This is a genomic window from Arsukibacterium ikkense, from assembly GCF_000987775.1.
GTDB classification, from domain to species: Bacteria; Pseudomonadota; Gammaproteobacteria; order Enterobacterales; family Alteromonadaceae; genus Alishewanella; species Alishewanella ikkense.
Window position 1 is genome coordinate 1 of the sequence record NZ_LAHO01000002.1, and the last position, 230,686, is coordinate 230,686.

The following is a 230,686-nucleotide window of genomic DNA, read 5'->3' on the forward strand; positions in this document are numbered from 1 at the left end:
CCGCAAGACACACTTACCGGTCTTTAACCTGAAGTCCGGGTAGAGTCATGCCTGAAAATGCCGTAAAAACACATCAGGCGTATTCCTTTACCGCATTAGCGCCGTTTGCAGCCTTTTTGTGCAGCTTTAACCTGCATATACGCTGATATAACGGTCGATTACTCATAATTTTTTGATGTGCCTGTCCATGGTTTTTCTTCATCCTATTCTGTAATAGCAGACATAATGACGCTCTGGGCGCAAAATGCGCCCCTACCACCCGGCAGGCAGTGTCGGCCTTGAACCGTTCGATACACCAGACTGTTGTAAGGGCGCATATTTACGCCCCACTTTATCTGGTAATAACAGCAGCCGCTTAGCTACCATACAAGGCCTGGGCACGGCGGTTGAGTTCCTGCTCAGGTACATCCTCAATATGGGTTGAGAACATCCAATTGTGGCCGAAAGGATCCTGCAGGCAAGCCATACGATCGCCATAAAACTGATCGGTTGGCGGCATGGTTAAACTGGCGCCTGCGGCCACGGCTTGTTGCACCAGCGCATCAACATCCTTGACATAGATCATCACCCCAACCGGGGTGCCCTGTAACATCGCTGGGCTTTTAGTACCCCATTCGTCGCTTTGCTCGCTCAGCATAAACAACGCTTGCCCCAGCCGCATTTCAGCGTGCATTACCGCGCCCGTTGGCGTATCCATCTTCAGAATAAGCTCAGCAGCAAAGGCCTTTTGGTAAAAGCCAATGGCATCGGCGGCATTAGAAATGGTGAGATAAGGAATGGCTCCGCTGTAGCCTTCCGGTATAGGTTGAACCTGTGACATTATAGTGCTCCTTGTTGCTCAGGCCCGATTTATCTAACCGGGCGTGCCATCTTAACCAGAACAGCAACCCACTCTGGCATAGACACTATAGTATAGAATGGCAGAGGTGTAGCTCGAGAGTGTATACATGTCAATAAAGATAACGCCAGTTAGCAACTTACAGTGTTTTACCAACATATCAGTTATTTGCTGTAGCCTTTTCACAGGCGAACCAGAGTTAAGCCGAGCTACAGTAGTCTTACTGCAGCTCAATACAATCTATCGGGCAGACGGCTATACAAGTCGGTTTATCGTAATAGCCTACACACTCGGTACATAGCTCAGGGTCTACCTGGTAGTGTTTAACGCCCATACTAATGGCGTCGTTCGGGCACTCGGGTACGCACATGTCGCAATTGATACAGCTGATTTCAATTACGGCTGGCATGCTTGCCCCACCACTGCAGCATCAATTGCTGAGTGTTGCTGTGGTAGCTGCTTTAGCAACATGGCAAAATTAAAGCTTTGTTGCAATGGCAGCTTCACCTTCAACTGATAACACGCACCTGGTGCCAGCAAGATAGCGTTATTTTGCTTATCGCGCAGTCCCTGTAACGTAAAACACTGATTACCGTTTGGCGACATTAAGATCAGGCTATCGCCCACGGCAAACTGATTTTTCACTTCAACCAGCGCAAAACCTTCACTGTCCTGCTCGCCAATAAACTCACCGACCAATAGCTGCTCGCCGACACTGTGGCTGGTGGCGTAGTTTTGGGTATCCTGTGGTTTATGCCGGCGTAAAAAACCTTCGGTAAAACCGCGATTGGCCATACCGTCCAACTCACCAAGTAAATTGGGATTAAAGGCGTTACCGGCCACTGCATCATCAATGGCCTGGCGGTACACCTGGGCAGTGCGCGCGACATAATAGGGTGATTTGGTGCGGCCTTCTATTTTCAGCGAATGCACGCCCATCGCGGTTAACGCCGCCACATGCTCAATGGCACGTAAATCTTTTGAATTAAGAATGTAGGTGCCATGCAAATCTTCATCAATGGCCATCAGCTCACCGGGGCGGCCTTGTTCTTCCAACAGCGCAGGGGTGCTTATTGGTTTAAACTGCCCTACCTCATCTTCCACCGCAGCATGCACCTGATAAGGCCAGCGGCAACTGTTGGTGCAAGCGCCCTGATTAGGGTCACGTTTATTGATATAACCCGATAACAGACAGCGACCGGAATAGGCCATACAAAGTGCGCCATGCACAAAGACTTCCAGTTGCATATCCGGTACTTCCCGGCGAATTTCAGCGATTTCATCAACCGCCAGCTCGCGCGATAAAATCACCCGCTCGACACCCTGCGCCTGCCAGAACTTCACCGCGGCCCAGTTCACCGTATTGGCCTGCACTGACAGGTGCAGAGGCACCTGTGGGAAATGCTGTTTTAGCAAGTAAATGACTCCGGGATCAGACACAATCAACGCATCGGGCTTAAGTGCCACTACCGGTGCCATATCGGCAATAAAGCTGTGCAGCTTGCTGTTATGCGGCGCAATATTGACCACCACATAAAACTTTTTGCCCAATGCATGGGCCTCTGCAATGCCAGTTTGCAGCGTGGCCAGATCAAATTCATTATTGCGCACCCGCAGGCTGTAGCGCGGCTGGCCGGCATAGACGGCATCAGCGCCATAGGCAAAGGCCAGCCGCATCGCTTTTAAACTGCCGGCGGGTGACAGTAATTCAGGTATTAACATAGAGTCTGCTCGCGCTGTTGCAAAATGGCGGCTATTTTAGCGCTCAGGCGGCTACAGGTTTTGATCTGCCGCAACATCCTGACCTTTAGCATGACGTCAGCCCTGCCCCGGCTGCCGCTTTAAAACCCGCGGCAAAGTTATTCAACCGCTCAGTACGGCTGCCCTCAGGCAGCATTACTTCAATCAGGCTAAAGCGCTTACAGTTGTTCAGTGCCAGGCTCAAAGCCTCGCTAAAATCGGTCAGGTTGCTCACCTGCATACCCTGGCCACCCATACCGCGCGCCAATTCTGCATAATGCCAATGCTGCAGATCAGTGCAGTTAAGCCCCGGTGCAAAGGCATCAATCATGTCCCAGCGCTGGTTATTAAACACAATGATCACCGGTGCAAAGCCATAGCGGGCGCAATGTCCCAACTCCAGCCCGGTCATTAAAAAGGCACCATCACCCACTAAAACCACTGGCCGCAGCCCGGTGACGGCCTGCACGCCAAAAGCCGCCGGCACCGCATAGCCCATAGAAGCATAAAAGGCCGGCGCCAGCATTAAGCTGGGGTTAGCATGCAAAGAAGCAAACAGACAATCGCCAATATCGGAGATCAGCGGCACGGTTTCATTGCGTCTGGTTAAGATGCGATCTAACGCCTGCACCAAACTGGTGGCGCTAAACTGCTGCTCAGCAGCCGCTATTGGCAGCGGCGGCCAAGCTCTATCCGCAAAGGGCGCTATCTGTTGCTGCGAAAGCGCCGCCAACAGCGGTTTTAACGCCTGCTCTGCCTGCTCAACTAACAGTACTTTTTCTGCCGTAAATAGCCCGGCATGGGCGGCAAAATTACTGTCGGTTTTAATCACACCAATTTGCAAAATAAGGTCGGCATCACGCAACAGCTGTGCCGGGCGCAAGTCAGATTTATCCAGAAAAATGCCACCATACAGCCGGTGCTGCTGGTTAAAGCTGGCGCGGCCCATTAAGGTGCTGACAAAGGGGATATTAAGCGCATCGGCTAAGGCTTCCAGCTCCGCCACCGCAGCAAAACGGCGCACGTCAACGCCGGCGATAATCACCGGCTGCTTCGCCTGCTGCAGCCGGGCCCTTATCTTGGCGACGGCCAGCGCCAGTTCATCCGCTGTAACTGTTGGCGGCAAGTAAAGCCCTGCCACTGTGGTGCTAAATTGCACCGCATCGCGCGGAATTTCCAGCAATACCGGCCGGCTTTGCTGCTTGGCTACTGTGAGCGCGGCACGGATATCGGCACCTGCCCTTGCCGGCTGATCTAGCCGGAACTGCGCGGCGGTAATTTCACGGTAAATATCACGCTGTGAGTCGACCGTTTTCGCCTGATGATGAATTTGCAGGCCGCGGTCAATCTCAGTCTGGCTCGGAAAACCGGCAATCACCAGCAGCGGCACATGCTCAACATAGGCCTGCGCCACCGCATTAACCGCATTTAAGGCGCCGGCACCGTAAGTCAGGATCACCACTTCCGGGTTATTGCTGATGCGCGCCGCCGCATCAGCGGCGAATACCGCTGAGGGCTCATGACTTAAATAGTACAGCGGTAGCTTACTGCGCTGCTGCAGCTGTTCAAACAGCGGCAACACAAAATCGCCTGGAATACCAAATAACTGCTTTACCTCAAACACCTCAAGCTCATGCAGTAGCGCATCAACCAATAACATAACTCACTCCGGTTTTGCGTTGTTGTAACGCCTAGTGTGGTGATTATTAAGCTAATTGAAGTTGATACAGATCAAAACTGCGCCGGCTTGTGCCGGCACAAAGGTGGTAGCTGGCATCCAAAGGCGCCCGTTTTCATAAAAAGAAGACGCCCTACTGGTCTTAACGCAGCATAGAAGAAAACGGCAGTATAAACACCTGCTCACCTGCCGGCACACTGCCACTGTCGCGTTCCAGCACGATATAGCAGTTGGCGTGGGCAATGGAACTGAGCATGCCAGAACTCTGGCTGCCGAGGGTTTTGACATTCAAGCCATCTTCGCCCTGCCAGTACCAGCCGCGCTGATAGTCCATCCGGCCGGGCTGCTTTTTCAACGGCACGCTGCATATCGCCTGCAGCAAAGCTGGCGTATAATCGGCTGCCTCGCCGCTGAGTTTACGCAGTACCGGCTGCACTAACTGCTCTAAGGTCACTACTGCCGCCACCGGATTACCGGGCAGGCCAAAGAACCAGCAATGATTCAGTTTACCAAAAGCGAACGGCTTGCCCGGCTTTATCGCTACCTGCCAGAAGTTGATCTGGCCAAGCTTTTGCAAAATTTGCCGGGTAAAATCGGCTTCACCTACTGACACGCCGGCACTGGTAATCAGCACATCCGCTTCGGTCATCGCCTGTATAAATGCCTGTTCTATAGCGTCCACATTGTCAGGTAACAGGCCTAAATCTAACACTTCGACGCCCAGGCGCTGCAACATGGCCGCCATCACGTAGCGATTACTGTCATAGATATGGCCGGGCAGCAACGGCTGACCGGGTGGCAATAACTCATCACCAGTGGAAAATATCGCGACGTTAAGCTTGCGCTTAACATTAACACTGGCAAAGCCTAATGACGCCAGTAACCCCAGATCGGCAGGGCGCAATTTATGCCCTATTGCAAACACCTGCTGGCCTTTGCAGATATCTTCTCCGGCACGACGAACATGCTCAGCCGTTGTAGGCTGCAACTGACACAGAATGCTCTGCTGTTGGTTAGTTGCACTAAGCGTTACCTGCTCTTGCATCACAACCGTATCTAAGCCTGCGGGTAGCACAGCACCAGTGGTTATCCGCACACAACTGCCTGCAGGCACGCTGTCAGTAAATGCATGGCCGGCCAACGCTACACCAACTACCAGCAACGGTTGACCCGGTTTTACCTCAGCAGCGCGCAATGCGTAACCGTCCATAGCGGCATTATCATAGCCAGGTACATCAATTGTTGATAACAACGGCTGGGCTAATACCCTGTCTAACGCCTCGCTTATCGGCACGGCTTCCTGCCCGCCCAGCGGCAGCACCTGAGCTAACATCTGCGCCAGCGCCTGTTCAGCGCTTAACATTGGCTTGGGTATTGCTGCTTTTTCCATCAGGCTTTAGCTCCCTGCTGATTCACCATCCACACCGCCGCTTCAACTCGCGAGCGCAAACCGAGCTTTTTCAGTAAATGTTTCACATGCACTTTTACCGTACCATCTGAAATACTCAGCTCACGGGCAATCAGTTTATTGCTTAATCCCTTGGCAATAAAACTGAGAATTTCATGTTCACGGTTGGTCAGGCTGTTTAGTTCAGCCGAGGTTTTTACTGCCGGACGGCGTAATGCGGTAGCCAGCACCTGCGTAATCGCCTCACTTAGCACCATTTTACCGGTAAGAGCGCGTTTAATCTGCTCCAGCAACATTTCCGGATCGCTGTCTTTTAACAGGTAACCATCAGCGCCATTACTAATGGCGTTGACCACATCTTCATCGGCATCCGACACCGTCAGCATCACAATGCGGGAGGTGACGCCCTCGTCCCGCATCTTTTTCAAGGTGGCAATGCCGTCCATCCCCTGCATATTTAAATCCAGAATAATTAAATCCGGATCCAATTCTGTTGCCAGCGGGATAGCCTCTGCACCACTGCTGGCTTCGGCGATAACTTCCAGTTCATCCTCCAGTGCTAATAACTGCTTTAGCCCTTTGCGTAATAAGGGGTGGTCATCCACTAACATAATGCTGGATTTTTGCTCTGACATTGCTGGCTCCAAGACGAGATAAAGTATCTATGTGCTATTAGCTTATAACAAGCTGGGAAGAACTTTGATATAAATCAGTAAAATGGCACATCACTGGCTATTGCAAATTGCAATGTTCAGCATTTTTGCCGTTTGAAACGCATGAATAAAGCACTGTTTTAAAACAAATATATTTACTTTTCGTCCAAAAACTACCACTTAGTAAGTACCTCCAACTAACCCTCTGGCTTTGCTGGCTAACTCCGAAGATACATTGTGACAGCAGGCCATGCCCTGCATAGTTGCCATAGCTTAATTTGCTGTTCTCAACAGGAGTGAACTATGTCAGATCTGAAACAGTGGCAACCGGAAGATGAACACTTCTGGCAAACAACCGGCAAGCGTATTGCTAACCGCAATCTGTGGATTTCTATTCCCAGCTTGCTTTGCGGCTTTGCCGTGTGGATGATGTGGAGCATTATCAGCGTCCAAATGCTCAATCTGGGGTTTCCTTACTCGGCATCAGAATTGTTCACTCTGGCCGCTATTGCCGGTTTAAGTGGCGCGACGCTGCGTATTCCGGCCAGCTTTTTTGTCCGGCTTTGTGGTGGCCGCTATACCATTTTCCTCACTACCAGTCTGTTGATGATCCCAGCACTGGGTACCGGCCTGGCGTTGCAGGATCAGAACACGCCATTTTGGGTGTTTCAGGTTTTGGCGCTGCTATCCGGTATCGGTGGCGGTAACTTCGCGGCCTCAATGTCAAACATCAGTTTCTTTTTCCCGAAAAAGCAGCAAGGACTGGCGCTGGGCTTAAATGCTGGCCTGGGCAACTTTGGCGTCACCAGTATGCAAATTCTGGTACCACTGTTTATGACTTTTGGCGCCTTTAGCATGCTGGGTGGCGGTGAGCCAATGGTTCTGCAAAAAGCCAGTGGCACCCTGATCGGCAGCATTGCCGCCGGCAGCGATACCTGGATCCAAAACGCGGGCTTTCTGTGGCTGCTATTGCTGATCCCACTGGCCTTTGCCATCTGGTTTGGCATGAACAACATTCATACCGAAGAAGTCACGCCGAAACTGCCCAGCGCCGTGGGCTCGTTTTCGATTATTCTGCTGATGTACGCTATTGGCTTTATCACCTCGATTATCGGTTTGTGGTTAATCCTGCCTGAAGCCGCCAATGGCTCTGGCTTTAGCATACCCAAAGAGCTGGTACTGGTGTTGATCCTGTTTGCTACGGTAATGGCACTGAAAATTCTGCCCGGGGCGATTCGCACCAGTCTGGAGCGGCAATACAAGATATTTAACAACAAACATACCTGGGTAATGAGTGTGCTCTATATCATGACCTTTGGCTCCTTTATTGGCTTTGCCGCTGCCTTTCCGTTGTCGATACAGGTTATTTTTGGCTACAGCCATATTATGGTCGATGGGGTAATGACCCACACCACCGCCAACCCTAACGGCCCAAGCGCCTTAACCTACGCCTGGATAGCGCCCTTTATTGGCGCCTTAATTCGCCCGGTCGGTGGCTGGTTATCCGATAAATGGGGCGGTGCTTTCGTCACCCAAATCTGCGCGGTAGTGATGATCAGCTGTGCGCTGGGTGCGGCTTACTTTATGCAACTGGCTTATCAGTCGGCAACACCTGAGCAGTATTTTATGCCGTTTTTCCTGATCTTCTTAGGCTTGTTTGCCGCCAGTGGTGTCGGTAATGGCTCTACCTTTAAAACCATCGCTGTGGTGTTCCCCAAAGAGCAAGCAGGCCCGGTATTGGGCTGGACCTCAGCGGTCGCCGCTTACGGTGCCTTTTATATTCCCCAGGTGTTTGGTGAGCAAATTAAAGCCGCCACACCAGAATATGCGATGGTGGGTTTTGCGGTGTTCTATGCGTTATGTTTGCTGATTAACTGGTTCTTTTATCTGCGGAAAAATGGCGAGTTTTATAATCCGTAGATAGAAGCGTAAATGGGGGCGCATATTTGCGCCCCTACCTACAATCAGGCCATTTGCTGCTGTAACAAATACTCAGGCGTAAAACTGAAATAGACCCCGGTGCCGCCTTCTGACCGGCGTTTGATGCTGATGCTACCGCCCAAATGCTTACTGCGCTCCTGCATAATGGCCAGGCCGTAGTGGTTTAGCTTTTCTGCTGACTGCGGTATACCAACGCCATTATCTTCAATCGCCAGTACTATGGTGGCGCCGTGTTGCAGCTGTAAGCTTATATTAATCTCCGTACCTGCGCTGTGGTGCACTGCATTCTGGCTGGCTTCACGAATAATCTGCAGTAAATGAATTTCCTCATGCGGTGCCAGTGGTATATTGATTAACTGATAATCGAGTTTAATTTGCATGCCCGATTGCTCGCTGAGCTGTTTCACAGTTGCCTGCAGCGCGCTAAGCAAGCCATTGCCATCTACTTTCAGCCTAAAGGTGGTGAGTAACTCACGTAGCTGCCGGTAGGCAGCGTCTAAGCCTTGTTTTAACTCTGCCGACACATCAGCAATAGTGACCTTGTCTTCTTTCTGGGTGGCTTTGTTTAAGCGGGTAACCTGAATTTTCAGATAAGATAGCGCCTGTGCCAGCGAATCATGCAGTTCACGGGCGATCACGGTACGCTCCTGCATCAGCGCCAGCCGGCGTACCTGCTGCTCCTCCGATTTTAAACTAAGCGCCAATGCCAGTTGATCCGCCACCGCCGCCAGTAACTGTTGCTGCCAAAGTTGCAGCGCTTGCCCGTCATCAATGCGCGCCACCAGCACGCCATATTTTTTACGATCACGATGCAAAACATAGTTATAGTTGCTGCTGTTACAGCCCTCGGCCACCGGTTGGCTCAGGCAATCGCCACAATTTTGCTGAGCACAGGGATCAGCACTGCCATCCCCGGGTAATACCTGCAGATAGGGTTTATCGCCCTCTTCGGTAAACAGGCACAGCTCCAGATTATCTACTTTAACCACAGTTTTTAACTCTGCGACGATCAGGTTAAAATCGACAAACTCAGGTGCATGCTCGCTGATCCGCTGCGCGGTGTTATATAAAAAACGCAAGGTGGTATTGCTGTGCTGCAGCGCTTCGGTTTGCTGCTCTACCCGTTTTTCCAGGTTGCCATACATATAGGCGATGGAGTCGCTCATTTTATTAAAGCTATGCGCCAGGGTGCCAAGTTCATCGTTGCTTTCAACCGTCAGCCGCTGGGTAAAATCGCCCATCGCCACCTGTTTCGCGCCACGGGTCAGCTGTTCTAACGGCTGTTGTACTATCACTTTTAACCAGTAAATGACGATGGCCGATAACAGCACAGTGGCAAGCAGCGCCAGCAGTTGCAGAGTGCGAAAACTGCGCACTTTTTGCTCGGCGTCCTGCTGAATATAAAACACCAGCTGCTCCAGCAAGGCAATTTGTTGCTGCAACTGTTGTTCTAACAGTAACACGTCAACCGGCTGCTGTTGGAAGCTGGGTGCAATCTGCTGCCAGTGCTGCCGCGCAGCAGCGAATTGCGCCATTATATGCTGATCTTGCAGAAAACGATTAAATACCGGATGTTGCCAGCTGGTGGCGAACTGCTTGCCAGCTTGCTGTAAGGCGGTTGTATCCTGTTGCTGGGTCAGCCAGGCCATGCGGTAGCTTTGCATCCTGAGCGAGCCTGCCACATTCACCGCCAGTGCATCATTGCCGCTTTTATCCGATAGCCAGTAAGACGCCAGCATAGTGCCAATGGCCAGCGTGACAATGCAGGCCAACGCAATATTAATCCGGGTAACAATTGAAAACTGTCGCATAACCTCTCCGCCTGCTGTTATCGCTCAAGCATAACTGTATTTGAGTAACTTTGTTTAGATCCCGCAAAAAAACCAGACGCAAATGAGCTACCCCCTTTTTCCTGCAGGGGCAGCGGCTTGCTCAGCCATTCAGCCACTGGTGGTATAAGGGCCGCTATTGTCGGCTGCACTACGCCATTACGCACTACCCATTTGTGGGTATTTTTGTTTTTTATCATATGTTTAGCGCTATAGCCGCCTTGATCCAAATCAAGCATCATCGCCCTGTTGTTTCTATAGTGTGCATACCAAAAGCAAAAAACGTCTGTTCATGCCGGACAAGACCAGGAGTCAATTATGAGTCATCTTCTCGACAAGCTGCGGTTTTTTAAAACACGTAAAGTGCCCTTTGCTGACGGCCATGGTGTTACCACCAATGAAGACCGTAGCTGGGAGCAGGGTTACCGCCAGCGCTGGCAGCACGATAAAGTCGTGCGCTCTACCCATGGCGTTAACTGTACCGGCTCCTGTAGCTGGAAAATTTATGTCAAAGACGGCCTGGTAACCTGGGAAACCCAGCAAACCGACTACCCGCGCACCCGGCCGGATTTACCCAACCACGAGCCGCGCGGCTGCCCCCGAGGCGCCAGCTATTCCTGGTATATTTACAGCGCCAACCGCTTAAAGTACCCCAAGGTACGCCAGCAGCTAATGAAGCTGTGGCGCGAAGCCAAGGCACAGCACCCGGATCCGGTTGCCGCCTGGGAGTCGATTGTTAAAGACCCGGTCAAAGCGAAAAGCTACAAAGAGCGTCGCGGTTTAGGCGGTTTTATCCGCGCCAGCTGGGATGAAGTAAACGAGCTGATTGCTGCCTCTAATGTCTATACCACCAAAACCTATGGCCCGGACCGGGTTACCGGCTTCTCGCCCATCCCGGCGATGTCGATGGTGTCTTACGCCGCCGGTGCCCGCTATTTATCGCTAATTGGTGGTAACTGCTTAAGTTTCTACGACTGGTACTGCGACTTACCACCCGCCTCACCACAGGTATGGGGCGAGCAAACCGATGTGCCGGAATCGGCCGACTGGTATAACTCGAATTACATTATTGTCTGGGGCTCGAACGTACCGCAGACCCGCACGCCCGACGCCCACTTTTTAACCGAAGTACGCTACAAGGGCACCAAAACCTGTGTTATCACCTCAGATTACTCGGAAGCCTCCAAGTTTGGTGATACCTGGCTGGCACCACGTCAGGGCACTGATGCGGCGCTGGCGATGGCCTTTGGCCATGTTATTTTACAAGAGTTCTACGTTAACAACCCCAGCAGCTACTTTATCGACTATGTACGTCGTACTACCGACATGCCCATGCTGGTGATGCTGGAACAAGGTGAAAAACATCTGAGCCAGGGTCGCTTTCTGCGCGCCGCCGATTTAGTCAATAACCTGGGTGAAGCAAACAATCCGGATTGGAAAACCATCGCCATTAACCATGATGGCCGGCTAACCAGTCCGAATGGCTCTATCGGCTATCGTTGGGGGCAAAGCGGTAAGTGGAACCTGGAGCAAAAAGACAAAGACGGTGAGCTGGAGCTGCAATTAACCTTAAAAGATAACCGTGATGAACTGGTCGACGTTGCTTTCCCCTATTTTGGTGGCGCGCCGCACGAATATCAGTATTTCCAACATACTGATCACGCAGATATCCAGATCCGCAAAATTCCGGCGAAAAGAGTCGAACTGGCCGATGGCAGTACGGCACTGGTAGCAACGGTATTCGATTTAATGCTGGCGCAGTATGGTGTTGATAATGGCGTTGGCGATGACAGCCGCGCTAAGTCTTATACTGACAACATTCCCTATACCCCAGCCTGGCAGGAAGCTATTACCGGCGTAAAACCTGATGATGTGATCCGGGTAGCGACCGAGTTTGCCCGCAATGCCGATAAAACCCGCGGTCGCTCTATGGTGATAGTGGGTGCTGCGCTAAACCACTGGTACCACATGGACATGAACTACCGTGGTCTGATTAATATGCTGATGATGTGCGGCTGTATCGGTCAGAGCGGTGGCGGCTGGGCCCACTATGTCGGCCAGGAAAAACTGCGGCCACAAACCGGCTGGACGCCACTGGCCTTTGGTCTGGACTGGCAGCGGCCACCTCGCCATATGAACGGTACTTCATTCTTTTATAATCACTCCAGCCAATGGCGCTATGAAAAGCTGGATATGACCGAAGTGATCTCACCGCTGGCTAATCAGGAAAAATGGAGCGGCAGCATTATCGACTTTAATGCCCGCGCCGAACGCATGGGTTGGTTACCCTCGGCACCGCAGCTGGGCATTAACCCATTGGGGCTGGCCGCAAAAGCCAAAGCCGCCGGCGTTGAGCTGAAAGACTATGTGCTGCAGCAGCTAAAAGATCGCAAGATTAAATTTGCCTGTGAACAGCCGGAAAGCCCGCAAAACTTCCCGCGCAATATGTTTATCTGGCGCTCTAACCTGCTGGGTTCCAGCGGCAAGGGCCATGAATATATGCTGCGGCATTTACTGGGTACCAAACACGGTTTACTCGGTAAAGACTTAGGCGATTTCGGCGGCAAAAAACCGCAAGATATCGAATGGACCGACGATGGCGCCGAAGGCAAAGTCGATTTATGGGTAACGCTGGATTTTCGGATGTCCACCACCTGCCTGTATTCCGACATCGTGCTGCCAACCGCCACCTGGTATGAAAAAGACGACATGAATACCTCGGATATGCATCCGTTTATTCACCCGTTAACCGCAGCGATTGACCCGGTGTGGGAAGCGCGCAGCGACTGGGAAATATTTAAAGGCATTGCCAAGGCCTTCTCGAAAGCGTCTGTGGGCCACTTAGGCGTAGAAACTGACGTGGTCACCACGCCAATGCACCACGACACCCCGGCCGAACTGGCACAACCCTATGGCGTAAAAGCCTGGTGGAAAGGTGAATGTGAAGCCATTCCGGGCATGACTATGCCGCATATCAATATTGTGGAGCGGGATTACCCCAATACCTATGCCCGCTTTACCTCTATTGGCCCTTTGCTGGAAAAAATCGGCAATGGCGGCAAAGGCATCGGTTGGGATACCAAGGACGAAGTGGGCTTCCTGAAAAAACTCAACCGGGTGCACACGGATGAGGGCATTAACAAAGGCATGGCGAAAATTGACAGCGCCATCGACGCCTGCGAGATGATTTTATCCTTAGCACCAGAAACCAATGGTCAGGTAGCCGTTAAAGCCTGGGCGGCACTGAGTAAAATGACCGGCCGCGACCATACCCATCTGGCGCTGCCCAAGCAGGATGAGAAAATCCGCTTTGCCGATATTGTGGCCCAGCCGCGGAAAATTATCAGCTCGCCTACCTGGTCTGGCTTAGAAGATGAACATGTGTCCTACAACGCCGGTTACACCAATGTGCACGAGTTGATCCCCTGGCGCACCATTACCGGCCGCCAGCAGTTTTATCAGGATCACGAGTGGATGCGCGACTTTGGCGAGCAGCTGTGCAGCTATAAGCCACCGATTAACTTAAAAACCGTGCAACCGGTGCTGAATAAAACCCCGAACGGCAATAAGGAAATCGTGCTGAATTTTATTACCCCACACCAAAAATGGGGCATTCACAGCACGTATTCCGACAACCTGTTAATGCTGACACTGTCGCGTGGTGGCCCTATTGTCTGGATCAGTGAAATCGACGCTGCTGCCGCGGGTATTGAAGATAACGACTGGATTGACATCTTTAACGTTAACGGCGCCATCGCCGCCCGCGCGGTGGTATCACAACGAGTGCCCGAGGGCATGAGCATGATGTACCACGCCCAGGAGCGCATTGTAAACGTGCCTGGCAGTGAGTTAACCGGCACCCGTGGCGGTATTCATAACTCGGTGACCCGCGCGGTAATGAAACCGACCCATATGATCGGCGGCTATGCCCAGCAGGCCTACGGCTTTAATTACTATGGCACCGTTGGCTGTAACCGTGACGAATTTGTGATCATCCGCAAGATGGGCAAAGTCGACTGGTTAGACACTAAATAAGGTTGGAGTAAGCAATATGAAAGTTAGAGCCCAAATTGGCATGGTGCTAAATTTAGACAAGTGCATAGGTTGCCACACTTGCTCCATCACCTGCAAAAACGTCTGGACGTCGCGTGAAGGGGTGGAATACGCCTGGTTTAACAATGTTGAAACCAAGCCCGGCATTGGTTTTCCGAAAGAATGGGAAAACCAGCAAAAATGGAACGGCGGCTGGGTACGCAATAAAAGTGGCAAGCTGGAACTGAAAATCGGCGGTAAGCGGCGTATTCTGGCGAATATTTTCGCCAACCCGGACTTGCCGGAAATTGACGATTACTACGAGCCGTTCGATTTTGACTACCAGCATTTGCATACCGTTGGCGATACCAAGCACCAGCCGGTAGCGCGGCCGCGCTCGCTGATCAGTGGCCAGCGCATGGAAAAAATTGAATGGGGTCCGAACTGGGAGGAAATTCTGGGTACTGAGTTTGCTAAACGCAAAATCGACCAGAACTTCGACGAGGTAGTGCAAAAGGACATCTACGGTCAGTTTGAAAAGACTTTTATGATGTACCTGCCCAGGTTATGCGAACACTGCCTCAATCCGGCCTGTGTGGCAGCCTGCCCTTCTGGTGCCATTTATAAGCGCGAAGAAGATGGCATAGTACTGATTGACCAGGACAAATGCCGTGGCTGGCGCATGTGTGTCTCGGCCTGCCCGTACAAAAAAATCTACTACAACTGGAAAAGTGGTAAATCAGAAAAATGTACTTTCTGCTTCCCACGGATTGAAGCCGGCCAGCCTACGGTCTGCTCGGAAACCTGTGTTGGCCGTATTCGTTATTTAGGCGTGTTGTTGTATGACGCCGATAGAATTGAAGCCGCCGCCAATACCCCGAACGAAAAGGATTTGTATCAGGCGCAGCTGGATATCTTCCTCGATCCGAATGACCCGGCGGTTATCGCCGCGGCCAAAGCCGAAGGCATTGGCGATAACTGGATTGCCGCTGCCCAGCGCTCACCGGTGTATATGATGGCAATGGACTGGAAAGTGGCGCTGCCACTGCACCCGGAATACCGCACCCTGCCAATGGTCTGGTATGTGCCGCCACTGTCACCTATTCAGGGGGCGATTCAGGCCGGTCATGTTGGCATGAATGGCGAAATCCCGGATCTGAAATCGCTGCGCATTCCACTTAGGTATCTGGCCAATATGCTGACCGCCGGGGATGAAGCGCCGGTAGTACGGGCGCTGGAGCGGATGATAGCGATGCGCGCTTTTAAACGCTCGCAGCAGGTCGATGGTGTCGAAGATGCAGAAGTTTTACAGCAAGTGGGCTTAACCCCGCTGCAGGTCGAGGAAATGTATCGCTATATGGCGCTGGCAAATTACGAAGATCGTTTCGTTATCCCCACCAGCCACCGCGCCTATGCCGAAAATGCCTATGACTTAAAAAGCAGCTGTGGTTTCAGCTTTGGTAATGGCTGTGGCGATGGCAATAACGGCGTTAACCTGTTTGGCACTAAAGCCAAGGGCGTGCGTCAGGTTATCCCGGTTGAGATTAAGGATTAACAAAAAATGCAAATATTACAACTGTTGTCGTTGCTACTGGATTACCCGAAGCAGCCAATTCAAGACGCCAAAGACGATTTGCTGGCAGTAGTGGCCAGCGCCACTATAGCGCCGGCGCATAAAACCGCCTTAAGTGACTTTATCAACTCGCGCTGCAACGGCGATTTAATGGACTGGCAAGCCGAATACGATGGTTTGTACGAGCGCGGCCGCTCCTTGTCGTTGCTGATTTTCGAGCATATCCACGGCGAATCACGCGACCGTGGCCAGGCTATGGTTAACCTGATGGCGCAATACCGCGAAGCCGGGCTGGATATTGGCGTTAAAGAGCTGCCGGATTACCTGCCGCTTTATTTAGAGTTTTTATCCACTCAGGGCGAACACAACGCCCAAATCGGCCTGGAAGAAATTGCGCCAGTGTTAGCGGTGCTGCTGTGCCGCTTACAACAACGGGAATCAAATTACGCCAGTATCTTCGATACCCTGGTGGCGCTGTCTGCCGCTGAGGTGGATTTGGATGATATTAAGGCGCAAATTGCCAGTGAAAAACGCGATGATACACCAAAAGAACTGGATAAAGTCTGGGAGGAAGAAATGGTCAGCTTTATGGGCAACGACCAGACTGACTCGGCTTGTGGCAGCGGCAATAAGCCGAGTGCCGGGCAAAGACGCGACCAGTTTATTCCGTTGAATGCTGATTCACTGAGCAGTGATTTGCTGGGGGCTGATCCCTTAAGTAAAGAACTTTATAAAGAGGCCGCGGCAAAGCGCGCTTAAAGGAGCACCACTATGGCACACTTAAACCTGTTTGCCTTTGGCATTTATCCCTACATTGCCATCGCCATTATGGTGATTGGCAGCTGGATCCGTTATGACAGAGAGCAATACACCTGGAAAACCAGTTCCAGCCAGCTGTTAGAGAGTAAACAACTACGCAAAGGCAGTATCGCCTTTCATATCGGTATACTTGGCATTTTCTTGGGCCATTTTGCTGGTTTACTGATGCCAAAAGAGTTGTGGTACCTGGTAGGTATTACCACTGAAATGAAGCAAATGATCGCCATTGTCGCCGGTGGACTTTTTGGCTTAATTTGCTTTTACGGCCTGACCATCCTGATTATGCGCCGCTTGTATAACCCACGGATCCGCGCCACCAGCAATACCATGGACATTGCCATTTTGTTTTTACTTTATGCGCAATTAATTCTTGGTTTACTGTCAATTTTTGTCTCAATGGGCCATTTAGATGGTACCGAGATGCTAAAACTGATGGCCTGGGCCCAACATACGGTCACCTTTAACTCTGTGGCTGCTGCAGAAGCGATTAGCGGCGTACACTGGATTTTTAAAGCCCATGTGTTTTTAGGCCTGACGCTCTTTGTGGTGTTCCCGTTTAGTCGCTTAGTACATATGCTCAGTGTGCCGGTGCAGTTTATCCGCCGCCAGCACCAGATAGTACGCCAGCGGTTTGTACGGTAAGCAAGGTTGAATCCAACCTGAAGTCAGCAGGGCCCTGACGGTTGCAACACTCGCTGTGCTCGCCACAGCAACTCGCTGCGCTCAGACACTCTGTGGCTGTGCTATCGAGGTTCCAACCCGGGCCTGGCAAGATCGATTGACCAGCCAGACTGCGAGCCGATATTGCTAAACAAAGCGTCTCCGGCATGGATGCCGGAGAGGAGCCTCCAGGGACGGATTTACGGCGTCTTTGTGTGCAATACCGGCTGAAAGCAGTCTGGCGATACGCTAAATGGCACCGATAACAGAGGTTTAATATGATTCAAGTAAACAACGCCACTATCAGCGAATCGGCCTTAATGGCCGAAGTACAGTACCACCCGGCCGACAGCAAACGCGCCGCCACCTTAAAAGCCGCCGAATCGTTGATTATCGGTGAGCTGTTACGCCAGCGTGCCAAAGCCCTGGGCCTGACGGTAAAAAGTGAGCTAAACAGCGCCAGCGATGATGATTTTCTCGATGCACTGATTAGCCAGGAGCTGCCGATCCCCACCGCTGGCGATGAAGAATGTCAGCAATATTACAAACTAAACCCACACCGCTTTGCCAGCTCACCGCTGCTGGAAGTCAGCCATATTCTGCTGGCCGCCGCCCCCGAAGATGACAAGGCGCGGGTAGAAGCAAAAATATTGTCTGAGCAACTCATTAGTCAATTACAGCAAGGTGAAAGCCTGGCAACGCTGGCCAAACACTACTCGGCCTGCCCGTCGAAAGAAACCGGCGGTAGTTTAGGCCAAATCAGCCGCGGTCAAACAGTGCCGGAGTTTGAAAGGCAAATATTCAGCGCCGAACCCGGCTTGCTGCCACAGGGGATTGAGAGCCGCTACGGTTTTCATATCGTGTTTATTGCCCGCAAGGTACCCGGTAAGTTACTGCCCTTTAGCGCGGTACAGCAGAAAATTGCCGAATACCTGAATGAAAAAGTACGGCGTAAAGCCGTGGCGCAATATATTCATACCTTGATAGTCAATGCTGAGATTGATGGCTACGATTTTAAGTTGTCGGACTCGCCATTAATGCAATAAATATGTAGGGGCGCCCGTGAGTATATAACATCATGGCGCCCTACCAATAACTAGGTAACCCCTTAACCTAATTATAAAAAAACCTGTTTCAGGCTAGGATCGCTTTGCCACCATTAGCCAGGAAACCTATCATGAAAACTACCGTTGCGGTTTTACCTCTTGCCATCAGTTTAGCCTTAATCGCTGCAGCAACATCTACCCCGTTGCAAGCCGCTGATATCAGCGAACAGCTTAACCAAGCTTTGCAGCAAAGCAGCGTATCAGCCCATTTTCGCTACCGTTTAGAATATGTCGATCAGGACAACGTATTAGAGGATGCCATCGCCTCAACCCTGCGCAGCCGCATCACCATTAATACTGGCAAGGTGTCTGGCTTTAGCGCCTTATTGCAAGTTGATAACGTAAGCCTGCTGGGCAATGATAATTACCACAGTACCGTCAATGGTAAAACCCGGTTCAGTGTGGTGGCCGATCCTAAGGGGTCTGACATTAATCAGGCCCTACTGCGCTACCAGAACGACAATGGCAGCACCTTCAGTGCGGGCCGCCAGCTGGTAAACCATGCCAATCAACGCTTTTTAGGCGGGGTAGCCTGGCGCCAGAATGAACAAACACTGGATGGCTACCGGCTGCAGCATAATTTCAGCACCAGCCTGAATACCGAACTGGGCCATTTTTATAATGTGAACCGGGTATTTGGCCCCAAGGGCCCGGCCGCCGATCAGCGTGGCAACTTTAATACTGCCTTAGTGCAATGGCAGCTAAATCCGGCTCATCAGTTGGCCGCTTTTGGCTACGACTTTGATTTTAACGACTGGGCAGTACGCAGCAGCCGCACAGTAGGTATTGATTATCAGGGCAAACTAGCAACAGGCCCGAAATTAAGTTGGCATCTGGCACTGGCCAAACAGGACGATGCCCATAACGCGCCGCTGAGTTTCAGCCACCACTATCACCGGCTGAGCTTAAGCTGGGCGCTGGACGGCGTCACCCTGCAAGCAGGACAAGAGCGTTTAGCCGGCGATGGCCAAAGCGCTTTTCAAACGCCGCTGGCCACCTTACATGCCTTTTCCGGTTTTGCCGATATGTTTCTGAACACCCCCAATGGCGGCTTGCGTGATAACTGGTTACAAGCCAGCGGCAAGGTTAATAAGGTTGCCGTTACCCTGGCCTACCATCGCTTTGACAGCGATGCCGGCAACAGCAACTACGGCAACGAATGGAATGCCAGCGCCAGCTATGCCCTGAACAAACAGTTATCAGGCCTGCTGAAACTGGCCCATTACAATGCCAATGCGCTGGCTGTAGATACCAGCAAAGTCTGGCTAGTCTTGAACTACCAACTTTAGCCAGCAACTGTAACAGCAACACTTCCCAGCTCCACCAGCCAACCCTGCGCTGCCCCAAAGCAGCATAAAAGCAGCGTTGGTTCCTTTGCCGCCCCTCCATTTTGGAAAGGGCGGTTTTTTTATTGTGCAAACTAAAGCCGCTTTACCCCTAATGGGGTAATAACCCCAGTAAAACTGCCGCCTGGCGTGCTGTCGTCCAGCTGACAACCGCTAAAGCTTGATCCAGATCAAGTTTTGCACCGCGGTAAAGGCTAAGCTAAACCACAACATCTAGTGTCAATTAAAAATAACAACACTACATACGGGGTTTTATGCTTAGGTTCAGTGAGGAACAAATTGTCTTTCAGGAAGTACCGGGCGAGGTATCCCTGGCGTTTACTATCGCGGGCTGCCCGTTGGGATGCAAGGGCTGCCATAGCAGTTATAGCTGGCGCCCTGAGATTGGTAACCTGCTCACCCCCGACTACTTTAGCCACCGCCTGCAAAGCTACCGGGGCTTAATCAGCTGCGTGCTGTTTTTAGGCGGTGAATGGCAGGCCGCTGCTTTGCTGCCGCTGTTAGTGCAGGCGCGCCATGCTGGCCTTAACACTTGTTTATATACCGGCCTGGATGATGTCAGCCTTGATTTGAAGCAACAGCTGACCTACCTGAAAACTGGCCGCTGGCTGGAACAACGCGGCGGCCTGAACAGCCGCAATACCAACCAGAAGTTTACTGATTTACGCACAGGCCAATGCCTGAACCATCTTTTTATTCGTTAACCACCTGCTGAGGGATATGCTATGCAAGCGCTAAATTTTACCCAACTACAACAAAAACTAAGCTTTATCGACAACTATCTGCACGCCACTAACGCTGCGGATGGCTCGAAACTGGATGCAAATGCCAATGTTACCCAGAAAAATATCGCCACCTTAGAAGCCGAACTGATGAAAGATCATTTTATTCAGGTTAACCGGGCATTGATCAGCAATAAAATAAGTAGCCTGTTCGGCGCTGAGCTGGCGGCGGAGTATCTGAGACAAATCGCCGACCACGAAATCTATGTGCACGATGAAACCAGCTTAAAGCCTTACTGTGTGTCGGTGACTATGTATCCGTTTTTACGCGATGGCTTAACCAAGCTGGGCGGCGAGTCACAGGCACCGAAACACCTGGAGTCGTTCTGCGGCTGCTTTGTTAACTTTGTGTTTGCTGTGTCCAGCCAGTTTGCCGGTGCTGTGGCCACTGTAGAATTTTTGACCTACTTTGATTACTTCGCCCGTAAAGACTATGGTGATAACTACCTACACACCCACCCCAGGCAAATTGCCAACCATTTGCAGCATGTGGTGTATGCGCTAAACCAGCCAGCCGCTGCGCGCGGCTATCAAAGTGTGTTCTGGAATATCTCCATCTATGATCAGCATTACTTCGACAGTATGTTTGGTAACTTTGTGTTTCCGGATTTTGTGAAACCAGAGTGGCAGTCGGTATCAGCGCTGCAGCAGTTCTTTTTAAGCTGGTTTAATAAAGAACGCGAGAAAACCGTACTGACCTTCCCGGTCGTCACTGTCGCCATGCTCACTGACAATGGTCAGTGTAAAGATCAGGCTTTTGCCGCTGACATGGCGCAGCAACTAGCTGAGGGCAATGCATTTTTTGTTTATCAGTCAGAAAATGCCGATTCCTTAGCCAGCTGCTGCCGGCTGCGCAGTGAAATCAGCGATAATACCTTTTCTTACTCGCTGGGCGCAGGCGGTGTCGCCACCGGCTCTATCAATGTTATTACCATTAATATGAACCGGCTGGTGCAGGATAGCCGTGATTTAGCTACAGAAATCAGTAAAATCCATAAATATCAGGTAGCCTATCGCAAAGTGATGGAAGAGTATCAGGCAGCCGGGCTACTGACGGTGTATGACGCCGGCTTTATCAGCCTGGATAAACAATTTTTAACCATTGGCATAAATGGCATGGTAGAAGCGGCTGAATCGCAAGGCCTGGTAGCCAGCAACAACCCCGACTATATCCGCTTTGTGCAACAGCAGTTAAAAGTAATTTTCGATGCCAATAAACTGGCTAAAATCGAATATGGTTATATGTTTAACACCGAATTTGTACCGGCAGAAAACTTAGGCGTTAAAAATGCAAAATGGGACCGCGAAGACGGCTATCTGGTGCCGCGCGATTGCTATAACTCGTATTTTTATGTGGTAGAGGATGAACAGAGCAATACTCTGGATAAGTTTCAGCTGCACGGCCGTGAGCTGCTGGATTATCTGGATGGTGGCTCAGCGCTGCATTTAAACCTGGAAGAAAAACTGGACCCGGCCGGCTACCTTAACTTACTCAATATTGCCGCCAAAACCGGCTGCAACTACTTTTGCATCAATGTAAAAATTACCATCTGCAATAGCTGCGAAACCATAGACAAACGTACCTTGTGTGCCTGTCCTAATTGCGGCAGTAACGATATTGACTATGGTACCCGGGTTATCGGTTATTTAAAGCGGGTATCGGCCTTTAGCAGTGGCCGCCGCCAGGAGCATAAACTACGGCACTATGAGAGAGTAAACAACAGCGGTTTAATGCGCGCCAGATAAAAAATACCTGCCAACTGAGCCAGTGCCAGCAAAGCGCAAGCCGTTCGCGCTGGCACGGCTAAACGTTGTTTTAACGCCCCGATGCCAAACCCAATATACCCCAGCAGCAACAGAATTTTAAAACCCAGCCACTGGTGAGCAAAAGGCTGCCAGGGGCCGATGGCGACTAAGGTAAAAGCCAGTGTCAGTAACAAGGTATCGTTAACATGAGGCACATAACGCAGCGGGCTCTGGCGCCAGCCTGGTTTAGCTGCCATATCCAGCAACAGACGGGCGACAAACAGCAATGCACTTAAATAAGCGCAAAACATATGTAAGGTTTTTACCGGTAAATAATATTCCATCTGGTATCGTCTCTTATCCGCTGTCAGGCCCCACGATAAAACAAGCTAGCTTAAGTGCCTATATCGCTGAATAGGTAGAAAACACGCTAAACCGCCTCATATGGGTCATTTTCACCCTGCGGGTAACTTTAACCCGAGCGTCGGCAGGTTAAAACCACCCTCCACATCGCACAAAACATTAAAACACCATATATAACAAAACCTTAAACATTGGCTTATTTCTTGTAATAGCCGTATTGGCAGGTTTTGCCTGACCAATGATGACCATAACAGGAGTGAAATATGACACTTGAGCGCTATAAAAAAGAGTTGTTAAGGGGGCTGTATGGCCGGATATCGTAAACTCTGGTGGCTGTTGATCAGTATTTTAGCCATTACTTTTGGGGTATTGGGCTATTTTGGTGCTGAGGTATATCGCTCGGCACCGCCTATTCCGGCAAAGGTCATTGATCAGCAAGGGCAGGTGCTGATGACCCAGGAAACTATCCTTAACGGCCAGACTGCCTGGCAATCGGTTGGGGGTATGCAACTGGGATCGATCTGGGGCCATGGTGCTTATCAGGCACCGGACTGGACTGCCGACTGGCTGCACCGTGAACTGCTCGCCTGGCTGGAACTGGCGGCTCAGGATGAACATGGACAGAGCTATGCGCAGCTTAACGCCACACAGCAACATGCGCTTAAATTCATGTTAAAGCAGGCCTACCGCACTAACAGTTACCATAAAGCCACCGACACTCTGCAACTCAGCGATCGCCGGGCACAAGCAATTGCCCAAACCGCTGAGCATTATATTGCCTTGTTTGGTGATGATATTGAACTGAGCCAGACCCGTGCTAACTATGCCATGAAAAACAATACACTGCCGTCTTTAAGCCGGCGTCAGGAAATGACTCAGTTTTTCTTCTGGACCGCCTGGGCCGCCAGTACTGAACGTGCGCCGGATAGCGCAACCTACACCAACAACTGGCCGCACGAACCGCTGATTGACAACCGTCCGACGGCGGAGAACCTGATTTGGTCGCTGGTTAGTATTATTTTACTGATAGCCGGTGTCGGTGGCCTGATTTGGGGTTGGGCTTTTTTACGTAACCACGACGAAGAAGAACCCGAAGTGCCTAAACAAGATCCGATTGCCCGGCTTAAACTTACCCCGTCGCAAAAATCGCTGGGCAAATACATCCTGCTGGTGGTAGCGCTATTTACGCTGCAGGTACTGTTAGGTGGCGTTACTGCCCACTACACAGTTGAAGGCGATGGCTTTTATGGCCTGAATACCACCGAATGGCTGCCGTACAGCCTGTCCCGCACCTGGCATATTCAGGCCGCCATGTTCTGGATCGCCACTGGCTTTCTGGCCGCCGGGCTGTTTTTAGCGCCGATAATCAACGGTGGTAAAGATCCAAAATATCAGAAACTGGGCGTTGATATCTTATTCTGGGCTTTAGTGGTGCTGGTTGCCGGATCTTTTGCCGGCAACTATTTTGCCATCATGCAAATTATGCCTGAGCAATACAGTTTCTGGTTTGGCCATCAGGGTTATGAGTATATTGATATAGGGCGTTTTTGGCAGATCATTAAATATATCGGCGTGCTGTTCTGGTTGCTGCTGATGCTACGGGCTGTGGTACCGGCCTTTAAAGCGCCTGGCGATAAAAACCTGCTGGCACTGTTTGCCGCTTCAGTGGTATGCGTTGGTTTATTCTATGGTGCCGGCTTATTTTACGGCGAACGCACCCATTTATCGGTAATGGAATACTGGCGCTGGTGGGTGGTTCACTTGTGGGTAGAGGGCTTCTTTGAAGTATTTGCTACGGTATCGCTGGCATTTATCTTCCATAGCATGGGGCTGGTGTCACGCAATATCGCCACCACCGCCAGTTTAGCCTCGGCCTCGTTATTTATGCTCGGCGGCATACCTGGTACTTTCCACCACCTGTATTTCTCTGGTACCACCACACCGGTAATGGCGGTAGGCGCAACCTTTAGTGCGCTGGAAGTGGTGCCATTGGTCGTGCTGGGTTATGAAGCCTGGGAAAACTGGCGCTTAAAAAATAAGGCGCCGTGGATGGCCGATATTAAATGGCCATTAATGTTTTTCGTTGCGGTAGCATTCTGGAATATGCTGGGTGCCGGGGTGTTTGGTTTTATGATCAACCCACCTATTGCTTTATATTACCTGCAAGGCTTAAACACGACACCAACCCATGCCCATGCGGCGTTGTTTGGGGTGTATGGCTTCCTGGCGCTGGGGTTTTGCTTATTGATCCTGCGTTACATCCGCCCCCAGCTGGTGTTTGATGAAAAGTTGATGAAAACGGCTTTCTGGTGGATGAATGGCGGCCTGGTGCTGATGTTGTTTACCAGCTTGTTACCCATCGGCTTTATTCAGTTCTACGCCAGCGCCACTGAAGGCTTATGGTATGCCCGCAGTGAAGCCTTTATGCAAAGCGATATACTGCAGACATTGCGCTGGGTGCGTACCATCGGCGATATTATCTTTATCGTCGGCGCCCTGGCAGTAAGCTGGCAGGTGGTTAAAGGCGTGTTCGACAGCAAAGCTGCTCATCAACCATTGCACCAGCAAGGCTGATACCTCATAAGGGGTACTGCGGTACCCCTTAATTCAGCAGTATTCAAGGCTGGCAGTTGCTACACTGCGCCAAAGATTTAGGCAGAGGCTGTTATGAATATTGAATCCTATACCGACTTAATCCGCGCCGCCGGCCAGCAAAGCGAGCCACAACGTTTATTGTTTGTGTTTGCCAAAGCAGAGCTGCCCAATGGCTTTACCGACACCCAGAAAAACAACTTTGAGCAGGGCCACGGCGGTGCCTTAGCGCCGGTGCTTTGCGTAGATAAACTGCCCGAGGAAGTAACCGACTTCAGCACGTTGGTGACAGAGTCGATAAGTACCGGCGTTGACTGGGATATCGCCTTTGTCTCAGCCATTGGTGGGCGTGGTGGCTTCGCCCCTAATAACGATGAAGCGGCGCAGCCGCTGAAAATGATGACCGAGAAAATTCAGGGCGGCATGATTGCCGATTTTCTGACCTTTAATAAAGCCGGTGAGTTAGTGGCGCTGTATTAACGAATATTGGGGCGCCCGTTTATTAATGAACGGGCGCCCCAACAGGGTTACACCACCTTGGAATAGCGCTGCTGGCCCTGGGTCAGGTAAGCATCAAAACAGGCGCAGATACTGCGCACCCAGAGCCGGCCGCTGTCAGTCACTTTAATCCGCTCTGCATATACCTCCACCAGGCTATCTTCCATAAACGGCTGCAGCCGCTCTAACGCCTCGGCAAAGTATTGCCAGAAACCTGCCAGCTGCCATTGCTGGCAGAACGCGGCAATGTCTAATTCGAAATGGCAAATTAACTGACTGATTAGCGCAGCGCGGATTTTATCGTCGCTATTTAAGCTAAAGCCGCGTTCAACCGGCAGTTTGCCGGCATTTATGGCAGTGTAATAGCCTGGCAACTCTTTGCTGTTTTGCCACAGTACACCGCTTACCTGGCTGATACTGGATACGCCAAGGCCAAGCAAGGCATCCTGCCCTGCGGTGGTATAACCCTGAAAATTGCGCTGCAATTTGCCCGCCTGCTGCGCTTTGGCTAAGGCATCATCCGGCCTGGCAAAGTGGTCCATGCCAATAAACTGATAACCGGCAGCGACCAAGCGCTCAATCGCCAGTTGCATTAACGCCAGCTTGGCGGGTGCATCTGGCAGGCTGCTGTTGTCAATTTTACGCTGCGCAGCGAAACGCTCGGGAATATGGGCATAACTGAACAGCGAAATACGGTGCGGGTTCAGCCGGATAATTTCATCAACCGTTTCACTAAAACTGGCCGGCTGTTGAAATGGCAGGCCGTAGATTAAATCCAGATTAATCGAGCTGAAACCGAGCTCACGGCTAAGCTGCAGCTGGTGGCGAATTAAATCGGTATCCTGCACCCGGTTAATGGCAATTTGCACTTTTTCATCTAAGTCCTGCACGCCGAAGCTGACCCGGTTAAAACCCAGGCTGCGCAAATGGCGCAGTTTGTTATCGCTGCAGCTGCGCGGGTCTATTTCAATACTGATTTCGGCATCGCTGTTAATCACAAAGTGCTGATGCAATTGCGCCATTAGCCGGCTTAGCTGCTGTTCAGTTAAAAAGGTGGGCGTACCGCCGCCTAAATGCAGCTGATTAATCCGCTTATTGCTGAGCAAGGGAGCATACAGCGCCATCTCCTGCGCTAAGGCATCCAGATAAGTATCGGCTTTATGCTGATGGCGGGTAATCACCTTATTGCAACCACAGTAGTAGCACAGCTTATGGCAAAACGGGATATGCAGATACAGGCTTAGCTCAGCCGGGCTTTGGCCAAGCGCCAGCTGAATGTGTGTCTGATCAAAATCAGTACTCAGTGCCAGCGCCGTCGGATACGAGGTATAACGCGGGCCGTTAATATTGTACTTGCTGATTAACTTCGGGTCCCATTTTATGCTTTGCATTGCTACCTCTGATATTGCGCTGTTATTGCTGTGTTATTACAACACCCTTACTGGCGGCCAGTATAAAAGCGACAGAAAAAACTAAGCTTGATCTATCGCAGGCTTAGCGGATTTTAACGCGCTTTGTTGCTGAGCCAGCCAGTTCAGGCCAACCGATACCGCTGCAGGCAAACGTGCCGGCCCTATGCTGTCGAGCAGGTTTTTGCAGTACAAGCCCAGCTCAGTATCGCCCAGCATCTGCAACCGGCGACGGAAAAATAACGTATCCGGATCGGTGTTATTGCTGATCATCGCCACAAAGTCGGCCAGCTCTGCTTTTAACAAAAGATGCTGTTGCGCTGGCTTAAGCTGCACCTGTAGCTGCTTGCCGTGCAGGCTGATGCCAAACTCAAGGTTAAGATCAGTTACGCTGATCAGCACCGTCTTACCCTGCAAAAAGCTCAGCTCACCGCCAGCCAGCTCAGGCTGAAAAAACCGGTTTAATGCCAACTGTAACAGGCTGCGCTGCATAAGCGCTGGCGCACAGCAGGTAAGCTGGCGCAGCATTAGAGGTAGTGCAGCTACCAATTTAGAGTTAACTCTTTTAATATCAAACATATATAAGCAATTCCCTCGTTTCAGACCCTATAATGAAACCACAGCACTCCCGCCTTCGCTATTCCCTGTCGGAGGTAGTTGGGGTAACTAAGTCATTATGATTAGCTAACTTAAGAGGCGACATATGGAACTGCTCTGCCCCGCTGGCAGTTTGCCGGCGTTAAAGGCGGCCATCGAACATGGCGCCGACGCCGTTTATATCGGCTTAAAAGATGATACCAACGCCCGTCATTTTGCCGGGCTGAATTTTGACGAAAGCCGGCTGAAAGAAGCAGCCTGCTTTGTGCACCAGCATGGCAAAAAATTGCATGTGGCCATTAATACCTTTGCCCACCCGGATAACTACCAGCGCTGGCAGCAGGCGGTGGATATTGCCGCTAATGCCGGGGCTGATGTCCTGATCCTGGCCGACATTGCTGTGCTGGCCTATGCTGCCGAGCGTTACCCTAAGCTGGAGCGGCATTTGTCAGTGCAGGCCTCGGCCACCAATGCCGCCGCCATTGATTTTTACCGCCAGTTTGGTATTAGCCGGGTGGTGTTACCAAGGGTGTTGTCGATGCAGCAGGTGCGGGCGCTGGCTAAAAGCTGCGATATTGACCTGGAAGTATTCGCCTTTGGCAGCCTGTGTATTATGGCCGAAGGCCGCTGTTATTTAAGCTCTTATATGACCAGCCAATCACCTAACACCGCTGGCGCCTGCTCTCCGGCTGCTTTTGTAGAGTGGCAGGACAATAACGGCACCCTGGAATCACGCTTAAATGGCATTTTAATCGACCGCTTCGCCCCCAATGAAATCGCCGGTTACCCGACACTGTGCAAAGGCCGTTTTACCGTGGGCAGCGATACCTACCATGCGCTGGAAGAACCCACCAGCTTAAACACTCTGGATTTACTGCCACAGCTGTATGCCGAGGGCATTAAGTCGCTGAAAATTGAAGGCCGGCAGCGCAGCCCGGCTTATGTGGCACAAATTACTCAGGTGTGGCGCGCGGCCATAGATGCCGTGATGGCGAACCCTGAGCAGTTCAGGGTACAGGCACAATGGCAACAGGTGCTGGCTGGCCTGGCTGAAGGTAGCCAGACCACACTGGGTGCTTATCATCGAAAATGGAAATAAAGTTATGCAATTCTCATTAGGCCCGGTGCTGTATTTCTGGCCCAAAGCACAAATGCTGCAGTTTTACCGCGAGGTGGCAGACAGCGACTTTGATATTGTTTACCTCGGCGAAACCGTCTGCAGCAAAAGGCGCGAGTTAACCTTTGCCGATTATTTTGCGCTGGCGCAGATGCTGCGCGAGGCCGGCAAACAAGTTTGCTTATCATCGATGACGTTATATGAGGCGCCGGGTGAGTTGCGCGAACTGCGAAAATATATTGATAACGGCGAGTTTTTAGTTGAAGCCAATGATGTTGGCGCCATTAGCATGCTGCAGCAACACGCCCTGCCCTTTGTGGCCGGTGCCGCAATCAACTGTTATAACCAGCACAGTTTGCGCCGCCTGATCAGTATGGGGCTGACGCGCTGGGTATTGCCGGTAGAACTTTCCGGCCAATGGCTCAGCGATGTGCTGCAGCAAGGTATTATCGCCGATATCCGCCACTGCTTCAGCACTGAGGTATTCAGTTTTGGCCATTTACCGCTGGCCTGGAGTGGCCGCTGTTTTACCGCCCGCTCAGAGAACCGCAGTAAAGATCAGTGCGAACTTTGCTGTATTAACTATCCGCAGGGGCGTGAGGTAACAAGCCAGGATGGTACTCAGGTTTTTGTGTTAAATGGCATTCAAACCCAATCGGGTTATCGCTACAACCTGATAAACCAGCTAAGCACTATGCAAGGCACAGTGGATATAGTACGGTTAAGCCCACAACAAACCGGCACCTTTGCCTGGCTGGCGAAATTTAAAGCTAACCTTGATGGCAGCGCGCCGCAGCAACTCAGCGCCACCGACAGTAACGGCTACTGGCTAAACCTGGCCGGGATGGCGACGGGGTGAAAACCGCATACATAACACACGGTCGCTACACACCTTGTGCTCGCCGCAGCAACTATACTGGGCATCCTGCCCAGTACCTGCGGCCAGCAGATGCTGTTCAAATTCGTTCCTGACGAATTTGTCACCGCATCCATGGCGGCTCAGACACTCTGCGGCTGTGCGCAACGTGGTAGCAACCGCTGTGATATACAGGAACCACTATGACCAACCACACGGCCAAAATTGGCATTGTTACAGTAAGCGACCGCGCAAGTGCCGGTATTTACGAGGATTTATCCGGTAAGGCGATTATCGCTACCTTAACAGACTATTTAAGCAGCGACTGGCAAGCCGAATACCGGCTCATTCCGGATGAGCAGCCGTTAATCGAGCAAACGCTGCGTGAGCTGGCCGACCAGCAAGGCTGCTGCTTTATTGTTACTACCGGCGGCACCGGCCCGGCCAAACGTGATGTCACGCCTGAGGCAACCGAAGCGGTGTGCGATAGGATGATGCCCGGCTTTGGCGAGTTGATGCGCACTGAGTCATTAAAGTATGTGCCAACCGCCATTTTATCGCGCCAAACTGCCGGCCTGCTCGGAAGCAGTTTAATTATTAACCTGCCTGGCAAGCCCAAAGCTATTCGCCAGTGTTTAGATGCGGTATTTCCGGCGGTGCCCTACTGCATTGATTTAATGGACGGGCCCTATCTTGAGTGTAATGAGCAGGTGATGAAGCCTTTTCGGCCTAAAAGCTGACTGACGGTTAACCCAAACGACTGAGCAGGAATCGGATTGCTCTAAGTCAACCGTTGAAGCCCTGGACGGGCGGAAACGAGCCCCCAGGGATGGGTTCACGGCGTGTTGACGTGAGTAAACCGGTTTCTGCCAACACCACACTTAGCGCCTGAGCAAAAACAACCACACCACCAGCAGTAAAGTAATAAACCAAAAACCGGACAACAGCTGCCAGAACAGCAAGGGGTTGGTTTTATGCTGCTGTTTTACTTCTTCGTGCAAAAATTCCGGGTTGGGTTGCTGTAAGTCGGTCAGTAGCTGATTAATACTCTGATAACGCTGCGATAAATCCAGACTCACCCCTTTTTGTAAGGCGCGGTCGAACCAGGTTGGGATCACCGGGTTAAACTGATGGCTACTGCGATAACGCAGTTTGTCGTAATCAGCCGCGGTACGGCACTCTTCCACCGCCTCACCGTAGGGTAAATGGCCGCCACTGAATAGCTCATACGCGATAGTAGCCAGGGCATAAATATCGCCCTGCACGCCGGAGTTATGCCCCAGCAAATAATGCGGATCGGAATAAGCCGCAGTACCCAGTGCCGCTTCATGCTGCAGCGGGCTGGCTATTTCCGCCAGGCCAGCCACATACACCGAGCCAAAATCGACAATTTTTAAACTGCCATCATGCTGGTAAATAATATTGCCGGGTTTTAAATCCTGATGAATCGCCCCCATCCGGTGAAACGCTTTTAAGCCTTCGGCAATTTGTTTCACCAACTTAATGGCCAATGCCGGCTTTAATGGCTTGGGCTGGCGCTCAAACCATTGCTCTAACGTCTGGCCTGGCAGATATTCCAGCAGGTAGTACAGAAAGGTGCGTGGCCGGCATTGCCGCACTACCCTGACCACATAATCCGACTCAATGCGCAGGCCTATCCACTCTTCACGGATAAAACGGTCGATATACAAGGCATCATCGTCGTAATTCAACGACGGGCATTTCAGTACCAGCTGCCGGGCTGTACCTTTAATAGCACTACCGTCAATAGCACTGCCGTCAACAGCAGTGCTTTCAGTAACAGTGCTCTCATCCTCCACCAGATATAAATGGCTGCGACTACTGGCAAACAACTCGCTTAGCACTCTATAGCCATCCAGTTTCATGCCCGGGCTCAGTGCCGGTGGAAACGGCAGCCGGGTAAGATGCTGATTTAAATCATCCAGACTTTGCTCTGGCAACCCCATTATTTCCAGCAAAATAAGGCTGATATTATCATCGCTACCCTGCGCCAATGCCTGCTGCTTTAGCTGCTGCGCCGTTACCCCTAAATCGGTAGCCGCCGACAGCTGGCGCTGCAATTCATCGGCACTGACAAAATCGGAAATACCATCTGAGCACAGTAAAAATTTATCCCCCGGGCGCACGCTTAAGCTGCCCTGGTGTAGCTCAACCCGCGCATCCATGCCCAGCGCCCGCCCCAGAAACTGGCGCTGCTCTGATAATACCGTAGTATGATCCAGACTTAACTGCAGCAGAACGCCATCGCGCCAGTGATACAAGCGGCTATCGCCAATATGAAAAAAATGGGCAGTTTGCGATTTGATAATCAGCGCGGTAAAGGTAGTCAGATAGCCCTTCTGGTTATGCACAAACTGATGACTCAGCTCATACAATTCGTTATTAATGGTGGCCAGCAGCTGCGTGGCACTGTGGGCCACCGACCAGCTATCCGGCGTTTGGCTGTATTCGTGGCAAAAACGGCTGACCGCCCGCTCACTGGCCTGCCGGCCGGCCTCAGCGGTGCTGACACCATCGGCCAGTGTGAAGCAGGCCCCTTTGTAGGTTAACAGGTGGCTATCGTCTGGCAAATTAACCGCTATGGCGTCTTCATTAGCCGCTTTAATGCCAGCCTCGCAGACACTGCTATAGTTAAGCTGCAGCTCGGATATGCTCACCTGTCACTCCTTTTTGGCAACACCTTAATTAACCGACATTAATCCGATGCACAGTGCCATCTTCGCCTACTTCGGTAATATGGCCTTTGGGGTCATCTAAAAACATCACGGCAACCAAACCAACCAGCGCTGAAGCAGCAATCACATAGAAAAACATACTGTAGCTGACATAACTGAGCACGGTTAAGTACACCACTGCGCCAACATTACCATAAGCGCCAGCCATACCGGCAATCTGGCCGGTCATGCTGCGTTTAATTAACGGCACTATGGCAAATACCGCGCCCTCACCAGCCTGAACAAAGAAGCTACAGGCCATGGTGGCCAGCACCGCCATTGGGATCCACCAGTGACTGTCCATCAAACCCATCAGAAAATAGCCTGCTGCCAGACCACCAATTAAAATCAGCATGCTTTTGCGCCGGCCAAATTTATCAGAAAACCAGCCGCCCATCGGCCGCGATACCAGGTTCATAAAAGCAAAACCCGATGCCAGCATACCGGCTTTTACCGCACTGATGCCCTCGAAGGTTTCCAGAAAATACAACGGCAACATCGATACCACCGCCAGCTCAGAGCCAAAAGTGGCAAAGTAGGCAATATTTAAAATACCCACCTGCTTAAAGCTGTACTTGTCGACCTCGGGCACGCCGGCCCGTAAATGCTCAACATTAACCCGCCAGGTTTGTTGGGTTTGCACCATAAACAATAGCAGCAACACGCCCCATAACACGTACATCATATTGGTAGAGAATAGCTCTACCCCGGCAGGTGATAAACGCCAAGCCAGCATTCCCAGCGCCAGATGCATAGGAATATTCATCAGAATAAGACCCCACATTGCCCCCCAGCTTGATACCACCATAGCACCGGTTTTTTTCGGTTTAAAATACATTGAGCCTTTGGGGGTATTGCGGGCATATTTGTAAAACACCAGTGCATATACCGCACTGATTACGCCAACGGTACCAATGGCATAACGCCAGCCGTCCGGGCCACCAAAGGCCAGCGCCAGTAGTGGTAAGGTCATTGCCGCCGCGGCCGAACCAAAGTTGCCCCAGCCACCGTAAATGCCTTCGGCGGTGCCTACCTGATGATGCGGAAACCACTCACCTACCAGACGAATGCCTACCACAAAGCCAGCGCCGACAAAGCCCAGCAAAAACCGGAACAGCGCCAGCGCATCATAAGTCTGGGCAAAGGCAAAACCAATACATAGCAGCGCTGAGATAAACAACAGCAAAGAGTACATAATGCGCGGGCCGTAGCGATCTACCAGCATGCCCACCACAATCCGTGCCGGTATGGTCATAGCCACATTCAAAATCAGCAGGGCTTTAACCTGAGCATCAGTTAGCGCCAGCGCTTCTTTAATATGAATAAGCAAGGGTGCGTGCGCAAACCAGATAACGAAGGTCAGAAAAAAGGCAAACCAGGTCAGGTGCAGCATTTTTATTTTTTTTTCAGCGAAATTCAGCAGGTTCAACCCACTGCCGCTTTGCGTTGCTAAAGCAGGGCCAGCCATAACATCCTCCACAGGATTAACAATAAACTGCGCCCAGTGTAGAGAGCCTTGGCCATAAAATCATTGATACAAAACAAAGCAAAACAAGTCATTTTACTTTCAAAAACAAGCAGATACCAATTTATAGGTAGCGCCTGGCATGCCGCCGCCACGCCATAATTCAGCGCCAGATACCCACTTAGGGTTAGTCTGCGAGTAAGCGCGGCGCTCACCGGCGCGTCAGAGGTACGCCCTCTTTGCTGCGGCAGAGCCTTGCTTTGGCGTTACACTAACCATAATGATCTGAAGCGGATATTTTGCTATGGCGCACTATGCTCCCACCACACTGGCGCAGGCCACGCTGCCTGGTGCCAATCGTGCTTTATTGCTGGCAACGCTGGCTTTTGCCGCTTGTTTTTCGGTCTGGACCTTATATGCCGTAATGGGCATCCCGTTGCAGCAACAACTTAACTTCAGTGCTACCGAGTATGGCATTTTGCTGGCCGCGCCTATTTTCAGTGGCGCCCTGCTGCGGATCCCTTTTGGCATATTGGCAGATCGGATCAGCAGCCGCCGTTTATGGCTGTATCAGATGCTGGCGGTGATCCCGGCACTGTTATTGTTACCCCTGGTCAGCAGCTACAGTGGTTATTTATGGCTGGGCCTGTGGTTTGGCATCAGTGGCGTATCTTTTACCTTTGGCGTGCGCTATGTCAGTAGCTGGTTTGCTTCCAGCCGTCAGGGCCGGGCACTGGGGCTATTTGGCGTGGGCAATGCCGGGGTGGCTATTACCTTTGTGCTGGTGCCACTGGCCATCCACTATCTTGGCTGGCAGTGGGTCGGCCCCTTGTATGCAGCAGGTATGTTGCTGATCACCGTGCTGTTTGCGCTGTTATCACCGGCCGAGCCGCCGCAGGCTTATACTAACACCGCTGCGCTGAGCCTGCGCCAACTGGCCGGCGATGCCCGGATTTGGCGCTTTTCACTGTATTACTACTTTGTGTTTGGCAGCTTTTTAGCGCTGTTGTTGTGGCTGCCACAATACTATATGCAAGCCTACGAAATGAACGCGCAACAAGCGATGGCCTTTACCTTGTTTTTTGTTGCAACCTCCAGCATGGTGCGGGCGCTGGGAGGCTGGTTTGCCGACCGCTACGGCGGGCGGGCGGTTAACTGGAGTGTGTTCTGGGTCTGTATTATTTGTTTGTTTTTTCTCAGTTACCCGCCCACTACCCTGATTATTCATGGTCTGGAAAAAGATGTGCAGCTGGAAATCGGCTTAAACGTCTGGTGGTTTACCTTGCTGATTTTTGTAATAGGCGTCGCCCAGGGCTTTGGCCGGGCCAGTGTGTATAAGGTGATTCACGACTACTACCCGCACCATATGGGTAGCGCCGGTGGCTTTGTAGCAGCCATTGGTGCGCTGGGGGGTTGTACCCTGCCTATTTTATTTGGTTTGGCGCAGGACGCACTTGGCATCGTCACCGGCTGTTTTATGATTTTATACGGCGTATTGGCGCTATGTATGATCACCATGTTTTTTGCCAATCAGGCCGCGCAATACCAGCAAAAGCTGGCAGTAGCCCGAAGCAACAATTTTTTATTGGATGAGAACGATACTTTTAACCACGAGGATAAAGCATGCAAATAACTGATCTGGCAACCGAGCAAAAGCTGTTGCCGCTGTTACGCCAGGCGTTTCGGCCAATGTTTTTATTTGGGGCGGCGTTCAGTGCCATTGCCATGCTGTTGTGGGGCCTGGCGCTATCTGGCCATATTCAGCTTAAACCCTTTGCCAATGTGTTGTTCTGGCATAGCCATGAAATGCTGTTTGGTTTTGTCTGTGCCATTATCATCGGTTTTTTACTGACGGCGGTACAGAACTGGACCGGCTTGCGCGCGCCACATGGTAAAAGCCTGTTGTTGATTAGCTTATTATGGCTAAGTGGCCGCTTGGTGTTACTGTTTGGCCAGGGACTACCACTGTATCTGGTCGCCGCCATCGACTTAAGCTTTTTACCGGTTTGCGCCTGGTTGCTGGCCAAACCTTTGTTGCAGACTGGCCAGCAGCGCAACCTGTTTTTTGTGCCAGTGTTGCTGTTACTTACTGCCTGTAATGCACTGATGTATATCGGCGTTGCCACTAACCGCTATGAGCTGATCCAGCTCGGTAGCCAGAATGCAGTGTGGCTGATTACCTTACTGATGGCGATAGTCGGCGGCCGGGTACTGCCAATGTTTACCGCCAATGGCACTCAAACCAGGAAAGTTGACGCCTGGCTGTGGCTTGACCGCGCCGCTTTGGGTTCATTATGGCTGATATTTGTGCTGCACTTTTTTGCGCTGAGCAAATACCTGCCACCACTGGCAATGAGTGCTTTATTTGCCGTTAGCGCGGCGCTTACCGCCCTGCGCTGCCTGCGCTGGAAAATCTGGATAACCTTAAAAGTGCCGCTGTTATGGTCGCTGCATCTGGCCTACTGGTGCATTCCCATTGGCCTGGCGCTTTATAGTGCACGTTATGCTGGTTTTAACATCAGTAATAGTATTGCACTGCATGCGCTGACTGCAGGCGCCATGGGCGCTATGATATTAAGCATGATGGCCCGGGTATCCTTAGGCCACAGTGGCCGGGTGCTGCAGCCAAAAGCCATTATGTCACTGGCATTTTTGCTGGTGCTGGCTGCGGCAGTTAGCCGCACACTATTGATTTGGCTGTGGCCAGCACAAACCATGCAATGGTTGTGGCTGGGTGTCGGCGGCTGGGTGCTGGCGTATTTACTCTATGTTGTAGTGTATTTTCCGGTGTTAACTACACCAAGACCAGATGGTCGGCCAGGTTAACAGGTGATTGCTAAAGCTTATTATCAAAGCTAGGTTGGAATCACGATAGCGCAGCCACAGAGTGTCTGAGCCCTGCCGCAGGCAAGAGGGCGAGTTGCTGTGGCGAGCATAGCGGGAGTTGCAACCGGCGTTATACAGCCCTCACTCAAACCTACTTCGCCTTTACCAACATTACCTCTGAAGGGGTAAGCGTACAGCAGCTTTGATTTGTATCAAGTCGCGTATTGCCAGGGCCTCTACACTGAATAAATAGTCTGACCACGTTATTTAACAGGAGAGCCCGGTATGAACACCGAATCTAACAACAAGCCTTTAGTCTATTCCTGCTCTGGCTGCTCCAACGTGGCGCAACTGGCCAATGATTTAGCCGTGGTACTTGACCGTGAAGGCTCAGCGCAAATGTCTTGTATTGCTGGCGTTGGTGGCAAGGTTAAACAACTGGTAAAGATAGCCCAATCCGGCCGGGCTATTCTGGCGGTAGATGGCTGTGCGCTGAATTGTGTAAAACAAACCCTGGCAACGGTAGACGTAGTACCCACCTGGCATATAGAGCTTACGTCCCTGGGCTACAAAAAACGCGACCACGAAAACTGCGATTTAGGCGATGCCTATAAACTGCTGCAGATGGTGCACAGCGATATCCTGCCGCCAACTGCAAGTTAAGTGTCACACAACTTAAGGGCTCAAAGCATGCTACCGGTTTTAATAGCCAAAGCTGTGGGCACTTATTTGCCAATATCTTCAAACCACAGCTCTGGCTTAGCGGCAATAAAATCCTGCATCAGCGCAATGCACTCAGCATTATGCTGGTTCTCCAGGATAACGCCACGGCTTTGCACGTAAGCCTCCGGCCCCTGAAAGGTTTGGTTCTCACCAATCACTACCTTTGGAATGCCATAAAGCAATACCGTGCCGCTGCACATATCGCAGGGTGACAAGGTAGAGTACAACGTCGCCCGGCGATAATCGGCGGCAGTTAAGCGGCCGGCATTTTCCAGGCAATCCATTTCGGCGTGCAGTACACAACTGCCCTGCTGCACCCGCTGGTTATGACCGGCGCCAACAATCTTGCCATCGATAACCAGCACCGAGCCAATAGGAATACCGCCCTGGGCTAAACTTTTTCTGGCCTGGGCTATGGCCGCCTGCATATAGATATCTGTCATATTTGAACCTCTGCCAACTATAGCGATAACCGAAAAGACACTGAATTTACTTTTCGGCCATTGTCAGGCTTAACACTAACAGTTCATGTTAAAAGCGCATAGCGCTGCTTAGTAACAGCAGCATATTATCAAAGTAGCAACGCCTTCAGGCGCGCCTTTGTGCCTAAGTTTCTGCTGCCCCCCAATGCCTATCGGCAGCGGGTTCGCTGATTGCGGCAAGTTCACATTTGCCAGGTAATTTTCCCTATTTTAGTGCAAAATAAAGGTTGATTAAGCGTTGCATACGTATTCATGTTGTATCCCTGCACCAGCTTGGCCATAACAATAGCGCTTTGCGCAAATTTGAAGCAAAGCACGTGAGGTCTGTTTCGTATCACTTGTCGCGTCTGGATACGCATGAGGTAACAACACGGAAATCGTCGTGGGACGGCATGGCAAGATGCCGGGGTAGTACAACTACAGGCCGAAAATACACTTCTTATTTTCAGGTATCACCATGCAAATTACAGTTAACCCTTTATTGTTGAAATGCTGGCGCCAAAGCGCCGTGGCGTTATCGGCACTGACGTTATCGCTGGGTCTATATGCCAGCGACCTGCCAGAAATTCCGGCGCAGCAAGTGAATAACACTATGTACCAGGCTTTTTACTGGGACGCCTACCCGGGCTTATGGGCAGACTTACCCGCTATGGCCGCGCCGCTGGCCGAGCGTGGCATTACCTCAATGTGGTTGCCCCCGGCGGCAAAAGCGATGAACGGCAGCAACAGTGTCGGCTACGATGTGTACGATTTCTGGGATCTGGGCGAATTTAATCAAAAAGGCACCACAGCAACCCGTTACGGCAGTCGCCAGCAGTTGCAGCAGGCGCTTGGCGCCTTGGATCAGCTGGGCATTCAGGCTTATTTTGACGTAGTATTTAACCACCGGATGGGGGCTGATGCACAGGAAGATATCCCCGGTTTTGGCATGGCCTGGACCCAATATTATCTGCAGGGCCGACAGGCACATTACACTGAACAAAACTGGGACTACCTGTGGCACGATTTTAACTGGGACTGGACCACCTTTAACGGTTCAGACAACACCTTGTACCCAGGCAAATGGTGGGGTAATACTTACCACTTCCCTTACCTGATGGGGGAAGACGTCGATTACAACCGCTTTGAAGTACAGCAGGAAATGAAAGCCTGGGGTGAGTGGATTATCAATGATGTTGGCTTTAGCGGCTTTCGGATGGATGCTATCGCCCATGTAGATACCGATTTTACCCGCAACTGGATTAATCATGTGCAATGGGCCACCGCTGAGGATATTTTTTTCGTGGCAGAAGCCTGGGTCAGTGATATCAGCGGTTATCTCGATGCGGTCAATAGCCCGCATTTGCGCGCCTTCGATTTTAATTTGCGTGATGAGTTTGTGTTACTAAGCAGTGGCAACAAAGATATGCGCTGGTGGGGTGGCCTGGTTAACAGCCACCATCGTGAGCGGGCGGTTACTTTTGTCGACAACCACGACACCAGCCGCGCCGGTAATCCGTATGGTATGCCACAGGTTATTAATTACAAAAATCAGGCGTATGCCTATATTCTGCTGCGCGAGCACGGCATACCCGCCGTATTTGCCCGTGACTACGACGAGTTTGGCATGGCCCCTACCCTGGATAAACTGATTGAAGCCCGCCGCTACTTTGCTTATGGCCCAGGCCACGAATACGCTGGCAATACCGAAGCCGTGTATGCTTACGTGCGGGCCGGGCTAAATGATGTGCCAGGCACTGGACTGGTGATGCTGATCTCAGGCCGCAACTGGGGGGTGCAGCAATCTTTCTGGATGAACAGCCACCAGCCCAACACCACCTTCTACGACTACACAGGTAATGTTACGGGCACCGTCACCACAGATGCCCAGGGCTACGCCAACTTCCCGCTAAATGTCAGCGAAAGTAGCGGCTGGTCGGTGTGGGTACCCCAGCCAGGCGTCCAGCAGCCGGCAAGCATTACGTTAAGAATGACCAAAGATGTCGGCTATGGCTTTTCGCTGTTTTTCACCGGTAGCAGCCCAGAGCTAAGCAACTGGAGCGGTGGTATTGAAGCGACCTGGACAAGCGGCAATGTGTGGGAACTAACTATTCCGGATCCGGGTAACTTTGAATGGAAAACCCGTAAAGGGCCAACAGGCGGCAGTGGTCAAACCTGGGAAAGCGGCAGCAACCACAACCAAAGCAACCTGCACCCCAACTTTAATGGTGGCTTTTAACGGCAGATCAGCCGGATAGATAAAAGCCAAGATGGGCCACCCGGCAGTCGCTGCGGGGCCCACCTGCACCACGTATTTCTACTATTTCCTGTTTATGACACATAGGCAACAAAATCAGTAACGCCAGCATCGTATCCCAGCTGGTGCAACAAGGTGGTGATCTGGCCACGGTGATGGGTTTGGTGATTAAACATATGCGCCACTGCAACCCAGGTCGGGTGTTCTCGCGATTGCCCCTGCGAATTGCTGTAGCGCATAGTACTGGCAAGTTGCTCATCGGTTAACTCTGCCGCCCAGCTGACAATTACCTGATCAGTCACCCTTCTTTGGGCGCTAAGCTCGGCAAAGTCTGGGCATAGCTCATCGCGTAATGACGAGAACTGATAAACCAACGTCGCGGTTTGCAATGCTGCCATATCAGGAAAAGCCCTGGCAAAACGGCCAAGCCAAATGCGGTCTGCCAGCAGGATATGATTCAGCGTGCCGTGAATTGAGCCAAAAAAGGCCCCCAGATCTTTTTTACGCTCGTTGTCAGTTAAGCCAGCCACCAGAGCGAACAACCGGCCATTAAATTCAAGATTATATTTGGCAAAGCCCTGCATTTGCGTCTGATGTGCTGCCATTTATCCTCCCGCACCAATATTGTTATGCAACTGGCAAAGTAGCATTGCTTCCCCAGTCAGCCCATGAGCCATCGTATAAGGTTACGTTCTGGTAGCCAGCCATTACTGCAGCCAGCAAAATAATGCAGGCGGTAATGCCTGAGCCACAGGAAAATACCAGCGGCTGAGTTTTGCTACCGATCAGCTTTGAAAATATCTGCGCTAATTGCTCAGGATTTTTAAAGCAATGCCCATCCAACACCTCAGCAAACGGCAGATTTAACGAATAAGGAATATGGCCACTGCGCACCCCTGCCCTTGGCTCTGGCTTTAAACCCAGAAATCTTTCGTGAGAGCGCGCATCAAGAATAGCTAGCTGACCACTGGCCAGATGCGCAAAGATATAATCTGAGTTACATACCAAGCCTGCTTGCAACGCCCCCTGAATATCGCCAGCTGCAGCTGCGGGGCCAGCCAGCGTTGCTACCACGGCTCTTTTTTCAGACAACCACTGCGCTAAGCCGCCATCCAGCACAAACGCATTTTTAACGCCCATCGCCTGGAAAATCCACCAGGCCCGCGGCGCGGCATAAGTGCCCTGATTATCGTACAGCACCACGATACTATCGGAGTTTATACCCAGGCGCTGTGCAGCCCCGGTGAACTGCGCCTCGGTAGGAAAGGCATTAGCTTGCGATGAATTTACATCACACAAGGTAGTTTCTAAATCAAGCCGTTTGCTACCCGGTATAAACAATGGTGTCGGGTATACAATGGCTTCTTTGCCAACGATCTTGCGCATACTGACATCGATAAGCACAAGTTCGGCAGCATTTAAATTAGCGTCAAGCCAACGGGTCGTAACCAGAGGAAGTTGCATTTTTTCTCCCTAATCGCGTTAACCAGCGCCACAAACAGCGCACGCCGGGTCTTTATTTAAACTAAACTGCTGCCACTGGCCTGTTAGCGCATCAAACAACTGCAATTTGCCATACAGCGGTGTGCCAACGCCAGCAAGAATTTTCACCGCTGCCAGCGCCTGCATAGTGCCGATAACGCCCACTACCGGGCTTAAAATACCGGCTTCCATACAAGTGAGTTGCTGCTCACCAAACAGCTGGCTCAGACAGTGATAACAGGCGCCCTCGCCCTGCATGCTGAAACTGGCTACCTGGCCTTCAAAGCGGATAGCGGCACCAGAGACTAATGGCACTTTAGCCTGAACGCATGCCGCATTAATAGCATTTCGGGTAGCTAGGTTGTCAGTGCAATCGAGCACCAGAGAGAATTGCGGTACCAATGCAGCCAAATCCTCAGCAGTTAACCGCTGCTGCAACGCATTGATTGCAATTTCAGAGTTTAACTGCCGTAAGCTGGCGACAGCTTGTTGTACTTTACTTTCCCCGATGTCGGCCTCGCGATACAGGATTTGCCGTTGTAAATTGCTACTATCAATGTTGTCATCATCCACCAGCGTCAGCTGCCCTACCCCACTGGCCACCAGATAAGGCGCAGCAGCGCAGCCAAGGCCACCCATGCCCACCAGCAGCACTTTGCTTGCCAGCAGCGCTTCCTGGCCACGAAAATCCAGTGCCGGCAACATTAACTGGCGGCTGTAGCGCAGGGCCTGCTGCCTGTTTAACGCTGGCGGGTTAGTCGGCTTTGTCATCGTCATGTTCCTGAATAGCCTGTTCGGGGCGGCGCCATAACCAAAGCGCCACCAGTAATAAAAAGCACGGTAACACTAGTTTTAACAGTAGCGGTGCCTGAGATAGCTGCAACAGCACAAGGCTTAGCAACATCATGCCAGTGGCCAGATATTTGGCGCGCCGTGGTACTACGCCATGCTGGCGCCAAGCCAGGATCGATGGGCCCAATTGCGGATGTGCCAGCAAACGTTGCTCCAGAGCAGGCCAACCTTTACCAGCCGACCAGGCACTGAGTATAATAAAAGGTACCGTGGGCAGACCTGGCAACGGAATACCGATAAGCCCAAGCGCTAAACTGCCGAGTGCCAGCAGCCGCCATAGCAACATTTTACCTAAAGCCCACATTTGTTTCCTTATCTGTCTGGCCCCATTTATTTCAAACCCAGCCGCTGTGCCAGTTTATGCAGGTTGCTCGGGTCCAGTTCAAGCTGACGGGCGGCTTGCGACCAGCTGCCAGCATGCTGACTGATCGCTTGCTGGATCATCTGGCGTTGCAATTGATTGACAGCTTGCTTCAGGGGTATGCCGTCAAGTTGCAGCACAGCATGTGATTCATTATGCTCAATAGCGGCAGGCACAGTATCCAGATCAAGCCATACCGCCTCAAGAGTAACAATATCGGTACGCAATGCGCCATGACTTAAGGCTTTAATCGCCGCCCGGCTGATTACATGCTCCAGCTCACGCACATTGCCCGGCCAGTCATAGCTTAACAACGCCAGTTCCGCATCACTGGATAATCTCAGCGCCCGCAGCCCCAGCCGGCTGCGGTTCAGCTCCAGAAAATGGCCCGCCAGCAGCGGAATATCGTCTGGTCGTTCACGCAGCGGCGGGATCGGCAATGGATATACCGATAAACGATGATATAAATCAGCACGAAACTCGCCAATTTTAACTTGTTGTTTTAAATCACGATTAGTTGCCGCTACCAACCGCACATTAACCTGGCGGGTTTTGTCTGAACCCAGGCGCTGGATTTCACCGTCTTGTAGTACCCGCAGCAATTTCGCTTGCACGGAAAGTGGTAACTCGCCTACTTCATCTAAAAACAAGGTACCGCCATCTGCCGCTTCAAAACGGCCGGCACGCTCGCTGTGCGCACCGGAAAAAGCGCCTTTATTGTGGCCAAACAGCTCGCTTTCAGCCAGACTTTCAGGCAGTGCCGCGCAATTTACATAAATCATCGGCTTAGCAGCACGGCCTGAGCTACGATGCAAATGACGGGCAAATAACTCTTTACCCACACCGGTTTCACCAAGCAACAACACAGGCAGATCGGAGCTGGCTACTACCGTTAGCTCCTGCAAAATTTGCTGTAATATTTTACTCTGGCCGATCAGCTCATAACGTTGTTTAGCGGCCGGTTCAAATTGCTGCTCACCGGCCTGATGATTAACACGCAGAGCCCGGTTGGCTTGCTCCAGCTCGGTGATCCGCACGGCGGCTTCTACCAGCAAGCTATAGCGCTGCAGTTCATAGATCGCTGCCTGAGAAAAACTGCCTGGTTGCAACGCATCCAGGGTAAGCACACCCCAGCAGCGCCCTTCAATATAGAGCGCAATCCCCATACAATCATGCACCGGCAGTGCCTGTCCGGGTTGCCCGGCTAATAAACCATCGTAGGGGTCGGGTAATTCAGACTCAGGTTCAAACCTTACCGGCTGGCGGCTGGCCAGAATAGCGGCCAGCCTCGGGTGCTGAGCCACCACAAAACGCCGGCCCTGCGCTTCACGCACCAAACCATGCAATGCCACCGGTTTCAGTACATCATGCTCCAGCCTGAGCAAGCCTACTGCACCGCAGCTAAAATGGCTGCGCAGGGTGCTAACCAGCCGCTGCAAGCGCACAGCAGCGGGTAAATCGGTTACTAAATCAGCAATTAAACTTTCTTGCAGCATGGTAGTTTTTACCCTCGGGTAGATATTACCCTGAATTAACTGGGTGTAATTTACCACAGCCCCAAATAAAGCTATATAAATCAAAGGTGGTAGTTTTGGCCTGACTCTTGCTCTTTAAGCCTAACCGCGTTGTTAACGCGCCCGTTAATTTGCACCAGCAGGAGTTACTATGTCTTTCACACCTATATCATTTTTAGATCAGTCTTTAGGGCAGATAGCCACTACCCTTGCCGGCGCCACCGCGGTATTTCATCAGCACAAACTGGATTTTTGTTGTGGTGGCCAACATAGCCTGCGTGACGCTCTGGCCAAAAAACAGCTGGATGCCACGCCAATTCTCAGTGCATTGCAGCAATTACAACAACAAGACGCCAAGTTAACCGACTGGCGCAGCAAACCGGTGAAGGAACTGATTGAGCATATTCTGCTGCGCTTTCACCAGCGTCACCGCCTGCAACTGCCTGAGGTTATCCGCCTGGCCCGGCGGGTTGAGCATGTGCATGCGGATGATCCGAACTGCCCGAGCGGGCTGACTCAGCACCTGGAAGACATGTATCAGGAGCTGGAAAGCCACATGGTAAAAGAAGAGCAAATTTTGTTCCCTATGTTAGCCGGCGGAATTTATCCGGCAGGACCAATTAGCGTAATGGAGGAAGAACACCTGCAACATGGTGATGCGCTGGAAACCCTGGATAAGCTGACCAATAACATCAGGTTACCAGATGGTGCCTGCAATACCTGGACAGCACTCTATCTGGCATTACAGGAGCTGAAAGAAGATTTAATGCAGCATATTTTGCTGGAAAATCAGATTTTGTTTGTGCAGCCGGCCGCTGCCAGTCACGGCGTCGATGGCCAAAGTTGTTGTGGTAGTTGCCAGTAACAGACGTAGTCAAATACGCTGCGGCAGGAAACTGCCGCGCTATAACCCGGGGTTGAGTCGTTTTTCTGGTTCTTCACAATCATCAGTATCACCTCTGGGACGCACCCGGTTGCGTCCCTCTGATTTGGCGGCATAAAGACACTTGTCCGAGCGATTAATCAACTGTTCCGGACTCGCGTCACTATCGCAAAGCGTCGCCACACCGATACTGACAGTCACCCCGAATGCACCCTGCGGGCTGTCAAATGTCAGGGCAGCAACGGCCTGGCATAACCGCTGCGCAAACTGACGGGCTGAACCCAAGCGGCTTTCTGGCAGCAGGATGGCAAACTCTTCACCGCCTAAGCGCGCAAAACAATCACTGGCACGAATTTCTGGTGTTATAACCCGCACAAATTCTCTGAGGACAGTATCGCCGGTGGCGTGACCATTCCGGTCGTTAACCTGTTTGAAGTGGTCGAGATCGAGCATTAACACGCTGAGGTTATGCTTATAACGCTGCGCCCGGCGATATTCCTCGTGCAGCCGCTCCATAAATACCCGCCGGTTAGCAATGCCGGTAAGCGGATCGGTTTGCGACATATGCAGTAGCTGTTCAGTCATGCGCTGCAGCTCAGTAACATCACGATAAAACCAGATACGCCCCCAGTAATGGCCTTCTGGTGCATGCAGACCTCGCGAATAGCGCTCCAAGATCCGGCCATCCTTCATCTGGATCCGAACCCCTTGCTCCTCTTCATTCAGCGAGACATACAATTCTTTGATCCGCCTGACAAAACTGTCGGGCTCGGCCAGCTGCTCAACCACAGCACCAAGTGCCGCTTCGCCATCGCCTGCAGCCATTATCGCCTCGGAAATATGCCATATTTCCAGAAAACGACGGTTCCAGGTTTTAATCCGATTATTGGCATCGACCACCAGAATGCCGTCAGGTGACTCATCCAGATACACGCTCATCACGGTAGACTGATAACGTGCTTCCAGCTCAAGATGCACCTGATCACTGATTTCGTAAGCAGTACCCAGCAAGCGGGTTACTTTGCCGGCTTGATCAAAGAAAGGCACCAAACTGGTCTGCCAGTAGGTGCGGCCTATAGGTAAATCAAGCGTTTCCTGATAGTCAGTGGCCGCTTTCTCCTGAACACAGCGGCGATAATTGGCCTTCAGCAGTGCTACCGTCCCGGGTGACAGCAACACATCGACACTGCGCCCGGCAACCTCATCGTGTTTCATACCACTTAGCTGCTCGTGCCGGGCATTAATCGCCGCCAGCCGGAACTCGTTAGCAGAGATCACATCAATCACGAAAGCCGCGACCCCAAGATAGTCCAGCATTTGTCTCAGTTCAGCGGGGTTGCTATTAACATTTATCTCTTTCATCTGATTTACCATGCTGACACCGGATAGTCACAGGCCCCCGGTTAACTGCAACCTTAGTTAAGCACATTATCAAAGTAAAGCAGCTGAAACCTGCAACTAACAAATATTGCGACTGGGCTCATTTAACCAACTGTCCAGGCCGTATTTCTCTATGCACTGCAGTATGCGCTCTGGCCGGCCCCAGTCATCCCAGTCAATGTCTGTCATCGGCATTACCCAGCATTGCTGTGTAACGTTTTGCAGTAAGTCTTTAGAGAAGTCCAGTTCTGGCATATGCTGAAAAGTATTAACGATAGCCTTGTCGGCAGCTTCTCTGAGCCTATTGCCATAGCGGGTTTCCAAGCACAAACGATGCAGATATAAGAAACACAGAAAAAATCTTGGCTGCAGCGCCTCAGCAAGTTGCCATAACAGTTGGCCCTTAGTGGCGATGATCATGGTGCTCCATAGGGCGTTGTTACTATACAGACGTCGCGCTTGCTGATTATCGGGTTTTTCAACAAAGGCCAAAACCGGCTGCAACATTGCGCCGGGCATTAACTCGTTGCTTGAACGCGCGGTAGTAGCTTCAATCCAGCCAAAGTCGGTATTAGGCCAGCGCGCTTCAGCGCCCAGCAGAACCAGATGCTCAGGATCAGCAGCGGCATAACTCAGCGCCGCGCAGCCCAGCGCCACAAAGCGCGCTTCAGGAAAAATAAAATGATCTGAGGGCATAATGATCACACTGGCATCCGGGTCCAATGCCAGAATATGGGCTAACGCCAGGTAAACAGCCGCAGCGGTGCCATTATGTTCCGGCTGATACAACACCGTACCGGGTATCGTATCAGGATCCAACTCCTCAAAATATACCGCCTGATCAGCGACCGATACCGTGACAATATTAGCGCTGCCGACAATTTGCCGGGCCCTGTCCCAGGTATATTCCAGCATGGTATGCTCGCCGGTAAAACGGCAGAATTGTTTAGGCCGGTTGCTGCCTAACCACTGGCTGATCGCCTCACGCATGCGTTCACCCCTGCCGCCAGCCAGCACGATGGCCCAGCAATGTAACCCAGCCTGGTTCGACTGACGGTGCTTTGCTGTTGCATCCGACACCGTATTATTGCCATCCTGAGCGGACATATAAAATCTGCTGGACCCCATGTTTCCTCCTGCGTAACAATTGAGTGTGGAATAGTCATAAACGACGTTGATACAGCGCGACATCGCATTTGATTAGCTACATAAATGAGCTTAAGTAGTGACTTTAACGCAGGTATCAGGTGTTACTGATGGGGGCAAGGCGGAATGCCTGCTAGGTAAATCTCCGATATAGCGGGTAATTCAGCAGTTAGCGCCACCAGGGATGACACTGATGACAAAAAAATATCAGTATAAAAAGGACAACTGCAGCTTGCTGGCACTGTTATTCTGATTTAAGCACACCGATACGATACGCCTCCGCCATCGCCCAGGCCGCCGGGCTATGGTCGTTGCCATAACCTTTGGTTTTCATGCCTTGTGTTGCTTCTTTACCACACCAGGCCACCATAGTTGCCGCTGGCGCCGGATGTTTAGGTATAAATTGGCTGAAATCATAAACCTGCCCGGCAATAGCCATCCAGCAATCATCCACACTGTGGTGCCGGGCTATGTCTTGCAAAGTATAGCGCCGATCAGCCGGCTCAACCGAACGCGGAGCTGGCACCAATAAAGATAAGACAAACAGCGTGCCCGCCACTGACCAAAAGCTGATAAAAGCAGCAAAACTCAGTTGTTTCATATCGCAAGCTCCTGGACGAGGTTACAACAGGGTGAACGCTTCGGTGACGATATCCCCGGTTGCGACACCCGCACGGCGCAGTATAGCCCGACTGCGACAAAGCAAGGGCGCCGGGCCGCAAATCCACACCTTCCGGGCGCTGACATCCGGACAATGCTCAGCAACAAAGCGGCTGTCCAGCGGCCCATCGCGGTTGAAAAAGTGCACCGTCAGCCGGCAACCGTCTATTGTTGCCGCCAACTGCGACAACTCATCCGCAAACAGCAGATGAGCCTTATCTTCCACACAATAAATCAGCTGCACATCTAGCGCGTTATGCTGGCTGGCACTGTGCCTCAGATAACTGAGAAACGGCACTATGCCAATGCCACCAGCTATCCACAAACTGCGGCCCGGCGCCATGCTTAACGGCAAAAAATTACCGTATGGCCCTTCTACCGTTACACAAGAGCCAACGGCAATATGCTGCAAGGCACGGCTGGCATCACCCAGCGCCTTAATGCAAATGCGTAGTACCGGTGCAGACGGCGCAGAAGACAGGGTAAAAGGATGTTCTTCGCCATTGCCGGCGCTAAGTTCCAACGCATCGGGTCTCAGGTAGACAAATTGCCCCGGCCGGTAACGCAGCGGCTTAGTCAGAGGCTGTAAACTTAACTCAACCACGCTATCAGCCAGAGGTGATACCTTACTGATCCGATACGAATAGCGGCCATAATAACGCGAAAATACCCAGCGATAAGCCATAGCACTTAGTGCCAGCAGGCCTGAGCTACCCCACAGCAAAGCATGCCAGCTGGCAGGAAAAGTGCGGCCTAGCGCCATGGTATGGCTTAATCCAAACAGCACCGTAATACCCGCAAGCCGGTGCAACTTTTTCCAACGCTGATAATCCGGCTCACCCAACAGATGAAAGGTTGGCAGCATAAACACCATTAAAGCCAGCAGTGCCGCCCAGCCAGCCAGCAGCGCTAGCCTGGTTGAAAATAAGCTGGCTACGGCAGCCGTCAGAGACTCTTCAGCCGCGCCAAACGCCAGTAGCAGCGGATGAGCCAGTAGCAAGATAAAACCGCTTAGCCCTAACTTATGATGCAGCTGCCATAACTTGGTCAGCCCACCGAAGGGCTGATCAAAGCCGGGTACCCGGCAGCTCAGCATGGCGGCAACTAACAGACAGCTCAGCCCCCAAATGCCGCTTAGCCGGCCCAGCATATTAAGTACAGTGCCGCTGGAGGCATAATCTGCCGGCGTAACAAACAGCAGCGCCAGTGCTGCCGGTAAGGCAGCCAGCAGCCAAATCGCCAGCTGAATTACATGGGGTTTGGTGGCCAATCAACGTTCCTTTACATAAGGTCGCAATAATTATTGCACTGCCAGCTAACGGATACTGCGATGCGGCTGATTAAACCAACTATCCAGGCCGTATCTTTCTAAAGATTGCAATATGCGCTCTGGCCGCCCCCAGTCATCCCAGTCGATATCAGTCATCGGCAGTACCCGGCATTGCCTGGTAATGTGTTGCAATATGTCGTTAGAGAAGTCCAGTGCTGGCATATGCTGAAAGGTCTTGCCGATGGCTGTATCCATTGATTCTCTCAATGAATTGCCAAAGCGCGCTTCCATGCATAAACGGTGCAGATATAAAAAACACAGATAAAATTTTGGCTGCAATGCCCTGGCAAGTTGCCATAGCAATTCACCCTTAACGGCGATGATCATGGTGCTCCACAAGGCGTGATTGCTAAACAGACGTTGTACTTGCAGCGTATCGGGCTTTTCAACAAAGGCCAGAACCGGCTGTAAGCTGGCGCCGGCTCGACCGGTTGTGGTCTCAATCCAGCCAAAGTCTTGATTAGGCCAGCGAGATTCGGCGCCAAGCAAGACCACACGCTCAGGATCGGTAGACGTATAAGCCAACGCCTCACTGGCCAGCGCCACAAAGCGGGCCTCAGGGAAAATATAATGATCCGAGGGCATAATAAGCACACTGGCATCCGGGTCTAACGCCAGAATATGGGCTAAGGCCAGATAAACAGCCGCAGCGGTGCCGTTATGTTCCGGCTGGTACAGCACAGTGCCGGGAATAGTATTCTCGCCCATTTCTTCAAAATACAGAACCTGCTCAGTCACCGACACCGTAACAATATTAGCGCTAGCCACAATTTGCCGGGCCCTGCCCCAGGTATATTGCAGCATGGAAAGCGCGCCGGATAAGCGGCAAAATTGTTTTGGCCGGTAACGCCCCGGGCCCTCGCTGCCAGCCGCGTTCATGTTTTCGCCACGCCCGCCAGCCAGCACTATGGCCCAGTATTCCCCCCTGGTGTTAGCCTGGCCTGCTGTAGCCTCTGCAGCAACATCGCTTGTTAATCGCTCAGATTGAGTATTTAGGCCATTGTTGCCCGCTGTCATATATCCTCCGGATAATCATTAATAATAACTTGCCTGAGCAGACTGAAGGTCAAACCTGAACTACTTGCCGCAATGCTTATCAGATGAGCAATACAGGTATTGTATGTAAAGTGACCACGGTTCTATATCAGGCGCAGTCGGATCAGCGTTTAGGAAAATACCCTACAAATAAGCAGCACAAAATTAGCAACCATGCATATAATGGCTATAATTAATTGCATTAATAATAAGCAAGAGGAACTTGCATGCATAGCGGGTTGAATATCGACGGGCAAGCGCTGCAGACCATTCTGAATACCGTTACCGACGTTGTTATTATGACCGATCACCATGGCAATGTTATGCAGGTAAATCAGGCGCTTGAGCAACTTTTTGGTTATCAGCCTGCCGAGCTGATTGGCCAGAATGTCTCATTGCTGATGCCGGCCTCGTATGCTGGCGCGCACCAGCATTACATGGCGAATTATCTGCAAACTGGCGTACCCAGAATCATTGGCGTAGGCCGAGAACTGGCAGCAAAACACAAAGCAGGCCATTTGCTGCCTATTCATATATCGGTAACAAAAGTTGAGCATTCTGCCCTTTTTGTTGGGGTTATCCGTGACATGTCAGAGCTGGTTAAATTAGAAAACGAAGCCTTACTGGCCAGCGAGATGGAGCGCAATAAGATCAGTCGGGAATTGGTTGACATAGAGAACCAGGCCATACTCGTGAGCGAAGCGGAGCGCAATCGTATCAGCCGGGAATTGCATGATGAGCTGGGCCAGAACCTGATGGGCTTAAGTATGCAATTGCAGGGCATCACCCGGCAGTTAACGGGCAGCGATACCCTGCTACAGCAACAACTACAGCAGCTGGGTAATGCATTGCTGCACAATGTTCGTAATATCAGAGCTATTATTAATGAGCTCGCCACTGTTGAGTTAGAAGATCAGGGTCTGCAGGAAGCCTTAACCACCTTTGTAAACAGCTGTAACACCTTTAGTAATGGGGTTAAGGTTAATTTCAATTGTGAAGGGCTATGGCAGGCCGAGGCCTATAGTGTTGAAGTGCAATTATACCGGATTGCCCGCGAGGCTATTTATAATGCCCTGAAACATGCCGATGCCAGCCGGATTGATGTCAACCTGCTGCAGCAGGATAATACGATACAACTAAGTATTCAGGACAATGGCAAAGGCTTACCAGCCGACTTGAAAGTCCGTGATAACCGGCTGATTAATGTTGGCAATGGCCTGCGCAATATTCATTTTCGCGCCCACGTTATCGGGGCGCATCTGACGATCAGCTCCTCTGCCACCACCGGTACCCTCATTGAATGCCTGTATACCAAGCCTGCCGCTAACACCAGATTACAAAGGACTGAGATATGAGCAAGCTATTGTTAATTGATGATCATCCGGTTTTTCGTTGCGGCCTAGCTGCGTTAATCGAGGCAGAAGCCGACCTTAAAATCTGTGGTGAAGCTGAATCTGTCAGCACCGCACTGCAACTGATCCCGAAACTTAAGCCTGATATGCTGGTGTTGGATCTGCTGCTTGCTGAAGGTGATGGTTTGCAATTGCTCAAACACTTGCGGGCTCAGGGCAGTAAATTGCCCATCCTGGTAATGTCAATGTACGATGAGCAGCTATTTGCCGAGCGGGTTATTAAGGCCGGCGCCAACGGCTATATCAATAAAACCGATACCATCAGCCATATTGTCCCGGCTATTCGCCGGGTATTACAGGGCCGGATTTATGTTAGCGATGCTATGGCTGACACCTTACTTCAATCTAATTTTAATCACAAATCACCTCAACACCTGTCTGGCGAAGCAAAGCTGACTGACCGCGAGCTGGAAGTTTATATGATGTTAGGTAAAGGCTACTCGACCAAGCGGATTGCCAGCGAATTAAACCTTAGCAGTAAAACCATTGACTCGCATAAAGAACATATCAAGGAAAAGCTGGCCATTACCGATAACAACAGCCTTATTCACCATGCCGTTACCTGGATGATGACAAAATAGCCGCCCTTTGCCACAGCATGCCTAACAGCAGGCTTTAGGTAATCCCCCTACTCTAAAACATGGTTTTTTCCTAAACCCGTTGTGCGTTGCAGCGGCTATTCTTCAATCAGTATTAACTGCATGGAAGAACAACATGAAAATTAAAAGCTGTATGAACCCCGATATCAAATGTATCCACGCTGATGAAACCCTGCAGCAGGCTGCAAAAATAATGTGGGAAGCCGACTGCGGTGCCCTGCCTGTGCTAAACAACGACCAACAGGCGATCGGCATGATCACAGACCGCGATATCGCCATGGCCGGCTTTATTCAGGGCCTGCCATTAAGTGATATTCCGGTTAAAGATGTTATGTCTAAAACCCTGATCAGTATTGGTCCGGAGCAGGATTTGGCCGAGGCAGAGCAGCTGATGCAGACTAAACAGCTCCGACGTTTGCCGGTAATTAATAACAAAAAACAGCTGGTAGGCATATTGTCGCTGAATGACATTGCTGCCGCATATAAACGGGACAGCGGTAAGCAGGTAAAAGCCAATGAAGTGGCTGATACGCTGGCCTCTATTTGTACCCACAGAACCCTGGCAAAAACCGCGGCTGTGGCCTGACACTTTACCCCTCAATAAGGAGATAAATGATGAGCTTAATACCAATCGGCGGCCCGCTGGCACAATGGGACCCCTTCAACCAATTCGGCAGTCTGTATGACAAATTTAATGCACTGTTTAATGGCGGTAATGGCTTGCCGTTAGAAGCGCAATGGACACCGGCCATGGATATAGTTGAAAAGGACCATGAAATAATGGTGCGCTTAGACACACCCGGCATGGAGCGAAAAGATCTGAAAGTTGAAATTAACGACAATATGCTGGTGATTAGTGGTGAACGTAAGTACGAACATAAAGATGAGAAAGACAATTATCATCGGCTGGAAAGAGGCTATGGCAGTTTCGTGCGTAGCTTTCGTTTGCCCGACTATGTTGATCAAAACCATATAAAAGCCGAATGCAAGAACGGTTTATTACAAATACATCTGGCAAAAGCACCAGGTAAGAAAAAAGAACTGAAAAGCATCACTATTAACTGAAACTGCGGGAAGAAAAAGGCCTGGTTGCCCTTTTTCTTCCTTTTTTACTGTTTTGTACTGCTCGCCGTGCACGCAATTATCTGCTGCAGCTTTAACTATTATTGGCGGCCAGCAGATTCTGCCTGTCGCGCCGCGGCTATCTCTGCCAGCTTAGTATCAAGTTCACTGCGGCTGAGCCACTGGCCGCGCACCATCACGCCGGCGGGTTGATACAGCACCGATAAATCAGCCAGCGGATTAGCATCAAGCAACAGTAAATCGGCACGCTGGCCAGTTTTAACCTGGCCAAAGCGGTCTTTATCAGCAAAATATTCGCCCACCAGCACAGTGCCGCTGCGCAAAATATCATAATTACTGATGCCCGCTGCGGTCATTTTCGGTATTTCCCGGCGCAGCGACAAGCCCGGCACGCTATACAGCTGCGGCGCGTCGGTGCCCATTAAAATGGTAACACCGGCCCGGTATAATTCGCGTAACAACAATTGACGGTTTGCTGCATGCAGTGCTGCGGTGTCGCCAGTGTAATAGCTGCCACTGGCCTGCTGCAAATAGCGCTGCCAGCCGGCAATAACCTGGGCCGGCATATATTTCAGCTCGTCAAATGCTTGCAGCTTTGTTCTATCCGCTGCGCCGATAATGGTCAGCCATAAGGCTTCGGTGGGCACGACCGCAACATTATGTTGTTTGGTCAGCGCGACCAGCGGTGCCAGATCGTTGGCTGTTACAGGTTTATCAAAACCACCCAGTGCAGCCATATAGCCATCGAGATGATCAATAGTTCGACTACCAAGCAAAATTGCCTGCTCTATGCCCACCGCTTCGGGCACATGGCCGGCAAAATCAATACCTTGCTTTTTTGCTTCATCAGCAATGGCCTGATAGTGCGCAAGGCTTAAACCCGGATGAATTTTCAGAAGATCCCAGCCCTCACTTTTATGCTGGCGCACCCGCTCACGGGCTTGTTCGGCTGAGGTAACCGTATGCTGATTAAAACTGGGGCCAGCCAGGTATAAGGTTGGCCCTAAGCGTTTACCACTGGCAATATCGTCTTTTAAGCGTAACTGCTGATCATGGCCCAGCATACCGCGCACTGTGGTGACGCCACCGGCCAGATACAAAAACAATACATCGTCTAAATAGCGCGCCGGGATCCCACTAAAATCAGCCAGCGGCGGCACATGGCCATGCATTTCAGCCAGGCCTGGCAACAGATAGCGGCCATTGCCATCAATAACCTTAGCGCCGTCAGGTATGACAACGTCAGCCGCGTTACCCACCGCAATAATACGATCGCCCTGCACCACCACCCGCTGATTGCGCAGCACCTGCTCTGAGTCCATCGGCAACACATGCACCTGGTCAAATACGGTGTAGCCGGCACTGGCCAAAACCGGCTGGTTAGCCTGGGTAGCCAGCAACGGCAGCAATAGCAACAAACCAACAACAGCAACATGCAGTAATGTTCTGACAAGCAACATGGCAGAATGTCCGTTTACTTAAGAATAATCTGCAGCAAGTATGAGTAGCAGTTCTGGTTTTTGCAACGCGCTAATCAGACAGGCGCGACCAACCGACAGGTTATTGCGTTGCGCTTAGTCGTGGCAGCTTACTTACCAGTATCGTTAAACCACAACTCAGGTCTGGCGGTAATAAAGTCCAGCATCAGTTGCACTTTTCTGAGCCTGGGCAATGGCTGGCTGCATAAAAATGTCGGTCATGTCAGTTCCTTTGTTATAAAATCATTAGCTATCTGCCGCCCGCTAATAAGCTTATACTGCAGTATGCTTTTATGTTAAAGAAGATTTGCATGACGACGCCACCCGAACCGCCGCAACTGACCACCCCGCTCCGTCAGCAAGCAGAGCTGCAACTGAGCATAGGTGCTGCACCGTTAAGCAGCGCTTTTGTCGCCAGCACCGATGCACTAAGTGTGCTGTACCGGCTTAGCAGTAGCGCCGACACCGCCAGCGATGGCTTAAAACTCCTGCATGAATTACAAGTGCATCAGGTAGAGCTGGGGTTGCAGCTGGAACAACAGCAGCACAATGAGCGTGAATTTAACCATGAACTTAGTTGCTATCAGCAGTTTTTTGCGATAAATCCGGTTGCCTGCTTAATTTTAAGCACCGATGGTATTATCACCACAGCTAATGCAACTGCGACCCGTTTCTTCGCGCCCCTGACAACAGAGCAAACTGGCTCGCTCTCTAAAGCACTTTGCGGTAGCTCATTGTTGTCGCTGCTTAGTGCTGCTTGCCGGCCCTTGTTTAGCGCTGCACTGGCCAGAGTGCAGCGAAATCAGCATGATGCTACCTTGCTTGTGACAACCGCTTGTCACGTCTCAGACTCAGACTCAGACTCAGGCTCAGGCTCAGGCTCAGACAACAATGCTGGAGCAGCTAATTTACGGCTGTCCATCAGTTTGAGCCCCGATCACAAAGCTATTCTGATCATGCTAACGTGAGCACTGCTTTGCATCCCGCCACTACCGTAAATACCACTTGCGGCATGGTTGGTATTGGTGCGTCGGCCGGCGGGCTGGACGCATTAGATCAGTTTTTGCTGCATACTCCGTCCGATAGCGGTCTGGCCTGGATCATCGTCCAGCACCTGGACCCGACCAAGAAAGCCTTGTTGCCAGAATTATTACAGCGGGTAACCCGCATGAAAGTGCAACAAGCCAAACAAGGCATGGCCGTCTGTGCCAATCAGGTTTATGTCATCGCTCCCAATACCGAGCTGAGGGTACAAGATGGCAAACTGAAACTGAGCAAACCCAAAGAGCAACGGGGTATGCGCCTGCCAATCAATATTTTGTTTCAGTCACTCGCTAGCGAAATTGGCAAAAGTGCCATCGGCATCATTTTATCTGGCATGGGTAACGATGGCGCCCTTGGTGTGCAGGCCATTAACGCGGCAGGTGGCCTGACAGCGGTGCAACAACCCGCATCGGCACAGTTTAAATCGATGCCTGAAGCCGCCATTGCCACCGGCTGCGTCGATGTTATTGCCGGCGCAGCTGAACTGCCGGCGCAGATCTTGTCTGTTATCGCGCAGGTGCCGCCTTACAGGCTGAAACGCACTAACGCGGCACCACACGGCCAGAGCAGTGCACCGGCCGGTGCATTGCAACAGATTATCAGCCGTTTGCAGCGACATACCCGACATGATTTCTCATTGTATAAAACCAGTACTTTACAGCGGCGGATTGAACGGCGTGTAGCGGTACACATGCTGGATTCAATGCAGCAATATGCTGATTTTCTTGATGATAATCCTCAGGAAATCGACTTGTTATTTAAAGAATTGCTGATTGGTGTCACAAATTTCTTCCGTGATACCGCTGTGTGGAATTATCTGGCCGGCAGCATCCTGCCCGGGCTGTTACAGCAAAGTGAAGACACGGCATTACGCGCCTGGAGTATAGGCTGTTCTACCGGAGAAGAAGCCTACTCGCTGGCAATAGTGTTTTGCGAGTTGCTTGAGCGCCAACCTGAGCTGCAGCATTTCAGTTTAAAAATTTTCGCATCTGACGTCAGCCCGGATGCCATTACAAAAGCACGCCACGGCCAATACCCCTTGGCCATTGCCGGGCAAGTATGCGCCCGGCGCTTAGCGCAGTTTTTTATCCGGCATGACAATTACTATCAGATAAAACAGCATGTCCGCGATATGGTGTTGTTTGCCCTGCATGATGTGATACTGGATCCGCCGTTCACGCGCCAGGATTTAATTGTCTGTCGCAACCTGCTGATCTATTTTGATAGCCTGCTACAGCGCAAGTTAATCCCGCTGCTGCACTACAGTTTGCGCAAAAATGGTGTATTACTTTTAGGCAGTTCAGAAACCGTTGGCCGTAACCAAAACCTGTTTGTGCCGCTACAGGCAAAGTTGCGCTTCTTTCAGCGCCAGGATCCGCCAGAAAATGCCGCACGAAATTTACCAATGCATTCGTTTCCACCATTATTAACCTCAAGCAAGGAGTATCCTGTGCCCGCAAAAACTATAGCTTCTGCGCATCCTGACAACCTGCAAAGCGCAGCCGATCACGTGCTGCTGCAGGTTTACGCACCTGCTGCGGTGGTACTGAACAGTGCCGGTGACATTGTTTATATCAGCGGGCGCACCGGTAAATATCTGGAGCCGGCTGCCGGCAAAGCTAACTGGAACTTTCATGCCATGGTGCGAGAAGCGTTGCGCGCGCCGCTGGCATTAGCCCTGAAGCAGGTTGCAGCACAAGCATCCGCAGTAAAAAGTGCGCCGTTAAACTTACGCGGTTTACCGCTGTCTGCCGATGACGATACCATGCGGGTGGATGTTACAGTGCAGGCGCTGCAGGAACCTGCAGCGTTAAAGGGTATGACCATGATCGTATTTCGCGATGTTGCTGCCAGCACAATCAACACGCCGCCAGACAGTATCAACTTTTCACTGGCAGCGGTGCAGCAACAGTATCTGGATGAAATTCAAACCCTGCGGGAAGAGTCCCGCGAGTCAAAAGAAGAGTTACAGTCCAGTAATGAAGAACTGCAATCGACCAATGAAGAACTGCAGTCAACTAATGAAGAGCTGACTACGTCAAAAGAAGAAATGCAGTCGATGAACGAAGAGCTGCAAACCATTAATACTGAGTTGCAGAGCAAACTGGATGACCTGGCGCTGGCGCAGAGCGATCTGCAAAACACCCTGAACAGTGTTGAAATTGCCATTCTGTTTTTAGATCAGCAACTAAATGTCCGCCGCTATACCGACCGCGCCGCTAATATTATCAACTTGCGGGAGAGCGATTTGGGCCGGCCGCTAAGCGACCTGACCAGCAGCCTGCAGTATCCACAGCTGCATAACGATGCACTCGAGACGTTACGCACCCTTAAATTTTGTGAAAAAGAAATTCCAACCACTGATGAGCGCTGGTTTTCAGTGCGTATTATGCCATACCGGCGACTGGATAATATGATAGACGGCGTGGTGATTACCATGGTAGATATCAGCGCCACCAAAAAGCTCGAAAGCGCGCTACGCGAGACACCTGAGCACAAGCCTGCAATAAAGGCGCCGTGATACACAACAATCGCTGTCCGCGCTGCTCTCCCTGCAAAGCACTGAAGCATAAGGCCTTTAGTCTAAAAACGGCTATTCACTGACTAACGCTTCCAGTTGGCTTTTGGTCAGGGAACCACTTTTTCGGTTTAGTTTTTACTATCGGGTACACCGGGGCCAGAGGTCGTTGCTGCCAGGCTTTCACTTCGTCTAATACGGCATTCGTTACCTGAGAGATAACGTTCGGCGAGACTTCAACCCCACAGGCTTCTTCAACATGCGCCTGAATGTCGCGGGTAGACATGCCTCTGGCATAGAGCGAGACGATAGGCTCATCAAAGCCACCGAGCTGTTTCTCGCCATTCTTATAGTCAGCTAATAACTGATCGATAAGCTGGTCTGATACTGGCATTCTTTATGCCTTTCAAATACATGGATAGAATGCTACTTACACAGATTTTTTATACTCTCACAGTAATAGGGAATCGAGTTCCATAACTCACTCCATTGGTCGTTGAGAGTATTGGGTGGCGTTCTGCGCCCGCTTCAATCGTTGCAGCAAAGTTTGTGTCATCTGCTTTACCAGCGGCAATACAAGCAACAAGGTTGGAAAAGCTATCACCCAAGACCAGAGCCAGGCTTGCAACCAGCCACTCAGGCTAAGTCCACTAAAGCCCAATGCTTTGATTGAACTGACAAAAGAGATCACACAAGTCATTAGTATAGACAGGATTAGTGGCATGAGTAGCCTTTCAATTAGGGAAAACTTAACTTTTATCATATTTTATACCTCAAACTTGCATTAGATCTCTTAGGGAATAGAGCGTTGGTGTCTTTTGTTAAAAAATAAAGGTTTTCACTTCAGTGATTTAATAGTTTGCTCATACTTGATCCTACTGTTGTTTATTTAATATTAGCTTCCATTAAAATGAAGCTGGCTGTGAAAAATTGAAGCGTTATTTTCGTTTGATTAACCAGGGTCTGAACAATAACCAGCTGTATATAAAGCCTCCAATGCCAACAGCCAGTAAACTGAGTTTATCTACCCAGGTCAGCACATAGCGTAATTCAGAGTCAGTTATCATCGGCGCCATAAGCATCGCCACAATCGCAATCGCGAAACTCAACAACCAGAGTGACAAGCTTGTGCTGCGTTTCCAACCGGCACGACCAATAATCTGACTAAGTAATAGCAAGACCAGTAGCAATATAATCAACAACAGGTAAGGTTTAATCGTGAACCACAGCACAGTAACAATACTCATAATATCCATTATCTTCCCCTTACACCTTCCCAAGTAACATAGCGTTATAGGCTGGCTGCAACATCTTCTCTTCCATGACCCAGACAGCCCAGGACTCTTCAGTTGGATCGATAAATCCAAAGGATGGCATCAATACATTGCCATAGCCAAACTCTGCCAGAACCGCTTTACCAATGGCGGTGATCAGTGGGCAGGAGGTATAGCCGTTAAACTTAGCGGTGAGCTCAGAGCCGGTTAAGTAAGACAGAATATTGCTTTCAAGTACCGGCGCCTGCAGTTTGACTGAGGCCGCAGTTTTGCCAAGAGGGATACCCGCCACATCACCGATACCGAAAATATTAGGATAGCGACGATGCTGTAAGGTGTATTGATCGACCTCCAGCCAGTCGTGGGCAAAAGGGCCTTCCTGCCAAGTCAGGCCAGAGTGACGAACTGCATCCGGTGCCGACATCGGAGGGACGACATGAATAAAATCGTAATCTTCTTTAAAAACGCTACCATTCAGGTCTGTAAAATATGCCTGCTTCGCTGCGGCATCAATAGCGGTAAGCTCACGCTGATAATTCACCGTTACACCTTGCTCTGCCCAACGATTGACTACGAAGTCGTTATACACTGGCACCGTAAACACCCGGTTGGCAAAAGGTGTCATAAATTGAAGGTCGAAGGCATCTCGCTTACCACTGTTTTTAAGACGAGATAAGGTAGTAAAGGTCATTTTTAACGGTGCACCAGCACATTTCAAAAAAGTTGTCGGTAAAGTAAAGAGTCCTTTGCCTGAGCCTTTTGCAATAAAAGCGTCAATTTGTTCGCTGGTTTTAAGGGCACCCTGTGGTCCGGCGTAAACTGAGCCTATCCCCTGCTGGCCAATCAGGCTCTCGTTTTTCATCACTCGCCCTCCAGCGATTTGGAATGTAGTAAAGCAGCGAAAGTTTTAGCTCTAATCAGGTTTCGATTTTAAATCCAGCATCAATCCAACTTTGAAACCCTCCTGCGATTGAAAATACATTTTTCAGTCCCATTTGCTTCAATGTGAGCGCAGCAAGAGCAGAGCGTGCTCCAGAGCGACACATTAAATACACCGGTTTGTCAGCAAGGTCTTCTAACGCAGTTTTGGCATCACAATGTGCGACAACAGATGGGTGTTGATGAATTTTCATCTCCAACATGCCTCGCGGGAAGTTTACAGAGCGATCAATATAGCCTTGTTGATATTCATCAGGTTCGCGAACATCAATAAGTACAGTATGGTGGTCGTTAAGTATTTCAGCTAATTGAGCTACTGAGATTTCAGTAATTTGAGCTTTGGCTTCTAAAACTAATTCTTGCGATGTTTTTACCATTTCATTACTCCTAAATAACTGACCGGTATAGAAATAAAATTTTTCTGTTTGCCTTCAGAGCATATTTATCGGGACTTTCAAATATACCTGACCATTATCCTCTTTAGGAGGTAACTGCCCAGCGCGGATATTGACCTGAATAGAGGGTAAAATCAGCCGAGGCATTGATAAAGTCTTATCCCGTGCTTTGCGTTTTTGCACAAAGGCATCTTCTGCAATCTCGCTGTTTACATGAATGTTGTGCTCCAGTTGTTCTGCTACCGTGGTTTTGTATTCATGCTCCCTGCCTTGAGTGGGATAATCGTGACAGATATAGATTTCTGTCTCAGCAGGCAAAGAAAGTAATTTTTTTATTGATTGGTATAGCGTTACCGCGCTGCCACCCGGGAAGTCACAGCGTGCCGTACCGACATCCGGCATAAATAAGGTATCACCGACAAACGCCTTCTTGCCGTTAATCAAATAGGCCAAATCGGCTGGCGTGTGGCCAGGGGTGTGCATCACCTTGATCGACAAACTGCCAACCTTGAGCTCTTCGCCATCTTTGAATAAGTGATCAAACTGAGCACCATTAGGCAGGAATTCTTTTTCTAAATTGAAAATCTGCTTAAAAATCGACTGTACTTGCTGGATGTGTTCACCAATGCCAATTTTGGCGCCGACTTTCTCTTTAAAAAACGGTGCGGCAGATAAGTGATCCGCATGGGCATGGGTTTCCAGTATCCATTCCACAGTAAAGGTTTTCTGCTCTACATAAGCCAGAATCTCTTCTGCACTTTTGGTCGAGGTATGACCTGACTTGTAATCAAAATCCAGTACCGGATCGATAATCACAGCCAAGCCCGAAGTTAAATCGGCAACCACATAGCTAAAGGTTTCACTGTCGCTATCTAAAAAGGCTTTTACGTGTACTAAAGGATCCATAACCCCTCCTAAAAAGTGAAAGCAAGAGCTGCAAAGCAGCTCTTGAAAACATCAGCACTGTATTACAGAGATTTTTTGCTGAAATACCAGTCGATATATTGGTAGCCTTGATCCTTACGGACTTCGGCATCAGCCATCGTTGCTGGTGGTGGCACGATGACATCTTCACCTGGCTGCCAGTTTTCTGGTGTTGCCACTTTATGCTCATCACTGGTTTGCAGCGCTTTTAATACCCGCACGAACTCGTCGATGCTGCGGCCATTGCTCATTGGGTAGTACACCATCGCCCGTAAAATGCCGTTCGGGTCAATAATAAAGGTGGCACGTACCGCCGCTGTGTCGCTGGCACCTGGCTGGATCATGCCGTAAGCTTTTGCCACTTCCATCGATAAATCGGCAATGATAGGGAAGGTAATTTTCACACCAAAGTTTTCTTCAATGCTGCGTGCCCAGGCAATGTGTGAGTGCACGCTATCAATTGACAAACCTAACAGCTCACAGTTTAACGCAGCAAACTGCTCAGCACGGGCCGCAAAACCCATAAACTCGGTGGTACACACTGGCGTAAAATCCGCAGGGTGAGAGAACAGCACCAGCCATTTACCTTTGTAGTCTTCCAGGGTTTTCATGCCAAAAGTGGTTTTTGCATTAAAAGCTGGAGCCGGTTTATTCAGCTGTGGGAACGTCACGTTTTGTTCAGACATTTTGTAATCCTCGATTGGTTGTTAAGAGTACTTTAGCGAATTCGCTTATATCAAATTAGACTATGTTTATAACCAAAGGAAATAAAAGTTTTAGATTAACGTAATCGGATTTATCGATTAATAAGTTGTTTTCTTACTAAAAGTTCAACTTGGCTGTTTAGAGCGGCCATATTTTATACACCGCCCTTATGCGCTTTTTGCCATTAATAATCAGTTACTTATAATTAAACCTCAATTAGGGAAACCTATTATTTCTAATAAAGGCTTCTTAATTGGCAAAAAAATATGTTGCTCTGCTCCAGCTCTTGCCGCACTTAAGTGCGACAATATGTCGCGGCTAAAACACCTGAAAACCATTTTGAGATGTTATAACATTCAGATATGTCTAATATAAAGAAATACTGATGAAACGATTAACTCAACTCAGCTCAATGTTACTCTTGGTTCAAGGATGTACCCTCATTGCAAACGCACATGCAGAAACGCGATCAAACAGCCAAGCGGAATTGAAAGCCATCTCAGAGCATGACTTAGAGAAAATAAGCATCACAGCATCACCCTTTAAAACACGGGTTAATGATTCCGCTTCGGCTATAGAGATACTCGCTAGCGATGAAAAAGCGCGCTATCAATCTCTATCTTTAGGCGCATCGCTCGAAAAAATAGCGGGTGTTAGTAATGTTGCTACTGGCGGACAATCTGGGAAACCGGTGTTAAGAGGGCTAAGCGGAGACCGGATCCGTATTCTCCTAGATGGTGTGCCACAAGACCATCAGCAATATGGCGTGAGACATCCACCTAATGTCGATCCATTTCTAGCCGAACGTATTGAAGTAGTGAAAGGCCCCATGAGCGTTTTATACGGTGCCGATGCAATGGGTGGTGTTGTTAACCTTATAAGCAGGCCCCTACTGCTTAATTCAGGCGTCAGCGAGCTAAACCAGGCAACGCTCTTTTCGCAATATCACTCGAACAATAATCAGCGTAGCTTGTATTTTGATGCAGATGCCAGTTACAACAACTGGGGCGGCTATTTAGGGTTTGGGCAAACTGAGGCAGATAACTTCTCTACCCCCAGTGTCCTGACTTTTCCGTTAAATATCAGCGGTACCGCCCCTCTTTTTTCAGGAGAAATACCGTTCACTGATTTTAAAGCGCGTGATTTTGCTTCTGCTATTGGTTTCGCCAATAACACATTTGAAAGCACTTTACGTTACATGTTCTGGGCTAATGATCAGAATTATCTGCAACAAAATGGGCAACCAACTGGCCAATTCTTGACGAATCACAATCTGCTACTCGATAACGCGTATCAGATGAATGAAAATTGGTTATTCAAATCACGTTTAAGCTGGCAAAAGAATCTCAGGGATGCAAGTACAGGTATCGCCTATCAGGGGCTTGATGATGGCAATATTGACTTAAGCCTGGAGCTTAATCGCTACCAAGGTCGTTTCTCTGTGGTTCATGACGCTATTAAGGGCTGGCAAGGTGAGCTTGGATTTGAAGTGGTTGATAAGCAGCAGCGCACCTATGTGGGTAATTTAATTCCGGATGCGAACAGCAATAGCTATTCGCTTTTTGCTTTTGAGCGTCTGGAGCATGGAAAATGGATAACTGAAATAGGATTTAGGTTTGATTATATATCGCAGCAAGCTCATCTAGCTGTAAACAGCAGCGATTCACGCCATTGGAATGCATTGAGTGGATCTTTGGGTCTAACCTGGCAATTTGCAGATAATTGGCTTGCTACAACGCATCTCGCCCGAGGGTTTCGTGCTCCTTCAGTGTTTGATCTTTATGCACTGGGTGTCCATGGTGGCGTAGCGGCCTATCAACAGGGCAATCCTGAGTTAGAAGAAGAATATTCTTTCAATAAAGATGTTGGAATACGTTATTTTACGCAACGTATTAACTTTTCCTTTATTGTTTTTTATAACACCATTGATGAGTATATTTACCAAGCCAGAACAACAGAGTTACACGCACCCTCAGGCTTACCCATCCATCAGCTCAGGCAAGGCGATGCCAGACTGCTCGGCAGCGAAACCGAAGCACAATGGCAACTTACGGATAGTGTAAAGCTTGTAGCGAACTTCACAAAGATCAACAGCAAGCTTAAAGATATCGGCTCAGAATTACCGTTGTTGCCAGCAGACAAACTCCACGCAGAGTTGCTCTGGCAACCAGAAAAGTTGCTGATATTCGAGGCCCCAGAGCTTTATCTTAATGCTCAATATTATGCTCATAAGCAAAGTGCCGGTGTGTATGAGCCTTTTTCGCAATACGATAAGTTGCCCTTTGGTACTGCTTCAACTCCAGCTTATACCCTGTGGAATTTTGGGATAAAAGGCGAGCTTAAGGCTTTTTCATCGCCCATAGTCCTGAGACTTTCAGTAAATAACGTGTTTGATAAAGCCTACAGTAACTTTTTAGATACTTATAAAGGCTATGCCTTGGGGCAAGGCAGAAACATGAGCGTCAGTTTGACTATACCAATTGGAGCTTAAGCATGACACATGAAGTGGCGTTACTATTCGGCAGTGCCTTTGTGATTGGCTTATTAGGCAGCGCCCACTGTATCGGCATGTGTGGAGGTTTAAGCTCCGCACTCTCAATGGGCCTTAAACCGCAGAAACCAGCTGAAAAGGTTTGGTTTCTAAACCTGTTAAATTTAGGAAGAATCTTCTCTTATGTCCTGGCGGGAGTGATGGTGGGATCTGTTGGTTACTTCGCACAAGATCTGGGTGCGGGTAAGCTGCTTCGCTTGTTCGCCGGGATTCTTATGATTTTGATGGGGCTCTATATTGCAGGTTTATCAAAGGTACTTGTTCACATAGAAAGAGCCGGCGCAAAAGTCTTTTCATTTATACAGCCGCTATCCAGAGCATTTTATCCCATCAACAATAGCCGAAAAGCTTTTATTGTCGGATTTTTCTGGGGATGGTTACCTTGTGGCTTGGTTTACAGCACTCTGGTTTGGTCTGCTGCACAAGGCTCAGTAATTATATCACCGCTATTGATGTTGGCCTTTGGCATGGGAACCATTCCAGCACTGCTGTTAACAGGCTCATTGAGTGTGAAATTTCAGTCAGTAATAAAAAACTCAAACTTTAGGTTACTTAGTGGATTAGCTGTCCTCATTATGGGCATTTGGACGATTCCTGGCCCTCACAAAAGCTGGCTCATGTAGAAGAATGAGGAAAAACAAACGTCTGCTGATTACTTAAGGCGCTACTTAATTTATCTTTGCCATTTTACGCAATAATGTATCTTAAAAATTCATACACAGAGAGCAAAACTGGACAGGCACCACAGCCAGCCCGGAGGACATTAGCCTGACTCAAACCGATTTTGAATTTGAGGTCCATAACAAAATTAAACTGTACGTCTGCTTCTGGCACTCATCAGCCAGATGATTTAATACCAATAGCTAAAACGAGCCAGAAGCGGAAGCAAGAATCTCCCTGCGGTTAGCAGATAGCAGCCGTTTGTCTAAATGACTGGGAAGTGTTTGGTTTGTTGCTGGCCCAGTGAATTATTGTAGCGCATGCTGCTGAGCGGTATATCGGTTAGCTCAGCAGCAAAGTGGCCGGGCCAAATGCGCTTAGTTCAGTTGCTGCCTTAGCAAATCAACCAGAGGCTGAAATTCTGCTTTGTTTTTATCGTTAAGATCCAGCAGCGCCTGGTGTGCCCGTAAAATCATCCTGCCCTGCTCCTGCTCGCTGTATGACTGTGCAGCAATACTTGTCATATCGGCCGGCACATTGCCTGGAGCTAAATGGGTGGGTTGCTGAATAATCTGAAAGGCCTGATCCAGACACAAGCCAAACAGCAGGTCATTTATTTCACTTTGGGTGGAAAATAGGGTTGGTTTTGGCAGTTGTTGCTGCTGGCAATAACGAGCCAGACTGGCCAGCAAGCCGATGTAGGTGCTGTCGATAAAGGTCGCCTGATTTAAATCGATAACCACCTGGCTGCAAGGTGTTGCATCGCTGAATAACCGCTCAATCAGATCATCCATGCCGCTGGCATTGGTGTAACGCAGCTCGCCGCACAACTTGAAATAACAACAGTTATCAACACGGGCAAACAGGATTTGCTCTTGTTCACTCATCCGTTACTTACTCCCGGTTTATGCTGGCATCGGATAAGCTTAAGTATAGTTAAATCATCCGGCAATGCCTGATCCGGATCAACACCCAGCGCCTGCAGTAATCCGGCAATATCGGGGGCAGTAGCGCTATGATCTTTAAGAAACTGCAGTTTAAGCTCAGTGGTCTTTTGAGGCAGCAAATCTAACAGCCCGTCCGAGCACAACAACAAACTACTGTCTTCATTCATGGTTAGCGAATGGTTCTGGTAACTGGCAAAATCAAACATGCCAACCGGGGTGCTTTTCAGCTCAAGGTAGCGCGCTTGCTGCGGTTGCAGTAGCAGCGGCCACGGATAAGCCCCGGCATTGGCATAGGTTAACTGATGGCTGCGGGTATCAAGCACCGCATAAAACAGCGCAATATATTTAGTGAGGTTTTCCCGCAGCAACTCGCTGTTTAGCGCCGTCAGCATGGCCGCAGGGTTAAGCAGGGTATCGGCACTGCCGCGCTGCAAGCGCTCATAATTACTACTGATAAAACGTTTTAAGTACACGGTAACAAAAGCTGATGCCACACCATGGCCCGACACATCGGCAATGTAAAATACCACCTGGTGCTCGTTGGCAGTAAAATAATCAACAAAGTCGCCGCTCATATAGGCCGAAGGATAAAGCGCATGGCTGAACTGGTAGTTGCCGCAACTAAAACTGGCCGCTGGCAGCATATTAAATTGTACCTGCTTACCGGCGCGCTCACCGGCTTCCAGCTCGGCCAGCGTTTGCTGTAATTGCTGATTACTGACCGCCAATTCTGCCGTTCTGGCCTGAACTTTAGCTTCCAGGGTTTCATTAAGCTGTGCCAGTTCAGCGATAGCAGTATAAGCGCGCAGTGCCGACAATACGGTAGTGGTTAATCGCTGCACTGTCAGTTCGGTTTTAGCCCGGTAATCATTAATATCATAGTCTTGCACCACCTTCTGCTCTGGTGCCTGCCCTGGCTGACCGGTACGCAGTACTATACGCACCAGCTGGTTTTGCAGAGTATCGCGGATATAGTGCACCAAGGTCAGACCGGCATCATCGGTTTCCATTACCACGTCCAGCAATACCAGGGCGATGTCACTGTTATTGGCTAAAATCGGCTTGGCTTCGCTGGCACTGTAAGCACTGATAAACTTAAGTTTATGGTTCTTAAAGTTAAAATCACGCAGGGCCAGCAAGGTAACCTGGTGAATTTCCGGATCGTCATCGACAATCAGTACTGTCCAGTACTGATATTCACGCTGCGGTGCCTCGCTGTCAGCGGCAAATACCATAGCGTCGTCAGCCAGACCTGAGCGTTCCCTGAGCTTGCTATTATCTTGCGACGTAACAGGCAGTGCCATTCGCTCATTCCTGACGTTAATAAAAGTACTTACAAACGGTAGCACAGTTAGCCGGAGCCGTTAAACCAATTTACACCGCAGCACAAAAACGGCCTTATGGCCGTTTTTCATAACACAACTTACCCGGTATGCTCTGCTTCAGGCGGCGGTGGGGGTAACATATCTTCGCGGCTGATGCCAAGCACCTCTGCCGTTGCACTGGCCACATACACCGAAGAATAGGTACCGATAGCAACACCGAACAACAGTGCAGTAGCAAAACCATGAATGAGTGCCCCGCCCATAAAGAACAGCACCAGCAACACCAGTACCGTGGTCAGCGACGTAATCACGGTGCGGTTTAACGTGGAGGTAATAGCATGGTTAATAGTGTCATCTACCGTAGCATCACGTAGCTTGCGAAAGCTCTCCCGCAGCCGGTCAAACACCACTATGGTGTCGTTAATCGAATAACCAATCAGCGCCAGAATGGCGGCGAGTACGGTTAAATCAAACTCCAGTTGCAACACCGAAAACAAGCCCAGCGTCAGGATCACATCATGCGCCAGTGATACCACCGCCCCCACCGACAAGCGCCATTCAAAGCGCAATGCGACATACAGCAAAATACCAAGCAGCGCCACCAGCATGGCCAGGCCACCGTCTTGTTTTAACTCTTCGCCGACACTGGGGCCGACAAATTCAACCCGGCGCATAGTTACCGGCTCGGCCAGCTGACTATTCAGTGCCTGCAACACTGCCTCGCCTACTGCCGCCTGTGCCACATCGGCGCGAAGTGGAATACGAATAAGCACCTCTTTACTCGTACCAAACAACTGAAGAACTGCATCGGGGTAACCGGCTGCCGCCAGTGTTTGGCGCATCATGCTCAGATCGGCCCCTTGCGCCAGCCCTACCTCAATTACGGTACCACCGGTAAAATCCAGGCCCCAGTTTATACCCTGGCTGAAAATAGATACAAAAGACCCTACTACCAGTAAGGCAGACAACCACAAAGCAGGCCATTTAAATTTCATAAAATTAAGCGGCTGGCCAAAATTAAATATTTGCATACCCCACTCCTTACAGCGGCAGTGACTGCAAACGGCGGCCACCCCAGATTACATTAACCAATAAACGGGTACCCACTACCGCAGTAAAAATCGAGGTAAGAATGCCAATGGCCAGGGTAATGGCAAAGCCTTTCACCGGGCCGGTGCCAACCCCGAACAGGATCAGCGCCACCAGCAAGGTGGTAATATTAGAATCGGCAATAGTGGCAAAGGCGCGATCGTACCCGACATGGATAGCCTGCTGCACCGAACGCCCTTCGGCCAGCTCCTCCCGTATGCGCTCAAAGATAAGCACATTAGCATCGACCGCCATCCCCACAGTTAGCACAATGCCGGCCATGCCCGGTAGCGTCAGCGTGGCGCCCGGGATCATCGACAAAAAACCAATCATTAAAATAAGGTTGGCGCCCAGCGCAATATTGGCAATCAGGCCAAAAGCTTTGTAGTACAGCACCATAAACAGCAGCACCGCTACCAGGCCCCACTGAATAGCCAGCATGCCCAGTTTAATATTTTCCTGGCCTAAGCTGGGGCCTATAGTGCGCTCTTCAATAATTTGTACCGGCGCCAGCAAAGCGCCCGCCCGTAATAAACTGGCCAGGTGACGGGCTTCGGCCGGTGAGCTCAGACCGGTAATATCAAATTCGCGCCCCAGACGCATTTGAATAGTGGCGTCGTTAATCACCTCCTGTTGTTTTACCAGTAACGGCGTGCCATCGCTGCCCAGTTCAGTACCGGGTTTATACTCAATAAATACCGAAGCCAGCCGCCGGCCAACCGCATTTTTAGACGCATCCGCCATTAAACTGCCACCGGCGCTATCCAGCTTAATATTCACTTTGGCCTGACCATACTGATCATAGCCAGCACTGGCATCAATAATATGATCGCCGGTCAGCAATACCCGTTTATCCAGCAACAGTGGCCGGCCATCGGTGCTGGCATATAAGTCCGCATGCACCGGCAGGCGCCCCGCTACGGCGGCGGCGATATCGCTGTCTGTATCTACCAGCCGAAACTCCAGCGTGGCGGTGGCACTTAAAATATCTTTCGCCTGGGCGGTATCCTGTACCCCAGGCAATTGCACTACTATCCGATCAGCGCCCTGACGCTGCACCACCGGCTCGGCCACCCCAATCTGGTTTACCCGGTTGCGAATAATGGTAATGTTTTGCTCCAGCGCATATTCCCGGATCTCACGCTGGCGCTGCTCGCTCAACGCCAGGCGCAAATGCAGCGCATCATTATCTGCAGTGATCACAAGCTGGCGATCCTGCTTCGCTAACAGCATGGCGGCAGCCTGCATCTCCTCAGCCTGACGAAAACTTAACAGCAGCTGGTTGTTGCTAAGCTCGGTTTGAACGCCAAGGTAACGGATCTGGGCCTGGCGCAAATCACTGCGAACCTGACTGGCCAAATCATTGAGGTTTTTATCCAGCGCGGCCTGCATATCTACCGCCAGCAAAAAGTGCACACCACCGCGTAAATCCAGGCCCAGCTTCATCGGCGTGGCACCAATGGCACTTAACCAGTCGGGGGTGGCCGGCACCAGGCTAAGGGCCGTGGTGTAATTCTTACCTAACAGGGTTTTCGCCAGATCCCGCGCCTGCAATTGCTGCTCAGCGCTGTGAAAACGGGCAATTATTTTGCCATCAGCCAGTTGCACAGATTTTGCGCTTAGCCCGGCGTGTTCAAGCTCTTGCTCAAATTGCTGCTGGCGTTGTTCAGTAATAGCACTGCCGCGACTGGCGCTAATTTGTAACGCGGGGTCTTCCGGATATAAATTGGGTAACGCATAGAGCAGGGTCAATAGCAGCATGGCGCTTACCAACAGGTACCGCCATAACGGGTTCTTATTTAACATGACTTTTCCTTCACATAGCTAGCAGCCGCTAAGCCTGGCTATAGCAACCACTCAAAAATACCAACAGGCTGACTGTTCGGCTAAATTGTTAGTGTTAGTGTGAAGAAAATACGGGAGGGGCTCGCGCCGGATGTGCGCTATAGCACACCTTGCTCAGGCTAGCGCTAACACTGGCCTGCGCTGGTGGAACAGTACAATAAGCATTAGCCGTAATAGCAGAAAACAGTGCTACTGGTGGCGAATCATCATGGTCAGTAATCGAGCTAGCGGTATAGTAATAAAGTGCCGGATTAAGCGCCTGCAGCTGGGTATCAGCCAATGGTGATAAGCGACTATCGTGCACGGCCAGGGCTTGCGGCGAGCACAATAAGCTTAAATAAACCAGAATGGCGAAACTACTCAGCCAACGCATAACACCTCATCAAACAGGATACACAAGCTGCGTAGCACAGTTGCGTGGTCATAGCATGAGGCTTCGTCAGCGCTGAAACAAGCCATCGCCCAATAAATAGTTTTCAGGCGATGACTATAAGCTGAACTTAGCTATGCACTCACTTTTTGATTTTAGGTGGGTTAACCAGCGATAATTGATACACATCGTGCCGCCGGTCTTTCATGGTGTGAACACTGCCATGGGTATGCAACTCTTTTAATAAATCCAGATTCACATCGACAATTAACAGCATTTCTGAATTGGGGGTAGCTTCGGCTTTAATGCCGGTAGTCGGAAACGAGAAATCAGACGGCGTAAACAGTGCCGACTGCGCGTACTGAATATCCATATTGTTCACCCGTGCCAGGTTACCCACCGCGCCGGCAATTGCCACATAACATTCATTTTCTATAGCGCGGGCCATGGCACAGTGGCGCACCCGGGTGTATCCGTTCTGGGTATCAGTTAAAAAAGGCACGAACAAAATATTCATACCCTGATCCGATAACAGGCGGGCATATTCCGGAAACTCGACATCGTAGCAAATCATAATGCCGATTTTGCCACAATCGGTGTCAAACACTTCCACTTTACTGCCGCCGGTCATCGCCCAGTTGCGCTTCTCTGCCGGGGTAACATGCACTTTGTCGTACTGCTCCCAGCTGCCATCGCGCCGGCATAAAAAGCCGCTGTTATACAACTTGCCGTCGATCAGATACGGCATACTGCCGGTAATAATATTAATGTTGTAGGCAATGGCAAAATCAACAAATTTATCCCGAATAGTCTCGGTATATTTGGCCAACTGGCGAATACTTTCGGTGACGCTTAAGTGATTGTAATGAGCCATTAAAGGCGCAGCGAACAGCTCTGGAAACAGAATAAAATCGCTTTTATAATCCGATACGGCATCAACAAAAAATTCCATTTGTTCAAACAGTTTTTCAATGTTTTCCATGCTGCGCATTTGCCATTGCACCAACCCCAGCCGCACTTCCGCCTTAGGCGCATTAATCAGCTTAACGGACTTGGTATAGTAGATATTTAACCATTCCAGTAAGGTGGCGTATTCCTGTGATTCAACATCACCGGGTATGTAACCTTTTAACAATTTACGCACGTGAAAACCATTGGCCAGCTGAAAGCTCAGCACCGGATCGTACAACTCTTTGCGTTTCACTTTCTCAATATACTGTTTTGCCGTCAGAGTATCAGCATGCTGCTCATAGTTTGGCATGCGCCCACCAGCCATAATGGCCCGTAAGTTCAGGTTCTCACACAGCTCTTTACGCACATCATATAAGCGCCGGGCCAGGCGCAGACCGCGGTAGTCCGGGTGAATAAACACTTCAATACCATACAGCACATCGCCATTAGGATCATGATTATCAAATGAAAAACCAGAGATAATCTGCTCGTAGGTATGGTCGTCACTGAATTTGCTGTAATCGATAATTAATGAAAAAGCACAACCCACTACTTTACCGTCAACACAGACACAAATCTGCCCCTCAGGGAATTTGGTCAGTAAGGTGTCGACAATATCGGCAGTCCAGGTCAGTAACGGACCCGTTTGATACACCTCTTCCGAGGCCGCCCTAAGCTCTGTCATATCCTGGTTGGTCAAATGGCGTATTTCGACGTGATTAGCGTCCATAAAATCTCCGGCAGTATCTATAGTGGGCCAAGAATAACACACTCTGCTGCAGCTGTGACTAGCTGCCTGCTCGCAAAAAAGCCTTGTCGTGCCAGCATTTTAGTCCCGCAAGCTTAAACCGGCTGTGGCCAATGCCGGCACAGATCATGCCGCAGCCGGGCATAGACGCCAGGGTTTAACGCGTGTTGGCGCAAAAAGGCACACTGTACGTCGCGCAGCGGGCTTTGCCGCGCTATCGCAATGTACTGCCGGTACACCGGATAATAGGCGGTTGCCAGTTTAAGTTGGTCAGTAAAATACTGTGCTTTAAATTCTGGCGGTAGCTGTGGCCAGAAATCATTTGCCAGCCTTGCGCCAAGTAGCAGAGGTTGTGGCATATAAGGTCCATATTGCTGAGCTTGCAGCAATTGCCGGGCGGCTTCTTCTGGCTGTGCCAGGATCCAGGCCAACGCATAGGCATAAGCCGCATAGCCATCCCCCCACTGTGGCCTTTGCGCCAGCGCCTGCTGATACAGCTGGCGAAGTAGCAAGGGGTCAACCTGCTCTAATTGCTGTTGATGGCCCCACTCTAAGGTACGGGCTAACATCAGCCGATAATGCGGATTAGCGTTGTCAAGCTTTAGCGAGCGCTGCGCTGCCGCTTTCGCATCCTGATAAGCGGGTAGCAATACAACGCTGTCGTGTTGCCAACGCTCCAGATAATATACCGACTTAAAGTGATAGGCACTGGCCAGGCCCTGTCTGGCCAGTAACCCTATGGCCACAAGCATGGCCAGTGCCATTGCAGGATAAAGCCAACGGGCGTGTTTAGGTTGCATCAGCCAGCCACCATCACCCCACCAGCGGTAAACAGCGACTGGCTGATTTCTGCCGGCGTATCCACCAGCAATTGCTGCAGTTGCTCTGGCGTCATGCTACTGGCTAACGCCGCCTTAGCATCGGCCAGCAGCGGTGGCCGGCGTTTTACTGAATGACAATCTGTAGCAATAACGCTGAAGATACCCTGTGCCAGATACTGCCGCGCGAGTTGCAACGGTTTATCACCCATCACACCCAGCAGTGACGCTGCGGTCAGCTGAAATAAGCAATCCAGCCGCTGTAACTGGCTGATTTTAGACGGTTCCTGTTGCAACTCGCGGTTGCGCTCGGGGTGCGCTACCATCACCCGGTAGCCGAGCCGGCCAAGGTATTTAATCAGCTTATCACTTCCTGCCGGAATATGGCTGTGAGGAAATTCCAGCAGCAGTAACATATCGCCCTGATAATGCCCCAGCAGCGGCAGGGCTTTACGCTCTGCCAGCTGAATAAGCTGTGGCTCGACTCTGAGCTCTGCGGCAGCGGCCAGCTGGATATCGATACCTGCTGCTGCTGCGCCATGCCGCAGTGCAGACAACGCCGCCGTGATACTACTGACGGTATTGTCATAATACCCTGCCTGCACATGAGGTGTGGCCACCATATGACTGATCCCCTGCTGCTGGGCCAGACGCAACAGCGCTAAGGCTTCGGCCATATCGGCGGCGCCGTCATCCACCGCGGGTAATATGTGGCAATGTAAATCGATCACCGGTTATGCCTGCTCTGCGCCATAATAGCCATACTGACCGTACTGGCCATAATAACTGGCCGCTTTTTCAGTATCCATCTGGTTTAAAACAACACCATACAAATTACCGTGCGCCTGATTAATTTTCGCGATAGAGTTTTTCAGCGCCGGGCTGCGGGTATGGTCGGCTTTCACTACCAGTAACACAGCATCAGACATCGGAGCCAGCAGCAAACTGTCACTGACTAATTGCACCGGTGGCGTATCAATAATAATCTTGTCGTAGTCGGCGCGTAAGGTATTCAGCAGTGCTTCGAAAGCACCACCAGCTAACAACTCCAGTGGATTAAGCGGCACGGCACCTGCGGCTAACACATCAACGCCACTCTGCTCATCCCTGACGATACAGTCGGCTAGTTTTTCCGTACCGGACAGTACATTGGCCAGGCCGCTCTGATAACTGGGCAATCCCAGTTTACTGCCCAGCGTTGGTTTGCGCATGTCGGCGTCGATCACCAACACCCGCTCAAGCGCAGCATAAGCATAAGCCAGATTTAAGCTGACGGAGGTTTTTCCCTCTTCCGGGTAAGACGAGGTAACCTCGATGATTTGCAATGATTTATCTATTGCAAGCAGCGATAAGCTGGTGCGGATATTAGACACAGCCTCAATATGTTGGCGCTGTGAACGATCAAAATAGGCACGGGCCCGCACCAGTTCAGTGGCCTTTTTCGTACTCCGTGGCAAAAAGCCCAGCGCCCGTTGGTTCAGCATTTTCTCCACATCGGGCAGATGCTTTATGGTGTCATTCAGGGCATCGAGAACCAGTGCCATAACAATAGCAACACCTGAAGCAGCAATTAACACCAGTAATAAAATCAGCCTCTTATTTGGTTTTTCCGGTACGGTGGGCAAAGTCGCCAAATCGGTAAAGCGCGCGATAGGTGCATCAAAGCCCCCTGTTACTTCCGTTTCTTTTTGCCGGGCCATAAAGTTATCAAATAACAAGCGGTTGGCTTCGACTTCACGTTCCAGCCGCCGATAGTCTGACTCCAGCGAACCTAACCCAGAAAAGCGGCTTCGTGCCAGGGCAAAACGCTGTTCAAGCGCAGTCAGGCGCTCTGCAGTCGCCTGTGCTTCCTTTTCGACTCCGTCAATCAGCCGCAAAATTTGTTGGGTAAGATTTTGCTGTACCGACTGCAGTTCAGCCTGAGCTGAAATCATTCTCGGGTGTTTCGGCCCGTATACCTTAGCAAGTTCAGACACTTTACGCTCGGTGACCAGCACTTCACGTTTTACGTTCTGGATTGAGATATGCGAGGTAATTTCCGGCAAGCTTTCCAGGCGCCGGATATCATCGCGGCCAAATCGCTGTACCAGGTTTAAAAAACCCTCCGTTTCTGCTTTACGGGCACGGGCAACTGACAATTGCTCGTTCAATCGCTCCAGCTCACGTTGATCCAGTGCGGTAACACCTGCTACATCAACTAAGTTATGGGTTGCACGAAATTGCTCCAGTTTAAACTCGCTTTGTTCCAGCTTGTCACGCAGTTCTGTCACCCGCCCACCCAGCCAGCTACTGGCTTTTTGGGTCATCCCCAGCCGAGCATCCAACTGGCTGTTTATATAGGCCTCACCCAATGCATCGGCCACCGCCTGCGCCAACCGCGGATCTTCAGAGCTAAAGCTTAACCTGACCAGCTGGGTCCGGCGTACCGGCGTAATCTGAACATTTCGCACAAAGGCGTCCAGTTGCCGTTTATGCAGCAGGAAAGCAGCATAGTCGGGATCAGCAACAGGCGCTTTTTGGGGCAGAAAAGGCAGTAACGCCACGAGCTGTTGCTTCCAGCCAGGTTTAGGCTGGTATTCAAAGTGGCTGGCAACATTCAGTTGCTTAAACACCTGCTCGGCGATAGAGCGTGATTTCAGTACTTCAAACTGCGTCAGATAATATTCCTGCTGCGACGAGTTGAAGCCATAAACCTCTTCAATCTTAATGGCGCGGGCCTGATTGGCTTCCAGCAGTAACGTTGAGGTCGCCCGGTATACCGGCGCCATATTTAACAACACAAAAGTTGCCAAAGCACCGCATAGCAACGTAAAGGCCATGATGCGCCATTTTGCCCGGTAAATAACATTAATGGTTTTTTTCAGGTCAATAACCTGGATGGCCTGACTGGCACTATCCACTCGCGTGATGTCAACTTGCATTTAAAAGAATCTCTGTAAAATAGTCACGGTATCACCCGCTAGTACCCGACTGTTCAGGCTGGCATTTTCGGCTTCTGCTTTATTCGCTTCGCGGGCAATCATAATCCGATCGCGGGATGCGCGCTCAGTCAGCCCACCCGCCAGCGCAACAGCCTGATTTACGGTCATACCAGGCTGGTAAAAGTAAGCTCCGGGTTTTTTCACTTCGCCGTGAATGTAAAATGGCCGGTATTCGTCAATGCCAACAAACACACTGGGGGCTATCAGATAATCACCTGCCAACCCCTGATAGATAAGCTGCTCCAGTTGTTTCAATGTTAAACCGGTCGCTTTAATACTACCCAGGAAAGGATAATTTATGGTACCGCTGTCAGTAAGCTGTGTTTTCAACGCCAGATCATCCTGGCCAAACACCCGGATACTGATCTTATCCCCCGCTCCCAGTAAATAGCTGTCATCAGCAACAGCACTCCAGCTGGCAAGTACCAGCGAGCATAGTAGTAATGGTTTTAATATCAGCATCATAAACCTGCCTGAACTCCAACGTAGAATATGTTTTTATCAAAACGAATGTGCCTGGCTGTAGAAACTTTGCGGCTAAGGTCGGTACCGGCTGTCAATAACATATTGGCGCGCAGCAAATAGCTTACTGCCAGACTTAGCTCCCGGGTTTTATCACTACGCCCGCTACCCGCGAAATCTTCACAGCTGTAAGCAAAACGAATGGTGCTTGCCAACAGCTCAGACCAATTATGGCGCCAGCTGATCCCATATAAGGTTTCTTCAACGTAATCGCCCTGTACATTTGGCTCTTTCGCCAACCTACCGGTGCTTAGCCGCCATTGCGAATAGCTAAGTGGTGCATAAGCTAAACTGGCTTGCCAGGTAAGGCCCTTGAAATCTTCACGCCCTAGGCTTTCAAAATCTTTATGCTGATAACCGAAGCGTACACCAGCTGAAGTTAATGCAGTTGCTTGCCACTCCATCCCCATACGATAACTGGTTGTGGTATTATCACGGTTGCCGGTAGGGTCGGTTTGCTCATAATTAATGTCGGCACGTGTTACCTCGCTAAGCAGGCGAATGCTGGCCTGGGTATTGTAGTAAAATGCCGCGCCGTATGAAAAACGCTGGTAGCTGCGGTAGCGGGTCAGGTTGCCATGACTGCTATATGCTTTGTCGTACCAGCCAGCCATTAACCGCAACCGCGCTGGCGTAGACAGGGCACCATATTCATAGTCCACATCAACATCACTCACCTCAAAGGTTACCGGCTCTTGCAATGCATTACCCATACCTTCCGATACTCCGGTACCACGCTTTTCATGACCTGACCGGTAGGTAATATCAAGATCGAAACGGTTGTTTTCATTCAGCTCTACCTTAGCGTCCGCCCCAAGAAAGAAATCCAGGTAGTTGTCATCAGAGCTCGACATATAATGGCCGCGGGCCAGGCGTGCGGTAGCGCTAAACTCATCAGGCCCCTTCTTAAGCTGCGCACGCAATAGCGGAGTGACGGCCAGCAGCCAGCTCGACATTGCATGTTCGCTGGTACTGGCGATGTTGTTATCGTGGCTTAAACGGGTTTGCAGCATCGGTGTAAAGTCAATACCAGTTTCAGTGGTAATACTGCCACCAATATACTCAGTGGCACTTAGTGTGGCCGATACTCCCAGCGCCGCCAAACTAAGCGTAACGCATGAGAAATTAAACATTTAACGTCCTTATTAATACGCGTTTTTGCTAAAGAAACCTTTTACCAGGGTGTTTAAAATTATTTTTATATCGAACAGTAGCGACCAGTTGCGAATATAGTCCAGGTCAAACTTTACCCGCATTTCCATTTTTTCCAGTGTGTCTGTTTCACCACGCCAGCCATTAATCTGCGCCCAGCCGGTTATACCCGGGCGCATTTTGTGCCGCAGCATATAAAATGCAACTTGCTTACGGTACTCCTCATTGTGGGCAACAGCATGCGGTCTGGGGCCGACAACCGACATATCGCCGGTTAATACATTAAAAAACTGCGGCAGTTCATCCAAAGAAGTACGCCGTAAAAACGCTCCAACCGGCGTGATACGGCTGTCATTGCGGGTAGCCTGCACCACCTTTTGGCCATTATCCATAGCCCGCATCGAACGAAACTTATAAACACCGATCCGACGGCCATCCAGACCATAGCGGTCTTGCTTAAATAACACAGGTCCATTCGATGTCAGCTTTACGGCCAGGGCTATTAATAGCATTAACGGCAATACCGTCAGCAACGCACAAAGGCTGAAGGCAATATCAAAGCTGCGTTTGTAAAAATTCTGAATACCAAAGCCGGGCGATTCAAACACACTTATCGTATCCACCTCCCCAACATTACCAATACGGCCATGCATCAGGTTCTTCATCAGAAAATCCGGCACCAGTAGTACATCAACCGTGGTATCACCAAGCTCAGTGATCATGGTTGCCACCCGCTGCTCGGCCAGCATCGGCAGGCTAATATACAGTTTCACTAAATCGCCATTGCGGGCCAGGGCCAGCACATCACTAAAGTTACCGCGTAAATAGGGCTGAAGCTCTTCTGGCAGCCGGCTGGCAGCACGATCATCAAAAAAGCCTATACAATCAAATCCCAGCTCAGGATGACGTGAGATCTCCTGATACAAGCTCATACCGCTGGCACCGGCACCAATAATCGCAACCTTTTGCATAGCAAGGCCACGACGGCGCTGCACTGTTTTGACCATCTTGGCACAACAGCGCCACAGCACTAAGGTACAGATTGAACCTAAATACCAGCCGACCAATACCGCCCGCGAAAAGGCTTCAGATTGTTTAAAGACAAACAGCGCAGCCAGCACCAGCAGAAAAGACAAGGTATGCACGAAAACCAGTAGTGCCAGCATGCGGGAAAACCGCCCTACCCGCCACGATCGGTAAAGCTGCACAGATTCAGCCAGGTAGGAATAACACAACATATGAGCACACAGCAGCAGCCCATACTTACTGGTCAGGGTCACGTCATACAACTTAACGCCGGCAATAAACACCGCCGTGAGAATGATCAAATCAATAAGTCGGTAAACAACATAAGAGGCATGCCCCGCATAACGGAAAGTTTGCTTATTCACGGTGTTAACTCCATCTAAACAGGTTAAAGCACTGACATCAGACAGCCGCCACAACCAACGCATTTGGCCAACGCAAATCTGACATCGAACTCAAAATAACATAATTATCACATTTTAAACATCTAAAACTTTTATTTCACATTTACAACAACAGATGTTTGTTACAGCCTGCAGACAGCAGCATTAAATTTTTTCTCTTTATTAGACAAGGCTTTAGGATTGCATTTCTAAATTAACAAATTAACATATTGTCAATATTATTTACACAAGAAAACCGGTGCAAAATTATGTCATTGATATAACTAGAATTTATCTAGAGGCACGATTGTTGCATATATGTTTTCAGTATTTACAACAATGGTGATAAACATGAAAATCTCGTTAAAAAGCACTTTATCCATCGCAGCGTTATGCTTCAGCTTGTCCAGTCAGGCAGCATTAATTCAGGTATCAGCTACCGACGTTTTACCTGGTGCAGTCAGTTATCTGGCACCGGGGGCGGGCGACATCGGCGGATTTCCAACGCCTTACAGCCCGGGTTCAACCCTGCTGGAACAGACTGTTTTTGGTTCATTAGACGACATCCGGATTGCCAGCCGTCTTGATATTAGCGCCTTGGATCGCACTACAGATAATGGTGATGAGGCGAGCGGCTGGGACCTGGCGCTGCTTGAGTGGTTTACCGAGTTTTACTATTACAACACCGTTGCTGACGAGTGGCAGGCGGTAACCTCATGGTATGCTTTTGTTGCCTGGGACGATGTTGAAAACTGGCAGACTGATCCGACTATCAGTGGTATTGATTTCTGGAGCGGCGACGTGCGCGAATTTTTAACTGGCAATAGCTGGTTGAGCGGTGACTGGCTGGCCGTATCCAGCTTTGAGGGTGACAGCAGCACCTTTACTTACAACTTTTTTACCGTAAGCGACGCCACCAGTATCCCAGCTCCTGGTACACTAGCCCTGTTTGGCCTGGCTCTGGCAGGGCTGGGTGCCAGCCGCAGAAAAAAGCTAAGCAACAACGCTAAGTAACTATGCGGCGCAGGCCCTGCCTGGTGCAGGGCCTGCCTGACACTGTAAACTTTCTTGACAATGCCCTGCTCGAACTATCCAGATTAACCACGACCCTGCTTATTACGCCCCGACTAACCAAAACACCGCCCGCTCCTGCCAGCTCCACTTAGTGACAAGACGCTACACCACTTTAGAACCTGTAAACTGGCACAGCTGAATACCCCCTTATTCCGATATGCTGATTTTGCGGGCTAATGCCAAATCTTTAGCTGCCGGCAAAAACTGCAGATTGGCATTTGCGGGTATAAAGGTGATTTCACCAAAGTAAATTTTCTGCTTGATAATATAAAAATCTATCCGGCTAAAGCTGAAGTCTTGCGCCAGCGCCGCGGCATAAGCCAGCAATTCGGCTAATTTTTCAGGCTTTGCCAACGCCTGGCCTGCCCCATATTCCTTGCGGTAAATATCCAGCAGATCCCACTGCACATCATAATAGGTGTGGCTTTGCGCAAAACCACTACGTTCAGAAATAACCTGGATCATTTCAGGCTGACCGTTAAAACAATACACCTTATAATCAAGTAAAGCTTTGCCCTGTTCAACATCAAGAAAGTGCTCGGCTATCACCTTATTTGTTATCGGTTGGTACTGCCGTTCGCGAGTGATACGATAAAAATCAACCTGCAGCCATTTACTGATTAAGCGGCGGATTTGCGCTTCGCTATAACGCGTTTTATCGGTCACTATCAGATTAAAGCCGGATGCACTATTTAATTTCAGTACAAAGCGCTCAGGCATAGCAGCCAGGTTAAACTGCTCGGCAGTAGCATATATGCCGATAACGGGTACCAGCACATCTGCACCTATTTTTTCCTGAACATAATGTCGTACCGCCACTTTATCTGCATAGCGGGAAAGCGACGCCATATCAGTACGCAGTTTTAACCAGTACAGCTTCTCAGAAAAGGTTCGGGGCTCTGCCAGGTTAAGCAAACGCCGGTTCTTTAAAAAAAATACCATTTTGCAAAAGGCGTCGTCACTTAAAAAACGGGTCATGGCACCAAGCACAATTTTAATATCCAGCACAAAAAGTACTTTGTTAAACATAGTTACTCTCTTAATAAATAAGGCCGCTATCAATAACGTGTGGCTAATTAAAGCGGGACTAAGGCCGCAGCCCCAGCTTGGCCAGGAAGTCAGAAAAATGGCGGTACTGATTCGCTGACAGCAATATCTGGAAAAAATACATTACCGCCGTTTTAGGCGTAAAGCCGCCATGCCATAATGATCTGAAGTAGTAGCCAAACCCCTTCCACTTTTGCCCCGTCTGGGCGTAACCTTTCGCCACTGAACGGCCCAATACGGCAAAATAGGCTTTGTTAGTCAGCAAGGGTTTAACCTTATTTAACCAGGCTAAACGTTGCTGCGGATCAATAGTGCTGGATAAACGGCTGTCGCTCCAGCAGTCCTGCCAGATAGCACCAGGCTCTTTTAGCATAACAAACCTGCCGCCATGGGCCGCTAAACGGATAGCAAAATCAATATCGTCACCATAGCCAATGTTTTCATCGTATAGTACTGAGTTAGCCAGAGCGGACGGCAGCACCAACGTAATAGTTGGTACAAAGCCCTTATAACATAGTAAATAATCTGAGATATTTTCGTGCTGCTTAATGGCGCGAGCAGGCTTTAAAAACCGCACATTGTTGCCACGCTCGACGATAACTTGCGAGTAGACACAGTTTTTCTCCGACGCCTGCAGCACTGGCAACGACTGTTCCAGATGCCGGGGTAGAAAAGTATCATCTGAATCCAGAAAAGCAATATAGCGGCCGCGTGCCGCTGTAATACCCTTATTGCGGGCCTTGGTTGCCCCACCATTTGCCTGTTTGATATAGCGGACTCTGGAGTCCTGCACAGCAGCAATCAGGTCAGCGGTGTGATCAACTGAGCCATCATCGACAATCAGTACTTCAAAATCACTAATGCTTTGCGCCAGCACCGAGTCAATGGCATTGGCTAATGAATGTGCTCTGTTATACGACGGTATAACGATGCTGAACAGAGGTTGCGCTGGCATTACTCGTCCTTGTTATTGCCCGTGAGCGGACAAACTTTCTGATATGATGAAGCCAATTTAATCAGTTCTTGGTGCACTGGTTTAGGCTTTAATTCCCGGTCAAACAGCAAAGGGTAATCGGTGCGGTCTGTTAACGGCCAGTCGTTGCGCCAGCTGCGGGCATCGCTTACCCCCCAGAAAGTGACCCGGCTGATGGCAGCGTGATGTTTTAAAAACACACAGAACAAATCAACATACCGCTGCGTGAACTGCGACATAACCTCGTCCGGCAATTGCTCAGGATAAGGGTCAAGCTGCTGCGCTCTTTTACTATCAATCTCTGCATCTTCCCCCCGCTCTTCCGGCCCTGGAAACGGCAAAACAGACACATCTAATTCACTGATCATAACCTTAACGCCTAGCTTGGCAAAACGGGCGATAGTATTATCCAGAGTCTGTAGATCGGGATAAGACAAACTATAATGGCCCTGAATACCCACAGCATGAACAGGTATGCCCTTTTTTTGCATTCGCTTAATTAATGCAACCACCGCCTCTTGTTTCTGCGGGTTAACCAAGCCGTAATCGTTGTAATACAACTCTGCCTCGGGGTCCGCCTGGTGAGCAAACGCAAAAGCGTGCTCAATATAGTCCTCACCAATAATGTCAAGCCAGGGGCTGCTACGAAATGCCCCGTCAAAATTAAAGGCTTCATTGACCACGTCCCAGCCGTTTACCTGGCCGCGATATCGCCCCACCAGGGTATAAATATGCTGTCGCATGCTGGCAAGCAGCTGCGCCCGGCTTGGCCTGGCGCCATCGGGCTGCTGAAAAAACCAGGCGGGCAAACTTCTGTGCCAAATCAGGGTATGCCCCACCACAAACTGCTTATTGGCCAGTCCTTGTGCCACAAAACGGTCAGACCAGTTAAAATCGTAGGTCCGCTGACTGGCTGCCAGATGCCTTAACTTCATATTGGTTTCCGCGGTAACCGAATTGAACTCGGCGTTAACCAACTGCATCACCTCCTTATCGAACAAACTCCCGGGAGAAATGGCGGTGCCAATATGAAATTTATCCTGATAGGCATCAGCCAACCCTTCGGCCAACGCCGGACTAACGGCCAGTGCCAGCACAGTACTGAAAGCAGCAGCACTGATAACGTTAAAGATGAGATTTTTCAATGAAATACAATACCTGAAACAGGTTAATCTTTTTAGAGCGACTGAACAGCTCAAGTGTGGGCACAGTGCTACCCTCGGTATTAATCAGCGCTTGCACATAGCCTAAACTGGCCTGCGTTTGCCGCTCCAGCTGCAACCACTGTGGCGTGCTGGCCAATGATTGCAAGTCCGTCCAGGAATCCTGATTGCCACGCACCAGACCAAGCTTTTTCGCCAGATGGCGCCAGCTCCAAATCAGCAGCTGAACCGGCATATTTTGCCACCAACTCCAATACGGCAAACGCCCGTCAGCATGCAGTATCCACTTACTCTTGCGCAAAAATGGTTTACACCCTCTGTGAAACAACCTGCGATTTAACTTCCAGTCGGCAGGAACAGCTGCGGCAATTTTGACGACTTGCTGACACATAAAAGGTTCATAGGATCTGAATAAACGTCTGTTGCAATAAAGATTCGGCAAGGCCACCCGCATAGTACTTGGCCACAACACAAACCATTCATGCGCCGACTGCGGCCGGATCTGCTGAATCCGTTGCATATGCGCCAACCTTCTGGCATCCAGTTGCTGTAACACCTTGGCGTTAAAAAAGGCATGCTTAGTGGCTGTGGTACGGCTCTCGCCCGGCACGACACGCTCAGGAATAAACGGAAATTTTCGGCTACCGCCTTTTTTATTGGCATAGGGTGCTTTTAGCAGCGAGTCTGCCAGGTAACCACCAAACACAGCCTGATATTGCGCCAGTTTGCAATCCTGATAAAAGCCCAGAGTATGAGCATGCATATACTGGTGGCCGGCTCCAATCAACTTACTGGCCGCCGGTAATATATCGAGATAGTAGCCAGCCTTGCGCAACTTCAGGTTAAAGCTTGAGCCGTAAGCAGCCGCTACCTGCTGCGCTATTTCGCCCTCACGGTTAAGGCTATCCAGAAACACAAAGGCATCGCGCCCGCCGTAATCGGCCAGTAAACCCGACAAGGCGCGGGAGTCTTCCCCGCCGCTGATAAATTGTGCGACCTTATCACTGGTTTGAACAACATGGCTGACGTAATGCCGCAAACCTGCCCGCAGGGCGGCGGCGGCGGCATCAATATCGTGATAGGGGTTATTTTCCTGCGGTTGCCAGTAAGGCCGGACATCACATTTAATGCTCTGCTGCAGCCGATAGAGCTGTTGTGCCGCCGGCGCACACTGGCGAATGGCGCTATACATAGTGTAAGGGTAAGTTATCACGTCGTTCAGCACAAAGTCGGCTACCGACACCAGATCGAACTGGGTACGTTGCCCGCTACATTGAGCCAGGATATCAACATGCGTAGATAACAGCAGCTGCTCTGGCTTATGATACTGATACACCGGAATAAACATCATTAAATCGGTTATACAACTTAGCGTCTGCTGTTGTTTATCGACAATCACAACCACAAAAGGCCCGCTAAGATCAGTATCCCACTGCAGGTCGCCGCTTAACCAACGCTGATACAGCGCCTGGCTACCTTTATCGCTGTCCGGTTCAGCTAAGAAGCCGTTGTCAGTGAAAGTCAGCACCGGCCCTCCTATGACTAATAAGATGTGCTGCTCTGTCTGCAGCGGCTTAAAGCCATGATACAAATTCGGCGTATAGGCAAGGCAGCCCCAGTTACCACTGATAAACTCCACCTCAGGCCGAGTTGAACTGTAGATACCTTGCAAGGCGGATTCGGCTACAAATTGAGCTAATGGTGCCGCTGAAAAAATAAAGTCACTCATCGCAAACCATGCTCCACCGTCACCGCTTTAGCAAAGGTGAACCCAATCAAAAACAGATTAAGCGCCACACTAACCAGAGAAAACAGCATAACGGCAATAATATCGCTGTTAAACAGCACAAAACCGACCACCAGAGCGGCGGCCCGAAGCAACACACTGATGATTTCATAGCACAAGAAAAAACCTTGCAACGATAAGGTAGCAATAGCCGCTACACTGGGCCGGTTAAGAAAACCAGCATATAACCACAGCGCCATCCAACGGGCATACTCACCAGATGCGGTCCAGTCGGCGCCAAAAACCCAGCCAAACAGCCATGGCCCGGCAATCACAATTGTCGCAAATGGTATAGCCCCTGATCCCGCCAGCGCCCATGTTGCCTGACGTAGCAACACCGCAACATTTTCACCGTTATTAGCCGCTTCGGTTATCCGTGGATAAAATACATCAGCCACGGCTTTACCCAGTAAATTTGCCGGCATCGCCAAAATGGTTTTGGCCAGCGCATAAAAGCCAGCAGCAGCCGGGCCGAAGAAACTCATTAGCATCAGCACGGGTAAACTGAGCGATATCGCATTAATAAAAACCTGCGGTGCCCGATACAACGGAAAGTCGTAATACTTTTTAGCTAACTGCCAGATCCCCGCCTGTTGCTGTTTGGCAACGGCGGGCCCCGCCAGGGTGCCTTTGGCTCCGATGAATAACAGCACTGCATGTAAGGCATGGGCAAGGGTGGCAATAATAATTAATACCGCTGCTATCGGGTTAAACCAGCCAAGGCCCACTTTGGCACTGTTGACGATAACAGACTGCAAAAACGCCACTTTGGCTGTCACCTTAAAGCGTTTGTTGCGGATTAACCATTGCTGCAAAATCTGCTGCAGGGCTGAGAACAGCATCGCCAGCGGGATCAATAACATAAAAGCATCGATAGCCGCCAACCCTAAGCTGTGCAACAACGGTTTACCGGCACACCACAACAGTAACGCAACGGCTGTCGCCAGCAACAACGCCAGTACAGCGCTGAGTCGTGCAATTTGCCTCGCTTCGCTATCTTGCCGTGGCAGGACAATAGCAATGGGATAACACAGTGCTGCAACCGGGCTTAACACCATCACAACAGCTAAAAAAGCCCCTAACACGCCAAACGCCTCTGGGCCGTATAGCCGGGTAATAAAAGGCGACGCCAGCATGGTAATAGCCTGAGCCCCGGCGGTACCGGTCACTAAGATAAAAACGTTTTTGACTAACTGCTTGTTACTGTCCAAAAGCTACCACGTCCCTTAGGATAAAGGTTATTTTGCGCCAACAACCCTGATGTAATAAATAAAATAGCAAAACAAAAAACAGAGCCAGGTACCGTTATCTGCATTTAAAAAGCCACTTTCCAGAAAATTCCTGCCCAGAAAAAAAGCAAAGGTACTGAAAATAAAAAATAAGTAAGATCGGCTTGTCGCACCAACAGCGCCTAACTTTAAAAAGGGATGCAGCATAAACGCCCAGACAGACAGCACAAAGCCGATTACGCCAAGCGCGGCGAATACATCCAGATAACCACTGTGTCCTCCGGTAAGAGTGAATACCCATTCAACCCAACCACGCGCATAGTCGGCTAACTTCATACCATCACCTACCGACCACACTGCGCCATAGCCCATACCAAGCCAGAAATTATCCACTATCGCAAAATAGAGTAACTCCCAGATTGTCGCTCTGCCGGTAAAGGCTTCCGGGCTGTTAAATATCCGGATAAAGGCTTCTACCAGCTGCTCACTTAACGCCAGCAACAACAACACAGAGATGGTTATGGTCAATGCTAAAATCTTGCTATAAAGCCGGTGTGCAGATACCTTAACGGCAAAAATACCAAGCATAATAGAGGGTACTAACAGCCCCATACTGGTTTTTGATTTTGTCATATAGATAAAAAAGATGGCGAGAAGGACAATCAGTAACCATCCATAGTTATGTGATTTAAAGTATTGCTGTAGTGCCAGGAATATACAAAACACCGTGGCCGGTCCTGCGGCATTTTTATGATAGAAAACCCCCTTCCAGTTGCCATCTATCCCCGCACCAAAAAAGTCAGTGCCGGTATGTACTGCGCCAGGCACAATAAATGCCGACATAACACTGATGATAACCAATGCCGCCAGTAAGTAGGCCAGGGTATCAACCATATCATCTAACCGAATAATACTTACCAACATAAAAACCGTAGAGGCCGTTATCAGAAACAGCAGTAATCTGCGCACCGAGATAGCTGGCTCTGCTGACCATGAAATTGACAGCACCACCCAGATACATAACAACAAAAAAGGCAGTATTTTTTTCACATCGCTAAGTTTGCCAAGTGCATAAAAGCAACAGGAAGATAAAAAGAAAACAGCGATAAACACCAGTTGGCGAATAGCATTAGTTCCACCTGTTGCCTCCAGCTCAATTTCATGCTGCGTACTGAACGGCGATAAGCCAATATAGGTAAAGGAGATAACAACAACAACCAGCATTCTGGCAAGGCTGTACAGGTTTATCCGGACTAAGCCATCTCTTAAACTAATCAACTACTCACCTTTTCGCTCAGGAGCCATGAGTTTCGGCGTACACCGCTTTTTGCGATCCTTTTAATGCACTGAGCTTGCCCAGCTGCCTGGCTATTTTTAGCCGGGCCTGCATTTTTTTATGCGGGATGCCCGCCATCAGCAGCCATAACATCGAGGACAATACTAACGCAGAGGTTAATTTGGCGGCTTCGCGCAACCAAACGCCAGCGCCCGGGCTCGTGTTACTGATAATCCGGATATCACCGGCACCAATCCGGTAAGAGCGCTCTATCGCCCACTTTTTGGTTAAACGTGACGCACCAAAAATTTCATGGGCTTTCGCTTCATGAGCAAAAGCAAAGGTTGCTCCACGGCGTTTAATCCGGGTGAAAAACTCTTTATCCCCCCCGCCCACCAGGGAGTAAAACGGGTCGAACCTTTCTTCAGGGTAAGCATCAACGATATTGCGACTTAGCAAAACATTTGTCGTACCGTCGATAAGCCCGACCGGACCAGAGTAAGTTGCATCTGATTGATAATAAATATACAACCCCTTGGCCCAATTGGGTGGCACGACTTCAAAATCCGGTGCCACACTACCACCAACCACATCTGCATTTGTTTGTTGCTGCACTTTAACCAATGAGGCCAGCCACTGCGGTTCAACCCACTCATCATCATCAACCATCGCCAGCAAGTCGGCCTGCATGTTGTCAAACGCCTCGTGCATCAGTGCATTACGCACTTGCGAGATCCCCCGTTCATTAACCGCTATAGCTTTTAGCGGCAGCGGATAACCCTCAGCCAGTATCTGTTGCACGGTAAACAAACCAACACCCTTGTCCCCCTCGTTGTCAGCAACTAACACCTCAAACCGGCAATCGATAACTTGCCGACTAATAGAGTGCAGTAAACGCGCCACGCCCTGCGGCCGTTTAAAAGTGGGTATACCGATGACAACTTTAAGTTGTTTCATATTCTCTGTTGTTTCCAATTGCGCTTGAGTCAAAATATTAACCTTGCTTTGCCAACCCATGCTTAAGCACACAATAAATAGCGTGCGGATTAGTCAGCAGGTAACGCACAAACAACTTACGCGGATCCTTCGCCATCCGGAACAACCACTCTAACCCCGCATTTTGCATCCACATCGGTGCCCGCGGGTATTCACCGGTAATATAATTGTAACAACCGCCACAACTAATAATCACCGGCACGGTTAAACGGGACTTGTTACGAATACAGAAGAGCTGTTCTTTCGGCTTACCCAGCCCCACCCACAGCACATCGGGTTTTGCCGCATTAATAGCGTCACAAATCGCCGCTTCTTCGGCATCGCCAAAATAACCATGCTGATGGCCTACCACCTGAAAATTGGCATAGGTTTGGCCAAGAATATCGGCCGCTTTGCTAACCGAAGCCGCTTTGCCGCCCAGCAAAAAGTGCTTTAACGTGCCCGGGTAAAAGTTTGGAATATCGTGGATCATATCTGTGGTGGCGGTGCGTTCCGGCACCGCCCTGGCGTGCTTAAACCAACGGGAAAAACTCACCACACTCTGGCCATCGGCGTGCACTAAATCAGCCTGGTCCATTTGTTCACGCGCTTGTTTATCAGCATTGTAAATGGAAATAGCATGGCCGTTATTACTAAAAATAACAAAGGGCGCTGCCTGGTGACGTTGCGCATACCCTTCGCAAATGTTACCAACCAAGGCAGCGAGCTCTTTTCTGCCGACGCAGGCAGTGCGGATCCCGCCAACATTTACCGTGTCAAAATCTGGCGTTATCATGCCACTTTCGCTCCCACATAACCCTGATACCAGGTGGTAAACTGCCTCATGCCGTCAGCCAGCGAGGTTTGGGGCGCAAAACCGGTAATATCGTGCAGACGGCTGACATCGGCATAAGTCTGGTAAACGTCGCCGTCCTGCATCGGCAGGTAGTGCTTCTGTGCAACTTTGCCCAGCGCCTGCTCAATGGTGCTGATAAAGCTTTCCAGTTTAACCGGTTGATTATTACCGATGTTATACAACTTATAGGGCACACCTTGTACTGCATCTGGCAATACGTCCTGCACCCGCAGGATCCCCTCAACAATATCACTGATAAATGTAAAGTCGCGCATTAAGTTGCCGTTATTAAACACGTTAATCGCTTTATTCTGACTTATTGCTTCGGTAAATAACCAGGGTGCCATATCAGGCCGCCCCCAGGGGCCATATACCGTAAAAAACCGCAAACCGGTGGTGGGCAACTGATATAAATGGCTATAAGTATGCGCCATTAGCTCATTCGATTTTTTAGTGGCTGCATATAGCGAGACAGGGGTGTCTACCGGATCAGTTTCGCTAAAAGGCACCTTCAGCTGATTACCATACACCGAGCTTGAACTGGCATATACCAGATGCGCTACCTTATTGTGGCGGCAGCCTTCTAAAATGGTCATCATGCCAACTAAGTTTGAGTCGACATACGCCATCGGATTTTCAATGCTGTAACGCACACCAGCCTGTGCTGCCAAATGGATAACCCGGCTGAATTGCTCGTTTGCAAACAGCGTTGCCACGCTTTGTCTGTCTGCCAGGTCCAACCTCACGAAACTGAAATTGCTGTAGGCCGCTAACCGCTGCAACCGTGCCAATTTCAATCTTGGATCATAATAGTGGTTCAAATTATCGATACCAACCACCTTATGGCCCTGCCGCAACAGCGCTTCTGCGGTATGCATACCAATAAAACCAGCGGCGCCGGTGACTAAATATTTCATCTGCTTAACAACCTTTCTCTTGCACTCATTCCCATCCCAGACCATAGCGCAACTATGACTGCGCAAAAGCCAGCCCAAGCTCTACCCTTTTTTGTGACTCGCCAATAAATTTTTGCAGATTGGCCTGTAAAGGTGCACCCAGCGTTGGATGACGCAAGCCGTATTCCATGTTGGCCGTTAACAACCCCAGCTTGGTACCACAGTCATGGCTTTTGCCAACAATCCGATAGGCTTCTAGCTGCTCTATCAGTCGCAGCTGGTGCAGTGCATCCGTCAGTTGAATTTCATCACCGGCACCTGGCGGGGTAAACTCCAGCAAATCCCAGCATGCCGCTGACAGCACATAGCGCCCGGTAATGGCGTAGTTGCTGGGCGCATCGTCCTCAGCCGGCTTTTCCACCATGTCATAAATTTTCGCCGTACAACCCGCACCTAAATCGGAGCCTTGTAAATCGACGATGCCATATTGGTGTACCCGGTCCTGCGGTACAGGCTCAACCATGATCTGGCTGGCGTGTTTAGCACTAAAACGCGCGATCATCGCAGCCAGGTTGTCTTTGTTCAGATTGCAATGGTACTGATCAACGAGCACATCCGGCAGCAATACAGCAAAGGGGTTGTTACCAACCACCGGCCGGGCGCATAAAATAGCATGCCCCAGCCCCAGCGCGACTGGTTGCCGGACCGAAATAATAGTGACGTTTTTCGGAACAATCGCTCGTACTTCTGCCAGCAATTGCCGCTTAACCCGCTTTTCCAGCGTAGCTTCAAGTTCAAAGCTGGTATCAAAATGGTTTTCTATACTGTTCTTTGACGAGTGTGTTACCAGTACAATCTCAGTAATGCCAGCCGCCACCGCTTCCTGCACCACATACTGAATTAAAGGCCGATCTACCACTGGCAACATCTCTTTTGCCATCGCCTTGGTAGCAGGCAACATGCGCGTACCCAGGCCAGCGACAGGTATCACCGCCTTGATCACGCCAGAGGATCTCACAGCAGATATAAATGAAGACATAGCACCCCCTATCGGCTTGACATATATTTAACACCAAAGAAACAACTTTACATCAAAAAGACAGATACACAAAGGCATTAAAACATTAGATTTCATTAAACCTATGATTTAAGTAGAATTAATTAATGTAATACTTACGAATATAACTATAGCCATTCATCCCTTTCCACCTGGCATTGCTGCATTTTTGTAACCTTAAAAATCCCAATTTAACGGATTTTTATGACGGTAAAATGGCAAAACGGGCTTAAACAGCAGATTAATTAACACTTAATAAACAATAAATTCAGCTTGCAAGAGGTGCTACTCCCAAACCAGCCAAAGCACAAGCAAATTCATTGCATTGTTTTTAATGGGTATTTTTCGCCAAAAAAAGTATTAAAAATAAAATTAACATAATAATCTATATTTACTGATGTAAAAACAGACAACACCAACTATACTGGTAAACAAGTTTTTAACCAAAAGGAGATGCCCATGATGCTTCGTAACGCTCTGCTAGCAAGTACCGCTTGTACCATAATGATGTTTTCAGGTGTGGTATTAGCTCAGGATAATATGCACGCCAACGCTGATTTTGCTGCTCAGCTTACTGCAACACCACAAAACGCCCAGCAACTGATTGCTGAACAGGTAACTGCCGCTCAAGGGGATCAGGCGGCACTTGATGCTGTTTTGACGTCGGCCGTTAATGCCGGTATTGATGCCAGCACTGTTGCTCAGATAGCTGCAGATAGCAAAACAGCCTTACCTACCGCAGCAACTGTACGTCGTAACAATGCAGTTACACCTGCAAATCTGCCGACACCGGGTGGCCCGGGCTTTGGCGGCGGCGGTGGTGGTGGCGGAAATACCATTTCTGGCAACTAAGCAAGATCGCAAAAAGGGCCAACGGCCCTTTTTATTTTCTAATCCCTTAGCTCACAATGCAGCGTCAGCAGTGAACAATGACAATGGCTACACACACCGCTTTTAATCGCTTTATTCCATTGTTATTAGGCCTAATTCTGATTTGGGCCCCTATCCCGCTAGGCTCTAATCGTATCTGGGCCTGGTCGGTATTACACAGCCTGATTGCACTGACGGTTATGCTGCATTGCATACATGCCTTTAAAGCTGCCTTACCTTTGTTGCGTGCGAGCTGGATGAAGCTATTTTTAGCAATACCCGCTTTAGCCTCCGGCTACATGCTGCTGCAAGGGCTGCAGCTTATTCCTGGTATTCAGTCTGCCGATCCATACCAAAGCCTGATGCTGGCGCAGCGCAGTCTGTTTTTGCTGCTGTTTATCTGGCTGCTATGTCAATATATCAGCACCGTCGCGCAGATGCAGACGCTGGTATTGGCGCTGGTGATAAGTGGTTGTTTGCAGGCGACGTATGGCAGCATGATTAATCTGGCAGGCCTTGAGTTATCACCGGTATTTGCGGTGGCGGAAGCTGAACGCGCGCGCGGTAGTTTTGGCTACCAGAACCATTTCGCCAATTACCTGGCGCTATGCCTTAGCCTGGCGATTGGCTGGATTGTCAGTGAGCTGGCGACAGATAAACAGCCAGGAAATACTAGGGCCAGGCTACGTGCGGCTTTAGCCACCATGCTAAGCACCAAGCTGATCTTACGCCTGGCGGTAATTGTTATGATAATAGGCTTGATTTTAAGCCGTTCACGCATGGGCAACAGCGCTTTTTTTATTGCGCTGGCAGTGACGGCGTTGCTGGCGATTTTTTATTATAAAAATCCACCGCGCCTGCTTAAGCCACTGGTGATCAGTATTTTTGTGCTGGATTTAGTGATTGTTGGTGCCATGTTCGGGGTAGAGAAAGTGCAGCAGCGCCTGCTGGAAACCAGTTTTAGCAGCGAAAGCCGCGATGAAGTTGTACGGGATAGTTTACCTTTACTGCAACAGCACTGGTTAACCGGCACTGGCGCAGGCAGTTTTTACACGGTATTCCCCGCACATCAGCGAAGTCTTTATACCGGTTTTTATGATCACGCTCACAACGATTATCTGCAATTTGCCATAGAGCTTGGCATACCGATGACGCTGTTGCTCGGTGCCTGGCAACTTTATGCGTTGTGGCTGTGTTTGCAAACCATGCGCAGACGCAATACCCGGTTTTATAAAGGCATTGCCTTTGGTAGCATGATGGCAAACCTGCATATGTTACTGCACAATACGGTAGACTTTAACTTACAAGCCCCGGCCAATGCCCTGCTGTTTGTCACGATTTTAGCACTTAGCCATCTGGCCTATTATAATAGCGCCGAACAGCAGCTGGCCCGTTAACTGCTGAGGCTTGCAGCATTACTGCTGTTTATTCCGGCAACTGCCGTGGAATTTTCACCGTAAAACAGCTACCGCTGCCTGGCGTACTGCTGACATCAATGACGCCATGGTGTTTCTCGATGATACTACGAGACAACGATAAACCTAAACCGGTACCCTGCCCTTTAGGCTTGGTGGTATAAAACGGTTCAAATATCCTGGCCAGTTCAGCACTGTTCATGCCCTTACCATTATCAGTTACCTGAAACCACACCCACCTGTCATCAAAGCCGGTGCCTATCCGGATAATACCATGTTGTTCAATAGCCTGCGCCGCATTTAGCAACAGGTTAAGCACTACCTGATTAAGTTGTGAAGGAATACAGTATAGTTTTGGCAGCTCGGTAAAGTCTTTCACCACCTCAGCTTTATACTTCAGCTCATTACTGACCAGATTAAGGGTAGATTGGATACCCTGGTGTAAATCAGCCTCAACAAATTCAGTTTCTTCAATATGGGAGAAATCCTTTAAATCACGGATAATTTCCACCACCCGATCAAGCCCCTGTTCGGACTCCTGCACCAGTTTAGGCAAATCGGCACACACATAATCAAAATCAAAGTGCGCCCACAAGGCGCTACGCGATTCCTCTGTCACTTGCTGGCCAAGTAATTTCACCAGGTGTATTAAATTGCTGGAATATTCAGCCAGCATTTTCATGTTAGAAGATACATAACCAATAGGGTTATTTATTTCATGCGCTACACCGGCGGCAAGTTGCCCCAGTGACGCCAGCTTTTCAGATTGTAATAGCTGCTCTTTTAACACCTGCAGCTGAGCTTGCAGCTCAGTAACTTGCGCTATATCAGGCTCTGCTGATGGCTTCATAAGTTCTCCGCTTTCGCATTTACCTGCTGCTGATGTTGCAAAAAGGCCTTTTTTATTTCCCGACGCAGCTCGTCATCCTGCCACGGCTTAGTCATAAATTTATAAATAGCGCCCTTATTTATCGCTTCGGTAACCGATTTCAAATCGGTGTAACCCGACAACACCATCCGGATCGTATCAGGATACATGTCTTTTACCTGGCTAAGAAATTCAGTACCACTCATTCCTGGCATGCGTTGATCAGAGACAATGACCTGCACCTGATGCAAGGCGAGAATTTCAAAGGCCTGCATCGCACTGGTACAACTGAGGATCTGATAGCCTTCACGGCGCAACACCCGGGATAACGCACTTAAAATATTATCTTCATCATCTACCAGCAAAATAATTTTGCTGCCACTTACCTGCTCAGGGCGGATAAGCCGGTTCTGTTGATAATTCTGCAGATACTGCTCTAGTTTCGCTGCCGGCATTGGTTTAGCAAAATAAAACCCCTGAAATTCGTCACATAGGCTTTTGCGTAATAAAGCGGCCTGCGCTTCGTTCTCCACCCCCTCTGCAATTACTTTAATATCCAGGTGGTGGGCCAGGCTAATAATAGCTTTGCTGATCGCCGCATCACGTTTATCAGACACAATATCCCGGATAAAGCTGCGGTCAATTTTCAGTTTATCTATCGGTAAACGTTTTAAGTAACTTAAGCTGGAATAGCCGGTACCAAAATCATCGATTGATATTTTTACGCCCAGTGCTCGCAATTGTTGCAGCTTCAGAATCACCTGTTCGGTATTGTCAAATAACAGTGATTCAGTTAACTCTATCTCAAACCAGCGGGGGTCTAAGTCATTTGCCACTATAGTGTTTTGTAAATGCTCAACAAAATTAGCGCGGCCAAACTGGATTGACGACACATTTACCGCCATCACCACGCAGGCAATGCCCCGCTCGATCAGTGACTGATTATACTGACTGGCGGTGCTCAGCACCCAGTTACTCAGCGGTACTATCTCGCCGGTCGATTCTGCCAGCGGAATAAACTCTTCAGGACTGATAAAACCTAATTCCGGGTGTAACCAGCGTAACAGCGCTTCCACCCCAACCACATCGCCACTAATTGCATCAATCTGCGGCTGGTAGTACAACTCAAACTCTTCGTTGGCAATCGCCTTTTTAAGCTGAACCCTTAAGTTCAGTTGCTTACCTGAAGACAATTCCAATTCGCTGCTGTACCACTGAAAATTATTGCGCCCCAACTGCTTAGCCCGATACATCGCCAAATCAGCCTGCTGTACCAAGTGCATCGGCTCTGTCAACTCATTATCAGATACACTCACACCAATACTGGCGGTGATATGCAACTCCTGGCCACTAATTAGCATTGGCTTAGCTACCTCAGCCAGGATCCGCTCTGTCACTGCTGGGATTTCATCTACGGAACGCAGATCAGTTAACATAAGTACAAACTCATCTCCCCCCACTCTGGCCAGGGTATCGCCCGGTCTGATACAAGAGCCAATTCGCTGGCAGCTCAATTTTAATACTTCATCACCACTTAAATGGCCAAGGCTGTCGTTAATAATTTTAAAGCCATCCAAATCAATAAATAATATCGCGACTTTCTGTTGATTTCGTTGGCTGATCTGATAACTCTGGGTCAGTCTATCCTCTAATAACGCGCGGTTTGGCAAGCCCGTCAATAAATCATGTGAAGCATTATAAGCCAGCTCTTGTTCATAGCGCTTCTGGCCAGTCATGTCGGTTTGAATTCCAATATAGTGACTGATCTGGCCGCTATCATCCGGTACCGGCGCTAAAAACAGCTGATTCCAAAATAAGCTTTTATCCTTACGATAATTTTTAAGTATCACACTGCATTCCAACCGATTGGCTATAGCATGCCGCATTTGATTGACCGCGACATAATCGGGTTCAGCACCTTGTAACACCCGACAATTCTGGCCAATGATTTCAGCTGCACTGTAGCCGGTTAATTTCTCAAAGGCAGCGTTAACATAACTCACTGGCTGATCAGGTTTTGTCAAATCGGCAATAATGACACCATTTGAGGTGGCATCAACCGCCCGTTTAAACAACCGTAACTCCTGTTCAGCCTTAACGATGTCGTTAAAGTTCCGGGCTATCAAATACATTAAACCCTGGCTGGGCACATAATTACCGTTCCACATTAAATGCACTACCTGGCCATCCTTGCGAATGTAGCGGTTTCTGAAGCCTCTCGCTAATTTACCCACATCTACTATTTGAGACGCTTCTTTTTCACTAATGGCTTTGTCGTCGGGATGAACAAAATCAATATATGCCTTGCCAACCAACTCATCTGCCCGGTAACCAAGGATGTGTTGACAAGAGGCACTAATTTCGACAAAACGGCCTTTACTATCAAATACGCAAATCATATCGGCAGAGTTATTCATGATTTGTTGCTGTTGTAACTGCAAACGCTGCAATTCACTGATGTTATGCCGCAACTTGTCGTTCGTTGCCAGTAAGCGGATACGGTGGCGCTGGCTTTGTTGATAAAGTACCTGACTTAACATCGCCAGCACAGTTGCCAGCCAACCGGCTAACAGGCTCACCTCGGCAGTAGCTAATGTGCCCCGAGACTGCGTTTGCAAATTAGTAAATACTTTAAGTCGCCAGTGTAGCTCAGCCATTAAACTAAGCTGATAGGTACCGGCTTTGCTGGTAAAGGGCTCACTTATTACTGAATCATACAAAATCCGTTGCTGCTCAGGGTGCTCGACCCGCACAAAGTAACCGACAGGTGCGACATTGAACAACAGCTCTGCCAGCGCATCAGCAGTATCGACACTGGCGACCAGTTGACTAACTCCCGCCTGATTAGCTGCCGGCAGGCCTACGATAATAAACGCATGATCAATGCTGCTGTCATAGTACAGGCTTAACTTTGGTTGCTGACTCAGTGTCTGCGGCACACCGAACTTAACCGCTTGCAGTTGCAAATACTGATTAAACCAGGTCAATTTTGTCTGGTTTTGCGCTTTAGCATGTAACACTACACCATCCTGACCTACTACCGCTAAATAGTCGATGTAAGGGTAATCCCGAAAATAACTATTAAACTCAACATCAAAGTAGTTACTGGAAAGTACCGTATCTGCCGCCGTTATCCGCTCAGCTAACCGATACATTAAACCTTGTTGCTCACTGATTGCCTGAGCAATACTGTGCTGTAATCTGTCGGCCAGGCCATGAGCGGTCTGGCGCACTTCAGCTTGCAGTTGAGAGGCAAAGTTAAACCATAATAAAACAGAGCCCAAAGCGATAAAGCCTACCAGCCACCAACCATGAGTTGGCATATGCTGAGTAGTGGTTCGTCGCTTAATATGGGTAAGGCAGATGCTGGCGATTGCCAGCATAATGAGGTACAGCGCCATATAGGCAGAGGCGGCAAGGCTTGAGCTGTAAAACGCTTCGGCGATAAACGGGAATTGGGCCAGCAATACCATTAAGCACAAGCCGATCACCCCCAGGTTAGCCCACAACCTGAGCCAGAGAACTACCCTCTGGCCTGATAACGGTTTGGCCTTAAGCCAGCCAAGCCAGGGCACACAAAACAGCAATAAGGCAATGCTCTGCCATTTGGGCAGCCGGTTCTGGCCACTTAACCAGCTTAATTCATCGGTAACGGCTGCTGGCAAATGCCAGATTAAGCCGGCGATGGCAAGCAATAATATGACTACCAAGCCAATAAGCAGCAGATAGCGTCGGTCTGTTATGGCCGCAACAAGCAGCAGAACAGCCGCCAGCAGCGCCAGCGCACTGTCTGGCAGCATGATAAAGCGATAAGTTGCGCTATCGTTAAATAGCACCGTATTCAGCAGCACCAGCAGCGCAGCAAACATCACAATAGCCAAGCTGCTGTAACACAGGCTAAGTGAAAATAAGGTGTTGAGCCGGAACCGATTGCTTGTCATCTTATTGTTGCAGACTCCTACCAAGCTCCGCTATGCTTTGGATTAAGGTCGCTTTACTGCAAGGCTTTGCCAGCACAGCGTCCAATACCAACTCCGCTGGTAACTGCTGTAAAGCCGCCTCAACATCACCGGTAATCAGTACCCGTTTAATTGCCGGGTAACGCTGCTGCAATTGCCACAGCAGCTCACTGCCCCGAATACCGGGCATTTGTTGATCAACCAGTACCATATCCACATTTGCTAATTCAGGCAGCAACCAAATGTGTTCTGGCTGCTGCACAAACTGGCATTGGTACGCTGCATTGTGCAACATTCGCTGATAGGCGCTTAGCACAAAGGCATCATCATCTATAAACAGCAGGTTAAGCATCTGCCGAGCCATACAGAAGCAAACTACTGGCCAGTTCTGTCTGTAATGCCGCCCAGATAGTAGTCAGCTCAGGCAAATGGTTGGCAAGCATTGTCTGGTCACGCTGTTTGGCTGCCTGCTCAACTAACTGGCTCCACTCCATTAACTGACAAGCCCCTATCAGGCCAGCCATACTTTTCAGGCTATGTGTCAGGCGGGCTATCTCAGCGTGATCTTGTTGCACTACGGCGTGCTGTAACTGGTTAATATACTTGGACGCTTCGCTTCGGAAGCGGCTTAACGCCGGGCAAATGGTGTCGGCGCTGTCATCACCGTACATATCTATTAATATTGCCAAATCCAATACCACCAGGCTCGCGGGCTTATTCATCAGCGGTCTCGTGTGTTACTTCATTTATCTGGATTAATGGTCGGCTGCAAGTTTGCATCCACCAATAAGCCAGGCGTTTCAGCAACACCAATACCTGACTATGATGTTTAATATTGATACTGTTTAATTCCTTAACATGAGGCTGTAACTTATCCAGACGCTGCTGAAACAGTAGCCAGAAATCACGCCGGTTGTCTTTCTGCTTGATGTTTTTGGAAATATGAAACAGATAGTCTGCTGCTTCACAGGCCCGCTTGCGCTCGCTTTCGATGGCAACCGGCTTACAATTTTCAACAAAGACGTTGTGGAAGCAACTAACATTAAAAGCGAAATTCCGCATACGCCGATCAAGCTGGAAATAACCGGTAGTGGCATGTTCAGGCCACACCAGGAACTCTTTCTTTTCTTTCTTTTCTTTCGCTTTACTGGCCGCTTCGCGTTGATCAACGTCATCTGCTTTAGGTTCGGGCAGCTCACGTACTATAGCAACACTAAAGGCGCGATCTTCTGTTGGTAGCTCAATGGCTTTCGCATAGTCAACGTCAGCGACAAGCTGCGCATAGTGACTCATCGGTTTAAGCACTTTCTTATGCTGTAAATGATACTGAATTTTGGCCGTTAAACCGGCCGACGTAATGGGCTTTACCAGAAAATCATTAACATCAAAAGCAATACTTTGTTCTATTACTTCGCGATAGGCATTGCCAGAGAAGATAATAATCGGAATATCGTATGGGGTCTGACTGAACATACCGGAGCGTACCCGCTGCGCCAGCTCTAAGCCAGAAGGGGCTTTCATCTCTATATCAGTAATCAGTAAATCAATACGTTCGTTCCCCAGGTATTCAGCAGCGGCTTTTCCATCCAGGGCTTTAATTGCACGACAGCCAGCAACCTTATTGACCACACCATACAAGAAATCACACATCAGTATGACGTCGTCGACCACCAGTACATGAATATTTCGTGTTAGCGTCATCAGTTTAGGCACCTGCAACTAGGTAAATAGATAAGAACATTTACAGCGCTCAGACCACTAAGTATAGACTTGCTTATACCTATTTCATTACCCAATAGCAAAAATTTATAAACAAACAAACCTGTTATCGGTAAGCGCTAATTTAGCGATTGAAAATCGGCAGGAGCATTCAGGGTAATGGGCTGGCCGCTAAGCGGGTGGTTAAAGCAAATATGGCAGGCATGTAACAGCAGACGCCCGGCTTTGGCAGCAACCTCAGGGGTACCATATAAGGTATCGCCTAAAATGGGATGACCTATTGCTTGTAAATGTAAGCGTAATTGGTGCGAACGGCCGGTAACCGGGGTTAACAACACCCGGCTTTCTGCTGCTTTTCTATCGCGGCTAAGCACCTGATATTGAGTTAATGATGCTTTGCCAGTTTGCTGGCAAATTTTATAAAGTGGCCGCATTGCCTCGTCAGCTGCAATCGGCAACTTAATTTCGCCGCGCTTAAGCGCCACCACGCCAGACACCACCGCTTGATATTGTTTAACAATAGTTCGTGCCTGAAATTGTTTACTCAGTTCAGACAGTGCTCGTTTGGTCAGCGGCAGTAAAACGATACCCGAGGTATCATAATCAAGCCGGTGAACTACTGTGGCTGATGGCCACTCGCGCTGCACGCGGTTAATTAAACAATCCTGGTTGGCCGGATGGCGTCCCGGTACAGTTAACAATTTGGCCGGCTTATTCACTACCAGCAGTTGCTCATCTTCATACAATACCGTAAAAGGTTCAGTGGTTGCCGGTAGCACGGCCAGTTCAGCTAAATCAGTCATTGTTCAATCAGACCCATGGTATAAGTTTTGTGGTAGCACAGTAAGTTTAGCCGCCATTATGCCCGATAAGCAGTTTGTCTGCTGGCGAAAATCCGCTATGCTGCATGCCAGATTGCCCGCAGAACCCGTTTTATGACCAACACCTTTACCTACCAGCCACCAACTGAGCCCTGGCTTGATATTTTATATCAGGATAAAGATATTATTGTGCTGAATAAACCCAGCGGCCTGCTGACCAATCCCGGGCGTGGCCCGGCATTGGCCGACAGTTTATTTAGCCGGGTTAAAGCCGAATTTGCGTTAGCCCAACTGGTGCATAGACTCGACTTAAGTACCTCGGGTGTTGTGGTAATAGCGCTAAGACGAAAAGCAGAACGCGAGTTAAAACGTCAGTTTGCCGAGCGGCTGGTTAAAAAGCGCTATCTGGCGGTGGTGGCCGGTCGGTTGCATACCAGCAGCGGCAGTATCGACTACCCCCTGGCAGTTGATCCTGAACAGCCACCACGCCAAAAAGTGTGTTATCAACATGGTAAGGCTGCATTAACCCAATACCGGGTGCTGCAGCAACTCGCCAGCTCAGCGTTGGTTGAGCTGTCCCCGGTAACGGGTCGCTCACATCAGTTACGGCTGCATATGCTGACCCTGGGCCATGCTATTCTGGGCGATGCTTTTTATGCGCCGCCGCAGATTCTGGCCGCTGCCCCTCGTTTATTGCTGCATGCTGCCAGTTTGCAGCTGCAGCACCCCTACTCGACTGAACCGCTTGAATTTTCAGCAGATACTGACTTTGTTAGCAGCAGTGGCCAACTAAAGTGGCCAATTGAAAATTATCTACTGCCGCATCGCTGGTAAATTAACTTACTGTGGCTATATTCTGTATAACTGTTGCGCCATGCTACCAATGGTCCGACAGCGAACAATGATAATAAAACAGGAGTTCACAATGAGTATGCTAGGTGAATTTAAGAGTTTTGCCATGCGTGGCAATGTGGTGGATATGGCCGTGGGGATTATAATAGGTGCTGCCTTTGGCAAAATTGTGTCATCCTTTGTTTCTGATGTGGTCATGCCGCCAATAGGCGTATTGCTTGGCGGGGTAGACTTTGCTGATTTGGTGATCCTTATTCAGCAGGAAACGGCAGAACAGGCGGCCGTTGCCATTAAATACGGCGCTTTTTTGCAAACTATTATTGATTTTCTGATTATTGCCCTGGCGGTGTTTGTTGGGGTAAAAGCGATGAATAGGATGAAAAAGAAAGAAGAAGCAAAGCCCGCTGCACCGGCTCCCACGCCGGCGGATATCGTGTTGTTAACTGAAATCCGCGACCTGCTGAAAAAACCTTAGCCGTTTTTAATTAGGTTAGCAGAATAAAAAAACGTCTCTTACAGAGACGTTTTTTTATCTATCTAAGCGCAAAGATTTCGGCAGCAATACCCGATTGTGCTCATCGCAGCAACTCGCCCTGCAGCCTACGGCAGGGCTCAGACACTCTGCGCCGACAAAATCGGGTTTCCTGCCTCATCACCGTTTTATTTTTGCATCTTACAAGTTCTGTTCAAATAACTTGTAAATTCGCCGGTATTCATCCAGCCAGCTGCTGGGCTGGCGAAAACCATGTGGCTCTACCGGGTAGATAGCCGTTTCAAAATCTTGTTTTTCCTGTTCAATTAAGCGTTGCACTAAACGCACCACGTCCTGGAAAAACACGTTGTCATCAACCATAGGCGCATTAATCAGCAGCGGCTTATTCAGGCCCTGACTAAAATAAATGGGTGAGCTGCGCTCATAGGCAATAGGGTCAATATCCGGCGTATTGAGAATATTCGAGGTATAGGGGTGATTATAATAAGCCCAGTCGCTAACTGGCCGCAGCGCGGCACCGGCCTGGAATAGCTCGGGTTCTTTAAACAACGCCATAAAGGTCATAAAACCACCGTAAGAGCCACCATAGGTACCGATACGCTTACGATCAACGTTAGCGTTGGCCACCAACCAGTTTACGCCATCCACTAAGTCTTCAATTTCCGGGGTGCCCATTTGCCGGTAAATGGCAGTGCGCCAGTCACGGCCGTAGCCTTTGGATGCCCGAAAATCCATATCTAATACAACATAACCCTGTTGTACTAACAGGTTATGAAACAGGAATTCGCGGAAATAACCCGACCAACCCAGATCACTGTTTTGCAGATAACCGGCGCCATGGTTAAACACAACTGCGCGGCGGGCTTCTCCCTGCTGATAATCAGCCGGGTAATAGACTTTACTGAACACCGGATGGCGCGTATGGTTCGACGGTACTGCCACGACTTGCGGCGCTACCAGTGGCAACGATTTAAACTCAGCCGACACGGTATCTGTCAATCTGACAACCTCAGCATTGGGCTGTGCCAGGGCCAAAAACAAGTCTTCGGGCATCAGGTTGGTAGAATGACGCAGCAGCAGCTTTTGTTCATCCGGCGCCAGCGTAAAATCGGTCATGCCGCCTAAACGGGTAAGCTGCTCGGTTGTTGCCGAGGCCAGATTAAGCCGGTATACCTCGTACACGCCTGGATGAGACACGTTCGCTTTAAAATACAGGTAGTCGTCGTTGCTGGTTAGTACCGGATTACTGACCTCAAAAGTACCATGGGTTAACTTTTTAGCGCTGCGGCTGTTTAACGGTTTGGTATATAAATGCGAGTAACCACTCTCTTCCGACAGAAAATATAAGGTTGGGCTGTTATTAAACCAGCCAAAATCATTAAAGGCGTAATTAACCCAGGCTTTATCATGCAAACGATGCTGTGGCACCAGCGTTTTTTTGGCAAAATCCACAGTGGCAATCCAGCGGTCTTTATTGTCAAAAGCTTTGAGCATAATGGCTACCTGCTCACCGCTGTTGTGCCAACGGATGGCGCTCTGGCTCCAGTACCAGTCGGTCATCAAACCAATGTCCCGGATCACTTTGCCACTTTTATATTTCTCACCTTTGGCTTTGGCGTTTTCAGCTTTCACCTCAGCCAGCACATCTTCGTTGTAACCTAGCAAACTGGTGTAGCTAAGCGGGTGTTGAGTGCCATCGGTTAACGATACCAGAAACAAGCGCTGTGGTTCGGGTTTAAAATCGTTAACCCGCCATCTTACCGGCTGCGCCGCAATATCACCGTTTTCGGTAATATAATTTGGCATGATGTCTTTTTCATTGCGTGGCTTAGCTTTGCGTACCGCCACCAGAATATAGTCTGCCTTTGGCGATAAACTGGCATCAACAATTTGCTGATCTTTACCAAAATACGCCGCTACCGGTGCTAAAGACGGATTAGCAGCATGTAATGCGGCTTTCGCTTCATGCTGCTCTGTTTTATCGCGCTGGGTTTTCGCAATGTAGCCAATCAGCTTGTGCTGTTCCTGCGCCAGATAGCCACTTGGCGTTGCTGGTGCTTTGGGCTTATCTTCCGTTTTCAGGCTAATCAGCTCGCTACTTAAGCCGGTGCTTAAGTCAACACTAAAATAGGTCCAACCCTGACGATAGATCAGCTGGTTATCAGCTAAAAACTGTGGCTGACTATGGTTGGCATTGCTGCGGGTAATTTGCTGCACCTGACCATCCGCCTGACGCACAAAAATATTACCTTCAAATACCCACGCCTGTAACTGTTTATCCGCCGAGTATTGTACATTGCTGCTGCCAATCTGGTGCAGCTGTGATAACGGCACCGTTACCCCATTATCCGCACCCGCTAACGGCCGCTGATACCAGTCAAGTAGTTCGCTGCCGGCACGCTTCTGCTGATAAAACACCTGGCTGCTGTCTGCTGCCCAAAATGCGTTTTGTGGTGAGCGCCCCAGCCAGTCAGGGTCGGCCATGATCTGTTCCATGCTGAGCCTGATCGCCGGATCGGTTTGATATACCGCAGCAGAAGTTACAACGGCGTTGTTCCAGGTTATGGGCTCGGCTTTGGCAAAACTGAGGTTGCTGGTCAGCAGCAAAGTGGCGCAAGCAGCACCTAACCAGGCAGCACCCGGCATAGTGTGGTGGAAAATTTTCATAGTTATGGTCTTGTACTAAATTAACGACCCCTTGTTATACAAAGCCTTGGCCTTGAACGCAACTGGATGCGGCTGAATAGCAGGAATCTGCGCTGGAATTAACATTGGCACAGTGGTGAAAAACGTCTGAAATATTTACAACTCTTTACAAAGCTTAACGTCTGCCATGGCAGCCGCTCTCATCACAAAGTATAACTTACTGTTTTTATTGCCTTTAAATCAATGTTGCCAGTTTGTGATTAACTGGCACTATTAATGCTTTATAAATTTTGTTGTAAGGCAAGGAGCACCGCATCAGGCAACCCTGTCTACAAAAGCAGTTTGTCATTAATTTTAAGGAGATAACAATGAACATACAACGCAAAATAGCTATGGCGCTTTCAGCTGTGCTATTGCTTATTGCGGGAACAGCACAGGCAGCACTTATCCCGTTTCAGACCTTTGTTGGCAATTATGGCGTATCAACCGATGGTTGGGGCTCAACCAGCCAAAGTGGCACTATCCGTGCCCTGGTACCAGAGGGAGCCACCGTCGTTGCAGCGTATCTGTACAGCTCTACGTTTACCAACCCGACGCTTGCCGGGGTTGGCGGGACGTTAGCCGGTAGTACGGTTGATTACAATACAAATCTTGGCACGATTCCGGCTCCGGCCTGTTGTGATTTAACAGCAGTTCGGGCTGATGTTACCAGCATTATTAAGCCTATCGTTGATGGTGGCATTGGCGGAGTCTATAGTTTTGATATTACTGAGACCTCTACCTCACAAGACGGCTCTGCGCTGGTCGTAGTATACAGTCATCCTGATCTGGGAATATCCACTGTAGGTATTCTTGATGGCTATGCCCGGGTTGATGGTGACACCACGTCTTTAAACTTCGCCGATCCGCTGGATCCGTCTGCGCCGGGCTTTTTCGCGCATATGATGTTAGGCATTGGTTTCAGCTGCTGTAATCAGGCATCAACGGTTGAGGTTAATGGCACCCTGATCACCAATGCCGCTGGCAACAACGATGACAGCGCTGATGGCGGAGCCAGTAATGGTAACCTGATTACCGTGGGCAGTTTTGATGACCCGTTCTCACCCTTTATGCCCAGTTACAACGAAGATACAGAGCGTTACAATCTGGTTGACTACCTGAGCAATGGTGATACCAGTATTAACATCCGCACTACCAACGCCAGCCGTGATGACAATATCTTTCTGGCGGTATTTCATGTATCCGGCGAAGCGGGCGTCAATGCGCCACCGCCTGGCATTTCTATTCCAGAACCGGGTACTTTAGCGCTGTTCGCGCTGGCACTATTTGGACTGCGGCGGCGCCTGCAAAGCTAATTAGGTTGCTTTAAATAAAATGCGCAGTTTATCTGCGCATTTTATTTATCATCAACCCTAGATAAATGCCTGATTGTACTCGCCAGAAATGATATTACGCCGCGACTTTTTCGCTTAACTGGCCCAACTGTTGCCGGGCGGCAACTAACGCTTTCTCGGCAGCCTCAGCGCCCATATTTAAGCCCTCAGCATAGACAAAATGCAATTGCGTTAAACCCACAAAATTAAAGAAGGTTGTTAAAAATGGCGTCTGACTGTCGGCAGCAGTGCCCTGATACAAGCCACCACGGGTTGCCAGTACAATTACCGGCTTATCAGCCAGCAAACCAACAGGCCCTGTTTCGGTATATTTAAACGTCACCCCAGCTCGTGCCAAACGGTCAAGCACAGATTTAAGCTGTGACGGAATACCAAAATTGTACATAGGCACGCCTACCACGATAACATCCGCCGCTTGCACCTGACTGATTAAATTATCAGAATACCCAGCCAGCTTTTCCTGCTCGGTTGTTCTGTCTGCTGCAGCTGTCATCCAGGCAGCTATTTCCGCCATTTCCAGGTGAGGTAATGGCGCTTTGTTAAGGTCTATTTCAGTAACTTTAATATCACTACCCAGCTCAGTGATAAAGGCTTGGCTTAACTTGTGCGAATGGCCATTATCACCGCTAATAGAACTGTTTATCACCAGTACATTTTTCATAATTATCTCCTTACTCATCTTAATGACATGATACATCAAAATAATAGGATGTTAATTGCATTAAAACGCACATTACTATCTATTTTTTGCATGCAAATGCAACAAACCAGTCGACATCAGCCTGCGTAAAAATGGGTGAATTTAATAAACTGAAGCTAAGCCGGGAATAAACAAATATGTTGGAAACTACCGCGCTAACAGGGCATCATGACGTTTTAGCCAAACAAAAGCGAATCAGTCAACCGATGACGATAATAACGAACAGTGAACCGCGCACCGGCCAATGGGAAGATGCGCTGACCCTGGTGGCGCTGAATCAGGACAAAGACGCTTATGCCGAGTTGTTCAAATATTTTGCACCCAGACTAAGAGCCTTTGGCATGAAAATGTTTGGTAACGAACAGCAAGCCATGGAGATGGTGCAGGACGCCATGCTAAATGTGTGGCGTAAAGCCCAATTGTTTGATGCCAGTCGTGGTTGCGCCTCTACCTGGATTTTCACCATTGCCCGTAATGTTCGGTTTGACATGTTACGGAAAAAACAGAGTCGCAAAGATGATATCAGTGCAGACGATCTGTGGTTTGATGGCGATTACCCGGAGCAGGAAAGTAATAGTAGCGAGCATTGGGATACCATGCTGATGAGCGAAAAGCTGGCGCCGCACTTTGATGCGTTGCCACCAGCACAACGCATGGTGATGCAAAAAGTATATTTAGAAGAAAAGTCGCATCAGGAAGTGTCTGATGAATTGGCAATACCCTTAGGTACAGTGAAATCACGGATCAGGTTGGCACTGGATAGATTGAGAGAGGCATTAGATGACACACGCAGTTAAATTTCATCCCGGCTTAATGTTATTAGAGCAATATGTCGAAGGTTCGTTGTCTGCCGATGTCGCTCTGGCGGTGTCTGCTCATATTGATCTGTGCCCACACTGCCAGCAGTTAAGCAAAGATATTACCAATGATCAGGCGGCAGTACTGGCAGAGCAGGCCGTGATAGAGCGGGACAGTTCGCAGGAATGGCAGCAAATGCTGGATTTTATAACAAACCAACCACGATCAGCGGGGGCAGACAGCCAGCGCTCTGCTTTACCGCAGTTGGCCAGCGTGACGGTTAATGGTAAAACATTCGAAATTCCAAGGGCACTGGCGCGCCTGGCTGAGAAGCAGAATAAATGGCTGCATCTTGGTGGCATTGCCACAGCTAAACTACCCACCGCAGATAAACAGCATGTTTCACTGCTTTATATTGATAAAGGCACAGAAGTACCTAACCATACTCACTTAGGGTTAGAAATGACGCTGGTACTGGCCGGTAAAATTGTTGATGAAAATGGTGAGTACGGTGTCGGCGATTTATTAATTAACTCGCCTGATGATACGCATACTCCCAGAACGCTGGCCGATGAAGATTGCCTGTGTTTGTCGGTACTAAGTGCGCCGTTAAAATTCAACAAGGGTTTAACCCGTTTATTAAACCCATTACAGCAGTTCTTTTATTAAACTTTAATTTAGATTATGTAGTAGCAGGAAGTATTAGCTTGGTGGAGCAAGCGTTGGCGCCGTGATTACGGCGCTTTTTTTATGGCCGTAATTTGTTCAACAAATGATGCCCTACTGCAGCATAGCCATACCACCACTTAAATTATAAACCGTAGCAAAACCAAACCGACGCAACACTTTACAGGCCAACAGGCTGCGGTTACCACTGCGACAAACCAATAGCAAAGGCTGCGCAGGGTGCAGTTGCTTGCGTAACAAGGCATCGCAAAGTTTTGATAAAGGCACTTCCAATACGCCGGTTGAAGCAGGCAAATACGCCTGCAATGGCCCTGCAGTTTGCTCGTGTGGTTCACGCACGTCGATAACTTGCAGTCTGGGTTGTTGCAACAGCAGTTCTGCAAGTTCTGCTTTATCAATCAACTTGCTGGCATCAGTTGCGGCCACTTCTACCAGGCCACAGTAATAGTGGCTGGCTTGTTGCAACACTGCAGTCTGGACATTAAGTTGCTGCTGCCAGTGTGCGGGTGGCTCTCCGGCCAGTAATCTGGCAAATAACTCTGTTTCCTGTATCGCCAGAGCCAGAGTGGTAGCAAAACGCTGTGCATAATCATGACTGGATAAAATTAAGGTATCGGGACGGATATGCTGCGCCAGTTGCTGAATACTCTGCTGCAGCTGGTTAGCGTCACCATCAGCTAAATCAGTGCGGCCTATGCCGCCGGGTAAAATTAAATCGCCAACAAAGGCAGCAAGCAGTTGCTGGTGCTGCTGCAGAATAATGCTGATTGCCCTGGCGCAATGCCCCGGCGTTGCCAGCCTGGTTAATTGATAATGCCCCAGTTCAAGTTGTGGCGTAGCCACTGGCCAGCCAAATTCATCACAGTTTTCATCAGTTAGGTGCAGCATCTGGCGCAGCAAAGGTGCCGCATGATCTGCCTCGCCGGCGTGCTGATGGGTCTGCAGTATTGCCACCAATTCAAGCTGGCGGCCCTGAATAATATTTACCATACGGTTAAGTAAGGCCGCTACCGGATCAATCACCACAGCCTGAGCACTGTCAGAGTCAATCAGCAGGTAGCTGCAACTGTCTTCATGCTTCAGTTGCAATAAACCGCTGGCATGGATCTCCAGAGTTGGGGTGGCATCAGTTACCACTAAGCAGTGTTTATTCACCACCGCTGTTAAGGCTTTGATGGCCTGGCAGGCATCATGGCATTCCGTCGCGGTCATTGCTGGCCCGAACGATAAACGGATAGCGCCCTGGCTGCGCCAGGCCGGCAGCCCCATCGCATCAAGCACAAAACTACTTGGTATTTTTGAGCTACAGGCCGAACCAGAGCTGATGCGAATACCAGCAGCATCAAATAAATCCATAATGTCTTTGCTATAAAACCCCGGTACTGAAAAATTAATGGTGGTTGGCACGATATAGGGCGGCTCACTATTAAGCACCAGCTCAGGAAAGACCTGCTTAAGTGCAGCCAGCAATTCAGCCCGGTACTGCCATAACAGGGGTTCGGCTTGAAACACGCTACCGTCCTTGCGTTGCAGCTCAGCTAGTACCGCGCCCAAAGCGGCAATACCGGGTAGGTTTTCGGTGCCCGAACGTAAACCGCCCTCCTGCCCACCACCAATAATAAACGGCTGGTAAGGTGCACTGGCTCTGACATACAGAAAACCAATGCCTTTCGGGGCATAAAGCTTATGACCACTAAAGGGGGCATAATCAATAGTGGTTGTGGCCAAATTAAGCGACATTTTACCCAACGCCTGCACGCAATCGACTAACCAGTAAACATTCGGGTTAGCATCACGAATGCACTGCTCAAGCTCTTTCAGCGCTTGGCTTACTCCCGTTTCGTTATTGGCAGCCATGGTGCAAATAAGCCCGGCGGCCGGCGCATGCTGACGAATAAAGGCGAAATCCAGTTGGCCATGTTGATCAACCGGAATGGCTATAATGCTGGCATTCAGTTGCAACACGCTGTTCCAGTGTTTCAGGCTCTCCGGTACCGCTTTATGCTCGGTCGCACCATACAGCAATAAAACAGTTGGCCCGGTTTTTCCCTGCTCACGCAGGGCCAGCATGGCTGATACTACCGAGCTTTGAATACCTTCTGTCGCGCCTGAGGTAAACAGAATGCGGCCCTCGCCTGCACCAGTAACCTGCCGCGCCAGGCTGCGGGCATGCTCCAACGTCGCTTTGGCTTTAATACCCGTGGCATGGCTGCTACTGGGGTTGCCAAATTGCTGCTGCATACATTGCATAGCTGCTACAGCCGCTAACGGCAACACCGGCGTAGTAGCATTACTGTCTAAATAAATTTCTGCGGGTCGAAGCCGGGGCGTTAGCGGTATTGCGGTCATCTTCAGGCCTTTTTAGCAAATTACTTGCACTGCTTATAGCTAAAAGAAATATCTTATAACTTTGTGCAACCTATAATGGTGCATAATAAATGGCAGTCAGCAAAACAACAAGCTTTGCCGGGTTTATCCGGGCCGTTTTCTGCTATAAAAAAGGCTGCACCTGGCAGCCTTAAGCATTATTCAATGAGGTCTTTGGGAATATCGGGTCGTAACTCTGCCCATATTTTACCACTCTCAATGCCATATTTACGCACAGCCATTACCACTTCATCATGTTTCCCGGCTTCGGCATACTGCTTTAACTGCGCGTAATACTTGCGGGCCAGCTCACGTGCCGCCGGATGAGAGAAATAAAACCGGGCAATTTTGTTATATAAACCACGAAAGCCATTTAAGATCAGCACATAAATCCGGTTCGACGAATGTAAGGCGAGTTCATGGTTTAAATTATAATCAAACTCAGCAAAGGCAGCCGGCGTATCATCCAATACTTCTGCCCCGGTGAAGGCCGCAATCACCTCGTGCTGATGCGTTTTGATAGCACCGCGAATATAAATAGCGCTAATGTTAGTTCGGGCTGACAGTAAATCATCCACCAGCTTGGGCATTTGATCTTCATCTAACCGCGCCAGTGTTTCCAGAATATTCAGGCCTGAGGTTTCCCAGTAGTTATTCACCTTAGTGGGTTTGCCGTGCTGAATAGTCAGCCAGCCATCGCGCGCCAGGCGCTGCAACACTTCACGTAAAGTCGTTCTGGTCACGCCAATCAGTTCAGACAGTTCGCGTTCTGCCGGTAATATAGATCCTGGAGCGAATTTACCGTTCCAAATTGAATCAACGATGTATTCTTCTGCAAAACCAGCAGGGCTTTGCGCTTTAATCAGATTGGTCATGCCAAAAATCCGTCAGGGTGGTTATCTAAGTTGACTGATTGTACCAGAGCGCGGTCAGTTAACAAGTCGGCACAGAAAAATAGCAGAGCTGGTTTAACACAACAATTGTGTAATCGACTTAAATCCCTTAAATTAGCCAATTAGCTGAAAGTAAAACATTATGGGAATATTTATGCTGGCTACAATAAAAAAAATATCGCGCCATCGTTTGTCCTGGCTATTACTCTTTATCAGTGCCCTGGCCCTGATTGGTTGCGGCTTGTATTTTCAGTACGGTTTAAACCTGCAACCTTGTATTAAGTGTATTTATATCAGAGCGGCCTTCGCCGGAATACTTGTCGCGGCTTTGCTGGGGCTACTGGCACCCAAACAAAGCATGATCAGGCTGTTGGCTATTGCCTTGTGGCTCACCAGCGCGGCCATTGGCGTGTATCAGGCCGCAGAGCTGGTTAATATTGAACAAACCCTGGCTGCAGGAGGTTTTAGCAGTTGCGCCTTGTTCGCTGAATTTCCAGCCTGGTTAGCACTGGATAAATGGTTGCCCGGCGTGTTTGAGGTAACGGGCAGCTGCGGCGCAGTAGACTGGCAGTTCTTAGGTCTTAGCATGGCGTACTGGAGCATGCTTATTTTAGCCGCTTATCTGCTGACGGCAGTAATAATACTAATCAGTCAACTAGCGCGGATCTCGAATAACCCTTACCGCTAGCGTCCGTCGCTAACAGTTTACAGTTTACAGTTAACGATAAAGCCTTGTAACAGAAAGGCTTTATCGTTTTACAGCTTAAACCCTGTAGCTACCAACCAGCTGACTGAGTTCAGCAGCAAGATTATTCAACTTGCGCGACGTCTCACCTGCGGTCCTGGTACCCGCTGCGGTTTCTTCTGTTACCACCACAATCTGGTGAATATTTTCATTAATAGCACCGGAAACATGCGTTTGCTGTTCAGCAGCCGTGGCAATTTGCGCATTCATATTGTTTATAGTGATAACAGCAGCACTAATACTGTTTAGTGCTAACTCTACCTGATGAATCTCAGCAACACTGCTCGTACTGCTTTGTCGCAGGTTTTCGATTAAATTAATAGCCGCGCTAATACCCGCCTGCAAACGTTGGATCATTTGCTGGATTTCCTGGGTGCTTTTCTGAGTGCGACTTGCCAAGGTGCGTACTTCGTCAGCAACCACCGCAAAGCCACGCCCCGCTTCGCCCGCCCTGGCCGCTTCAATGGCTGCATTAAGTGCCAGCAAATTAGTTTGATCAGCAATGCTACGAATGACATCCAGCACACCACCAATATTATCCGACTCATGGCTAAGTTCACCAATAACCTCAACCCCATGGCTAACTTGCTTGGCAAGACCGTCAATTACTTTCACCGTATTATTTAAGGTTATCTTAGAATCAGTAACCAACTCTTCAGCACCCGCGGCGGCCGTAGACGCTCGCATAGCACTGTCAGCAACTTCTTGTGACGAAGCCGCCATTTCATTCATAGCCGTTGCAACTTGATCACTTTCTGATTGCTGTCTGGCAACACCGCTTTCAGATTGCGCCATAGTTTTTTCTAAACCACTGGCACTCTGGGTTAAAGTGGTACTTGAACTGGCTACCTGAGCCACCAAATCACGAACTTGCTGCGCAAAGCGATTAAAAGCCTGAGCCAGTTGTGACAGTTCATCATTGCCACTAACTGCTAATCTGTGAGTCAAATCACCACCCCCTTCAGCAATGTTGGCCATCGCCGCAACAGCATTTTTCAGGGGTTTGATAATACTCCCCACCACTAACAACGCTAACAAGGTAATGCCAATCAACGCCAACAAAGCAGTAATAACCGAGCGGGTTAAACTGGCATTAAGAGAACTGTCAACCCGTTGTTGCATCACGCCGACCTGAGTATCAAGACTATCAATCCAAAAACCAGTACCCAGCATAAGTCCCCATTTATTTAGCTCTTCGGCATAACCCAACTTTGGTGATGTCTGGCCTGTTTCCGGGTTATTCCAGTGGTAATATAAATAACCGCTACCATCACGAGCCGCCTGCCATAAACCACGGATAACTTCTACACCATTAGGATCAGCCAGTCCCATCAGGTTGCGACCTTCCAGTGCAGGGTTAGCGGCATGCATGACACTTACACCTTGTTGGTCATACACAAAAAAATAGCCCATGCTGCCACTGTCATCAAAGCGAAGTTGCCTTAAAATTTCCAGCGCTTGTTGACGGATAGCCGGATCAGTTGTCGCATCAGGATTCTGATACAAATGCGCAATGGCCGTTCTGCCAAGCTGCATAAAGTTTTTAATGACCTGTTGCTGGCTGTCTTTAAAAATTACTTCGAAGTGGCTTACCCCTTGCTGGCCCAAATCACGTGCCTGATACAGGTTAAAAGTCACCAGCAAGATAGCTAACAAGGTGCTGGGCAACAGTGCCAGCAATAGAATTCGGTTTTGGATGGTCAGGTTTTGCATCAAGCGGCTCTACTTATTCATTTAGCAAAAAACAAAGTATAGAATATTTTCGCCAAATAACTGTATATCTGCATGTTCAGGAAAAAAAAAGCCCTGCAATTGCAGAGCTTTACAAACAGGAAACCTTGCCGTGTTTTAAACGATAGCCAACAGCTCAACGTCAAATACCAGGGTGCTGTATGGGGCGATAGCATTACCGGCACCACGTTCACCGTAGGCCAGGTTTTGTGGTACGTATAAACGCAGCTTGGAACCCACTGCCATTAACTGCAGCGCTTCAGTCCAGCCGGCAATCACGCCAGACACCGGAAACTCTGCCGGCTCGCCGCGCTGATATGAGCTGTCAAATACGGTACCGTCAATCAGGGTGCCATGATAATGGGTGCGCACGGTTGAAGCGGTAGTCGGCTTTTCGCCTTCTGCGGCAACCAGTACTTCATATTGCAAGCCAGAAGCGGTTACTGTTACTTCAGCACGTTTGGCATTTTCTGTCAGAAACATTTCACCGGCTTCAGCCAGCGCTTTGGCTTTTTCCTGCTCAGCGCCTTGCATCCGCTCGCTGATCACACCAAAGGCCGCACGGATTTGCTCTTCGCTAACTTCAGGTGTTTGTTCGTTATAGGCAGCAGCTAACCCGGCTGCTACTGCAGTAATATCTAAGCCGTCAAATGGATTATCGGCTAACTGCTGACCCATTTGTAAACCAATACCATAGCTGGCGTGTTGTTCTAGCGTTGCATATTTATCAGACATAAATTCCACTTATTGCTGAGCTGCCTTAAGCACATTATTGCCAGGCAGGAGTTAAATTCGGCCAGTATAGTACCCTATCGCCGGGCTAATGTCTTGCCACTCAGGCGGCGATAAGCTGCAGCTGCTGCCACAATTGCTGCACATGCAGCTGATCTTCATAGTTAAGCTCACCACTGGCAATAGCTTTTGCCAGGCTATCATCCACCCATTGGCACAGTTGTGCTTTATCAAAAGGCTCTGCTGCCACTTCCAGACTGCCTACCGCTAAATCGAAATGGCCGCGCAAATAGCCTGCAGCAAATAATTGATCATCGGTTGCCTGGGGGGTCAGGTGATCAAAATAGTCAGCCACCGCATCAATATATTGCCCGGGTTTAGTGTGTTGGGTCATGCTATTCCTCGTCTTCATAGCCTAAACGGTAAATGACATAGTCGTTGTAACCGGTCAGTACATTTAATAAACCATGTAGTGCTTTGTCTAAAGCCTGATCGCCGGTATCCGCCAGCAGTGGCCTGCCGTTTAATTGCTGCAGTTTCGTTTTAGTGGCAAGCAGGATAATATTTTCCCGGCCAATACTTTTAATAACAGCAGGAGATAGCTGCTGATTGCCGCGACCAAACACGTGCCCCTGGCCACCAATCAGGGTAATAACCAGCTTGCTGGGGTAATCCGTTACCAACGCCAGCAGTTCGGCCGCAGTAACATCACTGGCAATAAGCTGGCCATTTTCCACCACATCGACCCCCAGCAAGGTGTTTGCCAGGCCAAGTTCAGCCATTACCGCAGCAACGGTGCTGCCTGATCCCATCACATAGCGAACATTATCTTCCATGATAGCGACGACATAGGCCGCTAAATCGTCCAGCACCAATTCTTCAGACTCTTTGCCAGCGGCTTTAACGCTTTGTACATACCTAAGCTCCGCCGGAATACGCATTTCACCATATCGGCGCGCCTTTACGACACCATGCCGAAACGCGGTTTCGTCAATATCCATTACCGGCGCTTCTGCCAGCGTAACCAGCTGGCCACTGATTAACCGCTGCACCAGTTTGCCGGCAGCCTGCGGTGAAATAGCATAGACCCCGGAATGAATTTTACAGCCAGCGGGTATACCCAATACAGTAGTGTTATCACCTAATACACTGCACAGGTTGCGGGCCGTGCCATCACCACCGGCAAACAGCAATAAGTCGACACCCTGCTTTGCCATCGCCAGTGCGGCCTGTTCGGTGTCGGCTGCCACCGTGGGTTGTGTAGCCGGGGTATAGCAAACCTGATAATCCAACCCTAACTGCTGGCATAAAACGGCTCCCATCTCGCCGGCAACCGTCACGATTTGAAACTGGCCTTTCATTGCATGCAGTTGGCGAAGGGCCACCGCCGCACGCTCGCCAGCCATAGGCACCGCACCTAGCGCCAGAGCCTCTGCAGCCACGCCATCGCTGCCTTTGAGTGCCACAGCACCGCCCAGGCCTGCCAGCGGATTAATAATAAGCCCTAAGCGAAATGGATTAATCATGTGAGCAGGGTTGTCCAGAAGCAAGTATACCGATGGCGCGCATTGTAACGATTTCCCCTGCCGTTGCCCAGTGTTGCCAGCGCATCCAGCCGACGAGTGAGCATATTTCGCTAGCTGTTGTGACAAGCTTGCCGCACTGGTCTGACTGGTTTAGAGTACTAACACCTTTATACCTTCAGGTACCCGGATTTATGTCAGAGCTTCAGCCACAATTTCAACAGTTAAAACAGGCGTATGCCCTTTGCCCTTATCCGGGATATCAGCAACGGCAGCAGCAACTTAACGCTCTGCGCCAGGCCATTCAACAGCACAGCACGGCTTTATGCGCAGCGGTAAGCACCGACTTTGGTTATCGCAGTAGCGATGAAACCCGCCTGTTGGAAATAATGCCTTCGCTTAGCGGCATTGATTACCATCTCAAGCATTTAAAGCGTTGGTTAAAACCTGAAAAACGCCAGGTCCATTACAGTTTTATGCCGGCCAGTAACCGGGTTATTGCCCAGCCGCTGGGTGTGGTTGGCATAATAGTACCGTGGAATTACCCCATTTACTTAGCGCTAGGGCCATTAATGGCCGCTATTGCCGCCGGCAATAAAGCAATGTTGAAATTATCTGAATATACCCCCGCCACCAACCAGGTGCTGAGCCAGATCTGCCAGCAAGCATTCAACACTGTTGTAGTAGTAATTGAAGGCGATGCCGATGTTGCCGCCGAATTTTCGCGCCTGCCTTTTGATCATCTGCTGTTTACCGGCTCTACGGCAGTGGGCCGTAAAGTAATGCAGGCGGCGGCAGCCAATCTTACACCGGTAACGCTGGAGCTTGGCGGTAAAAGTCCGGTGCTTGTTGCGCCAGATGCCGATATTAGGCAAGTTGCCAAGCGGATCTTGTTTGGTAAAACCGCTAATGCCGGCCAAACCTGTGTGGCACCAGACTATGTGCTGGTGCCGGCAGATAAACTGGAGTTGTTAATTACTGCACTTTGCAAGGCGTTTGGCGAGTTTTACCCTGATTTTGCCACCAACCCGGATTACAGCGCGGTGATCAATCAGGCGCAATATCAGCGGCTGCTGACCATGCTGCAACAGGTGCAACAAAGTGGTGCCAGAGTTATTAACTGTGATAACAGCGGTGCTGGCTTGCCCGCTAGCGCCAATGAAGAGCGACGGTTGGCGCTACAATTAATAGTAGGTGCGGCTGAAGCTAGCCCGTTACTGCAACAGGAAATTTTTGGCCCGCTACTGCCCATAATCCCCTATCACACGTTAGACCAGGCACTGCAATATATTCAGCAGCGGCCAAGACCACTGGCGTTATACCTCATGAGTAATAATAAAGTGCTTCAACAACAGGTGCTCGAGCAGACTCATGCCGGAGGGGTTTGTATTAACGATACGCTGGTGCATGTGGCCCAGGAGGACTTGCCCTTTGGCGGCATTGGCCCATCGGGCCTGGGCAGTTATCATGGCAAAGAAGGCTTTTTGCGCTTTTCGCATCAGAAAGCCATTCACCAAAAAGGCTGGTTTAACAGCGGCCAGTTTATTTACCCACCTTTTAACCGCAAATTATTTAAATCCTTACTGGGTTGGTTAACTCGTTAAAGAATCTGCATCTGTCAGCGTGGGCAATCCGGTTCTCGCTTCGATTATCTTCCTTAGGCAATATCCGCAATTTTCTTCGGCAAGGCTAATACCAGCAAACAGGCCAGTAACGCAAAGCCGGCGGCAAAGACAAAGGTGCTAACAGCGCCTGTGCCATTTTGCCAGCTAAAGCCCGCCAGATAGGCACCGATAGCCCCGCCTCCGCCAAAAATAAGGCCGGCATAAATAGCCTGGCCGCGGCCACGCTGGGCTTTGGGGAAAATTTGCTGAATAAACTGCATGGCGCAGCTATGGGCAATGGCAAAACTTCCTGCATGCAGCAACATACTGAGCGCCAGCCACCAGCCAGAATGCGCTAACAAGGCTACCATCAACCAGCGAACGGCCGTTAAACCATAACAAATGCCCAACAACAAACGATAACTGCGGTTGCGCATAATGCGCCCGGCATAATAGAAAGCCACTATTTCAGCCGCCACCGCTAAGCTGATCAGTAAGCCGGTTTGGCTACCGGAATAACCTAAATCACGGCTATACAGGGTAAAAAAACCGTAAAACGGTGCAAAGCTGACTTGCATCAGCAGCGCAGCCCCCATAAAAATCCACAATACCCTGTGCTTAGCCATTTGCCGGTAAGAAAGCGTTGCAGCTGTGGCGTCATACGCGGGTGTCAGGGCAGGCAGGTTAAACAAACAAAATACTAACAGCAGCAAAAAGGCCAGCGCAGCGGCTGGCATAAACTCACTGCCATATTGCTGATACAACCAGCCACCCAACATCACCAGCACAATATAGCCAACACTGCCGGCCGAGCGAATGCGGCTGTATTGCTCGGTATTGTTATTCAGAAACAGAAAAGCAGACACTTCCAGCTGCGGCAAAATGGCGGTCCAGAAAAAACTAAATAGCGCCAGCGCTGCCAGCAGCAGCCCAAAACCACCATCGATAAAGCTGCCCAACCAGCCAATACAGGCAAGAACTGCTCCCAATTGCATTATGCGCAAAGGTTTGCTGCTACGCTCGGCTAAACCAGCCCAGATAGCCGGCCCAACAATGCGGGTAGCAGTTACGATGGCCAGCATCAAGCCTATTTCACGGGAATCAAAGCCACGACCGTCCAAAAATAAGCCCAGGTAAGGCACAAAGATGCCCAGCACCCCAAAATACGTAAAGTAGGCCAGCGCTAAGGCTGGCCTGGCGGCTATTAGTGTCATAACGTCCTGAAGATAAGTAAGCGGTTATTTGCCGACTCGGGCTATATCTGGCGTATTAACGCTAACCCCGGCATTTTGCGCCCGATGCCGCAGTAAGTGATCCATCAGTACAATGGCCAGCATGGCTTCGGCAATGGGTACAGCCCGGATACCGACACAGGGGTCGTGCCGGCCTTTGGTCACCACCTCGATCACCTCACCATGCACGTTAATACTTTTACCGGGAATACTGATGCTTGACGTGGGTTTTAACGCCATACTTACCTTAATATCCTGGCCAGACGAAATGCCGCCCAGGGTGCCACCGGCATGGTTAGAATTAAAGCCATCTGGTGTCAGTTCGTCGCGGTCGGTTGAGCCGCGCTGCTCCACCACCGCAAAACCGTCGCCAATTTCTACCGCTTTTACCGCGTTAATGCTCATCATCGCATGGGCAATGTCGGCATCGAGCCGATCAAACACCGGCTCGCCAAGACCCACTGGCACATTCGTCGCCACGACATTAACCCGGGCACCCACCGAGTCACCGTCTTTTTTCAGCTGGCGCATATACTCATCAAGTGCTGCTAATTTATCCGGATCCGGGCAAAAAAACGGGTTATTCTGCACTTCATCCCAAAGTAGCTTTTCTGCTTTTACCGGACCTAACTGCGCCAGATAGCCCCGAATTTCAATACCACAATGTTCTTTTAAATATTTTTTGGCAATAGCCCCCGCGGCCACCCGTACCGCAGTTTCCCGCGCCGAGGAACGGCCGCCACCGCGGTAATCACGAATGCCAAATTTATGCCAGTAGGTATAGTCGGCATGGCCCGGGCGGAACACCTCTTTGATATTGGAGTAGTCCTGTGAGCGTTGATCGGTGTTATCAATTAACAGACCTATGCTGGCACCGGTGGTGGTGTCTTCAAACACCCCGGACAGGATTTTCACCAGATCTTCTTCCCGACGCGCTGTGGTGTAACGCGAGGTACCTGGCTTGCGCCGATCTAAGTCAAGTTGTAAATCCTCCGCCGTTAAACGCATGCCTGGCGGGCAGCCGTCAACAATACCGCCGATTGCAGGGCCATGGCTTTCACCAAAGGTGGTGACTTTAAACAATTGACCAATGCTGTTGCCGGCCATTTAGCTCTCCTCAAACAAGTGTTGGTAAGCGATGAGCTGAGCTTTGCTCAGCGCAAACACGCCAAGACCACCGGCAGTAAATTCTAGCCAGTTGAATTGGACGTCTGGATATCTATCCTGCAATTCAACCATACTATTGCCTACTTCACAAATTAAAATACCCTGCTCGGTAAGGTGGGTCGCCGCCTGCGCCAGAATACGGCGGGTAAGCTCCAGGCCATCATGGCCAGAGGCCAGGCCTAATTCGGGCTCGTGCCGGTATTCTTCTGGTAAATCAGCCATATCCTCCGCATCGACATAAGGTGGATTAGTGACAATAACATCATACTGCTGCCCGGTTAAAGCGTCGTAGCCGTCAGATAAAATCGGGTACACCCGATCCAGCAAACCGTGCTCATTAATATTAATATCAGCCACTGCCAGTGCGTCCGGGCTAATATCCACGGCATCAACCTGGGCATCAGGAAAGGCGTAGGCGCAGGCAATGGCAATACAGCCAGACCCGGTGCATAAATCTAAAATACGTTGCGGCGCAGCGGGCAGCTTAAAGCGGGCAAATTTTTCGTTTATCAGCTCTGCTATCGGCGATCGCGGCACCAGCACCCGCTGGTCAACATAAAACGGTAACTGGCAAAAGTAAGCCTGATGCGTCAGATACGCAGCGGGTATTCTCAGCTCTATCCGCTGGATTAACAGATCGACAAAAGCCCGGCGCTCAGTTTTGGTCAGCCGGACAGTTAATAATTTATCGTCAGTCAGTGGTGGCAAAAACAAACTATGACATAACAGCACAGCAGCTTCGTCCCAGGGATTGTCTGTGCCGTGGCCCAGATAAACGCCGGCTTCATTAAAGCGGCTGACCGCAAAACGCAGCCAGTCATGCACTGAAACCAATGCCTCCAGCGCCTCGTTAACGCTACTTTCTGCAAACATCGGGGGTAGATCGGCCATAACAGTATTCGCTCTTTGTAAAAAATGGGCAGATTGTATAGACTTGCGCGATGCAGCGAAAGAAGCTTTCTCATCAAGTCAGGGTATCTACCGAAGACAGCGAACTGTTTCGCCAGTCGGTGACTGGCGCGCGCCCGCTTATGCAAGACAAGATAGCCCCTGTCAGTAAACCCGGCAAGAAAAAAGCCCGACAGGCAGTAAATTTGTCGCAAAACGAGCAGCAGTTGTTCTTTTTTTCTGATGGCTATGAAGGCTTTGTCAGCAATAGTGCGTCATTATCTTATGTGCAACCCGGTGATGATCCGCACCTGGCTGGCCGCCTGAAACGCGCCGAGTTTCAACCGCAAGTCGTATTGGATTTACACGGTTTAACCCAGCAGCAGGCCAAAACTGAGCTGGCCGGCTTGCTGGCCTATTGCCAGCAGCAGCAATTTAATTGCGCCTGTGTAATACATGGTAAAGGGCTGGGCATTCTGGCACGCAAGGTACCCAATTGGTTAATCCAACATCCCAATGTCCGGGCCTTTCATACGGCTCCGAAAAGTTGGGGTAAACATGGCGCGCTGTTATTGCTGTTAAAAATTAATCAGCCTGAACTGGCATTACGTTAATAAGCCTGCCTTAACGCAACGTTGCTGCTCAGTGCGACATAAACAGCACATCCTGCGGCGATACCTGTTCCAGCAATCGGCCTCCTCTGACTGGCTGATAATCAATGCAACACAGCCCGGCAGTACTGAATACCGGTGTTTGATCAGGTTTTGTCAGCGCGGCAATCAGGAAGCTAACCAGCGGCATATGTGAAACCAATAAAATTCTGGCATCAGGCTGTTCGCTCAGTCTGGCATCAATAGCATCGAGTACAAGTTGTGGGTTACCATCAGGAACCAGCTCAGGCTGAATCATCAGCTGACATTCACTACCCTGTTTGGCAAGCATAAAGTCTGCCGTCTGGCGGGCCCGCTGATACGGGCTGCACCATACCCAGTTAAAGCGACTGTAACAATTATGCAGCCACTGCGCCATTTGCTGAGCTTCCTGCTTACCTCTGGCCGTCAATTGCCGCTGACTATCTTGCCTGGTCATTGGCTCTGCTTCGCCATGGCGCATTACTACAATGTTTACCATTTTTTTGCTACCGTACTACTGAGTCTGTGTGTTTATGTTTGCCTGTGTTAAAAAGCATACGCTGGGCAAAAATTGTGCGCTATGATAAATAAAGTCTGGCGTCAGCGTAACTGCTATTAACGCATAACGCAGTGTCTGTTTATTACTAAATGCTATGAAAAACCGGCTAATTTGCAGTACTACCTTACCCAAATAGGATAATTCTTGGAAAAAGTACATATAAAGCAAAGCCCCAACGATAACAGAGCTTATCAACACCTGACACTGGACAATGGTCTTACGGTATTACTGGTGCACGATAATAGCGCCGAAAAAAGTGCCGCGGCACTGACAATCAATGTGGGGCACTTCGATGATCCGGCGGATTATCAGGGTATGGCGCATTTTTTAGAGCATATGTTGTTTCTCGGCTCGCGTGATTATCCGGACCCTGGTGGCTATCAGCAGTTTATCAGCCAGTACGGTGGTAGCCATAATGCCTGGACAGGCACTGAACACAGCCATTTTTATTTTGATATTGATACCCCTCAACTGCAAAATGCCCTGGCGCGTTTTGCAGACATGTTTTGCCAACCGCTGTTTGCCGCGGCCTATGTCGAAAAAGAACGCCATGCCATCGAAGCCGAGTTTTCGTTAAAACTCAAAGATGACAGCCGGCGCATTTATCAGGTACATAAAGAAACCATTAACCCGGCGCATCCTTTTGCGAAGTTTTCGGTTGGCAACCTGAACACCCTGAACGATAAACCCGACCAGACTCTGCGGGCGGCGTTAACAGATTTTTATCAGCAACAGTACAGCGCCAGCAGAATGAGTTTATGCCTGGTGTCGTCATGCAACCTGGCAGACATGTCGCTGTGGGTTCAGCAGTATTTTGCTACCTTGCCCGCAGAGCTGCCGGCAAAGGCGCCTTTAACGGTTCCGCTATATCTGGCCGAACATCAGGCGATTGTCCTGCATATCAAACCCCATAAAGATTCAGATAAACTGGTAGCCAGTTTTGCCTTACCCGATATCCAACCTTGGTACCCGCATAAAATTGTTAGCTTTCTGGCATCCATACTGGGTGATGAAAGTGAAGGCTCGCTGCTAAGCTATCTTAAAAATGCCGGCTTAGTAAATCAGCTCAGTGCCGGCGGCGGCATAGATGGCAGTAATTACAAAGACTTTACCATTTCTTTTGAGCTAACCCGGACAGGTAAAGCCAACACCCAGTCGATTATTTGCGCATTGTACCGCGCCCTGGCCCGGATAAAACAACAGCCGCTGCCACAAGCCTTATTTTTTGAACGGCAAAAATTACTGCATTGGTCGTTTATTTATCAGGAGCCCACTGATGCGCTGCAAACTGCCAGTCAGTTATCGGTGAATTTGCAACACTACCCGGTGCAGGACACCATTTTTGGTGACTACCGGATGGAACTGCCCTCAGAAGCGCTATACCAGCAGCTGCTAAGTTGGTTCACGCCAAGTAATATGCGCCTGATGCTGATATCACCCGATGTACCGGTAACCCGTGAAGCCAGGTGGTATGGTACGCCTTATTCCGTAACGAAAATCAGCGACCAGCAATTACAACAATGGCAAGCTATTGAGCCTGATGCTGGCATTACTCTGCCAGCCACCAATCCTTACCTGACTGAGCAATTGCATTTACTTGACAAGCATCTGCATATGGCAGTGCCAGAACAGTATTTTAATAGTAAAGAGTTAAGTATCTGGTACAAAGCAGATACCGAGTTCAATACGCCCAAAGGCCATGTTTTTCTACAGTTGAGCTTGCCTCAGAGTATCGCTGACAATCAGCAACTCGCTGCCAGCCGGCTCTGGCTGGAGTTATTTCAAGACCACATTAATCAGCAATTTTATGCCGCTACCACCGCCGGGCTGAGCTATAACCTACATGTGCAAAAACAAGGGATCAGTATTCATACCTCCGGCCTGGCTGCCAATCAGATTCAATTGCTGCAGGATATTCTGCAGCATATCAACCAGATTGATTTCAGTGAATTACGTTTTGATGAAATTAAACAACAGCTTTGCCGGCACTGGGCCAACAGCAGCAAAAGTAAACCGGTTGCCCGTTTGTTCAGCCAGTTATCGGCAGTATTGCAACCGTTAAACCCGGAGATTGAAGTATTAGTTCAACAACTGGAGCAACTTAACTTTGTCCAGTTTTGTCAGTTTTCCAGCCAACTATTAACTGACGCCCATTTGGAAGCGCTAATGGTAGGAAACTGGACCACAGGTAATGCCGATCAGCTGCAAAAAATGCTGCAACACTGGCAAAGCCAGCAAAGTAGCCACGGCAGTAAAATCCCAGTAAAAACCAATAGCATTAAAGGTGTTGGCCCGGTATGGCTCGAAGTTAACACCGATAGCAGCGATCATGCGCTGGTCGTTTATCTGGCGGCGCAGCAGGCTACAGCAGCGAATATGGCCTTGTTTATGCTGGCTAATCATGTGATATCACCACATTACTTTCATCAATTACGCACCGAGCAACAAATGGGTTATCTGGTGGGCACGGGTTATGTACCCATTAACACCCTGCCCGGTATCGCTTTTTATGTTCAATCACCAAATTTTGATTGTGTTCAGTTGTATCAGGCTACTGTCAGCTTTTTTCAAACGTTTTTAACGCAAATTGAGCAAATGGCCGACGCGGATTTCTTTGAACTGAAACAAGGACTGACCGCTCAGCTCGCTGAGCGTGACAGCACCCTGGGTGCCCGAGCCAAAAGACTTTGGCTGGCGCTGGGGCAGGATGATATCCGCTTTGATTTAACCCACAGAATTATTCAGGCACTGCATGCACTGGATAAACAACATTTTACTGAGTTACTCAGCCAATTGTTGGCCAATGATTATGATATGTTGTTACTGGCTTCAGGCCCCAACACTGAAAAAAATCATATCATCCAAAGGACAACAGCGCAGTTACGCCAAATCATCACCCAAAACGCAAATTGATTTTGACAGTCTGCATAAACTTGGTTAACTTAAGCTAAATAATAATAAAATGTTGTAATTTGTGCTGAATAAGGGTCGCCACTCCTTTAAAATAGTCACTTTGTTATTGGCTGGACAATCGTTCGGCCTTTCTGCTTTAAGTTGGAACAGCGTGCAACCTTACTTATTTTCTGTGGTGTTACTCTTTGCCTGTGCGGCGTTACTACTGGCTCATGCCAGTATTGCCAAAATGCGACGTTATCATAAACGGCTGGCCAAAAGTGAAGAGCGCTTGCGTTTGTCATTATGGGGCAGCGGTGATGAGCTCTGGGATTGGCGAATTGAATCAGGAGAGCTATACCGCTCCAGCTCCTGGCTAAAGCCGGTTGAACTTAAACCCGAAACCCGCGATTTCCCCCCGAATAAGCAGCAAATTCATCCACAAGATTTGGCCCGGGTCGTTAACCTGCTGCACGAACACCTGAATGGTGGCAGTGCGTTTTTCGAAGCTACTTACCGGCTGCGTACTGCAGAGGGAAGTTATATCTGGGTACTGGATCGAGGTAAAATCGTCGCTTATGCCAGTAATGGCAACCCCAGCCGCATGACAGGCACCCTGAAAAACATTCATCAACTGAAAGAAGCCGAAGGCCGGATGCAGTTATTCGCCCGCTGTCTGGAGAATATTTCAGATGCGGTACTCGTCTGTGACACCCAGTTTTGTATTATTGAAGTTAACCCTGCATTCAACAGTATTACCGGTAAAAACCGTACTGCAGTCATTAATAGCCGGTTTGAATTGTCGCTGTATCCCAGCCGCTTTATGCATGAAATTCAGTTGCAACTGGCGAAACATGGCCGCTGGAGCGGCGAAATTCGTGAACAAAAAGAGAGCGGTGAAGTGTATCAGGCTGAGCTGGCCTTTGATGTCATTAAAGATGAAGAAGGCAATCCGCAGCAGTATGTCGGCGTGTTGTCTGATATTACTGAACGTAAGCTGCGCGAAGCTGAACTGAGCCGTCTGGCGAATAACGACACCCTGACTGGCTTACCCAACCGGGCCGTGTTTATGGTGAAATTGGCCAGTCTGGTCACGCACGATGCCGTCCATGCCTTGCTGGTATTTGACTTAGATAACTTTAAAAAAATTAACGACTCGCTGGGGCATGAACTTGGCGACAACTTGTTGTGTAAATTAGCACAACGGTTGCATACCGATCCCCGCTACCAGAATAAATTATATCGCCTGGGCGGTGATGAGTTTGCCGTATTACTGAATGATACTAACGATATTCACAATATTACACTGATGGCCAAAGGGCTGCTGGAGCAGATTAACCGGCCATTTTTTATCAGTCAGCATGAACTGGCCGTTACCAGCAGTATTGGCATAGTACTGTTTCCCGATGACGGCAATGACCCGCAGGCCCTGCTGCGCAATGCCGACACTGCCATGTACCATGCAAAAAACAATGGTGCTAACCGCTACCTGTTTTTTAATGACAGCATGAACAAACAAGCCGTAAAGCGCCTGCAGGTAGAAAACCTGATCCGTTATGGCTTAAAAGAAGATTACTTCAGTGTCTTTTATCAACCGAAAATGGATATTCTCACCGGTAATTTGGTAGGTATGGAAGCGCTGGTGCGGTTTATTACCCCCAAGGGGGGCCTGGTTAGTCCGGCCAGCTTTATCCCAATCGCAGAGGAAACAGGCCAAATAGTTGAGATTGGCGCCGTGGTGTTGCGTAAGGCCTGTGAAGATGTGAAAAGATGGCTGGCTCTGGGTTTGTTTCAGGGAAGAGTGGCCGTTAACCTGTCAGCCAAACAATTTATGCTGCCTAATTTATGTCAGCAAATTGACGACGTATTGGAACAGTGTGAACTCCCCTCTTACCATCTGGAATTGGAAATCACCGAAGGGACTGTTATGCAGTCGCCAAAGCTGGCCATTGATACCATGAAAAAATTACGGGCACGTGGTATTCATCTGGCGATGGATGACTTCGGCACCGGTTACTCTTCGCTGGCTTATTTAAAACAATTTCCGCTGAACACCCTGAAAATTGATAAAGCGTTTATTGACGATATGGACAATGCCCGTGGCCGCAATATGGTGGATACTATCGTCACCATTGCCCACAACCTGAGCTTAAATGTGGTAGCAGAAGGGGTGGAAACGAAAGACCAGTTAGATATGTTGCGCAAGCTGCGCTGCGAGACGATTCAGGGTTTTTACTACAGTAAACCCCTGTCAGCAGTCGATTTTGCCGAGTTTCTGCTGGCACACAAACAACACACCCGGTTAAGCGTAATTCCAGGTTAACGGCCATAAAAAAAGCCCCGCAGGGCTTTTAATCGGTGTCTGTTTCGACGTAAGAAAAATCGTCGGCACCGTCGGCAATGCGCTTTTTACCAAACACCGTATGAAATTTGCGTTTTTCGTTTAAGCGCTGTTTGTATTTCAGCCAGGTTTTTTCAAAGGCAGAGCTGGCTTCTGCTTCGCCGCGGCAAACCAGAATAAAACGCTGCTCCTCTTCATTAACCGGTTCACGCGCACCCTGTTCCAGCTGCTGCATGGCGAACCCATGTTTTTCCAGCAGATTACCTTCTGCCAGTGTAAAGCGCCCGGACCGTGTAAAACCACGAGGGAAATTACGGTCATCGAAAAAGCGACGATTAGCGACAAAACTTTGCTGCATCACTTTTTTCCTCTAATGTCGTTGAATATCAAGCCAGCCTGTTTAAACTGTGCGGAGTATGGTTAACAAAATTCCTGTCGTAAAACAAATATTTTTTATTGACACGATAAATTATTTAAAGGATTTACTGTGGATACTGAACTGCTTAAAACCTTTCTGGAAGTGCAGCGCACCCGCCACTTTGGTAAAGCGGCTGAAAATTTGTATTTAACCCAGTCTGCAGTAAGCTTTCGTATCAGGCAACTGGAGCAGCAACTTGGTGTTAACCTGTTTAGTCGTTATCGAAACAATATTCAGCTGACCGCTGCCGGAGAGCGTTTACTACCGCATGCCCAGGCTATGCTTACCGCATTGCAACGGGCCAAGCAGGAAGTGGCGCTGAGCAATAAGCAAGCCCAACAGGTATCCATTGCCGCTACGGCAAATGTATGGGATAGCTTTCTATTACCGGGGTTTATCAGGGTGCAACAACTTTACCCGGAGCTGGCCTGGCGTGCAGAATCGCTGGGGCGGGAGCAAATCAGCAGGTTATTACTGGAACGAAACCTGGACTTAGCCGTGGTATTTGACCCACCCAAAGTAGAAGAAATTCAGGTAGAGAAACTCGACGATATTAAATTGGTGGCCGTTACCAGTGGCCAGCACACCGACGCCGCCCAGGCGATCGCTCAACAATATATTCTGGTTGACTGGGGTACGTCATTTGATATTCAGCATGCCAAACATTTTGCCGACATGCCGCCGCCAATGCTGCGCACAGGTAGCGCAAAAATAGCGTTGGAAATGCTGCTGCAAAGCCCGGCAACGGCTTATCTGCCACAAATAATGGTACAGCCCTTACTGCAGAATAAACGTCTTAGGATGTTAGAGAATGCGCCCTTGATGAACCGGGAGCTGTTTGCCGCAACCTTGCATCAGGCTACTAACGAGCAACTGCTGCAAGCCATCAGCCAGCAGTTGCGCCAGCATATTCGTAGCCTGGCTGCATAATAACCTGCGTCTCAGGGACGGAACAAGCTGCTGTTTTTGCCACGAACTTTACATAACAACAGTCTTTTATGACTGTTAAACAGCGGCAGCAGAAAAGGCCCGGTGAATAAGGCAGCCAACGCCCACTGTAACGCCTGCATACCGCTGCGCAGCGCCGCAATATAGACGCCAACAGCCACCACCAACCAGACAACAGGTACTAATAACACTTACAAACTCCCAGGCCAATACAACATGCAGCTGCCGGCTATTATAGCGCCAGCCGCTGCCATTCGCTGTTAAGTTTTCGTAGTTTTTACGCTACTCAGTGTAAAAACGGCTATTGTGCTCAGCCATTGTCAGTAAACGCTGACAAGGTGCAAACCGCTCACCATGCTCAGCCTGCAGTTGCCGTAAAGTGGCAACCAGATTGGTGACGCCTAAGGTATCGATATAACGGAAAGGCCCACCCAGAAATGGCGGAAAGCCAATACCAAAGATAGCGCCAATATCGCCATCCCGGGCGCAAGCAATCACACCTTCATCCAGACAACGAACCGCTTCATTTAGCATTTGTACCGTACAACGGGCGGCGATGGCCTCACTACTGAGCTTGCCTGCCGGAGTTACCCCTAATACGTTGTATACGCTGTTATCCACCGTTTTAGCGCCTTTTTTGGCGGTCTTGCCATACAGATAAAAACCTTTCTCAGATTTTTTACCTTTGCGGCCATCAGCCAGCAATTTGTCAAAGGCGGCCGGCGCAGCGAAACGTTCACCCAGTTGCTCAGTCAGAATAGGTGAAATTTTTGCACCAACGTCTATCCCCACTTCATCTAACAAGGTGACCGGCCCTACCGGAAAGCCGAATTTAACCAGTGCTCTGTCAATTTTCTCGACCGGCTCACCTGCCAGCAGAATAGTTGCCGCTTCGTTCATATATAACGCCAGAATGCGGTTAACATAAAAACCGGCACCGTCTTTTACCACTATCGGTGTTTTACCTTGTTTACGGGCAAAGGCAACCGTAGTGGCGATAGTCTGGGCAGACGTTTTGTCATGAGCGATCACTTCCACCAGCGGCATTTTGTCTACCGGCGAAAAATAATGCAGGCCAATCACGTTCTCGGGTCGCAAGGCTTTTGCCGCGATTTGGCTGATAGGTAACGAACTGGTATTGCTGGCAAAGATGGTGTGCTCAGCGCAGTGTTGCTCGATATCCGCCACCATTTTTTGCTTTAAGTCTAAATCTTCAAATACCGCTTCTATAACCAGATCAACATCATGAAAGCCACTGTAATCTGTACTGCCGGTTAACAGCAGCAACTGTTTCTGCATTTCCGCTTTACTGATAAAACGGCGCTTAAATTTTTTCTCCAGTAATTTGTAGCTGTATTTAAGCGCATTACTGATGCCCTGTTCATTAATATCTTTGATCCGCACTGGCACCCCGGCTTTGGTACTGCTGACATTGGCGATGCCACCGCCCATCAGCCCACCGCCAAGCACTGCTACTTTATGCACGGGTTTTGGTTGGGTGTCACCAGCGCCCGTTTCTTTTTTCATCTGGGTGGTGGCAAAAAACAGGCTGCGCAGCGCCGCCGACTCTTTCGTCATACAAAGCTGACCAAAGGCTTTTGCTTCCGCTGCAAGCCCGGCAGCGTAGCCACTGTCCAGGCCTTTACGTACTACTTCCAGGATCCGCACCGGTGCCGGATAATTACCCTGCGTTTTCTTTAACGTCTGTTTCAGCGCCTGAGAGAACAACAAATTGCGCCCGGGGGCGGTGTTCTCCAGCAGCTTAGCCAGCAAGCCTTTGTCTTTTGCTGCAGCCTTTGTTTTACCTTGCAGTGCACGTTTTACCGCCGCCTCAAGTAAAATACTGACAGGTACCACTTCGTCAACCAGGCCCGCTTTTTTTGCTGGCACAGCTCGCAGCTGTTTGCCGGTCAGCATCATATCCAGCGCTTTTTGCACCCCAACCAGTCTGGGCAAGCGTTGGGTACCACCACTGCCCGGTAACAAGCCAAGCTGAACTTCAGGCAAACCCAGTACGGTTTTCACTGAATCTGTTGCCACCCGGGCATGACAAGCCATCGCCAGTTCCAGACCGCCACCCAGACAAGGGCCATGAATAGCGGCAACCAGCGGCACGGTTAATTGTTCCAACCGATCAAACATCTGTTGTCCCATGCGGGCAATGTCTTGCGCCTGCTCTGCACTCTGGCAACTATCGAGCATGGAAATATCAGCACCGGCAATAAAGGAGTCCTTTTTACCGCTGATAATCACCACACCTTTCACGCTGCTGTCACTTTGAATGGCATTCAGAATAGCGTCAATTTCGTCGGCAAAAGAGGCCTTCAGCACATTCATGCTTTCGCCTGCAATATCCATGGTGATCACCGCAACCTTGTCGTCACGAATGGCCAGGCTAAAACTACTTGCTTGTTGCTTAGTCATTATTCTGTCTCCACTATCATGGCGGCACCCAGGCCGCCCGCAGCACAGGCGGTTGTTAAGCCGATACCGCCGCCACGCCGTTGTAATTCATTTAACGTTTGCACTATTAGACGGGTACCAGTGGCAGCAAACGGATGGCCGTAGGCCAGTGAACCACCATTAACATTAAATTTAGCCATATCAATCTCACCAATTGCCTGCCCCCGGCCCAGTTTATCTGCAGCAAATTTAGCGCTGGCAAACATTTTAACATTGGCCAGCGCCTGTGCCGCAAAGGCTTCATGCATTTCAATCAGGGTGAGATCATTCAGGCTCATCCCGGCACGGTCCAGGGCAACAGGCGTGGCATAGGAGGGCCCCATCAGCATGTCATCATGCACGCCAATCGCTGCAAACGCATAGCTGCGAACATAACCTAATGGCTTGTACCCCAGGGCTTTAGCACGGCTTTCCGTCATCATTAATACCGCCGAGGCACCATCAGTCAGTGGTGTACTGGTTGCGGCGGTTACCGTGCCATGGTTACGGTCAAATACTGGCCGCAGCTTAGCGTACGACTCCAGCTTCGAGTCCATCCGGATATTATTATCAATGGCCAGATACTTATTATAAGGCTCAACATGCGCCGTCATTACCTCATTCGCCATCAAGCCATTTTGCCAGGCCAGGGCTGCCAGAGTATGAGAACGGTGTGCCATTTCATCCTGAGCTTGCCGGCTGATGCCATGGGTTTTAGCCATCTGCTCAGCGGTATCACCCATCGACAACCCGGTGCTGTATTCAGCCACCGCAGGGGGTACCGGCATCAGATCTTTTAAGCCCAACCGACGTAAGATGCTGAACTTCTGGCCAAAGGTTTTGGCTTTATTCATATCTACCAGGGCACGGGCCAGTTTTTTACTGACCCCGATAGGCAACACAGAACTTGAATCTGCCCCACCGGCAATGGCAATGTCTGTCATACCGGCCATCATTGATTCCACTACACTGGCTACCGACTGAAAACTGGTGGCACAGGCGCGGGTAACACTGTATGCATCGGTATGCACGCCCATGCCCGTGCCCAGCACAATTTCCCTGGCAATATTTGGTGCTTCGGGCATTTGCACAACCTGGCCGTACACCACTTGTTGTACCAGAGAGGCATCAAGCTCGCTGCGAATAAGTAACTCATTTACCACCAGCTTGGCAAGGTCCAGCGCCGAGACACCATGTAACTCGGTCGCTTGCTTAGCAAAAGGCGTACGTAACCCTGAGACAATCGCTATCCGATCACCACTGCGGGTATGAAGTTTAATGGGCGCTGACATAGCTTTCCTCTTAATAATTCGAATGTGTCGACGGCAAAAACAGGTCTGACCTGTAACGTTAAACTGATTGTAGCGACAGTCGCGGCGAATTAAAACACTTGTTTTAATGCAAACTGAACCTTATTTAGGTTATAACGTCATAGCCTAGCTGTTTTTATAGCTAACTGTGCAGAATATAACCAAAACTTTAACCAAAAGACTTATATCATTATGGTAAACGCATTTTCCGCCTTAAAGGCCTATCTCGACAGTCAGGTATTAGGCCAACCTGAGCTTACTGAAGGTATTTTGCTGGCCTTGCTGGCTAATGGTCATTTACTGGTTGAAGGCCCGCCCGGTCTGGCAAAAACCCGGGCAGTAAATGCTTTGGCCCATGGCGTGGAAGCTGAATTTCACCGGGTGCAATTTACCCCGGATTTATTGCCGGCAGATTTAACCGGTACCGATATTTACCGCCCAGAAACCGGCCAGTTTGAGTTTCAGTCCGGCCCCTTGTTTCACCATATTATTCTGGCCGATGAAATTAACCGGGCACCTGCCAAGGTGCAGTCGGCATTGCTGGAAGCCATGGCGGAAAAACAGATTACGGTTGGCCGCACCACCTACAAGCTACCTGAATTATTTCTGGTAATGGCCACCCAGAACCCGTTAGAGCAGGAAGGCACCTATCCACTGCCCGAAGCCCAGCTTGACCGCTTTTTATTGCACCTGAAGGTAGACTACCCCGATGCGGCAACCGAGCGGGAAATTCTCAAACTTACCCGCAACGAGGCCTTGCATAAAGCGCAAAGCCAGCCCGCAGCAATTAGCCAGGCGGATATCTTCAGTGCCCGCCAGGCCATCCTGACACTGCATCTGGCCGATAGTCTGGAAGACTACATTGTACAGTTGATTATGGCCACCCGTAACGGCGGCGCATATAGCAGCAAGTTGCCGGCCTGGATCAACTATGGCGCCAGCCCCAGAGCCACCATTGCCCTGGAACGCTGTGCCCGGGCCAAGGCCTGGCTGGCCGACCGTGACTTTGTCACACCGGATGATATTCAGGCGGTCTTTCACAATGTGCTGCGCCACCGGCTGATCCTGACCTACACCGCGGAAGCTGAGGGGGTAACCACAGACGATGTGCTGACCGAAATCCTGAATTGCGTACCTGTTCCCTGAAGTTATTATGAGTGCAATGTTTTCTGCCAGACAGTGGCTGCAACAATTAACCGCCGACGGCATTTCAGTGATGCTGCCCGAGTTATTGTGGTATCAACGCCATACCAGCGTGCTAAACCTGAAACCGACCATCAGCATTCAAAGCAAACTGGCCGGCACTTATCTGGCGCGCAGTAAAGGTCGCGGTATGGAGTTTGACGAGGTACGACACTATCAGCCGGGTGATGATGTCCGGACGATTGACTGGCGGGTTACCGCCCGCAGCGGCAAAGTACACACCAAATTATTTCGGGAAGAGAAGGAGCGGCCGGTTTTTATCGTCGCCGATTTAACCGACAGTATGCGTTTTGGCAGCAGCTTGCTACTGAAGTCGGTACAAGCGGCGCATCTGGCCGCCGTCATTGCCTGGCATGTCAAACAACATGGCGACAAATTAGGTGGTGTGGTGTTTAGCAATCAGCAACACCGCGAATTAAAACCACAAGGCCGCAGCCACGGCGTATTGCGTTACCTGCAGGCGCTGCAGCAATGTCATCAACATTCAGCCGGCAATAACGGTCTCAGTTTATCGCAGGCTCTGGGCCAGCAACGCCGGCTTAGCCGCCCTGGCAGTCTGGTCTATATCTTGTCTGATTTTAACCGGTTGGATGAGCAAGCCCTGCGCCATATCCGCGCCATCAGTCAGCATAATGAAGTCACCTGCTGCCAGATCAGCGATCCGCTGGAGCTGGCCATACCTGCCAACGCCCGTGGGCTTGCCGCCATTCGCCAGCAACAGCAGGTTGTTACAGCCGAGTTAGACAACCCTGCACTGCGCCAGCGGTATTATCAGCAACAGCAACAGCAGCAATCGCACGTGGCGGGCAGCCTGCAACAACTCGGCTGCAAATGGCTGGCAATAAGTGCCGGCGAACCTGTTATTACTCAGCTGGAGCAAGCTCATCATGGCCGCTGAACAACTGCTAAGCCAGCTGGTCGATATTGCCGAGCCCGCTTACCTGTTGCCATGGCAAATGCCGATTGGTGTATACATCTTGCTGGCGATAAGTTTGCTGTTACTGGCCGGTGCTGGCTGGTGGTTGTACCAACGGCACCGCTATTTTGCCGCCCGCCGGCATGCCATCAGCTTACTGGCACAACTTAAACCGCAGCACAGCAGCAACATCAATCAGTTGTTAAAGCGGGTAGTTCTGCATTATGCACCGGCTCATCCGGTGCTTAGCGCGCCAACTGAGCAATGGCAAGCGTTTTTACAGCAGCAGCTTCCTGTGCTGGCACTGCCGTCGCTGGCAGAACTACTTTATCAACCAGAGCCAGACGAACAGCAGCAACACGCCTTTTATCAGTTTGCCCATAGCTGGCTGCGGCATTGTCAGCCGGAAAAATTTGCTGAGGTTGTACCTGCCGCCAAGCAGACGGAGGCAACAAATGCTTGAGCTAAGTTACCCCTGGTTACTGTTGCTGCTTGCATTGCCTTTTTTATTTAAAAAACGCCAGCAAGACAGTGGTAGCGCCCTGAGCCTGCCGGCATTAGCGCAGGTAGCCTCAACCGCACCGCCGCGTAAAAGTTGGCAACAGTATTATGCGGCGCTATCACCGGCCTTGATCTGGTTGTGTCTGGTTGTTGCGGCCTGTCAACCACGCTGGCTGGGGGAGCCGGTAACCCTGCCTCAGCAAGGCCGGGATCTGATGCTGGCTATCGATCTGTCCGGTTCAATGGACATCAACGATATGGTATTAGACGGCCAGCCAATGAACCGGCTGACGGCAGTAAAACGGGTGGTGGGTGACTTTATCTCACAACGCAGGGGCGACCGGCTGGGCCTGATCCTGTTTGCTGATGCCGCTTATCAGCAAACCCCACTTACCTATGACCTGGCCACAGTGCAAATGTTTTTAGATGAAACCCAGATGAAATTGGTTGGGCAGCGAACCGCAATAGGCGAAGCCATTGGTTTGGCGGTAAAGCGCTTAAATATGTACGAAACCAGCAATAAAGTGTTAATTCTGTTAAGCGACGGCGCTAACAATGCCGGTAATATTCAGCCACTGGAAGCGTTAGAGCTGGCCAAAGCAGCCGGGGTTAAAATATACACCGTCGGCGTTGGCGCCGAGCAAATGGTGCAGCAAACGGTGTTCGGCCGGCGAACCATTAACCCGTCTCATGACTTAGATGAACAACTATTGTCGCAGCTTGCCGAGCAAACCGGTGGCCGCTATTTCCGGGCCCGTAGCCTACCCGAGCTGGCGCAAATATACCGGCTGCTGGATCAACTTGAACCGATAAGTCGCGACAGTCTGACCTATCGGCCACAGCATAGCCTGCTGCACTGGCCATTGGCTCTGGCGCTATTACTGTCCTTTGCGTTGGCGATGCGGCGCATAAACTGGCGGAGGCTGTATGAACCTGCTGGCTGATTTTCATTTACTGCGCCCCTGGTGGTTACTGGCATTGCTGCCGGTGCTGTTACTTTGGCTGTTACTCAGACGCTACCGGCAACAACATAGCGCCTGGCAAAGTGTGATTGCCCCCCACTTGCAACAGTTGATGCTAAACGGCCAGCTGTTGTTACAACGAAAGCCATTGGCGCTGCCGTTGCTGTTATTATGCTGGCTGCTGGCTGTTGTTGCGCTGGCTGGCCCCAGCTGGCAGAAAAATCCGCAACCGGCCTTTACCCTGAATAAAGCGACAGTGTTGATTGTCGATATGTCGATATCCATGCGGGCAACCGATATGACGCCTGATCGTTTTCGTCAGCAACGTTTTAAGGCGCTGGATTTTATTAACAAGCTGGCCGAGGGTGACTTGGCACTGATTAGCTATGCTGGCGATGCCTTTGTGATCTCGCCGCTGACACCGGATTTTAACAATGTCCGGTTGCAACTGAACGAACTGAAACCAGAGCTGATGCCCGTGCAGGGCTCAAACATTGCAGCCGCCCTGCAGCAGGCAGATAGTTTACTGCGCCAGGCGGGCCATACCAGTGGTGACGTGGTGCTGTTTACTGATGGTTTTGCCCCGGCAGATTACAACAACATTATGCGGCGGCTGGATAACTGGCCACACCGGCTGTCTATTCTGGCATTTGGCACAGAGCAAGGCGCACCAGTGCAACTTGAAAGTGGCGAGTTGCTCAAAGATCAACGAGGCGCCGTGGTGATCCCTAAAGTACCCTTAACGCAGCTGGCAGCCATAGCACGTAAAGGCCGAGGTAGTTTTAGCCAGGCTACGGCTGACAATAGTGATTTAAGCCGCTTACTGGCCGACCTTAACAGTCAGTACCAGCAGCAAAGGGCCGAAACGGAGCAGTTTGCCGGTGATTTATGGCAGGACAATGCGGTGTATCTGGTGTGGTTACTCTTACCATTGGCACTGTATCTGGCCAAACGGGCACCCGTGTTGGTATTACTGCCCTTTTGCGTTATCCCCACGGCAGAAGCCAGCATCTGGCGCGACCTATGGCAAACCCCGGCGCAACAAGCCATAGCTGACTACCAGCAACAGGATTATCAAAACGCCCAGCGTAAATTTGCTGACCCGCTATGGCAGGGCAACGCCGCCTACCGGCTGCAAGACTATGCGGCTGCCGAGCAGGCGTTTAGTCAGGCAGTGCAACAGCAACCCAGTGCCGATGGTTATGCTAATTTAGGCAATAGTCTGGCGATGCAACAAAAATATCAGCAGGCACTGGACAGTTATCAGCAAGCCCTGGCGCTCGATCCTGAACATCACCAGGCCAGAGAAAATGCCGCATTACTGCAACAACTGAAGCAACAACAAGATCAGCAGCAACAGCAAGATGGCGAGCAGCAACAAGACGCTGAGCAACAAGCTGGCGCCGAGCACGACAGCTCGTCAGAGGCTGAGGGTAGCAGCGACGATCAAGCCCAGGGTAATGCTGAGCAGGATGAAAGCGCTGGCGAGCAGGCTGAAACGGAACCCGCTGGCGCAGAGCCGGAAGCTGAAGAAGCAGCCGGGGAGCAAACTGACACCCCCAGCACAGAAAGCGTGCAGCAGGAACCGCCTGACGAACGCCAGCAGCAAGCCATAAGTGAAATGTGGCCCAACGCCAGTCAGGAAGAGCAACAACAACTGGATAATTTATTGCGTAAAGTACAAGACGACCCAGGCCTGCTGCTGCGTAACAGAATGAACCTTGAATATCAGAAACGCCGCCAGCACGCTGTGCCCACAGGAGTAACTCAGGAATGGTAATTCGTGGCTTGTTATGGCTAAGCCTGCTGCTTAGTTTACCCGCGCTGGCCATCAGCCAGTTAAACGCCAGAGTAGATAAAAACCCGGTAATGCTAGGCGAGAGTGTGATACTGGAAGTGACCGCTGATAGCCGGCTACCGGCAAACAGCATTAATTTCAGAGTACTGGATGGCGATTTCAGCATAATGGTACCGTCAGTTAATCAGAGTACCAGAGTAGTAAATGGCGAGGCCAGCCATAGTACAACCTGGACAGTTACCCTGTTGCCGAAAGCCAGCGGCACCTTCACTCTTCCCGCCTTCACTATTGACAACGTCAGCACTCAACCGCTGTCGGTTGAGGTTCTGCCAGCACAGCAAGGCACAGGCACCCTGCGCGACATCTTTTTACAAAGTAAGCTTAGCAGCGACAGGGTCGTGGTGCAGCAAATGGTGTATTACGATGTGACGATATACTTCAGCGGCGATATTCAGCGCGGCAGTTTATCAGAACCGCAACTTGACAACGCGCTGATCCAGCAGGTAGGCCAGGATCAGGAGGGCTCAGAACTGATTGACGGCGAACGTTATCGCTCCATTACCCGCCGCTATGCCATAACGCCGCAACGCAGCGGTAATTTCAGCATTAGCCCGCCTACTTTTAGCGGTGATATTATCGATCGTGATAACGCCCGGCAAAGCTACTTTGCCCGCAGTCGAGCTGTGGTAAGGGAAGCACAGACTCTGGCGATTGAGGTTCAAGCTCAAACCGGTAGTTTCAGTGGTAACTGGCTGGTTGCCGGTCTGGTCACCTTAAATGATGAATGGCAACCCAATATCACCGAGCTGGTACAAGGCGAACCCATCACCCGGATCATTACGTTGTCGGCCGTTGATGTGGCAGCAAATCAGTTGCCTGACTTGCAATTAGCGGTTCCGGATGGTTTCAGAGTGTATCAGGAGCAACCGCAAACCAGAGGGGCTGAACGGGCTGGTCGTCTGGTTGCGCAGAAAATTATTACCAGCGCAATTATTGCCAACACCCCTGGCGAATATCAGCTGCCTGAAGTAACAGTGCCCTGGTGGAACAGCCAGACTAACCGAATGGAGCAAGCCGTTTTGCCCGGACGCACGCTGCAGGTAAAAGCAGACCCGAACCGGCTAAGCACCCCGGCAATGATTGACCCGCCGTTGCCACAGATTAGCAGCACCACCCTACCGCTGCCCGCAGTGTCACCCTGGAGTTGGAACCACACCAGCACCGCCCTGGCACTTGGCTGGCTGCTGAGCAGCGTGCTGTTGCTTGGATTATGGCGTTACCAAAGCAGCACAGCGTCGGCAGGCCGCGGTCAGACAAAACCTCAGGGCGCCAAATTTGATAGCCGGGCGCTGCGTGCGGCCTGTCAGAAGCAGGATAAAGCTGCAGCCCGTGACCAACTATTAAAATGGGCGCGCCAGCAAAACATCCTGGCGCAGGGGTCGTTAACGGCGCTTAGTCAGCAGATTACTCCCGGGCCACTGCAACAGCAACTGCAGCAGTTAAATGCGGCACTGTATAGTGACAGTACAGTAGCCTGGCAGGCTGAGCAGTTGTTGCAAGCCTGGTCGGATTATCAGCTTGCCGCTGACGCTAAACCAACAGTTAATGCTTTGCCACCACTGTATCCGCAATAGCCCATCTGCTGCAGCCCTGCTTGCCAGGGCATTTATGCTCAGACCACATATTCTGATGCCGGCATTGGCCGGCAAATTTAACCGCAAAATAAAAGCGCTGGTAAGCCAGGGTTCATCTTGTTAGCATAAAACCAAATAATAAGGAGTGATGTTTTGGAACTTGCAACTATTTTTGCCCTGGGTATTTATTTTGCTGCGATGATTGGTATTGGTTTATACGCCTATCGCAATACCGACGAAAGTGTTTCTGGCTATATGTTAGGTGGCCGTAAGTTAGGCCCCGGTGTTACCGCACTGTCGGCCGGCGCTTCAGATATGAGTGGCTGGATGCTCATGGGTCTGCCCGGTGCCATGTATCTGACCGGTTTAAGCAGTGCCTGGATCGCCGTAGGGTTACTGATAGGGGCATATATTAACTATATAGTGGTTGCGCCCCGGCTCAGGGTGTACACCGAAGTGGCGCATGATGCTATTACTATTCCTGATTACTTTGAAAAACGTTTTGAAGACAAAACCCGCTTGTTAAGAGTGGTGTCATCGATTGTCATCGTTATTTTCTTTACCTTATACACCTCTTCCGGCGTCGTTGGCGGCGGCAAATTGTTTGAAAGCTCCTTTAATCTGAGCTACGAGCTGGGTTTATATGTTACCGCCGGGGTAGTGGTAATTTACACCCTGATTGGTGGATTTATGGCCGTCAGCATGACCGATTTTGTGCAGGGTTGTATTATGTTTATCTCATTGGTGCTGGTACCTGTGGTGGCGCTGGAGCATTTGGGTGGCTTTGGTGAGGTAAAACAAGTAGTGCAAAGTATCGACCCGCAACTGATTAACTGGGTTGGGGCATCATCGGCTATTGCTATTATTTCTGCTCTATCCTGGGGCCTGGGTTATTTCGGGCAGCCACATATTATTGTCCGCTTTATGGCCATTCGCTCTGTTAAAGATATCAAAACTGCCCGCCGCATTGGTATGAGCTGGATGTTAGTCACTATAGTAGGCGCTTTAATGACCGGCTTTGTCGGTATTGCTTATGTCGCCAAAACGCAAATGACCTTAACCGATCCGGAAACAATATTTATTGTGTTCTCACAGTTTTTGTTTCATCCGTTTATTGCCGGTTTTTTATTAGCGGCTATTTTAGCGGCTATTATGAGTACCATCTCATCGCAGCTGTTAGTGACATCCAGCTCACTCACTGAAGATTTTTATAAAACCTTTGTGAAACGTGATGCATCGCAGCGTGAGTTAGTTCTGGTTGGCCGGATTTCAGTATTAGCCGTGGCGCTGGTTGCCATTGCCCTGGCATATGACCGTGACAGCTCCGTCTTACAATTGGTTAGCAATGCCTGGGCTGGCTTCGGTGCTGCTTTTGGCCCGCTGATTATTTTAAGCCTGTACTGGTCGCGCATGACGTTTGCCGGCGCCCTTAGTGGCATTGTTGTCGGTGCGGCCACCGTATTAGTCTGGATATATGCGCCCATCACCATTAATGGTGAGAGCCTGAGCAGCACAGTCTATGAAATAGTGCCGGGCTTTATACTCAGCACCCTGGCAATTGTAGTGGTCAGTAAGTTCAGCCGAGGCCCGGCACCAGGCGTGTTGGCCATGTTTAAAACCATGCAACAGCAGCTGGCAGCACAACGCTAACAACACAATTTCCCGCAACGCAATAAAATGCTATCGCGTTGCGGGAAAAGTTTGCTAAATTAGTCTCAATATACCAATCGAGAACTCTGCATTATGTATTTCTATGCTGCCCGCCAACCCATTCTTGACCGTAATAAAGTGCTTTATGCTTACGAATTACTGTTTCGGGACGGCTTAACTAATGTATTTCCAGAACAAATAAATGGTGAAGAAGCTACCTCCAGAATGATTGAAGGCAGCCAGTTTAGTTTTGGTCTGGAAGATTTTCTTGGCGATAAACCTGGCTTTATCAATTTCACGCTGGACAGCCTGCTGAAAAAATATCCCAGCATGCTGCCAAAAGAGCAGGTGGTGGTAGAAATTCTGGAAACCGTGCAACCGGGTAAACGCCTGCTAAGCGAATGCCAGCATTTAAAAGAACTGGGCTACACTCTGGCATTAGACGACTACATTCATCAGCCAGTCTGGCGGCACTTTTATCCGTTTATTGATATTATTAAAATTGATTTTCGCACTACAGATCTCGACACTATCAAAATCATCCAACAAGCCATTGCTGATTTCCCACACATTAAACTGCTAGCGGAAAAAGTAGAAACCAATGACGAGTTTCAACAAGCGTTAGATATGGGATTTTACTATTTCCAGGGTTTCTTTTTTTCCCAGCCAGAAATGATGCAAACAAAAGCACTGTCTCCGGCGCAGATGACGCTGGCAGAATTATTGTATGAGACGTCAAAAGCTGAGATGGATCTGGTCAAAATTACCAATGTATTTCAGCGCGACGTTAGTTTGTCTTACAAGTTGCTGCGTTATAGTAATTCATCCATTTTTAAACGCCGGGCGGAAATCGAAACCATTAAACAAGCCCTGGTAGTGCTTGGCCAGGTTGAATTAAAGAAATTTTTATCACTGTTATTTACCGCTCAGATCAGCAGTGATAAACCGGCGGAACTGATGCGGATGTCAATGACCCGGGCCAGGTTTGCCGAAGGCCTCGCCAGTCTGGATGGCAAAGTTGACACCGGCAAGGCCTTCTTAACCGGGTTAATGTCACTGATGGATGCCATTTTAGATGAACCTATTGCCAGCGTGATGGAGAAATTGCCACTTGCCAAAGAAATTAAAGAGGCCCTGGTTGAACATAGCGGTATCCTGGCCGACTATCTGGCACTAATTAAGCATTATGAAGCCGCAAACTGGCAACAGGCTAATCAGGCTATCGAGCAATTAGGTATTGCGCCAGATAAAGTGCCCGATGCCTATCATAACGCCGTACAATGGGCTAATGAACAAATGAAAGCCTTAGGGGATTAACCCCCAAGGCTTTATCACGATAGTACGATCAGAACATTGGTTATTCAAAACTTACATACTGCGCTACTTTTGCAGCCAGCTTATCACCAATGCCTTTTACTTCTGTCAATTGTTGCTGGCTGGTAATAGGGCCATGGCTCTGAATATGAGACAGTATCGCCTGTGCTTTCGCTTTGCCCACGCCCGGTATCGCTTCCAGTTGGTCGGCACTGGCGTTATTGAGCTTTATTTTTTGTTGCTGCTGCGCAGTCGCAGCCTGTTTATCAAGGGTAGCGCCAGGTTTTGCCGCCAACGTCTGGTTTGCCGTCAGCGTCATGCCGGTTAACAGTAAAGCTATCATCAGATTCTTCATGGTTTTGTCCTTAACCTTATTCCGTTGCATCCCTGCAAAGCTATAGTTGGTAGGGTAAGCCACTACAACTGTTCAGATTGGCAAGATAAACAGTGGCCTGGCAATACCCAGAGAAGCAACATTTTAAACACCAATCAAATATAAATTAGTTTAGTTTTTAACTTTTGCAATTTTTATTTAACTTTTATTGCAATTTGTTTTATTGCAAGATTCAGCGACAATTAAGGCTGCATAGCTTAGGCTCAGCAATGTTAAGGCACTAAGTTTATTGTTGCAGCCAATATAGTTAGGTAACATACTGCGCAAACCATTGTGGAGAGACAGATGCTTCGTTCACTACTACTGCTAATGCTTTTGGCGGCATTATTGCTGACATCTGATGCTGCGGCACTTGGTAATAGACAACCTGAAGTCACTAAAGAGCAAGCTACCCAGCTTGCTCAACAACGTTATCCAGGCAAAGTACTAAAAGTACAAACAGAAACACGGCATTATCGGGTACGCTTAATTCAGGCAGATGGCAGAGTGATTACCGTGCTGGTCGACAATCGTACCGGCCGGGTTGAAAGGGATGAAAAATAATGCGGGTATTAGTGGTTGAAGACGAAACCTTATTAGCTGAGCAAATTAAACAACAGCTACAGCAGCAACAATTTAGTGTCGATATTGCCCACGATGGTGATGATGGCTGGTTTAAACTGGCGGAATACCCCTATGACTTAGCGGTAATTGATTTAGGCCTGCCGAAAATGGACGGGCTTAGCCTGATCCGAAAGGCCAGACAACAAGAACTTAAAACCCCCATTATTATTTTAACCGCCCGTGGCAGCTGGCAGGAAAAAGTGGAAGGTCTTGATGCCGGTGCTGACGACTACCTGACCAAACCCTTTCATGGCGAAGAATTGCTCGCCCGCTGCAATGCACTGATCCGCAGAGCGGCAGGCCAACCCGATCCTACCCTGAGTGCCGGTCCGGTATCATTGAATAGCCGCACCCAGCAAGTCTGGCTGAACGATACTGAAGTTAGCCTGACGGCCTATGAGTATAAAGTGCTGGAGTACTTTATGCTGAACCCCAGTAAAGTGATTTCTAAAACTGAACTGACAGAACATATTTATGATCAGGATTTCGATTTAGACAGCAACGTGATTGAGGTATTTGTTTTACGTCTGCGTAAAAAACTTGATCCAGAGGGTGATTTAAAGCCGATAGAAACGCTCCGCGGCAGAGGCTATCGCTTTAACCTGACAATCAGCTAGTGATGACGTTGTCACTTAAGCTGAGGCAAGGCCTGGTCAGCATAGCCTTGCTGCTGCTGCTGTTACCCAGTTCATTCATAGCGATTGATCAGGCCTTTTACACCCAGTTACTCACCAGTGCTGAACAAAAACTTGAAGTACATATGTACGCTATGTTGTCTGATCTTAAAATCAACGACGATAAAATTGAGCTAAGTAACAATACATTATCGCCCGACTTTTTTCGGCCAGACTCAGGTTTAAGTGCCTACATCACCGACAATGGCAATACTGTCTGGCAATCAGATTCGTCGCTCAGTCAGAAGTTTACGCCACCCAATGCTCATCTGGTACCTGGTGAGCACTTATTTTACCCTTATAATGATAATGATAGCAGCTCGCAATATTGGTTATTAAGTATCGCGTTGTTATTTGACTCTGGCGAGCAGACTACACCACTGACCATTCATATTGTGCAAACGAACAGCATGTTAACAGCGCCCTATGTCAGTTTTCGCAACACCTTGCTGACATGGTTTGTCTGGATTGGCGCCGCTTTAGTGCTTTTTAGCGTACTGGCCTATTATTGGACAACTAAACCGCTGAGCAAACTGGATCAGGAAATCCGTAAGTTAGAAGGTGGTGAACAGGACCACTTAAATGGCAACTATCCGGCTGAACTGAGCACCATTAAAGAAGATTTAAACCTGTTGCTGGCGAATCAAAATCGTCAGAAACAACGTTACCGTAACCATCTGAGCGATTTAGCTCATGCCTTGAAAACCCCTGTCGCCGTGCTCAATACCTCAGTGCTGAGCCAGCAACCCGAGTTAAAAGAGCAGCTCGACCGGATCAGTGCGATGATTGAACACCAGTTAAAAAGAGCCAGCAGTTCTGGCCAGGATATCTGGAAAAAGCAATTTGAAATTCTACCGCATGTTGAAAAACTGACCAATGCCTTACAAAAAATTTATCGCAATAAAGACCTTATTATCAGCATTGAGTGTGCCCAGGACGCGATGTTCCGGGGTGATGAAACCGATTTAATGGAAATACTGGGTAATTTGCTCGATAACGCCTGTAAAGCCTGCCAGCATCAGGTTAAATTCAGTGTCGCGCAGCAACCGCTACAGATGATTATTGAAGATGACGGTCCTGGTATTGCTCTTACCGATCGGAAAAAGCTGTTTACCCGCGGCACCCGGCTAGATACTTATAAAGATGGTCATGGTGTTGGCTTGTCAATAGTGGCAGAACTGGTGTCATCTTATTCAGGCACAATGCAAATAACAGACAGTAACTTAGGGGGAGCCCGTTTTGAACTGCAGTTCCCCGAGTCCTGACCACTTTGCGTAGCAAAGCTATCTTTGTATACTGATCGCCCTGTCAATGCCTGCCGTAACAATAACAACTACTTTGAGGAAACAGCAGTATGGAACTTAATCCGGCAACAATTAAAATTAAGAATCTGCGCTTGCGCACTTTTATTGGCATTAAAGATGATGAAATTAATAATAAGCAAGATGTGATTATTAATGCCCGCATCCAATACAGCGCTAACAATGCCGCTAACAGCGATGACATGAACAACGCCCTGAATTACCGCACCATCACCAAGCAAATTATTGAGCTGGTGGAAATGAATCGCTTTAGTTTGCTGGAAAAACTGACTGCCGACGTGCTGGCGCTGGCCAGTGCTCACCCTGCGGTGCGCTTTGCCGAAGTTGAAATTGATAAACCGCATGCCTTACGGTTTGCTGATTCCGTCTCACTGACCTTATCGGTTAACAAATAGTAAAACAGCGTTAATCCGCTATACTTAACAACAATTTAGACTAACAGGGGCAGGTCATGCGTATTTTAGTCACCGGCGGTACCGGTTTAATAGGTTCAGCCTTACTTAAATACTGGCGCGACCAGCATCAGTTAGTCGTTTTAACCCGCCAGCCCGTTGCCAAGCTTAGTTCATCGGCAACACTGACCTATATTAATGAACTGCAACAGGCTGATTTTAATCAACTGGATGCAGTTATTAATCTGGCTGGCGAGCCTATCGCTGATAAAAGATGGACAGAAAAACAGAAGCAGCGCATTTGCAACAGCCGCTGGCAATTAACAGAGCAACTCAGTGAACTTATCCAGGCTGCCGACACGCCCCCTGCCAGCTTGATCAGCGGCTCAGCTGTCGGCTTTTACGGTCGCCAGGGCACTGAATGTATCACCGAAGCGCACAGTGCTTTTTATCCGGAATTCAGTCATGATATTTGCGCCCGCTGGGAGAATCTGGCGCAACGCGCGGCAAGCCCAAAAACCCGGGTTTGCATGCTGCGCACAGGCATAGTGTTAGCTGGCAACGGCGGTGCCCTGGCAAAAATGCTGCCAGCATTCCGTCTGGGCTTAGGCGGCCCCTTAGGCAATGGCCAGCAATATATGTCATGGATCCACATAGACGATATGGTGCTATTGATAGATTTTCTGTTACAGACACCCACCTTGCAAGGCCCAATCAATGCTGTCGCACCAAAACCAGTTACAAATCAACAATTTAGCCAGGCCCTGGCTGAGCGATTACAGCGGCCGGCTAAGTTGACTATGCCCGCTTTTATGCTGCGTCTGTTGTTTGGTGAAATGTCAGATATTCTGTTGTATGGTCAGCGGGTCATTCCGCAACATGCGCTGGATGCCGGTTTTCAGTTTAAATATCCAAAACTGCCAGCCGCCCTGGCAGATTTGGATTTATAACATCTAGTTTTGAATCACTCTTCTGATCAATACCGCGCCCGGTATTTGTAATAACCGGCGTAATTGCCACCACCCCAGTAAACTCACCAGGGTTACCCCGATCAGCGGCCCCAGCCACCATAACGCAAAGTGGAACTGAAAAGGCATACCGAATACCCGCTGTTGCAATACCATCAACAGCAGCTCTGCCAGAACCGTAGCAAATAAACCTGCTAAGCCGCCCAGAAACGCAAATTCCAGCAATACCGCATTACGCAAAAACCGATACTTGGCGCCCAGCGTCCGTAATATAGCCAACTCTTGCTCACGTTGCTCTAATGTCGCCTGCACCTGCGCAACCAGCACCAAGGCTGCGGCCATAGCAATAATAAGCAAGATAAAACTCAGCGCTATAGTTACCTGCGCAATGATGTCGTTTACCTGGTTAATAATGGCATCAACGCTAATAACCGTTACCGTTGGCATTTGCCGTGCCAGCTGATTGATCAGATTGCCACTGCCCGCCTCCAGGTAAAAAGCGGTTATGTAAGTGGCTGGAAAGCTTGCCAGCACATCGGGGCTCAATATCATATAGAAATTAGGCTGTAAGCTGTTCCAGTCTACCTGGCGAATACTGCTCACCGTGGTGCTAACCTGTTGGCCACCTATTGAAAAATCAAGTTTATCACCCAGTTTCAGATCAAGCCGCTCCGCCAGCTCCTGCTCTACTGACACTTCAGCAGCGGTGTTATCAGTAAACCACTGGCCGCTTACCACCTTGTTGTTAGCTGGAATGTGTGCCAGCCAGGTTAAATTCAGCTCGCGGCCCACCCCAACCCGCTGTTCACTGCGATCTTCTTTGGTGGCTTCTTGTTGCAACAGTTCGCTGTTAATGGTTAACAGCCGGCCACGAACCACCGGATAAAACGGCTCTGGCTGCAGATTATTACTCTCAGTAAAAGCGGTAACGGTTGCTCGTTGCTCAGCGCTGACATTAACCAGAAAATGATTCGGTGCGCCTGCTGGAATTTGTTGCTGCCACTGGCCAACTAATTCAGCACGCAAAAAGTACAACAGCAGGGTCAGAAAAATAGCCAGGCTGAAGGTAATAAGCTGAAAGCTGTTTGGCCAGAGTCGACGGCGTAAATTGGCTAAAGCCAGACGGCCTGCACTGCTTTGCCCGGCAGCAACCGGTTTAGCCAGCTTCACCAGCAGGGCTGCAAAGCCAAGCAAAATGGCAGCAAACAAACTGCAAAGTAAAAATAAGCCAACGCTGATAATCAGCTCACCGCTGAACAACCACATTAATCCCCAAATCGCTGCAGCACCAAACAATAACTGCCACTTATCCAGGCGAATTGCCGCAGCGGGTTGCTTTAACACTTCGATGGCAGGCGTTTTCGCTAGCTGCCACAACGGCCTGGCGGCAAACAAGAGCGCACATATGACACAGGTCAGGCTACCGAGCAACAACGGCCTGACGCTAAACTCAGTCCGGTATTCACTTATATAATGGCTGATGCCAATTTCAGCTGCCCAAATTGCCAACTGGCCACCCAGTAAGCCTAACAATAAACTAAACAGTACTACTAACAACAAGTGGCTGCAGTAAATCAATCTGGCTTTTGCAGTGGTGGCCCCCAGCGCTTTAATAATGGCTACCGCCTGAGTATGCCGCTGACTATAGCGGCTGGCTGCCACTGCAGCAGCACAAGCGGCCAGAACAATACCCAACAGGCCCGCCAGTAACAAGAAGCGCTCAGCACGTTCCAGCGCGCTGCCAATCGCCGAATCCTGGTCCATGTTGCGCCAGCGCTGATGCACTGTCAGCTTCGGTTGCAGCTGGTCAGTCAGGCGGTCCAGGGCTGCATTGCTGCCAGCAAACAGATAACGGTAACTTATTCTGCTACCTGGCTGCACTATATTGGTCGCTGCAACATCGGCCAGATGCATAATTACCCGTGGTGAACCACCAAATACACTTAAGGGCGCATCAGGCTCATTGACAATAACCCCGGCTACTTGTAAGCGCGCCTCACCCAGTTCAACGGTATCGCCGGGGCTTACTTGCAACAGGTCAAGTAATCGTGCTTCAAACCATACCTCACCTGGCGTTAACTGGCCGCTTAGCCCCTCGGTAATACTGGCAGAGCGATGCAGCACTAACTCGCCACGCAACGGATAACTGTCGCTGACCGCTTTAATGGTGGCCAGCTGCATCTGCTCACCGGCAAACAGCATGGAATCGAACTGCATTTGCCGGGCCGTAGTTACACCAAGCTGCTCAGCGACACTAAAAATGTCATCGCTAAAAGCCTGGGTAGAGCCTAACACCCGATCAGCGGCAATAAACTGCGCACTGCGTTGTTGCAACGCACTTTTCACGCTTTGGGTAATACCACTTAAACTTACCACTGAGCCTACAGCCAGAAACAACGCAAAAGCGATAACCCATAACTCGCCGCGCTTTAGTTCACGCCAGAACAGCCGTCCTGCAATGCTAGCCCACATTTGCACTTTCCTCTGCAGCTGGCGCTGAGTTAACAAAACTGCCTGAGCGCATTTGATACTGACGCTGGCAGCGCACTGCCAATTCATTGTTGTGCGTCACCAGTACCAGGGTAGTACCCTGCTGGTCATTCAGTTCAAATAATAAGTCTTCAATCATTTTTCCGGTTACCGCATCCAGGTTGGCTGAAGGTTCATCAGCAAACAGAATGGCCGGCTCGGTAATAAAAGCCCGGGCAATCGCCACCCGTTGCTGCTCGCCACCTGATAATTGCGACGGATAAAAATCGGCGCGGGCACTTAAACCTACTTGTTCCAGCAATGCCAAACCCCGTTTACGGGCCTGGCGATCGCCAGACAATTCAGCCGGCAGCGTAATGTTTTCCAGGGCCGTTAAGCTGGGCAATAACAAAAATGATTGAAATACAAAACCGACATCTTTCGCCCTAACCCCTGCCCGCTCATCTTCAGACATCTGATGTAACGGCTGTCCGGCCATATAAATTTCGCCATCAGTTGGCGTGTCCAATCCGGCCAGCAAACTTAACAAGGTAGATTTACCAGAACCTGAGGCTCCCACTATCGCCACCGTCTCCCCGCGATTGATTGTCAGGCTGATATCATGCAGGATAGTCAGTGATCCGTCAGCGACCTTCACCCGTTTTGCAAGGTCTGTGGCTTTTATATGTAATTCAGGTACTTTATTCATGCGCATCATCTTATTGTTGTTAATCGGTTTCATCAGCCACTGTGCTTATGCTGATAAGTTACTTATTCTGGGCGATAGCTTAAGCGCCGCCTATGGCATGCAACAACATCAGGGCTGGCCAGCGTTATTACAGAAAAATACCGAATGGCAACTTATTAATGCCAGTATCAGCGGTGAGACCACTGCTGGCGGCTTAGCCCGGTTACCGGCGCTGCTGGCAGAGCATAAACCAGACGCTGTATTAATTGAGCTCGGCGGCAACGACGGTTTGCGTGGCTTTTCGGTAGAACTTATCCAGTCAAACCTTAGTAAAATCATTACACTGGTCCAGCAGCATAATGCCCAGCCGCTGCTAATGCAAATACGCATACCACCAAACTATGGACCACGTTATGTCAGACAATTTACTGTGCTGTATCCTCAGCTGGCAGAGCAACATAACATAACGCTATGGCCATTTTTTATGGACAGTATTGCGATTAACAGCGAGTTAATGATGGCAGACGGTATTCACCCCAATATAGCGGCACAACCGTTGATCAGTGAATTTATGGCCGATTTACTTGCAGAGTTAACACTGAACAGAGGTTAGCTGTGGCCTTTACGCACGATGTTGACACCGCCTTCACGGCGACACAGACAAACAAATCAGGAAGTAAGCTGTAATTAGATAGCGTCCCCTAGGGGATTCGAACCCCTGTTACCGCCGTGCCAGTTGGCTTTGCGCGGTGTCCTGACACCGCCTTCACGGCGACAGAGACAAACAAATCAGGAAGTAAGCTGTAATTAGATGGCGTCCCCTAGGGGATTCGAACCCCTGTTACCGCCGTGAAAGGGCGGTGTCCTAGGCCTCTAGACGAAGGGGACTAAACAGTATAAAAGCAGAATGTAACGCTGTTACTAAAGTGGCGTCCCCTAGGGGATTCGAACCCCTGTTACCGCCGTGAAAGGGCGGTGTCCTAGGCCTCTAGACGAAGGGGACGCTGTATTTAGTAAAAGTGTGCAGATTTAAGTGGCGTCCCCTAGGGGATTCGAACCCCTGTTACCGCCGTGAAAGGGCGGTGTCCTAGGCCTCTAGACGAAGGGGACGCACTGGAAATCTTGGTGGAGCTAAGCGGGATCGAACCGCTGACCTCTTGCATGCCATGCAAGCGCTCTCCCAGCTGAGCTATAGCCCCACACTTTTGTATTCATCGATTTCGCCTTAACGTTATCGCTGAACACGGGGCGCATTCTAGGGTGACACCGTAAATGTGTCAACAGTTTTTTATAGCCAGTTTTTCGTTCGGCCATTTTTTAAACTTTCTGCTTGAAATTCAACCTAAATACCAGCCACTACACTGATTTCCTGAGAAATTCATTGGACAGCGAATTCAAGCTGAACCTGCGCTGCCAATAGAAATCATCGCAGGCTTATCGTTTTTAACGGCAAATTTGTATACACTGCCAGCAAAGTATATCTACTGAGCGGCTGCAGCGCAGCAAGGTGTTTAGCACAAGCGCCAGATATTTGTTAATAAGGAAATTACTATGTACGAGTCCTACTATGGCTTAAAGGAACGCCCTTTTCAGCTTACCCCTAATCCTAACTGGTTTTTCGCCAGCAAATTACATAAACGGGCGCTGGCTTATCTGCAATACGGCTTAACTCAGGGTGAGGGCTTTATTGTTATTACCGGCGATGTCGGCACCGGCAAAACCACTATTGCTAACCAGCTACTTAACCAGTTAAATAAAGATGAAATTATTGCCAAGCAAATTGTCACCTCAAAGCTGGCACCCGATGATCTGATTAGAATGATCGCGTCAAGCTTCAACCTGGTTGTTACCGAACATAATAAAGCCACTTATCTTGATGCTATTTACAGCTACTTGAAACGCTTACATTCGCAGCATCGGCGCGCACTGCTATTGGTAGATGAAGCTCAAAACTTACCATTAGAGTCGATTGAAGAACTAAGAATGCTGTCTAATTTTCAGATTGACGGCAAACCGTTATTGCAAAGTTTTTTACTGGGTCAGAATGAACTGAATCCCATCATTCAGGCACCCAATATGGAACAATTCCGGCAGCGGATTATTGCATCTTCTAACTTAACCGCGCTGCAAACAGAGGAAACCAAAGCTTATATCGAATTCAGGTTAACGCAGGCAGGTGCTAAGTCCGGCTTGATTGCCGATGAATGTTACGAGCATATTCAAGCTTTCAGCCGGGGTATTCCCCGTAAAATCAACCTGTTGATGGACAGAGTCATGCTATATGGCTTTTTAGAAGAACTCAGTGCGATAACAGTGCAAGATGTACAGGCAGTGATTGCAGAATTATCGGAAGAGGTCGCCAATCAGTTGCCACCTGCGGTCCATACCGAAGCTAAACCGGTTGCAATGCATGAATTGAACGCTATTTTAGATAGCTCATTAGAGCAAAAGGTCAAACTGGCCCGGGAACTCGACCAGTTACTTAAAAAACAAAAACAACTGCTAGATACCCAATCCAAAGAGCAGTAAACAACTACTGCGGCTAACGGCCAGGCTGACCTTTAAAAGGTATAAACATAGGTTAGCCACAGCCTGTTTTCACTGGCATTAAAGCTATCAATATTAGAGTTGCGTTCGGTTCGGCGCAATGACAACGACACCGCAGACTGCTCAGATAAGGTTGTATCATAAGCTACAGACATCAATATATTGTCATCTTCACGGTTCGCAAACTGATAGTCGATCTGATAGAAACGGATGGTACTGCTAACTCGACTGCGCTCAGATAAACGCCAGCCTGCTCTTACACTTACACTCTGGCTGCGTTGTTCATCACCGCGTTCGACATATTCAGTGTCGGTGGAATTCAACACCACATTCAGGCTTAAACGACGCTTACTGTAGCCCAATGCTAAACTGGCTGACCTGCGCAAGACTAATTCCTGATCAAGCTCAACCCCTACATCAAAAACCTGCTGATATGACTCACCCGGTTGCGGAGTATAATTGGCACTCGGTGGCCGGTAACAGTCAGTAAACTCCACCGCATTATCCGGACAAACAAAAATACCTAAGTCAATCAGCTCCTGATCTAAGGATGTCTGAGTTTGCACCGTATCAGTAACGCTCAACCTGATGTTAAGTGCCCGAACATTATACTGACCACTGATATTTGCAGTACGGCCAAAATAACGTCGGTCATAGTAGCCCTCTAACGAGGTGCGTCGGCTTGGCGCCAGATAAAACTCCGTTGCCCAGTAAGTATTTTCTTCCTTTTCATCCAGCCGGGTGGTGGTGGAACGGTTTATCGAGGCATTTACCCAGGAAACGCGTCCCAGCTTCAGCTCAATGCCGCCACCATAGGATGAAAACTCATTCTGGTAAAAATTATTGTTATCGGTGTACTCGTAACTACCGCGGCCAATTACCGACAAGCGGGATGATAGCGGCAAACCGAACAGTGCCCGCGCGGCTTTACTGTCATAATCACGCAACTGTTCGCGTTGCGTTTTGCCATAAGCCCCCTCTAACCGCCAGAACGTGGTTTGGGAGCGGTCACGGCTGGCAAATAACACGTTGGCCCGGTAGCTGTCATTTTCAAAGGCAGGTAAGCCATCATCAACACCCGGCTGATCGTACTGACTGTGATTATAATCTAAACGCAGCGCCGCGTTGATATCGCTGTAGGAAGCGGTTTTAAGCAGCAGATAAGTACCATAGGAGGTGGCTTTGCTTAACTCACCACTGCTGGTAATTTTATCGTTAAAAATACCACGCTGGGTATTACGAACCCGGTAAGTACTTTGCGCATTTACCCCCCAACTAAGCCGATCATTGTATAAAGAAAAAACATTGCTGAAATCGAACTCATTAAAGCTTCTGCCACTGCGCTGGCTGTCTTTATAAAACAATGACTCATGCTGCCAGCTAAAACGGGTTCTCAGCACTTTCGACGTTAGGGCTAAATTAACAGAGGGTGAAATCAGCAGCGCCAGCCCATCGTCAGTACCGGCGACGCCAAATTCTTCTATCTGATAAGCATAACCGCTGGTGCGCAACTGCGAACTTACCCGGGTTTCAACCGCAAACACCGGCAAAGCCTGCACTGCAATAACGGCTAAAGCCACACTACTCCAGTAAAAACGTGGTTTAACTTGCGCCATAGTAGTAGCCATAACCATAACCTTTGCCCTGGTTCCGGTGTGCTTTATTAATCAGAAAACCCATCGCCATTTCCTTTGGCAATAATGAAACAGATTGCTCTATTTCCGCCAGACGGGTGCGGTTTTCTTCCACCACAATAACGGCCTGACCACACATGGCTGCCATCACTGCGGTTTCATTCACCCCCAGCAAAGGCGGAGCGTCGAAGATCACAATCCGATCAGAGTAGCGGGTAGCAAACTCATTGACCAGTTGCAACATCCGTTCACTGGCAAGCAACTCGGTAGAAAGATGATGTGGTGAACCAGCGGTAATAATTTTAAGCCGTTCCACATTTGTACTCAGCAGAATGTCTGGCACGGTAACATCGGGTGACTGTAAATAGTCGGTTAAACCCAAACTGTGGCTGATATTAAGCGTTTTACTGACATTCGGCCGTAACACATCAGCATCTACCAGCAACACTGTCTTATCTTGCTCCAGGGCAATACTCAGTGCCAGATTAATGGCAGAAAACGTTTTACCCTCTCCCGGGCGCGAGCTGCTAACCAAAATTAAGTTCGGATGATTCAGGGTTTTGCTTAATGCACCAAAGGCATTATTAATCAGTTTACGCTTTATTACCCGGTATTCTTCGTTGATTAGCCGCCGTTCGCTGGATAACGAAACAAAATGCTTTTTCTCAAGTGTCGCCAGATCAAGCTGTACCATATGCGACGAGCTGTCAGGGTTAACGGCAGGCTTGCTTCGTTTTGCATCCTGGCGGCTCACCACGTCTGCCGGCTCAGTTAGCGTATTCGCTGGCTGGCGTGCAGGGTCTGATTTCGTCGTACTATCCTGGTTAAGTTTAGATACTGCTTTTTCAATAATACTCATCGGATCACCCTTAACAACAACTCCGCTGATCGACCAAACAGCATTTCATTACTTAACAAGGCCAGATAGCACAACACCAAAGCACCACTTAGCGCAGTGAAGTAGACAAAGTGCAGACGCACCTGCTTTAAAATTGCACTCTTCTCAGTATGAGACACCACACCAAACACCGGCAAGTCACTTATACTTTGCAGTTGCGAGGCCCGGGATAATACCGGTGAAATAAGGCTGCGCAAAAATGCCATCGCCACCCCTGCTGCCACCCCAACCAACAGTACCAGGGTATACAGTAAACCACGTTGCGGGCCAGAAGGCGTTAATGGTACCCGTGGTGGCTCAATAATATTAAACTGCACGTCTTGCTCTGTCGCTTCAGCCCGACGTGACAAATCAGCCTGCTCCCGTCGTCCAAGCAGCGCTTCATACTTAGTTTTGGTGATTTGGTAATCACGATTCAGCCCGGTAAACTCAGCTTCAATTTCCGGAATTAAGTTCAGTTTGCTTTCCAGCTCATCCACTTTGTCGGCAAATGCCTGCACCCTTACCCGGGTAGACGCTACTTCCGTTTCAAGCCGGGCAACATTAATTCTTAACTCCTGATACACCGGGTTCTGATTAAAGCCGCTGCCAGAGCGCCCTTCGGTAGTATTGCCTGCCACCAATTTCAGCTCTTCATCACGCTGACTGTTTAAGCGTTGCAGCAAGCGCTGCGTTTCCAGCACATCAGGATGATTATCAGTATAGCGAATGAGTAAGGTGTCCAGTTGCGCAGACAAGCTACGGATCCGTTCATCAAACTGAGTGGCAACGCCGCCGCCACCTGCAAAAGGCATCACGCCGAAAACCGGTTCTTCCCCGGCCAACTGGCCTCTTGCTGAACTTAAGCGGGTTTCCTGTTCACGTAACTCCAGCCTGGCTGATTCAAGCCGTTGTTTCTCCCGGCTCAGCTGGCTGTAAAAATCAGATTCATTGCCCTGCAAGGTTGCCATCCGGTTCTTTTTAAAATCGGATAAGCGTAATTCAGCTTCGATCAGCCGGTTTTCGAACTCGGCTATTTCTCTGTTCAGAAAGCTCTCTGCTGCCTGAGAGTCTGCTCTGCTGGCACCCAGGCGGTTTTCGACAAAGGTATTCAGCGTTTCCTGCACCACGCTCAACGCGCGTTGCGGCACAGGGTTGCTGTAAGAAATCACATAGATATTCTCTCTGCCTGACGAGCTGATTCTGATATTTCGTTGCAGCGAATCAATTAAGGCTTCAAATTGCTTTTCATCCTTTGCCTGAATATCTAAATCAGTGGCTCTGGCTATTTTTTGCAGATTGGGCCGGCTTAACAAGGTTCTGGCCATCAATTTTATTTCTTGATCGCTGTTGCTACGTAGTGCCAGATTGCGCAGTAATGGCTCAAGGAAAGTGCGGGTTTCAACATATAGCCTGGCACTGGCTTCATAGGTAGGAGGCAGGCTGTAAACATAAAACCAGCCTACCGGACAAACCAGCCAGGCGGTAATCACAATATAACGACGGCGCAGCCAAACACCCTGCATATAGGTATGTATCAGCTCTATCGCCTGATGCAACTCTTTCATCTATCCTCCATGAACAACATATCCATTACTACCAGCGGGCAGAATGTTAAAACCACGCTTCTGGGATAATCACAATATCGCCGGGTAAAATATCCACGTTAGCGCTGATATTGCCATCCCGGATTAAATCATCCAATCTGAGCCGATAGGTCACCTGACCACCACCACTGGTTCTGACCAGTTTGGCGCCATTACCGTTCGCAAATTCAGTAAGTCCGCCTACAGCAATCATCAAATCAAGTACCGTCATATATTCACGGTAGCTGACAGCCTGCGGGTTGGTGGCTTCACCAATCACCCGGACTTGCTCACTGTATGGCCCGACAAAATTAGTTACTGAAACGGTTACAACCGGATCACGAATATATTTACCGAGAATTTCTTCCATATCACGGGCGATTTGGGTCGGCGTTTTGCCACTTACAGGCACATCTTCAACCAAAGAGGTTGAGATTTTACCATCAGGCCTGACAATGAAACTGCCTGACAACTCAGGGTTTCGCCAGACAAAAATACTCAGGCTGTCATTCGGGCCAACCAGATATTGGTAATTTGATACTGAAGTAGTCAGCGATTCCTGCACGGTTGCACGAGGAAGCTGGCGGCTGCTGGAGCAGGCCGTCAGAGTACTTAGTATAACCAGCACCATAACCAGTGCCGCTAAGAGTCGGTTTGCAATCATAAAACGCATCCTTTTGTTTGCTGCGACCATAATATAACGCAAAACTTTACTCTTGTGCTGCATTTTTTGAAAATTAAATTTTAACATTCTTCTAGAATTAGCGTGATATTTAGGCTAAATTATACGTCGACATGCAGTTGTTGGAAGCTCTGCACAGGCAACACACGCACAAGGAAGTCGTTATGGGCACGTATCGCCGACACGGAAAAAGTACCATTGCTGACAAGTTGTTTCTGATAAGTGAAGTAACTTTGTTATGCTTATCAAGCTTAATTGCCAGCTATCTGTATAACATCACCCTTAGCAGCCACCCTGTAATACCACTCGACAGCAGACTGATTAATGCGGCGCTTTTTGCTGCTGCGGTAATGCTGTGTGCGTTGTCGGTGGGCTTATACGACCAAAAGCTCAGAGAAAGCCATGGCGGCATCTTTAAGCGGGTGGTTATTACCCTGCTGTTTAGCGTAATGCTGTTAGAAGGTATCATTTTTAACCTTATACCATCATTGCATATCAGCCCGCTGTATCTGGCTGTGGCGTCGTTAATTGCGATGCTGAGCTTATCCGGCTTCAGAGCCCTGTTTCATTATCATGACATTACCCGAATCAGCAGGCGCCGCATCCTGGTGCTGGGCGCTGGCGAGCGGGCCTCTATTATTGAGCGCAGAATGCGCCGCAATGTGGATAAGCGCTTTTTTGAAATTGTCGGCTTCGCGTATATCGATGGCGACAAGTCAGCAAGCATTCCGGAAAGCAAGCTGGTCAACTTCGACTATAAAGAAAACCTGTTTCAATATGTTATCGATAACGGTATTGATCAGTTGGTGATTGCCTGCGACGAGCGGCGCAACATGCTGCCGGTAGAGCATCTGTTTAAGTGCAAAAGCCGCGGTATTGATGTTATTGAAATCCTCGATTTTATCGAACGGGAAACCGGCCAGATTGCCGTCAATCTGATCTACCCCAGCTGGGTTATTTATGGCAACGGCCTGGATCTGAACCAGCGCTTTAAAACCAATCTTGATTACAAACTCAACCTGGTGCTGGCGTTGCTGCTACTTTTGGTCACCTGGCCTATTATGCTAGTGACCGCCTTGTTAATTTACCTGGAAGATGGCCGCAAAACCGGTGCTTCGGTATTTTATCGGCAAGTCAGGGTAGGTTTTGATGGCAAGCCATTTTACATTCTGAAATTTCGCAGTATGAAACCTGATGCTGAAAAAAATGGTGCGCGCTGGGCCAGCGCCGACGACGATCGGGTAACCCGGGTAGGTAAATATATCCGTAAATACCGGATTGATGAATTACCTCAGCTACTGAACGTTCTGAAGGGTGAAATGGGCTTTGTTGGCCCACGGCCGGAGCGCCCGGAATTTGTTAATGAATTAGAAAAAGATATTCCCTATTACAGCCAGCGCCATAACGTTAAACCAGGCCTTACCGGCTGGGCCCAGCTAAAATACCCTTACGGTGCCACAGCTGAAGACGCTCAGGAAAAATTAAAATTTGACTTGTATTACATTAAGCATCGCAGCCTGTTGCTGGACCTGACGATACTGATCCGCACTGTTGAAGTGGTGTTATTTGGGAAGGGACGTTAGCCATAATGGACAACCGTAGTACTGTATTCAGTGCCCTCACTGTAGATGTTGAAGATTATTTCCATGTTGCGGCGTTTGAGCGGAATATTGCAGCAGCTGACTGGGATAAAATGCCCGTCAGGGTAGAAAAGAATACTAACCAACTGCTTGATTTATTCGATACCCACCAGGCAAAAGCGACTTTTTTTATGTTGGGATGGGTCGCTGAACGTTTCCCTGAGCTGGTAAGAGAGATCCACCGGCGTGGCCATGAAGTGGCCAGTCATGGTTACAATCATGCTAAAGCCACCAGTCAAAGCCCTGATGATTTCTTGCAGGATGTCAGCCGGGCAAAAAGCCTGCTGGAAGATATCGCCGGTACAGCCGTTACCGGTTATCGGGCGCCCAGCTTCTCTATTGGCAAACAGAATGAATGGGCTTTTTCGGCATTAAAACAAGCGGGTTATCAATATAGCTCCAGCACTTATCCGGTTAAGCACGATTTGTACGGCACCCCTGATTGGCCACAACAGCCCTATTTGCGCAGTGAGGGTATCTGGGAATGCCCCATGCCTGTCCTTACCATGCTTGGCCGACAACTGCCGATTGCCGGCGGCGGCTACTTTCGGTTACTGCCCTACTGGTTAACCCGGCGCCTGATCAGCCGCTATGTCAGCCAGAAAGACATACCTTACATGTTTTATTGTCATCCCTGGGAAATCGATCCCGAACAGCCACGAATAGCAGATGCCCCGCTAAAATCACGCTTTCGGCACTATGTTAATTTAGGCAAAATGGAAGCCAAAATCGGATGTTTACTGCAAGACTTTAACTGGCGTTCAGTAAGCCAGGTGTACCAGCCTTATTTTAACCGCTAAGGACTAGCATGTATCAGGTATCAAGCCTAGCGCTGGATGATAAGCGCAATGCAGAATGGGATAATTTTGTTAAAAGCAGTCCGGATGGCAGCTTTTTTCATTTAGCTGGCTGGCAACATGTACTCGCCGATCTTGGCCATCAGGGTTTCTACCTTTACGCCACCGCAGAGCAAGAAATTGTCGGTGTGTTACCACTGGCCAGAGTCAAAAGCCGGTTGTTTGGTGATGCCCTGGTCTCTACCCCATTTTGTGTTTATGGCGGCGCTTTAGGTAGCGATGAGGTCAAGCGCCATCTGGAACAAAGTGCTATTACCCTGGCAGCGGAGTTAGCAGTAGATTACCTGGAACTACGTTACCAACATCCACAGCATAATCAGCTGACCACCCGAATTCAGCACGCCACTTTCCAATGTCCGCTGGCAGAAGATGATGCCGCTATTCTGGCTAATGTAAAAAAGAAACAACGTGCTGTTATCAGGCAGTCGCTCAATCAGCAACTTAGCTACACTCTGGATAGCGCTATCGACGATTTCTATAAAACCTACTCTGAAAGTGTCCGCAACTTAGGCACGCCAGTGTTCAGTAAATCGTATTTCCAAACATTGCAGACTGTTTTTGGCAACAAAACCGAAATCCTGACGGTACGCAAAGACGGCAAGCCCGTCTCCAGTGTGCTGAGTTTTTATTTCAAAGATCAAGTACTACCCTACTACGGTGGCGGCATTAGCCAGGCACGCGAGTTGAAAAGTAACGACTTTATGTATTATCAGCTGATGTGCCATGCCCGGGCAGACAAAGGCTGTAACAGTTACGATTTTGGCAGAAGCAAACTTGAGTCCGGCGCCTATAGCTATAAAAAGCACTGGGGTATGGTCGCGGTAGACCTGCCTTATCAGTATCAGTTAATCAATGCCAGCGCCTTGCCTAATTTAAGCCCGAACAACCCTAAATATCAGTTATTTATTAAGTTATGGCAAAAATTGCCGCTTGGTGTCAGCCAGTGGCTGGGGCCTAAGATTTCACGGTATCTGGGATGAGTATTATGGCTGATTTTAAATTACCAGCATTGCGCCATAACACCCGGCCCTATCTGCTGTCACTGGCCGCCTTACTGCTGGTCTGGTTGCTGGCCTTTGCCGACACACTGCATTCGATGCTCACCATCTGGCTACGCTCCGATACCTATGCTCATGGCGTGTTAATTTTGCCAATCAGCCTTTTTCTGATTTGGCGTAAACGCCAGCACATCCGGCAAACACCGTTAAGCCCTGGTTATCTGGCCTTGCCATTGCTGTTTGGTTTGGTATTAACCTGGTATTTTGCATATGCCGTTGCCGTTAATGTGGTAAGCCAGCTGGCTGTGGTACTTATGTTACCGCTAATAGTCTGGCTAAGCTGCGGCTGGCAGTTAGTCAAACTGTTGCGTTTCCCGCTGCTATATCTGCTTTTTGCCGTACCCATGGGCGAGAATCTGGTACCCTGGCTGCAGAATATCACCGCTGATATCACGGTATTCGCATTACAACTTAGCCAGATCCCGGTGTACCGGGACGGCTTATACTTAAGCACACCAACCGGCTTGTTCCTGGTGGCGGAAGCCTGCTCTGGCATTCGTTATTTAATCGCCTCTGTCGCACTTGGTACCTTGTACGCCTATCTCACTTATACCAGCAGAGTTAAACAAGCCATTTTTTGTCTCGCCGCCATCATAGTTCCCATTTTAGCCAATGGTTTGCGTGCTTATGGCATTGTACTGATCGCCTCGCTAACCGACATGAAACATGCGGTCGGGGTTGACCACTTAATTTACGGCTGGCTGTTTTTTGGTTTTATCATCTTTATTATGTTTTACGTTGGCAGTTTTTTTGCCGATAAGCAGCCACCTGCCAATGCGCCAGGTATAGCTGAAAAACATAATAACGTTGCGCCGGGAACGGCCAGTGCAATTGGCGGGGTGACCATAATGTTGTTGCCACTGCTGATTAATCTGTTATTGCCGCCGTTGGCTCAGCAACCTTATTACAACCTGGTCAAGCTTGAACAAAGCCTCAGCCCGGCGAATGCCAACTCTGCTTTACCCCAGTTTACTGACAGTTCGGCACAGCTGGCGGGGCTGTGGCAGGCCAACCAGGTTGATATTTTGTTCTACAGTGCTTTTTATCAGCATATCGATGACAAAAAGCTGGTGAGCTGGCACAACCAACCTTACCAGTCTGCAATGTGGACAGCCGCAAACACACAACGCCGGCAATTCGAGCTCAGTGCTAACCGATTTTCGCTGCAAGAGGTCGATTTACGGGCTGTGAATGGCCAGAAAAGATTGTTGTGGTACTGGTATGGCAGTGGTGAGTATTGGTCAGCCAACCCTTACCTGATTACCGCTTTGCAAGCCCTGGGCAAAGTGTTTCATTTTAACCAGCATGGCAGCTTTTATGCGCTTACTGTGTATTACGATGACGATATTGAGCAAGCCCGCAGCCTGCTAAATGATGCGTTAAGTCAGCATTATAAGCTTATTGTTTCAGCCAATTCTGCAGCTCAGGCTGAACTTAGTCTGGCCAACCGGAGCCCGGAACCATGACGGTGCATATCTGTCATCTGCTCTGGAGCTTTCGCACCGGCGGCCTGGAAAATGGCGTGGTAAACCTGATCAATCAACTTAACCCTGCTGAATTTCGGCATAGTATTATTTGCCTGACCGATTATGACCCGGCATTTTTCGCCCGGATCACCCGGGCTGATGTGCAAATTTTCAGCCTGCATAAGCGCGCCGGCCAGGATTTAGGCTCGTTTAAACGCTGTTATCAATTGCTACGCCAGTTAAAACCAGATGTTTGCCACAGCCGTAATCTGGCCGCTATGGAATATCAGCTGGTCGCCCTGCTCGCCCGGGTGCCGCGCCGGCTTCACGGCGAGCATGGCTGGGATCTGACCGATCTGGCAGGTCAGAATAAAAAGTATGTGTTGCTAAAGCAACTTTACAGACCGATCATTCAACACTACATCTGCCTGTCGCTGGAAGGCCAGCGCTACTTACAGCAAACGGTTGGGGTGCCGGCAAAGCGCTTATCGGTTATCTGCAATGGCGTGGACACTGAGCGATTCAGTCCTGCCAGCAGGGTACAAAGTAACCTGCCCGCCAGCCTGACAGCAGGCGACAGAGTTATTTTTGGTACCGTTGGCCGGCTTGCCGATGTGAAAAATCAACAGTTGCTGGTTGACGCTTATATTGCGCTGTGCCAGCAGAGCTCTGACTTTCTTAACAATACCGCATTGGTTATTATCGGTGACGGCCAAAAACGACCGCATTTACAACAACAACTTAGCGTCGCGGGGCTTGCTGCACAATGCTGGCTGCCGGGCGATCGCAGTGACATCGCCAGCATTTTGCCTGGCTTTTCAGTATTTGTGCTGCCATCGCTGGCCGAAGGTATTTCCAATACCATTCTTGAAGCCATGGCTTGCGGCCTGCCGGTTATTGCCAGTGAAGTGGGTGGAAACCCCGAGCTGGTGCAGCCAGAACATACCGGCTGGTTATTTCCCAGCGGTGATAAACCACAATTAATGCAGTTGTTACAGCACTGCCAGCAAACGGCTGCTGAGCTACCGCAAATCGGTCGTAATGCCAGAACGGCAGCAGAACAGCAATTTAGTCTTGATAGCATGGTGGCCGCTTACCGGCGCCAGTATCTTGCCGGAATCAGACAACAGGAAGGTTGAACGAATGTGCGGTATCGCCGGAATATTACAGCTTAATAATAGCAATCAGGTAAATCAGAACGTGTTAAAAACCATGAACACGTTGCAGTCTCATCGTGGCCCGGATGATGATGGTTATCATTTTGAGCCCGGTGTTGGCCTGGCACATCGGCGGCTGTCTATTATCGATATTGCGGGCAGTCATCAACCCTTATTTAATGAAACCGGCGAGGTAGCCGTAGTTTTTAATGGTGAAATTTATAATTTTGCTGAACTGACCACCGAACTCAAAGCCCGTGGCCACATTTTCTCTACCCATGGTGATACTGAAACCATAGTGCACGCCTGGGAAGAATGGGGGGTTGATTGTGTTCAGCACTTTCGGGGCATGTTTGCCTTCGCCATCTGGGACAGAACCAAACAACAGCTGTTCCTGGCCCGCGACAGAATGGGCATTAAGCCGCTGTTTTACAGTTTATTACCCAGCGGTGAATTGCTGTTTGGTTCAGAACTAAAGGTGTTAACAGCACACCCTGATTTTGATAAAAGCCTTTACTACCATGGTATTGAAGACTATTTCACCTTTGGCTACATTCCGGAACCTCACACTATTTATGCCAATGCTTTTAAAGTAAACCCGGGCCATTACCTGTTACTGGATAAAACCAAAGCTACAACGCTGCAGCAAACCCAGTACTGGGATATTGACTTTAGTCAGGCGGTCCTGACTGAGCAGCAAGTCAAATCAGAATTACTGGAACGCTTAAAAGAAGCGGTTGATATCAGGCTGATCGCCGAAGTACCGCTCGGCGCCTTTTTATCTGGCGGGGTCGACTCCAGCGCTATCGTGGCCTTAATGGCACAACTGCAACAAGACAAAGCCGTTAACACCTGCTCTATTGGTTTTGATGATAAACAATTCGATGAAAGTGATTACGCCAACCAGGTTGCGAACCAATACCAGACTAATCACCGCACCGGCATGGTTGATCGCAATGATTTTTCGTTAATTGATAAGTTAGCAGCGCTGTACGATGAACCCTATGCTGACAGCTCCGCCATGCCCACCTACCGCGTATGCGAGCTGGCCAGAAAACACGTAACGGTTGCCTTGTCAGGCGATGGTGGTGACGAGCTGTTTGGCGGCTACCGGCGTTATCGCTATCAGTTACATGAAGAAAAAATGCGCGGCATTATGCCGCAGGCCATCAGACAACCGCTGTTTGGTACCCTCGGTAAAGTTTATCCTAAGCTCGACTGGGCGCCCCGCTTTGTGCGGGCCAAAACCACCTTTCAGTCATTGGCAATGAATGCGGTATCAGGCTACTGTAATACTGTGTCTATTATGCGCTCAGATGCCAGAGCAGCGCTGTTTTCGCCGCAGTTAAAACAAAAACTGGGCGGCTACCAGTCGGTGGAAGTATTTAAACGCCACGCTGCCAAGGCGAATACTGACGATCCGTTGAAACTGGTGCAATATCTTGATATGAAAACCTATCTGGTGGGTGACATTTTAACCAAGGTTGACCGGGCCAGCATGGCGCATTCGCTGGAAGTCCGGGTACCCCTGTTAGACCATAAGTATGTGGAATGGGCCAGCCGGGTGCCCTCCTCGATGAACATCAGCGGTAACGAGGGCAAAGCGGCCTTCAAACAAGCGCTGCAGCCACATTTACCGCATGACATTTTGTACCGCAAAAAAATGGGCTTTGCCATACCACTGGCCAGCTGGTTTCGGGGCCCGTTAAAGCAAACCCTGCAACAGGCGTTAAATTCAGAAGCACTGGCAGACTCAGGTTTGTTTAACCAGAATTATATTCAGCAATTGTATCAGCAGCATATCAGCGGTAAACGCGACCATAGCTCAGCGCTATGGACCTTGCTGATGTTCTCTCAGTTTTATCGCCAGCAGTTGGGGCAATAATTATGTGTGGCATTCATGGCGTTGTAGCGTTAAAGCGGCCCCGGCAATTTCCGGCCCACTGGCTGGACTTAATGGGTGATATTACCGCCCATCGGGGCCCTGACGATAGTGGCACTTTTCTGGCGAACAACGTTGCGCTGGGTATGCGCCGCTTATCCGTTATAGATTTAGCGGGCGGCCAGCAACCCATCAGCAATGACGATGGCAGCCTGGTACTGGTTTGCAACGGTGAGATCTATAACTACCGCGAACTGCGGGCACAGCTGGCAGACAGCTATCAGTTTAAAACCCAGTCAGATGTTGAAGTGATCCTGGCGCTGTATCAACAATATGGTGTCGACTGCCTGGCACATTTAAACGGTATGTTTGCCTTTGCCTTATGGGATAACAACCGCCAGCAACTGTTGTTAGCCCGGGATCGGCTGGGCATCAAGCCGCTGTATTTGTGTCAGCACGATGGCTTTCTGGCCTTTTCAACCGAAAGCAAAGCCATTCTGGCGTTACCAGGCATCGAGGCCGAAGTGTGTCCACAAGCCCTGGAGCAGTATTTGCAGCTGGGCTATGTACCTGCGCCCTACTCGATGTTTAAAGGTATTCAAAAGCTGGAAGTGGCCAGTTACATCTTAGTCAGTGAGCAGGGAATGGCGCAACAGCAGTACTGGCAGCCTGACTTTAACCAAACCGAACAACTCACAGAGCAAAGCTGGACCCGGAAAATCCGCACCCAGCTGGAAAGCTCGGTGGCCATGCAGATGGTCAGTGATGTGCCTATTGGCGCCTTTTTATCAGGCGGCGTTGACTCCAGCGCAGTAGTTGCCCTGATGTCGAAACACAGCAAAGGTCCGGTGCAAACCTATGCCATTGGTTTTGATACCGGCGATGCCGGCAACTTCTATAATGAACTGCCCTATGCCCGGGCAGTAGCCGAACAATTTGGCACCGAACACCGGGAAATCCTGGTAAAACCCGATGTGGTCAGCCTGCTACCAAAGCTACTCTGGCATATGGATGAACCCATCGCCGACAGCGCCTTTATAACCACTTATCTGGTCTCAGAATTCGCCCATAAAGAAGTTACGGTGATTCTATCCGGCGTCGGCGGCGATGAGCTGTTTGGCGGCTATCGTCGCTATCTGGGCGAACACTACCTGCAAAAATACCGGCGGCTGCCCGCCTGGCTGCGCCAGAAATTGTTGCTGCCGCTGGCTGGCAAGCTGCCAAGCGACCGCCACTCGCCTTTGCTTAACACCTTAAGGCTGACCAAAGCCTTTATTCAGTCGGCAGAGCTGGACGATGCTGAACGTTATCAGCGCTATATGCAGGTGTTCAGTCAGCAACAAACCGAACAGTTGCTTAGCTGTGACAAACCAATCAGCATCATTAAGCAGCACTACCAGTTCAGTAAAGCCAGTCAGGGACTGTGGCGCATGTTTGATACCGACCGGCAAAGCCAGTTACCGGATGATTTATTGCTGCTGACCGATAAGATGACCATGGCAACCTCGCTGGAGTGCCGGGTGCCATTTCTGGATCACCAGCTGGTTGAGCTGGCGGTGAAAATACCGCAAAGTCTCACCATGAAAAAAGGTCGCTTAAAGCACCTGTTAAAAGAGTCACTCAGCGATATTCTGCCCGCCAGCATTCTGGATCGGCCCAAACGTGGCTTTGGCGCGCCGCTAGGTGCCTGGCTAAAACAGGAATTGGCCGGCATGTTGCGGTTATTTGTCAATCGTGAAACGATTGAAAGCCGTGGTTTGCTGAACTGGCCACTGATTGAGCAAACCCTTAGTCAGCATTTCAGCCAGCAGGAAGATCATACCGATCATCTGTTGGCCCTTATGAATTTGGAGATCTGGTGCCGTTTGTATTTAGATAAACAAAGCGCCGAACACATTTCAGAGACAATCAGGATGTCGTTATGAAAATTTTATATGTCTGTCACCGCTTCCCTTTTCCACCGAAACGTGGCGGTAAAATCCGGCCTTTTAATATGATCCGCCATTTTACTGAGCAGGGTCATCAGGTGTTTGTTACCTCATTGGCGCGCAGCCCGGCAGAAGCGGCAGATGGCGAAGGTATCAGCCAATATTGTCATCACTACTACGCTGCCGTGGTAAAAGAACCGGTGCAGTTCGCCCGGATGATCCTGCGTTTGCCATTAATTACCCCGTCATCTATGGGCTATTTTTACAGTCGGGATTTGCATAACCATATTCAGGCATTATTAGCAGAGCATAAGTTTGATTTAATTTTTGTGCATTGTTCATCCGTAGCCCAGTACGTCAGCCAGGTTACCGATATCCCTAAGCTGCTTGATTTCGGCGATATGGATTCGCAAAAGTGGTTGGCCTACCGGGCGTTTAAGCCTTTCCCGCTGAGTTTAGGCTACTACCTGGAAGGCCAGAAAATGCTGCTGGCCGAAAAGCGCCTGGCCCGTAAGTTCGACTTATGCAGTTGCACCACCAAAGCAGAGCTGGCGACATTACAAAGCTATCAAACCCGGGTACCTACCGCCTGGTTTCCGAACGGCGTTGACACGGACTACTTCACCCCGGGTAACGCCGACTATGAGCACCATAGTATTTCCTTTATCGGCCGGATGGATTACTACCCTAATCAGGAAGCCATGCTGCAGTTTTGCCGGCAAACGCTGCCGTTAATCCGTGAGCAAATTCCGGATGTTAAACTGTATATAGTTGGGGCAGAGCCCAGTGCCGCTATCCGGGCACTGGCAAATTTGCCCGGCGTTATCGTTACCGGCTCGGTTGCCGATGTAAGGCCTTATATTATTAATACCGCGGCAATGGTCGCCCCGCTGAATATTGCCAGAGGTACCCAGAACAAAATTCTGGAAGCTCTGGCCATGGGGGTGCCCGTAGTCAGCAGCAGCCAGGCCGCTGGCGGTATAGATGCGGTAGTCAATCAACATTTTTTAATTGCCGATACACCGGCAGAATACGCCGCTGCGCTGGTAAAACTGATGCGTAATCCGGGTTACCGCCAGCAATTGGCTGAAGCGGGCCGGCAACGGATGCTGACGCATCATCAATGGCATTTATCAATGCAACAATTAGACAGCATCGTGCAACAATGTATAAACTTGCATCGGGAAAAGCAGCTGACACAAAGGGAAGTGCAAATATGAATATCAGTATTTTTGGTCTGGGTTATGTCGGAGCCGTGTCACTCGCCTGTCTGGCCCGCGACGGTAATAATGTTATCGGCGTCGATATCGATCCGGTTAAACTCGAATTGATTAAAAGTGGTCAATCGCCGGTGATTGAAGAAGGCATGCCGGAATTAATGGCCGCAATGGCCGCCAGCGGCAAGGTTAGCGTTTCTCAGGATGTGCAGCACGCTATTGATAACAGCGAAGTGTCTTTTATCTGTGTTGGCACACCATCTCAGGCTAATGGCAGCCAGGATCAAACCGCGGTGCTGCGCCTGGCAGAGCAGCTTGGTAAGGCGCTGGCAAGCAAAAGCAGCCACCATACCATAGTGTTTCGCTCCACCCTGTTGCCAGGTACAGTTGAAGGCAGCTTAAAAAGCTTACTGGAACAACATTCTGGTAAAGTCGATGGCCGTGACTTTGATATTTGTTTTCAGCCTGAGTTTCTGCGTGAAGGCAGCTCGATTAAAGATTACGACAACCCGCCTTTTACTATTGTCGGAGCCAACAGCGAAACCGCGCATGTGCAAATGCAGCGGCTGTTTGGCCATTTACCTGGCCAGTACCACCGGACTGATGTAAAAACGGCAGAAACGGTAAAATATTTTTGTAATATCTTTCATGCACTAAAAATTACCTTTGCCAACGAAGTCGCCCGTTTGTGCGAAGGCCTTACCGTTGACCCGTTTAAAGTGATGGATTTAATTTGCGCCGATAAACAGCTGAATATATCGCCTGCCTACTTAAAACCAGGCTTCGCCTTTGGAGGCTCCTGTTTACCGAAAGATTTAAGAGCCATGCAGTATGTGGCCAAACAAGCCGATATTGAGATCCCGATGTTATCGCAAGTGTTGTCCTCTAATCAGGTGCATTTACAGCAAGCCTGTAAAAAAATCCTGGCGCTGGGCTCACGGCATATCGGCATGGTTGGCTTAAGTTTTAAATCAGGTACTGATGATCTGCGCGAAAGCCCGCTGGTCGATTTAGCCGAATACCTGATTGGCAAAGGCATGCAGCTGAGCATTTTTGACCCTGAAGTGAACCTGTCACGGCTGCTGGGCGCCAACAAGCGCTTTATTGAAGAATCGATACCGCATATTGGTCAGTTAATGACCAACGATATCGATCAGCTGCTGGCCAGTAACAAAGTAATTGTATTAGGGCTGAACGATAAACATCTGGTCGAGCAGGTGTTAGCTGGCCTGACTGCTGAGCACACCCTGATTGACTTGGTACATTTAAAGCAACGCGCTGATGTACGTGGCAATTACATAGGTTTATGCTGGTGAATCAGTTAGTCGGTTGGCGCAGCTGTGCAGTGCTGCTGGCAATGATGCTATTGCCGGTAGTGTTGTTAGTGGCAAACTTCCACACCGGAACCGAACTGGTGCGGCTGAGAAACGCCATGGTATTTAATGTTATCAGCGCAGAGCAAAGCCAATGGCCCGGCGATCAGTTTCCTGAGTCATTCCGCCAGGAACTGGCACCACTACCACAAGCCATTGCCCGCGTGATAATAAGCCCGGAGCAAGCCGACGAGCCACTGGCGCTAATGCTGCAACAGGCGGCGGTACTGAATCTTGATCAGCGCCGCCGTGGTGGTGCTATTCAGGCCGATGTCAGTACCACTTTGGCGAAAATTCAGCAACAGCAGGGCTATTGTGCCGACTACACTGAAGTGATTAATGTGTTTGGCTATGCGCTTAATATCCCGGTACGGGAGTGGGCCCTGGCCTTTGACGGTTTTGGCGGCCACGGCCATGCCATTAATGAAATCTGGGATCAGCAAGCAAAGCGCTGGATTATGCTGGATGTGTTTAACGGCTTTTATCCGGTAAACCAGCAACAACAGCCGCTGTCGGTATTGGAATTTAAACAGCTGCTAATCGAAGACCAAAGCCAGATCGGGTTGGTCAGATTGTCAGATAAAACCTTTGGTTTTAAAGACGATGCCAGTGCCCTGGCTTACTATCACAATGGCCGGCATCAGTTTTATCTGTGGTGGGCTAACGACAATATCAGTTACGACCAGCAACCGCTGATTAAACTGGCCGCAAAAGTATCGCCGCATCTGGAGCAAATGGTCGCAATCCTGATCGGTCAGTTCCCACAGCTAATGGCCATTGCCGAACCCGATAACCTGCATCTGATAAACAACATGCAGCGGTTAAAAATCATGCTGTGGGCGCTGTTTTTTTATGAGTTAGTACTGTTGCTGATGTTACTGGCAATGTTGATAACGCTTTTAGGTCGGCGACGCGCAAGGATTTAGTATGACGCAACAAGGACAGTTACAGGTATTGCATGTATTCGACCACTCGGTGCCCCTGCACAGTGGTTATGCATTTCGCAGTCTGGCTATTTTACAGCAACAACACAGGTTAGGTATTAGTACCCGCCAGCTTACCAGCAGTAAACATTATTTAGCTGGCCCGGAGCAGGAGCAGGTAGCAGGCTTAATGTTCCAACGAACCCAGCCGGGCTGGTTGGCGAAAATGCCGGTATTAAACCAATTTGATGTTATTCGCCAGTTAACGCAACAACTGACGACTATGGTGCAACAACAACGGCCGGATATTATTCACGCTCATTCACCGTCGCTGAATGCCATAGCTGCAGCCAAAGTGGCCCGGCGCTTTAACATTCCGCTGGTTTATGAAATGCGGGCCTCCTGGGAAGATGCCGCCGTGAGCCATGGTAGCTGCAAAGAAGGCGATTTACGCTATAAAATAGGCCAGTGGCTGGAGAAAAAAGCCCTGCGAAGTGCAGACTACGTGGTCACTATTTGCCAGGGTCTGGCAGATCAGATAGCCCTATGGGGGGTTGCTAAAGATCGGATCAGTGTGGTCGCCAATGCTGTCGATATTACTATGTTTAGTCCGGTAACCGCGAAAGACCCCACACTAGAGCAGAGCCTGAATTTACAGGGTAAAACAGTGCTGGGTTTTCTTGGTTCATTTTACCGCTACGAGGGGCTGCATATTCTGCTGGACGCTTTTGCTCAATTATTACCAACCCACCCGCATCTGCGGCTGCTATTAGTAGGTGGCGGTTTGCAGGAAGCAGCCTTAAAAGCTCAGGCCGACGCCCTTAACATCAGCGCGGCGGTTATGTTTACCGGCCGGGTCGATCACAACACCATCAGCCGCTATTACAGCCTGGTAGACATGTTTATTTACCCGCGCCAGGCCATTCGGCTGACAGAAATGGTCACCCCCTTAAAACCGCTGGAAGCGATGGCGCAACAGGGGTTGGTGGTGGCATCCGATATCGGCGGTCATCGTGAGCTGATCCGCCATAATGACACTGGTGTTTTATTTGCCCCAGATAACCCGTCGCAATTGGCGCTGGTATTGAAGCAGTTGCTGGCGAATCAGAGCGATTGGCCAAGGATCAAGCAAAATGGCCGGAACTTTGTAGCCAAGGAACGCACCTGGCAACATACGGTGGCGGCGATATTACCGGTTTATCAACAGGTGCTTAGTGAGCAGCGCTAACCCGGGTAACACACCGCTGGCCGTGACATTAGTGGGCCCGGTACCACCGCCGGCCGGCGGTATGGCCATGCAAACAGCGCAGTTATTGCATCTTCTGGCCGATGCACCACAGATTAATGCCCGCCTGATAGCGGTCAACCCACCTTACAGCCCGCGGTGGGTGGCCAAGGTGCCAGTGCTGCGGGCGCTATGCCGGTTAGTTCCCTATTTCTGGCAACTGCATCAGGCATTCAGGCAAACGGATGTGGTGCATCTGATGGCGAACTCAGGCTGGGCCTGGCATCTGTTTGCGGCGCCGGCTATCTGGCTGGCATACTGGCATAAGGTGCCCGTTATTGTTAATTACCGCGGCGGCCTGGCCGCCGGCTTTTTACAACGGCAACAACGCTGGGTGTTGCCAACGCTGAATAAAGCCACGGTCATTGTCACGCCCAGTACTTTCTTGCAGAGCGTTTTTCAGCAGTATCAGCTTAACTGCCAGATTATTCCTAATATTGTCGATACCACGATTTTTAATGGCGATCTTAAACCCAGCTTAAGCACAGCGCCGCATCTGGTGGTAACCCGCAATCTGGAAGCCATTTATGATGTTGCCACCGCCATTAAAGCCTTTGCTATTATCAGCAAACAGTTACCTCAGGCCCGAATGAGCATTGCCGGTAGCGGGCCCGAGCATACCGCCCTGCAGCAACTGGTAACAGAGTTGCAGTTGTCAGATAAAGTAATATTTTGCGGTAAGTTAGACCGCAATCAGATGGCCGGGCTGTACACCAGTGCAGACATTATGCTTAATCCCAGCACAGCCGATAATATGCCCAATTCATTGCTGGAAGCTATGGCAGCCCAGGTGCTGGTCGTGTCAACTAACGTTGGCGGTATCCCCTTTATGGTGAAGGACCAACACGACGCCTTGTTGGTGCCGGTAGCAAAACCGGAACAAATGGCTGCAGCAGTAATGAACCTGGTCAGCCAACCAAAACTAGCACAACAGCTGGCTGCTAATGCCCGGCAAAATGTTAATCAGTATCAGCCAGAGCAAGTGCTGCCCAGTTGGTTAGGTTTATATCAGAAATGCGAGCGTGCCAATGCGTGATATTATCCTGTTTATTCTGATTGCCGCTTGCATACCACTGATAATCCGGCGGCCATTTTTTGGTGTACTTGCCTGGTGCTGGATTAGCTATATGGTGCCACATCGGCTCGGCTGGGGCTTTATTCAAACCCTGCCGGTTGCCGCCATTATTGGTTTAGTTTTTCTGGTCAGCTATTTATTCAGTAAAGAGCCGAAACGCATCCCACTTAGCAGCCCTATTATCTTTTTGCTCCTGTTTAATATCTGGATGGTAATTACCTTCATTATGAGTGTCAAAGATCCATATGTGATCTCGCAGTTTGATAAAATAATGAAAATTCAGCTATTTACTTTAGTTATCCTGGCGCTGCTCACCACCCGCCAGCGCATTGAACAAGCATTGTGGGTGGTGGCACTGAGTATTGCTTTTTATGGCGTTAAAGGCGGGCTTTATACCATTCAGACAGCAGGCGGTGGCCGGGTCTGGGGCCCGACCGGCGGCTTCTTTTTTGGCAATAATGAACTGGCATTAACCCTGTTTATTATTCTGCCGATTCTATTTTACTTGCGCCATATCGTACCCGCTAACAAACGCTGGTTAAAATTTGGTTTACTGGCAGCGATGGGTTTGTCGGTACTGGCAGCGCTAGGCACGCAAAGCCGTGGTGGCCTGGTGGCCTGCATCGCAGTTGGCTTTTTTCTCTGGTTAAAAGGCCCGAACAAACTGGCCATTGCCCTGGCCATAATACTGGCTACGCCGGTTATTTATCAGTTTATGCCCGACCGCTGGCATGACCGGATGGCAACCATTATTGAACCGGACCGGGAAAGTTACGACGGTTCAGTGCGGGGACGCTTTAACGCCTGGGAAATGGCCTTTAATATGGCAAAAGACCGGCCCTTTGGTGGCGGCCTGAATGGCTTTAAACGGGAGCACTTTTATTTATATGCGCCTGAACCTGAACGAACCCATGACTCGCATAGCATCTACTTTCAGGTGATGGGCCACCATGGCTTTATTGGCTTTGGTTTATGGCTGGCAATTTACCTCAGCACCTGGCGCAGCGCTAAACGAACCATTAAGCTGACCAATAAACGGGACGATTTAAAATGGGCCGCCTTGCTGGCCAAAATGCTGCAATGCAGTTTAATTGCCTATGCTGCCGGCGGTGCCTTTCTGGGGCTGGCTTACTTCGATTTACCGTATCATCTGGTTATTACGGTAGTGGCCTTGCAGGTTGTGGTTAAAAAGCAACTGGCGGCAGAAAAACAACAACAAACCGATAACCCGCAAAATACAGAAGCAGCGCCTGGCGCGCCGCGCTATAAACCACAGCTAAGAGGCAGCCATGACTAGCCTATACACTACTCTGGTAAGCAAACTGTTATTCCGGTTGCACGAACGGCTGAAAGGCCATAGTACCTATAAAATGCTGGCGCGGCTGGAACAAAGCCAATGGTTAACTGCAGAGCAGATAGCGCAGCTACAACAACAGCGCTTACAGCAGTTTATTGCTGATATCAGCCAGTACTCGCCCTATTATCAGCAGCTGTTTGCAAGCGAAGGGCTCAGCGCCAGCGACATCGCCACGGTTGCCGATTTAGGCAAATTGCCCTTTTTAACCAAACAACTGATCAGCGACCATCAACAAGCACTGTGCAGCCAGCCGCAACAGCAACTGCAGCGATACAATACCGGCGGCTCCAGCGGCATACCACTGATATTTTACATGGGCAAAGATCGGGTCAGCCACGACGTGGCGGCTAAACTGCGGGCCACCCGTTGGTGGGAGGTCGATATTGGCGATCCAGAAGTGGTGCTGTGGGGCTCACCGATTGAGCTGGGCAAGCAAGATCGAATAAAAAAAGTGCGTGACAGTCTGTTTCGTTCATACCTGTTACCGGCATTTGAATTTACACCGGCCCATATTCAGGCGTATCTGCAGCAATTACAGCAACTTAAACCGAGCATGCTGTTTGGCTACCCCTCCGTTATCCATCAGCTGGCGCTGGCAGCAGAAGCCAGGCAACTTGATCTCAGTCAGTTGGCAGTACAAGTGGTGTTTGTGACCTCAGAAATGTTATTTGCGCATCAACGCGAAGTCATTGAACGGGTATTTAATTGTCCGGTAGCTAATGGCTATGGCGCCCGTGATGCTGGCTTTATTGCCCATCAGTGTCCGGCAGGTAGTTTACATATCAGTGCCGAAGATATTATTGTCGAAATTATTGGTGAAGACAATCAGGTGTTGCCGGCCGGCGAAACCGGTGAAATCGTGATAACTCACCTGCAAACCCGGGCCTTTCCGTTTGTGCGCTATCGCACCGGTGATATGGGGCAACTAAGTAGCGAGCCTTGTAAATGTGGCCGGGGCTTGCCAGTGCTGGCCCATGTCAGCGGGCGCACCACCGATTTTATCCTCACCAGCGCCGGTGACAAATTGCATGCGCTGGCCCTGATTTATGTGTTACGCGATTTAAGTGAGATCAGGCAGTTTAAAATTATCCAGCATAGCCTGACTGACGTTGAAGTACAGCTGGTATCTGCCGCGCCCCTTGCTGCCCCATTAGCTGCAGACATTATCAGCCAGTTTCAGCAGCGGCTGGGCACTGATTGCAATATCACACTAAAGCAGCTGGCAGCTATTGCCAGCCTGCCAAATGGAAAACACCGTTATGTTGAATCGAAACTGGCGTATTAAATTAGCCAGCTGGGTCACCCTTTGTCTGCTGCCGTGCAATATGGTTTTGGCGACAGCTTTAGCCACAGAGCAAATTATTGCTATCGACTGGCATGAGGGCGATAAACAATTATCTGGTGCCAGCCGCAACTACAGCTATGCCGCAGCGTACATTAACTGGCCTGACGATCAGATGGGTGCCTGGATAGATAAAAATATGCAGTTTCTCGGTGAGCAGCCCTTTGCCCGGCAACAGATTAGCCGGGCGCACATTGGCAAAACCGTCAACTGGCCGCTAACCGACTTAATCAGCCATATTATCAGTACTGAACACCCGGCCATTGATGTAATATTACACAGCAAGGCCAGCCAGGGCACCAGCCATTTTTACAGCAAAGAAGCCGATAGCAGCAAAGCACCCAGGCTAATGTTGACCACTTCGTTGGGCAACCGTATTACCAGCATCGCCATCATGGACACGTATCTTGATAGCAGTACTTTTCGTTCTTTAGGCCATAGCAAAACCCTTCGAGCAAGTGCCCACAACCTTACCTTGCTGCGTTTTAATAAGCCAAAACTGCTGGCTAATGAATATATTGTCAACGCAGAATTACAGCTTACGCTAAGTAAACAGTTTGGTGCCAGCGACATCGGGGTGTTCTGGCTGGCGCAACCGGCCAGCACGCCAGCCAGACTGGCAGAATTTAAACCAGAGCAAATTATTTTTAATGAAGATTTTGCCAACCGAAACTGGGCCAGCAACTGGAGCAGCCTGGACCGGCGCAGCCGGGTTGAGCGGGTCGCCGCCCCCACCCGGCCAAATAACTATGCCCTTAAAGTGGAATTTAACCCTGAGCAGAACCTGGCGCTGAATCTGGTATTGTTACTAAAATCAGTGCTGGCTGAGGAACCGCAGGCGTTATATTTCCAGTACGATTTATTTCTGGCCGATAACTGGCTGGCCACCAAAGGCGGCGGCAAGTTTCCCGGTTTAGCTGGAACTTATAATAAAGCCGGTTGGGGCGGCCGCTCGGCCGATGGCACTAATGGCTGGTCGGCCCGCGGCCAGTTTGCCGATACAATCAGGAGTGATGATAAATTTAATCACAGTACGCCGCTGGGGTTTTATGCTTATTACCCCGACAATGGCCAGAACCATGGTGCGGTAATGTACTGGCACAGCAGTAATAATCCGATAGTGCCCGGCAAATGGTACCGGATCACCCAGTTTGTTAAGTTGAATACGCCGGGACAGCAGAACGGTATTTTACGGGCCTGGGTTAATCAGCAAGCGGTGTTTGAACGCACTAATATTCGCTTTCGTGATACTACAGATCTGAAAATTGAACGACTATGGCTAAATTTCTATCATGGCGGTACGGCTAAACCGGTGCAGCTAATGGAGCTGTATATTGACAATATTATCCTGGCCACCGAATAATTTTCAGTCAGTTATCTATTACTATGTTAGTGCTGGCAGCTGGCTATTTTGCCACTTTTTTGGTATATAATGCCCTGTATTTTACTTAGATAAATGGATTTGCAGTAATGCCCTCCCCCTCCGGCCAGGATAGCCCAGAGCAGCACAACCAAACTCAGCATAATAAAACTCAGAATAAAGTGTATTCTGGTTCGGTTTTTATGCTAATTACCCGCTTAAGTATTAAATCCATTGGCTTAGTCAGCTCAATTTTTCTGGCACGCTTACTTACGCCGGAAGATTTTGGCGTAGTGGCGATTACTATTGCTATTTACGCCTTTATTGAGCTATTTGGCGCGCTGGCGCTGGGTACAGCGCTAATTCAGCGTAAATCAAATAATCAGGACGACTATAACAGCGCCTGGACCTTTAACGTTATTTTTGGCGTTATTGCCGCCATTAGTCTGGCGTTAATTGCCCCCCTGGTGGCCAACTTTTATCAGGACCCAAGGCTGCAGGATGTGCTGTACGTTATTGCCTTTGTCAGCATTCTGTCTGGCTTTCATAATATCGGCGTTATCGATTTTCAGCGTAATTTGAATTTCCGCAAAGAGTTGCAATTACAGCTGGTGCCCAAAGTCATCAGTTTTGTAGTGACCTTAAGTTTAGCCTTCGCCCTCAGAAACTACTGGGCGCTGGTGTTGGGGGTACTGTGCAATCAGCTGGTGGTGACCCTCTACAGCTATATGATGCACCCCTACCGGCCGCGCATCTGCTTTAAATCCTTTAATAAACTGTTTAAGTTTTCCCGCTGGCTGCTGCTTAATAATCTGGTGTATTTTATCAACGACAAAGTCAGCCAGTTAATGGTAGGCAAGGTGCTGTCTCCTGCGGCGCTTGGTTTTTTGTCGCTAAGTAAAGAAATCGGCCAGCTGCCCACCAGCCATATGGCAGTTCCGATTAATAAAGCCACCTTTCCAATCTATGCCCGTTTTCAGGATAACCCGGTTGAGCTCAGAAAAGCCTATTTAAATACCGCGGCACTGACCGCCAGCCTGACCATCCCCTCCTCTATTGGGATTGCCATGGTGGCGCCGTTACTGGTAGCGGTACTGCTTGGCGGGCAATGGCTAAGTATGGTACCACTGCTGCAGTTGCTGGCTTTGTCTAACATGTTTTTTAGTATTACCTCAAATAACAGTTATGTTTATCTGGCTGCAGGTAAGCCACATATCTCATTCTTTATTAACTTCACCAGGTTAGCGGTATTTTTTGCGCTGTTTATTCCGCTACTGGAATACAACGGATTAATTGGTATTGGCCAGGCCAGGCTGGGCTCAACCCTGCTAATGGTGCTGATAGTGCAGGCGGCAGTGATCCGCTTTTTAAAACTACCGCTGCGCGACCTGTTAACTGCGTTTATCCGGCCCGTTCTGGCCGGTATAATAATGGCGTTAGTATTGTGGGCGGTACAATCGTCAGTCAGCTTAGCCATACCGCTATTGCAGCTATTACTGGAAATGCTAAGCGGCGTGCTCAGCTACAGCCTGGTTACCCTGATTATCTGGCATTTGCAGGGCTACCCGGAAGGCTTTGAGCACAATATCTTCAGCCGGCTAAATATTAAAGGCTTCCCGCCAGCCGCCGGCGGTGCGCCGCAATGACAGCCACACTTAGCACCATTCAGCACTCTGCCAAAGCACAATTAGCGCAAAGCCCTCTGCTGCAAAATAACCTGCCAGCGGGTATTGCGCTGCAACAGTTACTGGCGCAATGCTACCCAGCTACGCCATATCAGCCCTATAACCAACGGCCAGACTTAATAACAAACCTGCAAAAACTACCAACCCAACTGGGTTGTAGTACAAACGACCTGGCCAGGCTGCTAATTTTAAAATTGATAGCAGAATTTTCCATAGCGCGTTTACCCTTGGTGCTAAGCGGTGACATCAGCCAAAACTACCAACGTAGCATACAACGCATTTTTCAGCTTTGGGGCTTCGAATCTGCAGCTGCGCGGCAACAGATTAACGACAAGTTTATAAAGGATATTGGCTTACTGGCCGGCAGCCTGCTACCTTGTGCAGAACGGGTAGTAGAGCCTTACTCCGCCATTCAGCGTTCATTAGTGTATAGCAATGGCGCAGCGCAGGGCTGGCGTTTTATTCGGGCGTTAGTCGCCGCCAGCGGCAATAAACCGCTCTGTCGCTTACATGTGCATTTAGCAGAAATAGACAGCTTAACAGCAACAGGCTGGCGACTAACCTGCCAGCAGCTGGCAGAGCTTTTGTTATTAAACCCACAGCTAAAAGGGGTAGTAGGCGCCAGTTGGTTTTATGATCCTGCGCTTAGCAAGGTAAGCCCTAAACTGGCATTTATCAGCGAATTACTCAGCGAAATACAGGCCAGCTGGTTCTTTTCCCATACCGAAACAGCACAAAGTGGCGCACTGATCCGCTCTTCTAAACGCCAGCAAGCCTTTGCCAACGGCCAGTACCAGCCCAGAAACTATGTTATTTTTATTACCCGAAAGCAGCTGCTTAGCTGGCATAAAAGGCAGATGTTATGATTAAAATGCTGTTGTTATCACTGCTGAAAGCACTTGGCCTGTTTATTCTGGCGCAAAAAATCACCGCCAGACGGCCGCGTATTTTGTGTTATCACGGCATAGCGGTAGATGATGAATATAAGTTTTCGCCTGGGGTGTTTATGCAAAGCGCAACCTTTGACCGGCGCATGGCGCTGGTTAAAAAGTGGGGTTACAGCCCGGTATCGCTGGATGAGCTGTACCAGCAACACCAGGCAGGGCAATATCAAAAAAACACTCTGGTGATAACCATCGACGATGGCTGGGCGGCCATTGAGCAAGGTATGCTGCCCTCCCTGAAAAAATATGGTTTTTGCGCGACCTTATACCTGTCATCTTATTATGTAATTAATCAGCGGCCGGTGTTTAAATTATCTGTCTACTATTTATTCTGGAAGTATAAAGGGCCGTTTACCCTGGCAGATAACAGCTGTTTAAAACCCCACACCACGCTACAGCAGTTAAGTATTAATGACGTATTAAGCCTGGCGGCAGAGCTGGGTTCAGCCTATGAGCAGCCCATTTTGCAAGAGCTGGCAGATTGCTTTGGTGAAGATATTGCCCTGTGGCAACAAAACGGCAAATTGATGTTTCTTAGCGCCGAGCAGGTTACGGCACTGGCAGCACAAGGGCTCAACATTGAGCTGCATACCCACAGACATAAATTTTCTGAACTTAACTTAACCGATGCAGCAAAAGAGCTGGCAGATAATCAACATTACATTTTGCAACTGACTGGCAGAGCAGCCCGGCATTTTTGTTTTCCCCGTGGTGAGTATCAGCCAGAGCAACTGCCCTTACTGACTGCTCAGCAACTAAAAACAGCGACCACCACCGAAAATGAACTGGTTGCCAGACAAAGCCCGCTGCTAACTTTACCCAGACTGGTTGACAACGATAAGGTAAGCGAACTTGAATTTGAAGCTGAGCTTAGTGGCATGATGACCCTGCTGCGGCTGGCCGCCGCCCCCTTTAAGCGAGATAAAAAATGATAGCGCGCTACCTAACAAGGCTGAAAGACACCCTGAGTATGTTAAACAAGGAAGCGCAGCTTGCCGGCATGTCTTTTGCCAAGATGCTGTGGCAAACCAGCTATTTTTGTCTGAAAACCGGGCTCGGGCCACGTTATTTTGTGGTGGCCGGCATGGCCAGGAAAAACTTTGCAGAAGCAGATAAATGGCAGCACATTTCTGCCAGGCAATATTATCAGGCATTGGACATCTTAAACCCGCCGCTTTATCGCAAGCTTACCCAGAGTAAATTATCGGAAAAAGCTTTATACCAGTTGCTGCATATACCAACGGCCGCCATGCTTGGTTATTTCCACCCGCTAACCGGCATTACCGCAGATGGCCGCCCGTTAAGCACTGTGGATGCTCTGACAAATTTATTGCAGCAATGCGCAGGCTCTACTGTCATGCTAAAGCCGTTAGAAGGCTTTGGTGGTGCCGGTGTTATGGCGCTGGCAGTAACTGTCTCAGATGGCGGCTTACAGTTGCTGTCGTTGGGCGAACGCAAGCTATACAGCCCTGCACAGTTGCTCAGTTATTATCAGGGAAAAAATCCTTTGCCGGAATTTATGCTGGAAGCCTATATTCAGCAATCCGCCCAGTTTGCCGGTTTTAACCCATCCAGCTTAAACACGCTAAGGTTATGGGTGCTGGAAACACAACCGGGCATGGCAGAAGTAATTGGCGGTTACTTACGCATTGGCCGTGCCGGCCAGGTGATTGATAACGCCTCAGCAGGTGGCATTATGTGCCCGGTTGATCTTGCAACAGGCGAACTGCAACCCGGTCTGCTGAAAAAAACACCGCATCGGGATGACATTATGCAGCACCCCGACCATGGCGCCCCGCTTGCCGGGGTAACCCTTGAACACTGGCCACAGCTAAAGCAGTTTGCCGAAAAAGTGCTGTTAACCCTGCCGCATACCAGGTTTGCCGGGCTGGACATCACCATGACAGAGCAAGGTCCCATTTTAATTGAATCAAATGTTGCACCCGATAAAGACGGTGCAGCCCATGGCAATATTCCCTCGATTAAACTACAACAAGCGGCAAGGATGCATTATGTTTAGTAATATTCGTCAAGCGATTAAACTTTCTCGGGAGCGGGCCAACGACAGCAACGGCTTGCCTTTTTTCCAGCAAATAAAAGAAATGGTGTTACTTCAAGTTCTGACCGGTTTCGGGCCAGGGAATTATCATAAATATCGGTTATGGCAAAAAGATATGCCCTGGCAGCAAAAGTTAGGGTACTGGCATGATCAGAAATACTACCGCTTCCTGAATAAGGTTAACCCACTTAGCTATCGCATGCTGGCCCGAAACAAGGTGGTCGCCAAAGCGCTGCTCAGTTTTTACAGTATTCCTGATGCTGAGTATCTGGGCTATTTATCAGCTGCAGGCGGTTTTAAAGCTGATGGCTCAACATTAGTTAGCGCTGCAGATTTAACTGAGCTGCTGTTGCAGCGTTCAGATCTGCACAAAATCTGCTTTAAACCTGTTGAGGGTTCAGGCGGTGAAGGTTTTTGTGCGGTAGAGATAGAGCGAACCAATGGCATTTTCTTTCGGGAACTGGGTAAATCAGCCACTTTACCAGTTGCCGACTTTCTCAGCCAGTCGCTCACCGTACACCAGGGCTGTGATTACATTATTGAAAAGTACCTGCAGCAGCACCCTGCTCTGGCAGCGTTTAACCCCAGCAGCTTAAATACCTTAAGGGTGTGGGTTGGTAAAACCGCAACAGGCGCACCCAAGATTATCGCCATCTATTTGCGGGTTGGCCGGGCTGGTAGCCTGGTCGATAACAGACTGTCCGGTGGCTTTGGTGTAGCCATTGACCCAGAAAGCTTCAAAACCACTATAGCTGTGCCACAAGACAGCAGTGGCCAGTGCTTTAACCAGCACCCGGATAGCGGCTATGATATGTCGCAGCGGCAACTGCCTTTTAAAGCAGAAGTTGTGGCCCTGGCAGAAAAAGTAACAAATATTTTACCTAACACCCGCTTCGTTGGTCTGGATATCGCTTTTACTCCCGAGCAACCAGTGATTATTGAATTCAATCTAGCCCCCACTGCCATAGGTGCCTGCGTAATGAATACCAGTCATCAGCAGCTACTTGGCTGGCTGAATAACCCATCGTGAGCCATTAATAACATTCATCTTTCAGCGCAATTTAAGTCCCGAAATTTTATTATAAATTTGTAAAATAAAATTCTGGGGCTATACTTCGACTAACTAACGGCAAAACCAAGGTATTGGTTGTCAGTTGCTGGTTTTTCTGCCACGACTTAGTTACTGAATGGAATGGACACCAGATGACATCACTAATCCGACAATTGCGCACTGCCTGTAAAATGGCACTGTATGTTCGTCAACAACACTGTAAAAGCCTTTATTCTCAAATGAGTGATCTGACTCATTTATATCAGCAAAACCCCAGTTGTAATCTCTGGGATTACTACAGGTATCAATTATATTTGCACCCACACAGTACGCCACTCTATCGTGAAGTGCTGGGCAGTGCCGTTGAAGAAGAACTAAACCAGAGTTTAAACAAACGTACCGGTGTTACGCCTGCCTGGGATAAGCTGCTATTCGCGGTTATTTGTCATACTTATGACATTCCTACCGCCCGCATAGTTGCCGTGTATAAACCGCAGGGCCCTATACCTGACTTTATACCAACAGAAATGCACAGCCTTGATCAAGTAAAACACTTTCTGATCGAGTATCAGGCGCCGCTGTTTGTAAAGCCAGCCCAATCTCATCTGGCAAAAGGGGTGTACTATCTTGATCATTATGACCCCGCGGCTGACAGAGTTTTTACCAAAGACCAACAGAGCTTTAGTTTTGCTGAGTTTATTGATAAAACAATCAACGTGCTTGACACTGTCCGCTATAATCGGCGGGCAGGCTATTTATTTCAGCAGCCTATTGTGCAACACCCACTGCTAACCGAATTCACCGGTACCGAGATTCCCTCAGGTTTCAGAATTATTGTGCTTAACGATGCCGATGGCGCCAGGGTACACCGGGTTATCTGGAAGCTGATAGCAGCGGGTAATGTCAGCGATAACTTTAACAAAGGGATAAGCGGCAATCTGGTGGTCTATGTTAATCCGATCACGGGCGAACTCAGCGATGCGGTGGATAATTTCTGGCCATACGCCCACCGGCTTAGCCAGCACCCGGTTAGCGGCAAATGTTTTAAAGACTTTACACTGCCATTGTGGCAAAGCCTGCTGACGCAAGTCTGCCGCGCGTCGGAGAGCATAAGTTCGATGTCAATTCTGCACTGGGATGTTATTTTAGGCCCTGATGGCCCGGTAATGATTGAGGTAAATGATCTGGGTGGTAGTAAAATTCCTCAATTACATGGCATTGGCCTGCTGGATAACAACTTACGCCAGTTTATTAAACGAAATGCGCAATTACGCCCAAATAGCCGGCTACAACGGCAATTAGGACGTCAGCAACCTGGCGAACGCACTACCTTTGCGCACAACAGCAACCTGTCGTAGTGCCGTTTTCAGCTGTGGGTCGAGCAAACCTTGGCCATGCAGCTGCAAAAATTCGGTACTGCCAACATCATTCAGTTCAAGCAAGACTGGCCCTGTCTCTGCAACAATAATATCCCAATGCATGGCTCCCATATCATTAATTACCGTGGAGGCTCTGAGAATTTCTGCTTTTATCTGATCCCATAAAGGTATTGAAAAGTCGCCGAAATTGCGGCCAGACACCGGGTGCTGATGATGTAAGCGGGTTGTAGGCCAGTAACCATTCACTGCGGCACTGAGCTTACCGCTATCGGGGTTAACCTGCACCACCATATTACCATGTGCCCCTTTGCTAAAATTATCACTAATGTTTCCAGGGGCGATAATTTTCCAGATAGCCCGGTGAATATAAGGCCCACTGCCGGTATTTAATACCAGAATGCGCAGGCCCGATGGCGTATCGGTCTGCGTGAATTCAGTGATAGCAGGGTGCTGTACCACCGGACGCTGTAACAATACGCCGGCATCGGGTCGGTATCGGTGTGAATCAGACAGACCAATTGTTTTAGCAAAGAACTGATCAAAACTAATGGCGTTACCACTTTTATCAATCAGCAACTGGCGCTCAACATCAACTGCACTGATATAAAATGCGCCTTTTCCCTGATGGCCTTTTACCGGTTTGACAAAAACAGGCCCTTGTTGTTGTAACAAAAAGGCTTTTAATTGCACCAGGTTGCTCAGTTTAGTCTCAATGAAACCGGGTAGCGGCCCGGCAGGTTTGTAAACCGCTAAAATTTCAGGTGCCGGTAAGCTATAGGCATCGCACAACATCGTAAACAGCATTTTATCCCAAGCCGGGGTAACGGCATTACGGGGGTTAAGGCTGCGACTAAAAGCCTCTAACGCACCGGTGCCCAGTAATTCAGTATATAAAGCGGCACCGCGCGGCGCGGCGTAAACCTGATACTTGTAATAATCTGAAATATTACAGGTAGGGTTAGCCCGGTATAAGGCAGCTATATCCATTAGCTGCGCTAACAAACCGCGACGATACTGACGTTTAACGTAATATGCATGCTTTAATGCCGCGTAAACTTTACTAGAAAACGTAGCTGTAGCCATAACTGCTCTCTGATTTAACAAAACGCCAAAACACTCTTCAGCACAACTCAGCAGCAGAATGAGTGTTTAAAACGCAGTCAGGATGCCAGCGATTTTTCAGATAAGCAATATAAAAGCGCGCAGTTTTAACTTAAAATAAACATCAAGAGTAGACTCTCGAAGGTTGCTGTTGTCACAGCACTGAGTTTGATGATACTTTAGCGTGGCTAAAACTTATAGTAATGGAGGCAAGACATGGATTTTCTGCCTGGGAAAACAATTTTCTCAATGCTAATTGTAGCAATGATGCTAAGTAGTATAGTAGCAGCCGATGCTAACGTTACAGGTAATTTCACTGACCGGTCCTGCTTTGATATGGAATGGAAGCGAGGCAAGCCTTTCGACTATTATCATCCGGCAACCAGTCAGGCGTCTGGAACGTACCGAGGTGGCCTGTTGTATCTGGTTGAACGTCATCACTTTACTGATGATGTACGTAATCTGGTAAAAGGCAGTACCGGAGCTATGCCGGGCGATATCTTATTTGTATTGAATTCCATCCCCAATCATCCAGCAGCACTTGATGCTTACTCCCGCTACGAGTATCAGTTAAAACATTCAGAGGTTTTCAGAAGCAGACAAGCCAGACCAACCATGGCTCACCCGGCAGATTGCTTGTTCTTACGCGCAAATGAGGTATTCCCTAGTAACGCAGAAACGCTACTGGTCTGGTCAATTCATCAGTTTCGTAATAAGCGTTTTACTGCTGCACAACAAATTCTGGAGCGGGTAATTGCTATTGCGCCAGACTATATTGAAGCGCACTACAACTTAGGCTTGGTGTATGTCGAGCTGAATAATGCTACAAGTGCCAGAAAACATGCTGACATTGCCTATGAAGCGGGCTATCCGCTAATGGGTTTAAAGAACAAACTTGCCAAGTTGGAACAGAAATAACAAGGATATCGGGATGTCGTACAAAGGACTGCTAGTTACCGGGGGCTGTCTGCGCCCGGATGGCTTTGAATTAGGCGAAGGCAAGTATTATGGTAAGGCTGGTTTATTAAAACTTGATTTGAGCAGCGGTGAGTTTACCCCGCTGCTGACGAAAGCTGATGGCGGCACAAATTACCCACCACAACACCCTAACCAGCAGTTTACCGCTGCTTGCCTTGATGGTGATACCCTGTGGTTACCGACCGACACTGAAGTGTATCAATACCAGCTACCGGAATTAAAACAGCTTAAGTGTTTTTCTCACCCCTGTTTTCATAATATTCACTCGGTTCATCTGTTTGACAACGAGTTAATCGTAACCTCTACAGGCCTGGATAATATTGTGGTGCTTTGCCCGCAGAGCGGCGAAATTAAACGCATTATTAATACCGAGGGTAAAGCGCCCTGGCACCGCTTTGATGCCGGCACAGATTATAGGTTAGTGCACTCAACCCGCCCTCACGACAGTCACCCTAACTATGTTTTTAAATTAGACAACAAACTATGGGTGACCCGTTGTACTCATGACGACGCGGTTTGCCTGGACGATGTGACTGATCGGATTGATGTCGCCCATCAGGACGAAATGAGTGTGCATGATGGTATCTGGTGGCACGATAAGCTGGTATTTACCCGGGTAGACGGCTATCTGGTTATTGTTGACCCAACAAGCCGTAAAGTGATTGACAAGCATGACCCGTTTGCAAGCGAGCGGAACAGGCCGCTGGGTTGGTGCCGTGGCTTACTGGTTGACGGTGATATTTTCTACATTGGCTACTCAAAGCTCAGAAAAACCAAACTTATATCCAAACTGAAATTTCTCACTCAGGGTAACTTTAAGTATATGGATGGTAATGAAGCCCTGATTGTTGCTTATGATATGGCGGCCAAAAAAGTGGTTAATACTTATGCCATACCCGCAGGAATGCTAGATGCCATTTACGGTATATTACCCTACAACTATGCTTAAACCACCGGTCAGTGCCAACAGCTGTACAATATTGATAATAGCCAAAGGATTGCAGGACAATAGCCATGGACACTAACGTTGTAATAGCCATCACCGGTTGCCCGGAAGTACGCATTGCCCCCCACCCAACGCTGGATATTGCTAAAAATAGTGCTGGTGCTGTTGCACTGATGGGCAGGGCTCGCTGGCAACAACAACCGGTTACTGCCAGTACATTATTACAATTACTGGACGACAATTCTGATTTAACGGCGCTTTATCAGCAATTATCTGGCGACTTTTACCTTGTTGTTATCCAAAGCGGACAACCCATACGGCTGGTTAATGACATAATGGCAGTGCAAAGCTGCTATTACGCCTTACAACAACAGGTGCTTTATATTGGCCATGGGCTAAAACAGTTGAAACAACTGGGTGTAACATGTGCGCTGAATAAACAGGCCATATACAACTATGTGTATTTCCATTGCATTCCGGCACCCGATACCATTTACCAGCAGGTATTTAAACTGGAAGCGGCTAATAGGGTTGCGGTAACCATCAACGAAATCAGCCAGGGTACTCTGCTCTACTGCCCTGATTTTAAAGCCAGTACTGCACCTGCCAGTAACTTACAGCAACAGTGTCTGCAACAGTTAGACAACGCCGTGCAGCATAGCCTGCAGCCAGATTGCGGCGCCTTTTTAAGTGGCGGCCTCGACAGCTCAACCGTGGCCGGTATGCTTGCCAGACACCAGCAACCCGCTTATACCTATTCAATTGGTTTTAAAGCCAAAGGCTATGACGAAACCGAGTATGCCTTGCTGACGGCAAAACACTTTAACACCCGCCATCAGGTACACTATTTAACCCCGGAACAAGCTGCCGAAGCCTTTGTGAAAGTAGCGCAATTTTTTGATGAGCCTTTTGGTAACTCATCGGCCATGGCTGCCTATTTTTGCGCCCGCTTTGCCAAAGAAGATGGCCGCACACTACTGTTGGCCGGTGATGGTGGTGATGAACTGTTTGCCGGTAATAGCCGCTATGCCAAACAAAAAGTGTTTGAGGTATTTGCTAATGCGCCGGCACCACTGCAATCTCTTGCCAGAGCAATTTTTGTAAAAACACCACTGGCACACTTACCGGGTTTTAAAAAGGTCGCCAGCTATATTCGCCAGGCCGACGAGAAGTTGCCGCTGCGCTTACAAAACTATAATTTTATTAATCAGTTTGGCAGCAATGCCATTTTTACTGAGGCGTTTCTGGCAGAGATTGATACGACCAAACCCGAGCAGCTGCTAAAACAGCGCTATAATCAATGCCTGAGCGCTGATCCGGTAGACAAAATGCTGTTTCTGGATTGGAAATTTACTCTTGCCGACAACGATTTAGTAAAAGTAACCAAAATGTGCGAACTGGCCGGTATTGAAGTGCGTTACCCGCTGCTGGATAAAGCCCTGGTTGATTTTAGCTGCAGCGTACCGGCCGATATAAAGCTTCCCGGCCAGAAACTGCGGGATTTTTACAAAAAGGCTTGCAAGGGTTTTCTGGCTGACGACACCTTAAGCAAAGAGAAACATGGTTTTGGGCTGCCGTTTGGTGTTTGGCTAACCGACAATGTCCAGTTAAAAACGCTGGCATTGGATGCACTTAATGCGTTTCGGCAGCGGGCTATTGTTAAAGACAGTTTAATTGACGCGGCAATAGAGGCGCACACTAACAGCCATGCCAGCTATTATGGCGAGTTAATCTGGATTTTAGTGGTATTAGAGCTGTGGTTACAGGCTGAAGAGCAAGGATTCAGCAATGATACATAAGCTGCTACAACTGGCGGGTAAACTATTAGGCCGCAATAAGCTAAGTATTCTTATTTACCATCAGGTGCTGGCTGAGCCAGACCCCATGCGCCCCAGTGAGCCCACAGCTGAGATATTCGACTGGCATATGCGTTTGTTAAACCAGTACTTTACGCCACTGTCGCTGGATCAGGCGCTTATTCACCTTAAGCAAGGTACGCTGCCAGCTAACGCGGTTTGCGTTACCTTTGACGATGGTTATCTGAATAACCTGACCGTGGCTCAGCCAATATTGGCTAAATACACTATCCCGGCTACCGTTTATGTCGCCACAGGGTTTAGCCAGGGCAACAATATGTGGAATGATCGGGTTATTCATCTGTTCGCCGATAAAGAAAGGCAGCAACTTACCTTACAGGGAGAGCAGGTTACATTGGGTGATTGGCAACAGCGCCGGCAACTGGCTCAGCAATGGCTGATGAAACTGAAGTACTTAGCTATTGCTCCACGCTTAGCCGAAGTTGATAAGCTGTATCAGGAAAACAACGCCAGCGAGCAAGCCCCGCTGATGATGTCTCCTGCCCAGATCCAGCAACTAGCAGCAACCGGCATCACTATCGGTGCTCACACCATTAATCACCCTATTTTACAAGTTCTGCCAGCGGCCGAGCAACAAACAGAAATCGTCAGGAGTAAACAGCAGCTGGAACAATGGACAACAAAGCCTGTTAACCATTTTGCTTACCCTAATGGCGTGTTTAGCCGTGATTTTGATGAAACGGCACTACAATCTGTCCAACTAGCCGGTTTTCACTCTGCCGTCGCCACCGACTGGGGGGTCTCAGATAATCATAGTTCGCCATTTAAACTAAGGCGCTTTACCCCCTGGGACAGCAATCAACTGAAGTTTCACGCCCGTCTGATTAATAACATGCGCCAGTCGCACCCCCTTTAGGTAAGCAGGAATGCTGGCAAAATTAACACAAACTTATCGCGAATTGGGCATGGCTGACACGCTGCTCTATATGATTGACAAAGCTCTGGTTAAGCTGACCTTTAAGCAGGTTGTTATTCATAAATACTACATTACCCGCCAGCCAGTCACCACTGTTGCCAGCGTGCCAGCAACGAAGGCTCTGGACATCGAGATTAAGCAGCTGACCAGCGATGATCCGGTGCTTAACACAATGGACAGGCCCTTGATCACCTTGCAACAGCGCTACTTACAGGGCGGTTATTGTATGGCGGCATTTAAAAAAGGCCAGTTTGCCGGCAACTTATGGCTTAATTTCGATCAGTATCAGGAAGATGAAGTGCGTTGTCGCTATATATTGCAACCTGCTGGCCATGCCGCCTGGGATTATGATGTGTTTGTGATGCCCAAATACCGTTTTTCTTATGTGTTTGCCAAGTTATGGGATCGCGCCAATAGCGTGATGGCTGAGCGCGGTATAAGTTATGTTTATAGCCGGATTAATTATTACAATATTGCCTCATTGCAATCGCATAAAAGGCTGGGTAGCAAGATTTTTGGCACGGTGTATTTTGTTAATATTGGTAGCATTCAACTGATGCTTAGCCGCCACTTCCGGCCTTTTATTAAAGTGAGTTGGCGCCAGACTGATTTTCCGGCGTTATATATTGGCGTTAATAACAAACATGAGTAATTCAGCCTTCGCTACCACCTTTCGGCAAATGACTAAGGGCCATAATTTTCTGATAAGCAGCCAGGCCGATAAAGCCAGTGCGTTAATTATTTTGCCGCCCTTTGCTGATGAAATGAACAAATCCCGCCATATTATCAGCCAGTTTATGCGCCAGGCGACACAACAGGGTTTTAGCTGCTATTTAATGGATAATTTTGGTACCGGCGATAGCGAGGGCGACCTAGAGGAAGCCACTATGGCGCTCTGGCGGGCCGATTTAACTTTGCTTGTTGAGCAACTGGCGGCAGAGGGTTTTCAGCAAGTGAGCTTTCTGGCGATTCGCTTCGGTGCCTTACAACTGTTTGACCTGCTTAACAGTAGCTCACTGGCGGTGCCGGTTAAAGAAGTGCTGTTATGGCAACCTTATTTTGACGTTAAAAAATTCTGGCAACAATTTTTCCGAATTAAAATTGCCGAACAAATGGCACTGGGTGAAAAACTTAGTCAGCAACAACTTGAGCAGCAGCTAGCTGAGGGTGAAGTAATAGAAATTGCCGGTTACCCGCTAGCGCCCGCTTTTTACCAAAGTACATTACAGGGTTTATATTCATTGCCTGAAGCATTTGGAAACAACGCGCTGCCATTACACTGGCTGGAAGTTTCACAACTGGCAGCGCCCGGCGTGGCATTGAAAAAGCAACTTGAGCAATTACAAGCACACTGTCAGCTTAACTTTCAGCTGGTAAACGCTGCACCTTTCTGGAATACCACAGAGTTAGCCAGTGCTGACGAGCTACTGAGGCTGAGCCTGGCCCAATTGGGGCGCAGCCATGTTTAATGAACAGCCGTTACAGTTCAGCGCTGAGGGTGCGGTATTGCACGCCATCTACAGCCCGGGGCGAAGCGATATTGCGGTACTTATTTTGGTCGGCGGCCCGCAGTACCGGGTTGGCAGCCACCGCCAGTTTGTAAAACTTAGCCGCGCTCTAGCCAGTGCTAACATTAGTAACCTGCGGGTTGATTTTAGTGGCATGGGTGATAGTGCTGGTGAACTACAGCCATTTTATGCCAACAGCCGGGCAATAAAACTGGCGATAGATGCGCTGCTTGCCCAAAACTCTGCCGTTAAACAGGTGGTAATTTGGGGGCTATGTGATGCCGCCAGTACCGCGCTGCTGTATTGCTATCAGCAAGCAGATAGCAGAGTGGCCGGTTTGGTACTGTTAAACCCCTGGGTGCGCCAGCAGCAAAGCCATGCCCAGGTGATGCTAAAGCACTATTACTGGCAACGGCTCAGCTCTAAAGCGTTCTGGCAAAAACTGCTGGCTGGTGGCCTGAACCCGTTGCAAAGTATTAAAGACCTGCTGCAAACGTTTCGGCAAAGCAGGCATACTAAAACCAGCTCGGCCACAACCGCAGACACCACTAAACCAGCCACCACTGCTGATAATTATGTGCCACAGATGCTGGCGGGCTGGCAGGCGTTTACTGGCAAAACGCTGCTGATTACCAGTGGCAATGATTTAACTGCGCAAGAATTTTTAACGCTGTGCCAAACCGATAGCGCCTGGGCAAGCTGTCTGCAAAATGCCACGCATCGGCATATTGCCACTGCTAACCATACCTTTGCCACCGCCGAATGGCGTGCAGCTGTAGAGCAGGCCACGTGTGACTTCACTCGCGAGTTTAACCCGGCAAATTCGCCGGTTAAGCCATGCTAATAAGATTTGCCCGGCGCCTTTTTATCGTGGTTGGTAGTGTACTACTACTGCTGCTGGTGTTGTTATTGCTGCTAATTACCCCAGGCCAGCCAGAGACCACGGCTATTAGCAGCAAAGATGTAGCGCAAACCCGCTATTGGCTTAGCAATACCTGGCAGCAGTTAAAGCAGGATAAAGTACCCATTGCAATTGAGATTAACCAGCACCAGCTTGATGCAATTATGAATGTGGCCAACTACACCATTAAACCTGCTTATTTTAATGGTTTTATCAATAATTTGGGCGTTAACCTGTATGCCAGCCTGGACCTTAACCCCTATTTACCTGGCAACGTTATAGCCGCAAGTTGTTTATTACTGCCCTCGGATAACGGTTTAACCATCGACCGATGCCGGCTGGGCCGGATACCGGTTTCGGGCTGGCTGGCCAATCACGCCTTGAAACGTGTTGTTAAATCTGTAATAGATAGCCCGGCCGATCAACACCTGTTGGATTTGTTTGCCAGAGGTGAATTTAGCAACGATGCCCTGTTTTTTATTAATGAAGAGGCAGTCGCACTCAACCTGAAAATAAACCCGCAGCGGCTGAGTTTAAGCCAATCAAAAAAAAGCGTTTATTCTGCGGCTTCAGCCGCCGATACCTTGTTTTACCTGCAAGAGCTGCAGCAGCTTCACCAGCAGAACCCACTGGAACGGCGCCTGGCATACTATTTACAGCAGCTTTTAATCCTGGCATCTGCACGGGCAGACAATAGCAGCCTGCACCAGGAGCAGACTAACGCCCTGTGGGCGCTAATTGCAGGACTTGCCAATCCGCAGTTTATTCGTTTCGCCACTCCTGATTTAACACCCGCTCAGGTGCCGGCTTTGCCGGCTATGCTGCTGACAGGCAGGCATGATTTAACCCTGCATTTTCTGTATTCTGCTTTTTTTAAACTGGTGGGCAACAGTACGCTGTCTGAGACAATCGGCAACTTAAAAGAAATATATGATGCCGGTAACAGTAGTGGCTTTAGTTTTGTTGACCTTGCAGCAGATTATGCCGGCATTTATTTCGCTGAACAGCTTGTCAGGATTAACCTGACACAGCTTGAAACGCTCAGCGTGGCAGAATTTGAAGCGGCTTTTATGCCGGATATTACCGATTTGCCAGAAGGCATGACAGAGCAGCAAATGCAGCAACAGTTTGGTGGTTACCAAGGGTACAAATTTAACCACACCGAACAAAAAATAATACAGCGCCTGCAAAAGCTGACGCTATACCATTAATTACCCGCCAAGCTGAATGCCTGACGACTCACACTAAAATTTCAGCCACATTAGGATGCCCTAAAAAATCCTGCGGGCTGGCGGTGGGGCCGTAAGCGCCTGACTGATACACCACCACCCAGTCGCCTACCTCTGCTTTGGGTAATGTCATGCGATCCGCTAAAATATCCAGCGGGGTACACAGCGGCCCTACTATGGTTACCAGTTCAAGCTCCGGTTGCGCCATGCGGTTAGCAATCGCCACCGGGTAGTTTTTGCGAATTACCTGGCCGAAGTTACCTGAGTTGGCCAGGTGATGATGCAAACCACCGTTGCATACCAGATAAGTGGTACCCCGCGATTGCTTTTTATCAACCACCTGGCAGGCATATAAACCGGCTTCAGCTACCAGATAACGGCCCAGCTCAATCACCAGTTCGATATCGGCCAGCTCGCTGTCGTATTGCTGCAACAGGCTTTGTAACGACTGCCCTACCGGTGTTAAATCAAGCCGGCGTTCCCCGGCAAAATAGGGTATACCAAAACCACCACCCAGGTTAATCATCTCAGGCCGGTACGGGCAGGCCGCCACTAACTTAGCCGCCAGTGCAAAGGTTTGCTGGTGCGCTTCAATTAACGCTTCGGCTTTTAAGTTTTGTGAGCCACAAAAGATATGAAAACCGCGCAGTTTAACCGGCATCTCAGCAATTGCTGTTAACAGTTCAAGTACTTGCTCTTCATCAATACCAAACGGCTTGGCGCCACCGGCCATTTTCATACCCGACGCTTTCAGTTCAAACGCCGGATTAACCCGCAGTGCTACCTGCGGCGTGTTGCGGCTGTGCGCGCCCAACGCGCAAATACGCTGCAGCTCCCCCACCGATTCCACATTCAGGGTAACGCCGGCAATAATGGCGGAGAGCAGCTCAGCATCGCCCTTACCCGGCCCGGCAAAGCTGATATCGGCCACCGGCATACCGCTTTGCAGTGCCAGCAACATTTCTTTTTGCGAGGCAACATCAAAGCCATCAACCAACGGTTTTAAATGTTGCACTACCGGCCAGTACGGGTTGGCTTTTACCGCGTAATGCAGCTTTATCCGCCCGGGAATATGCTGGCGAAAGCTGGCAACCTGCTGCTCAATCACCTGACGATCGTAAACATAAAACGCCGGGCGGCCCAATAGCTGACTAATTTCAGTCATGGTATATCCCGCAGCGACCAACTCGCCGTGTTTTACCCTGAACTGACTCATTGGTTCATGTTGCGGCGCACTGTTATTGTTGGAGCTGGTACTGCTCATGTTGACGCTCCTGTAATGCTGTTATTACTGTCAAGAAAATAATCCTGATACTGGCTGGCCAGGGTTTTACGGTCAATTTTGCCATTGGCATTTTTCGGCAGACTGGGTAACACAATAATAGCCTTAGGCTGCATAAAACTAGGCAAGCTACGTTTTAACTGGGTTTGCCAGCTGTTCACATCTGGATTTGCGCCTGACGTTGCTACCACCACTAAAATGGCCTGATCGACACCATCGTATATCCCCATCGCGGCCACATCGACTAACGCCGGGTCCAGCCGGTAAATCGCTTCTTCCACTTCGGTAGGGCTTACCCGGTAGCCTGACGTTTTAATCATTTCATCGCGCCGGCCAATAAAATACAAATAGCCTTCTTCATCGGCTTTCACTGTATCGCCTGACCATACTGCCGGGCTGCGCAGCTGAATACCGTTTGCAATAATGGGGTCGAACTTAAAGCGCTCGGCCGTTTTCTCTGGTGAATTCCAGTAACCCAGGCTGACCAGCGGCCCGCGGTGTACCAGTTCACCCGGCTCGTTTGGCCCGCATAAGCTGCCATCTTCGCGCACCACTAAAATTTCGGCATTGGGTATAGCCTTACCCATAGAGCCAGGCTTACGAGCTAAATCTACCGGCGGTAAATAGGTAGAGCGAAACGCTTCAGTCAGGCCATACATCAGATAAGGCTCAGCCCGGCTAAAGATGGCCTGCAGCTGGCTAAGCAGCGCTAAGGGCATAGCACCACCCGAATTGGTTAAATAACGCACGCTGTCGCTACTGCCTTCTGGCCATTTTGCTTTGGCCAGTTGCGCCCATAATGGTGGCACGGCGGCAATACCGGTTACGCCGTGGCGGGCAACGGCTCGCACCACGTCCTGCACCAGGAAAAAATCGAGCAGTACCACACTGGCGCCGGTTAAAAAAGCGGTGGTCAGCTGGCTTAAACCATAATCGAAACTCAGTGGCAGCAAGGCCAGAATCACATCGTCAGCAGTATTATGCAGATAACTGGCAACACTGCTGGCCCCGACCAGCATATTGCGCTGCGATAACACCACCCCTTTCGGTTTACCGGTACTGCCTGAGGTATACAGAATTGCGGCCATATCGCTGTCGGTTTGTGCTCCGTGCAGCAATGCAGGCGACGCCGCCTCAACAGCGGCAGTGTTGGCAGTTAACAGGGGTTTAATACTCAGGTGCGCAACGCTATGTTCGCTATCATCATCGGTTAGCAGCACAGTGTGCAAATCAGGGCAGCCTGCCAGTACATCGGCCAGCGTTGCCAGCCGATCTTTACTGGTGACTAAAACCCTGACATTGCAATCTTGCAGAATATGCTGCACCTGAACAGGCTTAAGTGCCGGATTTACCGGAACAAAGACTGCTGCACAGGCATTGGCCCCCCAGATGGTAAAAACCGTTTCGAACTGCTTCGGTAAGTAAACTGCCACCCGGTCAAAGCGTTGCAGCCCCTGCTGTTGTAAACGGCCTGCCACAACATTAACCTGTTGATACAGTTCAGGGTAACTTAAGCTTTTGTCTTTAAAATGCAGCGCAGTACGCTCGGGAAATGTGTGTTGAGCTTGTTGCAGCAATTGGTATAGATTTTTGGTCATCGCGTCCTTTAGACCTTTCACTTTTAATCCCTTTGTGTGTAATAATAAAACAGTTTTATAAAAAAACCGATAGTAATTTGACGTTGTTATTAAATTTTAGTTTGTTAACAGCAAGCTAAAGTACACCTCATTCAGGATATAAGGTATTAAAAGGACGAAAAAATGCCCAATCACCAACTGCTTGCCGACATTTTACGCACTGTACTACAGATAGAAAAAGATTTCAGCGCCGACACCGCCTTGCTGGGTGCGATTCCCGAGTTCGACTCCATGGCCATTATCGCCGTTATCACTGAACTGGAAGACCAACTGGGTATCGAGTTTGACGATGATGAAATCTCAGCCGAGATTTTTGAAACCTTTGGTGGTCTGGCCGAGTTTGTGTCACAAAAGCAAGCTGCCTGAACCCTAACTTTACTTTCTACAGGAATGAATATGTCGCCATTTAGCCGGGTATCTGTGATCGGATTAGGTTATATCGGGCTGCCCACCGCAGCTGTTATTGCCTCGCGTGGAGTTGAAGTACTGGGTGTTGATGTGTCTGAGCATGCCGTTAACACCATTAATCAGGGTAAGGTACATATTGTTGAGCCTGATCTGGATATGCTGGTGCAGGCTGCGGTGACTACCGGCAAATTAAAAGCCTCGCTTAGCCCGGAGCCGGCCGATGCCTTTATGATAGCGGTGCCTACCCCGTTCAAAGAAAACAAAAGCCCTGATCTCAGTTATATTAAGGCTGCGCTGGAAACCATCGCGCCGGTGCTGGTTAAAGGTAACTTAATAGTGCTGGAGTCGACCTCACCGGTTGGCACTACTGAACAAATTTCCCAGTGGCTGGCCGAGCTGCGCCCGGATTTAACCTTACCGCACCAAGACGGCGAGCAAGCCGATTTATTTATTGCCCATTGCCCTGAGCGGGTGCTTCCTGGCCGGGTATTACAGGAACTGGTCAGCAATGACCGGATTATCGGTGGTATAACACCACGCTGCGCCGAACGGGCCATTGAGCTATATCAGCTGTTTGTACGCGGCGAATGCCTGCGAACCACCGCCCGCACGGCCGAAATGGCCAAATTAACTGAAAACGCCTTTCGCGATGTCAACATTGCCTTTGCCAATGAGCTGTCAATTATTTGCGACACCCTGAAAATTAACGTCTGGCAACTGATAAAACTGGCCAATCGTCACCCGCGGGTTAACATACTCAGCCCGGGGCCTGGTGTTGGTGGCCATTGTATTGCTGTTGACCCCTGGTTTATTGTTGACTCAGCACCTGAACAGGCGCAAATTATTCGTAAAGCGCGCGAAATTAATGATAATAAACCGCTGTATGTTATTGAAAAAATTCGTCAGGCCGCCGATCAGTTTAAAAAGCCGGTAATAGCCTGTCTTGGCCTGGCATTTAAAGCTGATATTGATGATTTGCGGGAAAGCCCGGCACTGAACATCGCAAAACAATTGTTAAGCGAGAATATTGGTAAAATATTATTAGTAGAGCCGAATATTAAGCAGTTACCTGCTAAACTGGCTAGTTACAATGCTGAGCTGACCACACTAAGCCAGGCACTGGAGCAAGCCAATATTTTAGTGGTACTGGTAGATCACAAACAGTTCAAAAGCTTACAAGCTGTTGACGTAGCAACAAAAGTTGTAATAGACACCAGGGGTATTTTTGGTTAACGCCAACTGAATATCCACCGCTGATTTGTCACCATTGGATCGTAACGACAAGGGAGTGTAGTAACATGAAAAAACTATCTTTAAGCACAGTGCTGCTGCTGGCAGCACTGGGCGGCTGCAGCGGCAAAGATGCCGCCGATCACTACCAGGATGCATTAAAATACAGCCAGAACAATCAATTTAACGCCGCCGTTATTGAGCTGAAATCTGCCATATCGCAAGCACCTGACAACATTGACTACCGTCTGTTGTTAGCGCGGGTTTATGTTACTGTTGGCGACGTGGTCTCGGCAGAGAAAGAATACGAGCGGGCACTACGCAATGGCGCAGATCCGGAAAGCATTGCAGTTGAAACCATTCAAACCAGTTATCTGGCAGAAAACTATCAAAGCGTATTAAGCCTGTTCAGTGAAACTGCAGGCCTTAGCCCGAAAACACAACACTACCTGAAATTTTACCGCGCACTGGCAGACGTGGAACTCGGCGCGGCCGACAATGCAGTGGTGATATTTGACGAGCTGGTGAACAGCGAATATCCGGATTTAGCACGTTACGCCGAAGCGGCCTTACTGTTAAATGCCCGCAACATTGAACAGGCATTAACAACCGTACAGCAGGTTGCCAGCGACAGCATTATTGCCAAAGAGGCCTTGCTGTTACAGGCGCAACTGCAGTTGCTGAGCAAAGACCTCGATAACGCGGTAGTGAATTTACAAGACTATGTTGCCCAAGTACCGCGGGCACTGCGGGTAAGATTATTGCTGGCCCAAACCTATGTACAACAACAACAATTTGCTGCTGCTGACGAGCAGCTACTGTTTATCCTGCAAATGGCACCGGAGCACGGCTTAACTAACTATCTGAAAGCCACCATTGAGTATCAGAAAAAAAATTACCCCAAAGCAAAAGAGCACATCGACAAAGCCATCAGCGCCCGTTTCAGCAATGCGCCCAGCCGGATCCTGGCCGGTATTATTCATCACCAGTTGGGCCTGGAAGTGCAAGCGCTGAGCCACCTTAGTAATGTGAAAAACAGCCTGCACACCTACCCGCCAGCCCAGCGTTTGTATTCGCTCCTGCAGTTACGTGCCGGCGAAACCGCAGATGCCGCCACCAGCCTCAGCCAGTCACAGTTAAGCGAGCAGGATTTATCACTGGTTGCCAGCACAGCCTTTCAGCTGATCAGCAAGGGCGACGACAGTTTGGCGGCAGAGATTATCAGCCGTTACGAAAACATGGTGGTGCCACAAGATGGCCAGTCACTCAGTACCTTAGGCAGCTTAAAGTTAGGCTTACCAAACCGCAATGCCGAGGGGATTAAAAATCTTGAACAGGCGCTGATGATGGACCCGGGCCTGCATGATACCCGGCTAGTACTGGCAGGCAGTTACATTCGGCAACAGCAGTATGACAAAGCGGCCGAATTAGCTGAGGAATGGTTAAAAACGCCTGAAACACTGAACGCGGGTTACAATCTGAAAGCCCTGACCTATTTGCTGCAAAAGGATCTGGCCAACGGTAAATTAATGTTAGCCGAAGCGAGAAAAGCCGATAGTGAAAATGTGTTTACACTCTATATGCTGGCAGCCGTTGCCCGCGACGAAAGCAATATCGAACAAAGCGATACCCTGCTAAAACAAGCCATAGCGTTGCGTTCAGACTATGTGCCGGCACTTATCGCCTTCTATAGTTCTATGCAACAACAAGGGACACCAGAAGTGGCCCTTGCTGCGGTTGAAAAGTCTCACAAAGCACACCCTGATAATAACCAGATACGGATGCTGCTGGCGAACTTATACCAAAGCAGTAACCGCTATGCCGATGTGATAAGTATTCTTAAACCCATTAGCGATACTCAGCAACAGTTTACCCCGGCATTTTATACTTTAATGGTTAATGCTTATGTCAGAACAAATCAGGCTAATCTGGCATTAGCCCTGGCCGAGCGTTGGTATAACAGCGATGATAAGAATATTCAGGCTGGTTTAGCTTACAGCAACCTGCTGGCTAACGCCCGACGCTTTAAAGATGCCATAGTGGTGCTGGATAAACTATTACGAATTCATCCCAAACAAGCGGTATTGCTGCGGACCAAAATCGCCGCGCAGTCTGAAAACGGTGATCATAAGGGGGCGCTGGCAACTTTCGAGCTGCTACCCGCTGAAATAGCCAATAGCGCAGAAATGCTATTTCACAAAGGCCGCATCCAAATCCTGAATAACCAGATTAGCCCTGGCCTGGAAACGCTGAATAAGTCTTACAGTATGTCGCCACAGCCGGTTACCGCTATTGCCATTGCCGGAGCCTATGCCAAAGATATTTCATTTCGTCGTGCGGTAAGTTTTATTGAACAGCACTTTGCGCAACACGGCAGAAATAGCAACGAGCTGAATGCCTTCTATGCCAACCTGTTAATTGAAGATGATGTGAATAAGGCGGTAACCGTTTACAGCGAAATCGTGCAACAAGCTCCGGATAGCCTGATTGCCCTGAATAATTATGCCTGGGTGCTGTTAGAAGTGGGCAGAGTTGCTGAGGCTAAAACCTATGCTGAGCGGGCATTAAAAATTAACAATCGTCACCCTGATGTACTGGATACCTACGGTAAAGTATTAATGATGCAAGGCGACCACGCTAACGCTAAAGCACAGTTTGAACAATCACTGGCTGTGCGCCCAAACCATACCGAGGTGCAGCTTAATCTGGCACAGGTGCTGATACTGATTGGTGATCAGGATCAGGCCAGTAAGGTACTGGCAGCAGTTAAGACTGACAACACTAAAGATCAAAACCGCGCCCGGGCATTGCAACAGCAATTAACGCAGTAATGTCAGGATAACTAACAATCAATGTTTAAAAAAGCCGGGGCCTCCCGGCTTTTTTGTCGGTTTTTTTTACATGTTAATATGATAATAGGAACCGACCCTACTTATACCTATACATTTCAACAACTTAAAATAATTTAAAATGCGGCACAATAACTGCATTACTAAGTATAAGTTGCGAATTATCGTAGTTACTACAAGGAATGATGTATGAAGCAGTTAAAAACCCTTATTGGCGCCTCTGTACTGGCACTGTCAGCTTTTGCGGCCAATGCAGCACCGATTAATGTTAATGGTGTAACCTGGGATCCAAGCCATCCGCTAAGCTTTGCAGCTGACACGGATTTCTTTACCCAAAGTATTATTGCCAACCCGGGTGACACCCTTTCTGGTTGGGGTAACATTGGTTCAATTAATGCTAACAGCAGCTTTTGCGCTGGTTGTGAGCTGACTTTTGAATTTGGCGGTTTTACCACTACCAATATCACAACAGGTCAGGTTCGTAATACGGGTGCTAACGCGTTAAATTCGTCAACTGGCTGGGTTATAGAAGTTGATTTTGAATTTGCTGGCGGTTTTGCTAACCTGTGGGTAGACCACAGCCCTAACTTTGATGGCAGCTTTGCTTCATCAACGGATGGTAGCCTGTGGTTATCAGCAGTGCCAAATATGGGTACTGGCGCAAGTTTATTAGCGTCTGCCTGGATAGCCTATAACCCGGTTACCAGCACTATTCTGTTTAATGAAATTATTATTGGTGATGGTTATGCATTGCTTGACGTAACCGGTGGTGCGGCCTTTGCTAATTTTGACACCAATGCTCAGTTGTTTGGTGCAGATATCCGGGTGACCTCACAGTTTGGTACCCGTGCTACGCCTGACAACATTATTATGAATGCCGTAACCGTGCCAGAGCCTGCCTCACTGGCAATCTTAGGTTTAGGTTTACTGGGTATGGGCGCGTTATCACGTCGCCGTAAAGCGTAAAACATTACGCCTGATAAAAAACCTCCTGACGGAGGTTTTTTTATGCCTGTAACTGCCTACTCTGGCTGATATCTGCCCGGGCTGATAATATTATGCGGGTCTAAGGCCTGTTTAATTTTGGCACTGATTTGCCAGAATGGCAGTTTTGCATCCAGTAAGCTGGCCTGTTGCGCCAGGTTCAGCCGGTATGGCACCCAACCCTGCTTTAAGCCCTTGCTGACTAACTCATCCAGACAGGCATGCGCTTGCGCAACTGCCACCGGATCAGCCAGATTAAAAACAATAGGAATGGTACTGTCTACCATGTCGTGTTTTAAACTGGTGAAGGTAATCATCGGTTCAATACCATATTGAGGACAAACCAACCTGACATGTTCGATAAAACGGCGCATTGCGTCACTGCGCATTGGCACCAGTGGCGCGTACCACAGCAAACCACAACCGTCGGCAGCCGGATTAAGCAATTGGCTGGTATCAGCCTTAACCCTGGGGTTACGCCAGTAAGCCAGTGGCAGGGCCACCTGATTAGGATAACCCCGCATAATTTTAATACCGGCATCTAACGAACTTAACATTTTCCGGGGGTTAGTTAGCATAGCGGCCGGTAATAACTGCAGCAGTGCTTTGCCGAATTTAATTAGTAAACCGTCTGAAAACACCATTTTACTGCACTGACCTGCGCCAAAACGTTTTACTTCACGCCGGGCTGCTTTCACCACCGTTTTTTGGCCGTACAGCGTACCAGCAATAGTCCAGGCCGGAATATCATAAGCCCTGGCGATATCTGCCACCTGCTGCTCGCTCATCACCTGATGAGCCGCCGGGCCATTAGGATTCGGCGCCATCATCGCCGCCACCCGGCGCTGGTCCATGATGTTAACTGAACCCACCACCCCTTCCAGTTTTTGCAAAATAGTAAATACTATTTGCTGTGCCTGTTCGAACTGATGTTCACTGGCAAACTGCAGATAAAAGGCACTGAATGCTTCAGGGTCTGCTTTTAACCTGATAGTCATCTCTGTTACTACGGCCAGATTACTTTGCGTCCATAAGCCGTCTAAATAGGGGCCCAGCCCATATTTATAGGTTTTGTCGATAAAGTCATCTGGGCTTTGGTCCAGCTCTGCCACCGCAGAGCGAAAGACCGTACCGTCAGCCAGGACGCCCCGAATGCAATTCACTGCAGCAAAATGATCAGTATAGGGCGTGATACCATAGCCGCGCTCTAACGCATTACCTAAGATGCTGCAACCCGGACCGGCCCCGGTCACCGGTACCATAAACTTTAGCTGATGCTGGTTAAGAAAATGCCGCAAATCTTGTTGGGTTACCCCCGGCGTAACGGTAAAAATACCCAGTACCGGGTCGTCGCATGTTATGGTATTTAACTTAGACAGATCGAGAATAACCGCCGCCGCATCATTTGGCCTGGCTGAACAATAGCCCCAATTGCGGCCAGTGCTAAGCGGGTGCACTGAAAAAGCCTGTGTGCTGTTAGCCTGTGCCGAGGCCAGTGCCAATACCGCCTTGATATCCGCTGTAACGCCAATAACCACCACAACCTGAGTTAAGCCGGCATTGCCCTCACAATTCTGCTGATAAGGCGCCAAATCGGCAGCAGAGGTTAACACCTGACTGGCAGAACTGAGCACCCGTTGCAACAGCACCCCAAGCGTATCAGCAGTGATAGATGGCTTTTCGTTCAATAGCTTATCCCTAATTTACCACCAAAGTTGATGCCAAAGCGGTTATCACCATCGCCTCTGTCCTGCGCAAACAGGTCTTGTTCTATTGAGTGTAATAATTTGGTAAAGCCAGCAGAGATACTGGTTCTGAACATATCAGAGTTAATATAATAAGCCGCCCTTTTACCATGATATTCAATAGGCTTTCCCAGCTGTTTAAAGTTAATGCCAATAAAGCTTAAACTGCGGGCCAGTCTCGGTTCCATCATTACATAGCCGTGGAAACGATTAGAATGAAAGCCCATGGCAGCAGCAGACATATACAAACATACGGCTATGTAAGGAAAACAACGTAGCTCTGTGGCAGAGTATGCCTTCTCGTTAAAGGCACCGGTTGCCGCCCCTTTAAAATGGTCAATGGCCCGCTTGCGGAAGTTTTCAGGCACAGCCAGACGGGAGATTTCACAAATACTTTCCCTGGGAAACTGCCATGGCGCAAAGTCGCCTTCTTCTATGGCATGACTACAGAACTTTTCAATGGGTAAAGGCTCGTTGGCTGAAGCGGAAGTAATTAAGCGCACGGTGCCGGCCAGGGCATCAGAACTCAGATGGCGAATAAAACAATGAATCGAGCGTTGGTCAAACTCATCAAACTCTTCATATCCATCTTTTATATCTTCAAAGTGCAGCTCCTCGCAGTACACCTGATGCCGCAGCCGGTATACTTCATGCCGAAGTGCCTCAGTATTAGCAATTTGTGGCCGTAAGTACTTTGAAAAGTGTGCTGAGATAGTTTTAGCATCATTGCTGGCAAGGCCAGCCATGGCTTTTTTCACCACACCACCAATAATGGGTTTATCTGCCAGAGATTTAAGCCGTCTCATAGACCCCTCTTAAGCTGTCTGTAAATTATATCCATATCACTGCACTTTGCTTGAGGTAGCACTTAACGGCAGATAGGTTATCTGCCATTGCTTTTAGTATCTATTATCAGACAAGTGTAGATGATCCCTGCAGATTGTAAGCTCAAACTTACCATCATATTCCACAATCAGGTTAGCACTTTTATACAAAAAAACGGTTTATTAACCCCTTAAACAAACAATTCCGCCAGCTTCACCGGTACAATTTCTGCAGCAGTCTGGTAACCAATATCATATAACCACTGTTTCTGCGCCAATGTCATATCAAAGTTAACCGAAGATATCTGCCCGGTGTTAACGACTATGGTGTTATGCCAGTATTCTGCATGCACATACTCCCGGGAAATGGCATTCATAAAAGTTTGAATTAACATATAAATATAAGACAACACCGGAAAATAGCGGCTGGTAACGACTGGTTTACTATCTGCTTCGCTCTTTAAGCGAAAACACACCAATGGCACGCCCTGGCCCGACCAATCACGGTGCAGAGCATCCTCTGATAAAATGACGCCATCAGTCATCACATGATGCTTAAATCGCTTAAAAGCAAAAAATAACGGGATCGACATTGAAAACCGGATAGCCTGTGACACCTTGAGATCAGGCGTCAACTGGCGATTAAAAATAACCGGCCCGCCCCCCTGGATATCGGTTGCCAGTACATGTAAGTCGAAGTTTAAATCTGCAAAACACCGGCCTTCCAGCAACTTGTCAAGCCAGGATTCAAAAGCATTGCCATCACTTAACCCACCTAACCGTATCAGCTTAGTAATTGACAGCCCCCGAAACTGTCTGAAATCTGTGCTCATTGACAGCTCATGCATCTGGCTCAAACTCCAACCCGCAGCATATAAAGCAGCCACGATACTACCACCAGATACTCCTACCAGATGTCGGAAGGTTAACCCTTGTTCTTGCAAGGCTTTTAAAATACCAATGTAACAAGCTAAACGAGTGCCACCGCCGGATAATATCGGCACAATTTCCTTTGGCATCTGCAACCTTATCAGCTGAATAATGAGTACTTACTCAGTATGGGTGATTATCTGCAAGTTTCCAGCATCGACTAGAGCAATTTGTAAACAAATACGCTAGTATGTGAGAGTTCACTAAGGAAAGGGAAAGCAGCACTGCTATGGCAAAGCACATTTATTTTCTGTTAAGTTTACTCATGTTTAGCTCTGTGGCAGCAACCGCTGAACTGGTTAGCACGCTACAGAAAATTAAACCTTCGGTTGTCGCGATAGGTATCCAGAATCCTACTTCATCGCCACGCATCAGATTAATTGGCAGCGGTTTCGCGGTCAGCCCTGGCAACCGCATTGTTACAAACTATCATGTTGTTGCTAATCCGCTTGACGACAGTAAACTGGAGCAATATGTTGTACTTGCCGGCCAGGGCGCTGCTATCACAGTTTATCAGGTACAGAAACAACGCAACGCCCCAGCCTTTGACTTAGCTTTGCTGACAATTGGTGGACATTTGCCCGCATTAACCGTCAATAAGGCGCCGTTACTGGCCGAAGGTTCAGCCATTGCCTTTACCGGTTTTCCAATAACGCAGGTGCTTGGCTTATACCCCGCTACCCATAGTGGGATTATTGCCGCTCACACGCCTATTGCCATCCCGGTCGACAATGCCCGTAACTTGCAAGCAACGATGTTAAAGCAACTCGACAAGCCGTACCTGGTATATCAGCTTGATGCGGTAGCCTACCCCGGCAATAGCGGTAGCCCGTTGTACCGGCCAGACAATGGTGAGGTTATTGGCATTATTAATCAGGTATATATAAAAACCAGCCGTGAAGCGGTGCTAAGCGACCCCAGCGGCATAAGTTACGCTATACCCAGTTCGCACCTGCTAGACTTAATGCAGCAGCCAGATTAATTACTCTGATGCTTATGGATGCTATTCTACGTTTTGAGTTAGATAAAATCGGCTTTATTCTGGCTGCCGTCGCCTATCTTTTTTTCTTTGGTTTATTACTTGCGACCCGGGTTAGCAATTTACAGAAGCATTTACTGCTGGCGCTATCGGTCGTCACTATTTGTTGGGCAGTATATTACAGCTGGTCAGCGGCACTTCCGTTCACCACCCCCAGCTCGCACATTATCGAAAACAGTAAAAGTACCATCCTGATCCTCTTTTTACTGGCGGCACTTAGTAAGGCCAGCTGCACAGCATGGCAGTTTTTACGCCAACCCTATGTTGCGGGCTTATTAATTGCGGTTACTGGCTGGGTCATCATTTCCAGCAGCAACCTGCTAAGTGCCAGTAATATTTTTACCGGCAATATTGCTATCTGCATTTTACAGCTTGCGTTACTTGAAGCACTGTATCGTCGTTCAGGGCATGCCAAGTGGCAACATAAACCACTGGTGCTGGCGCTGACGATCACCACCCTGTATGACTTTGCCCTGCTGGCTGAGTCAGCCTTGTTTGGCAGGATTGATGATCAAATCTGGCTTGCCCGCGGCTTTGTTTATTGCGCCATGCTGCCATTGATGATTATTGCGATACGGCGGATTACCGCCTGGGGTATTAATGTTTATATCTCGCGGGATATCGTACTGCAAAGCTCATTGGTGCTTGGCGCCGGAGTATATTTATGTCTGTTGGCCATTACCGGTTTTTACATCCGGTATTTTGGCGGTAGCTGGTCAAATCTTATTCAGGCAACCTTTATTATTCTGGGCATTGCCGCCCTGATTTTTCTGATGCTGTCAGGTACCCTCAGAAGAAAGTTGAAGGTTTTTATAGAAAAACATTTTTTTGCCAATAAATTCGATTACCGCGAAAAATGGCTGCTGCTAACCCGGGCTATACAGAAAATCGATATTACCCAACCCGACCATTACCAAAGCCTGTTGCGGGCATGGCTGAACAGCATAGGTTACGACCGGGGACTCATTATTAAATTCAGGGCTGATAGTGTTATAACCCTGGCACAACAGCATCGCCCAGCTTTGAACAACGACGAACTGCAATTAATTACCGCGTACCAGCAGTACTTTATTAATCGTAACTGGTTGGTTGATCTTTCTGACAGTACCGACCCCTTTGTGCAAAGTATAGTAGCCGGCAAATCACTGGATATTCAGTTAATGATCCCCATTTATACCAAAGGTCAACTTTGGGGTTTATGCTTAATGAATGCGCCCAAAGTCAATAAGATCAGCTTAAACTGGGAATTGCGCGACTATCTCACCCTGGTATCAGAACAAATTGCCAGCCACCTGCTGCTGATGCAAGCCAGTCAAACCTTAAGCGAAAATGCGCAGTTTGTTGCCTTTAGCAGAATGTCTGCTTTTGTTGTGCACGATTTAAAAAATGTTAAAGCGCAAATTGATCTGATTTTAAAAAATGCCAGCAAACACCGGCACAACCCGGAGTTTATTGATGACAGCTTCAGTACCCTGGGCGCCATGCAACAACGGTTGCAAAATATGCTGAGCCAACTCACCAACAAACGCCTGGAACAGCAAACAGATAGCCAGGTATCGGTTGCGCAGCTGGTACAACAGGTTATCAGCGAACGTTGTGCTATTCGTAAACCAGTGCCCAAGTTAGTGCTGGAGCAGGACTGCGTATTATTTATCGACAAAGAACGCTTTAGCAGTATCTTGTTTCATCTGATTGATAACGCGCAACATGCAACCACAGAAGACGGCAGGGTAACAGTGAAGGTAGCAGGTACTGCGCAGCAACTTGAGCTTACTATCAGTGATACCGGCTGTGGCATGACCGAAGATTTTATTAAATATCGGCTTTTCAAAGCTTTTGACTCAACTAAAGGTAATGCAGGCATGGGTATTGGTGCGCATGACGCCCTGCATTTTGTCGAGCAACTGGGGGGGCAGCTTATCGTCAGCAGTGTGCCCGGTGCAGGCTCTACTTTTACTATTCAACTTCCGTTAAAATCAGCATTAAGCTCGGCTAAATGCCAAGATACAGTAATACAAGGAATGTAATATGAAAACCGTATTAGTCGTCGAAGACGACATAGGTATCCAAAAGCAATTAAAATGGAGCCTCAGTGACTATGAGCTGGTTTTTGCTGATGACAAAGCCAGCGCTATGACACAGCTAAGACGCTATGAACCGGCAGTCGTCACCCTCGACTTAGGCCTGCCACCAGACCCGGCAAATGCTTCACAAGGCCTGGCGTGCCTGGCAGAGATCCTGGCGGTGCAACCTGACTGCAAAGTTATCGTACTGACCGGCAATACTGACAACGCTCACGCGTTAAAAGCGGTAGCTCTGGGTGCTTATGACTACTATCAGAAACCCATCGACGCTGACGTACTGAATATCATTATCCAACGTGCCTTTAAACTAACCGAGCTGGAGCAGGAAAATAAGGCGCTAAAAGCCAGTAACAGCATTCAGCTGGATATTATTGGCAATAGTGATGCAATGCTGAAAGCTTGTCGTACCGTTGAAAAAATCGCACCTACCGAAATCACCACTTTGTTACTGGGAGAAAGCGGCACCGGTAAAGAAGTGTTTGCCCGGGCCATTCATAAGCAAAGCCTGCGCAATAATAAGCCTTTTGTTGCCATTAACTGTGCTTCCATTCCAGAAAATTTGCTGGAAAGTGAGTTGTTTGGTTATGAAAAAGGCGCCTTTACCGGCGCCAACAAAACCACTTTAGGTAAGATTGAATGTGCCAATGGTGGCACCCTGTTGCTGGATGAAATTGGTGATATGCCATTAAGCTTGCAGGCGAAGATGCTGCGCTTTTTACAGGAAAGGGTGATTGAGCGGATTGGTGGCCGCCAGGAAATTGAAGCCGATGTCAGGGTTATCTGTGCCACCCACCGTAATCTGGCAGAAATGGTCGCCAGCCAGACGTTCCGGGAAGATTTATACTATCGGATCAGTGAAATCACCCTGACCATTCCACCGCTACGTGAACGCGGTCATGACATTATTATTATTGCCAGAGCCTTATTACATAAATTTAATCAGGACTATCGTTCTCAGGTGCATGGCTTTACCGATAACGCTATCCAGGCGATGTTACTGCATAGCTGGCCTGGCAATATCCGGGAGTTACAAAACAAGCTTAAATCAGCTGTCATTCTGACGGATAATAAACTGATTGATGCGGTGGATCTGGGGTTAAACGGTAATCATCACAGTAAACTGGATACCTTAAGAAAAGTCAGAGAGCAGGCCGAAACCCAGGCTATTCGCCATGCCTATGCCGTTGCCAATACCAACCTGTCAAAAACCGCTGACTTACTGGGCATTACCCGCCCCACTCTGTATGCACTGATTGATAAATACCGCTTGCATGACTTACGCCATACCGACCACGATCATTAAACCAGTCTGTACAAATACATAATATTGCTTCAGCCAGCAACAGAAAAGCCCGCATAAATGCGGGCTTTTCTACTTTTGCAGAGCGTCTGTTACAGGCTGATACCTTTGGTTTTAGCCCGATCTTTAATATATGACTCCCAACTGCGGGTTTGCCGCGACGTTGATGGATCACGCTTGGCATTTTGTAACGCTGCATAGGCTTCTTTCAGCTTACCCTGATAAAAGTAGGCTTCCAGAATACTCAGATGAATACTGCCAGGCCGGTCGGCATCTCTGCTCAGCGCGGCTTCAAAGGCAGTAATAGCCGCCGGGTAGCGCTGAATAGACATTAGCGCCATGCCCTGACGACGATAAGCATCGGCTTCATTGGTTAGCTTAGCCAATTCGCCATAGTACTCGGCAGCTTTAGCAAACTCACGGGCAGCCTGGTAATTTGATGCTATGGCAGCAAGCATGGTCCGATCTTTTTTGATCACACCGCTTTTCATATACTTCTCATAAATACTGGCGGCTTTATATGGAATATTGTTATTCGCATACATCTGACCTAAAGCCCGAAAATCTGACTCTTTGTCCAGGAAGCCTTGTGAGTAAGCAATCTGAAATGCGCTAAGCGATTTGCTGTAGTCTTCCACCAGGGTGTAGAAATTACCCAGATAAACCCAGTAGGTTTTTTCTTCGGGAAATAGCTGCACCATAGTTTCAACTACGGCAACCGTTTGTGGATAACGCCGTGATTCATATAAAGCACCCATTTTTATCATGTAATGATTTTTATTGGGTTCTTTAGAAAACCGGATGGCGTTGTCAGCAGCAGGTACTACCTTATCAAACTCACCCATTTGGTAATGCGCATTTGCTATTCGCAGATAAGCATCAGGGTCGTTTTCACCGGTAAAACGCATCCAACGCCGGTAACTTTCAATAGCAGCGCGGAACTGGCCTTCCTGAATTTGTAAATCAGCCAGCAATTTTAACGCCGCAGACTGATCACCAAAACCCAGTACATCCGGTTTCACTGCCATATCAAGGTGCTTTATCGCCTGATTGACATCTTTAAAGGCGTAAATGTTACCCAGAAACCGGTTTAAAAACGCCGTGTCAAAATCACCGCTTGGTCTTGCATCAAGCAAAACGGCAATGGCTTCGTCAAGCTTTTCATCGTTGTAAAACTCCAGCGCTTTGGTAATTACCCGGCCAATACGCTCACCGGGTAACGTAGTTTTAGCATTTTTACGTGCTTCAATGCGCTCCCGATCGGCTGCCGTTAATTCCTGTGCTGCAATCGGTAATGAAAACAGACTAAAGCTGGCTGCTAACATAAAACTGGACGTTAATAACGTAAGTTTGTTCATAGTTAACCTCCTGCCATATCAAGGGTAAAGTCCAGCTGTACCTGCTGACCTGGCTGTTGCATCGGTTTGCCGTCAACAACTTTCGGGCTATATTTCCAACGACGCAGTGCCCGAATCGCTTCGCGGTCAAATACCCGGCGCGGTTCTGCTTCCAGCACTTCTACGTTATCAACACTACCGTCTTCCATAATAGTAAAGCTTAAACGTACCCAGCCTTGTAAGCCATCACGGGCTGCTTGTACCGGGTAACGCGGTTCAATCCGTACTATTGGGGTGGCATCGCCGTCCCGTAACAGTGAACCTGGGTTATTTAAACCAACATTTGCCCCTAAATCCATACCTGGCATGTTAAAGCCAACTGCACCCGCGGTGTTAGTTTGCTCTGGCTCAGGCTGTGGCGTTTTTGGTGGCTCAGCCGGTGGTGGTGGTGGTGGTGGCGGTGGTGGCCGCCGCACCTGTGTATCTGAATCAGGCGGCGTAGTGTTGATTTCAACAACAATACGCTCTTGCTCAGGCGCCCGACGTTCGCCGCTGCCCTTAATAAGCAACGCCATAATCAGAAACAACAGAAACGTTACCACTGCACCGATAATTAACGATGTTAGGAAACGCATCATAACTATTTTTTCTCCCCGGCAATGGTAATGACAAGCGATTGGTCAGCAGCTTTAATCTGATCCATTACTTCCATTACGACACCGTGTCTAGCGCCAACGTCAGCCTGCAGAATAATGGTGTCTGTAGGTGATTCAGCTCTTAAACGTTCAATGTTGGCAGAAACCCGCTCAATATCGACCATCCGCTTATCCATCCATACCTCACCATTCTCACGAATAGCGATAAAGATAGTGGCTGATGGCTTTTGTTGCGCCTGGGTTGCTTCCGGCTTGTTAACATCGATACCCGCCTCTTTCACGAAAGAGGTAGTAACAATGAAGAATATCAACATAATGAAAACGATATCCATCATCGGCGTGATGTCGATTGCCGCTTCCTCGTCTTCACGAATACGTTTACGTGCCATAAATTTCTCTCTTAATGATGCGGTAAGCTGTCAACGAGATCTGCTTTTTCCCGTTTCACTTTCACTTCCAGCCGCGAACTGAAAAACAAACCTGATAACGCTGCAACCATACCGGCCATCGTCGGAATCGTTGCCATCGAGATACCGGCCGCCATGGTACGCGGGTTACCGGTACCTTGCGTAGCCATGATATCGAATACCGCTATCATACCGGTTACAGTGCCTAACAAGCCTACTAAAGGACACATCGCAACCAGGGTTTTAATCAGTAACATCCGCTGATCAAGGTTATTTGTCGCCTCAGAAATCCAGGTATCACGGATTTTATGAGCATACCAGGAAGTGGTATCTGCTCTGGCATCCCATCTGGCAATGATATCCTGTTTAATTTTAGGAAACACTGCCGACACGTACCAGTAGCGCTCTAACATCAAGAACCACATGATGAAGAGAACCACGGCAACAACGTATAACACGTTGCCACCGGTATGAATAAAATCCTGTACCGATTCCCACAGCCCTACTAGCTGGGTAATCATTAGGCGTTCTCCTTCTCCGCATGAGCAGCGACAATACCTGCGCTCTGCTCATCCAGCACGTGTAAAATAGATTTCGCTTTAGCTTGTACAATGCTGTGTACAAACAGTAATGGTAAGGCTGCAATCAGACCTAATGCGGTTGTTACCAACGCCAGTGAGATTGAACCTGCCATCAGTTTCGGGTCACCCGTACCGTACAAGGTAATTTGCTGGAACGTAAGGATCATACCGATAACAGTACCTAACAGACCCATCAGCGGCGCTACCGCAGCAAACAGCTTAATCATACCAATGCCACGGTCAACTTTTGGTGTTTCACGCAGAATGGCTTCATCAAGCTTCAGTTCAAGATTTTCAACATCAGCAGAACGGTTCTGGTGATACACATTCAGGATACGACCCAGTGGGTTGCTGTCTGATGGACTTGCCAGGTTTTTCAGCTGTGCACGCATTTTGCCGCCAACCATGGTTAATACCAGGAAGCGCTCAAGTGCAATTAATAAACCGATAAACAGTAATACCGTGATCAGATAACCAACGGTGCCGCCCTGATGGTAGTATTCCATTAAGGTGCTGCGTTGCTGGTTTAAGCGCAGTAAGCTGTTGCCTTTAGTCGGGTCAACATATAAACCGGCCAGCTGGCCCTTAGCGGCACTGTGGTAATCAGCAACAGAACCATGAATTTTACCCTGAGGCTGACGACCCAATGGTTGAATTTGGTCTGTATCGACGTTGCGGATTAAATACTGATCAGCCGTCGTCAGGTGGAAGGCACCAAAACGGGTAACCCGCTCAGTAGAACTACCGCCATCCAGTTTAACCACTTGCGCGTCAAACTTGGAAATTTTGGCTGATTCTGTCATTTCGGTCAGCATGGCAACCCAAAGGTCTTCCATCTGGCTTAAAGTTGGCAGTTCAGTCGCAGCGGCGATAGCACGCAGTGGCACTTCACGGCCTGGGTACTGGGCACTGATCAGTGAACTGGTAATCACACCGATAGCCTGGTTGGCAGACTGACGCACCACACCAAATACTTCACCCATAGTTCCCTGAGCACTTTCCAGCTCCTGGATTTTCTGAGCGATTAAGATGTCATTGTCAGAATATTGCTTCGCAAGACGCTTGCCGCGGGCTTCTTCATCAGCATATTGTCTTTTAGCTGTGTTTAACAATGCTTGTTTATCAGCCCGGTCAGCCAGGAAAGCACGTTCACGTTCCTGATTCATCCGGCCTTCAACAGCCCGTTCTCTTTTAATTTGCTCAAGTAGCTGGTCTAGCTGAGCGGTGTTCGCTACAGCGTTAAATGCTAATGATGCAGATAAAGTCATCGCAGCAGCAACAACTAATGTTTTAATAGCCTTTCTCATTTATTCTTACTCCGCTGCGAAAAGTGGTACACGGTCCATATCAGGGGTCGCTTCACGACGCGACATCTTGATAAGGTTGGTGATTGAATTCATGTATGAATCAGGTAGCTTTTCCCAGCTCTTTGTTTCTTTATTGTAAGCCCAGGCTGCTTTGCCGTCTAAAGACTGTGCGGTAAGCGCCAAGCGGCCGACACTTAAATAGTCAACGGTAATTTCCTGACCTTCAAAATTCAGGGTACCCTGGAAGGCGGCCATTTCAGTGCCATAACCCATTTCGATGCTGTAAGCTTCCAGGATCTGACGATACTGTTCTGAACGTTGCACGTCTGAACGTTCCATCAATTCGCGTAAACGGGCAACGCGCTCTAACCGACGTTCGGTACGCAATGGAATGTCTGCGTTAACAAACTGCTCTAACGCATCTATCATCCGGAACATCAAAGGAACGGTACCTTTGTTGGTGTTTTCCAAATCGTCCATCTGACGTTGCAAAGAGTTAACCTGGCGCTGTTGGTCGGTAACCAGCGTTTGCAAAAAATCGTTGTAAACTTTTAAGTTTTCAGTTTGCACCACAACTACACGGTACTCACCCAGCAATTCCTGAGTTTGTTCGTAAATGGTGTTTATTTTTTCCTGAGACTGCACGGCAGCACGTTGGATCTGGCTATTCGCCTGATGAAGATCTTTTAAGTCTGTTGCAGCGGCAGAGCCGGCAAAAGCTAAGCTGCCAGCCAGCGCTGAGGCAACAAGACTCTTTTGAATTTTTTTGTTAAACATAGTTCCCAACCAATTATTGCTGATTAACGTAACCTGATTAGTATAAGGGCCTATTCTGAAATTCAGAGACAATAAGCCCTCGGTTAGAGGGTAAACCGTCCGCATCATTGCAGTTAAAACACAGGTTGTCAACAGCCTGCAGCTGCCCGCCTGTGTGTATTACCGCGCTGTTCCGGCCGGTTTATCACCCGTTTTAAGTGTCATTAAACCGATACTTGTTAATATTTAATGACGTATTAAATTTTGTGGTTATTTTATGTTCGGTGTTAGTTTGCCAGCCGTATATAAATCAACCATTGCATCCAGTGACAATGGCTTTATCTTGCTGCCATTGCCGGCACAACCAAAGGCTTCGTAGCGGGCAATACAAATGTCTGCCATTGCCGTTACCGACGCCTGTAGATACTTACGTGGGTCAAATTCTGCCGGGTGCAATGCCATGTAACGACGAATTGCGCCGGTAGATGCCAGGCGTAAATCAGTGTCAATATTGATTTTACGCACCCCAAATTTAATGCCCTGTTGTATTTGAGCCACTGGTACACCGTAAGTTTCCGGGATCTTACCACCATACTCGTTGATGATTTCCAGCCAGTCTTGCGGCACAGATGACGAACCATGCATGACCAGGTGGGTATCGGGTATCCGCTGGTGAATAGCTTTAATCCGATCTATCGCCAGAATATCATCAGTGGGTGGCCGGCTAAACTTATAAGCACCATGTGAGGTGCCACAGGCAATGGCCAACGCATCCACCTGCGTTTCCCGCACAAATTGCGCCGCCTCTTCCGGGTCGGTCAGCATCTGATCATGCGTTAATACGCAATTGGCACCAATACCATCTTCCTCGCCCGCTTCGCCGGTTTCCAATGAGCCCAGACAACCTAACTCACCTTCAACTGAGACACCACAAGCGTGCGCTATTTCAACAACCTTGCGCGTTACATTAACATTATAAGCATAGTCCATCGGCGTTTTACCATCTTCACCCAGTGAACCATCCATCATCACTGACGAAAAGCCCAGCTGAATGGAACGCTGGCAGACGGCCAGTGACGTGCCATGGTCCTGGTGCATCACCACCGGAATATGCGGAAACTCTTCTACTGCGGCCAATATCAGATGGCGCAGGAAAGGCGCACCTGCATATTTACGAGCCCCCGCTGAAGCTTGCACTATCACCGGGCTGTCCGTTTTATCAGCGGCCAGCATAATGGCGCGCATTTGTTCCAGGTTGTTTACGTTAAATGCCGGTACGCCATAACCGAACTCGGCGGCGTGATCGAGCATTTGCCGTAATGATATCAGTGCCATGTAAGCCTCTCTTTTATACTAAGGTACAGTTTGTAGGTAAAATGTCGTACTTATTTAATTATAAATTTTTATTTAACGTCGCTGGCCCGTTGTTCCAGTATAGCGACTGCCGGTAAGGTTTTGCCTTCTAAAAACTCTAAAAAAGCGCCACCACCGGTTGAAATATAGGACACATCGGCCGCAATGCCGAACTTATCGATAGCCGCCAGGGTATCGCCACCACCGGCAATAGAAAATGCATTGCTGCTTGCAATCGCCTCGGCCAGTGCTTTGGTACCGGCAGCAAACTGTTCAAACTCAAATACACCGACCGGGCCATTCCAGACAATGGTACCGGCATTTTTCAGAATATCGGTCAGCTGCGCGATCGTGGCCGGGCCAATATCAAAAATCATTTCAGTACTGGTTACATCCGCCACCAGTTTTAAACTGGCGGGTGTTTTTTCGTTAAACTCCTGCCCTACTACCACGTCACGGGGAACCGGGATAATAGCACCACGTGCTTTTGCCTGGGCGATCAAACGCTTTGCCTCAGGAATAAGATCGGGTTCATACAGCGACTTGCCGACGTTGTTACCCTCGGCTGCGATAAAGGTATTGGCAATACCGCCACCGACAATTAGCTGATCAACGATGCCGGATAACGATTCCAGCACGGTCAGTTTAGTTGATACTTTTGAACCGCCGACTATAGCGACTAATGGCCGTTTCGGATTTTTCAAGGCGGCCCCTAAAGCATCCAGCTCGGCGACCAGCAACGGCCCGGCGCACGCCACCGGCGCAAACTTGGCTACACCATGGGTTGAAGCCTGCGCCCGGTGCGCGGTGCCAAAGGCATCCATCACGAACACATCACACAAAGCTGCCAGCTGCTGTGCCAGCTTATCATCATTATTAGCTTCACCAGTATTAAAGCGGACATTTTCAAACACCACAACTTCACCACTACTTACCTGCACACCCTGCAAATAATCACTGGCTAACCTGACGGGGACCTTAAGTGCACCGGCTAAATAATCAACTACTGGCTGCAGCGACGCCTCCTGAGTAAACGCGCCCTCTTCTGGCCGGCCCAGGTGTGACATCACCATGACCCGGGCACCTTGATCCAGCGCCAGTTGCAAGGTGGGTATTGCCGCTTTTAAGCGGGCGTCTGAGGTTACCTTGCCCGCTTTTACCGGAACATTTAAATCTTCCCGAATTAATACCCGTTTACCGGCTAAATCCAGGTCACTCATCCGAATAACGCTCATTTATTGCTCCTTGTCATCAATTCTGTTGCTGCATGGCCCGGGCGGTATCAAGCATCCGGTTGGCAAAGCCCCATTCGTTGTCACACCACACCAGGCATTTTACCAGGCGTTTATGGCTAACCCGGGTTTGCGAACCATCAACAATGCAGGAATGCGGGTTATGATTAAAATCAACGGAAACCAGTGGTTCTTCAGTATAATCCAGAATACCGCTCAGGCTGCCGATACCGGCTTGTTGTAAAGCCTGATTCACCTTGCTGATGCTAACATCCTGATGCAAGGTAACACTTAAATCCATTGCGGTAACGTTAACCGTTGGTACCCGCACAGCAATGGCTTCAAACCGGCCGGCAAACTTAGGTAAAATGCGCTCTATGCCAAGTGCCAGCTTGGTATCAACCGGAATAATTGACTGGCTGGCTGCCCGGGTACGGCGCAAGTCGGGATGATAGGCATCGATGACCTGCTGATCATGCATCGAGGCATGGATAGTGGTAATAGCACCGCTCTCCACGCCAAAATGCTGATCAAGTACCTGAATAACCGGCACTATGCAGTTGGTGGTACAAGAGCCCGCTGATACGACGGTCATGTCAGGGCTGAGTAAGTGTTGGTTAATACCATAAATAATAGTGGCATCGATATCGGTATCTGCCGGATGAGAAAACAACACCTTTCTGGCACCTGCTGTTAAGTGCCAATTAGCGTGCTCGCGGCTGTGAAACACGCCGGTACATTCCAGTACGATATCAACGTCCAGCTCTGCCCAGGGCAGCTCCAGCGGATCAGCTTCGCTAAACAGGGCAATATCATCACCCGCTACTGTTATACCACCGCTAAATGACTCTACCTTGCTGGCAAACCGACCATGCGAGGTATCGTATTTCAGCAGATGTGCCACCCCTTTCGCATCGGCCAGCTCGTTAATAGCCACAACCTGCAACTGCTGTTGCCAACCATTTTCATAAATCGCCCGCACTATATTGCGGCCAATCCGGCCAAAGCCATTTATTGCCAGTTTAATTGCCATAACACCACATAAAAGTGGGACCGCTGTGCGGCCCCGAAATTACTATTCACTAAGTTGTTTAGCTAAATTGTTTGTCAGCAGCCTGCACTATAGCATCAACTGTAATACCAAAATGCTTAAACAGCTGCTCAGCCGGTGCAGATTCACCAAAACTGGTCATGCCAATAATATCGCCAGCTAAACCGACATATTTGTACCAACTGTCAACAATACCCGCTTCCACTGCAATGCGTTTGGTTACAGCAGACGGTAATACGGCTTCACGATAAGCCGCATCCTGGGCATCAAACACATCGGTTGACGGCATAGAGACCACCCGCACTTGCTTGCCTTGCTCAGTCAGGGTTTTTGCAGCCTGCACTGCCAGCTCCACTTCAGAGCCGGTGGCAATGATAATCAGCTCTGCAGCTTGGTCGCTATCAAGCAGCACATAGCCACCACGCTTAATATTGCTGACAGTTGCTGCATCGCGCGCTTGCTGCACCAGGTTCTGCCGGCTGAAGATTAAGGTAGTAGGACCTGAGGTGCGCTCAATGGCTGCCTGCCATGCCACTGCAGATTCTACCTGATCGCACGGCCGCCAATTCATTAAATTAGGGGTAGCGCGTAAGCTTACCAACTGCTCGACCGGCTGGTGGGTTGGGCCATCTTCGCCCAGACCAATTGAATCGTGAGTATAAACAAAAATAACCCGCTGCTTCATCAGGGCAGCCATCCGCACTGCGTTACGGGCATATTCCATAAACATTAAAAAGGTGGCGCCATAAGGCACGAAGCCGCCATGCAACGCTATACCGTTCATCATGGCTGACATGCCAAATTCGCGCACACCGTAATATATATAGTTACCACTGGCATCTGCTGCGGTAACGGGTTTGGAGCCCGACCAGATAGTCAGGTTAGAACCGGCTAAATCGGCAGAACCGCCCAGCAATTCAGGCAGTAACGGGCCAAACGCATTCAGGGCATTTTGCGACGCTTTGCGGCTGGCGATGGTAGCAGGATTAGCCTGCAGCTTTGCAATATATGCTTGCGATTGCTCAGCCCAATTGGCCGGTAACTCACCGGCGGTACGGCGGCTGAACTCGGCTGCCAGCTCCGGGTGCGCTTGCTGGTAAGCAGCAAACAGGGTGTTCCACTGCGCTTCTGCAGCTTCACCCTTACTGTTTGCATCCCACTTTGCATAAATATCAGCCGGTATTGCAAAGGGCGCATGTGGCCATTGCAGGTAATCGCGGGTAGCGGCAATTTCAGCCTCTCCCAAAGGGGCACCGTGGCAGTCGTGGCTGCCACCTTTATTCGGTGAACCATAGCCAATCACCGTTTTACAGCAAATCAGGGTTGGTTTATCCGTCTGGGCCTGGGCCTGGGCAATCGCTGCTTTAACGGCGTCACTGTTGTGGCCATCAACATTGGCAATAACGTGCCAGCCATAAGCGGCAAAGCGGGCCGGGGTGTCGTCTGTAAACCAGCCTTCAACGTGGCCATCTATTGAAATACCGTTGTCATCCCAGAAGGCAATCAGCTTGTTCAGCCCCAGGGTGCCGGCAATAGAGCAGGCCTCATGCGAAATGCCCTCCATTAAGCAGCCATCGCCCAAAAAGACATAAGTGTGGTGGTCTACCACCGCAAAATCCGGCTGGTTAAACTGCGCGGCCAGGGTTTTTTCTGCCAGGGCCATGCCTACCGCATTGGTAATACCCTGGCCCAGCGGGCCGGTAGTGGTTTCAACACCCGGCGCATAACCATACTCCGGGTGGCCCGGGGTTCTGGAATGCAACTGACGGAACTGCTTTAAATCATCAATCGTTAAATCGTATCCGCTGAGATGCAACAACGAATACAACAGCATAGAGCCATGCCCATTTGACAGCACAAAGCGATCCCTGTCTGCCCAATTTGGATTTGCAGGGTTATGTTTCAGGTAATCCCGCCAGAGTACTTCAGCAATATCTGCCATGCCCATAGGGGCACCAGGATGGCCTGACTTTGCTTGTTGAACGGCATCCATACTTAACGCACGGATCGCATTGGCGAGTTGTTTACGAGATGGCATTTTAGCTCCTGCTAGTGGCTTGAATGAGGATGGCATATAACTTGACCTTATTTTCACTTACTGCCGGCCAGATGGCAAATGATTATCTTGGCTTACAAAAAAATCATAATAGATGTGATCGACTCATTAACTTCAGCGTAAACTTTGGCATTAAAGACGTCTGGGCGTCAAATATTACTAGCCAAATCTGGCCAGTTTAACTAAAATAAGCGGCTATTTTTCTGGCGGCAAGCTTGCGGCAGGGTTTCAGACCTGGCGCACCCTCGATATTAGCCCCCAGCGTGATGAATTAACCAACCTTGGTGGAACACAAACAATGGCACAACATATTTTTACTTCTGAGTCGGTCTCTGAAGGACATCCGGACAAAATCGCCGATCAAATCTCCGATGCAGTATTAGATGCAATTCTGGAACAAGACCCGAAGGCCCGTGTTGCCTGCGAAACCTTTGTGAAAACCGGCATGGTGCTGGTCGGTGGTGAAATCACCACCTCTGCCTGGGTGGATATTGAAGAGCTGACGCGCAAAACCGTACGTGAAATTGGCTACACCCATTCCGATATGGGGTTCGATGCCGACTCTTGTGCGGTACTGAACGCCATTGGTAAGCAGTCACCTGATATTAATCAGGGCGTTGATAAAAAAGACCCGCGTGAACAAGGCGCTGGCGATCAGGGATTAATGTTTGGCTACGCCAGCAATGAAACTGATGTATTAATGCCAGCACCTATTACTTATGCTCACCGTTTGGTGCAGCGCCAGGCGCAGGTGCGTAAAGATGGCACCCTGCCCTGGTTACGGCCAGATGCCAAGTCGCAGTTAAGCTTTATTTATGAAGACGGCAAGCCAGTGGGTATTGACGCAGTAGTGCTGTCTACCCAGCATTGCGATACCATCAGTACCGCCGACTTACGTGAAGCGGTGATGGAAACCATTATTAAGCCGGTGTTACCTGCCGAGTGGTTAACCAGCAAAACCAAATACTTTATTAACCCTACCGGCCGCTTTGTGATTGGTGGCCCGATGGGCGACTGTGGTTTAACCGGTCGTAAAATTATCGTCGATACCTACGGCGGCATGGCCCGCCACGGCGGCGGCGCGTTCTCGGGCAAAGACCCGTCGAAAGTAGACCGTTCAGCCGCCTACGCCGCGCGCTATGTGGCAAAAAATATCGTGGCTGCTGGCCTGGCTGATCGCTGCGAGCTGCAGGTGTCTTATGCCATTGGTGTGGCCGAGCCTACCTCTATCAGCCTGGAAACCTTCGGTACCAGCAAACTGACAGAAGATGAGCTGATTAAACTGGTACGTGAGCACTTTGACCTGCGCCCATACGGCCTGATTGAGATGCTGAACCTGGAGCGACCAATTTATGGCGCTACTGCCGCTTACGGCCACTTTGGCCGCAGCGAGTTCCCATGGGAGCAAACCGACAAGGCTGAATTACTGCGCCAGTACGCCAAGTAGTTGTTGAAAGACAACGCAAGAAAGGAGAGCTTCGGCTCTCCTTTTCCGCTTTTATTGGCAGTTGGGCTTATTTTCCGCTTACCTGCCCCACTGTTTTGTGTATGATAAAGGCGTTTTACCTTCCAGGGTTCAGCTGCCGGCTAGGGTGGCTAACAAAATAAAAAGATAAGAAAGACAAAAAGGTCAAAAACTATGTCTGAACAAATTACCGCCGTTGAAAAAAACGGCTGGATGAACCGTGCGCTCAACACGATAGAAGTAGTAGGCAACAAATTACCCGACCCTGCCGTGTTATTTGCACTGCTGATGGTTATTGTCTGGGTTGTCTCCTGGTTACTGTCTGGCGTCACCTTTACTGAACTCGACCCCCGCTCAGGTCAACAGATCCAAATTGTTAATTTACTCTCTGGCGACGCCCTGACTAACTTTAGCTCTAACATTGTCAATACCTTTGTTACTTTCCCGCCGCTGGGCGTAGTGTTAGTGGCTATGTTAGGTTTAGGCGTTGCCGAGTATACCGGCTTTATTAACGCCGGCTTACGCTCTATCTTGACGGTTACCCCCAAAATGCTATTAACCCCGGTGTTAATTGCGGTAGGTGTGCTGAGCCACGTCGCGGTAGATGCTGGCTATGTATTGGTGGTACCGCTTGGCGCCGTCATTTTTTATGCAGCTGGCCGTCATCCGCTGGCTGGTATTGCCGCCGCTTTTGCCGGTGTGTCCGGTGGTTTTTCTGCTACCTTTTTCCTGCCCTCGAGCTTAGACCCTTTGCTGGCCGGTTTAACCCAAACCTCGGCGCAAATTTTAGACCCTACGGTGATGGTTAACCCACTGAATAACTATATTTTCACCACCGCCTCAACCTTCCTGATCGTGGCGATTGGCTGGGTGCTAACCGACAAAGTAATAGAGCCTCGCTTGAAAGGCACTAAAGTAGACGGTGACACCTCACAAATGGTGACCATGGATGCGTTGAAACCTAATGAATTACGCGGTTTAAAAGCGGCTGCTTTTTCCATGTTTGCGGTAATGGCATTACTGGTATTGACTATTGTTGTGCCAGACACCACCCCCTGGGCCGCCAAGCCTGAAGACGTGTTGCCGGGTGTTAATCCGCTGCTAACCGCCGCCGCACCTTTGATGAAATCTATTGTGACCATTATTTTTGTGTTCTTTCTGGTGCCTGGTATTGTCTATGGGTATGTTTCAGGCTCAGTAAAAAATCATCGTGACGTGGTTGCCGGGATGAGCCATGCCATGAGCGGCATGGGCTACTACATTGTTATGGCATTTTTCTGCGCATTATTTTTATATGCTTTCAGCCAGTCAAACTTAGGGGTATTACTGGCATTAAAAGGCGCCAATGCCCTCAAAGCAATGGGTTTACCCCTGGGTATGACGCTGGTTGGCATCGTGTTCCTGTCTGGCTTTGTTAACCTGGTGGTAGGATCTGCCTCTGCTAAGTGGGCATTGATTGGCGCTATTATGGTGCCGATGCTGATGGAACTGGGTATCTCGCCAGATCTAACCCAAGCCGCTTACCGGGTGGGTGATTCATCAACCAATATCATTACGCCATTACTGCCTTACTTCCCATTAATTGTGGTGTTCTGCCAAAAATATGTGAAAGGCAGCGGTATAGGTACGCTAGTTGCGTTAATGCTGCCGTACTCGGTGGTAATGCTGGTGCTGTGGACCGCCTTCCTGCTTGGCTTCTGGGCACTGGATATCCCACTGGGTCTGGGTTCTAGTTATGAATATATCCCTGCCCGTTAAGTTATAGCCTGTAAACCTTGTCGAAAGCCGCTGCCATTGCAGCGGTTTTTTATTTTCAAGCGCCTGACACAACTGCTACCATTAACGCCATTTATCCTGGAGCCATTATTATGCGCACCCCCCGTATTTTTACACCGCAAGCCCTGACAACAGGCCAGGTTATCCAGCTGGATGACGAAGCCGCAAACCATGTTGGCCGGGTACTGCGGATGCAACCAGAGCAAGCGCTGCAGCTGTTTAATGGCGATGGTAATAACTATGCAGCCACAATAACCGACGTTAGCAAAAAGCAGGTTACGGTAACCATCCGCCAGGCTGAACCAAATCCGGTGGAATCGTCGCTGCGTATTCATTTAGGCCAGGCGATATCACGCGGTGATCGGATGGATTTTGCCATCCAGAAAGCCGTTGAGCTGGGCGTAACTGAAATTAGCCCCCTGTTTACTGAGCGCTGCGGCGTAAAGCTGGACGGTGAACGGCTGGCGAAACGTACCGAGCAATGGCAAAAAATTGCCATAAGTGCCTGTGAGCAAAGTGGCCGTAGTGTAGTGCCAGTGGTGCATCCGGCCATGCCATTAGAGCGTTGGCTGAACCAGCAAACAAATTGCTTACAGCTGACCTTGGATCCGCGGGCCAGCGCCACCATTAAAACCTTAGTGCCCAGTCAGCAAATCCGGCTGGTTATTGGCCCGGAAGGGGGTTTTAGTGATGCTGAGATCAGTGCTACCGATCAGGCTGGCTTTATCGGTATACAGCTTGGGCCAAGAGTGTTACGTACCGAAACCGCCGCACTGACTGCTATCAGTGCCTTACAACTGCAATTTGGCGATCTCGCCTGAGGGTATTATGACTGTAATTAAACTCGGGGTAGTGATGGACCCCATCAGCCAGATTAATATTAAAAAAGATTCCAGCTTCGCCATGCTGCTGGAAGCCCAGCATCGCGGTTATGAAATACACTATATGGAAATGGCTGACTTATACCTGCTGGAAGGCGAGGCTCGCGCCATGACAAAAACGCTGACCCTGCGTGAGGACACCCATAGCTGGTATCAGTTTAATCGCGAGCAGGACATGGCCCTGGCTGAGCTGGACGTGATTTTAATGCGCAAAGACCCGCCGTTCGATACTGAATACATTTACGCCACTTATATACTGGAGCGCGCCGAGCAAGCCGGCAGTTTAATTGTTAACAAACCACAAAGCCTGCGCGATGCCAACGAAAAACTGTATACCACCTGGTTTAGCCAGTTTACGCCGAAAACCCTGGTTAGCCGGGATGCTAAGCGCTTAAAAGCCTTTTATCAGGCCGAGCAGGACGTGATTTTAAAACCACTGGACGGCATGGGTGGTGCATCCATTTTCCGGCTGAAGCCGGGTGATGCCAATGTCAGCGTGATTATTGAAACACTTACCGAACATGGTACCCGCTATGCCATGGCTCAGCGTTTTATTGAACAAATCAGCGACGGCGATAAGCGAATATTAGTGGTAGATGGCGAACCCGTGCCCTACTGTCTGGCGCGGATACCGGCCAGTGGTGAAACCCGCGGCAACCTGGCAGCCGGTGGCCGCGGTGAAGCGCGGCCGTTATCCGAATCAGACTGGGCTATCGCCCGCGCGCTTGGCCCGACATTAAAAGAAAAAGGGCTGATTTTTGTTGGCTTAGACGTAATTGGTGATAAGCTTACTGAGATCAATGTTACCAGTCCCACCTGTATTCGTGAAATCGAGGCGGCCTATCCGGTAAGTATTACCGGTATGTTATTCGATGCCATTGAGCAACGCCTGGCCGTTCCCTGAGTGCTGTAACCACATTACTGTCATGACAATACAGTAACCACCATGCTTTAACTGCAATAGTGAGGTTGTTATGCAAGATTTCCAGGATCACTTTTTAATTGCTATGCCTGCGCTGGACGACCCGATGTTTAAGCGCAGCGTAACCTATATCTGCGAACACAGCGCTGAAGGCGCTATGGGTATTGTGATTAACCATCCGCTGAACGTTACAGTCGCAGATTTACTAAAACAACTGCAAATTGAATTTGACGGTAAGAGCCAGGTTGCCCGCAGCGCAGTTTGCGCCGGCGGCCCGGTACAAAGCGATCGGGGCTTTGTACTGCATAGCCCCAAAGGTGGCTACAGTAGCACCTTAGAGCTGAATAATGGCCTGATGGTAACCACCTCTAAAGATATACTAATGGACTTAACCACCCCGGCGGCGCCTGAAAAATTTTTACTGGCGCTGGGCTATGCGGGTTGGACTGCCGGCCAGTTAGAGCAAGAAATTGCTGACAACAGTTGGCTGGTGATCCCGGCTGACAACAGTATAATTTTTGATCTTATCCATGCAGAAAAGTGGCAAACCGCTACCGGTAAAATGGGCATTAAGCCCTGGCAACTGACCACCGAGGCGGGCCACGCATAATGAGTAGCAGCAGAACCGTACTGAGCTTTGATTACGGTACCAAAAGTATTGGCGTGGCGGTAGGCAATGAGCTTACCGGCAGCGCCACTTTATTACCGGCATTAAAAGCCCAGGACGGCACGCCCAACTGGGATCAGATAACCAAACTGATAAGCGACTGGCAGCCACAAGTGCTGCTGGTAGGCTTACCGCTGAACATGGACGGCAGCGAGCAAGACTTTACCGTCCGCACCCGCAAATTCGCTAACCGGCTGCATGGCCGTTATGGTTTGCCGGTAGCGCTGCACGATGAGCGTTTATCCACTGCCGATGCGCGCAGCCGCTTATTTGCCGAAGGCGGCTATCGTAAATTAACCAAAGATAAAGTAGACAGCCTGTCGGCCCAGATTATTTTTGAAGGTTGGTATGAGCAACAGTCCTGAACGCGCTAATAGTCCTGAACCCGCTAACAGTCCTGCACCGGCCGTCGCCATTGGGTACTATCAGCACTACAAAGGCGCCTATTATCAGGTATTACACTTAGCCCGCCATAGCGAAACTGAAGAGTGGCTGGTGATATACCGCGCCCTGTATGGCGACTGCGGCCTGTGGGCCCGCCCGGCCAGTATGTTTGCTGAAACCGTGGAAATTGCCGGCGAAACGCTGCTGAGGTTTCAGTTTATCAGCCAAACCCAACCAGATACCTTTACGAAAAATCTGCCAGATTAACCTCTTGCGCCAGCAGTAACGTAATGTCTTGCTGCGATAACCAGCTGCGTAATTGGACAGCACCGGCCTTGAGCTGATCGTGCTGGTTAATTAATTGCCATAGTTGCTGCAAAAAACTGTCAAAGCCAGCCGCAGCATCGTAGTGCAACGCCCCACTCTGGCTAATGACACTCAGCAAATGTCTAATCAGTTCAGAGCTCTGCTGCAGCTTCTGCTGATAAGGTACTAGTGTCTGCTGCAAGCAGTGTTGCAATGGATACAGTATCTCTACCGCTTCACGTAGTTGCTGTTTACGTAACTGGCCGCGATGCTCGTTGCGATGCACCGGCGCGGTAAGTTTGCTGCGCAAACCTGCCAGTTCAGCACTGGCCACTAAACTATAGCTGCTCAGTAGTTGTTCCGACGCGGTAAGCCAGTCTTGCAATGTCGCCAGCGCCTGCGGCTGTTTGCGTTCAAACCTGGTTACCATTGGCGGAAACTGTAACAGTAAGTCAGTTAATTCATTTACCAAATGTACCGTCGACTTTTGCATGGCGGTTATTCCGGCAATAAACGACGGCTGATTTCACCATTACTGCTTTCCATCTGCTGCCACTCCATACCCTCTTCCGAGATCTTCAGCTTTATATAAATAATGTTCTGTGGATTTTCCTCGCGAAGTTTATGTGACTCGGCAATCACATTTAAGTTATCAATCACTTTGCGCTGGTTTAATACTTTAATTTCCTGTTTAGCAACCGCCATTACTCTGGACGTGATTTGCTCAACATTCAACTTGGGTATGCTTTCACGGCTTACCAACTGATATTCCTCTGCCAGTTGCACCAGTTGGCGCGCTGCTACCTGGCTATACTCCTCTACCGGGGCTAGATCCTGCTTAATGCGCAGTGACTGCTCCAGGCTATGCGTTTGCTCAACCAATAGCGCCCGCAACGCCTTAGACGCTTTAGACGGCAAACTGGTACGACCGAGACTGTTAGTCAGCTCTTTATACATTAGGCTATTAAATTTTGTATTATCAATTGGTTGATACTCAGTTTCGGTTTTCTCCGTCAACACATCCAATGCCACCGGAATGGTCAGCTCAACATCACCTACCCGCATATGCGGTACAGCGAAATGCTTGAGTAAATCGTGTTTGGCATATTCTTCGGCCACTTTTACAGTTTGTATATCCGCCATCACTCTGGCGTTGGTAATGCTGCTAATAATACTGCCCAGGTATTCGTTTAAATTCGGCATACTGGTATCCCTGTTAAAAAGACCGGCAGCAGCGCCACCGGCCCAATGGCACGATAACGCTTATCACGCACTGACAATACTGTCTTCCAGCATTGTCAGGATCCGATCCAGCCCTGCCGGTATCTCGTCATTTAACGCCGTTACCCTGACCCCGAGGTTATACGTTTTTTCGACACTAACGCCGCGTGTCGACGAGCGCTTATATGACGCTGAGGCTTTAAAATTGACAATTTTATAATTAATACCCAGCTCTGCGCTGGCAGCAAATTCGCTGGAGACGTTCGACGTTTCGGTTGAGGTTAGCTTGGCGTTAAAA

General features: G+C 49.4%; 199 protein-coding genes, 4 tRNA genes and 2 pseudogenes (1 of these 205 cut by a window edge). 99 read left to right on the forward strand and 106 right to left on the reverse strand.

The genetic code is table 11. From position 1 onward, the window contains the following. Window positions 1–355 precede the first annotated feature (355 nt). The 6 genes and pseudogenes from WG68_RS02015 to narL all read right to left on the reverse strand — a co-directional run bounded on the left by WG68_RS02015 (window position 356) and on the right by narL (window position 6,299). Window positions 356–820 carry a VOC family protein gene (locus WG68_RS02015; RefSeq protein WP_046555997.1) on the reverse strand — a complete coding sequence of 155 codons (465 nt, stop codon included), beginning with the start codon at window positions 818–820 and terminating at the stop codon, window positions 356–358. A 244-nt stretch (window positions 821–1,064) separates the two neighbouring features. After that, window positions 1,065–1,247, reverse strand: a pseudogene (locus tag WG68_RS19295) (YfhL family 4Fe-4S dicluster ferredoxin); the annotation flags it as partial. Further along, window positions 1,235–2,560, reverse strand: coding sequence for a prephenate-dependent tRNA uridine(34) hydroxylase TrhP (gene trhP, locus WG68_RS02020; RefSeq protein WP_046555998.1), 1,326 nt, complete (start codon window positions 2,558–2,560; stop codon window positions 1,235–1,237). The pseudogene WG68_RS19295 and the gene trhP, both read right to left, overlap by 13 nt. A gap of 85 nt (window positions 2,561–2,645) precedes the next feature. Continuing rightward, window positions 2,646–4,238 carry a thiamine pyrophosphate-binding protein gene (locus WG68_RS02025; protein WP_046555999.1) on the reverse strand — a complete coding sequence of 531 codons (1,593 nt, stop codon included), beginning with the start codon at window positions 4,236–4,238 and terminating at the stop codon, window positions 2,646–2,648. 160 nt (window positions 4,239–4,398) lie between these two features. After that, entirely contained in the window at window positions 4,399–5,646 is a 1,248-nt protein-coding gene (gene moeA, locus WG68_RS02030) for a molybdopterin molybdotransferase MoeA (protein WP_083981766.1), read from the reverse strand. Further along, window positions 5,646–6,299: a two-component system response regulator NarL gene (narL, locus tag WG68_RS02035; RefSeq protein ID WP_046556000.1), complete on the reverse strand. Its 654-nt coding sequence runs from the start codon at window positions 6,297–6,299 to the stop codon at window positions 5,646–5,648. Before narL ends, moeA begins: the two co-directional genes overlap by 1 nt. Window positions 6,300–6,620: 321 nt before the next feature. On the opposite strand from narL, the gene WG68_RS02040 reads away from it, so the two are divergent. Continuing rightward, window positions 6,621–8,237 carry an MFS transporter gene (locus tag WG68_RS02040; RefSeq protein WP_046556001.1) on the forward strand — a complete coding sequence of 539 codons (1,617 nt, stop codon included), beginning with the start codon at window positions 6,621–6,623 and terminating at the stop codon, window positions 8,235–8,237. Window positions 8,238–8,281: 44 nt separating this feature from the next. Here the strand turns inward: WG68_RS02040 and WG68_RS02045 are convergent, their stop codons facing one another. Further along, window positions 8,282–10,069 carry a HAMP domain-containing protein gene (locus tag WG68_RS02045; RefSeq protein WP_046556002.1) on the reverse strand — a complete coding sequence of 596 codons (1,788 nt, stop codon included), beginning with the start codon at window positions 10,067–10,069 and terminating at the stop codon, window positions 8,282–8,284. 17 nt (window positions 10,070–10,086) lie between these two features. After that, entirely contained in the window at window positions 10,087–10,329 is a 243-nt protein-coding gene (locus tag WG68_RS19635; protein ID WP_161796339.1) for a hypothetical protein, read from the reverse strand. A gap of 76 nt (window positions 10,330–10,405) precedes the next feature. Between WG68_RS19635 and WG68_RS02055 the strand changes: the two genes are divergently transcribed. The 8 genes from WG68_RS02055 to nrdD all read left to right on the forward strand — a co-directional run bounded on the left by WG68_RS02055 (window position 10,406) and on the right by nrdD (window position 22,151). After that, window positions 10,406–14,122: a nitrate reductase subunit alpha gene (locus tag WG68_RS02055; protein WP_046556004.1), complete on the forward strand. Its 3,717-nt coding sequence runs from the start codon at window positions 10,406–10,408 to the stop codon at window positions 14,120–14,122. Window positions 14,123–14,138: 16 nt separating this feature from the next. After that, window positions 14,139–15,674 (forward strand): nitrate reductase subunit beta, encoded by a 1,536-nt coding sequence (gene narH, locus WG68_RS02060; protein ID WP_046556005.1) that lies wholly within the window; start codon window positions 14,139–14,141, stop codon window positions 15,672–15,674. Window positions 15,675–15,680: 6 nt separating this feature from the next. After that, on the forward strand, window positions 15,681–16,451 hold the full coding sequence (narJ, locus tag WG68_RS02065; RefSeq protein ID WP_046556006.1) for a nitrate reductase molybdenum cofactor assembly chaperone: 771 nt from the start codon (window positions 15,681–15,683) through the stop codon (window positions 16,449–16,451). A 12-nt stretch (window positions 16,452–16,463) separates the two neighbouring features. Beyond that, entirely contained in the window at window positions 16,464–17,153 is a 690-nt protein-coding gene (gene narI / locus WG68_RS02070; RefSeq protein ID WP_046556007.1) for a respiratory nitrate reductase subunit gamma, read from the forward strand. 296 nt (window positions 17,154–17,449) lie between these two features. Further along, entirely contained in the window at window positions 17,450–18,217 is a 768-nt protein-coding gene (locus WG68_RS02075; RefSeq protein ID WP_046556008.1) for a peptidylprolyl isomerase, read from the forward strand. A 131-nt stretch (window positions 18,218–18,348) separates the two neighbouring features. Further along, the gene (locus tag WG68_RS02080) at window positions 18,349–19,566 is read left to right on the forward strand and encodes a hypothetical protein (RefSeq protein ID WP_046556009.1); all 1,218 of its coding nucleotides are present in this window, start codon (window positions 18,349–18,351) and stop codon (window positions 19,564–19,566) included. Window positions 19,567–19,877: 311 nt separating this feature from the next. Next, window positions 19,878–20,327 carry an anaerobic ribonucleoside-triphosphate reductase activating protein gene (gene nrdG / locus WG68_RS02085; RefSeq protein ID WP_046556010.1) on the forward strand — a complete coding sequence of 150 codons (450 nt, stop codon included), beginning with the start codon at window positions 19,878–19,880 and terminating at the stop codon, window positions 20,325–20,327. A gap of 21 nt (window positions 20,328–20,348) precedes the next feature. Then, complete coding sequence (gene nrdD / locus WG68_RS02090; protein WP_046556011.1) at window positions 20,349–22,151, forward strand: anaerobic ribonucleoside-triphosphate reductase; 1,803 nt, start codon at window positions 20,349–20,351, stop codon at window positions 22,149–22,151. Here nrdD and WG68_RS02095 read toward each other — a convergent pair. Beyond that, the gene (locus WG68_RS02095) at window positions 22,109–22,495 is read right to left on the reverse strand and encodes a SirB2 family protein (protein ID WP_046556012.1); all 387 of its coding nucleotides are present in this window, start codon (window positions 22,493–22,495) and stop codon (window positions 22,109–22,111) included. The genes nrdD and WG68_RS02095 overlap by 43 nt on opposite strands. A 325-nt stretch (window positions 22,496–22,820) precedes the next feature. Between WG68_RS02095 and WG68_RS02100 the strand changes: the two genes are divergently transcribed. Beyond that, entirely contained in the window at window positions 22,821–25,088 is a 2,268-nt protein-coding gene (locus WG68_RS02100) for a nitric-oxide reductase large subunit (protein WP_046556013.1), read from the forward strand. Between the two features lie 93 nt (window positions 25,089–25,181). After that, window positions 25,182–25,586 carry a hypothetical protein gene (locus tag WG68_RS02105; protein WP_046556014.1) on the forward strand — a complete coding sequence of 135 codons (405 nt, stop codon included), beginning with the start codon at window positions 25,182–25,184 and terminating at the stop codon, window positions 25,584–25,586. Window positions 25,587–25,633: 47 nt separating this feature from the next. On the opposite strand, the gene hemN is transcribed toward WG68_RS02105, so the two are convergent. After that, window positions 25,634–26,995, reverse strand: coding sequence for an oxygen-independent coproporphyrinogen III oxidase (gene hemN / locus WG68_RS02110; protein ID WP_046556015.1), 1,362 nt, complete (start codon window positions 26,993–26,995; stop codon window positions 25,634–25,636). Between the two features lie 81 nt (window positions 26,996–27,076). Then, window positions 27,077–27,592, reverse strand: a complete 516-nt coding sequence (gene ubiT, locus WG68_RS02115) for a ubiquinone anaerobic biosynthesis accessory factor UbiT (protein ID WP_046556016.1) — start codon at window positions 27,590–27,592, stop codon at window positions 27,077–27,079. A gap of 124 nt (window positions 27,593–27,716) precedes the next feature. On the opposite strand from ubiT, the gene ubiU reads away from it, so the two are divergent. The 3 genes from ubiU to mog all read left to right on the forward strand — a co-directional run bounded on the left by ubiU (window position 27,717) and on the right by mog (window position 30,323). Then, the gene (gene ubiU, locus WG68_RS02120; RefSeq protein WP_046556017.1) at window positions 27,717–28,709 is read left to right on the forward strand and encodes a ubiquinone anaerobic biosynthesis protein UbiU; all 993 of its coding nucleotides are present in this window, start codon (window positions 27,717–27,719) and stop codon (window positions 28,707–28,709) included. 4 nt (window positions 28,710–28,713) lie between these two features. Continuing rightward, on the forward strand, window positions 28,714–29,586 hold the full coding sequence (locus tag WG68_RS02125) for a U32 family peptidase (protein ID WP_046556018.1): 873 nt from the start codon (window positions 28,714–28,716) through the stop codon (window positions 29,584–29,586). A 200-nt stretch (window positions 29,587–29,786) separates the two neighbouring features. After that, window positions 29,787–30,323, forward strand: a complete 537-nt coding sequence (mog, locus tag WG68_RS02130) for a molybdopterin adenylyltransferase (protein ID WP_046556019.1) — start codon at window positions 29,787–29,789, stop codon at window positions 30,321–30,323. 141 nt (window positions 30,324–30,464) lie between these two features. On the opposite strand, the gene WG68_RS02135 is transcribed toward mog, so the two are convergent. Together WG68_RS02135 and WG68_RS02140 are read right to left on the reverse strand one after the other, a co-directional pair. Next, the gene (locus tag WG68_RS02135) at window positions 30,465–32,261 is read right to left on the reverse strand and encodes a bifunctional protein-serine/threonine kinase/phosphatase (protein ID WP_046556020.1); all 1,797 of its coding nucleotides are present in this window, start codon (window positions 32,259–32,261) and stop codon (window positions 30,465–30,467) included. A 28-nt stretch (window positions 32,262–32,289) separates the two neighbouring features. Continuing rightward, window positions 32,290–33,786: a NarK family nitrate/nitrite MFS transporter gene (locus WG68_RS02140; RefSeq protein ID WP_046556021.1), complete on the reverse strand. Its 1,497-nt coding sequence runs from the start codon at window positions 33,784–33,786 to the stop codon at window positions 32,290–32,292. 301 nt (window positions 33,787–34,087) lie between these two features. On the opposite strand from WG68_RS02140, the gene WG68_RS02150 reads away from it, so the two are divergent. The 3 genes from WG68_RS02150 to WG68_RS02160 all read left to right on the forward strand — a co-directional run bounded on the left by WG68_RS02150 (window position 34,088) and on the right by WG68_RS02160 (window position 37,272). After that, window positions 34,088–35,416, forward strand: coding sequence for an MFS transporter (locus WG68_RS02150; protein WP_046556023.1), 1,329 nt, complete (start codon window positions 34,088–34,090; stop codon window positions 35,414–35,416). After that, complete coding sequence (locus WG68_RS02155; RefSeq protein WP_046556024.1) at window positions 35,407–36,609, forward strand: NnrS family protein; 1,203 nt, start codon at window positions 35,407–35,409, stop codon at window positions 36,607–36,609. Before WG68_RS02150 ends, WG68_RS02155 begins: the two co-directional genes overlap by 10 nt. A 285-nt stretch (window positions 36,610–36,894) precedes the next feature. Then, on the forward strand, window positions 36,895–37,272 hold the full coding sequence (locus tag WG68_RS02160; protein ID WP_046556025.1) for a putative zinc-binding protein: 378 nt from the start codon (window positions 36,895–36,897) through the stop codon (window positions 37,270–37,272). Between the two features lie 62 nt (window positions 37,273–37,334). Here the strand turns inward: WG68_RS02160 and WG68_RS02165 are convergent, their stop codons facing one another. Next, window positions 37,335–37,775 carry a nucleoside deaminase gene (locus WG68_RS02165; RefSeq protein WP_046556026.1) on the reverse strand — a complete coding sequence of 147 codons (441 nt, stop codon included), beginning with the start codon at window positions 37,773–37,775 and terminating at the stop codon, window positions 37,335–37,337. Between the two features lie 496 nt (window positions 37,776–38,271). On the opposite strand from WG68_RS02165, the gene WG68_RS02170 reads away from it, so the two are divergent. Further along, window positions 38,272–40,032 carry an alpha-amylase domain-containing protein gene (locus tag WG68_RS02170; RefSeq protein ID WP_046556027.1) on the forward strand — a complete coding sequence of 587 codons (1,761 nt, stop codon included), beginning with the start codon at window positions 38,272–38,274 and terminating at the stop codon, window positions 40,030–40,032. 92 nt (window positions 40,033–40,124) lie between these two features. Here WG68_RS02170 and WG68_RS02175 read toward each other — a convergent pair whose 3' ends face one another. Genes WG68_RS02175 through norR form a run of 5 tightly spaced genes read right to left on the reverse strand, consistent with a single transcriptional unit; the run spans window position 40,125 to window position 44,241 of the window. Continuing rightward, entirely contained in the window at window positions 40,125–40,655 is a 531-nt protein-coding gene (locus WG68_RS02175) for a DinB family protein (RefSeq protein WP_046556028.1), read from the reverse strand. Between the two features lie 22 nt (window positions 40,656–40,677). Then, the gene (locus WG68_RS02180; RefSeq protein WP_046556029.1) at window positions 40,678–41,514 is read right to left on the reverse strand and encodes a sulfurtransferase; all 837 of its coding nucleotides are present in this window, start codon (window positions 41,512–41,514) and stop codon (window positions 40,678–40,680) included. A gap of 18 nt (window positions 41,515–41,532) precedes the next feature. Next, window positions 41,533–42,303 carry a HesA/MoeB/ThiF family protein gene (locus tag WG68_RS02185; RefSeq protein ID WP_046556030.1) on the reverse strand — a complete coding sequence of 257 codons (771 nt, stop codon included), beginning with the start codon at window positions 42,301–42,303 and terminating at the stop codon, window positions 41,533–41,535. Continuing rightward, the gene (locus WG68_RS02190) at window positions 42,287–42,688 is read right to left on the reverse strand and encodes a YbaN family protein (protein ID WP_046556031.1); all 402 of its coding nucleotides are present in this window, start codon (window positions 42,686–42,688) and stop codon (window positions 42,287–42,289) included. The genes WG68_RS02185 and WG68_RS02190 overlap by 17 nt, the downstream gene beginning before the upstream one ends. A 26-nt stretch (window positions 42,689–42,714) precedes the next feature. After that, a complete protein-coding gene (gene norR, locus WG68_RS02195; RefSeq protein ID WP_046556297.1) occupies window positions 42,715–44,241 on the reverse strand; it encodes a nitric oxide reductase transcriptional regulator NorR in 1,527 nt (508 codons plus the stop codon). A 169-nt stretch (window positions 44,242–44,410) separates the two neighbouring features. Between norR and ytfE the strand changes: the two genes are divergently transcribed. After that, window positions 44,411–45,124 (forward strand): iron-sulfur cluster repair protein YtfE, encoded by a 714-nt coding sequence (ytfE, locus tag WG68_RS02200; protein WP_046556032.1) that lies wholly within the window; start codon window positions 44,411–44,413, stop codon window positions 45,122–45,124. A gap of 39 nt (window positions 45,125–45,163) precedes the next feature. Here the strand turns inward: ytfE and WG68_RS18985 are convergent, their stop codons facing one another. The 5 genes from WG68_RS18985 to WG68_RS02225 form a co-directional block, all read right to left on the reverse strand. Next, window positions 45,164–46,504 carry a sensor domain-containing diguanylate cyclase gene (locus WG68_RS18985; protein ID WP_161796340.1) on the reverse strand — a complete coding sequence of 447 codons (1,341 nt, stop codon included), beginning with the start codon at window positions 46,502–46,504 and terminating at the stop codon, window positions 45,164–45,166. A 96-nt stretch (window positions 46,505–46,600) separates the two neighbouring features. After that, a complete protein-coding gene (locus WG68_RS02210; RefSeq protein ID WP_161796341.1) occupies window positions 46,601–47,650 on the reverse strand; it encodes a sugar phosphate nucleotidyltransferase in 1,050 nt (349 codons plus the stop codon). A 262-nt stretch (window positions 47,651–47,912) separates the two neighbouring features. Next, window positions 47,913–48,269, reverse strand: a complete 357-nt coding sequence (locus WG68_RS02215) for a cytochrome b5 domain-containing protein (RefSeq protein ID WP_046556034.1) — start codon at window positions 48,267–48,269, stop codon at window positions 47,913–47,915. A 21-nt stretch (window positions 48,270–48,290) separates the two neighbouring features. Then, window positions 48,291–49,598, reverse strand: coding sequence for a ferredoxin reductase family protein (locus tag WG68_RS02220; protein ID WP_052748917.1), 1,308 nt, complete (start codon window positions 49,596–49,598; stop codon window positions 48,291–48,293). A 45-nt stretch (window positions 49,599–49,643) separates the two neighbouring features. Continuing rightward, entirely contained in the window at window positions 49,644–50,675 is a 1,032-nt protein-coding gene (locus tag WG68_RS02225; protein ID WP_046556035.1) for a sugar phosphate nucleotidyltransferase, read from the reverse strand. Between the two features lie 245 nt (window positions 50,676–50,920). On the opposite strand from WG68_RS02225, the gene WG68_RS02230 reads away from it, so the two are divergent. The 4 genes from WG68_RS02230 (at window position 50,921) to WG68_RS02245 (ending at window position 53,769) form a co-directional block, all read left to right on the forward strand. Then, on the forward strand, window positions 50,921–52,048 hold the full coding sequence (locus WG68_RS02230) for a PAS domain-containing sensor histidine kinase (RefSeq protein ID WP_046556036.1): 1,128 nt from the start codon (window positions 50,921–50,923) through the stop codon (window positions 52,046–52,048). Beyond that, the gene (locus tag WG68_RS02235; RefSeq protein ID WP_046556037.1) at window positions 52,045–52,686 is read left to right on the forward strand and encodes a response regulator transcription factor; all 642 of its coding nucleotides are present in this window, start codon (window positions 52,045–52,047) and stop codon (window positions 52,684–52,686) included. The genes WG68_RS02230 and WG68_RS02235 overlap by 4 nt, the downstream gene beginning before the upstream one ends. A gap of 133 nt (window positions 52,687–52,819) precedes the next feature. After that, the gene (locus tag WG68_RS02240) at window positions 52,820–53,290 is read left to right on the forward strand and encodes a CBS domain-containing protein (protein WP_052748918.1); all 471 of its coding nucleotides are present in this window, start codon (window positions 52,820–52,822) and stop codon (window positions 53,288–53,290) included. Between the two features lie 26 nt (window positions 53,291–53,316). Continuing rightward, entirely contained in the window at window positions 53,317–53,769 is a 453-nt protein-coding gene (locus WG68_RS02245) for an Hsp20/alpha crystallin family protein (RefSeq protein ID WP_152663011.1), read from the forward strand. A 98-nt stretch (window positions 53,770–53,867) separates the two neighbouring features. On the opposite strand, the gene WG68_RS02250 is transcribed toward WG68_RS02245, so the two are convergent. Then, window positions 53,868–55,247: an amidohydrolase family protein gene (locus WG68_RS02250; protein WP_046556039.1), complete on the reverse strand. Its 1,380-nt coding sequence runs from the start codon at window positions 55,245–55,247 to the stop codon at window positions 53,868–53,870. 329 nt (window positions 55,248–55,576) lie between these two features. On the opposite strand from WG68_RS02250, the gene WG68_RS18990 reads away from it, so the two are divergent. After that, window positions 55,577–56,233, forward strand: a complete 657-nt coding sequence (locus WG68_RS18990; RefSeq protein ID WP_052748919.1) for a hypothetical protein — start codon at window positions 55,577–55,579, stop codon at window positions 56,231–56,233. 44 nt (window positions 56,234–56,277) lie between these two features. Beyond that, window positions 56,278–58,830, forward strand: coding sequence for a chemotaxis protein CheB (locus WG68_RS02260; protein WP_046556040.1), 2,553 nt, complete (start codon window positions 56,278–56,280; stop codon window positions 58,828–58,830). Between the two features lie 136 nt (window positions 58,831–58,966). Here the strand turns inward: WG68_RS02260 and WG68_RS02265 are convergent. The 7 genes and pseudogenes from WG68_RS02265 to WG68_RS02295 form a co-directional block, all read right to left on the reverse strand. Further along, window positions 58,967–59,194, reverse strand: a pseudogene (locus tag WG68_RS02265) (transposase); the annotation flags it as partial. A gap of 114 nt (window positions 59,195–59,308) precedes the next feature. Continuing rightward, window positions 59,309–59,590, reverse strand: a complete 282-nt coding sequence (locus WG68_RS02270; RefSeq protein WP_046556042.1) for a DUF2798 domain-containing protein — start codon at window positions 59,588–59,590, stop codon at window positions 59,309–59,311. Between the two features lie 175 nt (window positions 59,591–59,765). Further along, window positions 59,766–60,083, reverse strand: coding sequence for a hypothetical protein (locus WG68_RS02275; protein WP_046556043.1), 318 nt, complete (start codon window positions 60,081–60,083; stop codon window positions 59,766–59,768). Between the two features lie 10 nt (window positions 60,084–60,093). Then, a complete protein-coding gene (locus tag WG68_RS02280; protein WP_200897521.1) occupies window positions 60,094–60,963 on the reverse strand; it encodes an NAD(P)/FAD-dependent oxidoreductase in 870 nt (289 codons plus the stop codon). A 55-nt stretch (window positions 60,964–61,018) separates the two neighbouring features. After that, window positions 61,019–61,417 carry a rhodanese-like domain-containing protein gene (locus WG68_RS02285; protein WP_046556044.1) on the reverse strand — a complete coding sequence of 133 codons (399 nt, stop codon included), beginning with the start codon at window positions 61,415–61,417 and terminating at the stop codon, window positions 61,019–61,021. Window positions 61,418–61,471: 54 nt separating this feature from the next. Further along, entirely contained in the window at window positions 61,472–62,341 is an 870-nt protein-coding gene (locus WG68_RS02290; RefSeq protein ID WP_046556045.1) for an MBL fold metallo-hydrolase, read from the reverse strand. 62 nt (window positions 62,342–62,403) lie between these two features. Continuing rightward, window positions 62,404–63,045 (reverse strand): peroxiredoxin, encoded by a 642-nt coding sequence (locus tag WG68_RS02295; protein WP_046556046.1) that lies wholly within the window; start codon window positions 63,043–63,045, stop codon window positions 62,404–62,406. 404 nt (window positions 63,046–63,449) lie between these two features. Here WG68_RS02295 and WG68_RS02300 point away from each other — a divergent pair, with 404 nt between their 5' ends. After that, complete coding sequence (locus tag WG68_RS02300) at window positions 63,450–65,555, forward strand: TonB-dependent receptor plug domain-containing protein (RefSeq protein WP_083981768.1); 2,106 nt, start codon at window positions 63,450–63,452, stop codon at window positions 65,553–65,555. A 2-nt stretch (window positions 65,556–65,557) separates the two neighbouring features. Continuing rightward, entirely contained in the window at window positions 65,558–66,238 is a 681-nt protein-coding gene (locus tag WG68_RS02305) for a sulfite exporter TauE/SafE family protein (protein WP_046556048.1), read from the forward strand. A 414-nt stretch (window positions 66,239–66,652) separates the two neighbouring features. Here the strand turns inward: WG68_RS02305 and WG68_RS02310 are convergent, their stop codons facing one another. From WG68_RS02310 to WG68_RS02365, 12 genes are all read right to left on the reverse strand, one after another. Next, window positions 66,653–67,162, reverse strand: a complete 510-nt coding sequence (locus tag WG68_RS02310) for an STAS domain-containing protein (protein ID WP_046556049.1) — start codon at window positions 67,160–67,162, stop codon at window positions 66,653–66,655. Then, on the reverse strand, window positions 67,159–68,526 hold the full coding sequence (locus tag WG68_RS02315) for a PP2C family protein-serine/threonine phosphatase (protein WP_052748920.1): 1,368 nt from the start codon (window positions 68,524–68,526) through the stop codon (window positions 67,159–67,161). Before WG68_RS02315 ends, WG68_RS02310 begins: the two co-directional genes overlap by 4 nt. Before the next feature lie 119 nt (window positions 68,527–68,645). Further along, a complete protein-coding gene (gene secF, locus WG68_RS02320) occupies window positions 68,646–69,578 on the reverse strand; it encodes a protein translocase subunit SecF (RefSeq protein ID WP_046556050.1) in 933 nt (310 codons plus the stop codon). Window positions 69,579–69,588: 10 nt separating this feature from the next. Continuing rightward, on the reverse strand, window positions 69,589–71,442 hold the full coding sequence (gene secD, locus WG68_RS02325; RefSeq protein WP_046556051.1) for a protein translocase subunit SecD: 1,854 nt from the start codon (window positions 71,440–71,442) through the stop codon (window positions 69,589–69,591). 94 nt (window positions 71,443–71,536) lie between these two features. Next, window positions 71,537–71,854 (reverse strand): hypothetical protein, encoded by a 318-nt coding sequence (locus WG68_RS02330; RefSeq protein WP_046556052.1) that lies wholly within the window; start codon window positions 71,852–71,854, stop codon window positions 71,537–71,539. Between the two features lie 139 nt (window positions 71,855–71,993). Further along, complete coding sequence (locus tag WG68_RS02335) at window positions 71,994–73,532, reverse strand: bifunctional GNAT family N-acetyltransferase/carbon-nitrogen hydrolase family protein (protein ID WP_046556053.1); 1,539 nt, start codon at window positions 73,530–73,532, stop codon at window positions 71,994–71,996. A 113-nt stretch (window positions 73,533–73,645) separates the two neighbouring features. Next, on the reverse strand, window positions 73,646–74,350 hold the full coding sequence (locus tag WG68_RS02340) for a hypothetical protein (RefSeq protein ID WP_046556054.1): 705 nt from the start codon (window positions 74,348–74,350) through the stop codon (window positions 73,646–73,648). Further along, window positions 74,350–75,099: a tyrosine-protein phosphatase gene (locus WG68_RS02345; protein ID WP_046556055.1), complete on the reverse strand. Its 750-nt coding sequence runs from the start codon at window positions 75,097–75,099 to the stop codon at window positions 74,350–74,352. Before WG68_RS02345 ends, WG68_RS02340 begins: the two co-directional genes overlap by 1 nt. A 3-nt stretch (window positions 75,100–75,102) precedes the next feature. Continuing rightward, window positions 75,103–77,289, reverse strand: coding sequence for a GumC family protein (locus WG68_RS02350; RefSeq protein ID WP_046556056.1), 2,187 nt, complete (start codon window positions 77,287–77,289; stop codon window positions 75,103–75,105). Continuing rightward, complete coding sequence (locus WG68_RS02355) at window positions 77,290–77,814, reverse strand: polysaccharide biosynthesis/export family protein (protein WP_200897522.1); 525 nt, start codon at window positions 77,812–77,814, stop codon at window positions 77,290–77,292. Beyond that, a complete protein-coding gene (locus WG68_RS02360) occupies window positions 77,811–79,004 on the reverse strand; it encodes an outer membrane beta-barrel protein (protein ID WP_046556057.1) in 1,194 nt (397 codons plus the stop codon). Before WG68_RS02360 ends, WG68_RS02355 begins: the two co-directional genes overlap by 4 nt. A 12-nt stretch (window positions 79,005–79,016) precedes the next feature. Further along, the gene (locus WG68_RS02365) at window positions 79,017–80,414 is read right to left on the reverse strand and encodes an undecaprenyl-phosphate glucose phosphotransferase (protein WP_046556305.1); all 1,398 of its coding nucleotides are present in this window, start codon (window positions 80,412–80,414) and stop codon (window positions 79,017–79,019) included. A 369-nt stretch (window positions 80,415–80,783) separates the two neighbouring features. Here WG68_RS02365 and WG68_RS02370 point away from each other — a divergent pair, with 369 nt between their 5' ends. Further along, window positions 80,784–81,446, forward strand: a complete 663-nt coding sequence (locus WG68_RS02370) for a PEP-CTERM sorting domain-containing protein (protein ID WP_046556058.1) — start codon at window positions 80,784–80,786, stop codon at window positions 81,444–81,446. Between the two features lie 207 nt (window positions 81,447–81,653). Here WG68_RS02370 and WG68_RS02375 read toward each other — a convergent pair whose 3' ends face one another. The 10 genes from WG68_RS02375 to galU are packed head-to-tail and all read right to left on the reverse strand — an operon-like array spanning window position 81,654 to window position 92,746. Continuing rightward, entirely contained in the window at window positions 81,654–82,535 is an 882-nt protein-coding gene (locus WG68_RS02375) for an ATP-grasp fold amidoligase family protein (RefSeq protein ID WP_046556059.1), read from the reverse strand. A 58-nt stretch (window positions 82,536–82,593) separates the two neighbouring features. Beyond that, window positions 82,594–83,508: a glycosyltransferase family 2 protein gene (locus WG68_RS02380; protein ID WP_046556060.1), complete on the reverse strand. Its 915-nt coding sequence runs from the start codon at window positions 83,506–83,508 to the stop codon at window positions 82,594–82,596. Continuing rightward, a complete protein-coding gene (locus WG68_RS02385) occupies window positions 83,508–84,671 on the reverse strand; it encodes an endo-1,4-beta-xylanase (RefSeq protein WP_046556061.1) in 1,164 nt (387 codons plus the stop codon). The genes WG68_RS02380 and WG68_RS02385 overlap by 1 nt, the downstream gene beginning before the upstream one ends. After that, on the reverse strand, window positions 84,652–86,418 hold the full coding sequence (locus WG68_RS02390; RefSeq protein WP_052748921.1) for an asparagine synthase-related protein: 1,767 nt from the start codon (window positions 86,416–86,418) through the stop codon (window positions 84,652–84,654). Before WG68_RS02390 ends, WG68_RS02385 begins: the two co-directional genes overlap by 20 nt. Further along, a complete protein-coding gene (locus tag WG68_RS02395; RefSeq protein ID WP_046556062.1) occupies window positions 86,415–87,686 on the reverse strand; it encodes a lipopolysaccharide biosynthesis protein in 1,272 nt (423 codons plus the stop codon). The genes WG68_RS02390 and WG68_RS02395 overlap by 4 nt, the downstream gene beginning before the upstream one ends. A 27-nt stretch (window positions 87,687–87,713) precedes the next feature. Beyond that, entirely contained in the window at window positions 87,714–88,982 is a 1,269-nt protein-coding gene (locus WG68_RS02400) for an O-antigen ligase family protein (RefSeq protein ID WP_152663012.1), read from the reverse strand. A gap of 16 nt (window positions 88,983–88,998) precedes the next feature. Next, window positions 88,999–89,937: a glycosyltransferase family 2 protein gene (locus WG68_RS02405; RefSeq protein ID WP_161796342.1), complete on the reverse strand. Its 939-nt coding sequence runs from the start codon at window positions 89,935–89,937 to the stop codon at window positions 88,999–89,001. A gap of 37 nt (window positions 89,938–89,974) precedes the next feature. Further along, complete coding sequence (locus WG68_RS02410; RefSeq protein ID WP_046556065.1) at window positions 89,975–90,751, reverse strand: WecB/TagA/CpsF family glycosyltransferase; 777 nt, start codon at window positions 90,749–90,751, stop codon at window positions 89,975–89,977. Further along, a complete protein-coding gene (locus WG68_RS02415) occupies window positions 90,748–91,728 on the reverse strand; it encodes an NAD-dependent epimerase (RefSeq protein WP_046556066.1) in 981 nt (326 codons plus the stop codon). The genes WG68_RS02410 and WG68_RS02415 overlap by 4 nt, the downstream gene beginning before the upstream one ends. Before the next feature lie 52 nt (window positions 91,729–91,780). Then, window positions 91,781–92,746 (reverse strand): UTP--glucose-1-phosphate uridylyltransferase GalU, encoded by a 966-nt coding sequence (gene galU, locus WG68_RS02420; protein ID WP_046556067.1) that lies wholly within the window; start codon window positions 92,744–92,746, stop codon window positions 91,781–91,783. 477 nt (window positions 92,747–93,223) lie between these two features. Here galU and WG68_RS02425 point away from each other — a divergent pair, with 477 nt between their 5' ends. Together WG68_RS02425 and WG68_RS02430 are read left to right on the forward strand one after the other, a co-directional pair. Beyond that, window positions 93,224–93,616 carry a hypothetical protein gene (locus tag WG68_RS02425; RefSeq protein ID WP_046556068.1) on the forward strand — a complete coding sequence of 131 codons (393 nt, stop codon included), beginning with the start codon at window positions 93,224–93,226 and terminating at the stop codon, window positions 93,614–93,616. A gap of 77 nt (window positions 93,617–93,693) precedes the next feature. Then, window positions 93,694–95,031 carry an O-antigen ligase family protein gene (locus tag WG68_RS02430; RefSeq protein ID WP_052748922.1) on the forward strand — a complete coding sequence of 446 codons (1,338 nt, stop codon included), beginning with the start codon at window positions 93,694–93,696 and terminating at the stop codon, window positions 95,029–95,031. Window positions 95,032–95,059: 28 nt separating this feature from the next. Here the strand turns inward: WG68_RS02430 and WG68_RS02435 are convergent, their stop codons facing one another. The 6 genes from WG68_RS02435 to WG68_RS02460 form a co-directional block, all read right to left on the reverse strand. After that, window positions 95,060–95,899, reverse strand: a complete 840-nt coding sequence (locus WG68_RS02435; protein ID WP_046556069.1) for a sensor histidine kinase — start codon at window positions 95,897–95,899, stop codon at window positions 95,060–95,062. After that, window positions 95,896–99,858, reverse strand: coding sequence for an EAL domain-containing protein (locus WG68_RS02440; RefSeq protein ID WP_046556070.1), 3,963 nt, complete (start codon window positions 99,856–99,858; stop codon window positions 95,896–95,898). Before WG68_RS02440 ends, WG68_RS02435 begins: the two co-directional genes overlap by 4 nt. Before the next feature lies 1 nt (window position 99,859). Continuing rightward, a complete protein-coding gene (locus WG68_RS02445; protein ID WP_046556071.1) occupies window positions 99,860–100,228 on the reverse strand; it encodes a response regulator in 369 nt (122 codons plus the stop codon). Then, window positions 100,221–100,598, reverse strand: a complete 378-nt coding sequence (locus WG68_RS02450; protein ID WP_046556072.1) for an Hpt domain-containing protein — start codon at window positions 100,596–100,598, stop codon at window positions 100,221–100,223. The genes WG68_RS02445 and WG68_RS02450 overlap by 8 nt, the downstream gene beginning before the upstream one ends. Next, the gene (locus WG68_RS02455; protein WP_046556073.1) at window positions 100,591–101,577 is read right to left on the reverse strand and encodes a response regulator; all 987 of its coding nucleotides are present in this window, start codon (window positions 101,575–101,577) and stop codon (window positions 100,591–100,593) included. Before WG68_RS02455 ends, WG68_RS02450 begins: the two co-directional genes overlap by 8 nt. Window positions 101,578–101,714: 137 nt before the next feature. Beyond that, window positions 101,715–102,398, reverse strand: coding sequence for an RluA family pseudouridine synthase (locus tag WG68_RS02460; RefSeq protein WP_046556074.1), 684 nt, complete (start codon window positions 102,396–102,398; stop codon window positions 101,715–101,717). Between the two features lie 132 nt (window positions 102,399–102,530). Between WG68_RS02460 and WG68_RS02465 the strand changes: the two genes are divergently transcribed. Next, window positions 102,531–103,250 carry a pseudouridine synthase gene (locus WG68_RS02465; protein ID WP_046556075.1) on the forward strand — a complete coding sequence of 240 codons (720 nt, stop codon included), beginning with the start codon at window positions 102,531–102,533 and terminating at the stop codon, window positions 103,248–103,250. A 91-nt stretch (window positions 103,251–103,341) separates the two neighbouring features. Next, complete coding sequence (gene mscL, locus WG68_RS02470; protein ID WP_046556076.1) at window positions 103,342–103,743, forward strand: large-conductance mechanosensitive channel protein MscL; 402 nt, start codon at window positions 103,342–103,344, stop codon at window positions 103,741–103,743. Between the two features lie 198 nt (window positions 103,744–103,941). Here the strand turns inward: mscL and WG68_RS02475 are convergent, their stop codons facing one another. Next, window positions 103,942–106,428: a S9 family peptidase gene (locus WG68_RS02475; protein ID WP_200897523.1), complete on the reverse strand. Its 2,487-nt coding sequence runs from the start codon at window positions 106,426–106,428 to the stop codon at window positions 103,942–103,944. Between the two features lie 347 nt (window positions 106,429–106,775). Between WG68_RS02475 and WG68_RS02480 the strand changes: the two genes are divergently transcribed. Beyond that, entirely contained in the window at window positions 106,776–107,762 is a 987-nt protein-coding gene (locus tag WG68_RS02480) for a PEP-CTERM sorting domain-containing protein (protein WP_052748923.1), read from the forward strand. Window positions 107,763–107,856: 94 nt separating this feature from the next. Here WG68_RS02480 and WG68_RS02485 read toward each other — a convergent pair whose 3' ends face one another. Further along, window positions 107,857–108,462 carry an FMN-dependent NADH-azoreductase gene (locus WG68_RS02485; protein WP_046556078.1) on the reverse strand — a complete coding sequence of 202 codons (606 nt, stop codon included), beginning with the start codon at window positions 108,460–108,462 and terminating at the stop codon, window positions 107,857–107,859. A gap of 245 nt (window positions 108,463–108,707) precedes the next feature. Here WG68_RS02485 and WG68_RS02490 point away from each other — a divergent pair, with 245 nt between their 5' ends. Both WG68_RS02490 and WG68_RS02495 read left to right on the forward strand, forming a co-directional pair. Continuing rightward, window positions 108,708–109,298 carry a sigma-70 family RNA polymerase sigma factor gene (locus WG68_RS02490; RefSeq protein ID WP_046556309.1) on the forward strand — a complete coding sequence of 197 codons (591 nt, stop codon included), beginning with the start codon at window positions 108,708–108,710 and terminating at the stop codon, window positions 109,296–109,298. Continuing rightward, window positions 109,282–109,968 carry a ChrR family anti-sigma-E factor gene (locus WG68_RS02495; protein WP_046556079.1) on the forward strand — a complete coding sequence of 229 codons (687 nt, stop codon included), beginning with the start codon at window positions 109,282–109,284 and terminating at the stop codon, window positions 109,966–109,968. The genes WG68_RS02490 and WG68_RS02495 overlap by 17 nt, the downstream gene beginning before the upstream one ends. A 111-nt stretch (window positions 109,969–110,079) precedes the next feature. On the opposite strand, the gene WG68_RS02500 is transcribed toward WG68_RS02495, so the two are convergent. Together WG68_RS02500 and fadR are read right to left on the reverse strand one after the other, a co-directional pair. Then, window positions 110,080–112,335 carry an aminotransferase class V-fold PLP-dependent enzyme gene (locus tag WG68_RS02500; RefSeq protein ID WP_046556080.1) on the reverse strand — a complete coding sequence of 752 codons (2,256 nt, stop codon included), beginning with the start codon at window positions 112,333–112,335 and terminating at the stop codon, window positions 110,080–110,082. Between the two features lie 176 nt (window positions 112,336–112,511). Continuing rightward, a complete protein-coding gene (gene fadR, locus WG68_RS02505) occupies window positions 112,512–113,228 on the reverse strand; it encodes a fatty acid metabolism transcriptional regulator FadR (protein WP_046556081.1) in 717 nt (238 codons plus the stop codon). Between the two features lie 172 nt (window positions 113,229–113,400). Between fadR and dsbB the strand changes: the two genes are divergently transcribed. Then, entirely contained in the window at window positions 113,401–113,934 is a 534-nt protein-coding gene (dsbB, locus tag WG68_RS02510) for a disulfide bond formation protein DsbB (RefSeq protein WP_046556082.1), read from the forward strand. 75 nt (window positions 113,935–114,009) lie between these two features. Here the strand turns inward: dsbB and WG68_RS02515 are convergent, their stop codons facing one another. The 4 genes from WG68_RS02515 to WG68_RS02530 all read right to left on the reverse strand — a co-directional run bounded on the left by WG68_RS02515 (window position 114,010) and on the right by WG68_RS02530 (window position 117,980). Beyond that, a complete protein-coding gene (locus tag WG68_RS02515; protein WP_046556083.1) occupies window positions 114,010–115,704 on the reverse strand; it encodes a methyl-accepting chemotaxis protein in 1,695 nt (564 codons plus the stop codon). 135 nt (window positions 115,705–115,839) lie between these two features. After that, complete coding sequence (locus WG68_RS02520; protein ID WP_046556084.1) at window positions 115,840–116,457, reverse strand: FKBP-type peptidyl-prolyl cis-trans isomerase; 618 nt, start codon at window positions 116,455–116,457, stop codon at window positions 115,840–115,842. A gap of 100 nt (window positions 116,458–116,557) precedes the next feature. Next, a complete protein-coding gene (locus WG68_RS02525) occupies window positions 116,558–116,848 on the reverse strand; it encodes a YfcL family protein (RefSeq protein WP_046556085.1) in 291 nt (96 codons plus the stop codon). Window position 116,849: 1 nt separating this feature from the next. Beyond that, on the reverse strand, window positions 116,850–117,980 hold the full coding sequence (locus WG68_RS02530; RefSeq protein ID WP_046556086.1) for an ATP-NAD kinase family protein: 1,131 nt from the start codon (window positions 117,978–117,980) through the stop codon (window positions 116,850–116,852). Window positions 117,981–118,171: 191 nt separating this feature from the next. Here WG68_RS02530 and WG68_RS02535 point away from each other — a divergent pair, with 191 nt between their 5' ends. After that, window positions 118,172–119,581, forward strand: a complete 1,410-nt coding sequence (locus WG68_RS02535; RefSeq protein ID WP_046556087.1) for a coniferyl aldehyde dehydrogenase — start codon at window positions 118,172–118,174, stop codon at window positions 119,579–119,581. Window positions 119,582–119,634: 53 nt separating this feature from the next. Here the strand turns inward: WG68_RS02535 and WG68_RS02540 are convergent, their stop codons facing one another. Genes WG68_RS02540 through prmB form a run of 3 tightly spaced genes read right to left on the reverse strand, consistent with a single transcriptional unit; the run spans window position 119,635 to window position 122,871 of the window. Continuing rightward, window positions 119,635–120,795, reverse strand: a complete 1,161-nt coding sequence (locus WG68_RS02540; RefSeq protein ID WP_046556088.1) for an MFS transporter — start codon at window positions 120,793–120,795, stop codon at window positions 119,635–119,637. 24 nt (window positions 120,796–120,819) lie between these two features. Then, window positions 120,820–121,920 carry a chorismate synthase gene (aroC, locus tag WG68_RS02545; RefSeq protein ID WP_046556089.1) on the reverse strand — a complete coding sequence of 367 codons (1,101 nt, stop codon included), beginning with the start codon at window positions 121,918–121,920 and terminating at the stop codon, window positions 120,820–120,822. Next, entirely contained in the window at window positions 121,921–122,871 is a 951-nt protein-coding gene (gene prmB / locus WG68_RS02550) for a 50S ribosomal protein L3 N(5)-glutamine methyltransferase (protein WP_046556090.1), read from the reverse strand. Between the two features lie 50 nt (window positions 122,872–122,921). Between prmB and smrB the strand changes: the two genes are divergently transcribed. Continuing rightward, on the forward strand, window positions 122,922–123,482 hold the full coding sequence (gene smrB, locus WG68_RS02555) for an endonuclease SmrB (RefSeq protein WP_046556091.1): 561 nt from the start codon (window positions 122,922–122,924) through the stop codon (window positions 123,480–123,482). A 28-nt stretch (window positions 123,483–123,510) separates the two neighbouring features. On the opposite strand, the gene sixA is transcribed toward smrB, so the two are convergent. Continuing rightward, on the reverse strand, window positions 123,511–123,999 hold the full coding sequence (gene sixA, locus WG68_RS02560) for a phosphohistidine phosphatase SixA (RefSeq protein ID WP_046556092.1): 489 nt from the start codon (window positions 123,997–123,999) through the stop codon (window positions 123,511–123,513). Between the two features lie 204 nt (window positions 124,000–124,203). Here sixA and WG68_RS02570 point away from each other — a divergent pair, with 204 nt between their 5' ends. Together WG68_RS02570 and WG68_RS02575 are read left to right on the forward strand one after the other, a co-directional pair. Next, window positions 124,204–126,972, forward strand: coding sequence for an insulinase family protein (locus tag WG68_RS02570; protein WP_046556094.1), 2,769 nt, complete (start codon window positions 124,204–124,206; stop codon window positions 126,970–126,972). Window positions 126,973–127,123: 151 nt separating this feature from the next. Next, window positions 127,124–129,274 (forward strand): putative bifunctional diguanylate cyclase/phosphodiesterase, encoded by a 2,151-nt coding sequence (locus tag WG68_RS02575; protein WP_235357652.1) that lies wholly within the window; start codon window positions 127,124–127,126, stop codon window positions 129,272–129,274. Window positions 129,275–129,302: 28 nt separating this feature from the next. Here WG68_RS02575 and maoP read toward each other — a convergent pair whose 3' ends face one another. Next, window positions 129,303–129,650 carry a DUF413 domain-containing protein gene (gene maoP, locus WG68_RS02580; RefSeq protein WP_046556095.1) on the reverse strand — a complete coding sequence of 116 codons (348 nt, stop codon included), beginning with the start codon at window positions 129,648–129,650 and terminating at the stop codon, window positions 129,303–129,305. Window positions 129,651–129,779: 129 nt separating this feature from the next. Here maoP and hdfR point away from each other — a divergent pair, with 129 nt between their 5' ends. Next, window positions 129,780–130,640 carry an HTH-type transcriptional regulator HdfR gene (hdfR, locus tag WG68_RS02585; protein WP_046556096.1) on the forward strand — a complete coding sequence of 287 codons (861 nt, stop codon included), beginning with the start codon at window positions 129,780–129,782 and terminating at the stop codon, window positions 130,638–130,640. A gap of 11 nt (window positions 130,641–130,651) precedes the next feature. On the opposite strand, the gene WG68_RS02590 is transcribed toward hdfR, so the two are convergent. The 3 genes from WG68_RS02590 to fadI all read right to left on the reverse strand — a co-directional run bounded on the left by WG68_RS02590 (window position 130,652) and on the right by fadI (window position 134,392). Next, window positions 130,652–130,849, reverse strand: coding sequence for a hypothetical protein (locus tag WG68_RS02590; protein ID WP_046556097.1), 198 nt, complete (start codon window positions 130,847–130,849; stop codon window positions 130,652–130,654). Between the two features lie 91 nt (window positions 130,850–130,940). Next, entirely contained in the window at window positions 130,941–133,082 is a 2,142-nt protein-coding gene (gene fadJ, locus WG68_RS02595) for a fatty acid oxidation complex subunit alpha FadJ (protein ID WP_046556098.1), read from the reverse strand. Beyond that, a complete protein-coding gene (fadI, locus tag WG68_RS02600; protein WP_046556099.1) occupies window positions 133,082–134,392 on the reverse strand; it encodes an acetyl-CoA C-acyltransferase FadI in 1,311 nt (436 codons plus the stop codon). The genes fadJ and fadI overlap by 1 nt, the downstream gene beginning before the upstream one ends. A gap of 210 nt (window positions 134,393–134,602) precedes the next feature. Between fadI and WG68_RS02605 the strand changes: the two genes are divergently transcribed. From WG68_RS02605 to WG68_RS02640, 8 genes are all read left to right on the forward strand, one after another. After that, complete coding sequence (locus WG68_RS02605) at window positions 134,603–135,556, forward strand: AAA family ATPase (RefSeq protein WP_046556100.1); 954 nt, start codon at window positions 134,603–134,605, stop codon at window positions 135,554–135,556. Between the two features lie 7 nt (window positions 135,557–135,563). Next, window positions 135,564–136,511 carry a DUF58 domain-containing protein gene (locus WG68_RS02610; protein WP_046556101.1) on the forward strand — a complete coding sequence of 316 codons (948 nt, stop codon included), beginning with the start codon at window positions 135,564–135,566 and terminating at the stop codon, window positions 136,509–136,511. Next, the gene (locus tag WG68_RS02615; RefSeq protein WP_046556102.1) at window positions 136,501–136,992 is read left to right on the forward strand and encodes a DUF4381 domain-containing protein; all 492 of its coding nucleotides are present in this window, start codon (window positions 136,501–136,503) and stop codon (window positions 136,990–136,992) included. The genes WG68_RS02610 and WG68_RS02615 overlap by 11 nt, the downstream gene beginning before the upstream one ends. After that, window positions 136,985–137,974 (forward strand): vWA domain-containing protein, encoded by a 990-nt coding sequence (locus WG68_RS02620; protein ID WP_046556103.1) that lies wholly within the window; start codon window positions 136,985–136,987, stop codon window positions 137,972–137,974. Before WG68_RS02615 ends, WG68_RS02620 begins: the two co-directional genes overlap by 8 nt. Then, window positions 137,958–139,772, forward strand: coding sequence for a VWA domain-containing protein (locus tag WG68_RS02625; RefSeq protein ID WP_083981773.1), 1,815 nt, complete (start codon window positions 137,958–137,960; stop codon window positions 139,770–139,772). The genes WG68_RS02620 and WG68_RS02625 overlap by 17 nt, the downstream gene beginning before the upstream one ends. After that, window positions 139,766–141,424 carry a BatD family protein gene (locus WG68_RS02630; RefSeq protein WP_046556104.1) on the forward strand — a complete coding sequence of 553 codons (1,659 nt, stop codon included), beginning with the start codon at window positions 139,766–139,768 and terminating at the stop codon, window positions 141,422–141,424. Before WG68_RS02625 ends, WG68_RS02630 begins: the two co-directional genes overlap by 7 nt. Before the next feature lie 153 nt (window positions 141,425–141,577). Continuing rightward, complete coding sequence (putP, locus tag WG68_RS02635; protein ID WP_046556105.1) at window positions 141,578–143,074, forward strand: sodium/proline symporter PutP; 1,497 nt, start codon at window positions 141,578–141,580, stop codon at window positions 143,072–143,074. 93 nt (window positions 143,075–143,167) lie between these two features. Continuing rightward, window positions 143,168–144,391 (forward strand): EAL and HDOD domain-containing protein, encoded by a 1,224-nt coding sequence (locus WG68_RS02640; RefSeq protein ID WP_046556106.1) that lies wholly within the window; start codon window positions 143,168–143,170, stop codon window positions 144,389–144,391. Window positions 144,392–144,431: 40 nt separating this feature from the next. On the opposite strand, the gene WG68_RS02645 is transcribed toward WG68_RS02640, so the two are convergent. After that, the gene (locus WG68_RS02645) at window positions 144,432–144,743 is read right to left on the reverse strand and encodes a ComEA family DNA-binding protein (RefSeq protein ID WP_046556107.1); all 312 of its coding nucleotides are present in this window, start codon (window positions 144,741–144,743) and stop codon (window positions 144,432–144,434) included. A 324-nt stretch (window positions 144,744–145,067) separates the two neighbouring features. Between WG68_RS02645 and WG68_RS02650 the strand changes: the two genes are divergently transcribed. From WG68_RS02650 to WG68_RS02670, 5 genes are all read left to right on the forward strand, one after another. Further along, window positions 145,068–145,325, forward strand: a complete 258-nt coding sequence (locus WG68_RS02650; RefSeq protein ID WP_052748924.1) for a PepSY domain-containing protein — start codon at window positions 145,068–145,070, stop codon at window positions 145,323–145,325. Then, on the forward strand, window positions 145,325–146,002 hold the full coding sequence (locus WG68_RS02655) for a response regulator transcription factor (protein ID WP_046556109.1): 678 nt from the start codon (window positions 145,325–145,327) through the stop codon (window positions 146,000–146,002). Before WG68_RS02650 ends, WG68_RS02655 begins: the two co-directional genes overlap by 1 nt. 2 nt (window positions 146,003–146,004) lie before the next feature. Continuing rightward, window positions 146,005–147,324, forward strand: a complete 1,320-nt coding sequence (locus tag WG68_RS02660) for an ATP-binding protein (RefSeq protein ID WP_046556110.1) — start codon at window positions 146,005–146,007, stop codon at window positions 147,322–147,324. An 89-nt stretch (window positions 147,325–147,413) separates the two neighbouring features. Then, window positions 147,414–147,776 carry a dihydroneopterin triphosphate 2'-epimerase gene (folX, locus tag WG68_RS02665; RefSeq protein ID WP_046556111.1) on the forward strand — a complete coding sequence of 121 codons (363 nt, stop codon included), beginning with the start codon at window positions 147,414–147,416 and terminating at the stop codon, window positions 147,774–147,776. 56 nt (window positions 147,777–147,832) lie between these two features. After that, window positions 147,833–148,723, forward strand: coding sequence for a TIGR01777 family oxidoreductase (locus WG68_RS02670; RefSeq protein WP_046556112.1), 891 nt, complete (start codon window positions 147,833–147,835; stop codon window positions 148,721–148,723). 3 nt (window positions 148,724–148,726) lie between these two features. Here WG68_RS02670 and WG68_RS02675 read toward each other — a convergent pair whose 3' ends face one another. Next, complete coding sequence (locus WG68_RS02675; protein WP_046556113.1) at window positions 148,727–151,213, reverse strand: ABC transporter permease; 2,487 nt, start codon at window positions 151,211–151,213, stop codon at window positions 148,727–148,729. Further along, the gene (locus WG68_RS02680; protein ID WP_046556114.1) at window positions 151,203–151,919 is read right to left on the reverse strand and encodes an ABC transporter ATP-binding protein; all 717 of its coding nucleotides are present in this window, start codon (window positions 151,917–151,919) and stop codon (window positions 151,203–151,205) included. Before WG68_RS02680 ends, WG68_RS02675 begins: the two co-directional genes overlap by 11 nt. Here WG68_RS02680 and WG68_RS02685 point away from each other — a divergent pair. Further along, window positions 151,918–152,511, forward strand: a complete 594-nt coding sequence (locus WG68_RS02685; protein WP_046556115.1) for an arylesterase — start codon at window positions 151,918–151,920, stop codon at window positions 152,509–152,511. The two genes, WG68_RS02680 and WG68_RS02685, sit on opposite strands and share 2 nt — an antisense overlap. Before the next feature lie 199 nt (window positions 152,512–152,710). Here the strand turns inward: WG68_RS02685 and WG68_RS02690 are convergent. The 4 genes from WG68_RS02690 to WG68_RS02705 form a co-directional block, all read right to left on the reverse strand. Continuing rightward, window positions 152,711–152,786: transfer RNA gene (locus tag WG68_RS02690), tRNA-Glu, on the reverse strand. Between the two features lie 39 nt (window positions 152,787–152,825). Further along, a tRNA-Glu gene (locus tag WG68_RS02695) sits at window positions 152,826–152,901 on the reverse strand. A 31-nt stretch (window positions 152,902–152,932) separates the two neighbouring features. Next, a tRNA-Glu gene (locus WG68_RS02700) sits at window positions 152,933–153,008 on the reverse strand. Between the two features lie 13 nt (window positions 153,009–153,021). Further along, a tRNA-Ala gene (locus WG68_RS02705) sits at window positions 153,022–153,097 on the reverse strand. A gap of 352 nt (window positions 153,098–153,449) precedes the next feature. Between WG68_RS02705 and WG68_RS02710 the strand changes: the two genes are divergently transcribed. Then, window positions 153,450–154,427: an XrtA/PEP-CTERM system-associated ATPase gene (locus WG68_RS02710; protein ID WP_046556116.1), complete on the forward strand. Its 978-nt coding sequence runs from the start codon at window positions 153,450–153,452 to the stop codon at window positions 154,425–154,427. Between the two features lie 32 nt (window positions 154,428–154,459). Here WG68_RS02710 and WG68_RS02715 read toward each other — a convergent pair whose 3' ends face one another. The 4 genes from WG68_RS02715 to WG68_RS02730 are packed head-to-tail and all read right to left on the reverse strand — an operon-like array spanning window position 154,460 to window position 159,206. Beyond that, on the reverse strand, window positions 154,460–156,073 hold the full coding sequence (locus WG68_RS02715) for a TIGR03016 family PEP-CTERM system-associated outer membrane protein (protein ID WP_161796343.1): 1,614 nt from the start codon (window positions 156,071–156,073) through the stop codon (window positions 154,460–154,462). Further along, window positions 156,048–156,938, reverse strand: coding sequence for an XrtA-associated tyrosine autokinase (locus tag WG68_RS02720; protein WP_046556117.1), 891 nt, complete (start codon window positions 156,936–156,938; stop codon window positions 156,048–156,050). The genes WG68_RS02715 and WG68_RS02720 overlap by 26 nt, the downstream gene beginning before the upstream one ends. After that, window positions 156,935–158,524, reverse strand: coding sequence for an XrtA system polysaccharide chain length determinant (locus tag WG68_RS02725; protein WP_046556118.1), 1,590 nt, complete (start codon window positions 158,522–158,524; stop codon window positions 156,935–156,937). The genes WG68_RS02720 and WG68_RS02725 overlap by 4 nt, the downstream gene beginning before the upstream one ends. Window positions 158,525–158,570: 46 nt before the next feature. After that, complete coding sequence (locus tag WG68_RS02730; RefSeq protein ID WP_046556313.1) at window positions 158,571–159,206, reverse strand: XrtA/PEP-CTERM system exopolysaccharide export protein; 636 nt, start codon at window positions 159,204–159,206, stop codon at window positions 158,571–158,573. A 182-nt stretch (window positions 159,207–159,388) separates the two neighbouring features. Here WG68_RS02730 and WG68_RS02735 point away from each other — a divergent pair, with 182 nt between their 5' ends. The 21 genes from WG68_RS02735 (at window position 159,389) to WG68_RS02835 (ending at window position 186,241) form a co-directional block, all read left to right on the forward strand. Then, window positions 159,389–160,807: a TIGR03013 family XrtA/PEP-CTERM system glycosyltransferase gene (locus tag WG68_RS02735; RefSeq protein WP_046556119.1), complete on the forward strand. Its 1,419-nt coding sequence runs from the start codon at window positions 159,389–159,391 to the stop codon at window positions 160,805–160,807. Between the two features lie 5 nt (window positions 160,808–160,812). After that, entirely contained in the window at window positions 160,813–161,664 is an 852-nt protein-coding gene (locus WG68_RS02740; RefSeq protein WP_046556120.1) for an XrtA system polysaccharide deacetylase, read from the forward strand. Window positions 161,665–161,672: 8 nt separating this feature from the next. Beyond that, complete coding sequence (locus tag WG68_RS02745) at window positions 161,673–162,701, forward strand: FemAB family XrtA/PEP-CTERM system-associated protein (protein ID WP_046556121.1); 1,029 nt, start codon at window positions 161,673–161,675, stop codon at window positions 162,699–162,701. Between the two features lie 5 nt (window positions 162,702–162,706). Then, a complete protein-coding gene (gene xrtA / locus WG68_RS02750) occupies window positions 162,707–164,245 on the forward strand; it encodes an exosortase A (RefSeq protein ID WP_052748944.1) in 1,539 nt (512 codons plus the stop codon). Next, window positions 164,242–165,384, forward strand: coding sequence for a TIGR03088 family PEP-CTERM/XrtA system glycosyltransferase (locus WG68_RS02755; protein ID WP_046556123.1), 1,143 nt, complete (start codon window positions 164,242–164,244; stop codon window positions 165,382–165,384). Before xrtA ends, WG68_RS02755 begins: the two co-directional genes overlap by 4 nt. Window positions 165,385–165,388: 4 nt before the next feature. Next, window positions 165,389–167,287, forward strand: a complete 1,899-nt coding sequence (locus tag WG68_RS02760) for an XrtA/PEP-CTERM system amidotransferase (protein ID WP_046556124.1) — start codon at window positions 165,389–165,391, stop codon at window positions 167,285–167,287. Between the two features lie 2 nt (window positions 167,288–167,289). Beyond that, window positions 167,290–169,209, forward strand: coding sequence for an asparagine synthase (glutamine-hydrolyzing) (asnB, locus tag WG68_RS02765; RefSeq protein ID WP_046556125.1), 1,920 nt, complete (start codon window positions 167,290–167,292; stop codon window positions 169,207–169,209). Beyond that, window positions 169,206–170,432: a TIGR03087 family PEP-CTERM/XrtA system glycosyltransferase gene (locus WG68_RS02770; protein WP_046556126.1), complete on the forward strand. Its 1,227-nt coding sequence runs from the start codon at window positions 169,206–169,208 to the stop codon at window positions 170,430–170,432. The genes asnB and WG68_RS02770 overlap by 4 nt, the downstream gene beginning before the upstream one ends. Further along, the gene (locus tag WG68_RS02775; RefSeq protein ID WP_046556127.1) at window positions 170,429–171,745 is read left to right on the forward strand and encodes a nucleotide sugar dehydrogenase; all 1,317 of its coding nucleotides are present in this window, start codon (window positions 170,429–170,431) and stop codon (window positions 171,743–171,745) included. Before WG68_RS02770 ends, WG68_RS02775 begins: the two co-directional genes overlap by 4 nt. After that, window positions 171,742–172,728 (forward strand): hypothetical protein, encoded by a 987-nt coding sequence (locus tag WG68_RS02780; protein WP_152663013.1) that lies wholly within the window; start codon window positions 171,742–171,744, stop codon window positions 172,726–172,728. Before WG68_RS02775 ends, WG68_RS02780 begins: the two co-directional genes overlap by 4 nt. Window position 172,729: 1 nt before the next feature. Then, complete coding sequence (locus WG68_RS02785; RefSeq protein ID WP_046556129.1) at window positions 172,730–173,953, forward strand: TIGR04063 family PEP-CTERM/XrtA system glycosyltransferase; 1,224 nt, start codon at window positions 172,730–172,732, stop codon at window positions 173,951–173,953. Next, the gene (locus WG68_RS02790; RefSeq protein WP_152663014.1) at window positions 173,940–175,046 is read left to right on the forward strand and encodes a glycosyltransferase family 4 protein; all 1,107 of its coding nucleotides are present in this window, start codon (window positions 173,940–173,942) and stop codon (window positions 175,044–175,046) included. Before WG68_RS02785 ends, WG68_RS02790 begins: the two co-directional genes overlap by 14 nt. Then, a complete protein-coding gene (locus tag WG68_RS02795) occupies window positions 175,039–176,382 on the forward strand; it encodes a putative O-glycosylation ligase, exosortase A system-associated (protein WP_046556130.1) in 1,344 nt (447 codons plus the stop codon). Before WG68_RS02790 ends, WG68_RS02795 begins: the two co-directional genes overlap by 8 nt. Beyond that, window positions 176,375–177,727: a phenylacetate--CoA ligase family protein gene (locus WG68_RS02800; protein WP_046556131.1), complete on the forward strand. Its 1,353-nt coding sequence runs from the start codon at window positions 176,375–176,377 to the stop codon at window positions 177,725–177,727. The genes WG68_RS02795 and WG68_RS02800 overlap by 8 nt, the downstream gene beginning before the upstream one ends. After that, on the forward strand, window positions 177,702–179,147 hold the full coding sequence (locus tag WG68_RS02805; RefSeq protein WP_152663015.1) for a polysaccharide lyase: 1,446 nt from the start codon (window positions 177,702–177,704) through the stop codon (window positions 179,145–179,147). Before WG68_RS02800 ends, WG68_RS02805 begins: the two co-directional genes overlap by 26 nt. Window positions 179,148–179,254: 107 nt before the next feature. After that, window positions 179,255–180,790, forward strand: a complete 1,536-nt coding sequence (locus WG68_RS02810) for a lipopolysaccharide biosynthesis protein (RefSeq protein ID WP_046556133.1) — start codon at window positions 179,255–179,257, stop codon at window positions 180,788–180,790. Next, window positions 180,787–181,695 (forward strand): hypothetical protein, encoded by a 909-nt coding sequence (locus WG68_RS02815; protein ID WP_046556134.1) that lies wholly within the window; start codon window positions 180,787–180,789, stop codon window positions 181,693–181,695. Before WG68_RS02810 ends, WG68_RS02815 begins: the two co-directional genes overlap by 4 nt. After that, on the forward strand, window positions 181,692–182,705 hold the full coding sequence (locus tag WG68_RS02820) for a polysaccharide deacetylase family protein (protein WP_046556135.1): 1,014 nt from the start codon (window positions 181,692–181,694) through the stop codon (window positions 182,703–182,705). The genes WG68_RS02815 and WG68_RS02820 overlap by 4 nt, the downstream gene beginning before the upstream one ends. A gap of 38 nt (window positions 182,706–182,743) precedes the next feature. Beyond that, a complete protein-coding gene (locus WG68_RS02825) occupies window positions 182,744–183,793 on the forward strand; it encodes a sugar-transfer associated ATP-grasp domain-containing protein (RefSeq protein ID WP_161796344.1) in 1,050 nt (349 codons plus the stop codon). Then, a complete protein-coding gene (locus tag WG68_RS02830; RefSeq protein WP_046556137.1) occupies window positions 183,786–184,862 on the forward strand; it encodes a sugar-transfer associated ATP-grasp domain-containing protein in 1,077 nt (358 codons plus the stop codon). Before WG68_RS02825 ends, WG68_RS02830 begins: the two co-directional genes overlap by 8 nt. Window positions 184,863–185,035: 173 nt before the next feature. After that, window positions 185,036–186,241 (forward strand): sugar-transfer associated ATP-grasp domain-containing protein, encoded by a 1,206-nt coding sequence (locus tag WG68_RS02835; RefSeq protein WP_083981776.1) that lies wholly within the window; start codon window positions 185,036–185,038, stop codon window positions 186,239–186,241. On the opposite strand, the gene WG68_RS02840 is transcribed toward WG68_RS02835, so the two are convergent. After that, window positions 186,182–187,345, reverse strand: a complete 1,164-nt coding sequence (locus tag WG68_RS02840; protein ID WP_046556139.1) for a sugar-transfer associated ATP-grasp domain-containing protein — start codon at window positions 187,343–187,345, stop codon at window positions 186,182–186,184. The two genes, WG68_RS02835 and WG68_RS02840, sit on opposite strands and share 60 nt — an antisense overlap. Window positions 187,346–187,579: 234 nt before the next feature. Between WG68_RS02840 and WG68_RS02845 the strand changes: the two genes are divergently transcribed. The 8 genes from WG68_RS02845 to WG68_RS02880 all read left to right on the forward strand — a co-directional run bounded on the left by WG68_RS02845 (window position 187,580) and on the right by WG68_RS02880 (window position 195,700). After that, window positions 187,580–188,281 (forward strand): tetratricopeptide repeat protein, encoded by a 702-nt coding sequence (locus WG68_RS02845; protein WP_052748926.1) that lies wholly within the window; start codon window positions 187,580–187,582, stop codon window positions 188,279–188,281. Window positions 188,282–188,294: 13 nt separating this feature from the next. Beyond that, complete coding sequence (locus WG68_RS02850; protein ID WP_046556140.1) at window positions 188,295–189,290, forward strand: hypothetical protein; 996 nt, start codon at window positions 188,295–188,297, stop codon at window positions 189,288–189,290. 65 nt (window positions 189,291–189,355) lie between these two features. After that, window positions 189,356–191,086: an asparagine synthetase B family protein gene (locus WG68_RS02855; protein WP_046556141.1), complete on the forward strand. Its 1,731-nt coding sequence runs from the start codon at window positions 189,356–189,358 to the stop codon at window positions 191,084–191,086. Next, entirely contained in the window at window positions 191,076–192,020 is a 945-nt protein-coding gene (locus WG68_RS02860) for a polysaccharide deacetylase family protein (protein WP_046556142.1), read from the forward strand. Before WG68_RS02855 ends, WG68_RS02860 begins: the two co-directional genes overlap by 11 nt. A gap of 10 nt (window positions 192,021–192,030) precedes the next feature. After that, entirely contained in the window at window positions 192,031–192,732 is a 702-nt protein-coding gene (locus tag WG68_RS02865; RefSeq protein WP_046556143.1) for a hypothetical protein, read from the forward strand. After that, window positions 192,725–193,549, forward strand: a complete 825-nt coding sequence (locus WG68_RS02870; RefSeq protein ID WP_046556144.1) for an alpha/beta hydrolase family protein — start codon at window positions 192,725–192,727, stop codon at window positions 193,547–193,549. Before WG68_RS02865 ends, WG68_RS02870 begins: the two co-directional genes overlap by 8 nt. Next, entirely contained in the window at window positions 193,542–194,432 is an 891-nt protein-coding gene (locus tag WG68_RS02875) for a hydrolase 1, exosortase A system-associated (protein ID WP_046556145.1), read from the forward strand. The genes WG68_RS02870 and WG68_RS02875 overlap by 8 nt, the downstream gene beginning before the upstream one ends. Further along, window positions 194,426–195,700 (forward strand): hypothetical protein, encoded by a 1,275-nt coding sequence (locus WG68_RS02880; RefSeq protein ID WP_046556146.1) that lies wholly within the window; start codon window positions 194,426–194,428, stop codon window positions 195,698–195,700. Before WG68_RS02875 ends, WG68_RS02880 begins: the two co-directional genes overlap by 7 nt. A 28-nt stretch (window positions 195,701–195,728) precedes the next feature. Here WG68_RS02880 and WG68_RS02885 read toward each other — a convergent pair whose 3' ends face one another. Then, window positions 195,729–196,982 (reverse strand): pyridoxal-dependent decarboxylase, exosortase A system-associated, encoded by a 1,254-nt coding sequence (locus WG68_RS02885; protein WP_046556147.1) that lies wholly within the window; start codon window positions 196,980–196,982, stop codon window positions 195,729–195,731. Next, entirely contained in the window at window positions 196,979–198,598 is a 1,620-nt protein-coding gene (locus tag WG68_RS02890; protein WP_046556148.1) for an acyl-CoA ligase (AMP-forming), exosortase A system-associated, read from the reverse strand. Before WG68_RS02890 ends, WG68_RS02885 begins: the two co-directional genes overlap by 4 nt. Before the next feature lie 162 nt (window positions 198,599–198,760). Here WG68_RS02890 and WG68_RS02895 point away from each other — a divergent pair, with 162 nt between their 5' ends. The 4 genes from WG68_RS02895 to WG68_RS19750 all read left to right on the forward strand — a co-directional run bounded on the left by WG68_RS02895 (window position 198,761) and on the right by WG68_RS19750 (window position 204,090). After that, window positions 198,761–199,003 (forward strand): acyl carrier protein, encoded by a 243-nt coding sequence (locus WG68_RS02895; protein WP_046556149.1) that lies wholly within the window; start codon window positions 198,761–198,763, stop codon window positions 199,001–199,003. 30 nt (window positions 199,004–199,033) lie between these two features. Beyond that, window positions 199,034–200,278 (forward strand): UDP-N-acetyl-D-mannosamine dehydrogenase, encoded by a 1,245-nt coding sequence (wecC, locus tag WG68_RS02900; RefSeq protein ID WP_046556150.1) that lies wholly within the window; start codon window positions 199,034–199,036, stop codon window positions 200,276–200,278. Between the two features lie 65 nt (window positions 200,279–200,343). Next, window positions 200,344–203,106 carry an XrtA/PEP-CTERM system TPR-repeat protein PrsT gene (gene prsT, locus WG68_RS02905; protein ID WP_046556151.1) on the forward strand — a complete coding sequence of 921 codons (2,763 nt, stop codon included), beginning with the start codon at window positions 200,344–200,346 and terminating at the stop codon, window positions 203,104–203,106. 207 nt (window positions 203,107–203,313) lie between these two features. Further along, the gene (locus WG68_RS19750; RefSeq protein ID WP_046556152.1) at window positions 203,314–204,090 is read left to right on the forward strand and encodes a PEP-CTERM sorting domain-containing protein; all 777 of its coding nucleotides are present in this window, start codon (window positions 203,314–203,316) and stop codon (window positions 204,088–204,090) included. 56 nt (window positions 204,091–204,146) lie between these two features. Here WG68_RS19750 and WG68_RS02915 read toward each other — a convergent pair whose 3' ends face one another. From WG68_RS02915 to WG68_RS02925, 3 genes are all read right to left on the reverse strand, one after another. After that, on the reverse strand, window positions 204,147–205,796 hold the full coding sequence (locus WG68_RS02915) for an FAD-binding oxidoreductase (protein ID WP_200897527.1): 1,650 nt from the start codon (window positions 205,794–205,796) through the stop codon (window positions 204,147–204,149). Beyond that, window positions 205,793–206,659, reverse strand: coding sequence for a PEP-CTERM/exosortase system-associated acyltransferase (locus tag WG68_RS02920; RefSeq protein WP_046556153.1), 867 nt, complete (start codon window positions 206,657–206,659; stop codon window positions 205,793–205,795). Before WG68_RS02920 ends, WG68_RS02915 begins: the two co-directional genes overlap by 4 nt. 209 nt (window positions 206,660–206,868) lie before the next feature. Further along, on the reverse strand, window positions 206,869–207,696 hold the full coding sequence (locus WG68_RS02925) for a patatin-like phospholipase family protein (RefSeq protein WP_046556154.1): 828 nt from the start codon (window positions 207,694–207,696) through the stop codon (window positions 206,869–206,871). A 140-nt stretch (window positions 207,697–207,836) separates the two neighbouring features. Here WG68_RS02925 and WG68_RS02930 point away from each other — a divergent pair, with 140 nt between their 5' ends. From WG68_RS02930 to prsR, 3 genes are read left to right on the forward strand one after another with little or no spacing between them, the layout of a single operon-like run. Beyond that, window positions 207,837–208,589, forward strand: a complete 753-nt coding sequence (locus WG68_RS02930) for a S1 family peptidase (RefSeq protein WP_046556155.1) — start codon at window positions 207,837–207,839, stop codon at window positions 208,587–208,589. A gap of 14 nt (window positions 208,590–208,603) precedes the next feature. Continuing rightward, window positions 208,604–210,673 carry an XrtA/PEP-CTERM system histidine kinase PrsK gene (prsK, locus tag WG68_RS02935; protein ID WP_046556156.1) on the forward strand — a complete coding sequence of 690 codons (2,070 nt, stop codon included), beginning with the start codon at window positions 208,604–208,606 and terminating at the stop codon, window positions 210,671–210,673. A gap of 1 nt (window position 210,674) precedes the next feature. Further along, the gene (prsR, locus tag WG68_RS02940; RefSeq protein WP_046556157.1) at window positions 210,675–212,033 is read left to right on the forward strand and encodes a PEP-CTERM-box response regulator transcription factor; all 1,359 of its coding nucleotides are present in this window, start codon (window positions 210,675–210,677) and stop codon (window positions 212,031–212,033) included. An 89-nt stretch (window positions 212,034–212,122) separates the two neighbouring features. On the opposite strand, the gene WG68_RS02945 is transcribed toward prsR, so the two are convergent. The 10 genes from WG68_RS02945 to tkt all read right to left on the reverse strand — a co-directional run bounded on the left by WG68_RS02945 (window position 212,123) and on the right by tkt (window position 222,748). Beyond that, window positions 212,123–213,388 carry a tetratricopeptide repeat protein gene (locus WG68_RS02945; RefSeq protein WP_046556158.1) on the reverse strand — a complete coding sequence of 422 codons (1,266 nt, stop codon included), beginning with the start codon at window positions 213,386–213,388 and terminating at the stop codon, window positions 212,123–212,125. Window positions 213,389–213,390: 2 nt separating this feature from the next. Beyond that, window positions 213,391–214,005, reverse strand: a complete 615-nt coding sequence (locus tag WG68_RS02950; protein ID WP_046556159.1) for an energy transducer TonB — start codon at window positions 214,003–214,005, stop codon at window positions 213,391–213,393. A 2-nt stretch (window positions 214,006–214,007) separates the two neighbouring features. Further along, window positions 214,008–214,412 carry an ExbD/TolR family protein gene (locus WG68_RS02955; protein WP_046556160.1) on the reverse strand — a complete coding sequence of 135 codons (405 nt, stop codon included), beginning with the start codon at window positions 214,410–214,412 and terminating at the stop codon, window positions 214,008–214,010. 11 nt (window positions 214,413–214,423) lie between these two features. Beyond that, entirely contained in the window at window positions 214,424–214,951 is a 528-nt protein-coding gene (locus WG68_RS02960; RefSeq protein WP_046556161.1) for a MotA/TolQ/ExbB proton channel family protein, read from the reverse strand. Beyond that, entirely contained in the window at window positions 214,951–216,318 is a 1,368-nt protein-coding gene (locus WG68_RS02965) for a MotA/TolQ/ExbB proton channel family protein (RefSeq protein WP_046556162.1), read from the reverse strand. The genes WG68_RS02960 and WG68_RS02965 overlap by 1 nt, the downstream gene beginning before the upstream one ends. Before the next feature lie 6 nt (window positions 216,319–216,324). Next, a complete protein-coding gene (locus WG68_RS02970; RefSeq protein WP_046556163.1) occupies window positions 216,325–217,095 on the reverse strand; it encodes a DUF3450 domain-containing protein in 771 nt (256 codons plus the stop codon). A gap of 249 nt (window positions 217,096–217,344) precedes the next feature. Then, entirely contained in the window at window positions 217,345–218,409 is a 1,065-nt protein-coding gene (gene fba, locus WG68_RS02975) for a class II fructose-bisphosphate aldolase (protein ID WP_046556164.1), read from the reverse strand. 68 nt (window positions 218,410–218,477) lie between these two features. Beyond that, window positions 218,478–219,662: a phosphoglycerate kinase gene (locus WG68_RS02980; RefSeq protein WP_046556165.1), complete on the reverse strand. Its 1,185-nt coding sequence runs from the start codon at window positions 219,660–219,662 to the stop codon at window positions 218,478–218,480. 16 nt (window positions 219,663–219,678) lie between these two features. Then, window positions 219,679–220,692, reverse strand: coding sequence for an erythrose-4-phosphate dehydrogenase (gene epd, locus WG68_RS02985; RefSeq protein ID WP_046556166.1), 1,014 nt, complete (start codon window positions 220,690–220,692; stop codon window positions 219,679–219,681). A 58-nt stretch (window positions 220,693–220,750) separates the two neighbouring features. Beyond that, window positions 220,751–222,748 carry a transketolase gene (tkt, locus tag WG68_RS02990; RefSeq protein WP_046556167.1) on the reverse strand — a complete coding sequence of 666 codons (1,998 nt, stop codon included), beginning with the start codon at window positions 222,746–222,748 and terminating at the stop codon, window positions 220,751–220,753. 316 nt (window positions 222,749–223,064) lie between these two features. On the opposite strand from tkt, the gene metK reads away from it, so the two are divergent. The 7 genes from metK (at window position 223,065) to WG68_RS03025 (ending at window position 229,128) form a co-directional block, all read left to right on the forward strand. Beyond that, on the forward strand, window positions 223,065–224,213 hold the full coding sequence (gene metK, locus WG68_RS02995) for a methionine adenosyltransferase (protein WP_046556168.1): 1,149 nt from the start codon (window positions 223,065–223,067) through the stop codon (window positions 224,211–224,213). 192 nt (window positions 224,214–224,405) lie between these two features. Next, window positions 224,406–225,989, forward strand: a complete 1,584-nt coding sequence (locus tag WG68_RS03000) for an AbgT family transporter (protein WP_046556169.1) — start codon at window positions 224,406–224,408, stop codon at window positions 225,987–225,989. A gap of 110 nt (window positions 225,990–226,099) precedes the next feature. Beyond that, the gene (rsmE, locus tag WG68_RS03005; protein ID WP_046556317.1) at window positions 226,100–226,828 is read left to right on the forward strand and encodes a 16S rRNA (uracil(1498)-N(3))-methyltransferase; all 729 of its coding nucleotides are present in this window, start codon (window positions 226,100–226,102) and stop codon (window positions 226,826–226,828) included. A 7-nt stretch (window positions 226,829–226,835) separates the two neighbouring features. Beyond that, window positions 226,836–227,792: a glutathione synthase gene (gshB, locus tag WG68_RS03010; protein WP_046556170.1), complete on the forward strand. Its 957-nt coding sequence runs from the start codon at window positions 226,836–226,838 to the stop codon at window positions 227,790–227,792. A gap of 70 nt (window positions 227,793–227,862) precedes the next feature. Further along, window positions 227,863–228,420 (forward strand): YqgE/AlgH family protein, encoded by a 558-nt coding sequence (locus WG68_RS03015; protein ID WP_046556171.1) that lies wholly within the window; start codon window positions 227,863–227,865, stop codon window positions 228,418–228,420. Then, window positions 228,420–228,842, forward strand: coding sequence for a Holliday junction resolvase RuvX (ruvX, locus tag WG68_RS03020; RefSeq protein WP_046556172.1), 423 nt, complete (start codon window positions 228,420–228,422; stop codon window positions 228,840–228,842). Before WG68_RS03015 ends, ruvX begins: the two co-directional genes overlap by 1 nt. Further along, window positions 228,826–229,128 carry a DUF1653 domain-containing protein gene (locus tag WG68_RS03025; RefSeq protein WP_046556173.1) on the forward strand — a complete coding sequence of 101 codons (303 nt, stop codon included), beginning with the start codon at window positions 228,826–228,828 and terminating at the stop codon, window positions 229,126–229,128. Before ruvX ends, WG68_RS03025 begins: the two co-directional genes overlap by 17 nt. Here WG68_RS03025 and WG68_RS03030 read toward each other — a convergent pair. From WG68_RS03030 to WG68_RS03040, 3 genes are all read right to left on the reverse strand, one after another. Further along, window positions 229,106–229,660, reverse strand: coding sequence for a hypothetical protein (locus WG68_RS03030; RefSeq protein ID WP_046556174.1), 555 nt, complete (start codon window positions 229,658–229,660; stop codon window positions 229,106–229,108). The two genes, WG68_RS03025 and WG68_RS03030, sit on opposite strands and share 23 nt — an antisense overlap. Window positions 229,661–229,665: 5 nt before the next feature. After that, window positions 229,666–230,370 (reverse strand): hypothetical protein, encoded by a 705-nt coding sequence (locus WG68_RS03035; RefSeq protein ID WP_046556175.1) that lies wholly within the window; start codon window positions 230,368–230,370, stop codon window positions 229,666–229,668. Window positions 230,371–230,433: 63 nt separating this feature from the next. Then, on the reverse strand, window positions 230,434–230,686 hold the 3' portion of the coding sequence (locus WG68_RS03040; protein ID WP_046556176.1) for a DUF2589 domain-containing protein. Its footprint extends 356 nt past the window's final position; only the last 253 of its 609 coding nucleotides appear in the window; the start codon falls outside the window, past its right edge — the gene reads right to left on this strand; its stop codon occupies window positions 230,434–230,436.

Bases quoted from the DNA above. Each gene is read 5' to 3' on its own strand.
- WG68_RS02015 (WP_046555997.1), bottom strand. From the start codon at position 820: ATGTCACAGGTTCAACCTATACCGGAAGGCTACAGCGGAGCCATTCCT.
- trhP (WP_046555998.1), bottom strand. From the start codon at position 2,560: ATGTTAATACCTGAATTACTGTCACCCGCCGGCAGTTTAAAAGCGATG.
- WG68_RS02025 (WP_046555999.1), bottom strand. From the start codon at position 4,238: ATGTTATTGGTTGATGCGCTACTGCATGAGCTTGAGGTGTTTGAGGTA.
- moeA (WP_083981766.1), bottom strand. From the start codon at position 5,646: ATGGAAAAAGCAGCAATACCCAAGCCAATGTTAAGCGCTGAACAGGCG.
- narL (WP_046556000.1), bottom strand. From the start codon at position 6,299: ATGTCAGAGCAAAAATCCAGCATTATGTTAGTGGATGACCACCCCTTA.
- WG68_RS02040 (WP_046556001.1), top strand. From the start codon at position 6,621: ATGTCAGATCTGAAACAGTGGCAACCGGAAGATGAACACTTCTGGCAA.
- WG68_RS02045 (WP_046556002.1), bottom strand. From the start codon at position 10,069: ATGCGACAGTTTTCAATTGTTACCCGGATTAATATTGCGTTGGCCTGC.
- WG68_RS19635 (WP_161796339.1), bottom strand. From the start codon at position 10,329: ATGATGCTTGATTTGGATCAAGGCGGCTATAGCGCTAAACATATGATA.
- WG68_RS02055 (WP_046556004.1), top strand. From the start codon at position 10,406: ATGAGTCATCTTCTCGACAAGCTGCGGTTTTTTAAAACACGTAAAGTG.
- narH (WP_046556005.1), top strand. From the start codon at position 14,139: ATGAAAGTTAGAGCCCAAATTGGCATGGTGCTAAATTTAGACAAGTGC.
- narJ (WP_046556006.1), top strand. From the start codon at position 15,681: ATGCAAATATTACAACTGTTGTCGTTGCTACTGGATTACCCGAAGCAG.
- narI (WP_046556007.1), top strand. From the start codon at position 16,464: ATGGCACACTTAAACCTGTTTGCCTTTGGCATTTATCCCTACATTGCC.
- WG68_RS02075 (WP_046556008.1), top strand. From the start codon at position 17,450: ATGATTCAAGTAAACAACGCCACTATCAGCGAATCGGCCTTAATGGCC.
- WG68_RS02080 (WP_046556009.1), top strand. From the start codon at position 18,349: ATGAAAACTACCGTTGCGGTTTTACCTCTTGCCATCAGTTTAGCCTTA.
- nrdG (WP_046556010.1), top strand. From the start codon at position 19,878: ATGCTTAGGTTCAGTGAGGAACAAATTGTCTTTCAGGAAGTACCGGGC.
- nrdD (WP_046556011.1), top strand. From the start codon at position 20,349: ATGCAAGCGCTAAATTTTACCCAACTACAACAAAAACTAAGCTTTATC.
- WG68_RS02095 (WP_046556012.1), bottom strand. From the start codon at position 22,495: ATGGAATATTATTTACCGGTAAAAACCTTACATATGTTTTGCGCTTAT.
- WG68_RS02100 (WP_046556013.1), top strand. From the start codon at position 22,821: ATGGCCGGATATCGTAAACTCTGGTGGCTGTTGATCAGTATTTTAGCC.
- WG68_RS02105 (WP_046556014.1), top strand. From the start codon at position 25,182: ATGAATATTGAATCCTATACCGACTTAATCCGCGCCGCCGGCCAGCAA.
- hemN (WP_046556015.1), bottom strand. From the start codon at position 26,995: ATGCAAAGCATAAAATGGGACCCGAAGTTAATCAGCAAGTACAATATT.
- ubiT (WP_046556016.1), bottom strand. From the start codon at position 27,592: ATGTTTGATATTAAAAGAGTTAACTCTAAATTGGTAGCTGCACTACCT.
- ubiU (WP_046556017.1), top strand. From the start codon at position 27,717: ATGGAACTGCTCTGCCCCGCTGGCAGTTTGCCGGCGTTAAAGGCGGCC.
- WG68_RS02125 (WP_046556018.1), top strand. From the start codon at position 28,714: ATGCAATTCTCATTAGGCCCGGTGCTGTATTTCTGGCCCAAAGCACAA.
- mog (WP_046556019.1), top strand. From the start codon at position 29,787: ATGACCAACCACACGGCCAAAATTGGCATTGTTACAGTAAGCGACCGC.
- WG68_RS02140 (WP_046556021.1), bottom strand. From the start codon at position 33,786: ATGGCTGGCCCTGCTTTAGCAACGCAAAGCGGCAGTGGGTTGAACCTG.
- WG68_RS02150 (WP_046556023.1), top strand. From the start codon at position 34,088: ATGGCGCACTATGCTCCCACCACACTGGCGCAGGCCACGCTGCCTGGT.
- WG68_RS02155 (WP_046556024.1), top strand. From the start codon at position 35,407: ATGCAAATAACTGATCTGGCAACCGAGCAAAAGCTGTTGCCGCTGTTA.
- WG68_RS02160 (WP_046556025.1), top strand. From the start codon at position 36,895: ATGAACACCGAATCTAACAACAAGCCTTTAGTCTATTCCTGCTCTGGC.
- WG68_RS02165 (WP_046556026.1), bottom strand. From the start codon at position 37,775: ATGACAGATATCTATATGCAGGCGGCCATAGCCCAGGCCAGAAAAAGT.
- WG68_RS02170 (WP_046556027.1), top strand. From the start codon at position 38,272: ATGCAAATTACAGTTAACCCTTTATTGTTGAAATGCTGGCGCCAAAGC.
- WG68_RS02175 (WP_046556028.1), bottom strand. From the start codon at position 40,655: ATGGCAGCACATCAGACGCAAATGCAGGGCTTTGCCAAATATAATCTT.
- WG68_RS02180 (WP_046556029.1), bottom strand. From the start codon at position 41,514: ATGCAACTTCCTCTGGTTACGACCCGTTGGCTTGACGCTAATTTAAAT.
- WG68_RS02185 (WP_046556030.1), bottom strand. From the start codon at position 42,303: ATGACAAAGCCGACTAACCCGCCAGCGTTAAACAGGCAGCAGGCCCTG.
- WG68_RS02190 (WP_046556031.1), bottom strand. From the start codon at position 42,688: ATGTGGGCTTTAGGTAAAATGTTGCTATGGCGGCTGCTGGCACTCGGC.
- norR (WP_046556297.1), bottom strand. From the start codon at position 44,241: ATGCTGCAAGAAAGTTTAATTGCTGATTTAGTAACCGATTTACCCGCT.
- ytfE (WP_046556032.1), top strand. From the start codon at position 44,411: ATGTCTTTCACACCTATATCATTTTTAGATCAGTCTTTAGGGCAGATA.
- WG68_RS18985 (WP_161796340.1), bottom strand. From the start codon at position 46,504: ATGAAAGAGATAAATGTTAATAGCAACCCCGCTGAACTGAGACAAATG.
- WG68_RS02210 (WP_161796341.1), bottom strand. From the start codon at position 47,650: ATGGGGTCCAGCAGATTTTATATGTCCGCTCAGGATGGCAATAATACG.
- WG68_RS02215 (WP_046556034.1), bottom strand. From the start codon at position 48,269: ATGAAACAACTGAGTTTTGCTGCTTTTATCAGCTTTTGGTCAGTGGCG.
- WG68_RS02225 (WP_046556035.1), bottom strand. From the start codon at position 50,675: ATGACAGCGGGCAACAATGGCCTAAATACTCAATCTGAGCGATTAACA.
- WG68_RS02230 (WP_046556036.1), top strand. From the start codon at position 50,921: ATGCATAGCGGGTTGAATATCGACGGGCAAGCGCTGCAGACCATTCTG.
- WG68_RS02235 (WP_046556037.1), top strand. From the start codon at position 52,045: ATGAGCAAGCTATTGTTAATTGATGATCATCCGGTTTTTCGTTGCGGC.
- WG68_RS02240 (WP_052748918.1), top strand. From the start codon at position 52,820: ATGAAAATTAAAAGCTGTATGAACCCCGATATCAAATGTATCCACGCT.
- WG68_RS02245 (WP_152663011.1), top strand. From the start codon at position 53,317: ATGATGAGCTTAATACCAATCGGCGGCCCGCTGGCACAATGGGACCCC.
- WG68_RS02250 (WP_046556039.1), bottom strand. From the start codon at position 55,247: ATGTTGCTTGTCAGAACATTACTGCATGTTGCTGTTGTTGGTTTGTTG.
- WG68_RS18990 (WP_052748919.1), top strand. From the start codon at position 55,577: ATGACGACGCCACCCGAACCGCCGCAACTGACCACCCCGCTCCGTCAG.
- WG68_RS02260 (WP_046556040.1), top strand. From the start codon at position 56,278: ATGGTTGGTATTGGTGCGTCGGCCGGCGGGCTGGACGCATTAGATCAG.
- WG68_RS02270 (WP_046556042.1), bottom strand. From the start codon at position 59,590: ATGATAAAAGTTAAGTTTTCCCTAATTGAAAGGCTACTCATGCCACTA.
- WG68_RS02275 (WP_046556043.1), bottom strand. From the start codon at position 60,083: ATGGATATTATGAGTATTGTTACTGTGCTGTGGTTCACGATTAAACCT.
- WG68_RS02280 (WP_200897521.1), bottom strand. From the start codon at position 60,963: ATGAAAAACGAGAGCCTGATTGGCCAGCAGGGGATAGGCTCAGTTTAC.
- WG68_RS02285 (WP_046556044.1), bottom strand. From the start codon at position 61,417: ATGGTAAAAACATCGCAAGAATTAGTTTTAGAAGCCAAAGCTCAAATT.
- WG68_RS02290 (WP_046556045.1), bottom strand. From the start codon at position 62,341: ATGGATCCTTTAGTACACGTAAAAGCCTTTTTAGATAGCGACAGTGAA.
- WG68_RS02295 (WP_046556046.1), bottom strand. From the start codon at position 63,045: ATGTCTGAACAAAACGTGACGTTCCCACAGCTGAATAAACCGGCTCCA.
- WG68_RS02300 (WP_083981768.1), top strand. From the start codon at position 63,450: ATGAAACGATTAACTCAACTCAGCTCAATGTTACTCTTGGTTCAAGGA.
- WG68_RS02305 (WP_046556048.1), top strand. From the start codon at position 65,558: ATGACACATGAAGTGGCGTTACTATTCGGCAGTGCCTTTGTGATTGGC.
- WG68_RS02310 (WP_046556049.1), bottom strand. From the start codon at position 67,162: ATGAGTGAACAAGAGCAAATCCTGTTTGCCCGTGTTGATAACTGTTGT.
- WG68_RS02315 (WP_052748920.1), bottom strand. From the start codon at position 68,526: ATGGCACTGCCTGTTACGTCGCAAGATAATAGCAAGCTCAGGGAACGC.
- secF (WP_046556050.1), bottom strand. From the start codon at position 69,578: ATGCAAATATTTAATTTTGGCCAGCCGCTTAATTTTATGAAATTTAAA.
- secD (WP_046556051.1), bottom strand. From the start codon at position 71,442: ATGTTAAATAAGAACCCGTTATGGCGGTACCTGTTGGTAAGCGCCATG.
- WG68_RS02330 (WP_046556052.1), bottom strand. From the start codon at position 71,854: ATGCGTTGGCTGAGTAGTTTCGCCATTCTGGTTTATTTAAGCTTATTG.
- WG68_RS02335 (WP_046556053.1), bottom strand. From the start codon at position 73,532: ATGGACGCTAATCACGTCGAAATACGCCATTTGACCAACCAGGATATG.
- WG68_RS02340 (WP_046556054.1), bottom strand. From the start codon at position 74,350: ATGCAACCTAAACACGCCCGTTGGCTTTATCCTGCAATGGCACTGGCC.
- WG68_RS02350 (WP_046556056.1), bottom strand. From the start codon at position 77,289: ATGCAAGTTGACATCACGCGAGTGGATAGTGCCAGTCAGGCCATCCAG.
- WG68_RS02355 (WP_200897522.1), bottom strand. From the start codon at position 77,814: ATGATGCTGATATTAAAACCATTACTACTATGCTCGCTGGTACTTGCC.
- WG68_RS02360 (WP_046556057.1), bottom strand. From the start codon at position 79,004: ATGTTTAATTTCTCATGCGTTACGCTTAGTTTGGCGGCGCTGGGAGTA.
- WG68_RS02370 (WP_046556058.1), top strand. From the start codon at position 80,784: ATGAAAATCTCGTTAAAAAGCACTTTATCCATCGCAGCGTTATGCTTC.
- WG68_RS02375 (WP_046556059.1), bottom strand. From the start codon at position 82,535: ATGTTTAACAAAGTACTTTTTGTGCTGGATATTAAAATTGTGCTTGGT.
- WG68_RS02380 (WP_046556060.1), bottom strand. From the start codon at position 83,508: ATGCCAGCGCAACCTCTGTTCAGCATCGTTATACCGTCGTATAACAGA.
- WG68_RS02390 (WP_052748921.1), bottom strand. From the start codon at position 86,418: ATGAGTGACTTTATTTTTTCAGCGGCACCATTAGCTCAATTTGTAGCC.
- WG68_RS02405 (WP_161796342.1), bottom strand. From the start codon at position 89,937: ATGAAACAACTTAAAGTTGTCATCGGTATACCCACTTTTAAACGGCCG.
- WG68_RS02410 (WP_046556065.1), bottom strand. From the start codon at position 90,751: ATGATAACGCCAGATTTTGACACGGTAAATGTTGGCGGGATCCGCACT.
- WG68_RS02415 (WP_046556066.1), bottom strand. From the start codon at position 91,728: ATGAAATATTTAGTCACCGGCGCCGCTGGTTTTATTGGTATGCATACC.
- galU (WP_046556067.1), bottom strand. From the start codon at position 92,746: ATGTCTTCATTTATATCTGCTGTGAGATCCTCTGGCGTGATCAAGGCG.
- WG68_RS02425 (WP_046556068.1), top strand. From the start codon at position 93,224: ATGATGCTTCGTAACGCTCTGCTAGCAAGTACCGCTTGTACCATAATG.
- WG68_RS02430 (WP_052748922.1), top strand. From the start codon at position 93,694: ATGACAATGGCTACACACACCGCTTTTAATCGCTTTATTCCATTGTTA.
- WG68_RS02435 (WP_046556069.1), bottom strand. From the start codon at position 95,899: ATGAAGCCATCAGCAGAGCCTGATATAGCGCAAGTTACTGAGCTGCAA.
- WG68_RS02440 (WP_046556070.1), bottom strand. From the start codon at position 99,858: ATGACAAGCAATCGGTTCCGGCTCAACACCTTATTTTCACTTAGCCTG.
- WG68_RS02445 (WP_046556071.1), bottom strand. From the start codon at position 100,228: ATGCTTAACCTGCTGTTTATAGATGATGATGCCTTTGTGCTAAGCGCC.
- WG68_RS02450 (WP_046556072.1), bottom strand. From the start codon at position 100,598: ATGAATAAGCCCGCGAGCCTGGTGGTATTGGATTTGGCAATATTAATA.
- WG68_RS02455 (WP_046556073.1), bottom strand. From the start codon at position 101,577: ATGACGCTAACACGAAATATTCATGTACTGGTGGTCGACGACGTCATA.
- WG68_RS02460 (WP_046556074.1), bottom strand. From the start codon at position 102,398: ATGACTGATTTAGCTGAACTGGCCGTGCTACCGGCAACCACTGAACCT.
- WG68_RS02465 (WP_046556075.1), top strand. From the start codon at position 102,531: ATGACCAACACCTTTACCTACCAGCCACCAACTGAGCCCTGGCTTGAT.
- mscL (WP_046556076.1), top strand. From the start codon at position 103,342: ATGAGTATGCTAGGTGAATTTAAGAGTTTTGCCATGCGTGGCAATGTG.
- WG68_RS02475 (WP_200897523.1), bottom strand. From the start codon at position 106,428: ATGAAAATTTTCCACCACACTATGCCGGGTGCTGCCTGGTTAGGTGCT.
- WG68_RS02480 (WP_052748923.1), top strand. From the start codon at position 106,776: ATGAACATACAACGCAAAATAGCTATGGCGCTTTCAGCTGTGCTATTG.
- WG68_RS02485 (WP_046556078.1), bottom strand. From the start codon at position 108,462: ATGAAAAATGTACTGGTGATAAACAGTTCTATTAGCGGTGATAATGGC.
- WG68_RS02490 (WP_046556309.1), top strand. From the start codon at position 108,708: ATGACGATAATAACGAACAGTGAACCGCGCACCGGCCAATGGGAAGAT.
- WG68_RS02495 (WP_046556079.1), top strand. From the start codon at position 109,282: ATGACACACGCAGTTAAATTTCATCCCGGCTTAATGTTATTAGAGCAA.
- WG68_RS02500 (WP_046556080.1), bottom strand. From the start codon at position 112,335: ATGACCGCAATACCGCTAACGCCCCGGCTTCGACCCGCAGAAATTTAT.
- fadR (WP_046556081.1), bottom strand. From the start codon at position 113,228: ATGACCAATCTGATTAAAGCGCAAAGCCCTGCTGGTTTTGCAGAAGAA.
- dsbB (WP_046556082.1), top strand. From the start codon at position 113,401: ATGCTGGCTACAATAAAAAAAATATCGCGCCATCGTTTGTCCTGGCTA.
- WG68_RS02515 (WP_046556083.1), bottom strand. From the start codon at position 115,704: ATGCAAAACCTGACCATCCAAAACCGAATTCTATTGCTGGCACTGTTG.
- WG68_RS02520 (WP_046556084.1), bottom strand. From the start codon at position 116,457: ATGTCTGATAAATATGCAACGCTAGAACAACACGCCAGCTATGGTATT.
- WG68_RS02525 (WP_046556085.1), bottom strand. From the start codon at position 116,848: ATGACCCAACACACTAAACCCGGGCAATATATTGATGCGGTGGCTGAC.
- WG68_RS02530 (WP_046556086.1), bottom strand. From the start codon at position 117,980: ATGATTAATCCATTTCGCTTAGGGCTTATTATTAATCCGCTGGCAGGC.
- WG68_RS02535 (WP_046556087.1), top strand. From the start codon at position 118,172: ATGTCAGAGCTTCAGCCACAATTTCAACAGTTAAAACAGGCGTATGCC.
- WG68_RS02540 (WP_046556088.1), bottom strand. From the start codon at position 120,795: ATGACACTAATAGCCGCCAGGCCAGCCTTAGCGCTGGCCTACTTTACG.
- aroC (WP_046556089.1), bottom strand. From the start codon at position 121,920: ATGGCCGGCAACAGCATTGGTCAATTGTTTAAAGTCACCACCTTTGGT.
- prmB (WP_046556090.1), bottom strand. From the start codon at position 122,871: ATGGCCGATCTACCCCCGATGTTTGCAGAAAGTAGCGTTAACGAGGCG.
- smrB (WP_046556091.1), top strand. From the start codon at position 122,922: ATGCAGCGAAAGAAGCTTTCTCATCAAGTCAGGGTATCTACCGAAGAC.
- sixA (WP_046556092.1), bottom strand. From the start codon at position 123,999: ATGGTAAACATTGTAGTAATGCGCCATGGCGAAGCAGAGCCAATGACC.
- maoP (WP_046556095.1), bottom strand. From the start codon at position 129,650: ATGCAGCAAAGTTTTGTCGCTAATCGTCGCTTTTTCGATGACCGTAAT.
- fadJ (WP_046556098.1), bottom strand. From the start codon at position 133,082: ATGACTAAGCAACAAGCAAGTAGTTTTAGCCTGGCCATTCGTGACGAC.
- fadI (WP_046556099.1), bottom strand. From the start codon at position 134,392: ATGTCAGCGCCCATTAAACTTCATACCCGCAGTGGTGATCGGATAGCG.
- WG68_RS02605 (WP_046556100.1), top strand. From the start codon at position 134,603: ATGGTAAACGCATTTTCCGCCTTAAAGGCCTATCTCGACAGTCAGGTA.
- WG68_RS02610 (WP_046556101.1), top strand. From the start codon at position 135,564: ATGAGTGCAATGTTTTCTGCCAGACAGTGGCTGCAACAATTAACCGCC.
- WG68_RS02615 (WP_046556102.1), top strand. From the start codon at position 136,501: ATGGCCGCTGAACAACTGCTAAGCCAGCTGGTCGATATTGCCGAGCCC.
- WG68_RS02620 (WP_046556103.1), top strand. From the start codon at position 136,985: ATGCTTGAGCTAAGTTACCCCTGGTTACTGTTGCTGCTTGCATTGCCT.
- WG68_RS02625 (WP_083981773.1), top strand. From the start codon at position 137,958: ATGAACCTGCTGGCTGATTTTCATTTACTGCGCCCCTGGTGGTTACTG.
- WG68_RS02630 (WP_046556104.1), top strand. From the start codon at position 139,766: ATGGTAATTCGTGGCTTGTTATGGCTAAGCCTGCTGCTTAGTTTACCC.
- WG68_RS02640 (WP_046556106.1), top strand. From the start codon at position 143,168: ATGTATTTCTATGCTGCCCGCCAACCCATTCTTGACCGTAATAAAGTG.
- WG68_RS02645 (WP_046556107.1), bottom strand. From the start codon at position 144,743: ATGAAGAATCTGATGATAGCTTTACTGTTAACCGGCATGACGCTGACG.
- WG68_RS02650 (WP_052748924.1), top strand. From the start codon at position 145,068: ATGCTTCGTTCACTACTACTGCTAATGCTTTTGGCGGCATTATTGCTG.
- WG68_RS02655 (WP_046556109.1), top strand. From the start codon at position 145,325: ATGCGGGTATTAGTGGTTGAAGACGAAACCTTATTAGCTGAGCAAATT.
- WG68_RS02660 (WP_046556110.1), top strand. From the start codon at position 146,005: ATGACGTTGTCACTTAAGCTGAGGCAAGGCCTGGTCAGCATAGCCTTG.
- folX (WP_046556111.1), top strand. From the start codon at position 147,414: ATGGAACTTAATCCGGCAACAATTAAAATTAAGAATCTGCGCTTGCGC.
- WG68_RS02670 (WP_046556112.1), top strand. From the start codon at position 147,833: ATGCGTATTTTAGTCACCGGCGGTACCGGTTTAATAGGTTCAGCCTTA.
- WG68_RS02675 (WP_046556113.1), bottom strand. From the start codon at position 151,213: ATGTGGGCTAGCATTGCAGGACGGCTGTTCTGGCGTGAACTAAAGCGC.
- WG68_RS02685 (WP_046556115.1), top strand. From the start codon at position 151,918: ATGCGCATCATCTTATTGTTGTTAATCGGTTTCATCAGCCACTGTGCT.
- WG68_RS02680 (WP_046556114.1), bottom strand. From the start codon at position 151,919: ATGAATAAAGTACCTGAATTACATATAAAAGCCACAGACCTTGCAAAA.
- WG68_RS02710 (WP_046556116.1), top strand. From the start codon at position 153,450: ATGTACGAGTCCTACTATGGCTTAAAGGAACGCCCTTTTCAGCTTACC.
- WG68_RS02715 (WP_161796343.1), bottom strand. From the start codon at position 156,073: ATGGCTACTACTATGGCGCAAGTTAAACCACGTTTTTACTGGAGTAGT.
- WG68_RS02720 (WP_046556117.1), bottom strand. From the start codon at position 156,938: ATGAGTATTATTGAAAAAGCAGTATCTAAACTTAACCAGGATAGTACG.
- WG68_RS02725 (WP_046556118.1), bottom strand. From the start codon at position 158,524: ATGAAAGAGTTGCATCAGGCGATAGAGCTGATACATACCTATATGCAG.
- WG68_RS02730 (WP_046556313.1), bottom strand. From the start codon at position 159,206: ATGATTGCAAACCGACTCTTAGCGGCACTGGTTATGGTGCTGGTTATA.
- WG68_RS02735 (WP_046556119.1), top strand. From the start codon at position 159,389: ATGGGCACGTATCGCCGACACGGAAAAAGTACCATTGCTGACAAGTTG.
- WG68_RS02740 (WP_046556120.1), top strand. From the start codon at position 160,813: ATGGACAACCGTAGTACTGTATTCAGTGCCCTCACTGTAGATGTTGAA.
- WG68_RS02745 (WP_046556121.1), top strand. From the start codon at position 161,673: ATGTATCAGGTATCAAGCCTAGCGCTGGATGATAAGCGCAATGCAGAA.
- xrtA (WP_052748944.1), top strand. From the start codon at position 162,707: ATGGCTGATTTTAAATTACCAGCATTGCGCCATAACACCCGGCCCTAT.
- WG68_RS02755 (WP_046556123.1), top strand. From the start codon at position 164,242: ATGACGGTGCATATCTGTCATCTGCTCTGGAGCTTTCGCACCGGCGGC.
- WG68_RS02760 (WP_046556124.1), top strand. From the start codon at position 165,389: ATGTGCGGTATCGCCGGAATATTACAGCTTAATAATAGCAATCAGGTA.
- asnB (WP_046556125.1), top strand. From the start codon at position 167,290: ATGTGTGGCATTCATGGCGTTGTAGCGTTAAAGCGGCCCCGGCAATTT.
- WG68_RS02770 (WP_046556126.1), top strand. From the start codon at position 169,206: ATGAAAATTTTATATGTCTGTCACCGCTTCCCTTTTCCACCGAAACGT.
- WG68_RS02775 (WP_046556127.1), top strand. From the start codon at position 170,429: ATGAATATCAGTATTTTTGGTCTGGGTTATGTCGGAGCCGTGTCACTC.
- WG68_RS02785 (WP_046556129.1), top strand. From the start codon at position 172,730: ATGACGCAACAAGGACAGTTACAGGTATTGCATGTATTCGACCACTCG.
- WG68_RS02795 (WP_046556130.1), top strand. From the start codon at position 175,039: ATGCGTGATATTATCCTGTTTATTCTGATTGCCGCTTGCATACCACTG.
- WG68_RS02800 (WP_046556131.1), top strand. From the start codon at position 176,375: ATGACTAGCCTATACACTACTCTGGTAAGCAAACTGTTATTCCGGTTG.
- WG68_RS02805 (WP_152663015.1), top strand. From the start codon at position 177,702: ATGTTGAATCGAAACTGGCGTATTAAATTAGCCAGCTGGGTCACCCTT.
- WG68_RS02810 (WP_046556133.1), top strand. From the start codon at position 179,255: ATGCCCTCCCCCTCCGGCCAGGATAGCCCAGAGCAGCACAACCAAACT.
- WG68_RS02815 (WP_046556134.1), top strand. From the start codon at position 180,787: ATGACAGCCACACTTAGCACCATTCAGCACTCTGCCAAAGCACAATTA.
- WG68_RS02820 (WP_046556135.1), top strand. From the start codon at position 181,692: ATGATTAAAATGCTGTTGTTATCACTGCTGAAAGCACTTGGCCTGTTT.
- WG68_RS02825 (WP_161796344.1), top strand. From the start codon at position 182,744: ATGTTAAACAAGGAAGCGCAGCTTGCCGGCATGTCTTTTGCCAAGATG.
- WG68_RS02830 (WP_046556137.1), top strand. From the start codon at position 183,786: ATGTTTAGTAATATTCGTCAAGCGATTAAACTTTCTCGGGAGCGGGCC.
- WG68_RS02835 (WP_083981776.1), top strand. From the start codon at position 185,036: ATGACATCACTAATCCGACAATTGCGCACTGCCTGTAAAATGGCACTG.
- WG68_RS02840 (WP_046556139.1), bottom strand. From the start codon at position 187,345: ATGGCTACAGCTACGTTTTCTAGTAAAGTTTACGCGGCATTAAAGCAT.
- WG68_RS02845 (WP_052748926.1), top strand. From the start codon at position 187,580: ATGGATTTTCTGCCTGGGAAAACAATTTTCTCAATGCTAATTGTAGCA.
- WG68_RS02850 (WP_046556140.1), top strand. From the start codon at position 188,295: ATGTCGTACAAAGGACTGCTAGTTACCGGGGGCTGTCTGCGCCCGGAT.
- WG68_RS02855 (WP_046556141.1), top strand. From the start codon at position 189,356: ATGGACACTAACGTTGTAATAGCCATCACCGGTTGCCCGGAAGTACGC.
- WG68_RS02860 (WP_046556142.1), top strand. From the start codon at position 191,076: ATGATACATAAGCTGCTACAACTGGCGGGTAAACTATTAGGCCGCAAT.
- WG68_RS02865 (WP_046556143.1), top strand. From the start codon at position 192,031: ATGCTGGCAAAATTAACACAAACTTATCGCGAATTGGGCATGGCTGAC.
- WG68_RS02870 (WP_046556144.1), top strand. From the start codon at position 192,725: ATGAGTAATTCAGCCTTCGCTACCACCTTTCGGCAAATGACTAAGGGC.
- WG68_RS02875 (WP_046556145.1), top strand. From the start codon at position 193,542: ATGTTTAATGAACAGCCGTTACAGTTCAGCGCTGAGGGTGCGGTATTG.
- WG68_RS02880 (WP_046556146.1), top strand. From the start codon at position 194,426: ATGCTAATAAGATTTGCCCGGCGCCTTTTTATCGTGGTTGGTAGTGTA.
- WG68_RS02885 (WP_046556147.1), bottom strand. From the start codon at position 196,982: ATGAGCAGTACCAGCTCCAACAATAACAGTGCGCCGCAACATGAACCA.
- WG68_RS02890 (WP_046556148.1), bottom strand. From the start codon at position 198,598: ATGACCAAAAATCTATACCAATTGCTGCAACAAGCTCAACACACATTT.
- WG68_RS02895 (WP_046556149.1), top strand. From the start codon at position 198,761: ATGCCCAATCACCAACTGCTTGCCGACATTTTACGCACTGTACTACAG.
- wecC (WP_046556150.1), top strand. From the start codon at position 199,034: ATGTCGCCATTTAGCCGGGTATCTGTGATCGGATTAGGTTATATCGGG.
- prsT (WP_046556151.1), top strand. From the start codon at position 200,344: ATGAAAAAACTATCTTTAAGCACAGTGCTGCTGCTGGCAGCACTGGGC.
- WG68_RS19750 (WP_046556152.1), top strand. From the start codon at position 203,314: ATGAAGCAGTTAAAAACCCTTATTGGCGCCTCTGTACTGGCACTGTCA.
- WG68_RS02920 (WP_046556153.1), bottom strand. From the start codon at position 206,659: ATGAGACGGCTTAAATCTCTGGCAGATAAACCCATTATTGGTGGTGTG.
- WG68_RS02925 (WP_046556154.1), bottom strand. From the start codon at position 207,696: ATGCCAAAGGAAATTGTGCCGATATTATCCGGCGGTGGCACTCGTTTA.
- WG68_RS02930 (WP_046556155.1), top strand. From the start codon at position 207,837: ATGGCAAAGCACATTTATTTTCTGTTAAGTTTACTCATGTTTAGCTCT.
- prsK (WP_046556156.1), top strand. From the start codon at position 208,604: ATGGATGCTATTCTACGTTTTGAGTTAGATAAAATCGGCTTTATTCTG.
- prsR (WP_046556157.1), top strand. From the start codon at position 210,675: ATGAAAACCGTATTAGTCGTCGAAGACGACATAGGTATCCAAAAGCAA.
- WG68_RS02945 (WP_046556158.1), bottom strand. From the start codon at position 213,388: ATGAACAAACTTACGTTATTAACGTCCAGTTTTATGTTAGCAGCCAGC.
- WG68_RS02950 (WP_046556159.1), bottom strand. From the start codon at position 214,005: ATGATGCGTTTCCTAACATCGTTAATTATCGGTGCAGTGGTAACGTTT.
- WG68_RS02955 (WP_046556160.1), bottom strand. From the start codon at position 214,412: ATGGCACGTAAACGTATTCGTGAAGACGAGGAAGCGGCAATCGACATC.
- WG68_RS02960 (WP_046556161.1), bottom strand. From the start codon at position 214,951: ATGATTACCCAGCTAGTAGGGCTGTGGGAATCGGTACAGGATTTTATT.
- WG68_RS02965 (WP_046556162.1), bottom strand. From the start codon at position 216,318: ATGAGAAAGGCTATTAAAACATTAGTTGTTGCTGCTGCGATGACTTTA.
- WG68_RS02970 (WP_046556163.1), bottom strand. From the start codon at position 217,095: ATGTTTAACAAAAAAATTCAAAAGAGTCTTGTTGCCTCAGCGCTGGCT.
- fba (WP_046556164.1), bottom strand. From the start codon at position 218,409: ATGGCACTGATATCATTACGGCAAATGCTCGATCACGCCGCCGAGTTC.
- WG68_RS02980 (WP_046556165.1), bottom strand. From the start codon at position 219,662: ATGAGCGTTATTCGGATGAGTGACCTGGATTTAGCCGGTAAACGGGTA.
- epd (WP_046556166.1), bottom strand. From the start codon at position 220,692: ATGGCAATTAAACTGGCAATAAATGGCTTTGGCCGGATTGGCCGCAAT.
- tkt (WP_046556167.1), bottom strand. From the start codon at position 222,748: ATGCCATCTCGTAAACAACTCGCCAATGCGATCCGTGCGTTAAGTATG.
- metK (WP_046556168.1), top strand. From the start codon at position 223,065: ATGGCACAACATATTTTTACTTCTGAGTCGGTCTCTGAAGGACATCCG.
- WG68_RS03000 (WP_046556169.1), top strand. From the start codon at position 224,406: ATGTCTGAACAAATTACCGCCGTTGAAAAAAACGGCTGGATGAACCGT.
- rsmE (WP_046556317.1), top strand. From the start codon at position 226,100: ATGCGCACCCCCCGTATTTTTACACCGCAAGCCCTGACAACAGGCCAG.
- gshB (WP_046556170.1), top strand. From the start codon at position 226,836: ATGACTGTAATTAAACTCGGGGTAGTGATGGACCCCATCAGCCAGATT.
- WG68_RS03015 (WP_046556171.1), top strand. From the start codon at position 227,863: ATGCAAGATTTCCAGGATCACTTTTTAATTGCTATGCCTGCGCTGGAC.
- ruvX (WP_046556172.1), top strand. From the start codon at position 228,420: ATGAGTAGCAGCAGAACCGTACTGAGCTTTGATTACGGTACCAAAAGT.
- WG68_RS03025 (WP_046556173.1), top strand. From the start codon at position 228,826: ATGAGCAACAGTCCTGAACGCGCTAATAGTCCTGAACCCGCTAACAGT.
- WG68_RS03030 (WP_046556174.1), bottom strand. From the start codon at position 229,660: ATGCAAAAGTCGACGGTACATTTGGTAAATGAATTAACTGACTTACTG.
- WG68_RS03035 (WP_046556175.1), bottom strand. From the start codon at position 230,370: ATGCCGAATTTAAACGAATACCTGGGCAGTATTATTAGCAGCATTACC.